This window comes from Kitasatospora sp. NPDC093102 (genome assembly GCF_040683915.1).
In the GTDB taxonomy this organism is placed as follows: domain Bacteria; phylum Actinomycetota; class Actinomycetes; order Streptomycetales; family Streptomycetaceae; genus Kitasatospora.
Genome location: NZ_JBFBFA010000003.1, coordinates 266,773 through 483,688, shown reverse-complemented (window position 1 = coordinate 483,688; position 216,916 = coordinate 266,773). Strand labels below are relative to the sequence as shown.

168 protein-coding genes, 1 tRNA gene, 1 pseudogene and 1 riboswitch are annotated in these 216,916 nt (G+C 72.5%); of the genes and pseudogenes, 58 read left to right on the top strand and 112 right to left on the bottom strand.

Features of this window, described 5'->3' with window-relative positions; translation table 11 throughout:
• Window positions 1-105 (top strand): annotated as a pseudogene (locus AB0O11_RS07735) (ATP-binding protein); the annotation flags it as partial.
• Between the two features lie 67 nt (window positions 106-172).
• Here AB0O11_RS07735 and cimA read toward each other — a convergent pair.
• The 4 genes from cimA to AB0O11_RS07715 all read right to left on the bottom strand — a co-directional run bounded on the left by cimA (window position 173) and on the right by AB0O11_RS07715 (window position 5,192).
• Window positions 173-1,777 carry a citramalate synthase gene (gene cimA / locus AB0O11_RS07730; protein WP_363382947.1) on the bottom strand — a complete coding sequence of 535 codons (1,605 nt, stop codon included), beginning with the start codon at window positions 1,775-1,777 and terminating at the stop codon, window positions 173-175.
• Window positions 1,778-2,169: 392 nt separating this feature from the next.
• Window positions 2,170-3,282 carry a branched-chain amino acid aminotransferase gene (locus tag AB0O11_RS07725; protein ID WP_363382944.1) on the bottom strand — a complete coding sequence of 371 codons (1,113 nt, stop codon included), beginning with the start codon at window positions 3,280-3,282 and terminating at the stop codon, window positions 2,170-2,172.
• A 247-nt stretch (window positions 3,283-3,529) separates the two neighbouring features.
• Window positions 3,530-4,567, bottom strand: a complete 1,038-nt coding sequence (locus AB0O11_RS07720) for a 3-isopropylmalate dehydrogenase (RefSeq protein WP_363382942.1) — start codon at window positions 4,565-4,567, stop codon at window positions 3,530-3,532.
• A 58-nt stretch (window positions 4,568-4,625) separates the two neighbouring features.
• Entirely contained in the window at window positions 4,626-5,192 is a 567-nt protein-coding gene (locus AB0O11_RS07715; RefSeq protein WP_363382939.1) for a Uma2 family endonuclease, read from the bottom strand.
• 156 nt (window positions 5,193-5,348) lie between these two features.
• Here AB0O11_RS07715 and AB0O11_RS07710 point away from each other — a divergent pair, with 156 nt between their 5' ends.
• Window positions 5,349-7,916 (top strand): YfhO family protein, encoded by a 2,568-nt coding sequence (locus AB0O11_RS07710; RefSeq protein ID WP_363382936.1) that lies wholly within the window; start codon window positions 5,349-5,351, stop codon window positions 7,914-7,916.
• 49 nt (window positions 7,917-7,965) lie between these two features.
• Here AB0O11_RS07710 and AB0O11_RS07705 read toward each other — a convergent pair whose 3' ends face one another.
• From AB0O11_RS07705 to AB0O11_RS07600, 22 genes are all read right to left on the bottom strand, one after another.
• Window positions 7,966-11,334 (bottom strand): S8 family serine peptidase, encoded by a 3,369-nt coding sequence (locus AB0O11_RS07705; RefSeq protein ID WP_363382934.1) that lies wholly within the window; start codon window positions 11,332-11,334, stop codon window positions 7,966-7,968.
• A 275-nt stretch (window positions 11,335-11,609) separates the two neighbouring features.
• Window positions 11,610-11,771 (bottom strand): hypothetical protein, encoded by a 162-nt coding sequence (locus AB0O11_RS07700; RefSeq protein WP_363382932.1) that lies wholly within the window; start codon window positions 11,769-11,771, stop codon window positions 11,610-11,612.
• A 334-nt stretch (window positions 11,772-12,105) separates the two neighbouring features.
• Window positions 12,106-13,692: a phosphoglycerate dehydrogenase gene (serA, locus tag AB0O11_RS07695; RefSeq protein WP_363383005.1), complete on the bottom strand. Its 1,587-nt coding sequence runs from the start codon at window positions 13,690-13,692 to the stop codon at window positions 12,106-12,108.
• Window positions 13,693-13,948: 256 nt separating this feature from the next.
• A complete protein-coding gene (gene ilvC, locus AB0O11_RS07690) occupies window positions 13,949-14,947 on the bottom strand; it encodes a ketol-acid reductoisomerase (protein ID WP_363382929.1) in 999 nt (332 codons plus the stop codon).
• 155 nt (window positions 14,948-15,102) lie between these two features.
• Window positions 15,103-15,627, bottom strand: a complete 525-nt coding sequence (gene ilvN / locus AB0O11_RS07685; RefSeq protein ID WP_049657946.1) for an acetolactate synthase small subunit — start codon at window positions 15,625-15,627, stop codon at window positions 15,103-15,105.
• Window positions 15,628-15,706: 79 nt separating this feature from the next.
• Window positions 15,707-17,560 carry an acetolactate synthase large subunit gene (locus AB0O11_RS07680; protein ID WP_363382925.1) on the bottom strand — a complete coding sequence of 618 codons (1,854 nt, stop codon included), beginning with the start codon at window positions 17,558-17,560 and terminating at the stop codon, window positions 15,707-15,709.
• Between the two features lie 331 nt (window positions 17,561-17,891).
• Window positions 17,892-20,804, bottom strand: coding sequence for an EAL domain-containing protein (locus tag AB0O11_RS07675; RefSeq protein WP_363383003.1), 2,913 nt, complete (start codon window positions 20,802-20,804; stop codon window positions 17,892-17,894).
• 523 nt (window positions 20,805-21,327) lie between these two features.
• Window positions 21,328-24,378, bottom strand: a complete 3,051-nt coding sequence (locus AB0O11_RS07670) for an AAA family ATPase (protein WP_363382922.1) — start codon at window positions 24,376-24,378, stop codon at window positions 21,328-21,330.
• A gap of 152 nt (window positions 24,379-24,530) precedes the next feature.
• On the bottom strand, window positions 24,531-24,689 hold the full coding sequence (locus AB0O11_RS07665; RefSeq protein WP_363382920.1) for a hypothetical protein: 159 nt from the start codon (window positions 24,687-24,689) through the stop codon (window positions 24,531-24,533).
• Between the two features lie 312 nt (window positions 24,690-25,001).
• Window positions 25,002-26,513 carry an Asp-tRNA(Asn)/Glu-tRNA(Gln) amidotransferase subunit GatB gene (gene gatB, locus AB0O11_RS07660; protein WP_363382918.1) on the bottom strand — a complete coding sequence of 504 codons (1,512 nt, stop codon included), beginning with the start codon at window positions 26,511-26,513 and terminating at the stop codon, window positions 25,002-25,004.
• Window positions 26,514-26,587: 74 nt separating this feature from the next.
• The gene (locus tag AB0O11_RS07655; RefSeq protein WP_363382916.1) at window positions 26,588-26,848 is read right to left on the bottom strand and encodes a hypothetical protein; all 261 of its coding nucleotides are present in this window, start codon (window positions 26,846-26,848) and stop codon (window positions 26,588-26,590) included.
• Window positions 26,845-28,353 (bottom strand): Asp-tRNA(Asn)/Glu-tRNA(Gln) amidotransferase subunit GatA, encoded by a 1,509-nt coding sequence (gatA, locus tag AB0O11_RS07650; protein WP_363382913.1) that lies wholly within the window; start codon window positions 28,351-28,353, stop codon window positions 26,845-26,847. Before gatA ends, AB0O11_RS07655 begins: the two co-directional genes overlap by 4 nt.
• Window positions 28,354-28,358: 5 nt before the next feature.
• Window positions 28,359-28,655, bottom strand: a complete 297-nt coding sequence (gene gatC, locus AB0O11_RS07645; RefSeq protein ID WP_030057414.1) for an Asp-tRNA(Asn)/Glu-tRNA(Gln) amidotransferase subunit GatC — start codon at window positions 28,653-28,655, stop codon at window positions 28,359-28,361.
• A gap of 195 nt (window positions 28,656-28,850) precedes the next feature.
• A complete protein-coding gene (locus AB0O11_RS07640) occupies window positions 28,851-30,623 on the bottom strand; it encodes a bifunctional diguanylate cyclase/phosphodiesterase (RefSeq protein ID WP_363382910.1) in 1,773 nt (590 codons plus the stop codon).
• A gap of 323 nt (window positions 30,624-30,946) precedes the next feature.
• The gene (gene ligA, locus AB0O11_RS07635) at window positions 30,947-33,235 is read right to left on the bottom strand and encodes an NAD-dependent DNA ligase LigA (protein ID WP_363382907.1); all 2,289 of its coding nucleotides are present in this window, start codon (window positions 33,233-33,235) and stop codon (window positions 30,947-30,949) included.
• Between the two features lie 19 nt (window positions 33,236-33,254).
• On the bottom strand, window positions 33,255-34,265 hold the full coding sequence (locus tag AB0O11_RS07630) for a methionine synthase (RefSeq protein WP_363382905.1): 1,011 nt from the start codon (window positions 34,263-34,265) through the stop codon (window positions 33,255-33,257).
• Window positions 34,266-34,341: 76 nt separating this feature from the next.
• Complete coding sequence (locus tag AB0O11_RS07625; RefSeq protein WP_363382902.1) at window positions 34,342-36,642, bottom strand: right-handed parallel beta-helix repeat-containing protein; 2,301 nt, start codon at window positions 36,640-36,642, stop codon at window positions 34,342-34,344.
• Between the two features lie 263 nt (window positions 36,643-36,905).
• On the bottom strand, window positions 36,906-37,595 hold the full coding sequence (locus AB0O11_RS07620) for an SDR family oxidoreductase (RefSeq protein ID WP_363382900.1): 690 nt from the start codon (window positions 37,593-37,595) through the stop codon (window positions 36,906-36,908).
• 13 nt (window positions 37,596-37,608) lie between these two features.
• Window positions 37,609-38,133, bottom strand: coding sequence for a TIGR00730 family Rossman fold protein (locus AB0O11_RS07615; RefSeq protein ID WP_363382897.1), 525 nt, complete (start codon window positions 38,131-38,133; stop codon window positions 37,609-37,611).
• Between the two features lie 82 nt (window positions 38,134-38,215).
• Window positions 38,216-38,620 carry an NUDIX domain-containing protein gene (locus tag AB0O11_RS07610; RefSeq protein WP_363382894.1) on the bottom strand — a complete coding sequence of 135 codons (405 nt, stop codon included), beginning with the start codon at window positions 38,618-38,620 and terminating at the stop codon, window positions 38,216-38,218.
• Window positions 38,621-38,677: 57 nt separating this feature from the next.
• Window positions 38,678-38,890 (bottom strand): DUF397 domain-containing protein, encoded by a 213-nt coding sequence (locus AB0O11_RS07605; RefSeq protein WP_363382892.1) that lies wholly within the window; start codon window positions 38,888-38,890, stop codon window positions 38,678-38,680.
• Complete coding sequence (locus AB0O11_RS07600) at window positions 38,887-39,720, bottom strand: helix-turn-helix transcriptional regulator (protein WP_363382889.1); 834 nt, start codon at window positions 39,718-39,720, stop codon at window positions 38,887-38,889. The genes AB0O11_RS07605 and AB0O11_RS07600 overlap by 4 nt, the downstream gene beginning before the upstream one ends.
• 222 nt (window positions 39,721-39,942) lie before the next feature.
• On the opposite strand from AB0O11_RS07600, the gene AB0O11_RS07595 reads away from it, so the two are divergent.
• From AB0O11_RS07595 to AB0O11_RS07585, 3 genes are all read left to right on the top strand, one after another.
• Window positions 39,943-40,401: an ATP-binding protein gene (locus tag AB0O11_RS07595; RefSeq protein WP_363382886.1), complete on the top strand. Its 459-nt coding sequence runs from the start codon at window positions 39,943-39,945 to the stop codon at window positions 40,399-40,401.
• A gap of 183 nt (window positions 40,402-40,584) precedes the next feature.
• The gene (locus AB0O11_RS07590) at window positions 40,585-40,722 is read left to right on the top strand and encodes a hypothetical protein (protein WP_363382883.1); all 138 of its coding nucleotides are present in this window, start codon (window positions 40,585-40,587) and stop codon (window positions 40,720-40,722) included.
• Complete coding sequence (locus AB0O11_RS07585) at window positions 40,719-41,873, top strand: methyltransferase domain-containing protein (RefSeq protein WP_363382881.1); 1,155 nt, start codon at window positions 40,719-40,721, stop codon at window positions 41,871-41,873. Before AB0O11_RS07590 ends, AB0O11_RS07585 begins: the two co-directional genes overlap by 4 nt.
• Here the strand turns inward: AB0O11_RS07585 and mnmA are convergent.
• Both mnmA and AB0O11_RS07575 read right to left on the bottom strand, forming a co-directional pair.
• Window positions 41,863-42,999, bottom strand: a complete 1,137-nt coding sequence (gene mnmA, locus AB0O11_RS07580) for a tRNA 2-thiouridine(34) synthase MnmA (RefSeq protein WP_363382878.1) — start codon at window positions 42,997-42,999, stop codon at window positions 41,863-41,865. The genes AB0O11_RS07585 and mnmA overlap by 11 nt on opposite strands.
• Window positions 43,000-43,047: 48 nt before the next feature.
• On the bottom strand, window positions 43,048-44,229 hold the full coding sequence (locus tag AB0O11_RS07575; RefSeq protein ID WP_363382875.1) for a cysteine desulfurase family protein: 1,182 nt from the start codon (window positions 44,227-44,229) through the stop codon (window positions 43,048-43,050).
• 236 nt (window positions 44,230-44,465) lie between these two features.
• Here AB0O11_RS07575 and AB0O11_RS07570 point away from each other — a divergent pair, with 236 nt between their 5' ends.
• Complete coding sequence (locus tag AB0O11_RS07570) at window positions 44,466-45,233, top strand: IclR family transcriptional regulator (protein ID WP_363382873.1); 768 nt, start codon at window positions 44,466-44,468, stop codon at window positions 45,231-45,233.
• Here the strand turns inward: AB0O11_RS07570 and AB0O11_RS07565 are convergent.
• From AB0O11_RS07565 to AB0O11_RS07530, 8 genes are all read right to left on the bottom strand, one after another.
• Window positions 45,139-45,798, bottom strand: a complete 660-nt coding sequence (locus AB0O11_RS07565; protein WP_363382870.1) for a trimeric intracellular cation channel family protein — start codon at window positions 45,796-45,798, stop codon at window positions 45,139-45,141. The genes AB0O11_RS07570 and AB0O11_RS07565 overlap by 95 nt on opposite strands.
• Window positions 45,799-46,088: 290 nt before the next feature.
• The gene (locus AB0O11_RS07560) at window positions 46,089-47,135 is read right to left on the bottom strand and encodes a dipeptide ABC transporter ATP-binding protein (protein WP_363382867.1); all 1,047 of its coding nucleotides are present in this window, start codon (window positions 47,133-47,135) and stop codon (window positions 46,089-46,091) included.
• A 34-nt stretch (window positions 47,136-47,169) separates the two neighbouring features.
• Window positions 47,170-48,240, bottom strand: a complete 1,071-nt coding sequence (locus AB0O11_RS07555; protein WP_363382865.1) for an ABC transporter ATP-binding protein — start codon at window positions 48,238-48,240, stop codon at window positions 47,170-47,172.
• Window positions 48,237-49,247, bottom strand: coding sequence for an ABC transporter permease (locus AB0O11_RS07550; RefSeq protein WP_363382862.1), 1,011 nt, complete (start codon window positions 49,245-49,247; stop codon window positions 48,237-48,239). Before AB0O11_RS07550 ends, AB0O11_RS07555 begins: the two co-directional genes overlap by 4 nt.
• Window positions 49,248-49,345: 98 nt before the next feature.
• Window positions 49,346-51,118, bottom strand: a complete 1,773-nt coding sequence (locus AB0O11_RS07545) for an ABC transporter substrate-binding protein (protein WP_363382860.1) — start codon at window positions 51,116-51,118, stop codon at window positions 49,346-49,348.
• Between the two features lie 87 nt (window positions 51,119-51,205).
• The gene (locus AB0O11_RS07540; RefSeq protein WP_363382858.1) at window positions 51,206-52,195 is read right to left on the bottom strand and encodes an ABC transporter permease; all 990 of its coding nucleotides are present in this window, start codon (window positions 52,193-52,195) and stop codon (window positions 51,206-51,208) included.
• A gap of 444 nt (window positions 52,196-52,639) precedes the next feature.
• Window positions 52,640-53,566, bottom strand: a complete 927-nt coding sequence (locus AB0O11_RS07535) for an enhanced serine sensitivity protein SseB C-terminal domain-containing protein (protein ID WP_363382856.1) — start codon at window positions 53,564-53,566, stop codon at window positions 52,640-52,642.
• A 117-nt stretch (window positions 53,567-53,683) separates the two neighbouring features.
• Window positions 53,684-54,487: an enhanced serine sensitivity protein SseB C-terminal domain-containing protein gene (locus tag AB0O11_RS07530; RefSeq protein WP_363382853.1), complete on the bottom strand. Its 804-nt coding sequence runs from the start codon at window positions 54,485-54,487 to the stop codon at window positions 53,684-53,686.
• A gap of 210 nt (window positions 54,488-54,697) precedes the next feature.
• Window positions 54,698-54,799: riboswitch (glycine riboswitch) on the top strand.
• Between the two features lie 230 nt (window positions 54,800-55,029).
• Here AB0O11_RS07530 and gcvT point away from each other — a divergent pair.
• The 4 genes from gcvT (at window position 55,030) to AB0O11_RS07510 (ending at window position 59,570) form a co-directional block, all read left to right on the top strand.
• Complete coding sequence (gene gcvT / locus AB0O11_RS07525; protein WP_363382850.1) at window positions 55,030-56,151, top strand: glycine cleavage system aminomethyltransferase GcvT; 1,122 nt, start codon at window positions 55,030-55,032, stop codon at window positions 56,149-56,151.
• 99 nt (window positions 56,152-56,250) lie between these two features.
• Entirely contained in the window at window positions 56,251-56,628 is a 378-nt protein-coding gene (gcvH, locus tag AB0O11_RS07520) for a glycine cleavage system protein GcvH (RefSeq protein ID WP_363382848.1), read from the top strand.
• 128 nt (window positions 56,629-56,756) lie between these two features.
• Window positions 56,757-58,037: a serine hydroxymethyltransferase gene (gene glyA / locus AB0O11_RS07515; RefSeq protein WP_224280956.1), complete on the top strand. Its 1,281-nt coding sequence runs from the start codon at window positions 56,757-56,759 to the stop codon at window positions 58,035-58,037.
• Window positions 58,038-58,202: 165 nt separating this feature from the next.
• Window positions 58,203-59,570 carry an L-serine ammonia-lyase gene (locus AB0O11_RS07510; RefSeq protein ID WP_363382844.1) on the top strand — a complete coding sequence of 456 codons (1,368 nt, stop codon included), beginning with the start codon at window positions 58,203-58,205 and terminating at the stop codon, window positions 59,568-59,570.
• Window positions 59,571-59,639: 69 nt separating this feature from the next.
• Here AB0O11_RS07510 and AB0O11_RS07505 read toward each other — a convergent pair whose 3' ends face one another.
• Together AB0O11_RS07505 and AB0O11_RS07500 are read right to left on the bottom strand one after the other, a co-directional pair.
• Complete coding sequence (locus AB0O11_RS07505; RefSeq protein ID WP_363382841.1) at window positions 59,640-61,187, bottom strand: MDR family MFS transporter; 1,548 nt, start codon at window positions 61,185-61,187, stop codon at window positions 59,640-59,642.
• 21 nt (window positions 61,188-61,208) lie between these two features.
• Window positions 61,209-61,862 carry an NAD(P)H-dependent oxidoreductase gene (locus AB0O11_RS07500; protein WP_363382838.1) on the bottom strand — a complete coding sequence of 218 codons (654 nt, stop codon included), beginning with the start codon at window positions 61,860-61,862 and terminating at the stop codon, window positions 61,209-61,211.
• A gap of 147 nt (window positions 61,863-62,009) precedes the next feature.
• Here AB0O11_RS07500 and AB0O11_RS07495 point away from each other — a divergent pair, with 147 nt between their 5' ends.
• Window positions 62,010-62,762 (top strand): TetR/AcrR family transcriptional regulator, encoded by a 753-nt coding sequence (locus tag AB0O11_RS07495; RefSeq protein ID WP_363382835.1) that lies wholly within the window; start codon window positions 62,010-62,012, stop codon window positions 62,760-62,762.
• Between the two features lie 64 nt (window positions 62,763-62,826).
• Here the strand turns inward: AB0O11_RS07495 and AB0O11_RS07490 are convergent, their stop codons facing one another.
• Both AB0O11_RS07490 and AB0O11_RS07485 read right to left on the bottom strand, forming a co-directional pair.
• Window positions 62,827-63,600 (bottom strand): class I SAM-dependent methyltransferase, encoded by a 774-nt coding sequence (locus tag AB0O11_RS07490; protein WP_363382833.1) that lies wholly within the window; start codon window positions 63,598-63,600, stop codon window positions 62,827-62,829.
• Window positions 63,601-63,695: 95 nt separating this feature from the next.
• Window positions 63,696-64,556, bottom strand: a complete 861-nt coding sequence (locus AB0O11_RS07485) for an EamA family transporter (protein WP_363382830.1) — start codon at window positions 64,554-64,556, stop codon at window positions 63,696-63,698.
• Window positions 64,557-65,054: 498 nt separating this feature from the next.
• Between AB0O11_RS07485 and AB0O11_RS07480 the strand changes: the two genes are divergently transcribed.
• Window positions 65,055-66,305, top strand: coding sequence for a hypothetical protein (locus AB0O11_RS07480; protein WP_363382827.1), 1,251 nt, complete (start codon window positions 65,055-65,057; stop codon window positions 66,303-66,305).
• A gap of 227 nt (window positions 66,306-66,532) precedes the next feature.
• Here the strand turns inward: AB0O11_RS07480 and AB0O11_RS07475 are convergent, their stop codons facing one another.
• Window positions 66,533-67,267, bottom strand: coding sequence for a hypothetical protein (locus AB0O11_RS07475; protein WP_363382824.1), 735 nt, complete (start codon window positions 67,265-67,267; stop codon window positions 66,533-66,535).
• A gap of 82 nt (window positions 67,268-67,349) precedes the next feature.
• On the opposite strand from AB0O11_RS07475, the gene AB0O11_RS07470 reads away from it, so the two are divergent.
• From AB0O11_RS07470 to AB0O11_RS07460, 3 genes are all read left to right on the top strand, one after another.
• Complete coding sequence (locus AB0O11_RS07470; protein WP_363382822.1) at window positions 67,350-67,832, top strand: DUF6882 domain-containing protein; 483 nt, start codon at window positions 67,350-67,352, stop codon at window positions 67,830-67,832.
• Window positions 67,833-68,034: 202 nt separating this feature from the next.
• The gene (locus tag AB0O11_RS07465) at window positions 68,035-68,829 is read left to right on the top strand and encodes a hypothetical protein (RefSeq protein ID WP_363382819.1); all 795 of its coding nucleotides are present in this window, start codon (window positions 68,035-68,037) and stop codon (window positions 68,827-68,829) included.
• Window positions 68,830-69,294: 465 nt separating this feature from the next.
• Complete coding sequence (locus AB0O11_RS07460) at window positions 69,295-70,137, top strand: hypothetical protein (protein ID WP_363382816.1); 843 nt, start codon at window positions 69,295-69,297, stop codon at window positions 70,135-70,137.
• Between the two features lie 321 nt (window positions 70,138-70,458).
• On the opposite strand, the gene AB0O11_RS07455 is transcribed toward AB0O11_RS07460, so the two are convergent.
• From AB0O11_RS07455 to AB0O11_RS07440, 4 genes are all read right to left on the bottom strand, one after another.
• Window positions 70,459-70,947 carry an ATP-binding protein gene (locus AB0O11_RS07455; RefSeq protein WP_363382814.1) on the bottom strand — a complete coding sequence of 163 codons (489 nt, stop codon included), beginning with the start codon at window positions 70,945-70,947 and terminating at the stop codon, window positions 70,459-70,461.
• 208 nt (window positions 70,948-71,155) lie between these two features.
• The gene (locus AB0O11_RS07450) at window positions 71,156-72,382 is read right to left on the bottom strand and encodes an Ig-like domain-containing protein (RefSeq protein ID WP_363382811.1); all 1,227 of its coding nucleotides are present in this window, start codon (window positions 72,380-72,382) and stop codon (window positions 71,156-71,158) included.
• Window positions 72,383-72,596: 214 nt separating this feature from the next.
• Window positions 72,597-73,844: an Ig-like domain-containing protein gene (locus AB0O11_RS07445; protein WP_363382810.1), complete on the bottom strand. Its 1,248-nt coding sequence runs from the start codon at window positions 73,842-73,844 to the stop codon at window positions 72,597-72,599.
• A gap of 215 nt (window positions 73,845-74,059) precedes the next feature.
• The gene (locus AB0O11_RS07440; RefSeq protein ID WP_363382807.1) at window positions 74,060-75,328 is read right to left on the bottom strand and encodes an Ig-like domain-containing protein; all 1,269 of its coding nucleotides are present in this window, start codon (window positions 75,326-75,328) and stop codon (window positions 74,060-74,062) included.
• Between the two features lie 236 nt (window positions 75,329-75,564).
• On the opposite strand from AB0O11_RS07440, the gene glgX reads away from it, so the two are divergent.
• From glgX to AB0O11_RS07425, 3 genes are all read left to right on the top strand, one after another.
• The gene (glgX, locus tag AB0O11_RS07435) at window positions 75,565-77,784 is read left to right on the top strand and encodes a glycogen debranching protein GlgX (RefSeq protein ID WP_363382804.1); all 2,220 of its coding nucleotides are present in this window, start codon (window positions 75,565-75,567) and stop codon (window positions 77,782-77,784) included.
• A gap of 185 nt (window positions 77,785-77,969) precedes the next feature.
• A complete protein-coding gene (locus tag AB0O11_RS07430) occupies window positions 77,970-79,823 on the top strand; it encodes an ABC transporter ATP-binding protein (protein ID WP_363382801.1) in 1,854 nt (617 codons plus the stop codon).
• Window positions 79,820-81,691 carry an ABC transporter ATP-binding protein gene (locus AB0O11_RS07425; protein ID WP_363382799.1) on the top strand — a complete coding sequence of 624 codons (1,872 nt, stop codon included), beginning with the start codon at window positions 79,820-79,822 and terminating at the stop codon, window positions 81,689-81,691. The genes AB0O11_RS07430 and AB0O11_RS07425 overlap by 4 nt, the downstream gene beginning before the upstream one ends.
• A gap of 87 nt (window positions 81,692-81,778) precedes the next feature.
• Here AB0O11_RS07425 and glgP read toward each other — a convergent pair whose 3' ends face one another.
• Complete coding sequence (gene glgP / locus AB0O11_RS07420; RefSeq protein WP_363382796.1) at window positions 81,779-84,445, bottom strand: alpha-glucan family phosphorylase; 2,667 nt, start codon at window positions 84,443-84,445, stop codon at window positions 81,779-81,781.
• Between the two features lie 1,092 nt (window positions 84,446-85,537).
• Here glgP and AB0O11_RS07415 point away from each other — a divergent pair.
• The 4 genes from AB0O11_RS07415 to glgB all read left to right on the top strand — a co-directional run bounded on the left by AB0O11_RS07415 (window position 85,538) and on the right by glgB (window position 93,427).
• Window positions 85,538-87,493, top strand: a complete 1,956-nt coding sequence (locus tag AB0O11_RS07415) for an alpha-1,4-glucan--maltose-1-phosphate maltosyltransferase (RefSeq protein WP_363383001.1) — start codon at window positions 85,538-85,540, stop codon at window positions 87,491-87,493.
• A complete protein-coding gene (gene treS, locus AB0O11_RS07410) occupies window positions 87,490-89,214 on the top strand; it encodes a maltose alpha-D-glucosyltransferase (RefSeq protein ID WP_363382793.1) in 1,725 nt (574 codons plus the stop codon). The genes AB0O11_RS07415 and treS overlap by 4 nt, the downstream gene beginning before the upstream one ends.
• A 250-nt stretch (window positions 89,215-89,464) precedes the next feature.
• Window positions 89,465-90,955: a maltokinase gene (locus AB0O11_RS07405; RefSeq protein ID WP_363382790.1), complete on the top strand. Its 1,491-nt coding sequence runs from the start codon at window positions 89,465-89,467 to the stop codon at window positions 90,953-90,955.
• A 60-nt stretch (window positions 90,956-91,015) separates the two neighbouring features.
• Window positions 91,016-93,427 carry a 1,4-alpha-glucan branching protein GlgB gene (glgB, locus tag AB0O11_RS07400; RefSeq protein WP_363382787.1) on the top strand — a complete coding sequence of 804 codons (2,412 nt, stop codon included), beginning with the start codon at window positions 91,016-91,018 and terminating at the stop codon, window positions 93,425-93,427.
• A gap of 41 nt (window positions 93,428-93,468) precedes the next feature.
• Here the strand turns inward: glgB and AB0O11_RS07395 are convergent, their stop codons facing one another.
• Window positions 93,469-93,819, bottom strand: coding sequence for a PIN domain-containing protein (locus tag AB0O11_RS07395; protein ID WP_363382785.1), 351 nt, complete (start codon window positions 93,817-93,819; stop codon window positions 93,469-93,471).
• Between the two features lie 81 nt (window positions 93,820-93,900).
• Between AB0O11_RS07395 and pta the strand changes: the two genes are divergently transcribed.
• From pta to pyk, 3 genes are all read left to right on the top strand, one after another.
• A complete protein-coding gene (gene pta, locus AB0O11_RS07390; protein WP_363382782.1) occupies window positions 93,901-96,030 on the top strand; it encodes a phosphate acetyltransferase in 2,130 nt (709 codons plus the stop codon).
• Window positions 96,027-97,250: an acetate kinase gene (locus tag AB0O11_RS07385; RefSeq protein WP_363382780.1), complete on the top strand. Its 1,224-nt coding sequence runs from the start codon at window positions 96,027-96,029 to the stop codon at window positions 97,248-97,250. The genes pta and AB0O11_RS07385 overlap by 4 nt, the downstream gene beginning before the upstream one ends.
• A 94-nt stretch (window positions 97,251-97,344) precedes the next feature.
• Window positions 97,345-98,772: a pyruvate kinase gene (gene pyk / locus AB0O11_RS07380; protein WP_224281049.1), complete on the top strand. Its 1,428-nt coding sequence runs from the start codon at window positions 97,345-97,347 to the stop codon at window positions 98,770-98,772.
• A 90-nt stretch (window positions 98,773-98,862) separates the two neighbouring features.
• Here pyk and AB0O11_RS07375 read toward each other — a convergent pair whose 3' ends face one another.
• The 4 genes from AB0O11_RS07375 to AB0O11_RS07360 form a co-directional block, all read right to left on the bottom strand.
• Window positions 98,863-100,251 carry a hypothetical protein gene (locus AB0O11_RS07375; RefSeq protein WP_363382777.1) on the bottom strand — a complete coding sequence of 463 codons (1,389 nt, stop codon included), beginning with the start codon at window positions 100,249-100,251 and terminating at the stop codon, window positions 98,863-98,865.
• Complete coding sequence (locus AB0O11_RS07370; RefSeq protein WP_363382775.1) at window positions 100,248-100,871, bottom strand: DUF6114 domain-containing protein; 624 nt, start codon at window positions 100,869-100,871, stop codon at window positions 100,248-100,250. The genes AB0O11_RS07375 and AB0O11_RS07370 overlap by 4 nt, the downstream gene beginning before the upstream one ends.
• A gap of 131 nt (window positions 100,872-101,002) precedes the next feature.
• Window positions 101,003-101,671: a DUF6230 family protein gene (locus tag AB0O11_RS07365; RefSeq protein WP_363382773.1), complete on the bottom strand. Its 669-nt coding sequence runs from the start codon at window positions 101,669-101,671 to the stop codon at window positions 101,003-101,005.
• A 736-nt stretch (window positions 101,672-102,407) separates the two neighbouring features.
• The gene (locus AB0O11_RS07360; RefSeq protein ID WP_363382769.1) at window positions 102,408-103,400 is read right to left on the bottom strand and encodes a tetratricopeptide repeat protein; all 993 of its coding nucleotides are present in this window, start codon (window positions 103,398-103,400) and stop codon (window positions 102,408-102,410) included.
• A gap of 521 nt (window positions 103,401-103,921) precedes the next feature.
• On the opposite strand from AB0O11_RS07360, the gene AB0O11_RS07355 reads away from it, so the two are divergent.
• Window positions 103,922-104,473 (top strand): TetR/AcrR family transcriptional regulator, encoded by a 552-nt coding sequence (locus AB0O11_RS07355; RefSeq protein WP_363382998.1) that lies wholly within the window; start codon window positions 103,922-103,924, stop codon window positions 104,471-104,473.
• A gap of 108 nt (window positions 104,474-104,581) precedes the next feature.
• Here AB0O11_RS07355 and AB0O11_RS07350 read toward each other — a convergent pair whose 3' ends face one another.
• The 3 genes from AB0O11_RS07350 to AB0O11_RS07340 form a co-directional block, all read right to left on the bottom strand.
• Complete coding sequence (locus tag AB0O11_RS07350) at window positions 104,582-106,267, bottom strand: methylmalonyl-CoA mutase family protein (RefSeq protein ID WP_363382766.1); 1,686 nt, start codon at window positions 106,265-106,267, stop codon at window positions 104,582-104,584.
• Window positions 106,268-106,434: 167 nt separating this feature from the next.
• Window positions 106,435-106,776 carry a DUF3817 domain-containing protein gene (locus AB0O11_RS07345; protein ID WP_363382763.1) on the bottom strand — a complete coding sequence of 114 codons (342 nt, stop codon included), beginning with the start codon at window positions 106,774-106,776 and terminating at the stop codon, window positions 106,435-106,437.
• A 76-nt stretch (window positions 106,777-106,852) separates the two neighbouring features.
• Window positions 106,853-107,389, bottom strand: a complete 537-nt coding sequence (locus AB0O11_RS07340; RefSeq protein ID WP_363382761.1) for a MarR family transcriptional regulator — start codon at window positions 107,387-107,389, stop codon at window positions 106,853-106,855.
• 496 nt (window positions 107,390-107,885) lie between these two features.
• Between AB0O11_RS07340 and AB0O11_RS07335 the strand changes: the two genes are divergently transcribed.
• Window positions 107,886-109,514 carry a M4 family metallopeptidase gene (locus AB0O11_RS07335; RefSeq protein WP_363382758.1) on the top strand — a complete coding sequence of 543 codons (1,629 nt, stop codon included), beginning with the start codon at window positions 107,886-107,888 and terminating at the stop codon, window positions 109,512-109,514.
• A 396-nt stretch (window positions 109,515-109,910) separates the two neighbouring features.
• Window positions 109,911-111,536, top strand: coding sequence for a M4 family metallopeptidase (locus AB0O11_RS07330; protein ID WP_363382755.1), 1,626 nt, complete (start codon window positions 109,911-109,913; stop codon window positions 111,534-111,536).
• Window positions 111,537-111,680: 144 nt separating this feature from the next.
• Here AB0O11_RS07330 and AB0O11_RS07325 read toward each other — a convergent pair whose 3' ends face one another.
• Complete coding sequence (locus AB0O11_RS07325) at window positions 111,681-111,995, bottom strand: DUF3817 domain-containing protein (RefSeq protein WP_363382995.1); 315 nt, start codon at window positions 111,993-111,995, stop codon at window positions 111,681-111,683.
• 266 nt (window positions 111,996-112,261) lie between these two features.
• Here AB0O11_RS07325 and AB0O11_RS07320 point away from each other — a divergent pair, with 266 nt between their 5' ends.
• From AB0O11_RS07320 to AB0O11_RS07300, 5 genes are all read left to right on the top strand, one after another.
• Window positions 112,262-113,059, top strand: a complete 798-nt coding sequence (locus tag AB0O11_RS07320; RefSeq protein WP_363382752.1) for a DUF2127 domain-containing protein — start codon at window positions 112,262-112,264, stop codon at window positions 113,057-113,059.
• Between the two features lie 80 nt (window positions 113,060-113,139).
• A complete protein-coding gene (locus AB0O11_RS07315; protein ID WP_224281208.1) occupies window positions 113,140-113,778 on the top strand; it encodes an AIM24 family protein in 639 nt (212 codons plus the stop codon).
• Window positions 113,778-114,428 carry an AIM24 family protein gene (locus tag AB0O11_RS07310; protein ID WP_363382749.1) on the top strand — a complete coding sequence of 217 codons (651 nt, stop codon included), beginning with the start codon at window positions 113,778-113,780 and terminating at the stop codon, window positions 114,426-114,428. The genes AB0O11_RS07315 and AB0O11_RS07310 overlap by 1 nt, the downstream gene beginning before the upstream one ends.
• Window positions 114,429-114,649: 221 nt before the next feature.
• Window positions 114,650-115,462, top strand: a complete 813-nt coding sequence (locus AB0O11_RS07305) for an AIM24 family protein (protein ID WP_363382992.1) — start codon at window positions 114,650-114,652, stop codon at window positions 115,460-115,462.
• A gap of 40 nt (window positions 115,463-115,502) precedes the next feature.
• Complete coding sequence (locus tag AB0O11_RS07300; protein WP_363382747.1) at window positions 115,503-116,018, top strand: MarR family transcriptional regulator; 516 nt, start codon at window positions 115,503-115,505, stop codon at window positions 116,016-116,018.
• A gap of 264 nt (window positions 116,019-116,282) precedes the next feature.
• Here AB0O11_RS07300 and meaB read toward each other — a convergent pair whose 3' ends face one another.
• Both meaB and AB0O11_RS07290 read right to left on the bottom strand, forming a co-directional pair.
• Entirely contained in the window at window positions 116,283-117,239 is a 957-nt protein-coding gene (meaB, locus tag AB0O11_RS07295) for a methylmalonyl Co-A mutase-associated GTPase MeaB (RefSeq protein WP_363382744.1), read from the bottom strand.
• Window positions 117,240-117,321: 82 nt separating this feature from the next.
• Complete coding sequence (locus AB0O11_RS07290; protein WP_363382741.1) at window positions 117,322-118,515, bottom strand: acetyl-CoA C-acetyltransferase; 1,194 nt, start codon at window positions 118,513-118,515, stop codon at window positions 117,322-117,324.
• A 243-nt stretch (window positions 118,516-118,758) separates the two neighbouring features.
• Here AB0O11_RS07290 and mce point away from each other — a divergent pair, with 243 nt between their 5' ends.
• The 3 genes from mce (at window position 118,759) to AB0O11_RS07275 (ending at window position 125,714) form a co-directional block, all read left to right on the top strand.
• The gene (gene mce / locus AB0O11_RS07285; protein WP_363382989.1) at window positions 118,759-119,199 is read left to right on the top strand and encodes a methylmalonyl-CoA epimerase; all 441 of its coding nucleotides are present in this window, start codon (window positions 118,759-118,761) and stop codon (window positions 119,197-119,199) included.
• A 509-nt stretch (window positions 119,200-119,708) separates the two neighbouring features.
• The gene (locus AB0O11_RS07280) at window positions 119,709-124,667 is read left to right on the top strand and encodes a hypothetical protein (RefSeq protein ID WP_363382738.1); all 4,959 of its coding nucleotides are present in this window, start codon (window positions 119,709-119,711) and stop codon (window positions 124,665-124,667) included.
• Window positions 124,668-124,784: 117 nt separating this feature from the next.
• Entirely contained in the window at window positions 124,785-125,714 is a 930-nt protein-coding gene (locus tag AB0O11_RS07275; protein ID WP_224283202.1) for a cellulose-binding protein, read from the top strand.
• A gap of 112 nt (window positions 125,715-125,826) precedes the next feature.
• On the opposite strand, the gene AB0O11_RS07270 is transcribed toward AB0O11_RS07275, so the two are convergent.
• Entirely contained in the window at window positions 125,827-126,147 is a 321-nt protein-coding gene (locus AB0O11_RS07270; RefSeq protein ID WP_224283203.1) for a hypothetical protein, read from the bottom strand.
• Complete coding sequence (locus AB0O11_RS07265) at window positions 126,144-126,941, bottom strand: alpha/beta hydrolase (RefSeq protein WP_363382734.1); 798 nt, start codon at window positions 126,939-126,941, stop codon at window positions 126,144-126,146. The genes AB0O11_RS07270 and AB0O11_RS07265 overlap by 4 nt, the downstream gene beginning before the upstream one ends.
• A 170-nt stretch (window positions 126,942-127,111) precedes the next feature.
• Between AB0O11_RS07265 and AB0O11_RS07260 the strand changes: the two genes are divergently transcribed.
• Both AB0O11_RS07260 and AB0O11_RS07255 read left to right on the top strand, forming a co-directional pair.
• A complete protein-coding gene (locus AB0O11_RS07260) occupies window positions 127,112-128,119 on the top strand; it encodes an ABC transporter ATP-binding protein (protein ID WP_363382731.1) in 1,008 nt (335 codons plus the stop codon).
• A 1-nt stretch (window position 128,120) separates the two neighbouring features.
• Window positions 128,121-128,888 carry an ABC transporter permease subunit gene (locus AB0O11_RS07255; protein WP_363382728.1) on the top strand — a complete coding sequence of 256 codons (768 nt, stop codon included), beginning with the start codon at window positions 128,121-128,123 and terminating at the stop codon, window positions 128,886-128,888.
• 20 nt (window positions 128,889-128,908) lie between these two features.
• Here the strand turns inward: AB0O11_RS07255 and AB0O11_RS07250 are convergent, their stop codons facing one another.
• On the bottom strand, window positions 128,909-129,232 hold the full coding sequence (locus AB0O11_RS07250; protein ID WP_363382725.1) for an ATP/GTP-binding protein: 324 nt from the start codon (window positions 129,230-129,232) through the stop codon (window positions 128,909-128,911).
• Between the two features lie 389 nt (window positions 129,233-129,621).
• Between AB0O11_RS07250 and AB0O11_RS07245 the strand changes: the two genes are divergently transcribed.
• Window positions 129,622-130,770: an LLM class flavin-dependent oxidoreductase gene (locus tag AB0O11_RS07245; RefSeq protein WP_363382987.1), complete on the top strand. Its 1,149-nt coding sequence runs from the start codon at window positions 129,622-129,624 to the stop codon at window positions 130,768-130,770.
• 87 nt (window positions 130,771-130,857) lie between these two features.
• Here AB0O11_RS07245 and AB0O11_RS07240 read toward each other — a convergent pair whose 3' ends face one another.
• Window positions 130,858-131,250 carry an SCO5389 family protein gene (locus tag AB0O11_RS07240; protein ID WP_045694845.1) on the bottom strand — a complete coding sequence of 131 codons (393 nt, stop codon included), beginning with the start codon at window positions 131,248-131,250 and terminating at the stop codon, window positions 130,858-130,860.
• A gap of 482 nt (window positions 131,251-131,732) precedes the next feature.
• Here AB0O11_RS07240 and nucS point away from each other — a divergent pair, with 482 nt between their 5' ends.
• Window positions 131,733-132,392: an endonuclease NucS gene (nucS, locus tag AB0O11_RS07235; protein WP_224285208.1), complete on the top strand. Its 660-nt coding sequence runs from the start codon at window positions 131,733-131,735 to the stop codon at window positions 132,390-132,392.
• A gap of 31 nt (window positions 132,393-132,423) precedes the next feature.
• Here the strand turns inward: nucS and AB0O11_RS07230 are convergent, their stop codons facing one another.
• From AB0O11_RS07230 to AB0O11_RS07210, 5 genes are all read right to left on the bottom strand, one after another.
• Window positions 132,424-134,694: an ATP-binding protein gene (locus tag AB0O11_RS07230; protein WP_363382720.1), complete on the bottom strand. Its 2,271-nt coding sequence runs from the start codon at window positions 134,692-134,694 to the stop codon at window positions 132,424-132,426.
• Window positions 134,695-134,942: 248 nt separating this feature from the next.
• Window positions 134,943-135,263, bottom strand: a complete 321-nt coding sequence (locus AB0O11_RS07225) for an STAS domain-containing protein (protein ID WP_224277544.1) — start codon at window positions 135,261-135,263, stop codon at window positions 134,943-134,945.
• Between the two features lie 352 nt (window positions 135,264-135,615).
• Window positions 135,616-136,485, bottom strand: coding sequence for a 3-hydroxyacyl-CoA dehydrogenase family protein (locus AB0O11_RS07220; RefSeq protein WP_363382717.1), 870 nt, complete (start codon window positions 136,483-136,485; stop codon window positions 135,616-135,618).
• Between the two features lie 243 nt (window positions 136,486-136,728).
• Window positions 136,729-137,379 carry a response regulator transcription factor gene (locus AB0O11_RS07215; protein WP_363382715.1) on the bottom strand — a complete coding sequence of 217 codons (651 nt, stop codon included), beginning with the start codon at window positions 137,377-137,379 and terminating at the stop codon, window positions 136,729-136,731.
• Window positions 137,376-138,584, bottom strand: a complete 1,209-nt coding sequence (locus AB0O11_RS07210; protein ID WP_363382712.1) for a histidine kinase — start codon at window positions 138,582-138,584, stop codon at window positions 137,376-137,378. Before AB0O11_RS07210 ends, AB0O11_RS07215 begins: the two co-directional genes overlap by 4 nt.
• 158 nt (window positions 138,585-138,742) lie before the next feature.
• Here AB0O11_RS07210 and AB0O11_RS07205 point away from each other — a divergent pair, with 158 nt between their 5' ends.
• Window positions 138,743-139,363 carry a hypothetical protein gene (locus tag AB0O11_RS07205; protein WP_363382709.1) on the top strand — a complete coding sequence of 207 codons (621 nt, stop codon included), beginning with the start codon at window positions 138,743-138,745 and terminating at the stop codon, window positions 139,361-139,363.
• A gap of 89 nt (window positions 139,364-139,452) precedes the next feature.
• On the opposite strand, the gene AB0O11_RS07200 is transcribed toward AB0O11_RS07205, so the two are convergent.
• From AB0O11_RS07200 to AB0O11_RS07075, 26 genes are all read right to left on the bottom strand, one after another.
• Window positions 139,453-140,025: a cob(I)yrinic acid a,c-diamide adenosyltransferase gene (locus AB0O11_RS07200; protein ID WP_363382706.1), complete on the bottom strand. Its 573-nt coding sequence runs from the start codon at window positions 140,023-140,025 to the stop codon at window positions 139,453-139,455.
• A gap of 236 nt (window positions 140,026-140,261) precedes the next feature.
• Window positions 140,262-140,762: a DUF2550 domain-containing protein gene (locus tag AB0O11_RS07195; RefSeq protein ID WP_030057523.1), complete on the bottom strand. Its 501-nt coding sequence runs from the start codon at window positions 140,760-140,762 to the stop codon at window positions 140,262-140,264.
• A 148-nt stretch (window positions 140,763-140,910) separates the two neighbouring features.
• A complete protein-coding gene (locus AB0O11_RS07190) occupies window positions 140,911-141,294 on the bottom strand; it encodes a F0F1 ATP synthase subunit epsilon (RefSeq protein WP_224277556.1) in 384 nt (127 codons plus the stop codon).
• A gap of 186 nt (window positions 141,295-141,480) precedes the next feature.
• A complete protein-coding gene (gene atpD / locus AB0O11_RS07185; RefSeq protein ID WP_363382702.1) occupies window positions 141,481-142,926 on the bottom strand; it encodes a F0F1 ATP synthase subunit beta in 1,446 nt (481 codons plus the stop codon).
• A gap of 2 nt (window positions 142,927-142,928) precedes the next feature.
• Window positions 142,929-143,843 (bottom strand): F0F1 ATP synthase subunit gamma, encoded by a 915-nt coding sequence (locus tag AB0O11_RS07180; RefSeq protein ID WP_363382700.1) that lies wholly within the window; start codon window positions 143,841-143,843, stop codon window positions 142,929-142,931.
• Window positions 143,844-143,875: 32 nt separating this feature from the next.
• Window positions 143,876-145,450 carry a F0F1 ATP synthase subunit alpha gene (atpA, locus tag AB0O11_RS07175; protein ID WP_363382697.1) on the bottom strand — a complete coding sequence of 525 codons (1,575 nt, stop codon included), beginning with the start codon at window positions 145,448-145,450 and terminating at the stop codon, window positions 143,876-143,878.
• 156 nt (window positions 145,451-145,606) lie between these two features.
• Window positions 145,607-146,422, bottom strand: a complete 816-nt coding sequence (locus AB0O11_RS07170) for a F0F1 ATP synthase subunit delta (protein WP_363382695.1) — start codon at window positions 146,420-146,422, stop codon at window positions 145,607-145,609.
• On the bottom strand, window positions 146,419-146,979 hold the full coding sequence (locus tag AB0O11_RS07165; RefSeq protein ID WP_363382692.1) for a F0F1 ATP synthase subunit B: 561 nt from the start codon (window positions 146,977-146,979) through the stop codon (window positions 146,419-146,421). Before AB0O11_RS07165 ends, AB0O11_RS07170 begins: the two co-directional genes overlap by 4 nt.
• Before the next feature lie 34 nt (window positions 146,980-147,013).
• Window positions 147,014-147,256, bottom strand: coding sequence for an ATP synthase F0 subunit C (atpE, locus tag AB0O11_RS07160; RefSeq protein ID WP_030302757.1), 243 nt, complete (start codon window positions 147,254-147,256; stop codon window positions 147,014-147,016).
• 88 nt (window positions 147,257-147,344) lie between these two features.
• Window positions 147,345-148,157 carry a F0F1 ATP synthase subunit A gene (atpB, locus tag AB0O11_RS07155; protein WP_224277566.1) on the bottom strand — a complete coding sequence of 271 codons (813 nt, stop codon included), beginning with the start codon at window positions 148,155-148,157 and terminating at the stop codon, window positions 147,345-147,347.
• A gap of 285 nt (window positions 148,158-148,442) precedes the next feature.
• The gene (locus AB0O11_RS07150; protein ID WP_363382688.1) at window positions 148,443-148,886 is read right to left on the bottom strand and encodes a hypothetical protein; all 444 of its coding nucleotides are present in this window, start codon (window positions 148,884-148,886) and stop codon (window positions 148,443-148,445) included.
• 285 nt (window positions 148,887-149,171) lie between these two features.
• Window positions 149,172-150,473 (bottom strand): MraY family glycosyltransferase, encoded by a 1,302-nt coding sequence (locus tag AB0O11_RS07145; protein ID WP_363382685.1) that lies wholly within the window; start codon window positions 150,471-150,473, stop codon window positions 149,172-149,174.
• A 172-nt stretch (window positions 150,474-150,645) separates the two neighbouring features.
• A complete protein-coding gene (locus AB0O11_RS07140) occupies window positions 150,646-151,926 on the bottom strand; it encodes a serine hydroxymethyltransferase (protein WP_363382682.1) in 1,281 nt (426 codons plus the stop codon).
• 117 nt (window positions 151,927-152,043) lie between these two features.
• Window positions 152,044-152,685: a protein-tyrosine-phosphatase gene (locus AB0O11_RS07135; protein WP_224277582.1), complete on the bottom strand. Its 642-nt coding sequence runs from the start codon at window positions 152,683-152,685 to the stop codon at window positions 152,044-152,046.
• Between the two features lie 32 nt (window positions 152,686-152,717).
• Window positions 152,718-153,365 (bottom strand): L-threonylcarbamoyladenylate synthase, encoded by a 648-nt coding sequence (locus tag AB0O11_RS07130; protein ID WP_363382680.1) that lies wholly within the window; start codon window positions 153,363-153,365, stop codon window positions 152,718-152,720.
• Between the two features lie 200 nt (window positions 153,366-153,565).
• A complete protein-coding gene (gene prmC / locus AB0O11_RS07125) occupies window positions 153,566-154,432 on the bottom strand; it encodes a peptide chain release factor N(5)-glutamine methyltransferase (protein ID WP_363382678.1) in 867 nt (288 codons plus the stop codon).
• 63 nt (window positions 154,433-154,495) lie between these two features.
• Window positions 154,496-155,587, bottom strand: a complete 1,092-nt coding sequence (prfA, locus tag AB0O11_RS07120) for a peptide chain release factor 1 (RefSeq protein WP_363382675.1) — start codon at window positions 155,585-155,587, stop codon at window positions 154,496-154,498.
• Window positions 155,588-155,721: 134 nt separating this feature from the next.
• Window positions 155,722-155,943 (bottom strand): 50S ribosomal protein L31, encoded by a 222-nt coding sequence (gene rpmE, locus AB0O11_RS07115; protein ID WP_153462614.1) that lies wholly within the window; start codon window positions 155,941-155,943, stop codon window positions 155,722-155,724.
• A gap of 150 nt (window positions 155,944-156,093) precedes the next feature.
• Window positions 156,094-157,218, bottom strand: a complete 1,125-nt coding sequence (locus AB0O11_RS07110) for an LCP family protein (protein WP_363382673.1) — start codon at window positions 157,216-157,218, stop codon at window positions 156,094-156,096.
• 140 nt (window positions 157,219-157,358) lie between these two features.
• Window positions 157,359-159,467, bottom strand: a complete 2,109-nt coding sequence (rho, locus tag AB0O11_RS07105; RefSeq protein ID WP_363382671.1) for a transcription termination factor Rho — start codon at window positions 159,465-159,467, stop codon at window positions 157,359-157,361.
• 602 nt (window positions 159,468-160,069) lie between these two features.
• A complete protein-coding gene (thrB, locus tag AB0O11_RS07100; protein WP_363382669.1) occupies window positions 160,070-161,008 on the bottom strand; it encodes a homoserine kinase in 939 nt (312 codons plus the stop codon).
• 363 nt (window positions 161,009-161,371) lie between these two features.
• Window positions 161,372-162,472 (bottom strand): threonine synthase, encoded by a 1,101-nt coding sequence (gene thrC, locus AB0O11_RS07095; RefSeq protein ID WP_363382667.1) that lies wholly within the window; start codon window positions 162,470-162,472, stop codon window positions 161,372-161,374.
• 10 nt (window positions 162,473-162,482) lie between these two features.
• Entirely contained in the window at window positions 162,483-163,775 is a 1,293-nt protein-coding gene (locus AB0O11_RS07090; RefSeq protein WP_363382664.1) for a homoserine dehydrogenase, read from the bottom strand.
• 138 nt (window positions 163,776-163,913) lie between these two features.
• Window positions 163,914-165,359 carry a diaminopimelate decarboxylase gene (gene lysA / locus AB0O11_RS07085; protein WP_363382662.1) on the bottom strand — a complete coding sequence of 482 codons (1,446 nt, stop codon included), beginning with the start codon at window positions 165,357-165,359 and terminating at the stop codon, window positions 163,914-163,916.
• An 88-nt stretch (window positions 165,360-165,447) separates the two neighbouring features.
• Entirely contained in the window at window positions 165,448-167,109 is a 1,662-nt protein-coding gene (argS, locus tag AB0O11_RS07080) for an arginine--tRNA ligase (RefSeq protein WP_363382659.1), read from the bottom strand.
• Between the two features lie 83 nt (window positions 167,110-167,192).
• Window positions 167,193-167,681 (bottom strand): response regulator, encoded by a 489-nt coding sequence (locus AB0O11_RS07075; RefSeq protein WP_363382656.1) that lies wholly within the window; start codon window positions 167,679-167,681, stop codon window positions 167,193-167,195.
• A 172-nt stretch (window positions 167,682-167,853) separates the two neighbouring features.
• On the opposite strand from AB0O11_RS07075, the gene AB0O11_RS07070 reads away from it, so the two are divergent.
• Window positions 167,854-167,925 (top strand) — tRNA-Arg (locus AB0O11_RS07070).
• 210 nt (window positions 167,926-168,135) lie between these two features.
• Here the strand turns inward: AB0O11_RS07070 and AB0O11_RS07065 are convergent.
• The 4 genes from AB0O11_RS07065 to AB0O11_RS07050 form a co-directional block, all read right to left on the bottom strand.
• On the bottom strand, window positions 168,136-168,390 hold the full coding sequence (locus AB0O11_RS07065) for a hypothetical protein (RefSeq protein ID WP_363382653.1): 255 nt from the start codon (window positions 168,388-168,390) through the stop codon (window positions 168,136-168,138).
• Window positions 168,391-168,531: 141 nt separating this feature from the next.
• Window positions 168,532-169,494 (bottom strand): serine protease, encoded by a 963-nt coding sequence (locus AB0O11_RS07060; protein WP_363382651.1) that lies wholly within the window; start codon window positions 169,492-169,494, stop codon window positions 168,532-168,534.
• A 159-nt stretch (window positions 169,495-169,653) separates the two neighbouring features.
• Entirely contained in the window at window positions 169,654-171,282 is a 1,629-nt protein-coding gene (locus AB0O11_RS07055; RefSeq protein WP_363382983.1) for an MFS transporter, read from the bottom strand.
• A 201-nt stretch (window positions 171,283-171,483) separates the two neighbouring features.
• Window positions 171,484-173,208, bottom strand: a complete 1,725-nt coding sequence (locus AB0O11_RS07050; protein ID WP_363382649.1) for a DUF885 domain-containing protein — start codon at window positions 173,206-173,208, stop codon at window positions 171,484-171,486.
• Window positions 173,209-173,326: 118 nt separating this feature from the next.
• Between AB0O11_RS07050 and AB0O11_RS07045 the strand changes: the two genes are divergently transcribed.
• Entirely contained in the window at window positions 173,327-174,085 is a 759-nt protein-coding gene (locus AB0O11_RS07045) for a TetR/AcrR family transcriptional regulator (protein WP_363382646.1), read from the top strand.
• Window positions 174,086-174,200: 115 nt separating this feature from the next.
• Here the strand turns inward: AB0O11_RS07045 and AB0O11_RS07040 are convergent, their stop codons facing one another.
• The gene (locus tag AB0O11_RS07040; protein WP_363382644.1) at window positions 174,201-175,052 is read right to left on the bottom strand and encodes a fumarylacetoacetate hydrolase family protein; all 852 of its coding nucleotides are present in this window, start codon (window positions 175,050-175,052) and stop codon (window positions 174,201-174,203) included.
• A 280-nt stretch (window positions 175,053-175,332) separates the two neighbouring features.
• Between AB0O11_RS07040 and AB0O11_RS07035 the strand changes: the two genes are divergently transcribed.
• On the top strand, window positions 175,333-176,031 hold the full coding sequence (locus AB0O11_RS07035) for an MBL fold metallo-hydrolase (RefSeq protein ID WP_363382642.1): 699 nt from the start codon (window positions 175,333-175,335) through the stop codon (window positions 176,029-176,031).
• Here AB0O11_RS07035 and AB0O11_RS07030 read toward each other — a convergent pair.
• The 4 genes from AB0O11_RS07030 to AB0O11_RS07015 all read right to left on the bottom strand — a co-directional run bounded on the left by AB0O11_RS07030 (window position 175,987) and on the right by AB0O11_RS07015 (window position 179,626).
• Entirely contained in the window at window positions 175,987-177,216 is a 1,230-nt protein-coding gene (locus tag AB0O11_RS07030; RefSeq protein ID WP_363382639.1) for a protein kinase, read from the bottom strand. The two genes, AB0O11_RS07035 and AB0O11_RS07030, sit on opposite strands and share 45 nt — an antisense overlap.
• A 233-nt stretch (window positions 177,217-177,449) precedes the next feature.
• Window positions 177,450-178,202, bottom strand: coding sequence for an amino acid ABC transporter ATP-binding protein (locus tag AB0O11_RS07025; protein ID WP_363382981.1), 753 nt, complete (start codon window positions 178,200-178,202; stop codon window positions 177,450-177,452).
• Window positions 178,203-178,365: 163 nt separating this feature from the next.
• Window positions 178,366-179,310: an ABC transporter substrate-binding protein gene (locus AB0O11_RS07020; RefSeq protein ID WP_363382637.1), complete on the bottom strand. Its 945-nt coding sequence runs from the start codon at window positions 179,308-179,310 to the stop codon at window positions 178,366-178,368.
• A gap of 10 nt (window positions 179,311-179,320) precedes the next feature.
• Entirely contained in the window at window positions 179,321-179,626 is a 306-nt protein-coding gene (locus tag AB0O11_RS07015) for a hypothetical protein (protein WP_363382635.1), read from the bottom strand.
• Window positions 179,627-180,089: 463 nt separating this feature from the next.
• On the opposite strand from AB0O11_RS07015, the gene AB0O11_RS07010 reads away from it, so the two are divergent.
• Together AB0O11_RS07010 and AB0O11_RS07005 are read left to right on the top strand one after the other, a co-directional pair.
• On the top strand, window positions 180,090-181,043 hold the full coding sequence (locus AB0O11_RS07010; protein ID WP_363382632.1) for an amino acid ABC transporter permease: 954 nt from the start codon (window positions 180,090-180,092) through the stop codon (window positions 181,041-181,043).
• A complete protein-coding gene (locus tag AB0O11_RS07005; RefSeq protein WP_363382628.1) occupies window positions 181,040-183,019 on the top strand; it encodes an FAD/NAD(P)-binding protein in 1,980 nt (659 codons plus the stop codon). The genes AB0O11_RS07010 and AB0O11_RS07005 overlap by 4 nt, the downstream gene beginning before the upstream one ends.
• Here AB0O11_RS07005 and AB0O11_RS07000 read toward each other — a convergent pair.
• Both AB0O11_RS07000 and AB0O11_RS06995 read right to left on the bottom strand, forming a co-directional pair.
• Window positions 182,968-184,842 (bottom strand): serine/threonine-protein kinase, encoded by a 1,875-nt coding sequence (locus AB0O11_RS07000; RefSeq protein WP_363382626.1) that lies wholly within the window; start codon window positions 184,840-184,842, stop codon window positions 182,968-182,970. The two genes, AB0O11_RS07005 and AB0O11_RS07000, sit on opposite strands and share 52 nt — an antisense overlap.
• A 67-nt stretch (window positions 184,843-184,909) precedes the next feature.
• Window positions 184,910-186,712, bottom strand: coding sequence for a serine/threonine-protein kinase (locus AB0O11_RS06995; RefSeq protein WP_363382623.1), 1,803 nt, complete (start codon window positions 186,710-186,712; stop codon window positions 184,910-184,912).
• A 187-nt stretch (window positions 186,713-186,899) separates the two neighbouring features.
• Here AB0O11_RS06995 and AB0O11_RS06990 point away from each other — a divergent pair, with 187 nt between their 5' ends.
• Window positions 186,900-189,179, top strand: coding sequence for an FdhF/YdeP family oxidoreductase (locus tag AB0O11_RS06990; RefSeq protein WP_363382621.1), 2,280 nt, complete (start codon window positions 186,900-186,902; stop codon window positions 189,177-189,179).
• Between the two features lie 93 nt (window positions 189,180-189,272).
• Here the strand turns inward: AB0O11_RS06990 and AB0O11_RS06985 are convergent, their stop codons facing one another.
• Window positions 189,273-190,784 (bottom strand): NlpC/P60 family protein, encoded by a 1,512-nt coding sequence (locus AB0O11_RS06985; protein WP_363382618.1) that lies wholly within the window; start codon window positions 190,782-190,784, stop codon window positions 189,273-189,275.
• A gap of 337 nt (window positions 190,785-191,121) precedes the next feature.
• Between AB0O11_RS06985 and AB0O11_RS06980 the strand changes: the two genes are divergently transcribed.
• A complete protein-coding gene (locus tag AB0O11_RS06980) occupies window positions 191,122-192,294 on the top strand; it encodes an inorganic phosphate transporter (RefSeq protein ID WP_363382616.1) in 1,173 nt (390 codons plus the stop codon).
• A 26-nt stretch (window positions 192,295-192,320) separates the two neighbouring features.
• Window positions 192,321-192,572: a hypothetical protein gene (locus AB0O11_RS06975; RefSeq protein WP_363382613.1), complete on the top strand. Its 252-nt coding sequence runs from the start codon at window positions 192,321-192,323 to the stop codon at window positions 192,570-192,572.
• A 103-nt stretch (window positions 192,573-192,675) separates the two neighbouring features.
• Here AB0O11_RS06975 and AB0O11_RS06970 read toward each other — a convergent pair whose 3' ends face one another.
• Together AB0O11_RS06970 and AB0O11_RS06965 are read right to left on the bottom strand one after the other, a co-directional pair.
• Window positions 192,676-194,229, bottom strand: coding sequence for an MDR family MFS transporter (locus AB0O11_RS06970; RefSeq protein WP_363382610.1), 1,554 nt, complete (start codon window positions 194,227-194,229; stop codon window positions 192,676-192,678).
• Between the two features lie 154 nt (window positions 194,230-194,383).
• Window positions 194,384-194,833 carry a MarR family transcriptional regulator gene (locus AB0O11_RS06965; RefSeq protein WP_363382608.1) on the bottom strand — a complete coding sequence of 150 codons (450 nt, stop codon included), beginning with the start codon at window positions 194,831-194,833 and terminating at the stop codon, window positions 194,384-194,386.
• Between the two features lie 126 nt (window positions 194,834-194,959).
• Here AB0O11_RS06965 and AB0O11_RS06960 point away from each other — a divergent pair, with 126 nt between their 5' ends.
• On the top strand, window positions 194,960-196,003 hold the full coding sequence (locus AB0O11_RS06960; protein ID WP_363382607.1) for an ABC transporter permease: 1,044 nt from the start codon (window positions 194,960-194,962) through the stop codon (window positions 196,001-196,003).
• A 104-nt stretch (window positions 196,004-196,107) separates the two neighbouring features.
• Here the strand turns inward: AB0O11_RS06960 and AB0O11_RS06955 are convergent, their stop codons facing one another.
• The 4 genes from AB0O11_RS06955 to AB0O11_RS06940 all read right to left on the bottom strand — a co-directional run bounded on the left by AB0O11_RS06955 (window position 196,108) and on the right by AB0O11_RS06940 (window position 201,466).
• Entirely contained in the window at window positions 196,108-197,316 is a 1,209-nt protein-coding gene (locus AB0O11_RS06955; RefSeq protein ID WP_363382604.1) for an ROK family transcriptional regulator, read from the bottom strand.
• A gap of 18 nt (window positions 197,317-197,334) precedes the next feature.
• Window positions 197,335-197,934, bottom strand: a complete 600-nt coding sequence (locus AB0O11_RS06950; RefSeq protein ID WP_363382601.1) for a GtrA family protein — start codon at window positions 197,932-197,934, stop codon at window positions 197,335-197,337.
• An 87-nt stretch (window positions 197,935-198,021) separates the two neighbouring features.
• A complete protein-coding gene (gene lon, locus AB0O11_RS06945) occupies window positions 198,022-200,484 on the bottom strand; it encodes an endopeptidase La (protein WP_363382598.1) in 2,463 nt (820 codons plus the stop codon).
• Window positions 200,485-200,698: 214 nt separating this feature from the next.
• Window positions 200,699-201,466 (bottom strand): rhomboid-like protein, encoded by a 768-nt coding sequence (locus AB0O11_RS06940; protein WP_363382595.1) that lies wholly within the window; start codon window positions 201,464-201,466, stop codon window positions 200,699-200,701.
• Window positions 201,467-202,027: 561 nt separating this feature from the next.
• On the opposite strand from AB0O11_RS06940, the gene AB0O11_RS06935 reads away from it, so the two are divergent.
• The 7 genes from AB0O11_RS06935 to AB0O11_RS06905 all read left to right on the top strand — a co-directional run bounded on the left by AB0O11_RS06935 (window position 202,028) and on the right by AB0O11_RS06905 (window position 212,727).
• Complete coding sequence (locus tag AB0O11_RS06935) at window positions 202,028-202,765, top strand: response regulator transcription factor (protein ID WP_030057574.1); 738 nt, start codon at window positions 202,028-202,030, stop codon at window positions 202,763-202,765.
• 159 nt (window positions 202,766-202,924) lie between these two features.
• On the top strand, window positions 202,925-204,061 hold the full coding sequence (locus AB0O11_RS06930; RefSeq protein ID WP_363382592.1) for a HAMP domain-containing sensor histidine kinase: 1,137 nt from the start codon (window positions 202,925-202,927) through the stop codon (window positions 204,059-204,061).
• Between the two features lie 285 nt (window positions 204,062-204,346).
• Window positions 204,347-208,090 carry a multifunctional oxoglutarate decarboxylase/oxoglutarate dehydrogenase thiamine pyrophosphate-binding subunit/dihydrolipoyllysine-residue succinyltransferase subunit gene (locus AB0O11_RS06925; RefSeq protein ID WP_363382589.1) on the top strand — a complete coding sequence of 1,248 codons (3,744 nt, stop codon included), beginning with the start codon at window positions 204,347-204,349 and terminating at the stop codon, window positions 208,088-208,090.
• A 262-nt stretch (window positions 208,091-208,352) separates the two neighbouring features.
• Window positions 208,353-210,344: a serine/threonine-protein kinase gene (locus AB0O11_RS06920; RefSeq protein ID WP_363382587.1), complete on the top strand. Its 1,992-nt coding sequence runs from the start codon at window positions 208,353-208,355 to the stop codon at window positions 210,342-210,344.
• A gap of 46 nt (window positions 210,345-210,390) precedes the next feature.
• Window positions 210,391-210,570 (top strand): DUF6104 family protein, encoded by a 180-nt coding sequence (locus AB0O11_RS06915; RefSeq protein ID WP_049649445.1) that lies wholly within the window; start codon window positions 210,391-210,393, stop codon window positions 210,568-210,570.
• A 212-nt stretch (window positions 210,571-210,782) separates the two neighbouring features.
• On the top strand, window positions 210,783-211,691 hold the full coding sequence (locus tag AB0O11_RS06910) for a DUF4097 family beta strand repeat-containing protein (RefSeq protein ID WP_363382585.1): 909 nt from the start codon (window positions 210,783-210,785) through the stop codon (window positions 211,689-211,691).
• 1 nt (window position 211,692) lies between these two features.
• Window positions 211,693-212,727, top strand: coding sequence for a PadR family transcriptional regulator (locus AB0O11_RS06905; RefSeq protein ID WP_363382583.1), 1,035 nt, complete (start codon window positions 211,693-211,695; stop codon window positions 212,725-212,727).
• Window positions 212,728-212,832: 105 nt separating this feature from the next.
• Here the strand turns inward: AB0O11_RS06905 and AB0O11_RS06900 are convergent, their stop codons facing one another.
• Complete coding sequence (locus tag AB0O11_RS06900) at window positions 212,833-213,795, bottom strand: zinc-binding dehydrogenase (protein ID WP_363382580.1); 963 nt, start codon at window positions 213,793-213,795, stop codon at window positions 212,833-212,835.
• A gap of 98 nt (window positions 213,796-213,893) precedes the next feature.
• Complete coding sequence (locus tag AB0O11_RS06895) at window positions 213,894-215,090, bottom strand: NADP-dependent malic enzyme (protein WP_224283191.1); 1,197 nt, start codon at window positions 215,088-215,090, stop codon at window positions 213,894-213,896.
• 585 nt (window positions 215,091-215,675) lie between these two features.
• Here AB0O11_RS06895 and AB0O11_RS06890 point away from each other — a divergent pair.
• Window positions 215,676-216,602 (top strand): ABC transporter substrate-binding protein, encoded by a 927-nt coding sequence (locus AB0O11_RS06890; RefSeq protein WP_363382577.1) that lies wholly within the window; start codon window positions 215,676-215,678, stop codon window positions 216,600-216,602.
• The last annotated feature ends 314 nt before the right edge of the window (window positions 216,603-216,916 follow it).

The window sequence follows — 216,916 nt, the reverse complement described above, 5'->3', positions numbered from 1 at the left end:
GGCACCGACACCCCCGTCATCACCCTCGACGCCCGCCGCCGCGACAGCGCCAAGAGCGCCCTCATCACCCTCGTCGAACACGCCCTGCTGGCTCGACTGCGGTGACCCGGACGCAGGTGGCCCGTCGGACTTCACACGAAGTCCGACGGGCCACGGGCGTTCCGGGGACCGGTTACTCGGCGGGCTCCAGGCCGGCCCGGATCAGGCCGTAGGTGTACGCGTCCTCCAGCGCCAGCCAGGAGGCGGCGACCACGTTGTCGGCCACGCCCACCGTCGACCAGCTGGCGGCGCCGTCGGTGGACTCGATCAGCACCCGGGTCTTGGAGCCGGTGCCGTGCTGGCCCTCCAGGATGCGGACCTTGTAGTCCACCAGCTCGAAGGTCGCCAGCGGCGGGTAGATGCCCTCCAGGGCCGCGCGCAGCGCCTGGTCCAGCGCGTTGACCGGGCCGTTGCCCTCACCGGTGGCGATCCGGCGCTCGCCCTTGGCCCACAGCTTGACGGTGGCCTCGTTGCCCGTGAAGCCCTTCGGGCCCTGTTCGCTGATGGTCCGCCAGGACTCCAGGGTGTAGAAGCGGTCCCGGCTGCCGCGCACCTCGTCGCGCAGCAGCAGCTCGAAGGAGGCGTCGGCGGACTCGTAGGTGTAGCCGAGGTTCTCCTGCTGCTTCACCTTGGCCACCACCCGGCCGGCCAGGTCCCGGTCGCTGGAGAGGTCGTAGCCGAGCTCCCTGCCCTTGAGCTCGACGGAGGCCCGGCCGGCCATGTCGGAGACCAGCATCCGCATGGTGTTGCCGACCCGCTCCGGGTCGATGTGCTGGTACAGGTCCGGGTCGACCTTGATCGCGGAGGCGTGCAGGCCCGCCTTGTGGGCGAAGGCCGAGAAGCCGACGTACGGCTGGTGGGTGGAGGGCGTCAGGTTGACCAGCTCGGCGATCGCGTGCGAGATCCGGGTCATCTCGGCCAGCCGGCCCGCGGGCAGCACCCGGCGGTCGTACTTGATCTCCAGCGCGCCGACCACCGGGAACAGGTTGGCGTTGCCGACCCGCTCGCCGTAGCCGTTGGCGGTGCACTGCACGTGGGTCGCGCCGGCGTCCACCGCGGCCAGGGTGTTGGCCACCGCGCAGCCGGTGTCGTCCTGGGCGTGGATGCCGAGCCGGGCACCCGTCCTGGCCAGCACGTCGGCGACGGCCTCCCGGACGCCGGCCGGCAGCATCCCGCCGTTGGTGTCGCAGAGCACCACCACGTCCGCACCGGCCTCGTACGCGGTGCGGACCACCGACACGGCGTACTCGGGGTTCGCCTTGTAGCCGTCGAAGAAGTGCTCGCAGTCGATGAACACCCGCCGGCCCTGGGAGCGCAGGAACTCGACGCTGTCCCGGACCATCTCCAGGTTCTCGTCCAGGGTGGTGCGCAGCGCGAGCTCCACGTGCCGGTCGTGCGCCTTGGCCACCAGGGTGATCACCGGGGCACCGGAGGCGACCAGCGCGGCCAGCTGCGGGTCCTCCGCCGCCTTGCCGCCGGCCCGGCGGGTGGCACCGAAGGCGACCAGCTGGGCGTGCTCCAGCTCCAGCTCCGTGGCGGCGCGGGCGAAGAACTCGGTGTCGCGCGGGTTGGCCCCGGGCCAGCCGCCTTCGATGAAGCCGACCCCGAACTCGTCCAGGTACCGGGCGATGGCGAGCTTGTCCGCCACCGTCAGGTTGATGCCCTCCCGCTGTGCTCCGTCGCGCAGCGTGGTGTCGAACACGTGGAAACTGTCGTCGGTACGGGTGACCTCGGTCATGACCCCTGGTTCTCCGTTTCGGGGAGGTAGGTACTGCTCTGCCGGACTTGTCCCGGCTCCACTGTCCATGATCCCGCGCGCGGTCCCGGTGTCCCCGGGCCCCTTGTGAGGGCCCTCGGCCGGTCCGGGGAAACAAAAAGACCCCTCGCGGGTGCGAGAGGTCTGCGCGCGGGTCTGGACGCTCGTGGTCGCTCCGCATCGGGTCGTGCGGGAAGCGGTCACTGCGGACCGGCGCGCCTGCTGCCAATAATCAGCGAAAGCGAGGACACGCTTGCAGTCTGGCACAGCCGCCCGGCATCCGGCCCGCCCGTCTCGCGATGCGGGACGGGCGGGCCGGGACGCGGCAAAGGGAGTCGGACGGGGCCGGACGGGGCCGGACCGGGGTGCGACGATCAGACGATCTTGTGCAGCCAGTGGTGGGTGTCCGGGGTCTGGCCGCCCTGGATCGACAGCAGGGCCTTGCGCAGCTCCATGGTGACCGGGCCGGGCTCGCCGGTGCCGACCGTCCAGTCGGCGGCGGCGGACTTCACCGAGCCGACCGGGGTGATGACGGCGGCGGTGCCGCAGGCGAAGACCTCGGTGAGGGTGCCGTCGGCGTTGCCCTGCTGCCACTCGTCGGTGGAGATCCGGCGCTCCTCGACCGCGTAGCCCAGGTCGGCGGCCAGCTGGAGCAGCGAGTCACGGGTGATGCCGGGCAGCAGCGCGCCGGACAGCTCCGGGGTGACGATCTTGGCGTCCTTGCCCTCGCCGAAGACGAAGTACAGGTTCATGCCGCCCATCTCCTCGACCCACCGGTGCTCGGCGGCGTCGAGCCAGACCACCTGGTCACAGCCCTTCTCGGCGGCCTGGGCCTGGGCGACCAGCGAGGCCGCGTAGTTGCCCGCGCACTTCGCGGCGCCGGTGCCGCCGGGGGCGGCCCGGACGTACTCCTTGGACAGCCAGACCGAGACCGGCTTGATGCCGCCCTGGAAGTAGGCGCCGGCCGGCGAGGCGATGATCATGAAGAGGTAGGAGTTGGCCGGGCGGACGCCCAGGCCGACCTCGGTGGCGAACATGAACGGGCGCAGGTAGAGGCTCTGCTCCGGCTCGTTCGGCACCCAGTCCTGCTCCTGGCGGACCAGCAGCTCGACGGCCTCGACGAAGGTCTCCACCGGCAGCTCGGGCATGGCCAGGCGACGGGCCGAGGCCTGGAAGCGGGCGGCGTTGGCCTCCGGGCGGAAGGTGGCGATGGAGCCGTCGGCCTGGCGGTAGGCCTTCAGGCCCTCGAAGATCGCCTGGCCGTAGTGCAGGGTCATGTTCGCCGGGTCGATCTCCAGCGGCGCGTACGGCGCCAGCTGGGCGTCGTGCCAGCCCACGCCCTCGGTCCAGCGGATGGTGACCATGTGGTCGGTGAAGACCCGGCCGAAGCCGGGGTTGGCCAGCCGGGCCTCGCGCTCCGCTGCGGGCAGGGGCTGGGCGGAGGGCTTGAGGTCGAACGTGATGGGCGCCTGGGTGGCCGTGCTCATGGCTGTTTCCTTCACCGTGGGGTTGGTCGGGCCGCCACCGCTGCAGATACGTTTCGGCGGAAGTCGCCGAAACGGACGCACAGCGGCACGACCCACTGTCGATACTCGCATCCAGGGGGCCGTGCCGAACAGCTGTCCGCCCATTTTTCGAGGGCTGCAAGCTGCGGTTATGCGGTCCGGCCCGCCGGGCCGGAAACCTTGTCGGATCCGGCCCGTCAGCCGGAACTCCGCTCTCGGATCCGGCCCGTCAGCCGGATACTCGGGCGGCGAGCGCGTCGCCGACCTGGGAGGTACTGCGGGCGCCGGCGCGCTCGGAGAGGTCCGCCGCGACGGCGGCCTCGACCTTGGCGGCCTCGGCGGCGAAGCCGAGGTGCTCCAGCAGCATCGCGACCGACAACACGGTGGCGGTCGGGTCGGCCTTGCCCTGGCCGGCGATGTCCGGCGCCGAGCCGTGCACCGGCTCGAACATGGACGGGAACTCGCCGCTCGGGTTGATGTTGCCGCTCGCGGCCAGGCCGATCCCGCCGGTGACGGCGGCGGCCAGGTCGGTCAGGATGTCGCCGAACAGGTTGTCGGTGACGATGACGTCGAACCGCTCGGGCTGGGTGACGAAGAAGATGGTCGCCGCGTCGACGTGCAGGTAGTCGGTGGTGACCTCGGGGAACTCCTTGCCGACCTCGGCGAAGATCCGCGTCCACAGGTGCCCGGCGTGCACCAGCACGTTGTTCTTGTGCACCAGGGTGAGCTTCTTGCGCGGCCGCGCCTGCGCCCGGCGGTAGGCGTCGCGCACCACCCGCTCGATGCCGTACGCGGTGTTCAGGCTGACCTCGGTGGCCACCTCCTGCGGCGTCCCGGTGCGCAGCGTTCCGCCGTTGCCGACGTACGGGCCCTCGGTGCCCTCGCGGACGACCACGAAGTCGATCTCCGGCTGACCGCCCAGCGGGGACTGCACCCCGGGGAAGAGCCGGCCCGGACGCAGGTTGATGTGGTGGTCGAAGGCGAACCGCAGCTTGAGCAGCAGCCCCCGCTCCAGCACGCCCGAGGGAACGCTCGGGTCGCCGATGGCGCCCAGCAGGATCGCGTCGTGCGACTTCAGCTCCGCCAGCACGTCGTCCGGCAGCGTCTCGCCGGTCCGGTGGTAGCGCCGGGCCCCGAGGTCGTACTCGGTGGTCTCCAGCTTCACGTCGGCGGGAAGCGCGGCACCCAGGACCTTGAGGCCTTCGGCCACCACTTCCTGGCCGATGCCGTCACCGGGGACAACTGCGAGACGAATGGTGCGAGACATGCTCGGACCCTACTCCGCCGTCCCAGGTGCTGACATCTTGCGTCCACCATGCGGACGGTCAGGCCAGGTCGATCTCGATCTCGAACGGCTGGTCGACCTTCAGCTGCTTGTGATAGATCCCCGCAACCACATAGCCGCGCGTGGAGGGATCGAGTTCATAGACATAGACGACCGGTTTTCCGTCGTCGTCGCTCTCCACCCGCCAGAAATGCCTGATCCCCGCAGCCGCGTACTTTCGAGGCTTGGTGTCCCGGTCACGCTCCACGGACTCCTCGGAGACGACCTCGACCGCCAGCAGCACGTACTCCGCATCGCAGAAGGTCTGCTTCGGGCCGGTGACTCCTCGCTCGTCGACCACGAGGAGGTCCGGTTCCGGACGGTTCCGACGATCCAACCGCACCGTCATCTCCCGCCAGACGTCCCACCCCTCCGGCACGGCACCTTCCAGGGCGCGTTCCAGCCTACGGAGGGTGCGCATGTGAAACGCGGTCTGCGGACTCACGAAGATCAGGCTCCCGTCGAGCAGCTCGGTGTGCGGCGGGAGATCAGGCAGCCGGTCAAGATCCTCTGCGGTGTAGCCACCAGCAGGAGGCCGAATCCAGTCGGGGTACGGCGCGATGCTCATGGTTCCTCCCATACGGGCATCCTGACGGCCCTCTCAGGCTACTCGGCAAAGCTTCCTGGGGCGCCACTCCTTCGACGGAGCGCGGGTGGCGCGGGGTGCACCGGGGCGTGCTTAGGGTGGCGAGGTTCGGCAGTGGTCTGATGGAACGGGGTGCGGATGGGCGAGCGGCGGCGGGAGGTGCTGGTCTGCGGAGGTGCGGCGGGGCTGGCGATGGGCGGGTACGGCCTGGCGACGGCGGCGCGCGGGCAGTGGCCGGCCGGCGCGGAGGCGGTCGCCGTCCCGTACCACGCGCACCTGTGGGACCTGCTGCACGGGCAGGCCACCGGGGACCTGCTGGTCAACTGGAACAGCGGCTACGGCGCCCCGTTCCTGGCGGACTTCTTCGCCTACCTGATGAATCCGTTCTCCTGGCCCACCGCGCTCCTCCCCCGCGACCAGGGCCGGCTCGCCGTCCTGCTGGTCACCCTGGCCACCATCGGCCTCGGCACCGCCCTGATGACCCGGCTGCTCGGCCGTCTGCACCCCGGCCCGCGCCGGCTGCGGGCGCTCGCCGCCGTCGGGTACGGGCTGTGCGCCTGGGTGCTGGACGTCGGCGGGGCCGCCCCGATGTGGCTCTGGGGCCTGGTCTCGCTGCCCCTGCTCGGCCTGGCCGCCGACTGGTGCCTGCGCGAGCGGCACTGGGTGGCCGGCGCGCTGTGCGTCGCGCTCGCCTGGGCGGGCAACCTGTACACCGCCGCGTCGGCCACCCTGGCGGCCGGACTCCTGTTCGCCGTCCGGCTGTTCGCCTCCCCGTGCCCGTTCCGCCACCGGGTCCGGGCCATCGGCCGGGCCGTCACCGTGGCCACCGCCGGGGTGCTGCTCGCCTCCCCCGTGCTGTTCGTCGCGGTCCTGGCCGCCCGCCGGGCCCAGCCGGAGTCCCCGGTCGAGCCGCTCGGCCCGTCCGGGGTCGGCGCCCACCTCGCCCGGCTGCTGCCCGTCACCCACGGCGGGCAGCAGCTGCCGGACGTGGCGATCGGCGTCTTCGGGCTGCTGGTGGTGTGCGGGCTGCCGTTCAACCGGCGGGTGCGGCTGCGCGAGCGCGCCCTCTGGTGCGCGGCGCTGGCGGTGGTGGCGGCCGGCTTCGTGTGGACCCCGACCGTGCTGGTCTGGCACGGCCTGGCGATCCCGGTCGGCGGACCGTACCGGGTGGCCTTCGTGCTCAGCGGGCTGCTGGTGCTGGCCGGCTGGGTCTCGCTGGCGCACCGCCCGGACCGGCTCACCGTGCTGGGCGGCGCCGCCGTGGTAGCGGTGATCGCCGGCCTGGCCGCGGGCCGGCACGCGGTGCGCCCCGCCACCTGGGTGCTGCTGGGCGTCGGCGTGGCCGTCCTGGCGGCCGCGCTGTGGCTGCTGTGCCGCCGGCACCCCGACCGCCGGGCGAACACCCTCGCCACCTGGGTGATCGGCGGCGCGGTGCTGGGCAACGCGGTCTGGTCCGGGTACGCGGTGCTCGGCGCGGCCCCCTCCGACCGCGTCTCCCCGGCGGCCGTCCGGGCCGGGCACGCGGTGCTGCGCGCGGCCGCGGACTGGCCGAACGGCCGCAGCGACCCCGGCCAGCACGTCTTCACCCCCAACGACCCGCTGCTGCTGAACGGCCAGGGCGGCGGCTACTACAGCAGCTACCTGCCGACCGTCACCGCGCTGCTGCTGCACGACCTCGGTGCGGGCTGGACGGCCGGCGGACGGCAGACCGCGAGCGTCACCGACCCGGTCGGACAGGCGCTGTTCGGCGTCCGCACCCACCTCGACGACACCCATCTCGACGACACCCATCTCGACGACACTCGCCCCGACGACGCTCACCCCGACGGCGCCGAGCCCGGTGCGTCGCCGCGCGCCTCCACCCCCGTCCGGGCGGCCGCACCGCCGCTGGTCACCGTGCTGCTCCCGGGCGCCCGGCCGGAGACCTCCTCGGTCTGGTCCCGGCAGGAGTCGTTGCTCGGCAGCCAGGTGTACGACGCCCCGCTGCCCGTCCCGGCGGGCGGGCCGACGCCCACCCTGCACGGCACCAGCGGCTGGTCGGTGCCGGGCGGCGAGGAGGGCACGGTGTTCACCGCCGCCTGCACCCCGGGCGGGACGGCCTACTTCCACGGGGTCTGGTACCGGGGCACGGTCAGCGGCCTCGGCACCCGGTACCGCAGCGACGGCGAGCAGCCCACCACCGCCGTACCGATCCACCGGCTGGGAACCGTCCCGGCGGACGGGGTGGTGCGGGTGACGCTGCGGTCGGACGTGGTGAGCCAGGTCCCCGCCCGCCCGATCGGCTGTCTGCGGGCCGGCGCCCTGGAGGCCGCCGTCGCCCGTCTCACCGCGACCGGCGCCACCCGGGTGGAGGCCGGCGGGCACACCCTCACCGCGGCCCTCCCGGCGGGTTCCACCGGCACCGCGCTGATCTCCGTCCCCGCCACCGAGGGCTGGACCTGCGCGGTGGACGGCGGCCGCCGCACCGCCCCCGCCTCCGTGCTCGGCATGATCGGCGTCCCCCTGGGCGACGGCGCTTCCCGCATCGCCTGCGCTTTCCACCCGCCCGGCCTCACCGAGGGCCTCCGCGTCGCCTCCGCCACCGCCGCCGTCCTCGTCCTGGTGGCCGTCTTCGCCCGGCTCTCCCGCCGCCCCACCCGCGCCCTGCGCCCCACCCGCGTCCCGCGCCGCGACCGACCCCGGGCGGCGCAGACCGCCGGAACGTGACGGGGGCGGCCCACCGGTGTCCCCGGTGGGCCGCCCCGCTGCCCGGTGGTCACGGCAGGTCGAGCACCTGGGCCCGCCGGTCGGCCCGGTTGCGGTGGTACAGCAGCAGGAGCCGTGAGGTGTCGCCCTGCGCCCGGTGCACGTCCAGGACGGTGCCCGGGCCGGCCGGGGCCGGCACCGCGGCGGGCCCGGTGAGGCCGACCCGTACGGTGAGCGCCGGGTGCAGGACGTCCAGCGGGACGGACGGGCTGGTGCCGCTCAGCCCGATGGCGGAGAGGGCCTCGGCCACGTCCGGCGTACCGCCCCCGGTGTAGCCGGTCCAGACGCCGTAGCGGACGGTGCTGTGCCCGGGCGCGACGCCGCGCAGGGCGCTCAGCCGGACGGGCAGCACCAGGACGTCGCTGTCCAGCAGCCCGGTGTCGGTGTCGCCCCAGTGGGCGTTGAGCGGCTGGACGTCCAGTTCGGCGCCGGTGCGGGCGTCCAGGGCGCGGGAGACCAGGACATCGCTGCCGCGCAGCCGGTCGGCCTTGAGGATGACGTCCGTGCTGCCGTCGCCGTCGGTGTCCAGCGCCACCCGCACCCCGTACAGCCCCACCGGGGTGGCCGCGGGAGCCCACAACTGCGCTCCCACGTACAGCAGTTCGGAGTCGACGGCGGCACCGGCCGCGCGCAGGTCGGCGGACCGCTCGCCGGGGTGCTCGACGCAGACCTCCTGCGCCGGGTCCGTCTCCTCCCGCGCGCCCCCGGGCCGGATGCCCGCACCCGGCACGACCGCCGCACCGCTGCCGCCGGGCGGGCAGTCGGGCCAGCGGACCCCCACGCCGCCGAGTGCGAAGCCACTGACCAGCCCGGGTTGTCCGCCGGGCGCGGCCCGGCCGCCGAGGGCGACCAGGGTGCCGTCCCGGGCGGTGCGGACGGTGGCCGTCGCCGTGAGGTCGCCGGTCGGCTGCGGGGCGGCCAGCACCGGGACCCGCAGCTGCGGCAGCCGGGCGTCCCCGACCGGTGTGAGCAGCACCCGGCCGGAGAGCTCGCCCCGGTAGCTGCGGGCCCGGTCGCCCTGCACGGTGGCGATGGTCGGGTCGGGCGCGCGCCCCAGCTCCCCGGGCACGGACAGCGTCACCCTCACCCGCGCGGTACCGCCCGCCGGGACGTCCACCCGGGCCGGCGTCACCTGGTACGAGGCGCCCGGGACTTCGGTCGCCGCCGCGTACGAGGTGCGGTAGGTCAGCGGTGCGCCCGAGGTGTTGCGCACCTCGATCTCCCGGGCCACCGCCGTCGGCCCGGCCATCTCGACCGGCCCGAAGGAGACCCCGACGGCGCCCTCCGCGGCGCCCTCCCCCGCCGCGTAGGCGACGGCGGGGGTGCGGACCGCCCGGTCCACCCGGACCCGCCCGGCCCCGGTGCGCTCGGGCCCGTAGACCGGCCCGCTGCGGCCGTCGCCGAGGAAGGTGTCCACGGTGGTGTTCATCAACGCGGCCTTGACCTGTTCGACCGGCCAGTCCGGGTGTGCGGCGCGGACCAGCGCGGCGAGCCCGGCCACGTGCGGGCTGGCCATCGAGGTGCCGCTCTCGCGCTGACCGCCGGTGCCGCTGCCGACCAGCGAGGACCAGATGCTCTCGCCGGGGGCCGCCAGGTCGGGCTTGACCACGCCCGGCACGCCGATGCCGCGCGAGGTGAAGTCGGTCAGGGTGTCGACCCGGGCCGGCTGGTCCTGCGCGACGGAGCCGTGCAGCGTGTTGCCGGGCGCGGCGAGCCGGACCTGCACCGGCCCGGCCGCCGCGGCCTGACGCAGCCGCTCGCCGTCGGCGTGGGCCAGCAGCGCGGCCGGGATGCGGTCGTTGCCGGAGATCTCGGCGAGGTGGTCGGAGTCGGCGGCGTACAGCGCCCCGATCGCGCCCGCGTCGGCGGCGTGGCCGGCGCGCGGCCCGGAGTTGCAGGCCCGGTCGGCGTCCCGGGTGCGCCAGGCGAGCAGCGCGATCCGCCCCTTCAGCCGCTGCCGGTCGGCCTCGCTGAAGCCGGTGCAGCCGTCCGACTGGTCGGCGGGCAGGGCGAGTTCGCCGCTGACGTCGGCGGTCGACCAGCCCTGGTAGCGCTCGCTCCAGTGCGCCGGGACGACCCCGGCCTGCGCGGCGGGGGCGAGCACGGTGATGCCGTCCACGTCTGCGTGCCCGTGCACCGAGGCGGCGACGGTGATCGCCCGGGCGGCGGTGCCGGGGCTGCCGCCGATGCCGTACACGTCGCCGTCGTTGCCCGCCGCCGCGACGACGACGGTGCCCAGCTCGGCGAGCCGGTCGACGGCCAGGGCGTCGGTGTCGTCGGTGCTGCCGAAGTGGCTGCCGAGCGAGAGGTTGACGACGTCCAGCCGGTCGCTCAGGTCGCCGTCCCCGTTCGGGTCGGCGGCCAGGTCGAGCGCCTCGGTGACCCGGTCGGTGGAGCCGTCGCAGCCGAACACCCGGATCGCGTACAGCTGCGCGTCCGGGGCGGTTCCGGGGCCGATCCGGAAGCCGGCCGGGTCGAGCCCGGGCCCGTACGGACCGCTGTACGGGCGGCCGTCGGCGGTGACGCCGTACCCGGCCGCGGTGCCGGCCACGTGGGTGCCGTGCCCGTTGCGCACGCAGTCGATCGGGTTGTCGCTGGGGTGCGGCACCGGCTGGTGGTGCGGGGAGGCCGCGTCGGGGTCGTAGTCGTCGCCGACCAGGTCCTTGCCGCCGACCACCTTGGCGTTCGGGAACAGCGCGGCCGGCGCCGGCTTGCCGCGCTCGACCGAGCGGAACGCCTCCTCGGTGCCGGGGCCGCCGAAGTCGGCGTGGGTGTAGTCGATGCCACTGTCGATGATCCCGATCCGCATGCCCCGGCCGGTGCCGGCCGCCGGGTCGCCGGCCCAGACCTGCGGGGCGCCGGTCAGCGGGACGGAGTGGGCGTTGTCGCGTCGCTTGGCGACGATCGGGTGGACGGCCCGGACGCCCGGCAGCGCCCGCAGCGCGGGCAGCCGGTCGACGGGCGCGCTGACCGCGAGGCCGGCGAGCACGGTGCGGGTGCGGTAGAGCTCGCGGGCCGCGGGTGCCGCCCGGCGGACGGCCCCGGCGAGCAGGTCGAGCGCGTCCCCGGCCCGGGCCCGCTGGGCCGCGCCGGCCTGCGCGGCCTCCCGGCGGACGGCCTCCGGGGAGCGCTGGGCCCGCCGGGCCCCGTCGGCGGCGCGCCACCAGGCGGGGCCGGCCGCCTCGGTGGTGAGTTCGAGCAGGACGGAGGCCGTTCGGCCCGGCCCCGGCGAGCCGGCGGCGGGTGGCCCCGCCGATGGAGGTCCCGCGGCGGGCGGGCCGCCCGCCGCCGGGGTGGCGGCGAGGACGGCGCTTCCGGCCAGCAGGACCAGGGTGAGGCCGATCCGGGCGGCGGGTCGGCGGACGGGTGGCAGACGCACTGGGCCCTCTCCCCCGGCAGGGGGACTGATCCGCACTCCGTGTCGCTGACGTCCGCCCACGCGAACGTCGATCACCCCTCCGAGGGCCCCAAATTAGGATGATCGCGCCGACGGGGACGAGCAACTTCCCTCGGATGGAACGAGGTTGCACTCTACTGGGTGACGTCCCGCCAACCCGTACGGCCCATTCGGCGGATGAACGCCACCGGCAGCCCGGTCCGAAGGCCCGCTGTTCGGTGAGGCCCGCTCAGCGCCGCCCGATCAGCGCCGCCCGCTCAGTGATGGCCGGTCACGCCGCCGTTGTCCCGGCGGTCCAGCGAGCGCTGCAGGGCGGCGGCGGCGAAGGGGTTCCGCTCGGCGGCCCGGCGGCGGCGCGGGGCGCGGACGGGGGTGGCGGCGGGGGCGGAAGTGGCGTGACGGTCGGCGGTCGGCGACATACCGGGCTCCTTGGAAGCGGCGCTGCGCGAACAGCGCGGGAGGGAGGAGGTGCCGCGCGCGGCGCGCCCCGGGAAGGGCGGCGGCACGACGGGCGGGAGGGTATGCGCGGAGCAGGGATCGCCTGCTCGTGAAGGCGCACGCGTACACGGGCCGCGCGCCCTGGCTACAGGGGCGGCACACCGTACGGCCCTTCCACGGTACGGCCACGCCCCGGCCGTGTCTGCACGAATACTTGGATTTCCTAGTATCTGAGACGGGCGTCACCCGGGAGAACGCGGCAGGGCCCGGACCGCCGTTCGAACGGCGGTCCGGGCCCTGTACGAGCCGGGAGGATCAGCCCAGGTCGACCGAGCGCGCGAAGCGGGCGCCGATCTCGGTGGCGATGGCCGACAGCACCTCCTGCGGGATCTCGGTGTCCACCGTGATGGAGGCCAGCGCACTGCCGCCGTCGCGGGCGACCTGCATGCCGGCGATGTTGATGCCCGCGTCGCCGAGGTGGCGGCCGAGCACGCCGACCACGCCGGGGCGGTCCTCGTACTTGAAGAAGGCCATGTGGTCGGTGAGCGCCACGTCCACGTCGAAGGCGTCCACGCCGACGATCTTCTGGGTCTGCTTGGGGCCGGCCAGCGTGCCGGAGATGGCGATCTCCTCGCCGTTCGCGAGCGTTCCGCGGACGGTGATCACGTTGCGGTGCTCGGGGCTCTCGCTGGAGGTGGTCAGGCGGACCTCGACGCCGCGCTCCTGGGCGAACAGCGGGGCGTTGACGTAGGACACCGTCTCCGCCACCACGTCCTCGAACACGCCCTTCAGCGCGGACAGTTCGAGCACCTTCACGTCGTGCTGGGTGATCTCGCCGCGGACCTCGACGTCGAGGCGGACGGCCACCTCGCCGGCCAGCGCGGTGAAGATCCGGCCGAGCTTCTCGGCCAGCGGCAGGCCCGGGCGGACGTCCTCGGCGATCACGCCGCCCTGGACGTTCACCGCGTCCGGCACCAGCTCGCCGGCCAGCGCGAGGCGCACCGACCTGGCAACCGCGATGCCGGCCTTCTCCTGCGCCTCGTCGGTGGAGGCGCCCAGGTGCGGGGTGGCGACCACGTTGTCGAAGGCGAACAGCGGGGAGTCGGTGCACGGCTCCTTGGCGTAGACGTCCAGGCCGGCGCCGGCCACCCGGCCCTCGCGCAGGGCGCCGGCGAGCGCCTCCTCGTCCACGATGCCGCCGCGGGCGGCGTTCACGATGCGCACGGTCGGCTTGACCTTGTGCAGCGCCTCGTCGCCGATCAGGCCGATGGTCTCCGGAGTCTTGGGGAGGTGGACGGTGATGAAGTCCGAGACCTCCAGCAACTCCTCCAGGGTGACCAGCTTGACGCCCATCTGCGCGGCGCGGGCGGCCTGGATGTAGGGGTCGTACGCGACGATCTTCATCCCGAACGCGGACATCCGCTGGGCGACCAGGACGCCGATCCGGCCGAGGCCGACCACGCCGAGGACCTTCTCGCTCAGCTCGACGCCGGTGTACTTGTTGCGCTTCCACTCGCCCTGCTTGAGCGCGGCGTTGGCCGGGGCGATGTTGCGGGCGACGGAGATCAGCAGGCCGCAGGCGAGCTCGGCGGCGGTGACGATGTTGGAGGTCGGCGCGTTGACGACCATCACGCCGGCCTTGGTGGCGGCGGCGACGTCCACGTTGTCCAGGCCGACACCGGCCCGGGCGACCACCTTGAGCCGGCGGGCGACGGCCAGCGCCTCGGCGTCGACCCTGGTGGCGGAGCGGATCAGGATCGCGTCGACGTCGGCGATCGCGGTGAGCAGCTCGGTGCGGTCGGCGCCGTTGCAGTGGCGGATCTCGAAGTCGGGGCCGAGGGCGTCGACGGTGGCGGGCGAAAGCTCTTCGGCAATCAGAACTACGGCGGTTTTGGATGTCACAGTGCTCACGACAGTGGGTCCCTAACTGTCCGGTTCCCCGGGCACGTAAGTGGCGTGGAGGGCGGGGAAGGTGGCATGCCGCGTAGGTAGACGCACGACGCTGTGGGCCTGACGCGCACTCGGAGTGTATCGACGGGCCAGGTGGCGGGCTGCTCCCGTCCGGCGAAATCACCCGGACGGGAGCAGCCTACTTGTACAAGCGCCGTACAGAATCGGACGCTGGCGGGTTCGGAGCCGGAAACGGCCCGGAGGAGGGTCAGGCCTTCTCGTTGACCCAGCTCATCAGCGAGCGCAGCTTCTTGCCGGTGGTCTCCAGCAGGTGGTTCTCGTCGGCCTTCTTGTACTCGTTGTACTTGGGCAGACCCGCCTTGTACTCGGCGATCCAGGTGTTGGCGAAGGTGCCGTCCTGGATCTCGGCGAGGACCTTCTTCATCTCGGCCTTGGTGGCGTCGGTGATGATCCGCGGGCCGGTGACGTAGTCGCCCCACTCGGCGGTCTCGGAGACCGACCAGCGCATCTTCTCCAGGCCGCCCTCGTACATCAGGTCGACGATGAGCTTCAGCTCGTGCAGGCACTCGAAGTAGGCGATCTCCGGCTGGTAGCCGGCCTCGACCAGGGTCTCGAACCCGGCCTTCACCAGCGCGGCGGTGCCACCGCAGAGGACGGCCTGCTCGCCGAACAGGTCGGTCTCGGTCTCCTCGGTGAAGGTGGTCTTGATGACGCCGGCCTTGGTGGCGCCCAGGCCCTTGGCGTACGACAGCGCCAGGTCGAAGGCCTTGCCCGAGGCGTCCTGCTCGACCGCGACGATCGCGGGGACGCCGCGGCCCTCCTCGTACTGGCGGCGGACCAGGTGGCCCGGGCCCTTCGGGGCGACCATGCAGACGTCGACGTCCGCCGGGGGCTTGATGAAGCCGTAGCGGATGTTCAGGCCGTGGCCGAAGAACAGGGCGTCGCCGGCCTTCAGGTGCGGGGCGATGTCGGCCGCGTAGACGTCGGCCTGGATCGGGTCCGGGACCAGGATCATGATGACGTCGGCCTCGGCCGCCGCCTCGGCCGGGGTGACGACGCGCAGGCCGGCCTCCTCCGCCTTGGCGCGGGACGTGGACTCCGGCTTCAGGCCGACCCGGACGTCCGCGCCGGAGTCGCGCAGCGACAGCGCGTGGGCGTGGCCCTGGCTGCCGTAGCCGATGACCGCGACCTTGCGGCCCTGGATGATGGACAGGTCGGCGTCGTCTTCGTAGAACAGCTCGGCCACGGGGGCACATCTCCTTGCGTGATGGTTGCCGGGTACGCGGTACTCACCGTATTCGCACCGGCAGGGGTGTGGGTCTTTGCTCGAAAGGTGCCGCGCGCCGGCGCGCCGTTGGAAGGGCGGTGGCGGGCGACGGGGGGGAGAGAGAGACGCGCCGGTCAGGCGCTGCGGTCCAGGGCGCGCAGCGAGCGGTCCGTGATGGAGCGCGCGCCGCGGCCGATGGCGACCAGGCCGGACTGGACCAACTCCTTGATGCCGTAAGGCTCCAGCATCCGGAGCATGGCCTCCAGCTTGTCCGAACTGCCAGTGGCCTCGATGGTCACCGCTTCGGGCGACACGTCGACGGTCTTGGCACGGAACAGCTGGACGATCTCGACGATCTGCGACCGGGTCTCGTTGTCGGCGCGGACCTTCACCAGGACCAGTTCCCGCTGGATCGCAGCGGACTGGTCGAGTTCGACGATCTTTATCACGTTCACGAGCTTGTTGAGCTGCTTGGTGACCTGTTCCAGCGGGAGGTCCTCGACGTTGACCACGATCGTCATCCGGGACACGTCCGGGTGCTCGGTCGAGCCGACGGCGAGGGAGTCGATGTTGAAACCCCGACGGGAGAACAGCGCGGCGATGCGGGCGAGCACGCCGGGCTTGTTCTCGACCAGGACGGAGAGGGTGTGCTTGGACATGGGATTCCTCAGTCGCACAAGAGGGGTCCGGCGGAGCCGGTCCCAGGAAGGGTGGCGGTGGGCGACGGGTGGGCGGGGCTCAGTCGAGATCGTCGCCGAAGTCGGGGCGCACGCCCTTGGCGAACTGGATCTCGTCGTTGCTGGTGCCGGCCGCGACCATCGGCCAGACCATGGCGTCCTGGTGGACGATGAAGTCGATGACCACCGGGCGGTCGTTGATCTCCATCGCCTGCTTGATGACCGCGTCGAGGTCCTCGGGGCGCTCGCAGCGCAGGCCCACGCAGCCCATCGCCTCGGCCAGCAGGACGAAGTCGGGGATCCGGGTGCCCTGGGCCGGCGGCTCGACGCCGTCGTGGCCGGGGCCGGAGTGCAGCACCGTGTTGGAGTAGCGCTGGTTGTAGAACAGCGTCTGCCACTGCCGGACCATGCCCAGCGAGCCGTTGTTGATGACCGCGACCTTGATCGGGATGTCGTTCAGGGCGCAGGTGACCAGCTCCTGGTTGGTCATCTGGAAGCAGCCGTCGCCGTCGATGGCCCAGACCGCGCTCTCCGGGCGGCCGGCCTTGGCGCCCATCGCCGCGGGGACGGCGTAGCCCATCGTCCCGGCGCCGCCCGAGTTGAGCCAGGTGCCCGGCTTCTCGAACCGGATGAACTGCGAGCTCCACATCTGGTGCTGGCCCACGCCCGCGGCGTAGATCGCCTCGGGGCCGACCAGCCGGCCGATCCGCTCGATGACCTGCTGCGGCGAGAGCTGCCCGTTCGGGGCCGGCTCGTAGCCGAGCGGGTAGGTCTTCTTCCACTCGTCGAGCCGCTCCCACCACTCGGCGTAGTCGCCCTTGTGGCCGGCGTCGAACTCGGCCTGGACGGCGACGATCAGGTCGGCGAGCACCTCGCGGGCGTCGCCGACGATCGGCACGTCCGCCGGGCGGTTCTTGCCGATCTCGGCCGGGTCGATGTCGGCGTGGACGACCTTGGCGTTGGGGGCGAAGCCGTCCAGCTTGCCGGTGACGCGGTCGTCGAAGCGGGCGCCGAGGGTGAACAGCAGGTCGGACTTCTGGAGCGCGGTGACGGCCGGGACGGAGCCGTGCATGCCGGGCATGCCCAGGTGCTGCGGGTGGCTGTCCGGGAAGGCACCGAGCGCCATCAGGGTGGTGACGACCGGGGCGCCGGTCAGCTCGGCGAGGATCCGCAGCTCGGCGGTGGCCTGCGCCTTGAGCACGCCGCCGCCGACGTACAGCACCGGGCGCTTGGCGGCGACCAGCATCTTCGCGGCCTCGCGGATCTGCTTGGCGTGCGGCTTGGTCACCGGCCGGTAGCCGGGCAGCGCGGTCTCGACCGGCCAGCGGAAGGTGGTGGTCGCCTGGAGCGCGTCCTTGGCGATGTCGACCAGGACCGGGCCGGGGCGGCCGGTGGCGGCGATGTGGAAGGCCTCGGCGATCACCCGCGGGATCTCGGCCGGGTCGGTGACCAGGTAGTTGTGCTTGGTGATCGGCATCGTGATGCCGCAGATGTCCGCCTCCTGGAAGGCGTCGGTGCCGATCGCCTTCGAGGAGACCTGACCGGTGATCGCGACGACCGGCACCGAGTCCATGTAGGCGTCGGCGATCGGGGTGACCAGGTTGGTCGCGCCCGGACCGGAGGTCGCCATGCAGACCCCGACCCGGCCGGTGGCCTGGGCGTAGCCGGTGGCGGCGTGACCGGCGCCCTGCTCGTGCCGGACCAGGATGTGGCGCACCTTGACGGAGTCCATCAGGGGGTCGTACGCGGGAAGGATGGCCCCGCCCGGAATGCCGAAGACGGTGTCCGCGCCCACGGCCTCCAGGGAGCGGATGAGCGACTGGGCGCCGGTCATGGTCTCGACGACGTGCTGGGGAGCGGGAGCGTTGGCGGCCGGGTTGTCCCCGCGGCGGGGGGATGCGGCGTGCTCAGTCATCTGCCTGTCTCTTCTCGGGTTTTGCCGGCCCGGTGCTGCGGGCCCCGGTGCTGCGAGGGTGGGGTCCCGGTCCGGGCCGAGCGCCGGCTCTGCCTCAATCGTCCTGCTTGATCCGACAAGTCGGACGTGCTCGGGCGGTCGGGGCCAGGGGTCTTGCAGAGGTGGAACAGCGTCAGTGCAACAAAAAACCCCTCGTGCCCAAGGGCATGCGAGGGGTGGCGCGTCGGTCTGTCACGAGCAGGGCGTACGAGCCCACTCAGCCGACGCGCCCGCCAAGTACGAGAATTCGGGTGCGCATGGCAACGACCTTCCTCCCGTGCGGGGCGGCATGTCAAGCAGGTGGGACGACCGTCTCGCCATGCGGACCACCCGACGGACCAGTAACGGCACGGTGTCCGGGCAGGTCAGAGCCGCCTTCGTGATGTGCGCCACGTCCCGGCGTGGCGCCCGTCCGGCCACTCGTCCGGGTGTCGCCAGTGTCGGGAGGGTACGGGCGGCGGGCCGGGAGCGGGCCCGCCTGCACGGGCAGCGGGTAGCCCCGGCAGGCCAGCGCCCGGCGCAGCCGGGGCTCGTCCAGCGCCGGGGCGAAGGCCGAGCCCTGGGCCTGCCCGCAGCCCAGCTCCCGCAGCGCGGAGACCTGCCGGGGCAGGTCCACCCCCTCGGCGGCGGTGGCCATCCCGAGGTCGCGGCCGAGCCGCAGCGCGTGCCCGGCGAGGGTGCGGCTGAGCGGGGACTCGCCGAGGTCCTGGACGAGCGTGCGGTCCAGCTTGAGCCCGTCCAGCGGCAGCCGGGCGAGGGCGCCGAGCGAGCCGCCGCCGGCGCCGTACCCGGCCAGCCAGGTGGAGACGCCGAGCCCGCGCAGCGCGGAGAGCCTGCGGCCGAGTTCGTCGGCGAGCGAGTCCGGGCCCATCCGGGCCACCTCGATCACCAGTTCGTCGGCCGGCAGTCCGCTGTCGCGCAGCGCCGCGGCCACCGTCTCGTACAGGCCGGGCGAGCAGAGCCGCTCCACGGAGAGCCGGACGGCCACCGGGACGGGCTCCGGCACGCCGCGGCCCCTGCCCGGCAGGCCGCGCCGCTCGACGGCCGCGCTGACCGCCTCCAGGACCAGCCAGCGGGAGAACCGGGTGGCCGCGTCGCCGTGCTCGGTCGAGCGCAGGAACTCGGCCGGGGTGAGCAGCAGGCCGCCCACCGAGCGCCAGCGGGCCTGCGCCTCGACGCCGGTCACCGCACCGCTGCCGAGGTCCACCACGGGCTGGTGGAGCAGCGTGAAGCCGCCTTCCCGGACGGCCAGCCGCAGCCGTTCCTCCAGCTCGGTGCGGCGCTCCAGGTCGGCCCGCATCGCGGGGGTGTAGAGCACCACCCGGCCCTTGCCCTCGGACTTGGCCCGGTACATCGCGAGGTCGGCGTTGCGCATCAGCTCGTCGGCGGCGACCCTGGGGTCGGCCGCCGGGCCGCGCTCGGGGGCGCCGAAGGCGATGCCGATGCTGGCGGCGACGCCGAGTTCGGCACCGCCGATCCAGTACGGCTCGGAGAGCGCGAGGCGCAGCCGCTCGGCCAGCTCCTGGACCTGGAGGCGGCCGAGCGGGCCGCAGACCAGCGCGGCGAACTCGTCGCCGCCGAACCGGGCGACGGTGTCCCCGCAGCGGACGGCGCCCTGGAGCCGGCGGGCGGCCTGCACCAGCAGTTCGTCGCCGACCTGGTGCCCGGCGGTGTCGTTGACCGCCTTGAAGCCGTCCAGGTCGAGGAAGAGCACCGCGATCCCGGCGCCCGGCTCGCCCTGTTGGCCGCGGGAGCCGAGGGTGGCCCGCAGCCGCTGGGTGAACAACGCCCGGTTGGGCAGGTCGGTGAGCGGGTCGTGGAAGGCGTTGTGCTGCAACTGGGCCTGGAGCATGACGCGTTCGGTGACGTCCCGGCTATTGAGCAGCAGGCCGTCGCGGTGTCTGCTGACGGTGGACTCGACGTGCAGCCACTCGCCGGCGCCGGAGCTGATCCGGCACTCGACCCGGGCGGAGGGCTCGGCGGTGCCTGGGCTGCGGTGGGTGGCGAGCCGGGCCCTGGCGAGGTAGCGGCGGACCTCGGAGAGCACCCGGTCGACGTCCTCGGGGTGGACCAGGTCCAGCAGGTTGCCGCCGACCAGTTCCTCCGGGTCCCGCCCGTAGACGCCGAGCGCGGCCGGGGAGACGTAGGAGAGCACTCCGTTGGCGCCGGCGATCATGATGACGTCGCTGGAGCCCTGCACCAGGGAGCGGAAGTGCGCCTCCTTGTGGGCGAGTTCCTGGGCCAGCGACAGGTTGTCGAGGAGCATCACGCCCTGCCTGAGGATCAGCGCCAGCCCGACGGTGCAGGCCGCCGCGGCCACCACGCGGTCCAACTCCCGACCGCCGAGGGCGTTGTAGAGGATTCCGGCGGTGCAGACCGCGGCGGCCGCGTACGGGGTCAGCGCGCTGAAGGTGGTGGCCACCCGGCGGTGCGGCAGGCCGCCGGCCGAGGGGTGCTCGCGCAGCGGACGGCGCCAGCGCGGCGACCACGGCGCCCAGGCCAGCAGCAGACTGCCGGAGAACCAGCCGGCGTCCAGCAGTTCGCCCGAGTGGTAGGTGTTGTGCAGCTCCGGGGAGGTGAACAGGGCGTCGCAGGTGACGGTGACGGCGAGCGCCAGCATCGCGGTGTGCACCGCCGCCCGGTTGCCGTCACGACCGCCGAAGCGCAGCCCGACCACCAGGCTGACCAGCAGGATGTCCAGCACCGGGTAGGCCAGGTTGAGGGCCAGGCGCAGGGGTGAGCAGTCCTCGCCGGCCGCGATCCGGCCGAGCGCCAGGCTCCAGCTGAGGGTGAACAGCGAGCCGGCGATCAGCCAGCCGTCGAGCATCAGGCAGAGCCAGCCGGCCGCCGTGCGCGGGTGCTGGGCCAGCACCAGGACGCCCGTGATGGCGAGCGGGGCGAACAGCAGGAAGGCGTACTCGGCGAGCGAGCCCCGGGGCAGTGGGGTGCGCACGACCAGCTCGTACCAGCCCCAGGTGCCGTTGCCGAAGGCGACCATGAGCGAGGAGAGGCCGAACAGCAGCCAGGCCGGGCGGGCGTGACCGCCGACCGCACGGCCGTACACCAGGCAGGACAGCGCGGCCGCCAGGGCCGCCGCGGCCAGCCCGAAGTCGCCCATGAAGGCTGACAGTTGGCGCGATCCCCAGCCGGCGGCGGCGCCCGCGGCGTAGGCCAGGCAGAGCCCGCCCAGGACGAACCCGGGCAGCGCGCGGCTGTCCCGGAGCCGGCACCGCGGGCTGCGGCGGGCGGGTGCGGGCACGTCGGCGGCGGACGTGCCGGTGTGCGGCGCGCCCGGCCGCCCGGTTCCGGGCAGCACCGTTTCGGTGGAGCTCACTCGGCCTCTCCCCCTCCGGCCCGGGGCCTCGCGCCCCGGCCACGGACCACCGGCCGCGCACCTCTCGGACGTGCGCGGTGGCCTGGCGCCCCGTCAGGACGGCGGCCCAGGGGGCGGACGGCCTGCCGGTCGCCGCACCGTACCGATGCTCCCAAAATGGACCCTACACCAATTCCGTCACTCAATGACACGCACACTCAACTTAGAGTAATGGCGAAAGAGTGGGGAAATGCCCCTGATTCCTACGGATCGGCCCGGTTCGCGGCGGCGCGCGGGCGGGGGCTCACGCGGCGCGCACGGGAGCACGTGGCGGCGCCCGAACACCGGTGCCAGGACGGACGAACAGCGGCCCCGGACCGGCCGAAGCCGGCCCGGGGCCGTGGTGGAGCCCTGTTCAGCGGCCCGAGGCGGCCAGGTCGTCCGGGAACAGCCGCAGCCGGTGCGCCAGCGCGGCCGCCTCGCCCCGGCCGCCGACCGCGAGCTTGCCGAGGATGTTGGAGACGTGCACGCTCGCGGTCTTCGGAGAGATGTACAGCTCCTCGGCGATCTGCCGGTTGGTCCAGCCGCGCGCGAGCAGTCGGAGCACGTCCCGCTCACGGGGGGTGAGGTTGAAGGAGTCCCCCGCGGCCGGGGCCGGCACCGCCGCGGCGGCGGCCGTCCGCTCGGCCCGGGCGAGGCTCAGCCCGGCCCGCTCGGCCAGCGCGGCGATCTGCCCGCCGAGCACCCTGTCGTTCCGGACGGCCGCCAGTTCGGCCGCCTCGCGCAGCAGTTCGGCGCCGGCCTCGCGCCGCCCGGCCTGCACCTCGGCCTCGCCGGCCCGCAGCAGGGCGAGCGCCAGCGGGTACGGCAGCCCGGTCGGCCGCAGCGCCTCGACCGCGGCGGCCCACCGCTCCGGGGTGTCGGCGCCCTCGGCGCGGGCCAGTTCGGCCTCCAGCAGCCGGGCCCAGCCGTGGTGCAGCGGCGCCCGGGGCCGCAACTCGGCGGCGGCCGCGGCGATCGCGGCCAGCGCCCCGGGCCGGCCCGCCTCGGCCTGCGGCAGGCCCCGGCTGTCCGCTTCCACCGCGGCGCCCTCGGCCAGCAGCGGGTAGACGTCGGACTCGTGGCCGGGCCGGCCGTCGTCCGCCAGCGCGGCAAGCAGTTCGGCCCGGGCCTCCAGCGGCCGGCCCCCGAGTGCCGCGAGCCGCACCGCCAGGCGGCTGATCGGCACGCTGTGCTGGACCTGGCCGACCCGGTTGGCCGAGCGGGCCTGCGCCAGCATGGTCGCCGCGGTCGGCAGGTCCCCCTTGAGCAGGGCGAGTTCGCCGCGCATCCGGTCCAGGAACTCGGCGTGGGTGCCGCTCAGACTGGTCAGCTCGCAGGCGGCGAGCACCTCGGCGGCCTCCCGGACCCGCCCGAGGTCGGTCAGCGCCTCGACCAGGTTGCCGGTCAGGATGGTGCCGATGTTGCGCAGCAGGCCGTTGCCGTCCGCGAACTCCAGGCCCTCCCGGGCCAGCCGGACCGCGTCCTCGGGCCGCCCCAGCCCGCGCTGCATGCTGGCCAGGTTGTTGATGCCGCGCAGCAGCAGGTCGGGCACGCCCAGCCGGCGGGCACGCTCGACCGCACCGGCAAGCTCGGCCAGCCCGCCCTCGGCGTCGCCCTGCACGTCGTAGCGCAGGCCGCCGAGGGTCATCCGGGCGTGCACCTCGACCGAGTGCGCGCCCACCTCCTGGGCGATCCGGATCGCCCGCTCGGCCAGGTCGATCGCCTCGGCGGTGGGCTTCTTGAGCATCGCCGTCCCGGCACCGAGCGCCAGCACCTCGGCCTGGACGGCGGACGGCGGCAGGTGCTCCACCAGCCGCAGCGCGTGGGCGATCTCCTCCTCGTCGCCGGAGCGGCGCAGGCTGCCGAGCATCCGGGCCCGGTTGATCCGGAACCAGGCCGCGCGCACCGGGTGTTCCGTCTCGTCGACCAGCCGCAGCCCGCGCTTGGCCAGGCTCAGGCCACGCTCGCGGTCGCCGCAGCGCCGGGCCGCGACCACCGCCTCGGCCAGCACGTCGACCAGCTGGATCCGGTCGCAGTCCTCGTCCGCGGCACTGTGGTCGCAGGAGCCGGGCGGGTAGGTCTCGGCCCAGTCGTACGGGCGCAGGGTGTGGGCCAGCACCTCCTCGGAGACCAGGTCCCACAGTTCCAGGGCCCGTTCCAGCATGCCGAGTTGCTCGGCGAAGGCGTTGCGGCGGCGGGCCGCGCGGGCGGCGTCCAGGGCGGTCGGCAGGGCGCGGGCCGGATCGTGCGCGTGGTACCAGTAGTTGGCCAGCCTGGCGGGCAGTGCGTCGCCGGGGACCAGCTGCGGCTGGGCCTCCACGGCGAGCGCGAACCTGCGGTTGATCCGGTGCCGCTCGCCTGGCAGCAGGTCGTCCGAGACCGCCTCGCGGACCAGCGCGTGGCGGAACCGGTAGCCCTCGCCCTCGCTGTCCGGGCGCAGGATGTTGGCGCCGACGGCCGCCCGCAGCGCCTCGATCAGCGCCTCCTCGTCGTCGTCCAGGACGGCGGCCAGCAGGGCGTGTTCGACGTGCGAGCCTCCCTCGGCGGCGATCCGCACCACCCGCTGGGCCTCCTCGTCCAGGCCCTCGACCCGCACCAGCAGGATGTCCCGCAGCGAGTCGGTCAGCCCGGCGCCGAAGCCGTCCTCGAAGGCGGTGGCCAGCTCCTCGACGAAGAACGGGTTCCCCTCCGAGCGGCGGTGGATGCGGTCCACCAGCTGGCGGTCGGGGGCGGTGGTGCCGAGGATGCCGGCCAGCTGGGCGGCCACTTCGCGGCGGTCGAACCGCGCCAGCTCCAGCCGCTGCACGGTGCGCAGCCGTTCGAGTTCGGCCAGGAAGGGGCGCAGCGGGTGCCGGCGGTGCAGGTCGTCGGTGCGGTAGGTGGCGACCAGCAGCACCCGGGAGCGGTGCAGGGTGCGCACCAGGAAGGCGAGCAGCTCGCGGGTGGAGCGGTCGGACCAGTGCAGGTCCTCGACGGCGAGGACGAGGGTACGCTCCGCGCCGAGCCGCTCGAACAGCCTCGCGGTGTGCTCGAACAGCCGGGCCCGGCTGTACTCGTCGTTGGGTTCGCCGTCCACCTCGCCGAACTCGGAGAGCAACCGCGCGAGATGGCCTTCGCTGCCGGCCGCGGCGGCCTCCAGTTCGGCGCCCAGCGAGCGGTGCAGTCGTCGCAGCGCGGCGGCCAGCGGCGCGTACGGCAGGCCCTCGGCGCCGACCTCCAGACAGCTGCCGAGCGAGGTGACCGCCCCCTGCGCGGCGGCGCGCTCCAGGAACTCCTCCAGCAGCCGGGTCTTGCCGACCCCCGCCTCGCCGCCGATCAGGACGGCCTGCGGGCTGCCGGTGCCCGCGCGGCGCAGTGCGTCGGTCAGCTCGGTGATCTCGCTGCCGCGGCCGACGAAGACGGGGCTGACCGATGTCTGCTGCATGGAGGCGAGCATGCCATAGCCGGTGGGGACCGGCCGAGGGGTTATCTCCCAGCGCGAACGGGGTGCGGGGCCCGAACGCCCGGAGGGGGAGACGCTCACTCGCAGCGTCTCCCCCTCCGGAGCTCCTTCGGCACCGTCCTGGTGCCGAACCGTCAGCATTCGGGCCGACGCACGGGGCGCCGCTGGAAGCGGGCGGCCACCGGGCGCTGCCGCAGGCGGCGCGCCTCCTTGGCCTCGCGCACCAGGCGCTCGTGCTCGGCGCGGGCCACGAGCTCGTGGGCCTCTTGCTGGAAGGTCTGGTACTCGATCATTTCGGTTCCCCCTGCGGGTCTCACTGCGTTTCGCCGTTTCGCTGACGAGTAAGAGCTTCCTCTGCCAGTGGGGGGTGCCGCATCGGGAGCCTGCCGCATCTTCCGGGGCCCGGATGCCTTAGATCGGGCGCAGATCGGGCGCCGGAAAAGGTTTAAGGCCCGGCCGCACCTCATTACAGAGGTGAGACCGGGCCTTAGGCCTTACTTAGAGGGCCTTAGATGCCTTAGGCGCCTTAGGAAGACAGGGTTGACAGCCTAGGTGACGCCTCAGCGGTGCCTCAGGCGGACACGCCCGGCTTCTCCGGGCTGTGCTCACTGTCCTTCCGCGGCAAGCCGCTCCAGGATCAGGTCCTTGACGCGGGCCGCGTCGGCCTGGCCGCGGGTGGCCTTCATGACCGCACCGACCAGCGCGCCCACGGCCTGGACCTTGCCGTCGCGGATCTTGGCGGCGATCGCCTCGTTCTCGGCGATGGCCTGGTCGACGGCGGCGCCCAGCGCGGAGTCGTCCGAGACCACGGCCAGGCCGCGCTTCTCGACGATCTCGTCCGGCTCGCCCTCGCCGGCCAGCACGCCCTCGATGACCTGGCGGGCCAGCTTGTCGTTCAGCTTGCCCTCGGCGACCAGCGCGGCGACCCGGGCGACCTGCGCCGGGGTGATCGGCTGCTCGCTCAGCTCGGTGCCGGTCTCGTTGGCGCGGCGGGCCAGCTCGCCCAGCCACCACTTGCGGGCCTGGTCGGCCGGGGCGCCGGCCGCGATGGTCTCCTGGATCAGCTCCACCGCACCGGCGTTGAGGACGGACTGCATGTCCTTGTCGGACAGGCCCCACTCGGCCTGGAGCCGGGCGCGGCGCACCCGCGGCAGCTCGGGCAGGGCGGCGCGCAGCTCCTCGACCCACTCGCGGGAGGGGGCCACCGGCACCAGGTCCGGCTCGGGGAAGTAGCGGTAGTCCTCGGCGTTGTCCTTGATCCGGCCCGAGGTGGTGGTGCCGTTGTCCTCGTGGAAGTGGCGGGTCTCCTGGACGATGGTGCCGCCGTCGGTCAGCACGGTGGCGTGCCGCTGGATCTCGAACCGGGCGGCCCGCTCCACGCTGCGCAGCGAGTTGACGTTCTTGGTCTCCGAGCGGGTGCCGAAGGTCTCGGTGCCGTTCGGGCGCAGCGACAGGTTGACGTCGCAGCGCATCTGGCCCTTGTCCATCCGGGCCTCGGAGACGCCGAGCGAGCGGATCACCTCGCGCAGCTCGGCGACGTACGCCTTGGCGACCTCGGGGGCGCGCTCACCGGCGCCGACGATCGGCTTGGTGACGATCTCGATCAGCGGGATGCCGGCCCGGTTGTAGTCGAGCAGCGAGTGGGTGGCGCCGTGGATGCGGCCGGTGGCCCCGCCGACGTGGCTGGACTTGCCGGTGTCCTCCTCCATGTGGGCGCGCTCGATCTCCACGCGGAAGGTCGAGCCGTCCTCCAGCTGCACGTCGAGGTAGCCGTTGAAGGCGATCGGCTCGTCGTACTGCGAGGTCTGGAAGTTCTTGGGCATGTCCGGGTAGAAGTAGTTCTTCCGCGCGAACCGGCACCACTCGGCGATCTCGCAGTTCAGCGCCAGGCCGATCTTGACGGCCGACTCGACGCCGATCGCGTTGACCACCGGCAGCGAACCCGGCAGGCCCAGACAGGTCGGGCAGGTCTGGCTGTTCGGCTCGGCACCGAGCTCGGTCGAGCAACCGCAGAACATCTTGGTCTTGGTACCCAGCTCGACGTGGACCTCAAGGCCCATCACCGGGTCGTACGACGCGAGAGCGTCCTCGTAGGAGACCAGGTTCATGACGCTCACAGCGTCCCTTCGTTCAAAAAGACTTGGGGGGTACGGGCCCGGCCCCCGCTCGCGCGGGGCCGGGCCGGGGCCGCTCAGCCCAGCAGCACGTCGTCGGAGCCCAGCTGACGCAGCTCGCGCACCAGCAGGGCGGTGCCGGTGACCAGCGCGGCCGCGCCGACCAGCGCGTTGACCAGCTTGAGGGTGTCGCTCTCCTCGCGGGCCTTGCGGATGTCCTTGGTGATGGAGATCGCGCCGAACGCGCTGCCGCCGATGGACAGCCACAGGCCGGGCTTGCTGTGCTTCCACCCCTTGAGCGAAGCGGACTGGGCCTTGGCCTTCTCGATCTTGCTCACAGTGCCGGTGCCTCCTCCAGCAGGGTGTGCCCCCACTTGTCGTTGAGTGCGGCCTCGACGGCGCCGCCCACGCGGTACAGGCGGTCGTCCGCCATCGCGGGTGCGATGATCTGCAGGCCGACCGGGAGATTGTCCTCCGGCGCCAGACCGACCGGCAGCGACATGGCCGCGTTGCCCGCCAGGTTCGACGGAATCGTGCACAGGTCCGCCAGGTACATCGCCATCGGGTCGTCGGCACGCTCGCCGATCGGGAAGGCGGTGGTCGGCGTGGTCGGCGAGACCAGGACGTCCACGCCCGCGAAGGCCGCGTCGAAGTCGCGCGAGATGAGCGTGCGGACCTTCTGGGCCGAGCCGTAGTAGGCGTCGTAGTAGCCCGAGGACAGCGCGTAGGTGCCCAGGATGATGCGGCGCTTGACCTCGGGGCCGAAGCCGGCCTCGCGGGTCAGGGCGGTGACGTCCTCGGCCGAGCGGCTGCCGTCGTCGCCGACCCGCAGGCCGTAGCGCATCGCGTCGAAGCGGGCCAGGTTGGAGGAGCACTCGCTGGGCGCGATCAGGTAGTACGCCGGCAGCGCCAGGGTGAAGGACGGGCAGGAGACCTCGACGACCTCGGCGCCCAGCTCGCGCAGCAGCTCCACCGACTCGTTGAAGCGCTGCATCACGCCGGCCTGGTAGCCCTCGCCGGCGAACTCCTTGACGACGCCGATCCGCATGCCGCGGATGTCACGCATCCTGGCGGCCTCGACCACGGCCGGGACCGGCGCGTCGATCGAGGTGGAGTCCAGCGGGTCGTACCCGGCGATGGCCTCGTGCAGCAGCGCCGCGTCCAGCACGGTACGGGCGCACGGGCCGCCCTGGTCCAGGCTGCTGGAGAACGCCACCAGGCCGTAGCGGGACACCGAGCCGTAGGTCGGCTTGACGCCGACGGTGCCGGTGACGGCGCCGGGCTGGCGGATCGAGCCGCCGGTGTCGGTGCCGATCGCCAGCGGGGCCTCGAAGGCGGCCAGCGCGGCGGCCGAACCGCCGCCGGAGCCGCCGGGGATGCGGGAGAGGTCCCACGGGTTGCCGGTCACGCCGTACGCGGAGTTCTCGGTGGAGGAGCCCATCGCGAACTCGTCCATGTTGGTCTTGCCGAGGATGACCACGTCAGCGTCCTTGAGACGGCTGGTCAGCGTGGCGTCGTACGGCGGGATCCAGCCTTCGAGCATCTTCGAGCCGCAGGTGGTCGGGATGCCCTTGGTGGTGAAGACGTCCTTGAGCGCGAGCGGGACGCCGGCCAGCGGGCCCAGCTCCTCGCCCTTGGCGCGCTTCGCGTCGACGGCCTTGGCCGCGGCCAGCGCGCCCTCGGTGTCGACGTGCAGGAAGGCGTTGACCTTCTTGTCGACCGCGTCGATGCGGTCCAGGTGGGCCTGCGCGACCTCGACGGCGGACACCTCGCCCTTGGCGATGGCGCCCGCGGTCTCGGCGGCGGTCCACCTGACGATCGGAGTGTGGATCGGCTCGGTCATCTCGGTCAGTCCTCCCCGAGGATCTGCGGTACACGGAAACGCTGCTCCTCGGCGGCGGGGGCGCCGGACAGCGCCTGCTCCGGGGTGAGCGACGGCCGCACCTCGTCCGCACGCATGACGTTGGTCAGCGGCAGCGGGTGGGAGGTCGGCGGGACGTCCTGTCCGGCGACCTCGGAAACGCGGGCGACCGCGCCGATGATCACGTCGAGCTGCTCGGCGAAGTGGTCCAGCTCTTCGGGCTTCAGCTCAAGACGCGACAGCCGGGCGAGGTGGGCGACCTCCTCGCGCGTGATGCCAGGCATGCAGCGATCCTCAGGGTGAGTTCTGGTGAGACCCGGCGGTGCCTTGCGGGCGGTGCCGGGCCCGGGCAGGAGCAGCCGGGTTCGGCGCTCCGTCCTCATGGTCTTTGGACCCATCCTATGGGGCCCGTCCCCCACCCCGGCCAACGAGTGAGCCGCGGCGCCCGCCACCGGCTCGGCCGCGACGTCCGGCGGGCGCTACTGCGGCCTGCTGCGGGCCCAGCCCTGCGGCTTGATCTCCCTGTGCGCGGCCTGCGCCACCCGGGCCACCGGCGGCAGTGTGGGCGGGAGGGTCGGCGGCAGCACCGGCGGCCTGGCCGGCTGGACGATCGGCTTGGCGTTCTGGACCGGCTGGAAGCCGGCGTGCAGCTGGGGCGGCACGCCGAGCCGCTCCACCGGCGGGGCGCCGTTGCGGTGCACCCGCAGCCAGGCGGTGGCCTGCTCGGCCGGCAGCGCGGCCGACACCAGCCAGCCCTGGACGGCGTCCACGCCCATGCAGTGCAGCCGCTCCCAGGTCTCGTCGTCCTCGACGCCCTCGGCGACCACGGTCAGGCCCAGCGAGTGGGCGAGCTCCACCGAGCAGCGGACCACCGCCGCGTCGTGGTCGTCGGCGACCATCCGGGAGACGAAGGAGCGGTCGATCTTCAGCTCGCCGACCGGCAGGCTCCGCAGCCGCACCAGCGAGGAGTGCCCGGTGCCGAAGTCGTCCAGGGACATCCCGACGCCGTAGCCGCGCAGCTCGGCCAGGGTGTCGGCGGCCCGCCGGGAGTCGTCCAGCAGCAGCCGCTCGGTGATCTCCAGCTGGAGCGCGTGGGCGGGCACCTGGTGGCGCACGAGGTGGCCGGCCACCCGCTGGGCGAAGCCGGGGTTGAGCACGTCGCGCGGCGAGACGTTGACCGCGACCTGCACCTGGAGACCCTGGTCGCGCCAGTACGCGAGCTGGCCGACGGCCGCCTCCAGCACGTAGTCGGTGAGCCGGGGCATCAGTCCGCTGGATTCGGCGAGCCCGACGAACTCGTCCGGCGAGACCTTCCCCTGGCCGGGCCGCTCCCAGCGCAGCAGCGCCTCCAGTCCGACCACCCGGCCGTCGAAGGCCACCTTCGGCTGGTAGTGCAGCTGCACCTCGCCGGTCTCCAGCGCCCGGCGCAGGTCCCCCAGCAGCCCGATCCGGTACGGGGTGTCGGCGTCCTGGGTCTCGTCGTACTGGGCGACGCCGCAGCATCCGCGCTGGGCGTGGCCCATCGCGACGTCGGCCCGGCGCAGCAGCGACTCGGCGTCCTGGGCGTGCTGCGGGTAGACGCAGACGCCGCCGCTGGCCTCCAGGACGAGCAGCAGCCCGTCCAGCCGGATCGGGGCGGCCAGTTCGGCGATCAGCGCCTTGGCGACCCGCTCCAGGCTGTCCGGGCAGTTGATGCCGGGCAGCAGGACGGCGAACTCGTCGCCGCCCATCCGGGCCACCATCGGGCGGCCGCGGCGGTAGTGCCGGGGCAGGCCGGCGAAGACGTCCTCGATGGACTCCCGGGTGGCGCTGCCGGCCGGGCCGCCGGAGCGCAGCGCCCGGTGCAGCCGGCGGGCGATGTGAACCAGCAACCGGTCACCTGCCGTATGACCGAGTGTGTCGTTGAGTGATCGGAAGCGATCGAGATCGAGCAGGATGAGACCGACGCTGTAGCCCTGCTCACACCCCGCGATCGCCTCCTGGGCGGCCAGCAGCAGGGCCTGGCGGTTGGGCAGGTCCGTCAGCGGGTCGGTCAGTTGGTCGCGGGCGCGGTCCCGGGCGATCCGCCAGGCCGCCACCAGCACCGCCAGGGGCACGGCGAACAGCGGCAGCAACTCGGGTTCGTACCGGTAGACCAGGACGGCCAGGGGGATGAGCGGCGCGGCTCCGGCCAGCAGCACGCCGAGCAGCAGGACCGCACCCGCCACCCCCTGCGGCGGGCGTGTGGGCGCACCGCCGGTCGTACGATCCATAAGCCCTGTCCTCCGTCGGGCCCGCCCCGTCAGGCCGCCTTACGGTGAGGCACCGTGCCGGTACCGACAGCTGCCGGGCATGGAGCGACCCCCGAGGAGCACCGGCCCAGCCGGTGCCCCCACCCCTGCTGACACTCTGTTGCGCTCCAGGGTAAGCCGGGGTCCACCCGGTGGGCAGACTTTCGGACAACCGGAAACGCGCCACCGCGCACGGGTGTCGCACAGTGACACAATGCCCGCTTTCACTGCACGGCACCCGGTGACGCTGCATCAGGACGATAACAACACCGATCCGGACACCGGCCGCTCGGGTCGACCCCGGATCAGTCCTCGGCGGGCCCCTCCTTCGCCGCCCCGGCCTCCTCGGGCTCCGGAAGTCCCAGGTGGGCGCGGGCGGCGGACGGTCCGTCGGCGAGCAGGACGGCGAACCCGGCGTCGTCCAGGACCGGCAGGCCGAGCTGAACAGCCTTGTCGTACTTGGACCCTGGATTGTCACCGGCGACCACGAAATCGGTCTTCTTCGAAACCGAACCGGTCACCTTCGCTCCGCGCGAGGTCAGCGCCTCCTTGGCGCCGTCCCGGGTGTGGCCGGCCAGGGTGCCCGTCACCACGACGGTCAGACCCTCCAGCGGGCGCTCCCCCTCCTCCTCGTCCGCGAACTCCTCGGTGAAGCGGACGCCGTCCGCCTCCCAGTTCCCGAGGATCTCCTGGTGCCACCCCTCCGCGTACCACTCCTGGATCGAGCGGGCGATGGTCGGGCCGACCCCCTCGACCGCCGCCAGCTGCTCCTCGCTCGCCTCGAAGATCTTCCTCAGGTCGCGGAACTCCCGGGCCAGCGCCTGCGCGGCGACCGGACCGACGTGCCGGATCGACAGGCCGTTGACGAACCGCCAGAGCGGCCGGTCCTTCGCCGCCGCGAGGTTGTCGATCAGGGCCTGGAGCGACTTCTTCGGCTCACCCTTGGTGGTGGCGAAGAAGAAGACCTCCTTCTCCTTGCCCGTCCGGTCGTCCAGCTTCGGCATGCCGGTCTTCGGGTCCCGGACCAGCACCTTGATCGGCAGCAGCTTCTCCTGCGTCAGCCGGAAGATGTCGGCCTCGTTCCTCACCGGCGCCTCGGCCGGCTCCAGCGGCTGGGTCAGCGCGGTGGCCGCGACGTAGCCGAGGCCCTCCACGTCCAGGCACTGCCGCCCGCCGAGGAAGGCGATCCGCTCCCGGATCTGTGCCGGGCAGCGCTCCGCGTTCGGGCAGCGCAGGTCGATGTCCCCCTCGGCCATCGGGCGCAGCTCACTGCCGCACTCCGGACAGTGCGAGGGCATCACGAAGGCCTGCTCGGTGCCGTCCCGCAGGTCGTAGACCGGACCGAGGATCTCCGGGATGACGTCGCCCGCCTTGCGCAGCACCACGGTGTCGCCCAGCAGCACGTCCTTGGCCTTGACGACCTCCTGGTTGTGCAGTGTCGCGTACTGCACCATCGAGCCGGCCACCTTCACCGGCTCGGCCAGCACCGCGTACGGGGTGGCCCGGCCGGTGCGGCCGATGCCGACCTTGATCTCGGCCAGCTTGCCGGTGACCTCCTCCGGCGGGTACTTCCAGGCGATCGCCCAGCGCGGGGACTTCGAGGTGGCGCCGAGCCGGCCCTGAAGGGCGATCTCGTCCACCTTCACCACGACACCGTCGATCTCGTGCTCGACCGAGTGCCGCTGCTCGCCGAAGTGCTTGATGAAGGCCCGCACCTCGGCGAGCGTCCCCACCACCTTGTTGTGCCGGGCCGTCGGCAGGCCCCAGTCGTGCAGCAACTGGTAGGCGTGCGACTGGTTGTCGATGTCGAAGCCGATCCGGGCGCCGATGCCGTGCACCACCATGTGCAGCGGGCGGGAGGCGGTGACGTGCGGATCCTTCTGGCGCAGCGAACCGGCGGCGGCGTTGCGGGGGTTCATGAACAGCCGGATCATCGCCCGGGGCCGCTTGCCCTCCTTGGCGCGCTCCTCGTTCTCCTGCCGGCGGCGCTCGTTCTCCTCCGCGAAGGAGGCGTTGAGCGCGTCGAAGGCCTCGGTCGGGAAGTAGACCTCGCCGCGGATCTCCACCAGCTCCGGGATGTCGTCGCCCTTGAGCTGGTGCGGGATCTCCTTGATGGTGCGGACGTTGGCGGTGATGTCCTCGCCGACCCGGCCGTCGCCGCGCGTCGCCGCCTGCACCAACTGGCCGTTCTCGTAGGTGAGGTTGACCGCCAGGCCGTCCACCTTGAGCTCGCACAGGTAGTGGTAGTCGATGCCGTGCAGCTCGGTGGCGACCCGCTCGGCCCAGGCCGCCAGCTCGTCGTCGTCCATCGCGTTGTCCAGGCTGAGCAGCCGCTCGCGGTGCTCGACCTCGGCGAACAGCTCGGTGGGGGCGCCGCCGACCCGCTGGGTCGGCGAGTCCGGGGTGATCAGGGCCGGGTGCTCGGCCTCGATCCCCTCCAGCTCGCGCATCAGCGCGTCGAACTCGGCGTCGCTGACGACCGGCGCGTCCTGCTCGTAGTACCGGGCCCGGTGGTCGGTGATCTCCTGCGCCAGCTCGGCGTGCCGCCTGCGCACCTCCGCCGGGACGTCCTCCCAGCCCTCGACAGCCGTCACCGCAAGCCCTCCTACGTTCTCATTCCGGGTTGTCCACCAGGCTCTGTGCCGCCCGCGCCGCGGACGACAGCGCCCTGCGCGCGTACGCCGGGGAGGCCCCGGCCAGCCCGCAGGTCGGTGTCACCAGCACGCGGCGGCCCAGCAGCTCCGGGGCGAACCCGAGCCTGCGCCACAAGGTCCTGACACCCTGGACACTACCGGCAGGGTCGGACACCGCCTGGTCAGTGGCGGGGACGACACCAGCGAGGATCATCGTGCCGCCCTCCACGGCCTCGCCGAGGTCGTCGTCCTGGCGCTCGGTGAGGAGGGAGAAGTCCAGGGAGATCCCGGCGACCCCGGCCCGGCGCAGCAGCGGGACCGGGACGTCCGGCGCGCAGGAGTGCACCACCACGGGCGCGTCGAGGCTCCTGACCACCTCGCGCAGCACCTCCTCGGCAACCTGCCGGTCGACGGCGCGCAGCCGCTGGAAGCCGCTCGCGGTCTTCACCGACCCGGCCAGGACGGCGGGCAACGAGGGCTCGTCGAGCTGGAGGATCAGCTGCGCGCCGGGCACCCGCTTGCGGACGTCCGCGAGGTGGCGGCGCAGGCCCTCGGTGAGCGAGCCGGCGATGTCACGGCAGGCGCCGGGGTCGGAGAGCGCCTTCTCGCCGTGCTTGAGCTCGATGCTCGCCGCCAGCGTCCAGGGGCCGACGGCCTGGACCTTGAGCGCGCCCTGGTAGCCCTGGGTGAACTCCTCCAGCGCGTCCAGGTCCTCGCCGAGCCAGGAGTGGGCCCGCCGGGTGTCCCGGCCGGGGCGGTCGGTGAAGCGCCAGCCGCTCGGCTCGGTCTGCGCGAACAGTTCGACCAGCAGGCCGGCGCCGCGCCCGATCATGTCGGCGCCCGGCCCGCGGGCGGGCAGCTCGGGCAGGAACGGCAGGTGCTCCAGTGCGCCGGTGGAGGTCTTGGCGGCCTCCCGGGCGTCGGTGCCGGGCAGCGAGCCGACGCCGGTGGCGGCGCCGCGCAGGTCGGGGAAGGGGTGTGGGGTGCTCACCCGTCCGAGCCTACTCAGCCGGACGGCCCTGCCGCCGAGCGCGGGGCTCGCTGCAGGGCCGTCGGGGTGGGCGGGATCAGTACGCCTGGTAGCCGAACTCGTCGACGACCAGGTGCAGCGGGGCGCCGCTCGCGTTGTAGAACGAGACCTTGCCGTCCCTCACCGGGACGACCACCTGGTTGGGGATGGTTTCGCCGGGCAGGAAGTTCAGGTTCGATGCGTTGGGCACCGCGTCACCGTGCGGGTACGCGGTGAGGTGGCCCTGGGCGCCCGGCTCGGTGACCGTCACGTTCAGGGTCAACGCGCTGGCGTTCGGATAGTCGCCGACCGGGATGTCCACCGTGCCCCAGGCCGGGACGGTGCCCGCGGGGCGGATGCCCGACTCCCAGTAGGTGTCCTGACGGGTGTCGAGGACCCGGATCGGCCCGGCCGGGCGGTAGGTGACCCTGCCTTCGGTGGCGTAGTAGCCCGCCAGATCGGCGATCAGGTGCACGGTGCCGCCGGAGGCGTTGTGGAACGACACCTTGCCGTCCTTCACCGGCACCGTCACCAGGTTCGGAATCGTCCGCCCGGCAGGCCAGTTCAGGTTGGAGGCGTTCGGCACGTCGTCGCCGTGCGGGTAGACCGTCAGATGACCGTCGGCCTGCGGCTCGGTCACCGTCACGTTCATCGTCACGGCAGTGACACCGGACGCCGGAACGCCCGCGACACCGGCCACCGAAAGGTCGACGGTGCCCCCGGCCGGAACCGGCTGCGCGACCGGCACACCGATCGGCTCACGGGTGTCCAGCAGCCGGGTCGGACCCTGGGCGTGGAACAGCGAGCCCTTGGGGCTGTAGTAGCCCGCCAGATCGGCGATCAGGTGCACGGTGCCGCCGGAGGCGTTGTGGAACGACACCTTGCCGTCCTTCACCGGCACCGTCACCAGGTTCGGAATCGTCCGCCCGGCAGGCCAGTTCAGGTTGGAGGCGTTCGGCACGTCGTCGCCGTGCGGGTAGACCGTCAGATGACCGTCGGCCTGCGGCTCGGTCACCGTCACGTTCATCGTCACGGCAGTGACACCGGACGCCGGAACGCCCGCGACACCGGCCACCGAAAGGTCGACGGTGCCCCCGGCCGGAACCGGCTGCGCGACCGGCACACCGATCGGCTCACGGGTGTCCAGCAGCCGGGTCGGACCGGCCGGGGTGAACGCACTGCCGATGTCGAGCATCTCGATCGCACCGCGGTCACGGAAGCCGCCGCCCGTACCGGTGTTGGGCACGGTCGGGTCGTCCACCGGGGCCCAGCCCCCGCGGTCGGTCGCCAGCATGCCGGGGGCGTTCTCGTCGGCCGAGTCGATCCGGTGGTCGACCGGGGCGTCCGGGCCCTTCGGCACGTAGGTCAGGGCGACGAAGTCGTGCATGCCCTGACCGGTGTTCGCGGCGAGCTGGTCCGGGGTGCCGAAGGCGGCACCGGCCCAGCTGTAGGGCGAGCCGCCGCCGCGCGGGTCGATCAGGTTGTAGTCGACCCTGGTGTCCCTGGTGGCGTCCGCTCCGACGGCGATCCCGGTGGCGCCGGCCGGGTCGGCGCAGGCCGCGTTCTGGTTCTTCGCGGTGTTCACCACGTTGTTCTCGACCACCGCGCCGGTCGAGGTGCCGTCCAGCACGATCCCGGCGAAGCAGGCCGAGTTGACGGTGTTGGCCACCACGACGGTGTTCGGCGCGTCCTTGACCAGGATGCCGGTCATGTTGTCGATGCTGTTGGGCTGGACCACGTTGGTGGTCAGGACGGTCCCGGTGGAACCGCCGTCGACCTGGAGCAGCGGGCCGGGCGCGTAGCTGAACTCGCCGCGGGCCCAGGTGACCTTGTCGGAGGCGTTGGTGATCCGGACGCCGCCACCCGAGGCCGCGATGTTCGTGAACGAGACGTCGTGCCCGCCGTCGACCACGACGGCGGGCCGCCGGTTGCCGCTGAGGTTCAGGTTCTCGAACCTGAGGTGGTCGGCGCCCTTGACCACGATGGCGCTGTCCGGGTAGTTCGGCGCCCCGCCGGTGAGCGAGGCGACGCCGCCCGCCGAGTACTGCTGGGCCTGGCTGCGGAAGGTGATCGGAGCGTCCGCGGTGCCGGAGCGGGTGACGGTCACCGCGGTGTCGATGTAGGCCCCCGCCGCGATCTCGACGGTCTGCCCCGGCTGGACGACCGCTGCGGCGGCCGCGACGTGGCAGAACGGCGCCGACCGGGCACCACTGCCCGTGTCGGTGCAGTTCGCGCCTGCGGCGTTGTTGACGTAGAGCGTGGTGGTGTCGGCGGCCGCGCTGCCCGCACCGACGGCCGGCAGACCGACCGTCCCGAGCAGCGTCGCACCGACGGCGAGAGCCGTACGGAATCTGGACATGGGATCCCCCTGGGCAACTTGAAGCGCTTGTGACGCTTTTCGACCCCCCTGCACCCTGAATTGACCGGCCGGAGGGCGGGGCGGATCCTTCCACAGCCACAGGGGCCTCGCCAACGGCAAATCCGCGGGCCCTCGGACCGCACGCGAACGGCCCCGGTACCGAGCGCGGGGGCTCGGTACCGGGGCCGTCGGGCACGCGGAGGTTGTGTCGAACTGCGGTGCGTGCACGGGAAGTCGGCCCGGCCGACTTCCCGTGCGGCGGCCTACCGCCCCGGGCGGACGGTGATGTCGGTGATCTCCGCGTCGCGGGAGGCGTCGAGGGCGGCGAGGATCGCCCTGGCGACGGACTCGGGCTCGATCCAGCGGCCCGCGTCGTACTCCTTGCCCTCCTGCTGGTGCACCTTGACCTGCATCGCGGTGGCGGTGCGGCCCGGGTAGACGGAGGTGACCCGGACGCCGTTGGCGTGCTCCTCCTGGCGCAGCGAGTCGGCGAGCGCCTTGAGGCCGTGCTTGCTGGCCGCGTACGCGGACCAGTCGGCGTGGGCGTTGAGGCCGGCACCGGAGTTGACGAAGAGCACGTGGCCCTTGACGAGCCGGATCGACGGCAGCAGGAGTCGGGTCAGCTCGGCGGGGGCGACGAGGTTGACGTTGAGCGTCTCCTGCCAGGCCTTGACGGGCAGGTCGCCGACCGGGCCGAGCTCGACCGTGCCCGCGACGTGCAGCAGCGAGTCCAGCTCGACGGGCAGCTGCTGGTGCCCGAAGGCCCAGGAGAGCTTGCCCGGGTCGCCGAGGTCCCCGACGAGGGTGCGGGCACCGGGGAAGCGCTCGCGCAGTTCCGCGGCCCGCCGGGCGTCGCGGGCCAGCAGCCAGAGCTCGTTCCCGCGCTCGGCGAGCTTCTCGGCCAGGACGGCGCCGATGCCGGAGCCGGCGCCGGTGATCAGATGTGCAGCCATGGTGCTGATCTAATCAGGCCTTGAGCTGGGCGAAGACGTCGGCGGGCGTGTCCGCGAAGGTGATCAGCTCGGCAAGGGGGCGGGGCAGGAAGCCCTCGGCGTCCATCCGCTCCATCTGGGTGCGCAGGCCCGAGTAGAAGCCCTCGGTGTCCAGGACGACCACCGGCTTGTCGAACATGCCGTGCTTCTTGAGCTCCAGCACCTCGGTGACCTCGTCCAGGGTGCCCAGCCCGCCGACCAGGACGACGATCGCGTCGGCCCGCGAGGCCAGCTCCGCCTTGCGCTCCGGGAGGTCGGCGGTCCACACCAGCTCGTCGGCGCCGACGTACGCCTTGTGCTTCAGCATCTCGACCATCACGCCGACCAGCTTGCCGCCCGCCGCCTTCACCTCGTCGGCGAGCAGCCCCATCAGCCCGGCGTTAGAGCCACCCCACACCAGGGTGTGCCCGCCCTCCCCCAGGAGCCGGGCAAACTCCGCGGCGGGGACGGAGTAGCGGTCGTCGAGCGAGTACGCGGAGCAGAAGACGCAGATATTCATAGTGTCGTCTGGTCTATCACGCCCCGCAGCCGCACTTCACCGGCATTACCCCGGCGGCCTGCTCACCGAGCAGGCCGCCAGGTCAGAGCAGGATCCGCCCGTCATGGGTGCGGACGGTCGGTGCCGCGTCGTCCCGGAGTGCGTCCAGGACGCGTACGGCGTAGACCTCGGCCATCCGGTCGGAGACCTCGGCCGGAGTGAGCCAGTCGACTTCGGCCGACTCGTCCGAGAGCCGCTCGGTCCCGCCCTCCGGTCGACAGCGGAAGACCAGGGCGACGATTCCGCGGCTCACGTTCTTGTAGACGCCGGTCAGCCGCTCCACGCCGACCTTGATCCCGGTCTCCTCGAAGACCTCCCGACGAACACCGTCCTCGACGGCCTCCGTCAGCTCCAGCACCCCACCCGGCGGCTCCCAAGTCCCGTTGTCGGCCCGGCGGATCGCCAGCACCTGACCGTCCTCACGGACCACCACCCCGGCGACGGACACCGAGTGGAGCGGAGCGGAGCGAAGACATGGGTCCACTTCGCGGTTCCCCCCGGAAGCTCAGATCTCGCCGAACTCGCCGGCCCGGACGGCAGAGACGAACGACGTCCAGGCCTCGGCCGGGAAGACGAGCGCGGGGCCCTGGGGGTCCTTGGAGTCGCGGACCGGCGCCAGGCCGGGGTAGTTCGGAGCCAGCTCGACGCAAGTGCCCCCGTTGTTGCTGTAACTGGACTTGAACCAGGCGGCATCGGACAGGTCCACAGGAAGGATCATGACGTTCCTCTCACACCTTGCGAGCTACGGATCATCTCCAGTGACGCGGCCTTCGGCAGCGCTTCCACCTGGAGCTGATGATAATCCCTCTCCCAGGCCCGGGCAGTCGCGTTGTCGCGCGCGAGGAAGCCGCGCAACTGGCACTCCGAGTACGCCAGGACGGTCCGGCCCGGCATGGTCAGCAGCGTGACGACCATGGTGAACGGCAGCTCCTCCGCGAGGGCGAACGGAGCCACCTGGATCGTGACGTTCGGACGGTTGGCGAGGGCTTCCAGGTGCTCCAACTGCCGGTCCATGACTCCAGGCTCCCCGACGACCCGCCGCAGCGCCCCTTCGTCCAGGACGAAGTGGAGGTGAGGAGCCGTGTGCCGATCGATCAGTCGCTGTCGGGTGTCGAGGAAGTCCAGCCGCTCCAGCGCCTGCTTCTCGGTGATGCTGCCACGCCGAACCGCAGCGGAAGCGAACGCCGCGGCGTAGTCCGGGGTTTGGAGAAGTCCGGGCACGATGCCCAGTTCGAAGTGGCGGATCTCGATGGCCCGGGTCTCGTGGAGCGCGTACTCGGGGAACCCCTCCAGCAGGGAAGCGCGGGAGTACAACCGCCACAACTCCTGGAAGGTGCCGCCGGTTTCGAACACCTCGTCGGCCCTCACCGCGAACTTAAGAGTGACAGGCTTCTTCGCTCGTTCGATGTACGAGACCAGGCCGTGCGAGTAGCCCATCAGCCGGCCCAGGTGCGCCTGGGACCAGCCTCTCGCCCGCCGCAACCTGCGAAGTTCATTTCCGAAGCGAATCGCCGGAGATGACGACACGTCGCACTCAGTCGACTCCATGGCCGCCCCCTCTTGTAACGCGGCAGAACAGTGAAGGTTGAGACGTAGAGATCGTAGGCGAAGACGGGCCACCATGGCTACACCAGGTGATGCGCCGACTGCGCCGTGCAACATTCAAGGGTCCGTCATGCCTTCCTGCTCGGGCCCAGCCGCTCGGCGCCGAGATGCAGTTACCACCCATCAGCCGTCCGACGCCGGGTCGGTCGCTAAGGAGAAGCACTGATGACCCTCCTCTCGAACGTTGTGAGAGGCGACGCCTCTCCCCTCCAGGACCTGGGCCACAGTGCCCTCCCGCGCTCCGGGCCTGCGACCATCTGCCTGCCCTACCAACCGGAATCGGTGGGGGCTGCGCGACGGTTCGTGGTGGCCAAGCTGCGGGAGTGGGGGCTGGACGACCTCGTGGACGACGCCTCGCTGATCGTCAGTGAACTGGCCACCAACGCGGTCAGGACCGGGTGCCAGACGCGCATGGTCGTGGCCGCGCGACGCCCGAGTGACCGCCTCGTCCGCATCCTCGTCGGGGACGGCTCGCGGGCGATGCCGGTCGTGATCCAGGCTGGGCCCGATGCGACGTCGGGGCGCGGCTTGGCAATGGTTCACCGCCTCACCCGTGGCCGTTGGGGTGTCACGCCCCTCCCCTTCGGCAAGGTCGTTCACGCCGACCTCGCCGTTCCCCACTGACCCCCCGCCCGCGCCGCCGGGCCGGCAGCGCGGGCGGGACCATCAACCCACTCCCCCCCACTCAAACAAAGGAGCACCGCCATGCCCTGGCCCGAGCCGAAGCCTCCCCCGCCGCCCAAACCTCCGCGCACGCCCAGGCCGCCGGACCGGTAGCCGCAAGCCGACAACCACCGAGGAGCACCCATGGGTTGGGGAACCGACAAGCCCAGCGACGGCAAGCACGGCGGCAAGAAGGACCCGGGCACCAGCAAGCCCTCCCCCGACAGCGCCCGCCCGGCACCCGAGCCGAAGCACCAGAAGAAGGACGAGACCAGCAAGTGACGGACCCCGTGCATCGACCGGAGCAGGCCGCCGTTCGCGGCCTGCTCCGGGCCGTCGACGAATCCCTCGACGGCCCGGCCCCCCGCGAGTGGCAGGCGGCCATCACCGCCGTCCCCCGCCACCGTTTCCTCCCCCACGGCATCTGGCTGCAGAACGTCCAGGGCGATTACGAGCTCTGCGACCTCTCCGCCGACCACGACCGCTGGTTCGAGGCGGCCTACGCCGACGTCCCGATCGTCACCCAGGTCAACGACGGCCACCCGCCGCCCGACCCCACCGATGCCTGGCCGTCCTCCTCCGCCTCGGCGCCGTCCATCGTCGTCCGCATGCTCCGCGACCTCGACGTCCGCCCCGGCATGAACGTCCTGGAGATCGGCACCGGCACCGGCTGGAACGCGGCGCTCCTGGCCCACCGCCTCGGCGCCGGCCACGTGACCTCCGTCGAGATCGATCCCGCCGTCGCCCGCAAGGCGTGGGCCTCCCTGAACACGGCGGGCCTCAACGTCGAAGTGATCTGCGGGGACGGCGTCGACGGCTGGGCCCTCCGACAGCCGTACGACCGGATCGTCTCCACCTGCTCGGTCCGCCGCGTGCCGTGGGCATGGGTCGAACAGACCCGACCAGGAGGCGTCATCCTCACGCCCTGGGACAACCCCATGCTCTGCTGGGGCCTGCTCAAGCTCACCGTCGAACCCGGCCGGGCCCACGGCCGGTTCAGCCCGCACTCCGCCTTCATGCTCATGCGCGGCCAGCGGCAGGACCTGCGGATCTTCCGCGACGTGGTCCGTGACGAGCACGTTCCGGACGAGTCCGAGACAGTCCTGTCACCGCACGACGTCACCGGCGACCAGTGGGAGGCCAGGTTCGCCCTCGGCCTGCACCTCGGCGACGTCTGGACCGCGTGGGACGACGAACGACTCTGGGTCGCGACCACCGACACCCGCTCCTGGGCGGCCGTCGACGCGGACGGCGATCACCCCACCGTGTGGCAGTACGGCCCCCGCCGCCTCTGGGACGAGGTCGAGGCGGCCCACCGCTGGTGGGAGGAGCACGGCTGCCCCGGCCCCGAGCGGTTCGGGCTCACGGTCACCGAGGAAGCGCAGTGGGCCTGGCTGGACCGGCCCTCCCAGCCCCTCCCGCTCAGGCGGTGACGGCCGGGCGTTCCGTCGTCGCGATGGTCGCCGATCCGACGACGCGGGTGCCGTCGTACAGCACCACGGCCTGGCCGGGGGCGATTCCCCGCACCGGGGTGTCCAGCTGCACCCGCAGCTCGCCGTCGGCCACCGAGGCGCTCACCGGCACCTCCTCGCCGTGGGCCCGCAGCTGGGCGGTGTAGCGGCCGTCGGCCAGCGGCTCGGTGCCGCACCAGCGGGGGCGGATGGCGGTCAGCCCCGTGACGTCGAGGCCCTCGACCGGGCCGACCGTCACGGTGTTGTTCACCGGGGAGATGTCCAGCACGTAGCGGGGCTTGCCGTCGGCCGCCGGGCGGCCGATCCGCAGGCCCTTGCGCTGGCCGATGGTGAAGCCGTACGCGCCGTCGTGCTCGCCGAGCTTGGTGCCGTCGACGTCGAGGATGTCGCCGGTCGCGGTGCCGAGGTGCTTGGCCAGGAAGCCCTGGGTGTCGCCGTCGGCGATGAAGCAGATGTCGTGGCTGTCGGGCTTCTTGGCGACGGCCAGGCCACGGCGCTCGGCCTCCGCCCGGATCTCCTCCTTGGTGGTGTCACCGAGCGGGAAGAGCGAGTGGGCGAGCTGGTCGGCGTCGAGCACGCCCAGCACGTACGACTGGTCCTTGGCGGCGTCGACGGCACGGTGCAGCTCGCGCGAGCCGTCGGGCAGGTCGACGATGCGGGCGTAGTGGCCGGTGCAGACGGCGTCGAAGCCCAGCGCGACCGCCTTGTCCAGCAGCGCCGCGAACTTGATCTTCTCGTTGCAGCGCAGGCACGGGTTGGGCGTGCGCCCGGCCGCGTACTCGGCGACGAAGTCGTCGATCACGTCCTCGCGGAAGCGCTCGGCGAGGTCCCAGACGTAGAAGGGGATGCCGATCACGTCGGCCGCCCGCCAGGCGTCCCGGGAGTCCTCGATGGTGCAGCAGCCGCGCGCGCCCGTCCGGAAGGACTGCGGGTTGGCGGAGAGCGCCAGGTGGACGCCCGTCACCTCGTGCCCCGCTTCGACGGCGCGGGCGGCGGCGACGGCGGAGTCGACTCCGCCGGACATCGCCGCGAGCACGCGCAGACGGCCGGTGGACGGAGTGGTCGGGGCACCCGGGAAGTCAGTCATGATGGCAACAAGGGTACGGGGTGGCCCGCCTGTTCCCGGAAGCCGAGATCAGCGCCGTACCGACGCCAGCCCGGCGTTGCGCGCCCGCTGCACCGCCGGCCCGATGGCCTCCGCCAGCGCCGTGACGTCCTCGCGCACCGAGGTGTGCCCGAGCGAGAACCGCAGCGAGGCCCGGGCCAGCAGCGGGTCGACGCCCATCGCGAGCAGCACGTGGCTGGGCTGCGGCACCCCGGCCGAGCAGGCGGAGCCCGTCGAGCACTCGATGCCCTGGGCGTCCAGCAGCATCAACAGCGCGTCGCCCTCGCAGCCGGGGAAGGAGAAGTGCGCGTTGGCGGGCAGCCGGCCCTCCGGCGAGGGGTCGCCGTTGTACACCGCGTCCGGCACGGCGGCCAGAACGGCGGCCACCAGCTCGTCCCGCAGCGCGCCCAGCGTGACGGCGTGCTCGGCCCGGTGTTCCACCGCCCAGGCCGCGGCGGCAGCGAAGCCGGCCGCGCCGGGGGCGTCCAGGGTGCCGGAGCGCACGTCGCGCTCCTGGCCGCCGCCGTGCAGCAGCGGTACGGGCGAGGCGCCCCGGGAGAGCAGCAGCGCGCCGATGCCGAACGGGCCGCCGATCTTGTGCCCGGTGACGGTGAGCGCGGTGAGCCCCGACTCGGCGAAGGAGACCGGGACCTGACCGAGCGCCTGCACCGCGTCGGCGTGCACCGGGATGCCGTACTCGGCCGCCACCGCGGTCAGTTCGCGCACCGGCTGGACGGTGCCGACCTCGTTGTTGGCCCACATCACGGTGACCAGCGCCACGGTGGCCGGATCGCGTTCGATCGCCTCGCGCAGCGCCTCCGGGTGCACCCGGCCCAGCGGGTCCACCGGCAGGTACTCGACGTCGGCGCCCTCGTGTTCGGAGAGCCAGTGCACCGCGTCCAGCACCGCGTGGTGCTCGACCGGGCTGCACAGCACCCGGGTCCGGGCCGGGTCGGCGTCCCGGCGGGCCCAGTACAGGCCCTTGACCGCCAGGTTGTCGGACTCGGTGCCGCCGCCGGTGAGCACGATCTCGCTGGGGCGGGCGCCCAGGGACTCGGCCAGCGACTCCCGGGACTCCTCGACCACCCGGCGGGCCCGGCGGCCGGCCGCGTGCAGGGCCGAGGCGTTGCCGACCACCCCCAGGTGCGCCGTCATCGCGGCGATCGCCTCGGGCAGCATCGGCGTGGTCGCCGCATGGTCCAGGTATGGCATAACCCTCCGATTGTAGAGTGCGGCACCGTACGGGGTTCCGGGCCGGGGCACCGATCCAGCCACGCACCGCCCGCACCGGCTCGGACGCACAGCGGACGCGCACGGCGGACGCGCACGGCGGACGCGCACGGCGAGCGCACCGCAGCCGGACGGCTCCGTCCGGCACTGGTTTGCACCACTCAGCCTCCCAGCGGTTAGCCTGACGCCACCAGTCAGCCGGATCCACGGGAAACGCCATGTCGCAGTCGGTCGACCGCGCGCTGACCCTGCTCGACGCACTCGGCGACGCGCCGCTCTCGCTGGAGCAGGCCGCCAGCAGCCTCGGGGTGCACAAGTCCACCGCCCTGCGACTGCTGCGCACCCTGGAGGAGCACGGCTTCGCCCGCCGCCAGCCGGACCTGCGCTACCGGATCGGCGGCCGGGTGCTCTCGCTGGCCCACCGCGCGCTGGAGGACTTCGACGTCCGGCAGGTCGCCGCGCCGTACCTGGCCTCGCTCAACGCCCGTTGCGGCTACACCGTCCGGCTCGCCGTGCTGGACGACGGCGAGGTGCTCTACCTGGACGAGGTGGCCGGGCTGCCGGGGGCCGAGCCGTCCCGGATCGGGCGCCGGGCCCCGGTCGACGGGACGGCGGTCGGCCGGGTGCTGCTCGCCGGACTGTCCGCGGCCGGCGCCCGCGAGGAGCCCGAGCTGGCTGCCGTGCGCCGCCGGGGCTGGGCCGCCGAGTCCTACGAGCACCGGGCGGCGGTGACCTGCGTGGCGGCGCCGGTCGCGGGCGGCGGCGGGCGGACGGTCGCGGCCTGCGCACTGAGCGCCCCGGCGAGCGAGGTGCCGCCGACCGAACTGGCCCGGATGGTGCCGGAACTGCTCTGCACCGCCGAGGCGATCTCGCTCGCGTACGGCGGCTCGCCTACTCCTCGCTGGTGCGAGAACCGTTGCGGTGCCAGGCCCGCGGGGCACGCCAGCCGTACTTCAGCGCGAGCATCCGCAGCCCGAAGGCGGTGAGTGCGGCGGCGGTGCCGGTCACGCCGGTGAGCCGGTCGGCGACGATCAGCAGCGCGACCACGGTGGCGCCGACCAGGGCCGGGACGGCGTAGATCTCCCGGTCCCAGCGCAGCAGCGAGGGGATCTCGCCGGCCAGCACGTCGCGGATCACGCCGCCGCCGGCCGCGGTCACCATGCCGAGCGCGATCGCCGCCACCGAGCCGAGCCCGTAGTCGTGCGCCTTGGCGGTGCCGGTGACGCAGAACAGCCCGAGCCCGAGCGCGTCCAGGGTCTGCACCGCCCGGTTGATCCGCTCGACCTCCGGGTGCAGGAAGAACACCACCAGCGCGGCGGCCAGCGGGGTCATGAAGTAGCCGAGGTTGGTGAACGCGGCGACCGGGGTCGCGCCGATCACCAGGTCGCGCATCACCCCGCCGCCCAGGGCGGTGACCTCCGCCAGCACACAGATTCCGAAGATGTCCATGTTCTTGCGGACGGCGAGCAGACCCCCGGAGAGGGCGAAGACGAATATGCCGACGAGGTCCAGCGACTGCTGCACGTCGGACGGGAAGAGCTGGGATGTCACCGTCCATGTGTACCCGATGTGCCCGGGTACTCCGGCGGACGATCACGGTTCGGATACGAACGCCCACTGGGAGCACCGGCGGATCCGCTCCCCGCAGCCGCCCGGGCCCGCACGAGGCGGAGCCGGGCGCACGGACGACGAAGAGGCCGCCCGCCCCGGGAACCCGGGTGGGTGGCCTCTTTCGTACGGGTCCGGTCGTTCCCCTCGCGGAGCTCGGGACCGTGCTAGTCGTTCCCCTCGCGGAGCTCGGGACCGTGCTAGTCGTTCCCCTCGCGGAGCTCAGGACCGTGCTAGTCGTTCCCCTCGCGAAGCTCGGGGAAGTGACAAGCCACCTGGTGCCCGGTCTTGAGCGCCATCAGCGGCGGCTCCTGGCTCGCGCACACGTCCTGCGCCTTCCAGCACCGGGTGCGGAAGCGGCAGCCGCTGGGCGGGTTGATCGGCGAGGGGACGTCGCCCTTGAGCAGGATGCGCTCGCGGCCCGCGCTCTGGCGGCGGCGCGGGTCGGGGACGGGCACCGCGGACATCAGCGCGTTGGTGTACGGGTGCATCGGGCTGCTGTAGAGCGAGTCCCGGTCGGCGATCTCCACGATCTTGCCGAGGTACATCACCGCGACCCGGTCCGAGACGTGCCGGACCACCGAGAGGTCGTGCGCGATGATCAGGTAGGTCAGTCCGAGTTCCTGCTGGAGGTCGTCCAGCAGGTTGACCACCTGTGCCTGGATCGAGACGTCCAGCGCGGAGACCGGCTCGTCCGCGACGATCATCTTCGGCTTCAGCGCGAGCGCCCGGGCGATGCCGATGCGCTGGCGCTGCCCGCCGGAGAACTCGTGCGGGTAGCGGTTGTAGTGCTCGGGGCTGAGCCCGCACAGTTCCAGCAGTTCCTGGACGGCCTTCTTGAGCCCGCCCTCCGGCACCGCGTTCTGGAGCCTGAACGGCGCACCGACGATGGTGCCGACGGTGTGCCGGGGGTTCAGCGAGGAGTACGGGTCCTGGAAGATCATCTGGATGTCGCGGCGCAGCGGCCGCATCGCCCCGACGCCCAGGTGGGTGATGTCGGTGCCCTCGAACTCGATGGTCCCACCGGTCGGTTCGTCGAGCCGGGTGACCAGTCGGCCCATGGTCGACTTGCCGCAGCCGGACTCGCCCACGACGCCCAGCGTCTCGCCGGCGTTGACCGTGAAGTCGATGCCGTCCACGGCCCGCACCGCGCCGGTCTGGCGCCGCAGCAGCCCGCTGCGGATCGGGAAGTGCCGGGTCAGGCCGGCCACCTTCAGCAGCGGCTCGCGGTCGGAGGCGGGTGCCGGCGACGGGATCCGGGCCGCCTGAGTGTCCGTCATCGGTTCTCTCCAGAAAGGTGGTACGAGGCCGGGCTCACAGCCGGGGCGCGATCTCTTCGGCGAAGATGCGGTGCCGCTCGCCGGCCGCCAGGTGGCAGGCCGCGAAGTGCCCGGGCGCGGCCTCGGCCAGCGCCGGGAGCTCGCTCGTGGAGCGCCCGCCGGTCAGGGCGGCGTACGGGCAGCGCGGGTGGAAGGCGCAGCCCGTCGGCACGTTGATCAGGCTGGGCGGGGTGCCCTTGACCGGGACGAGCCGGTCCTGGAGCTCCCGGTCCAGTCGCGGCATCGAGCCCAACAGACCCCAGGTGTAGGGGTGTTCGGGCGCGTCGAAGAGGGTCTCGGCCGGGCCGCGCTCGACGCACTTGCCGCCGTACATGACCAGGATGTCGTCGGCCAGCTCGGCGACCACCCCGAGGTCGTGGGTGATGATGATGACGGCGGAGCCGAACTCCTCCTGGAGGTCGCGGATGAGGTCCAGGATCTGCGCCTGGACGGTGACGTCCAGGGCAGTGGTGGGCTCGTCGGCGATCAGCAGCGAGGGGTCGTTGACCAGCGCCATGGCGATCATCGCGCGCTGGCGCATGCCGCCGGAGAACTGGTGCGGGTAGTCGTCCACCCGGCGGTCGGGCTGCGGGATGCCGACCCGGTCGAGCATCTCGACGGCGCGGGCCCGGGCCTGCTTCTTGGAGGCCTGGGGGTGGTGCACCCGGTAGGCCTCGACGATCTGCTGCCCCACCGTGTAGTAGGGGTGCATCGCGGTCAGCGGGTCCTGGAAGATCATCGCCATGTCCCGGCCGCGCAGTTGGCGCACCCGGTCCGGGCCGGCCGCGATCAGGTCCTCGCCGTTCAGCCGGATCTCGCCGCTGATCCGGGCCCGCTTGGAGCGGTGCAGGCCCATGATGCCCAGCGAGGTGACGGACTTGCCGGAGCCGGACTCGCCGACGATGCCGAGGGTGCGTCCCTTGTGCAGGTCGAAGCTGACCCCGTCCACCGAGCGGACCAGGCCGTCGTCGGTGTCGAAGTGGATCCGCAGGTCGCGGACCGAGAGGAAGGGGTCACCGGACGGGGTCTGCGCGGCGTCCGCCGGGGTCTTCTGGAGGTCGGTCACGAGAGCCTCACCCGGGGATCGACGAGGGCGTACAGGAGGTCGACCACGAGGTTGCAGGCGACGATGAAGAAGGCAGCGAGCAGGGTGACGCCGAGGATCTTGGGCAGGTCGTTGTCGGAGATCGCCTGGACGGCGAACTGGCCGACGCCCTGGAGCGAGAAGACCTGCTCGGTGATCAGCGCACCGCCGAGCAGCAGCCCGAGGTCCATGCCGAAGATCGTGACGATCGGGGTGAGCGCGGCGCGCAGCCCGTGCCGGGTGACGACCTTGCTCTCGGCCAGGCCCTTGGCCCGGGCGGTGCGGATGTAGTCCTCGCTCATGGTCTCCAGCATTCCGGCGCGGGTGAGCCGGGCGTAGAGCGCGGAGTAGAGGAAGGCCAGCGAGATCCAGGGCAGGATCAGGTTGCGGGCCCACATCAGCGGGTCGTCGGTGAAGTCGACGTAGTGCAGGTTGTCCAGGATCGGCCACTCGTAGCTGAACAGCGTGAGCAGCAGCGCGCCGGTGAAGAAGACCGGCAGCGAGACGCCGGCGAGGGCGACGCCCATGGAGAGCCGGTCGAAGATCGACCGCGGCTTGAGGGCGGAGACGACGCCGGTGGCGACGCCGGAGACCAGCCAGAGCACGGCCGCGCCGGCGGCCAGCGAGATGGTGACCGGGATCCGCTTGGACAGCTCGGGCCAGACCTCCAGGTGGTTCTTGAAGGAGTAGCCGAAGCAGGGGACGTGGCAGGTGGCCGGTTCCGGCCCGAACTTGTACTCGGCGCCGCTGACCAGCCCCTTGAGGAAGTTCCAGTACTGGGAGTACAGCGGCTGGTCGAGGCCGAGGTTCTGCTTGACCGCGGCGATCGCCTCGGGTGAGGGGTTCTTCCCGATGTACTGGGCGGCCAGTTGGTCGGCCGTCTCGCCGGCGAGTCGCGGGAGCAGGAAGAAGATCGCGAAGGTGACCGCGCTGACGACCAGCAGCAGAATCACCGCCGCGAAGATCCTGCGGATGATGTAGGCAAACACAGTTGGGCGGCTCCGGCGGCCCGCCGCCGTCCGGGGTCTTCCGGACGGCGGCGGGCGCCGCTGCCTTCACCTGCCTTCAGGGATGCGGAGCCAGGCTCTTACTTGGTGGCGCCGATGTTCAGGTAGTCGTACTCACCGGAGAACGCCGGGGTGGAGACCATGTTGGTGGCGTTGTCCGGGCGGTACAGGAAGACCTTGAAGTAGGTCAGCGGGACGATGACCGCCTGCTCCATGACCTTCTTGTCGATGTCGGCGTAGGTCTTCTCGCGGGCCGACTTGTCCGGGTTGACGGCGGCGTCGTCGAGCAGCTTGTTGACCGCCGGGTCGTTCAGCTGGGAGAGGTTGCTGTTGCCGGAGGCCTTGATCGCGCGGCCGTCGACGATCTGCTGCAGGAAGCCGTAGCCGGTCGGCCAGTCCGCGCCCCACTGCATCATCATCAGACCGATGTTGTGGTCCTGGGTGAACTGCGGGGCACCGGCGCTGTCGGTCAGGTACTTGCCCTGCGGGTACTGCTGGATCTCGGCGTTGATGCCGACCTTCTTCAGCGCGGCCTGGATCGAGGTGGCGGCGGCGACCTCGGTGGCGCGCTCGGTGCGGGCGGAGAGCACGGTGTTGATGCTGTCCTTGCCGCAGGCCTTCAGGGCGTCCTTGGCCTTGGCCTCGTCACCCTTGTTGTCCTTGGTCTCGAACAGGTTGAAGTCCTGGTGGCCCGGGATGTCCGGCGGGAGCACCGTGTTGGCGATCTGGCCGCGGATCGGGCCGCCCTCGGCGGTCTGCACCGAGACCTTGTCGATCGCGAACTGGACGGCCTTGCGGCACTCGATGTTGTCGAACGGCGCGACCTTGCTGTTGATCGCCAGGTAGACCAGGCGGCCGCCGTAGGCGTTGTCGGTGCTGGCCTTGAGCTTCGGGTTCTGCAGGATCTGCGCCTGGGTCTGCGGGTCGACGCCGCCGCCCACCAGGTCGACCTGGGCGTTGCCGGCCAGCAGGTCCTTGTCGATCGTGGCCTGGTCGATGTTCATCTTCAGCACGATCTTCTCCGGCAGCTGCTTCCGGATCGGGTCGGTGCTGGCGTCCCAGTTGGTGTTCGGCACCAGGACGGCCTGCTTGCCGTCCTCGTAGGACTCGAACTTGAAGGAGCCCGAGGACACGATGTGCTTCACGTAGTCGGCACCCGTGTCCTTGGCCTGCGGGACCGGCGCGGTCTGCGGGGCGCTGACCAGGTAGTCGAAGTCCGCGAACGGGTGCTTCAGGTGGAAGACGATCGTGGTGTCGTCCGGCGTCTCGATCGAGTTCAGGCCGCCGGCCTTGTCCTTGTACGGACCCGCGTACGGCGTGTCGTTGTCGACCAGCAGGTCGTGGAAGTAGGTCGGGCCGTTGGAGTTCACGTCCGGCGCGAAGTTGGAGCGCTCGACGGCGTACTTGACGTCCTTCGAGGTGATCGGGGTGCCGTCGTCGTACTTCAGGCCCTTGCGCAGCTTGTACGTCCAGGCGAGGCCGTCCGCGCTGGGCTGGCCCATCGACTCGGCGAGGTCCGGGACGAGCTTGTTGCCCTCCTCGCCGGCGGCCGGGTTGAAGGTGGTCAGCGGACGGCCGTACAGGCGCGAGAAGTTGTAGATGTACGCGTAGTACGTGTTGCCCGGGTCGAGCGAGTCCGGGGTGCCCTTCATCTCGAAGGTCACCGTCCCGCCCTTCTTGTCCGAGGCGTTGACGATGCCCTTGGTGGCCGCGTTGGCGCCGGAGCTGCCACCGGCGGAGCCGGAGGCCGAGGAGGAGGAGTCACCGCTCTTCGACGAGCTGGTGCAGCCGGTCACGACCAGGACCACGGCGGCGGCCGCCGCGGTCAGGGCGACGGTACGGGACCTACGCATGGGAGAGATCAACCCCTTGGGGATGTGGAGGCGGTGAGAGGGTCCTGACGTGGTGTCAGTCGAGCACGAACAGGCGAGGACACCTGGTCAGTTGCTCTTGGGATCGAGGGCGTCGCGCAGCCCGTCACCGAGCAGGTTGAAGGCGAGCACGGTGATGAAGATCGCCAGACCGGGGACCACCATGTACTGGGGGTCCACCTGGTAGTACCGGATCGCGTCCTGGAGCATCCCGCCCCAGGAGGCCTGCGGGGGCTGGATGCCGACGCCGAGGAAGCTCAGCCCGGCCTCGAAGAGGATGTTGGTCGGGATCAGCAGGGTCGAGTAGACCAGGATCGGACCGACCAGGTTGGGCAGCAGTTCCTTGAACAGGATGAACGGGCCGCGCGCCCCCAGGCTGCGGGCCGCGTGGACGAACTCCCGCTCGCGCAGCGAGAGCGTCTGGCCGCGCACGATCCGGCCCATGTAGGGCCAGTTGAAGAAGCCGATCACGAAGATCAGCACCAGCATGTGCAGCGGCAGGCCGTGCAGGCCGAACGCCCCGCCCTGGAGCGAGGTGGAGATCGCGATGGCGAAGAGCAGCAGCGGGAACGCGAGGAAGACGTCCATCACCCGGCTGATCAGGGTGTCCACCCAGCCGCCGTAGTAGCCGGCCATGATGCCGAGCACGGTGCCGATGGTGTTGGACAGCAGGGTCGCGCCGAAGGCGACCAGCAGGGAGACCCAGGAACCCTCGATGACGCGGGTGAGCAGGTCACGACCCTGGAGCGGGTCGATGCCGAGCGGGTGTTCCCAGCTCATGCCACCCCAGTCGCCGAACGGCAGCCCACCGAGGTCGGCGTCCAGCAGGTCCTGGTGGAGGGCGTCCGGGTCGAGCCCGAACAGCGACTCGATCGGCTTGGCCAGCACGGCGAGCACGATCAGCAGGATCACCACGACGCCGCCGGCGACGGCGGCCTTGTCCCGCTTGAAGCGGGTCCAGGCGATCTGGCCGAGGGAGCGGCCCTCGATCTTCTTGGCCGGGCTCGCGGCGGCGGGTGCCTCCGGTTCGTTCCCGGCGGTGGTCACGGATGCGGTCATGGTCAGTTGGTCCCCTCGCCGACGGTGGCCGGCCCACGGGTGCCGGTCGCCGGCTTCGGCGGTGCGGCTGCGGACGTGCGGAGGTGCTTAGGAGGAGCGGGTGTCGAGGCAGTGCGTCGTGCACAGGCACTGTCTCCACGCGGGATGGGCGTCGCGTGGGCGGGCTGTCGGCGTGCGCGCTCACCTTTGTGGGGCTCCAGTACGCGCAGTGCGTTGCGCAGAACTCTCTGCCATCCGAACTGGCTTACGCCAGCCCTGACAACCGACAGATGCCCAACTGTGATCTGTGTGCATGCACCTCCCGGATCTTCGGCATATACCTCTTCACATGGCTGTAGCCGCCATGTCAAGATGACCGGGTCGCACGTCCGGAAATTCGTCCGGAAAGCATCGAAGCCGACTTGACGGACAATCAAGTCGGCTTCGGAGGATGGGTTCTGGGAATCAGCGCCCAGGGTAGCCGGGCCATGGCCGCTGCGGCTGCTGCTGCTGCCAGCCCTGCACCGGCGGCTGGGTGCCGTACGCGTAGCCCGGCATCGACTGCCCGGGGTACGGCGGCGGGGGCACCGGCGGGTACGGGCCGGTCGGCGGGCGGCCCGCCTCCCGGTCGAAGAACGGCCGCGCGTTGGCGCGCATCCACAGCGCCACCGGGTCGTACTCGTCCGACATCGCCACCGTGGACACCGCGAGCCCCTCCGGGGCCACCGCGATCGCGCGCTGCATCAGAGCCCGCACCGCCTCCACCACCGGCGGAGAACTCTCGTACAAGTCAAGGCCGATGGCCAGGTACGGCTCCCCCACCGCGGGCTGCACCCAGGCCCGGCGCAACGCCCGCACCGCCCGCACCTCGCCGGCCTGCCGCTCCAGCAGCGCGAAGAACGGCTGGGCGTTCAGCTGCGGCTCGCTCAGCTTCAACGGCCCGGCCGGCAGCCGCTCCAGGCCCGCGGCGATCCGCCGCAGGTCCGCCCAGGGCACTCCGACGCCGCCGCCGGGCGCGTGCGGGTTGAGCCACAGGCCCCAGCGGGTGCGGTACAGCGAAGCCGCGATCTCCCGGCCGGAGATGACCTCGTGGGCCCGCGCCCAGCCGGAGGCGGTCAGCTGCTCGGACGAGGTGACGGCCGGCGCGTAGCCGTGGCCGCTGATCTCCATGTTCCCGTACTGTGCGTCCGGGCTGCCCGGCGTGCCGTGCCACAGCAGCATCCAGACCTGGCCGTCCGCCAGCGCGTGCAGCAGCCGCTCGTACGCGTCGTAGCGCTCCGGCGCAACGTCGCGCAGGGCGCGCTCCAACGCGCCGGGATCAGCCCCCGGGCGCCCGGCCGGTGCCTGGCCCCAGGGCCCCGGCCCACCGCCCGCTCCCGTTCCCGCACTCATGCGCCCACCTCGCCGCGCCTCTTTCCCTCAACCCGCCGGCCCGTCGGCCGTCTGCACGCACCCTATGGCGCGGCACCGGCCACCGCCACGGCGACGTGCCTTTGATACGAACCCCGCTCAAACCCTCGTGTAGAAGGGCATCACCCGGGTGAGCAGCCACTCGACCACCGGGTCGTCGGCGAGGTCGAGCAGTACGAGGTGGACGCCTCCGGGCAGCGGCGCGGTTCCCAGCGCTCGCCCGAGTGCCTCGTTCACCGCAGCCGGATCGGCCGGTGCCGCGGGGTCCAACTGGACGCCCACGAACATCACGGTCGGCTCGCCCTCGACGCTGGCCAGCGCCCTGCGGGCGGTCAGCACCCCGGGCAGCACCGACAGTTCGATCCGGCAGGCGGCCAGGAAGTGCTCCGGGTCCTCGCCCGGCACCGGCTCGCGCAGCGCCACCCGCCCGCCGGTCGGCTCCGAAGCGTCGGCAGCGGCCTCCCAGCGGTCCTCGCGCGGACCGCGGCGCAGCTCGGCGACCCCCTGCGGCGGCACCGGGATGCCCACCGCCGCCTCCGGGTTCACCGCGATGCCCAGGCCCAGCGGCAGCCCGCGGGCGAACTCCCGGACCGGCGCGATCACGAAGGCCATCCCCGGCGCCTGCTGGAGGAACACCTCCTGCGAGGAGAACACCGGCACGTACAGGTCGCCGCCCAGCTCGATGGTCGGCAAGTCCAGCGACTGCCCCTGCGGGTCGGCCCCGGCCGGCAGCGGCACCCACACCTGACTGCGGGCCAGCACCTCGATCACCCGCGGCGTCGCGCCCGGGTCGCCCAGGGCCGCGGTCAGCACCTGCTCAAGCTCGTTGGCCGGCCAGGAGCCGCCCGCCGGCGCCTCCTCCGGTCCGCCCCACCCCTGCTGCTGCTCCACCGGGTACCCCATGCGCCGCCGATTCCGCCCTCTGCCGTTCGGCCGCCCTCTGCTGTGCCGACGCGCAGCAGTCTAGAGGCGTGCGGGAGGTGAGGTTAGGGCTCGTGTTCGGGTGCCGGGCGGTGTGACCGGGTCCCCCCTCCCCTCGCCGTCCCGGACGTGCCATGATGTGCCCGTCCGACGGCATGCGCCGCGGGCCCCCACAACTCCATACCGGCCGCTCGAACCCGCGCGGGAGAGCCCGGAGTGCCGCTCAGGCACAGCCGGCGCCGAAGGAGCAAGTCCTCCCCGGAATCTCTCAGGCACCCCTACCGCACGGGTTAGGCACATCTGGAAAGCGGCGCCCGGCCCTGTCGTGCGCCCACCCACGGTGCAAGCCGCCATGCTGTCCCCCAAGCTGGAAACAGCTGTGGGCAGGTGGGCGGTGAAGCTCTCAGGTTCGACGACAGATGGGGAGACCCACGCCGCCGCATGCCCGCGCGCAGGGTCGGCCCCGAGCGGGTCCGGTCCCGGCGCGTGCACCCCTGAGTGCCCCGACCGAGGAGTTCCTGGCCATGTCGTCCCTCCGCCTGACCGCGCTCGACGCGCTGCACCGCGCCCTCGGCGCGACCATGACCGACTTCGCCGGCTGGGACATGCCGCTGCGCTACGGCAGCGAGCGCGAGGAGCACCTCGCCGTCCGCACCAAGGCCGGTCTGTTCGACCTCTCACACATGGGCGAGATCACCGTCACCGGCCCGCAGGCCGGCGAGATGCTGGACCACGCGCTGGTCGGCTTCGTCTCCGCGCTGGGCGTGCTGCGCGCCCGCTACACCATGATCTGCGCCGAGGACGGCGGCATCCTGGACGACCTGATCGTCTACCGCCTGCGCGAGGACGCCTTCCTGGTCGTCGCCAACGCCTCCAACGCCCAGCTGGTCCTCGACGAGCTGATCGCCCGCGCCAAGGGCTTCGACGCCGTCGTCACCGACGACCGCGACACCTACGCGCTGATCGCCGTCCAGGGCCCGGAGGCCACCGGCATCCTGGCGAAGACCACCGACGCCGACCTGCCCGGCCTGAAGTACTACGCGATCCTCCCGGCCCAGGTGGCCGGCCGCAACGTGCTGCTCGCCCGCACCGGCTACACCGGCGAGGACGGCTTCGAGATCTTCTGCCACCCGGCCGACGCCGAGCCGGTCTGGCAGGCGCTGACCGCCGCCGGCGAGGGCCACGGCCTGGTCCCGTGCGGCCTGTCCTGCCGCGACACGCTGCGCCTGGAGGCCGGCATGCCGCTGTACGGGCACGAGCTGTCCACCGACCTCACCCCGTTCGACGCCGGCCTGGGCCGGGTCGTCCGCTTCGACAAGACCACCAACGAGGGCGCCTTCGTCGGCCGCAAGGCGCTGGAGCAGGCCGCCGCCGCGGCCGAGACCAACCCGCCGAAGGTGCTGGTCGGCCTGGTCTCCGAGGGCAAGCGGGTGCCGCGCGCCGAGTACACCGTGGTCTCCACCGAGGGCGAGCCGATCGGCCGGATCACCTCCGGCGCGCCGTCCCCGACCCTGGGCAAGCCGATCGCGATCGCCTACGTCGACGCCGCCAACGCCGCCCCCGGCACCACCGTGGCGGTGGACGTGCGCGGCAAGCACGAGCCCGTCCAGGTCGTCGCGCTGCCGTTCTACAAGCGCGCCCGCTGAGGCCTCCCGGGCCCGCCTTTCCCCCGTACCCGCACGTCGCAGCCGTCCGAGTGACGGCCCGCTTCGCCGTGCCCGCTTCCCATCCTGGAGAATGACGCCATGAGCAACCCCCAGCACCTGCAGTACACCAAGGAGCACGAGTGGCTGACCGCCGCCGAGGACGGTGTCTCCACGGTCGGCATCACCAAGCACGCCGCCGACGCCCTCGGTGACATCGTCTACGTGCAGCTGCCCGAGGTCGGCGACACCGTGACCGCCGGCGAGACCTGCGGCGAGCTGGAGTCCACCAAGTCGGTCAGCGACCTGTACTCCCCGGTGACCGGCGAGATCACCGAGGTCAACCAGGACGTCCTGGACGACAACGCCCTGGTCAACAGCGCCCCGTTCGAGGGCGGCTGGCTGTTCAAGGTGCGCGTCGAGGCCACCGACGAGCTGCTCAGCGCCGACGAGTACGACAAGCTCACCCACTCGGCCTGAGCCCCGCGGGGGCGGCCGCAGCACCACGGCCGCCCCGCTCCTCCACGGCCCACCCGTCACCACCACCACCCTTCCAAGGGCGCGCTTCGCGCGGCACCCCCGCCTCTCCTCCCCGGGAAGACCACACCATGACGGTTCTGAACCAGTCCCTGCACGCCCTCGACCCGGAGATCGCCGCCGCGGTCGACGCCGAGCTGCACCGCCAGCAGACCACCCTGGAGATGATCGCCTCCGAGAACTTCGCCCCGGTGGCGGTCATGGAGGCCCAGGGCTCGGTGCTCACCAACAAGTACGCGGAGGGCTACCCCGGCCGCCGCTACTACGGTGGCTGCGAGCACGTCGACGTGGTCGAGCAGATCGCGATCGACCGCATCAAGGCCCTGTTCGGCGCCGAGCACGCCAACGTCCAGCCGCACTCCGGCGCGCAGGCCAACGCCGCCGCGATGTTCGCGCTGATCCAGCCGGGCGACACCATCCTGGGCCTGAGCCTGGCCCACGGCGGTCACCTGACCCACGGCATGAAGATCAACTTCTCCGGCAAGCTCTACAACGTGGCCGCGTACCACGTGGACGACAAGACCGGCCAGGTCGACATGGCCGAGGTCGAGCGCCTCGCCAAGGAGCACCAGCCGAAGCTGATCATCGCCGGCTGGTCGGCCTACCCGCGCCAGCTGGACTTCGCCGAGTTCCGCCGGATCGCCGACGAGGTCGGCGCCCTGCTCATGGTGGACATGGCGCACTTCGCCGGCCTGGTGGCCGCCGGGCTGCACCCGAACCCGGTGCCCTACGCGGACGTGGTCACCACCACCACCCACAAGACCCTGGGCGGCCCGCGCGGCGGCGTCATCCTGTCCAAGGCCGAGTACGCCAAGAAGATCAACTCCGCGGTCTTCCCCGGCCAGCAGGGCGGCCCGCTGGAGCACGTGATCGCCGGCAAGGCGGTCGCCTTCAAGATCGCGGCCTCGGAGGAGTTCAAGGAGCGCCAGCAGCGCACCCTGGAGGGTGCCCGCATCCTCGCCGAGCGCCTGCTCCAGGCGGACGTGGCCGAGGCCGGCGCCACCGTGCTCTCCGGCGGCACCGACGTCCACCTGGTCCTGGTCGACCTGCGCAACAGCCAGCTCGACGGCCAGCAGGCCGAGGACCGGCTGCACGAGGTCGGCATCACGGTCAACCGCAACGCCGTCCCGAACGACCCGCGCCCGCCGATGGTCACCTCCGGCCTGCGCATCGGCACCCCGGCCCTGGCCACCCGCGGCTTCCGGGCCGAGGACTTCCGCGAGGTCGCCGACGTCATCGCCGAGGCGCTCAAGCCCGCCTTCGACGAGACCGTCGCCGCCGCACTGAAGGCCCGGGTCACCGCCCTGGCCGAGAAGTACCCGCTGTACCCGAACCTGGCCAACCAGGAGTAGTCCGGCTCGGTCGGGCTCATCGGATCAGGTGACCGGCCTCACCCCGCCGACGCACCTGGGATCCCGGGGCACCGCGCACACTGGACAGTGCGTGCGGTGCCCCGTCCCGTGTCAGCCCTCCCTGCCAGCAAGTCCTTCCACGAGACCAGACAAGGACGTCCACCCGTGGCCATCAGCGTCTTCGACCTCTTCTCCATCGGCATCGGCCCGTCGAGCTCCCACACCGTGGGCCCGATGCGCGCCGCCCGGATGTTCGCCCGCCGACTGCGCTCCGAAGGCCTGCTGGACGGGGTGACGGGCGTGCGCGCCGAGCTGTACGGCTCGCTCGGCGCCACCGGCCACGGCCACGGCACCCCGAAGGCCGTCCTGCTGGGCCTGGAGAACCACTCGCCCCGCACCGTCGACGTCGACCAGGCCGACAAGGACGTCGAGCGGATCACCGCCGAGAAGCGGATCAGCCTGCTCGGCGAGCACACCATCGACTTCGACCCGGACACCCAGCTGGTCCTGCACCGCCGCCGGTCGCTGCCGTACCACGCCAACGGCATGACCCTGTGGGCGTACGCGGCGGACGGCTCGACCCTGCTGGAGAAGACCTACTACTCGGTCGGCGGCGGCTTCGTGGTGGACGAGGACGCGATCGGCGCGGACCGGGTCAAGCCCGACGACACCGCGCTGCGCTACCCCTTCCGCACCGGCGAGGAGCTGCTGCGGCTCACCCGGGAGACCGGGCTGTCCATCTCCGGCCTGATGCTGGAGAACGAGAAGGCCTGGCGCAGCGAGGAGGAGATCCGGACCGGCCTGCTGGAGATCTGGTCCGTGATGCAGGAGTGCGTGCGGGCCGGCATGACCCGCGAGGGCATCCTGCCGGGCGGCCTGAAGGTCCGCCGCCGGGCCGCCGCGGCGGCCCGGACGCTGCGCGCCGAGGGGATCGGCCCGGCCAACGCGATGGAGTGGGTGACCCTCTACGCGATGGCGGTCAACGAGGAGAACGCCTCCGGCCGCCGGGTGGTCACCGCGCCGACCAACGGCGCCGCCGGGATCATCCCGGCCGTCCTCCACTACTACCTGAACTTCATCCCGGGCGCCGACGAGGACGGCATCGTCCGCTTCCTGCTCGCGGCCGGCGCCATCGGCATGCTCTTCAAGGAGAACGCCTCCATCTCCGGCGCCGAGGTCGGCTGCCAGGGAGAGGTCGGCTCCGCCTGCTCGATGGCCGCGGGCGGCCTCGCCGAGGTCCTCGGCGGCACCCCCGAGCAGGTCGAGAACGCCGCCGAGATCGGCATCGAGCACAACCTCGGCCTCACCTGCGACCCGGTCGGCGGCCTGGTCCAGATCCCCTGCATCGAGCGCAACGGCATGGCCTCGGTCAAGGCCGTCACCGCGGCCCGGATGGCGCTGCGCGGCGACGGACGGCACCACGTCTCGCTGGACAAGGCGATCAAGACGATGAAGGAGACCGGGGCCGACATGAAGATCAAGTACAAGGAGACCTCGCGCGGCGGCCTCGCCGTGAACGTCATCGAGTGCTGATCACGACGCGCTGAAGGCCCCCGGGCGGTCTCCCGCTCCGCCCGGGGGCCTTCGCACGTCCGGTACGCCTCAGGCCCCCGCCTCCACCCGGGGCCCGACCGGAGCTCCCGTCCCGACCGGGTCCGGGGCCCGGCTCGGGCGGGCCAGGCAGGCGACCGCCGTGGCCATTGCCGCCAGCAGCACGCCGCCCGCGACCGTGCCGTGCAGGCCGCCCGTGACCGCGACCCCGACGGCATCGCGGACCTCGGCCGGGAGCCCGGCGAACGCGGACGGGGTCAGACCGCCGCCACCGGTGAGGCGGCCGGCCTCGGCGGACCCCAGACGCTCCCCGAGCGAGCTCGCGAGCCGCGCCGTGTAGACCGCACCGAGGACGGCCATCCCGAGCGAGCCGCCGATGCTGCGGAGCAGGGTGACCACGCCCATCGCGGCGCCCATGTCCTGGCGAGGGACGGCGCCCATCGAGGTCAGCATGGTGCTCTGCATCACCAGGCCGAGGCCGATCCCGGCGACGGCGGTGAGGGCGGAGGCCAGGGCGATCGGGGTGTCGGTGCGCAGGAACAGCAGCAGCGCGGAGCCGGCCAGGGTCAGCGCCCCGCCCAGCAACGGGTAGCGCCGCTCGCCGCCCGGTCGGCCCATCAGCCGCGCCGTCACCAGCTGGGTGCCCATCATGCCGAGCATCAGCGGCAGCAGGAGCAGCCCGCCGACCGTGGGCGAGGCACCCCGGACCAGCTGCAGGTACTGCGGCAGGTAGCCGACCAGGGCGATCATCACCGCGCCGGCCAGGAAGCCCAGCACCTGGGCGACCGTGAAGTTGCGGCTTCGGAACAGCGCGGGCGGGATCAGCGGCCCGGGGGCGCGCAGCTCGGTCCGGGCGAACCAGCCGAGCGCGATCACCGCGACGGCCGCCGCGCCGAGGAGCTGCGGGGATGTCCAGGAGTAGGTGACGCCGCCCCAGCTGCCCACCAGGGTGAGCGCGAGGATGCCGGTGGTCAGCAGGGCGACCCCGGCCCAGTCGAAGGGCGCCCGGACCCGTTCCGTCCGCAGCCGCACCCCCGTCCCCACCGCGAGCAGTGCCAGCAGGCCTACCGGCACGTTGACGTAGAAGGCCCAACGCCAGCTGAGGCGTTCGGTGAGGAAGCCGCCGAGCAGCGGTCCGCCGACGAAGGCGATCGGCATCAGCACGCCGATCACCGACTGCACCCGGGCCCGGTCGTCGGCCGGGACGAGCACCCCGATCACCGAGAGCGCGCCGACCATCAGCCCGCCCGCGCCGATCCCCTGGAGGCCCCGGAAGGCGATCAGCTGCCCCATGTCCTGGGCGAGTCCGGAGAGCACCGAGCCGACCAGGAACAGCACCACCGCCCACTGGTAGGCACCCTTGCGGCCGTACAGGTCGCCGAGCCGGCCCCAGAGCAGAGTGGCGGCGGCGGACGTCAGCAGGTAGGCGGTGACGGCCCAGGAGAGGTGCTCCAGTCCGCCGAGGTCGCCGACGACGGTCGGCAGCGCGGTGCCGATGATCTGGCCGTCGAGGGCCGAGAGGAAGATGCCGAGCATCAGCCCGATCACGCCGAGCAGCGGCGGCCTGGGCCGTTCCTCCTCGGCCGGTTCCGTGGTCATGGTGTCCGCCCCTCCCCCGGCTCAGGCCGCGAACGGGCGCGCCTGCCGGGCGTCCCGCAACGCCTGTGCCCACCAGGCGAGCTGGTCGAGCATGGTCTTGGCGGCGGCGTCGGCGGCCGGGTCGATCGCCTTGCCGTCGGTGTCGAAGCACTGTGCGGCGCCGTGGAAGCTGACCGTGTTGCGGATCGTCGCGGCGTTCAGCTCCGCCATCACCACCCGGAGCTGCTCGACGGCCCGCAGGCCCCCGGACAGGCCGCCGTACGAGACGAAGCCGACCGGCTTGCCGTGCCACTGCCGGTTGTGCCAGTCGATGGCGTTCTTCAGCGGGGCCGGGAAGCTGTGGTTGTACTCGGGCGTGACGAACACGAAGGCGTCGGCCGCCTCCAGCCGGGGCGACACCGCGGCCAGCAACTCGGCGTCACCCGGGGGCAGTTCGCCACCGAAGGACGGGAAGGTGGTGGGCAGCGGGGTCTCCACCAGGTCGATCCGGTCGGCGGTCAGATCGCCGCGGGCCTCCAGGTGGCCGAGCAGCCAGTCGGTGACCACCGGACCGAAGCGGCCTTCGCGGGTGCTGCCGACGAGGACGGCGACCTTCAGGTTCTGCGCCGCGGGCTTCTGCTCCGTGGACTTCCGCTCCGTGGCCTTCTGCTCCGTGGCCTTCTGTTCCGTGGACATGGGAATCCCCCTCCGGGACGGCTGCTGTGTACGGCGTATCCGTTGCGAATACAACGTACACATCGACGCGTACGCCGTCCACTACCGATACGCCGTACACGGCAGCTGCTAGGCTGCGAAGCACCCCAGCCGGAAGGAGCCCGCCCCGTGCCCGCTCAGCAGGCCCCCACCGGGGACACCCCCGCAGGCGACGACAAGCCCCAGATCTCGCTCTGGGAGCGCCTGGACCGCCCGGCCCCCACGCCGCGCACCACCCTGACCCCGCACCGGATCGCCGAGGCCGCGGTCGCCATCGCGGACGCCGAGGGCCTGGACGCCGTCACGATGCGCCGCCTGGCCGTCGAGCTCGGCGTCGCCCCGATGGCCGCCTACCGGTACGTCTCCGGCAAGGACGAACTCATCGAGCTGATGGTCGACCACGTGTACGGCCAACTCCCGCTGGACGCAACCTCCGAGGGCTGGCGGGACACCATGCGCGCCCTGGCCGTCCACCTGCGCGCGATGAACCTGGCCCACCCGTGGACCGTCCGGACGGCCACCCCGTTCTCCCTCAGCCCCAACCAACTGGCCGTCCCCGAGCGCGCGTTCGCCGCCCTGGCCGAACACGGCCTGGACGCCGACACCACCATGGCGGTGTTCCGCACCGTCACCGGCTACGTCCACGGCTCGGTCGCCGCCGAGGTCACCCTGGAGACCCTCCGCCGCGAGCGCGGCTGGTCCGACGGCGACCAGACCCGGGCCGGCCTCGCCCCCCGGATGAGCTGGCTGATGAGCACCGGCCGCTACCCCAGCTACCAGCGTTACCTCCACGAGGCCACCCGCAAGGACGACCCCGACTGGCAGTTCGCAACCGGCCTCGACTGCGTCCTCGACGGCATCGCCGCCCACTTCGCCCTCTGACCGGCACGCCTGCGCGGGAAGTCGGCCGGCCCGACTTCCCGCGCAGCGGCAGCCAGCGGGATCGTCACCCGGCCGCCCGCTCGCCCGCGACGACCAGGCGGTACCCGTAGTCGATGCTCTCCAGGTCGAGCAGGTCGGCGTACCGCCGGTGCCACTTCCCCGCGGCGAGATCGGCCCGCAGTCGCTCGATCGCCGGCTCCACCACCTCCGGCGGCAGCGTCGCGAAGGTCGAACTGGCCTGCCGGACAGTCCCGTCGAGGTAGCACTCCGGCCGCCGCCAGTAGGCGGCCTGGTAGCCGTCGGTGAAGTCGTGCGGGATGGGGAACGGCAGCACGGTGTGTGCGTCCAGGGCCTCCACCACCTCGGCGAGCGGGGTGAAGCGGCTGTCCTCCAGCTCCCGGATCTCCGGCAGGTAGTCCTCCAGCAGCCACAGTTGCGGCCGGTGCGCCGGATCCCAGGTGAACACCACCTGCCGCCGCGCGACGCGCCGCAGCTCGGCGAGCCCCTGCCGCAGGTCCGGCCAGTGGTGGACGGTCAGCACGGCCATCGCCGCGTCGAAGGCGCCGTCCTCGAAGGGGAGTTGCGAGGCCGAGGCCTTGACCTTCCGCCGCCCCGGGTGCTGGTCGAGCATGACCTCCGACGGATCGACGGCCGTCACCTCGGCCTCCTCCGGCTCGTACGACCCGGCCCCCGCCCCCACGTTGACCACCGTGCGCACACCCCGCAGCGCGGACCCGATCAGCGCGTGCAGCCGCGGGTCCGGCCGCCGGACCCGCCGGTATCCGACGCCGATCCGGTCGTACGCCACCGGCCCACTCTCTTTCCCCAGGTGTCCCATCCGCCCAGCCCAGCAAAGGGGGCCGCCGACGGCAACCGGTTCGCCCGATCGCACAGGAAGTCGGCCGGGCCGACTTCCTGTGCAGCGGTGCGCAGTTACCGCCGACCGGGCAGCGCCAGGAAGGCCAGCCCTCCGGCGAGGACGGCGAGGCCGCACCAGGAGACGGCGGGCAGGCGCTCGCCCAGGGCCGCGACGCCGAGCACCGCCGCGACAGCCGGCTCGGCGAGGGTCAGCGTGGTGGCCGCCTGGGCGGTGGTGTGCCGCAGGCCGCGGCCGAACAGCCAATACGCGAGGAAGGTCGTGACCACCGCGAGGTGCAGCACCACGCCCGCCCCGCGCACCGTGGCGAGCCAGTGCAGGTCACCGGCGAGCAGCACCGGCAGGACGATCAGCGCCCCGCCGCCGAACATCGCCCCCATCACCCCGCCCGAGGGGTGCCCGTGCGAGATCAGCCGCCCGCCGATCAGCGAGTAGACGGCGTACGAGAGCCCGGAGAGTGCCGCCAGCAGCACCCCCAGCGGGTCCACTGCCCCACCGCCACCGGCGAGTTCGGGGCCCAGCACCAGGACAGCGCAGCCGAGCACGGCCAGTGCCGTCGCCCCGGCCCACCGCCCGCCGGGCCGCCCCTGCCGGGCGAGCCAGCCGAGCAGCCCGGTGAACACCGGGGCGCTGCCGAGCGCGATCACGGTGGCCACCGCCACCCCGGTCCGGTTCACCGCCGGGTAGAAGGTCAGGGGGTAGCCCGTCACCGCGACCGCGCCGGCCGCGAGCAGCCACCGCTCGCGCGACGCGCAGTGCCGGGGCAGGGTACGGGCGGTGTGGTCGGACAGGAACAGCAGCAGCCCGCCGAGCACCAGCCCGGCGGCTCCGATCCCGGCCGCGGGGGCGCCGCCGGGGGCCAGCGAACTGGCCGTCCCGGTGGTGCCCCAGAGCGCGGCGGCGATCAGGATCGGCACCGCACCACCGCGCGAACGGGGGCGGCGAGGAGCCGTGGGCAGAGAACGGGCAGGCGAGGACAAACGATGAGGCACAGTCGTGAACTTCCGTCGTCGAAGACCGTCAGAGGGGTTTCGAGAACGGGCGCACGCCGTCAACCCTCGGCGGCCGTCATCGGGCCGAGCCGGGGGCGCAGGGGATCAAGCCACCGAAGCGCGCGCCCGATCAGGCGCTGAGCGGTGGCAGAACGACGTGCCAGTACAGGTTCACGCGTCGATGGTACCGACCGGCCTGCACGAGAAGTCGGCCGGTCCGACTTCTCATGCGACCGCCTCGGGGTGACGGTCCGGGCGCAGGCGCCCCACCTGCCTCCGGGAGGCCGTCCCGCCCCTGCCGGGGGCGCGTTGCCTCTCGCGTGCACCCACTGACGGCCTGGTCCACGGCTTCCGGCCGTAGCGGACCGTTGATCGACCCCTACGCTGAGTGTCGGCCCATTGGCTCACCGGAAGGACCCGCTCATGCGACGCTCCCGCCTCGTGCTGTCCCTGGCCTTGGCCGTCGTGGTCGCCTCCGGCCTGGTCGCCGTCGATGTCGTGCAGGAGGAGCCGTACCTGTCCGTGAGCCTGCCGGTGCTCCGCGATCCGGAGGCCCAGCAGCTGCTCCACCGCATGACGGATCCGGTGCAGGACTGGGTGGAGTCCGGGGAGCCGGCGGCGGCCGGCTACGCCGGGACCGTGATCGACGCGTCGAACCAGCGCGCCGACATCTACTGGAAGGGCGAGGCCCCGGCCACGGTCCGCTCCCTGCTCGACGCGAACGCCCGGCCCGGCTACACCGTCGACGTCCACCGGAGCCCGTACTCCCGAGCGGAGATGCGCGCCGCGATCGACCGGTTCACCGCCGCCGTGGCGCGCGACGCCTGGACGTCGATCGGCCCGCAGGAGGACGGTGCCGCCATCGCGATCACGTACGCGCCGGCGAAGGCGAAGCAACTGACCGGCGGTGACGCGGACGCGCAGGCGTACTCCTCGCAGGCCGCCGAGATCGCCGGGATGCCGGTGACGGCCGGCGTCGAGGGAACACCGGTGGCACTGTCCGGCAGCCGGCACTCCGACAGCTCGCCGTACTACGCGGGCGCCGAGGTGAGCACCGGAAAGGCGTCGTTCTGCTCGACGGCGTTCAGCGGCTGGAAGGGCGGGACGAAGGTGGTGCTGACCGCTGCGCACTGCGGCGGCGGCCGGTACTACAACGGCACCGGCAGCTACATCGGCGACCTGTCCTCGGTCGGCGACGGCCTGGACGTCGGCATGATCGCGATCAACGGGAACGGCGGCGGCCGGTTCTACGACCGCGCCTGGTCGGACAAGGGCGGCTCGTCCCGGCACACGTACGGGGCCGGGCGGAACAACGTCGGGGACCTCGTCTGCCTCAGCGGCGCCCAGTCGGGCTGGAAGTGCGACGTACAGATCAAGCGGGTGGACGTGGAGACGACGAACGACGAGGGCACGAAGATCAAGCCGGTGGACGTCGCGGAGTCGAAGGGCGGCGACCGCCGGGCGATCGCCGCGAAGGGGGACAGCGGCGGCCCGGCACTGGCGAACCCGTCCGGCCCGAACGGCGACATGGAGGCCCGCGGCGTGATCGTGGCCGCCAGGTCGGAGGTCGGCTGCCCGGCCGGGTCGACGGCGCACCCGACGACCTGCTACTCGCAGGTGATGTACGTGCCGATGACGCCAGTGGTGAACCAGATGGGCTTCTCGATCTCCTGACCCGGGCCGTCATCGACGCGCCCCGAGGCGCGAGAAGTCGGCCCACCCGACTTCTCGCGTGGTCGGCGGGTCGGCCTCAGTCACCGGGCCGCGCGGTCACCTTGTCATCGAGCAGGGAGCGGGCGAACACCACGTCCGCCGCGAACTCCTCATCCGGCCCGATCACTACCCCGCGCAGCAGGAGCGGGCGCAGGAAGTCGGCGGGGTCGACTTCCTGCGCAAGCCCCTCAGCCTCTGACCTGGTCGACCGGCGCGAGGCAGGCCTGCAGCGCGGTCCTGCCTTCCGCGGACAGCCGCTCGCCCAACGGAGTCTTCCGCGGGCTGTGCTCGCCGTCGCAGATCCAGCTCTGCTCGTCGGCGTCGAACGACCACGCCTCGGCGCCCCACATCGGGTGGCCTTCAAGCAGGCGCCTGGCCAGCGGCTCGCACCCGTCGGGGGCGCCCTGGGCCCTCAGCGCCGCCACCACCAGGTCCACCGCTTCCGGAGGGGCCCCGGCATCGCCCAGTACGGGCAGGAGAAGCAGGATCCGGGCATGGGGATCGGTGACTCCGTCGGCCCCGTCGGGCGCGTGGAGCACTGCCGCGAGTTCGGGCCAGCACAGGCCCGGACCGATCCGGTCCTGGTCGTCGCTGGCCAGCACCAGGGAGTCGAACCACGCCGAGTGCGTCAGGAAGTAGTCGGTGCTCGTGAACTCCTCGCCGCTGTTGTAGTGCACGACGATCGCGAAGTCGCCGGTGAGACGCACGGTGAAGACGGGCCACGCCGCCTTGTCGTGAAGCCGCTCCAGCATGGCGCCGGCGTCGGCCGGGTCCGCGCCGAGGTCCTCCGGCGAGAGGCCCTCGTACAGGTCGGCGAGGTGCGCGGCCCAGAACCCCGGCTCGCCGATCAGGGGAAGACCGTCCACCACGGGAGCCGACGAGTACCAGTGCCGCGCCATCACCATGCCGCGATTCTCGCTCACGGTGGTCCGCGGTGTTCGACCGCTCCGGCCTGTTCCCGGAGGGTGGGATGATCTTGCCGACAGTTCCGTGCGAGGAGGCGAAGTGGACGACCGCTCGAAGCATGACCACTCCGGATGGGAGGAGGTCGTACTCGCGGCCCGCGAGCGTGCCCGCACTCGGCAGGCCCTCATGGTCGAACGCTTCGGACTGTCGGGTGACGTGCAGTACCACTGGTCGATGGACGACGCGCAGATCGCGTGGTCGCGCGACGGGAAGGTGTTCCTCACCGGCCGGCTCACGATGATCGGCAGCGTCAGCCGCCCCCAGCGGTCCTGGCTGTGGTCCTGGGCGAACGAGTCACTGCCGCACCCGGTCCTGGGTGACATCGAGCGGGTCCGGCGGTTCGGCGAGGAGAACGACCACCCCGTCCTGCCCTGGCCTGGCTTCGACTACCACCCGGAGCTCGTCGCCGAGGCTCGACTGGTCGCGGCATCCGTGCTCGACGCCGAGTTGCTGTGGGCGGAGTCCACGGGTGACGTGGAACTCCACTTCCTGGTCCACGACTTGACACTCACCGCCGGATGACGACGGCGGACGTCTGGCAGACGCCGAGGGTCAGCCGCGCGGGTTCTCGGACGTGGGCGGCGTACTGGGCGTCGGGCACGGCCACGACTCCGCAGGACCGGCGCCCTTCCGGCTTCGGGCAGAGCCGGTGTTGCACGGCGGGGTAGCGTTGTTGACGAACTGTCATATCAGCGCGAGGGAGGCGAGGTCCACAGTGGCCAAGGTGCGAGTTCTGGTGACGGCGGGGATCGTGCTCACCCTTGCCGGCGCGGCGGGGTGCTCCGGGGGCGGTTCATCGAGCGGTGGCGGTTCGTCGAACCCGGTCGTGCCGACCGCGACGATATCCGTAGGTCCGGAGCACAAGACGGCCTCGACAGATCTCCGGCTGCCGACGCTCATACCGACGCCCACCCCGGCCATCCCGAGCGTGGATCCGTCCATCGTCCTCGGAAGCGCCCTCAAGGCGTATCTGCCCACCGCGGAAACCGTCCCGTCGGGCTGGGCCCTCAACACCAAGTTCGGCTCCACCCACGAGTCGGACAGCGGAGCGCAGGTCCTCTCCGGCACCACGGCGCTGGGGCCCACGGCGCCGTGCGACGTCATGCGCAACATGACCGTCCTGGACGGCGAGGCCGCATACGCCAGCCAGCAGTTGGAGTCCACCGACGGCAATGAGTACGCCGCCCTGGTGACCGTGGCCTCCTTCCGCACCGGGCAGGCAGCGAAGCAGCTGGCCACCATCAGGGATTTCGCGGCGCGCTGCCCGTCGTTCGTCAACAAGCGCGTGGGCACCGGCGGCAGTGATGTGGAAACACGCCTCGTCGCCAAGCCGCTGAACGGCCTGGGCGACGAGGCGCTGGACTTCAAGATGCTCCCGCAGGGGGGCTACCTGGGCAACGAGACGGTCCTCGTCCGCATCGGCGATCGAGTTCTGAACCTCCGGTGCGGCGCCGACAAATACGGCGACTTCCCTGACACGGCAGCGCTGGCGCGGGAACTGGCCAAGCTCGTCAAGTAATCAGCCGTGCGGGTTGGCCGGTGAGGGGAGGGCGAGTTCGCACCAGACGGTCTTGCCGATGTAGCCCTCGCCGCACGGGTGGGCACCCCAGGAGGCGGCAAGGGCGGCGACGAGTTCGAGGCCTCGGCCGGACTCGTCGTCGGGGGTGACGTTGCGGAGATTGGGGAGGTCGGAGTTCGCGTCGGAGACCTCGATGCGGAGCAGGAAGGGGGTGGGGACCTTCGCCCCCGAAGCTCAAGCGGCACCGGTCGAGTGACCCCTTAATGGAACGGGTGGTAACCACCTTCCAACCACCCCTACACGCAGCAGATATGACTTATCGTTACGACTACGCCACAGCTGGTTGTCCCGTGTAGCGTGCGAACCAACGAAACAACCCCCGCCGGTGCTACCAACACCGAACGGGGGTCTGACCGGCACGATCGAAGAGGGTTCGATCCTGTGGCTACCCACGACAATACCGCCATGGCCGCCCCCGGGTACGGCAAGCAGTCCGCTCCGGACCAACGCCCCCGCGCCGCCGCCGACTTCACCCACCTCCCGGCGCGCGAGGCCTACCTCGCCTCGCTCATCGACCACCTCCCCGACGGTGCCGCCATGGACGCGAAGACCCTCGCCGTCCTCCAGCCCCACTACGGGCAGATGGCCTGCCGCACGGCCCTCAACAAGCTCTCCGCCGCAGGCCACCTGCGTCGCGTCCGCGAACGCGTCGGCGACAAGCAGTGCCGCTGGGTGTTCCGCACCTACTTCTCCCGCACGCCCCGCTCCGACGCCTGGTGGGCTCGCTTCCTCGCCACCGGGGAGGCGTCAACGCCCGCAGCGCCCGATCCCCCCAAGGAGCGAACGCTCAACCACACCTCCCCCACCTCGGCCGCCTACGCGGCCCTCGCCGGACTCGGCCTCACCGACCCCCGTCTCGCGCTCTCCGCCGCCGACTGCGCAGCGCTCGAACCGCTGGCCGCCGAGTGGCTGGCCCGGGGCACCTCCCCGGCCCTCTTCACCGCCGCCCTCACCGCCGGCCTACCGCCGGACGGCGTCCACAGCCCGGCAGCCTTCACCCGCCGCCGCCTGCTCGACAAGATGCCCCCGGAGCGCCCGCTCCCCCAGCCCCAACCCCGACCCCAGCCGGCCCGCATCATCGAGTGCACCGACTGCCGCACCCCCTGCCGTCCGCCCGCGCTCCTCGGCGGCCTCTGCCGCGCCTGCCGCGACACTCCCGCGACCCCGCCGCCCCGCCGACGCCTCTCCCCCACCGCCGTCCGCGCACACGCCGCCCGAGCCCGCCAAGCCATGGCCACATCGCCGTGATCATGAATATTCACAGGCGAGGTCGTTAACCTATGCAAAATCCAAAGGTGAACTAGGTTACAAACCTTGAAATCAAAGCCGCCCGGTTTGCCCACATGCTGAGATCCGTGCGATAGTCGAGGAAGTCCAGAGGCGGGCGACACAGCGCGCCGACCTGGGCGAAAACTTCGGCGGGCCCGACCTGGCACTGCCGACGCCCATCGCGCGGCACGCACCCCCTTGGCCGGCGCGATGACTTGCAGGGGCCCCCATCCGCCGGACCACGGCGAATCCGGGGGCCCCGCGTGTTTTCCGCAGGAAGCACGCAGGGCACAAGAAACCTCAGGGCCGCTCGCGCACCTTCAGCTCGAACCAGACACCCTTGCCCCGCGGCAGCAGGTCCGCGCCCCAGCGGTCGGCGAGGTCGTCGACGATCTTCAGCCCCCGCCCGCGCTCGTTCACCGGCCGGGCCTCGGCGAGGATCATGCAGGGCAGCGCCCGGGAGGAGTCGCGGACCTCGATCCGCAGCCAGCCGGGCTTGCGGCTGACGTGCAGGCCGATGGTGCGACCGCCCGCGTGCCGCACCGCGTTGGCCACCAGCTCGCCGGTGAGCAGTTCCCCGGCCTCCAGGTGCTGGTGGAGATCCCAGGACTCCAGGACGGAGAGCACCAGTCTGCGGGCCACCGGGCCCGACTCCGGCCGGGACGGCAGCCGCACCTCGCTGGGCGCCGACTGGTCGCACAGTCTGCCGGAGTACAGCTCCTCCAACTCCTCGGAGGTGAGCCGCTCCAGCGCCGAGAGCCCGCCGCCCTGGACGTCGATCCAGGACACCTCGGCCACCGCGCCGGCCCCGGGAACCGATGACTGATCTGTTTCGCCCCAACCCGCCATGCGGACCATCATTGCGGAACGCAAGCAGCCGCGTACGGACAATGAGCAAACGATCTCCGCGATTCGGCATATGCCGGAAGCAAGACGGGGTCGACCCGGGCCGACTTCCGTCAAGCCCGGGTTGACCCCGCTCCCCCTCAGCAGCCGGTTACCAGTTGCTCCACGGCACGTTCCAGCCGCTCAGCCCGTTCGCCGGGTCGAGCGTCTCCTTCTTGGTCGAGTTCTTCACGATCATCACGTCGCCGATCAGCGAGCCGTCGTAGAACTTGCCCATCGAGGTGCCGGCGCCGCCGCCCTCGACGTCCTTGAGGCCCACGCAGCCGTGGCTGACGTTGTCCTCGCCGAAGGTGCTGCTCTTGCTCCAGTAGTTGCCGTGCACGTACGTGCCGGAGTCGGTGAGCCGCATCGAGTGCGGGACCTGGAGGTCGTACGGCGCGCCGGTCATGCCGGGCATGGTGCTGGACTGCATCCGCACCACGCCCTCCTTGGACATGACCACCATCGTCCCGTTCCAGGTGGGGTGTTCGGGCGAGCCGGCGCTGATGTCGATGTCGCTGGACGTGCCGTCCTGTACGACCGTCATCTTGTGTGCGGCAACGTCAACCGTCGAAATCTGGGACCGCCCGATCGTGAAGGGCTCGTCCCGGTCCCCGCCGTACACCCCGGGGGCGATCTCCACGCTCTTGAGCCGGTAGTGCACGACCACCTTGGTGCCGGGCTTCCAGTACTGCTCCGGACGGAAGTCGAGCCGACGGCTGTCGAACCAGTGGCCCTTGACCACGGTGCCGTTGTCGGTCTCGAAGCTGATGCCCTTGGCGACCTCGTCCTTGTTCTTGACGTCCTTGCTGAAGTTCACCGAGACGATCATGCCGACGCCGTAGGTGGCGTTGTTGTCCACGTTGTCGGCGGCCTTGGCGAGCGCCGTCGGGGTCAGCGTGCTGAAGTTGCTGTCCACCGTGGCGACCGCGCCGTCGGCGTCCGCGGCCATCGCGCTGACCTGGTAGGCGGTACCCACCTCAAGGCCGGCCGTGGGCGTCCAGGAGGAGCCGTCGGCGGAGATCGTGCCGGGGACCTCCTTGCCGGCCTTGTCGTTCACCTTGACGGTGGTGAGCTTGCCCCCGGTCGCGCCGATCTTGAGCGCGTTCGGCGCCACGTCCACCGAGCCGGCCTTGGGCTCGATGCTGACGGCGGCCTTGGAGACCTTCGGCACCGTGTTGATGGGAGCCGCCGCCGTGGGCTTGGCACCGGCCGCGCCGGCCCCCAGGTCGGCCTTGGCGGCACTGCCGCCGCCCCCACCGCTCCCGCCGCAGGCGGCCGTCAGCGTCATCGCCCCGCCGACCAGGCCGGCGGCCACCACCCTGCGTATCGACCTCAACGTCGATTCCCTCCCTCAGAAAATCCGAGAAACTCCCCGTGGACCCGACGGACCCGACCGGTATACGCACCCGGCCACCGGAAAGGTTGCGCCATTCGTGGGGCCTGTTGCCCCGGAAACCGCGGCGGCCCGCCCCCAACGGGTGAGGATCGGGCCGCACGACGGAGGACTCACCGCAGGGCCCGGAGTACCCGGGCCGACCGCGGGGTAGGGCCTACCAGTTGGCCCAGTCCACGTTCCAGCCGCCCAGCCCGTTGGAGGGCGCGACGGTCTTCTCCTTGGTGTTCACGATCTTGATCGGGTCACCGATCATCGAGTCGTTGAAGAACTTGCCGGCCACCGAGGAGTCGCTGCCGCCCTTCACGTCCTGCATCGACACGCAGCCGTGGCTGGCGTTGGTCTTGCCGAACGGGCTGGCCCAGTAGTTGCCGTGCACGAAGGTGCCGGAGGTGGTCAGCCGCATCGCGTGCGGGACGTCCTGGATGTCGTACTCGCCGCCGAGACCGACGGTCTGCGAGTTCATCCGGGTGACCTTCTCCTTGGACATGACCACCATCGTCCCGCCCCAGGACGGCGTGGCGTCCGCGCCGAGGGTGACCGGCAGCGTGGTGCTCTTGCCGTCCCGCTCGACGGTCATCTGGTGCGACTTGGCGTCCGCGGTGGAGATCATCGACCGGCCGATGGTGAACGGCTCGTCCTTGTCCACGTCGCCGTAGATGCCCGGGGCGACCTCGACGTTCTTCAGCCGGTACTTGATGGTCACCTTGGTGCCCGGCGCCCAGTACTGCTCCGGACGGAAGTCCACCCGGCGGTCGCCGAACCAGTGGCCCTTGACCACGGTGCCGTTGCTGGACTCGATGGTGATGCCCTTGACGACGGCTTCCTTGTTCTTGACGTCCTTGTTGAAGTTCACCGAGACGATCATGCCGACGCCGTAGGTGGCACCGTCGCTGATGTTGTCGTTGGTGGAGATCTTCTTCTCCGGCGTCAGCGTGGTGAACGAGGTGGTGGACGCGGCCACCAGGCCCTCGCCGTCCTTGGCCTGCGCGTTCACCTTGTACGCCATGCCGACCGCGAGCGCCCCCGCGGGCTTCCAGCCGGTGCCGTCCGGGGTGATCGCACCCTCGACCGGCTTGCCGTCCTTGTCGGTCACCTCGACCGTGCTCAGCTTGCCGTTGGAGACGGACACCTGGAGCCCGTTCGGCGCGACGTCCTGGGCGCCGTCCTTCGGCTCGACGGCGAGCACCGCCGCCGAGGTCTTCGGCGTCGCCGAGCCGCCCGCGTCCGCCGCCGGCGCGGAAGCCGCGTTGCCGCCCCCCGAACCGCCGGAACCGCCGCCCTTGTCGTCGTTGCAGGCCGCGGTGAGCAGCAGCACCCCACCCATGACCAGCGCCATCGCACTCCTGCGCCCGTAGCGGTTGGCGGTGCGTATCGCTGCGCCGGCCGTCGTACCCGTCTTCACGGTTTCTCCCCTCCCGGTATCCACTCACTTGACGCGTTGAGTGCCCCCATGAGTTGCACCGTCCGGCCGATCTTTCCGGCCGGACCCCGGACGCGCCGGAGCAGGATAACTAAGCCTCCCGAGTGAAACCTGAGAGGAGTCAGGTTGACGGCAGGTGAAGAAGCCGTAAAGCCGGACGGAACGGGCGGAAGAGCCCTTACGGCACAGAAGGGCCCTTACGGTGCGGCCGACCCGACGGCCCCGGAGGACGGCGCCCGGCGCAGCGCGCTCCCGGCCACCCACTGCTCCCACGGCACGTTCCAGCCGTTGAGCCCGTTCTGCGGCGGCACGACGTCCCCGGACGAGGCCTTCACCTCCAGCACGTCCCCCGGGATGGTGTGCTCGAACAGCCAGCCCGCCGGGGAGTCCTTGCTCGCCCCGCCCTTGGCGTCGACCAGCCCGATGCAGCCGTGGCTGGTGTTGGCGGCGCCGAACACCCTCGGGTCCGCCCAGTAGTTGCCGTGCACGAAGGTGCCGGAGGTGGTGAGCCGCATCGCGTGCGGGACGTCCTGGATGTCGTACTCGTCGCCCATGCCGACGGTCTGCGAGTTCATCCGGGTCACCCTGTACTTCTCCGACACCACCATCACCCCCCGGTAGGTGGAGTGCTCGGGGCTGCCACCGGAGACCTTGAGCACCCGGACCACCTTGCCGCCCTGGCCGGACCGGACGGTCAGGGTGTGGGCGTCCAGGTCGACGGTGGAGACCTGCGCCCGGCCGACGGTGAAGTGCAGGTCCCGGCTCTGGCTGCCGAACTCCCCCGGCGCACCCTGCACGTCCTTGAGCCGCAGCGCCACCGTGACCCTGGTGCCGGCCGCCCAGTACCGCTGCGGGCGGAAGTCCAGCCGCTGGCCGCCGAACCAGTGCGCGGCCACCGGCACCGGCGGGTCGGCGGTGACCTGGACGGCCTTCTCCACCGCCACCCGGTCGGTGATCGGACGGCTGAAGCGCAGCGAGACCGGCATGCCGACACCGACCGTGGAGCCGTCCTCCGGGGTGAAGAAGGCCACGAAGGTGTGCGCCCGGGCGACGGTCGTGAACGCCGTGTGCTGGGCCGCCTTCTGACCCCGGTCGTCCTCGGCGACGGAGTCCAGGGTGAACGCGGTGCCGAGCGCCAGCGGGCCGTCCGGCGTCCAGCCGCTGCCGTCCGGGCCGATCGTGCCGGGCACCTCGGTGCCCCTGGCGTCGGCCAGCCGGACGGAGACCAGCCGCCCCTGCGCGACGTGCACCCGGACCGCGCCCTCCGACTGCACGTCCTGCGCACCGTCGGCCGGCTGCACGGTGAGCACCGCCCGGGACGACGACGGCGCGGCGTGCGCACCGCCCGTGGCCGCGTCCCCGTCCGGCACCATCGCGGGCCCTCCGCTGCCGCAGCCCGTCAGGACGGCCAGGCAGCAGGCCACCGCCGCCACGCCCCGCGCCCACACCCGTCCTCGGCGCCGCATCCCGGGGCCCTCCCACTGTTCACGTCCGACGCCCGGAACAACGAGAAGCGTCCCGGCGAAGACACGCCGCCCCCGGAGCGGCCGCCCCCGCCCTCCCGGGAGCCCGGACCCCCGAACCCCCGGCCCCCTGGCCGCCATCCGCCGGTAAGCCCCCGTTCAACGGCTTCCGATCTGCACAATCCGGGAAAGAGAAGGTGAACGGAGTCCGGAACACCCCGCCCAGGGAGGGTACGGCCATGGCGTCAGGGCAGGAGCTGGAAGCCGGGGTACGGCCGCACGGCCACCCGCACCCCACCGAGCCACCGTGGCCCGGCAGCTGGCAGCCGCTCGGCGCCCGCTACCGCACCGACCGGCTCGGCCACCGGGGCACCAACTTCGCGCTCTGGGCGGCCGGCGCCGAGGCCGTCGAGCTGTGCCTGTTCGACGAGGACGGCCGGGAGAGCCGGCACCGCCTCACCGAGCAGGACTTCCAGGTCTGGCACGGCTTCCTCCCCGGCGTGCGCCCCGGCACCCGCTACGGCTTCCGCGTGCACGGCCGCTGGGACCCGTGGACCGGCGCCCGCTGGAACCCGGCCAAGCTACTGCTCGACCCGTACGCCCGTGCCGTCGACGGCTGTTACACCTCGCACGACGCCGCCTGCTCCGCCGTCCGCAACTGGCCCGAGGCGGATGTCGCCGACACCGTCCGGGACAACCGCGACTCCGCGCCGTACGTGCCCAGATCCGTGGTCGTCCACGATGACGACGACTGGTACGACGACCACCGCCCGAAGACCCCGTGGGCCGAGACGGTGCTCTACGAGCTGCACGTGCGCGGATTCACCATGCGCCACCCCGACGTCCCGCCGGAGTTGCGCGGCACCTACGCCGGTCTGGCCCACCCGGCCGCCGTCGCCCACCTCACCCGCCTCGGGGTGACCGCCGTCGAGCTGCTGCCGGTGCACCAGCACGCCAGCGAGGACCACCTACAGGCCCGCGGACTGGTCAACTACTGGGGCTACAACACGATCGGCTACTTCGCCCCGCACGCCGGCTACTCCGCCTCCGGCTCCCGCGGCGGCCAGGTCGGCGAGTTCAAGCGGATGGTCCGGGCCCTGCACGCCGCCGGGATCGAGGTGATCCTGGACGTGGTGTTCAACCACACCGCCGAGGGCGGCGCACTCGGCCCGGCGCTCTCGTTGCGCGGCATCGACAACGCCACCTACTACCGCCTCCCGCCGAACCGTCCGCGCGGCTACGCCGACTACACCGGCTGCGGCAACACCCTGGACACACGCCGCCCGCAGGTGATCCGGCTGATCACCGACTCGCTGCGCTACTGGGTCGCCGAGATGGGCGTGGACGGCTTCCGCTTCGACCTGGCGGCCGCCCTCGCCCGCGGCGGCCCGAACGGAGGCGACGCCGTCGACATGGACCACCCCTTCCTCGCCGCCGTCGCCCAGGACCCCCTGCTCAGCCGGGCGAAGCTGATCGCCGAGCCCTGGGACGTCGGCCAGGGCGGCTACCAGGTCGGCGGTTTCCCCCCGCTGTGGGCCGAGTGGAACGACAAGTACCGCGACACCGTACGGGACTTCTGGCGCGGCGCCCTCCCGGACGTGCGCGACCTCGGCTACCGCCTCTCCGGCTCCTCCGACCTCTACCAGCGGGCCGGCCGCCGCCCGTACGCCTCGGTCAACTACGTGACGGCGCACGACGGTTTCACCCTTCGCGACCTGGTCTCCTACGACCGCAAGCACAACGAGGCCAACGGCGAGGACAACCGGGACGGCACCGACGACAACCGCTCCTGGAACCACGGCGCCGAGGGCGAGACCACCGACCCGGCGGTCAACTCGCTGCGGCTGCGCCAGCTTCGCAACCTGACGGCCACCCTGCTGCTCTCCGCCGGCGTCCCGATGCTCACCGCCGGGGACGAGCTGGGCCGCACCCAGGGCGGCAACAACAACGCCTACTGCCAGGACAACGAGGTCGGCTGGCTGGACTGGTCGCTGCTGGAGCAGCCGGCCTGGCAGGAGCTGTGCGAGCTCACCGCCCGGCTGGTCCGGCTGCGCAGGGCCCACCCGGTGCTGCGCCGGCGGGCGTTCTTCTCCGGCCGGGCCCTCACCCCCGGCGGCCAGCCGGACCTCACCTGGTTCACCCCGCGGGGCGGAGAGATGACCGAGGCCGACTGGTTCACACCGACCGCCTGTCTCGGCATGCTGCTCTCCGGCACCGCGATGTCCGAACGGGACGAGTCCGGGCTGCCGCTCAGCGACGACAGCTTCCTGCTGCTGCTCAACGCGGGCCACGAACCAGTGGTGTTCACCCTGCCCGGCGAGCCCTGGGCGGCGCCTGCGGCCGGGTGGGAGACGGTGGTCGACACCGCCGCGGACCCGGACGGACCGTGTCCGCGGGGCGCCGTCGTCCTGGGCGGGCGCACGCTGCAGCTGCTGCGCGTGCCCGCCCGCTCCGCCTAGACACGCCCCGGGTCAGCTGCGGGCGCGCACCGGCACCTCGGCCGGCGAGGGGGCGATCACGGTCACCGCCGAGCCGGCTTCACGCCGGGCTCCGCCCGTTCGGGTGGCCGGTTCTCGCCGGACGCCGGCGTCAGGGGTGAAAAACCGGATGAGAAATGACGGGATCTCCGCCTACCCTCACCGCGATGGCCGAGAACAGACAAGACCCCGAGAGCCCGACCCCGGAAAGCCCCCGACCCGACGGAGCCGGCCCGGCCGGGCCGCGGCACTCCGCGGTCAGATCCCTGCTGCGCCTGTGGCCGTACGCCCGCGCCGTCCGCGGCCGGCTGGCCGTCTCGGTGACGGCCGCCACGCTCGCCATGCTGAGCACCCTCGCCGTCCCGGTGGTCCTCGGCCTGATCGTGGACGGCCCGCTCGCCGAGCACGACCTGGCCGGCCTCTGGCCGCTGGTCGGCCTGCTGCTGCTCCTCGGCCTGGTCGAGTCCGCGCTGTTCTACACCCGCCGGGTGGTGCTGGCCCGCCCGCTGGCAGGGCTGGAGACGGCGATGCGCGGGGACCTCTTCGCCAAGCTCCAGCGGCTGCCGGTCTCCTTCCACGACCGCTGGGGCTCCGGCCAGTTGCTCTCCCGGGCCACCGCCGACATGTACACCATGCGGCTGTTCCTGGCCTTCCCGCTGGTCTTCCTGATCGTCAACTCGGTGATGTTCCTGGCCGGCACCGTGGTGATGTTCACCCAGGACTGGCGGCTCGCGCTGATCGCCCTGGCACCGGTCGTCCCGCTGTTCGTGCTCACCCGGCGCTTCGAGTCCGGCTACTCCGGCGCCGCCCGGCTCGCCCAGGACCAGAACGGGGACATCGCCACCATGGTCGAGGAGTCCGTCCTCGGCATCCGCATCCTCAAGGCCTTCGGCCGCCACCGCTCGATGGCCGAGCGCTTCCACGCCCAGTCCCAGGAGCTGCGCCGCACCGAGCTGCGCAAGGCGCACCTGCTCGCCAACCTCTGGGCGGTCATCGTCGGCCTGCCGGAGATCGCGCTCGGCTGCGCCCTCGCCGTCGGCGCCTACCTGGTGGCCCACGACGAACTGAGCGCCGGCACCCTGGTCGCCTTCCTCTCCACGGCGCTCGCGCTGCGCTGGCCGGTCGAGTCGCTCGGCTGGCTGCTCGCCTACGCCAACGAGGCGGCCACCGCCACCGACCGCTTCTTCGAGGTGCTGGACGAGCCGGACACCCCCGACCCGGGCACCGCCGCCGAGCTCGGCGCCCCGGACGGCATCCGCTTCACCGGCGTCCGCTTCCGCTACCCCGACACCCCCGAGGACAGCCCCGACCTGCTGACCGGCATCGACCTGCACATCCGCAGCGGCGAGACGATGGCCCTGGTCGGCGCCACCGGCAGCGGCAAGACCACGCTCACCGCGCTGCTCCCCCGGCTGTACGAGGCCACCGCCGGCACCATCACGCTGGACGGGCGGGACATCCGCGAACTGCCACGGCAGCGGCTGCGCGAACTCGTCGCGGTCGCCTTCGAGGAGCCCACCCTGTTCTCCGCCACCGTCCGGGAGAACGTCCTGATGGGCGCCCCGGGCGCCGGCGAGGAGCAGCTGCGCACCGCCCTCGCCACCGCCCAGGCCGGCTTCGTCGAGAAGCTCCCGCAGGGCCCGGACACCGAGGTCGGCGAACAGGGCCTGAGCCTGTCCGGCGGCCAGCGCCAGCGCCTCGCGCTGGCCCGCGCCGTGGTCGGCGACCCGGCCTTCCTGGTGCTGGACGACCCGCTCTCCGCCCTGGACGTGCACACCGAGGCCCTGGTCGAGCGGGCGCTGCGCGAGGTCCTCGGCACCACCACCGCCCTGGTGGTCGCCCACCGCCCCAGCACCGTGCTGCTCGCCGACCGGGTCGCGGTGCTGGCGGACGGCCGGATCGAGGCCGTCGGCACCCACCAGGAGCTGCTGCGCGACTGCGCGCACTACCGAGAACTCATGTCGGGCGAGGCCGCCCTGGTGCCCGAGGGCCCCTTCATGTCGCAAGGAGGGCGTGCATGACCACCACCGCCGAACCCACGAAGGCCGAGCCCGCCGCGCCGGCCGAGGAGGAGCTGCCCGCGCCGCCCGCCGACGAGGAGGACATCCCCGTCCCGCCGGGCGCGCCCCGGGCGCTGCTGCGCTCGCTGCTCGGCCCGCACCGGGCCCGGATCACCGTCGCGATGGTGGTGATCCTGGTCCAGCAGGCCGCGCTCCAGTCCGGGCCGCTGCTGGTCGCGGTGGCGATGGACCGCGGCATCCCGGCGCTGCGCGAGCACGACTCCGGCCCGCTGATCGCGGTGGTCGCGGCCTACCTGTTCTGCGCGCTGCTCAGCCCGGTGCTGCAGTGGGTGTTCATCAAGATCAGTGCCCGGATCAACCAGGACATCGTGCTGGAGCTGCGCGGCCGGATCTTCCGGCACGCCCAGCGGCTCAGCCTGGACTTCCACGAGCGCTACACCTCGGGCCGGATCATCTCCCGCGCCACCAGCGACATCGACGCGCTGCGCGAGCTGCTCTCCGAGGGCCTGCAGGAGCTGCTGACGGTCTTCCTGTCGGTCTGCTACATCGCGGTGCTGCTGCTGGCGCTGGACTGGCAGCTCGGCCTGGTCTCGCTGGCGGCCTTCCTGCCGCTGGCCCTGATCGCCCGCTCCTTCCGCCGCCGCTCCCGCCGGGTCTACCGGCGCTCGCGCACGTCGGCCGCCTCGCTGATCGTCCGCTTCACCGAGACCATGAACGGCATCCGCCCGGTGCAGGCCTTCCGCCGGGAGAAGGCCAACGACGCCGCCTTCGCCGTGGTCAACGGGCAGTCCGCCACCGCGACCGCGGACGGCCTGCTGGAGATCGCCCGCTACGTCGGCCTCTCCCGCGCCACCGCCAACCTGTGGACCGCCGGCGTGGTGCTGCTCGGCGCCTACCTGGTCGTGGACGACGCGCTGGAGCTGGGCGTGCTCACCGCCTTCGCGCTCTACCTGCGCCGGCTCTTCGACCCGATCGACCAGCTGGCGATGTTCCTGAACAGCTACCAGTCGGCCGCCGCCGCCCTGGAGAAGATCGCCGGCCTGCTCGCCCACGAGCCGACCGTCGCCGAGCCGGCCGAGCCCGTCGAGCTGCCGCAGGCCGGACCGGCGGAGACCGGCGGAGAGGCCCCCAAGGGCCGTGAGGTCTCCTTCGAGGGGACCCGCTTCGCCTACCGGACGGGCAAGGAGGTGCTGCCGCCCTTCGACCTGCTGATCCCGGCCGGCCAGACGGTCGCGGTGGTCGGCGCGACCGGCGCGGGCAAGTCGACGGTCGCCAAGCTGCTGGCCCGCTTCTACGACCCGACCGACGGGCGCATCCGGCTGGACGGCGTGGACCTGCGCGACCTGGCCACCCCCGAGCTGCGGCGCGGGGTGGTGATGGTGACCCAGGAGTCCTTCCTGTTCTCCGGCACCGTCGCCGAGAACATCGCGATCGGCCGCCCCGGCGCCACCCGCGAGGAGGTCGAGCAGGCCGCCCGCGACATCGGCGCGTACGAGTTCATCGCCGCCCTCCCGGACGGTTTCGACACCGACGTGCGCAAGCGCGGCGGCCGGATCTCGGCCGGCCAGCGCCAGCTGGTGGCCTTCGCCCGCGCCCTGCTGGCCGACCCGGCGGTGCTGATCCTGGACGAGGCGACCAGCTCACTGGACGTCCCCGGGGAGCAGGCCGTGCAGCGTGCGATGCGCACCGTGCTGGCCGGCCGGACGGCCGTGATCATCGCCCACCGGCTGTCCACCGTGGAGATCGCCGACCGCGTCCTGGTGATGGACCAGGGCCGGATCGTGGAGGACGGCTCACCGCAGGAGCTGATCGACGGCTCCGGCCGTTTCGCCGCCCTCCACCGGGCCTGGCGGGACAGTCTGGTCTAGCCGGGCCCCGTGCCTGTGCCCGGCCGGGCCGTGACGTCCTCGGGCGGCTGCCGTCCTTCCGGAGCTGACGGCAGCCGCCCGACGAGGTCAGCGCAGCAGCCCGGCGTCCATCCCGGCCGACTCGGCCGGCAGCGCGACCAGCCCCAGCTCGGCCGACGAGGCCAGCCGCGGGTGCGCGGGCAGCACCCGGACGGTGTAGCCGAACGGGCCGGTCCGGCACAGCTCCAGCGAACCCTCGTAGCGGATGCGGCCGTCCAGGTCGGGCCCGCCCACCGGCTTGAGGGAGAGCAGGCAGGCGTCCGAGATCCGGTCCCGCTCGTCCACCCGGCCGGAGACCGCCTGCACCTCGACGTCGCCCGGTGCCAGCGTCCCGAGCGCGACCTGCACCCGCAGCGCCAGCGAGCTGCCCAGCTCCTGCGCCTCGGCCGGGCAGTCCGCCTCGACGTGCTCGACCCGGACGGCCGGCCACGCATCCCGGACCTTCGCCTTCCAGAGCGCCAGCTCGCGCGCGCCGCGGCCCTGCTGCCCCGCCAGCTCCCGCTGGGCCTGCGCCGCCGGGGCGTACAGCCGTTCGACGTACTCCCGGACCATCCGCCCGGCCAGCACCTTGGGCCCGAGGGTGACCAGGGTGTGCCGGACCATGGCGATCCACTGCTGCGGCAGCCCGTCCGCGTCCCGGTCGTAGAACCGGGCGGCGACCTGGCCCTCGATCAGGTCGTAGAGCGCGGCCGCCTCGATGTCGTCGCGCCGCTCGGCCTCGCTGCTGTCCGGGTCGAGCGCCCCGCCGCTCTCGTCGGCGGTGGGGATCGCCCAGCCGTTGCGGCCGTCGTACCACTCGTCCCACCAGCCGTCCAGGACGGACAGGTTGAGGCAGCCGTTGAGCGCGGCCTTCATCCCGGAGGTGCCGCAGGCCTCCAGCGGGCGCAGCGGGTTGTTCAGCCAGACGTCGCAGCCCGGGTAGAGGCGCTGGGCCATCGCCATGTCGTAGTCCGGCAGGAAGACGATCCGGTGCCGCACCGCCGGGTCGTCGGCGAAGGCGACCATCTGCTGGATCAGCCGCTTGCCGCCGTCGTCGGCCGGATGGGCCTTGCCGGCGACCACGATCTGCACCGGCCGGGTGGGGTGGAGCAGCAGGGCGCGCAGCCGCTCCGGGTCGCGCAGCATCAGGGTGAGCCGCTTGTACGAGGGCACCCGGCGGGCGAAGCCGATGGTGAGCACGTCGGGGTCGAGCACCGAGGAGACCCAGCCGAGCTCGGCCTCGCCGGCCCCGCGCCGGCGCCAGGAGGCGTGCAGCCGGCGGCGGGCCTCCTCCACCAGCTGGGCCCGCAGGGTGCGCCGCAGCTCCCAGACCTCGGTGTTGCCGATCCTCTCCAGACCTGTCCAGCGCCGGGTCTCGCCGGTGGTCATGGCCTCCTCGGCGCGCTCGGCGCCGAGCTCGGCCGCGCCGAGCCGGACCACCGCCGGGTCGATCCAGGTGGCGGCGTGCACGCCGTTGGTGACCGAGGTGATCGGCACCTCGGCGGGGTCGAAGCCGGGCCACAGCCCGTTGAACATCGAGCGGCTCACCTCGCCGTGCAGGGTGGAGACCCCGTTGGCGCGCTGGGCCAGCCGCAGGCCCATGGCGGCCATGTTGAACAGCTTCGGGTCCCCGTCGCGCCAGCTCTCGGCGCCGAGCGCGAGCACCTGGTCGACCGGCACGCCCGGCAGCGCGGCGTCGCCGCCGAAGTGGCGGGCGACCAGCTCGCGGTCGAAGCGGTCGATGCCGGCCGGGACGGGCGTGTGGGTGGTGAAGAGGGTGCCGGCCCGGACGGCCTCCAGGGCGGCGGCGAAGTCGAGGCCGGTCCGGTCCTCGGCGACCAGTTCGCGGATGCGTTCCACGCCGAGGAAGCCGGCGTGGCCCTCGTTGGTGTGGAAGACGTCGGGGGCGGGGTGCCCGGTGAGACGGCAGTAGGCGCGCACCGCCCGGACGCCGCCGATGCCGAGCAGCATCTCCTGGAGCAGCCGGTGTTCGCTGCCGCCGCCGTACAGCCGGTCGGTGACGTCCCGCTCGGCGGGCGAGTTGGCCTCGATGTCGGAGTCGAGCAGCAGCAGTGGGACCCGCCCGACCTGGGCCTTCCAGATGTGGGCGGCCAGGGTGCGGCCGCCGGGCAGGACGAGGTCGACCCGGCTGGGGGTGCCGTCGACCTCTCGCAGCATGCTGACCGCGAGTTCGTCCGGATCGAGCAGTGGGTAGCGCTCCTGCTGCCAGCCGTCCCGGCTGAGGGACTGGCGGAAGTAGCCGTGCCGGTAGAACAGGCCGACGCCGATGATCGGCACGCCGAGGTCGCTGGCGGCCTTGAGGTGGTCGCCGGCCAGGATGCCGAGCCCGCCGGAGTACTGGGGCAGCGCGGCGGCGATGCCGTACTCGGGCGAGAAGTAGGCGATCGCGGCGGGCAGTGGGGCGGCGTCGGACGGCGGCCTGGTCTGGTACCAGCGCGGGCCGGTGAGGTACTCGCGCAAGTCGTCGGCGAGGTCGCCGAGTCTGCGCAGGAAGCGCCGGTCGGAGGCGAGCGCGGCCAGCCGGGCGGCCGGGACGTCCCCGAGCAGCCGGACCGGGTCCTCGCCGGTCGCGGCCCAGACCTCCGGGTCCACGGACCTGAAGAGGTCCCTGGTCTCGGGGTGCCAGGACCAGCGCAGGTTGAGGGCCAGCTCGTGCAACGGCTGGAGTTGTTCGGGCAGGACGGTGCGGACGGTGAATCTGCGGATTGCCTTCACGGCGTGAAGCGTAGCCTCGGCGGTCGGCCGGACAGTGCGTCAAGCGGGCTATTGGGCATCCGTTCGGCCTATTGATGAGATCGCATTCGGCGCATTGGTCTGCACGGGGGGCGCGCGAGGCGCACATTTCGAGGGCCCGCGCTACCAATACGTGAACTCTTCGGTACGGGTCCATTTCCGATGGCTCATCCACTCGGGAGACGGCCCGAAACTACTGTCGTACCGCTGCAAAAACCTCGTCACCGGTGCGAGGATGACCGAAGGTCGTTGATGCTGTGGGGAGTCCGGCGACGGGTGGCGTCCCCCGCGAAGCAGCACGTCCGAATCCTTTTCGTGTTGGCCGTTCCCGTCCTTCTTAGCCCATTCGGCGCTCGCCGCGCACGGACGCGTGTCCTCGCGCCCGGCCCGCTCGTTCACGGGTGGACCGGGTCGCCCGGGGACGTGCCCCGCGGAGGCGTGCGCCGGGACGCACACGGGCTCAGGGGCGCCCCACCAACGGCTCGGCGGGCGCCGGGCAGGTTGCCGGGAACAGCGGCGCGGGCAGGCTCCGGTCGCACGTCCTCCCCACCCAGCAGTCCTCCGGTACTCCCCCGGCCCGACTCCGGCCCGCGGGGAGCTGCCGCCGATCTCGGGCAGGAGTTTGGCATGCACGGCGACACGCGGGACCAGTCCACACCGGTGGCCGAAAGCCTCGACGCAGCGGTCGCGGAATCCGCCGGACGGATGGATTCTGACACTCGGACAGATCCGGCGATGCCGGCGCCGAGGGCTTCCGGTGCGGTCCGTGGCGGATCCTCCGAAGCCCAGCCCTCCGCGGCACCGCCCTCCGCACCGGCCCGGCACCCCGGGACCGAGGAGGACCGGACCGCGGCGCCCCGCAGGCGCACCACCACGCGCCGCACCACCGCCACCGCGTCGGCCACCACCCCGAAGGCCGGCGCCGGGGCCGATCCGGCGCCGCGCCGGACGTCCGCCGCCAAGGCGCCCGCCGAACCGGCAGCCGCCCGCAGGACCGCGGCCGAGCCCGCCGGGAAGACCGCCCGCAAGGCCGCCGCCAAGCCCGCCGCCCGCAAGACGACAGAGAGCGACACCGTGATCGGCCGCATCCCCGTCCTGGACGTCAGTCCCCTCGTCGACGCCGGCCGCCGCCCGGCCAAGGCCGTCGTCGGCGAGACCTTCCCGGTCACCGCGACCGTCTTCCGCGAGGGCCATGACGCCGTCAACGCCAACGTGGTGCTGCGCGACCCGCGCGGCCGCAGCGGCCCGTGGACGCCGATGCGTGAGCTGGCCGAGGGCACCGACCGCTGGGGCGCGTACGTCACCCCGACCGCGCCCGGCCGCTGGTCGTACCTGGTGGAGGCGTGGAGCGACCCGATCGCCACCTGGCGCAAGACCGCCTCGGTGAAGCTGCCGGCCGGGGTCGACACCGCGCTGGTCCTGGAGGAGGGCGCCCGGCTGCTGGAACAGGCCGCGGCCGGGGTGCCCAAGAAGGAGGGCCGCGCCGACGTGCTGGCGGCCGCCGACGCGCTGCGCGACCAGGTCCTGCCGCCGCTGTCCCGGCTGGCCGCCGCGCTCGCCCCCGAGGTGCTCGACGTGCTGGCCCGCCACCCGCTGCGCGAACTGCTCAGCGCCTCCCGGCCGCTGCCGCTCCAGGTGGACCGCGAGCGCGCGCTGTTCGGCTCCTGGTACGAGTTCTTCCCCCGCTCGGAGGGCGCCGTGGTGGACCCGGCCGGCGTCGAGCCGCCGTGCCCGGGCACCCTGCGCACCGCCGCCGAGCGGCTGCCGACCGTCGCCGCGATGGGCTTCGACGTGGTCTACCTGCCGCCGGTCCACCCGATCGGCCGAGCCTTCCGCAAGGGCCCGGACAACACCCTGACGGCCGGTCCGCACGACGTCGGCTCGCCCTGGGCGATCGGCTCCCCCGAGGGCGGCCACGACGCGCTCCACCCGGACCTCGGCACCATCGAGGACTTCGACCACTTCGTCGCCGAGGCGCAGGAGCTGCACCTGGAGGTGGCACTGGACTTCGCCCTCCAGTGCTCCCCCGACCACCCCTGGGTGAACAAGCATCCGGAATGGTTCAGCCACCGCGCGGACGGCACCATCGCGTACGCCGAGAATCCGCCGAAGAAGTACCAGGACATCTATCCGATCAACTTCGACCAGGACATGGATGGAATCGTCAAGGAAAGCATCCGGATCCTCCGGTTCTGGATGTCCCACGGCGTCCGGATCTTCCGGGTCGACAACCCGCACACCAAGCCGGTGGTGTTCTGGGAGAAGGTGCTCGCCGACATCGCCCGGACCGACCCCGACGTCGTGTTCCTGGCGGAGGCCTTCACCCGCCCGACGATGATGCACACCCTGGCGAAGATCGGTTTCCACCAGTCGTACACGTACTTCACCTGGCGCACCACCAAACCGGAACTCACCGAGTACCTCACCGAACTCAGCGGTGACGCCGCGGCCTACATGCGGCCCAACTTCTTCGCCAACACCCCGGACATCCTGCACGCCTACCTCCAGAACGGCGGCCCGGCCGCCTTCGCGGTCCGTGCGGTGCTCGCCGCCACCCTCTCCCCCAGCTACGGCATCTACGCCGGCTACGAGCTGTACGAGAACGAGCCGGCCCACCCGGGCTCCGAGGAGTACCTGCACTCGGAGAAGTACGAACTGCGCCCGCGCGACTGGAGCCGCACCGACACCCTGGCCCCGCTGCTGACCGTGCTGAACCGGCTGCGCCGCCGCCACCCCGCCCTCCAGCAGCTGCGCGACCTGCGCTTCCACCCCACCGACAACGACCAGGTGCTCGCCTACTCCAAGACCGCGACCACCCCCGAGGGGCTCACCGACCAGGTCATCACCGTGGTGAACCTCGACCCGCACCACGTCCAGGAGGCCACCGTCACGCTGGACGGCGACGGCCCGTACGCGGTGCACGACGAGCTCACCGGCGCCGTCTACACCTGGGGCCGGCACAACTACGTCCGGCTCGATCCCTCAGCCGAGCCGGCTCACCTCCTCACGGTTCGGAGGAACCCAGCGTGACAGTGAACGAGCCCGTCCCCGACACCTTCCCCGAGACCTCGAAGAAGAAGCTCGACCCCGAGTGGTTCAAGCGTGCGGTCTTCTACGAGGTGCTGGTGCGGTCCTTCCAGGACAGCAACGGCGACGGGGTCGGGGACCTCAAGGGGCTCACGGCCAAGCTCGACTACCTCCAGTGGCTCGGGATCGACTGCCTCTGGCTCCCCCCGTTCTTCGCCTCGCCGCTGCGCGACGGCGGGTACGACGTGTCCGACTACACCTCGGTGCTGCCGGAGTTCGGCGACCTCGCCGACTTCATGGAGTTCGTCGACGCCGCGCACGCCCGCGGCATGCGCATCGTCATCGACTTCGTCATGAACCACACCAGCGACCAGCACCCGTGGTTCCAGGCCTCCCGGACGGACCCGGACGGGCCGTACGGCGACTTCTACATGTGGGCCGACGACGACAAGCAGTACCCGGACGCCCGGATCATCTTCATCGACACCGAGACCTCCAACTGGACCTACGACCCGGTCCGCAAGCAGTACTACTGGCACCGCTTCTTCTCCCACCAGCCGGACCTCAACTACGACAACCCCCGGGTCCAGGACGAGATGATCGCCGGGCTGCGGTTCTGGCTCGACCTCGGCATCGACGGCTTCCGGCTGGACGCGGTGCCGTACCTGTTCGCCCGGGAGGGCACCAACTGCGAGAACCTGCCGGAGACCCACGAGTTCCTCCAGCGGGTCCGCAAGGAGATCGACGCCAACTACCCGGACACCGTGCTGCTCGCCGAGGCCAACCAGTGGCCGGAGGACGTCGTCGACTACTTCGGCGACTTCGCCTCGGGCGGCGACGAGTGCCACATGGCGTTCCACTTCCCGGTGATGCCGCGGATCTTCATGGCGGTGCGCCGGGAGTCCCGCTACCCGGTGTCGGAGGTCCTCGCCAAGACCCCGCAGATCCCCGGCGGCTGCCAGTGGGGCATCTTCCTGCGCAACCACGACGAGTTGACCCTGGAGATGGTCACCGACGAGGAGCGCGACTACATGTACGCGGAGTACGCCAAGGACCCGCGGATGCGCGCCAACGTGGGCATCCGCCGCCGGCTCGCCCCGCTGCTGGAGAACGACCGCAACCAGATCGAGCTGTTCACCGCCCTGCTGCTCTCCCTGCCGGGCTCGCCGGTGCTCTACTACGGGGACGAGATCGGCATGGGCGACAACATCTGGCTCGGCGACCGGGACGGCGTGCGCACCCCGATGCAGTGGACCCCGGACCGCAACGCGGGTTTCTCCTCCGCCGACCCGGGCAGGCTCAGTCTGCCGCCCATCATGGACCCGGTGTACGGCTACCAGGTGACCAACGTCGAGGCACAGCAGAGCAGTTCGAGCTCCCTGCTGCACTGGACGCGTCGCATGATCGAGATCCGCAAGCTCAATCCCGCGTTCGGCCTCGGCAGCTACGCCGAACTGCCCTCCAGCAACCCCGCCGTGCTGGCCTTCGTGCGCGAGTACGAGGGGGACCTGGTCATGTGCGTGAACAACTTCTCGCGGTTCGCGCAGCCGACCGAGCTGGACCTGCGGCAGTACGGCGGGCGGTACCCGGTCGAGCTGATCGGCGGAGTGCGCTTCCCGTCGATCGGTGAGTGGCCCTACCTGCTCACCCTGGCCGGGCACGGCTTCTACTGGTTCCAGCTCCGGCAGCCCCCGCGCCTGAGCGGGACCAGGCGGTCGAAGTAACGATCCGCCGCACGCCGCACACCAGCGTGAACAGCACCACCAGACCCTCCGGGGGCGCGAGTTGACCCCCGCGCCCCCGGAGTTCTCTGCACCACCGCGTACGGAGAACAGCCCAACGGCCACCCACACGAAGGCGTGACACCCGAGCCGTGCTCGCGTGCCGCGACCGCCGCGCCGCCGCAATCCGGAAGACTGACGGACCCGGCCACGACCCGTCGGGCAGTCCGCGTGCTTCCGGGGAAAGGGAGCCATGTCCGAAACCTCCCGTTCTCAAGCCCACCTCCAGGACGACGCCCCCGCCGGTCCCGCCGCTGCGCCGGGCACCCGGGGCGCCGGGGTCCGGAGAACCGCCCTGGGTGTCAGCGAACTCGTCCAGGCGGCCCTGCCACTGATCGCCGCATGGCTGCCCACCCAGCGCTGGTACGCCGGCAAGGGGCGGCCCATCACCGGCCTCACCCCGGTGGTCGGCACCCCGTTGCAGGTCGGCGACCCGGCCCTGCTGCACCTGCTGCTGCGGGTCGAGCACGCCACCACGGCCGGCGCCCCGCACGGCGACATCTACCAGCTGCTGCTCGGCATCCGCTCCGGCGGGCTCGGGGACATCGGGCCCGGCGCCGTGCTCGGCCGGCTCACCCAGGGCCCGTACGACGGCGCGATGCTCTACGACGCGGTGCACGACCCGGAGCTCACCGGGCGGCTGCTGGAACACCTGGCCACCGGCGACCGCTTCGGCGCGCTGTCCTTCCGCCGCACCCCCGGCTCCGGGCTGCCCACCAACCTCCGCGGCCGCGCCTCCACCGCCGAGCAGTCCAACAGCTCGGTCATCTACGGCACCTCGTACATCCTCAAGCTGTTCCGCCGCATCCACCCCGGCACCAACCCCGACCTCGAACTCTCGCTCGCGCTCTCCCGGGCCGGCTCCACCCGCATCCCCCGGGTCGCCGCCTGGTTCGAGAGCCGGATGGAACGCGCCGAGCCCGCCACCCTCGGACTGCTGCAGCGCTACCTGCCGGACGCCGAGGACGGCTGGGAGCTCGCTCTCGACCAGGTCGGCCGGCTCAAGGGCGACCGTTCCCCCGGCAACTTCGCCATCGAGGCGCACCGGCTCGGCCGGGCCACCGCCGAGGTGCACCGGGTACTGGCCCGCTCGATGCCGGTCGCCCGGCTCGACCGCACCCAGACCGGACGGCTGGCCGGCGCGATGGCCGACCGGCTGGACAGCGCCGTCGCCGCCGTCCCCGGGCTGCTGCGCTTCCGGGCCGCGCTGCGCGCCGCCTTCCAGCAGCTCGCCGACGCCCACCCGGACGGCCTGCCGGTCCAGCGCATCCACGGCGACCTGCACCTCGGACAGGCGATGCGCACCCCGCACGGCTGGGTGCTGCTGGACTTCGAGGGCGAGCCGGCCAAGTCGGTCAACGAGCGCCGCGAGCCGCAGCCGGCCCTGCGCGACGTCGCCGCGATGCTGCGCTCCTTCGACTACGCGGCCGCCCACCTGCTGGCCGGCGGCCCGGTCGACCCGGAACTGGCCCACCTGGCCGCCGCCTGGGCCCAGCGCAACCGCACCGCCTACTGCGCCGGCTACACCGCCGGCGGCGGCGCCGACCCGGCCGCCTCGCCGGAGCTGATGCGGGCTCTGGAGATCGACAAGGCGGTGTACGAGGTGGTGTACGAGGCCCGGCACCGGCCGAGCTGGCTTCCGATCCCGCTGGCCGCGATCAACCGGCTGGCCCTGTCCGTCTGACCCCCGCTTCCTGTCCCGCCCGCAGGAGTTCGCCCACCCCCGTCGCAGGAGGACCCCGCCGTGACGCCGATCGACCCGGCCGGCCGCCCCACCCGCCCCGTACCGGCCACCTTCCTGGCCGGACCGCTCCCAGCCGAAGGACGCGCCGGCCACGAGCCCGAGGCGCGCCGGGCGACCGAGGAGGAGGGGGGCGCCGGCACCGGCCCGGAGCCCCCGGCAGCCACCCCGCCCACAGCCGGGGACCCCCGGGGAGCCGAGCGTCCGGCCCCCACCGGGGCGCTGCGGCTGCCCGAGGCGCCGCTGCCGCCCTCCGAGGTCGACCGGCTGGTCGGCGGGCAGCACCACGACCCGCACGCACTGCTCGGCGCGCACCCGGTGCACGGCGGCACCGCGATCCGGGTGCTGCGCCCGTTCGCCGAGCGCGTGGTCGTCGAGACCGCCCAGGGCCCGGCCGAACTCACCCACCAGCAGGGCGGGTTGTTCACCGGCCTGGTGGCCGGCGGCGAACCGCCGGAGTACACCCTGCTGGTGACCTACCCCGGCGGCGAACCGCTGCGCCAGCAGGACGGCTACCGCACCCCGCCCACCCTCGGTGAGCTCGACCTGCACCTGATCTCCGAGGGCCGGCACGAGCAGCTGTGGCGGGCGCTCGGCTCGCACGTGCGCACCGTCGGCGGCATTGCCGGCACCGCCTTCGCGGTCTGGGCTCCGAACGCCGTCGGGGTGCGGCTGATCGGCGACTTCAACCACTGGAACGGCACCGGGCACCCGATGCGCTCGCTCGGCTCCTCCGGGATCTGGGAGCTGTTCGTCCCCGGCCTGGCCGAGGGCGCCACCTACAAGTACGAGGTGCACACCCGGCAGGGCTGGGTGCTGGACAAGGCCGACCCACTGGCCCGGGCCGCCCAGTGCCCGCCCGGCACCGCCTCGGTGGTCACCTCCTCCGACTACGCGTGGCAGGACGGCGAGTGGATGGCCCGCCGGGCCCGCGCCGCGCACCACCGGGCGCCGATGTCGGTGTACGAGCTGCACCTGCCGTCCTGGCGCCCCGAGCTCACCACCTACCGCGCCATCGCCGAGGAACTGCCTCGCTACATCAAGGAGTTGAACTTCACCCACGTGGAGTTCATGCCGGTGATGGAGCACCCCTTCGGCGGCTCCTGGGGCTACCAGGTGTCCGGCTACTACGCTCCCACCGCCCGGCTCGGCGGCCCCGACGACTTCCGGTACCTGGTGGACGCCCTGCACCGGCACGGCATCGGCGTGATCGTCGACTGGGTGCCCGCGCACTTCCCCAAGGACGACTTCGCGCTCGCCCGCTTCGACGGCGAGCCGCTGTACGAGCCGGCCGACCCGCTGCGCGCCGAGCACCCGGACTGGGGGACGCTGGAGTTCGACTACGGCCGCAAGGAAGTGCGCAACTTCCTGGTCGCCAACGCGGTGTACTGGTGCGAGGAGTTCCACGTCGACGGCCTGCGGGTGGACGCCGTCGCCTCGATGCTCTACCTCGACTACTCCCGCGAGGACGGCGACTGGACGCCCAACCGGTTCGGCGGCCGGGAGAACCTGGACGCGGCCTCCTTCCTCCAGGAGATGAACGCCACCGTCTACCGGCGCTGCCCGGGCGTGGTGACCGTCGCCGAGGAGTCCACCGCCTGGGACGGGGTCACCCGCCCCACCCACGCAGGCGGTCTCGGCTTCGGACTCAAGTGGAACATGGGCTGGATGCACGACTCGCTGGTCTACATGTCCAAGGAGCCGGTGCACCGCAAGTACCACCACAACGAGATCACCTTCTCGATGGTGTACGCCTACTCCGAGAACTACGTCCTGCCGATCTCGCACGACGAGGTGGTGCACGGCAAGCAGTCGCTGGTCTCCAAGATGCCCGGCGACTGGTGGCAGCAGCGCGCCAACCACCGCGCCTACCTCGGCTTCATGTGGTCCCACCCGGGCAAGCAGCTGCTGTTCATGGGGCAGGAGTTCGCCCAGGGCGCGGAGTGGCACCACGAGCAGGGGCCGCAGTGGTGGGTGCTCGACGAGCAGTGGCCGGCCCACCGGGAACACCTCGGAGTGCGCCGGCTGGTCCGCGACCTCAACCGGCGCTACCTCGACACCCCGGCCCTGTGGGAGCTGGACACCGTCCCGGAGGGCTTCCGCTGGCTCGACGGCGGCGCCGCCGAGGACAACCTGCTCTCCTTCGTCCGGTACGCGGCCGACGGCTCGCCGCTGGTCGCGGTCTGCAACTTCTCGCCGGTCGTCCGGCACGGCCACCGGGTCGGCCTGCCGCGGCTGGCCGGTCGCGAGCAGCTGTGGGAGGAGGTGCTGAACACCGACGCCGCGGAGTACGGCGGCAGCGGCATCGGCAACTCCCGCCCGGTCAAGGCCGAGCCGGTGGAGTGGGACGGCCAGCCCCGCTCCGCCGAACTGGTCCTCCCCCCTCTCGCCACCGTCTGGCTCCGCCCGGCCTGACGCCCGCCCCCGTCCGCCCGCCCGCCACCACGGGCGGGCGGTCACTCGGGAGCCGTGACCGGGAATCCGAGCTCCTCGGCCGCCCTGGCGAGCTCGCGGTCGTAGGTGACGAAGTCGGTGAGCTCAGCGCGGAACGGCTCCGCACCGGCCAGGCGGAGCGCATCCAGCGATCCCAGCCGCGGTGTGCGGCAGGAGAGCGCCCGGGCGAGCACCGCGCTGCTGAGGTCGACCTGGTAGACGCCCCGAAGCGCCTGGTCGGCGTGGTAGGGGACGAGCTGGTGCGACAGCCCCGCGCGGAGCAGCGTGCGGGTGATCTCCAGCCGGGCCGGCTCGCCGGCGATCAGTTCAAATCCCGAGTCCAGGACCTTGTCCCCTGGCCTCAGGACGGCCACTCTGCTCGCCGACGACCGTTCGGGGTGCGAAGGTATGGTCGATATGACCACCTTCCGAGACGACGGGACGGAGACATCCGCGTGGCGCGCAGCGTGTACGTGACCGGGATCGACCGGGGAGACGGCCGGCAGGCGGTCGAACTCGGGGTCATGGAACTGCTCACCCGCCAGGTGGACCGGGTGGGGGTGTTCCGCCCGCTGGTGCACGCCTCCGCGCCCGGGCAGCCGGGCTCGGACCACGTGGTCGAGCTGCTGCGCGGCCGCTACCGGATCGACCTGCCGGGCACCGAGCTGTACGGCCTCACCTACGAGGAGGCCGCCGCGCTCCAGGCCGCCCAGGGGCAGGACGAGCTGGTCTCCGCCCTGGTCGACCGCTTCCACGCGCTGGAGCGGCGCTGCCAGGCGGTGCTGGTGCTCGGCACCGACTTCGCCGACACCAGCATCCCGGACGAGCTGGCCTTCAACGCCCGCCTGGCCAACGAGTTCGGCGCCGCCGTGCTGCCGGTGGTCGGCGGGCACGGCGCGGACGCCGACACGGTGATCGCCGAGGTGCTGGGCGCCCACCGGGCGTACACCGACCTCGGCTGCGAGACCCTGGCGATGGTCGCCAACCGGGTCACCCCGGGCGCCGAGCAGCGGATCCGGCGCGCCCTCACCGAGAAGCTGCCGATCCCCGCCTACGTCATCCCGGAGGAGCCGGCGCTGGCCGCACCCACCGTCGCGCAGCTGGTCGAGGCGACCGGCGCCGAGGTGCTGATCGGGGACGCCGCCGGCCTCGCCCGGGACGTGCGCGGCTACGTCTTCGGTGGCGCCATGCTGCCCACCTTCCTGGACGCGCTGACCGAGGGCGCCCTGGTGGTCACCCCCGGGGACCGGGCCGACCTGGTGATCGGCTCGCTGGCCGCGCACGCCGCCGGCGCCCCGCCGATCGCCGGCGTGCTGCTGACGCTCGGCCAGCACCCCGGCCCCAACGTGATGGCGCTGGCCGCCCGCCTCGCCCCCGGCACCCCGGTCGCGGTCGTCCCCGAGGGCAGCTGGCCGACCGCCGCCCATCTGACCCACCTGGAGGGCAAGCTCACCGCGGCCAGCCCCCGGAAGGCCGAGATCGCCCTCGGCCTGTTCGAACTGCACGTCGACACCGCCGAGTTGACCAACCGGATCGAGGTCGGCCGGTCCGAGCGGGTCACCCCGATGATGTTCGAGCACGAGCTGCTGGAGCGCGCCCGGGGCGCCCGCCGGCACGTCGTGCTGCCGGAGGGCGCCGAGGAGCGGGTGCTGCGCGCCGCCGAGATCCTGCTGCGCCGCAACATCTGCGACCTCACCCTGCTCGGCGACGTGGACGCCGTCCGCCGCAAGGCCGCGAGCCTGAGCATCGCCCTCCCCGACGCGGACCCGGCCGCCGACCGCGCCCAGGTGCGGATCGTCGACCCGGCCACCAGCCCGCTGCGCCGCCAGTTCGCCGAGCTGTACGCCAAGCTGCGCGCCCACAAGGGGATGACCGTCGAGCTGGCCCTGGACGTGGTCACCGACGTCTCGTACTTCGGCACCCTGATGGTCCAGGAGGGCATCGCCGACGGCATGGTCTCCGGCGCGGTGCACTCCACCGCCGCCACCATCCGGCCCGCCTTCGAGGTGATCAAGACCTCGCCGGGCGCCTCGATCGTCTCCTCGGTCTTCTTCATGTGCCTGGCCGACAAGGTGCTGGTGTACGGCGACTGCGCGGTCAACCCCGACCCGGACGCCCAGCAGCTGGCCGACATCGCCATCCAGTCGGCCGCCACCGCCGCCCAGTTCGGGGTGGAGCCGCGGGTCGCGATGCTCTCGTACTCGACCGGCACCTCCGGCTCCGGCGCGGACGTCGACAAGGTCCGCAAGGCCACCGAGCTGGTCCGCGAGCTGCGGCCGGACATCCTGGTCGAGGGCCCGATCCAGTACGACGCGGCGGTGGACGCCCACGTCGCGGCCACCAAGCTGCCGGGCTCCCCGGTCGCCGGGCGGGCCACCGTGCTGATCTTCCCGGACCTCAACACCGGCAACAACACCTACAAGGCGGTCCAGCGCTCGGCCGGTGCGGTCGCGGTCGGCCCGGTGCTCCAGGGGCTGCGCAAGCCCGTCAACGACCTCTCCCGGGGGGCGCTGGTGCAGGACATCGTCAACACCGTGGCGATCACCGCCATCCAGTCCCAGGACCACAAGGAGCCGCAGGCATGAGTGAAGGCACGCGCGTTCTCGTCCTGAACGCCGGCTCCTCGTCGGTGAAGTACCGGCTGGTCGACATGCTGGACGGGGCCAGGCTGGCCTCCGGGCTGGCCGAGCGGATCGGCGAGGCCGGCGGGCGGCTGGTGCACACCCCGCGCACCGGCGAGCCGCGCGAGACCGTCCAGGTCTTCCCGGACCACGCCGCCGCGCTCAAGGCCGTCGCCGAGGAGCTGTCCGCCGACGGCCTCGGGCTGGACTCCCCCGAGCTGGCCGCGATCGGCCACCGGGTGGTGCACGGCGGCCTGCGCTTCACCGAGCCCACGGTGATCACCGACGACGTGCTCAAGGAGATCCGCCGGCTGATCCCGGTCGCCCCGCTGCACAACCCGGCGAACATCACCGGCATCGAGGTGGCCCGCGCGCTGCGCCCCGACCTCCCCCAGGTGGCCGTCTTCGACACCGCCTTCCACGCCTCGATGCCCGAGTACTCGGCCCGGTACGCCATCGACAGGGCCGTCGCCGACGAGCACCGGGTGCGCCGCTACGGCTTCCACGGCACCTCGCACCAGTACGTCTCGCGGGCCACCGCCCGGCTGCTCGGCAAGGACCCGGCCGAGGTCAACGTGATCGTGCTGCACCTGGGCAACGGCGCCTCCGCCTCGGCGGTCGCCGGCGGCCGCTGCATGGACACCTCGATGGGCCTGACCCCGCTGGAGGGCCTGGTCATGGGCACCCGTTCGGGCGACATCGACGCCGGCGTGGTGTTCCACCTGCACCGGGTCGGCGGGCTGTCCGTGGACGAGATCGACGACCTGCTCAACCGCCGCAGCGGCCTGCGCGGGCTGTGCGGCGAGAACGACATGCGCGAGATCATGCGCCGGGCCGACGAGGGGGACGCGGACGCGAAGCTGGCGTTCGACTCGTACGTCCACCGGCTGCGCAAGTACATCGGCGGCTACTACGCGGTACTGGGCCGGGTGGACGCGATCGCGTTCACCGCGGGCGTCGGGGAGAACGCGGCGCCGGTGCGCGCGGCGGCCCTCGCGGGACTGGAGGAACTGGGCATCGCCGTCGACCCGGAGCTGAACTCGGTGCGGTCCGGCAAGGCCCGGATCATCTCCCCCGGGTACGCCCGGGTGGCGGTCGCCGTGGTGCCCACCGACGAGGAGCTGGAGATCGCCCGACAGGCCTTCGCACTGGTGCACCGGGAACGCCGGGAGTCCGAGGACTGACACAGAACCGTCTCACTCCTCGGAAGCATTCGTCGGCGATTCCTCCCGGTGCATACCGAATGCACCTATAACACGAACGGATAGACTGATCCATATGCGCCGAGCGAAAATTGTCTGCACCCTGGGTCCGGCGACGGACTCCTACGAACAGCTGAAGGCCATCGTCGAGGCGGGCATGAACGTCGCCCGACTGAACATGAGCCACGGCAACCACGCGGACCACGAGGAGCGGTACCGCAAGGTCCGCCAGGTCTCGGAGGACACCGGCAAGGCCATCGGCGTCCTGGCCGACCTCCAGGGTCCCAAGATCCGTCTGGCGACCTTCGCCAACGGCCCGGTGACCGTCGACAACGGCGACGAGTTCACCATCACCACCGAGGACGTCCCCGGTGACCAGCACATCTGCGGCACCACCTACAAGGGCCTGCCCGGCGACGTGAAGCCCGGCGACCCGATCCTGATCAACGACGGCGTCATCGCCCTGGAGGTCGTCAGCGTCGACGGCCCGCGGGTGAGGACCGTGGTGGTCGAGGGCGGCGTGCTCTCGAACAACAAGGGCATCAACCTGCCCGGCGCGGCCGTGAACGTGCCCGCCCTGTCCGAGAAGGACAAGGACGACCTGCGCTTCGCGCTGCGCCTGGGCGTCGACATGATCGCCCTGTCCTTCGTCCGCAACGCGGACGACATCAAGGACGTCCACGAGGTCATGGACGAGGTCGGCATCCGGGTGCCGGTCATCGCCAAGATCGAGAAGCCGCAGGCCGTCGAGGCCATGGAGGAGATCGTCCTCGCCTTCGACGCCATCATGGTCGCCCGCGGCGACCTCGCCGTGGAGTACCCCCTGGAGCGGGTGCCGCTGGTCCAGAAGCAGCTGATCACGCTGGCCCGCCGCAACGCCAAGCCGGTCATCGTCGCCACCCAGATGATGGAGTCGATGATCCACGCCTCGCGCCCGACCCGCGCCGAGGTCTCCGACGTCGCCAACGCCATCCTGGACGGCGCCGACGCGGTCATGCTGTCCGCCGAGTCCAGCGTCGGCAAGTATCCGGTCGAGACCGTCCGCACCATGAGCCGGATCTGCGAGAAGGCCGAGGAGGAGCTGGTCTCCCAGGGCCTGCAGCCGCTCAACCCGGGCCGCAAGCCGCGCACCCAGGGCGGCTCGGTCGCCCGCGCCGCGTGCGAGCTGGGCGACTTCCTGGACGGCAAGGCACTGGTCGCCTTCACCAAGTCGGGTGACACCGCCCGCCGGCTGTCCCGCTACCGCTCGCCGATCCCGGTGATCGCCTTCACCCCGGACACCGCCACCCGCAACCAGCTCTCGCTGAGCTGGGGCGTCGAGGCGTACGTGACCGAGCAGGTGGCCACCACGGACGCGATGGTCGCGCAGGTCGACCGGGAGCTGCTGAAGCTGGGCCGGCTCGGCGAGGGCGACACCGTCATCGTCACCGCCGGTGTCCCGGTCGGCGTCCCCGGCACCACCAACATGGTGCAGGTGCACCACCTGGGCACCCCTGGCGAGTGAGCACCCGTCACGTCCGAACGCCCGTGGGGCGGTCCTCCTCCGGGAGGGCCGCCCCACGGGCGTGACGGCGCGGGCTGCTCGTCGCCGCTCCTATGTGTCGCTGTAGGGGGCGTTGTCGTTGAACATGTGCATCCCGGGGATGCGCAGGGTGCCGCCGAACTGACCGGCCTGCTTGGCGGTGACGCCGGTCAGCTCCAGGTCCAGCGGGATCGGGATGGCGCCGATCAGGTCGTACAGCCAGCGCGGCAGGGTGTCCGGGGTGAGGGTGATCTCGCCCAGGTCGATCAGGATCGGCAGGCCGAGCACCTTGGAGAGGTGGCCCGACAGCCGCTCCACGTACATGGTGACCGGGCCCTGGCGCATGGTCGAGGTGGAACCCGGGGCGCCCTGGACGTGGAAGGTCACGCCGTTGCCCTCCAGGGTGGACATGTCGAGGTTGTCGATGTCCACGCTGTCGACCACGAACTTCAGGACGCGCTTGCTGCCGGTCGGGGTCTTCACGTCGTAGACGCCGTGGAAGGCCGCGCCGTGCAGGGCGAGCCGGCTGGTCTTCAGGGTCCAGTTCTGCTCCGGGACGACGTGCCCGGGGGCGGGCGCGCCGGCGGTCAGGCCCCGGGCGTCCACATCGCAGTTGGGGTTCTCGGTGGGCGTCGCGGACGGGGTGCCGGAGGCGCCCGCGGTGGGCGTCGCCGAGGCGTCCGCGGAGGACTTCGCCGAGGGGGTCGGCTTCGCGCTCGCCTTGCCGTCCGGTGTGGTGGTGGGCGAGGGTTCGCCGGTGGCGGGCTGGGTCGCGGGCGGCGCGGCCTCCCGGGCGGCGGCGGCCGGGGCCTGCGGCTGGGCGGGCTGCGCCGGAGCGTCCGTGTGCGGGGCGGGGGCGGCCGGGCTGCCGGGTGCCGAGGGGGTGGTCGTCGGGGCGCCGGTCGGGCTCGGGCTCGGCGAGCCGTCCGGGTTGAACAGCCGGCTGATGCCGCCGACGAGGTCGTCGACCAGCCCGCCCGGGGCTGCCGTACCGGCACCGCTGCCGGCGGGCTGCTGGGCGGCGGGCTGGGAGGTCGTCCCGGCGGCCGACGGCTTGACCGGCGAGGTGGGCTGCTGGGCGGGCGCGGTGGGCACCTGGGTCGGCACCGAACCCGGGTCGGTCGACGGGCCGGCCGAGGGCGCCGTGGTCGGGGCCGAGCTCGGTGCGCCGGACGGGCCCGACGGCGGCTCGGGCAGCTCGCTCTTGGGCACCGGCGTCTCGATCGGCGCGACGTCCGGCACGACGGCCGGCGCGTTGCCGCAGGGCTTGCCCGCCGCGGACTCGGCGACCGCCGGGTTGGGCGTGTAGGCGGCGGCCATCAGCAGCGCGGTCGGCACCGCCGCCATCGCCAGCGCCCGGCCTCTCAGCCGGACCCGTACGGGCGTGCGCGGGGCCGCGTGCCGGCCGGAGCGCTGCGCGGGAACGGTCGTACCGTCGGCTTGCTCGGCCGGCCCGGTCACCGCGCCTCCTCCTGGTCCATGGCGCCGGCCTGCTTCGGGACGGCGGCTTCGGCGACGGGTCCGGCGGCCTGCGGCGCGCCCTGGGCGGGCAGTTCGGCGGTGACCTCGGTGGCACTCTCGGCGGCGACACTCTGCGCCACGGCGTCCCCGGCGTCCTTGCCGGCGTCGGCCCGGCGTCGGCGCCCGCCCTTGGCCGCCGGCGCGGCCTGCGGCTCCGGCAGCGGCGCCCAGGAGACCAGCAGCCCTCCGCCGATCAGGCCGGGCAGCAGGGCCAGGCCGAAACCGGCCAGGTTGGACATCGGGATCGAGACCAGCGTCAGCAGGATGGTCGCGATGCCGGCGAAGACCCTGACGGCCTGCTGGAACCACCCGGCTATGCCGAGGGCGATCAGCAGGACGCCGATGAGCAGCGAGCCGGCACCCGCCGTGGTCGACATCGCGATGGTCACGCTGCCGAGCGCCAGGTGCGCGTACGGGAAGTAGAGGATCGGGACGCCGGCGATCATGGCCAGCAGGCCGCCCCAGAAGGGCCTGGTGCGACGGAACGTGCGGAAGCCCCGCCAGAACGACCCGATCGGGTTCTGGCGGCCGGTCCGGGTTTCGACCGTTGCGCTGGACATGGTGCAGCTCCTCGGCATCGCTACGAGGGGAAAACGACTGGCGTGAGGCCGGGAACGGCGGAACCCGCCGCCCCCGGCCCGCGAAAGACCCGTCTGCCGGGCGTGCCTGTCGGCACGCCGTCAGGCAGGGATCAGTAGCACTCCTTGCCCGGGCCGTCGCCGCTCTTGAGCGACAGGTTCAGACCGTTGAGCACGAACTTTCCGGCCGAGGTGGCACGGGCCGTCTGCTCGACGTTGTCCAGCGAGGCCTTCTTGGCGGCCTGGGCGAAGCCGGTGGGACCGGTCGGCAGGCCCTTGCCACCGCCCGCGGCGGAGACACCCGGGTGGGGCGCCCAGCCCTGGGTCGCCGTGCCGGGAAGGGTGGAGGCGTCCTGGCCGATGTTGATCTGCTCGAAGGTCGCGTCGGCCTTCAGTGCCTCCATGTCGATCAGCAGGTTCTCGGCGTGCACCGGCGTGCCGTTGCCACCGGCGTTCAGCTGGAGGGTGATCTTGCCCAGGCCGAACCCGGTCAGGTCGGTCACCACGGACTGGCACATGTTGGTGATGTCGGCCGAGTCGAACGCCGAGACGGCGACCGGGTGCGGCGCGCCGCTGGCCTCGATGTCGACGGTGCCGAACTGCGAGAAGTTCTTGCCCTCCAGGTGGGAGGCCTTCACCTTGAACTGCTGGCCGGAAATGCTGAACGAAGCGGCGAGCGCGCTGTTGGCGATCGAGACGCCGACCATCGCGGTGGCGGCGACACTCGGCACCATCACCAGTGCGAAGCGCTTCCAGCGGGTCTTGCCGTAGGTCTTGGACATGCGAGTCCTCCTTCTAGGACGTACATCTCCGGCTCCCCGGCGGTGCGTCCCGCACCGGTGGGGGCCTGGGATGGGAGAGAGCTACGTCCTCGGTAGCGGAGAGCGCCTTGGGCGTCGTCGGACGCGGGAACGGCCTGCGTGCAGCGGGCCTCCCGTCCAAGCACCGGCCGTCCTTGCGGGGCGGCGGGCAGGACCGACGACATCGGCGATCACCCCCGAGCGACAACCAGCGACCGCGCAGGGCCGCGCGGCCGGTAGAAGGACAGGAACCGCCGTGGGACCGCGGATACCCCCCTGCCCTCCCTCCCGCCGGCCGGAGCCGGCGGATCGCCCGGTGGGGATCCCGCGCTCCGCGTGGCCGACCGGGGTCGGCGGGTGTGGAGCCCGGGACCGGGCGTGGCCGATCGTGCTTGAATCCCGGGCGAAGCACAAGAGGTGCCTTACTGACGGGTAATGCAACATCCGGTGACGTTGATCATGGAATCGACCCGAGCTGCACCGTGCGTGACGCCTTGAAGGAAACGTGACGGCGAAATCCGCCGGAAACACCAGCGAAACACCCGTGGGTGGTCACACGATGTGACCACCCACGGGTGAAATCAAGATTTGGTAAACCTCTGTCCGGTTGACCGGATTGTCGCCAAATCACCCGGCGACACCGCAGGTCATCCGCCGTGCCAGGCGTCGAGCCCGAGAACCGGCGCGGAGCCGGGCCGGAACCCGGCCGGGCCCGGGCTCAGAACAGCACGCGCGCCAGCGCCGTACGGGCCGCGACGACCCGCGGGTCCTCCGGGCCGATCACCTCGAACAGCTCCAGCAGGCGCAGCCGGGCGGTGTCCCGGTCCTCGCCGGCCGTCCGCCCGACGGTGGTCACCAGGCGCCCGAAGGCGTCCTCGACGTGACCGCCGACCAGGTCCAGGTCGGCCGCCCTGAGCTGGGCCTCGACGTCCTTCGGGTCGGCCGCGGCCGCCGCCCGGACGGCCTGGAGGTCCAGGCCCTCGACCCGCTTCAGCAGCTCGGCCTGCGCCAGGCCCAGCTTGGCCTCGGTGTTGCCCGGCTGCTCGGCCAGCACGTTCCTGTACGCCTGGATGGCGCCACCCAGGTCGCCGGCGTCCAGCGCGTCGTGCGCGGCGGACAGCGCCGGGTCCTCGGGGCGCTGCGGGGCGGCGGCCGCGGCCTCGCCCGGGGCGACCGCCCCGCCGACCACGCCGAAGCGCTGCTCGGCGACCAGGATCAGCTGGTCCAGGATCTTGCGGATGTTGGCGGCGCTCTCCGCCCCCTGGAACAGCGGCACCAGCTGGCCGGCCACCACGGCCATCACGGCCGGGATGCCCTGGATGCCGAACTGCTGGGAGAGCAGCGGGTTGGCGTCCACGTCGATCTTGGCGAGCACGAAGCGGCCGGCGTACTCCTCGACCAGGCCTTCCAGGACCGGGCTCAGCTGCTTGCAGGGCCCGCACCACTCGGCCCAGAAGTCGATGACGACCGGCACCTCGGTGGAGCGCTGGACGACCTCGGTCTCGAAGGTGTCCTCGGTGACGTCGACGACGAGCTGGTGGTCGGACTGGGCGGGGGCGGCTCCGGCCGACTCGGCGGCGGCCGCCTGACGGGCCCGCTCGGCCCGGGCCTGCTCGGCCTTCTGGGCGGCTTCGCCGGCCGCCTTCACTGCGGCGAGGTCGACCGCGCCGCGCAGGGCGGAGCTGTTGAGACGCGAATTCCGTGGCTGCATGGCACCATCCTCCCCCGTCCGCACTGCTCCCGGGCACCAACCTCCGGAAAGTCGCCCCGCGCGGGCCGCGCGGCGCGGGTTCCCGGGCGCCGTGCCCCTCCCCCGGTAGCCTGGACCGTTCGGCGCGGATCCCCACCCGCGCCCGCGCTGCTCCCGTCCCACGGGATGCGGCGCCTGGTTGTCACTGCTTTCGCTACGAGCCGTAGCGTAACTGGAGCCGGTGCCCCGCCCGCAAGCCCAACCGGCGGTTCGGCGACGTGACCTGCCCCACTTTCCCGGACCGCCCCGCTCCCCGAACGGGCGAACAGTCGCTACCGTTACCAGCCCCACCCAAGTTACTTACCAGTACAGCGCAAGGAGGCCCGGTGCCGGCCGCCCAGCCCCCAGCGAGCCCGGAACGCACGGACCAGGCGTGCCCCGACCCGGCCGGCACGGCCCCGGAGCTCACGGGCACGGCCCCGGAACCGGCGGGCGCCGCCCGGGCCAAGGGCCGCCCGCGCAGCGCCGCCGCCGACCTCGCGATCCTCGACGCCACCCGCGAGGCGCTGGCCGAACTCGGCTGGGGCGGACTGACCATGGGCCACGTGGCGAGCCGCGCCGGGGTCGCCAAGACCACCCTCTACCGCCGCTGGCCGTCCAAGAACGAGCTCGTGGTGGACGCCGTCGCCAGCCTCTTCGACGAGCTGGTGATGCCCGACCTCGGCAGCCTGCGGGCCGACATCGAGGCCGTGGTGACCCAGCTCGCCGACCTGCTGGCCCGCCCGGAGACCCAGGCCGCGCTGCTCGCGCTGTTCGCCGAGGGCACCCGCGACCGGCAGCTGCGGCGCCGGATCCGCGAGTCCATCGTGGACCCGCAGAAACGGCTGGTCCGCCAGGGCCGGGCGGCCGCCCAGGCGCGCGGCGAGCTGGAGGCGGACACCGACAGCGCGTCGGCCCGCGAGGAGGTCGACATCATCTTCGACACCATCGCGGGCACCGTCGAGCACCGCGTCCTGGTGAGCGGCGAGCCGATCACCCCCGAGTGGACCCGCCGCTTCACCGACCTGCTGCTCGGACCGCTCTTCGCCGGCTGACCGCCATCGGCCGGGGCCCGGTCCCCGGCCGAGGACGCGGCGAAGCCGCCCGTACGGAAATCCCGTACGGGCGGCCTGCTCGGGTCAGCGGGTCAGCGGGTCAGCGGGTCAGAACGCCGCGTTCTCCTGGTACGTCCCCCACTCCTGGCGCAGCGCGTTGCAGATCTCGCCCAGCGTCGCCTCCGCACGCACCGCGTCCAGCATCGGCGGGATCATCGACTCGCCCGAGCGCGCCGCCGCCAGCATGGCGTCCAGCCCGGCCCGGACGGCCGCCTCGTCCCGGGCCGCCTTGCGCTCCCGCAGCACCCGGACCTGCTCGCGCTCGACCTCGTGGCTGACCCGCAGGATCTCCAGCTCCGGGGTGACGCTGCGCGGGTGGCAGTTGACGCCGACCACGCGCTTGTCGCCCTTCTCCACCGACTGCTGGTACTGGAAGGCCGCCTCGGCGATCTCCCCGGTGAACCAGCCCTCCTCGATGCCGCGCAGGATGCCGGAGGTGATCGGGCCGATCTCGTGGTCCTCGCGGCCCTTGTCCAGGATCCGCTGGAAGATCGCCTCGGCCTGCTGCTCGATCCGGTCGGTCAGCGCCTCGACGTACCAGGAACCGCCCAGCGGGTCGGCCACGTTGGCGACACCGGTCTCCTCCATCAGCACCTGCTGGGTGCGCAGGGCGATCTCGGCGGCCTGCTCGGAGGGCAGCGCCAGGGTCTCGTCCAGGGCGTTGGTGTGCAGCGAGTTGGTGCCGCCGAGCACCGCGGCCAGCGCCTCGACGGCGGTCCGGACCACGTTGTTGTACGGCTGCTGCGCGGTCAGCGAGACGCCGGCGGTCTGGGTGTGGAAGCGCAGCCACTGCGCCTTGTCGGTCTTGGCGCCGAAGCGCTCGCGCATCCAGCGGGCCCAGATCCGGCGTGCGGCGCGGAACTTGGCGATCTCCTCGAAGAAGTCCACGTGCGCGTCGAAGAAGAAGGACAGGCCGGGCGCGAAGACGTCCACGTCCAGGCCGCGGGACAGGCCCAGCTCGACGTAGCCGAAGCCGTCCGCGAGGGTGTACGCCAGCTCCTGCGCGGCCGTCGCCCCGGCCTCGCGGATGTGGTAGCCGGAGACCGACAGCGGCTTGTACGCGGGGATGCCCTCGGCGCAGTAGGCCATCAGGTCGCCGATCAGGCGCAGGTGCGGCTCCGGGGCGAAGAGCCACTCCTTCTGCGCGATGTACTCCTTGAAGATGTCCGTCTGCAGGGTGCCGTTGAGCACCGCCGGGTCCACGCCCTGGCGCTCGGCGGCGACCAGGTACATGCAGAAGATCGGCACGGCCGGGCCGCTGATCGTCATCGAGGTGGTGACCTCGCCGAGCGGGATGCCCTTGAACAGCACCTCCATGTCGGCGGCCGAGTCGATGGCCACGCCGCAGTGGCCGACCTCGCCGAGCGACTTCGGGTCGTCCGAGTCGTAGCCCATCAGGGTGGGCATGTCGAAGGCGACCGAGAGGCCGCCGCCGCCCGCGTCCAGGATCATCCGGTAGCGCTCGTTGGTCTGCTGGGCGTTGCCGAAGCCGGCGAACTGGCGGATGGTCCAGGTGCGGCCCCGGTAGCCGGTCGGGTGCAGACCGCGGGTGTACGGGTACTCGCCCGGCCAGCCGATCCGCTCGAAGCCCTCCACGGCCTGCCCGGCGGGCGGGCCGTAGACCGGCTCGACCTCGTCACCGGAGAGGGTGCTGAAGTCCGCATCGCGCTTGCGGGCCTTGTCGTACCGCTGCTGCCAGCGCTGCCGTCCGCGCTCGATCTCCTCGGCGTCCATGGCCCCGAACTCCGCTCCGTACGGCCGCCACGACGACGGGCGGCACAGCTAGTAGGACGTCCTAACAATTTACTCGGACGTCCTAGTACTTGTCGACGGATGACTCGCGCGAATGCCGAGAGCGCCCCTCCCCAACCGGGGAGGGGCGCTCTCGCGAGGCTTCGGACTCAGACTCCGGCCGGCTGGCGGTCGCCGGCGCCCGCCGGGAGCTTCTCGGCGGCCTCGCGGGCCACCTTGCGCTCGAAGACGAAGGAGAGGAAGGGGATGCAGCCCGCCGCCAGGGTGAGCACCAGCCGGCCCATCGGCCACTTCAGCTTCTGCCCGAGCATGAAGGTCACCACGAAGTACCCGATGTAGAGGTAGCCGTGCAGCATCGCGACGTACGTGGTCACGTCCTCGGCGGCGCCGAAGCCGTACTTCGCGACCATGAAGCCGCAGAACACCAGCAGTGCCACACCGGTCGCAATGGCCAGGCCCCGGTACCAACCCAGCAGGGGGGTCGCCTTCATACTCTTCCTCGCCTCGCTCGGCAGTATCGGCCGGTACGCCCGGATCCGCGCACCGCTCACACGAGGGTAGCCGCCTTCACGCCCTCTCCTTCGCAGCCCCCTCGGCCCCCTCGGTGAAGTCGCCGGCCGCGATCCGCAGCGGCCTGAGCAGATCGAACACCTGGCGGCACTGCTCGGCGTCGTACTCCTCCAGCCCGAACTCCATCGCCATCAGCTCCCGGGTCGCCTCCTCGACCACCTCGCGGCCGCGCCAGGTGATCGCCGCCAGCACGCCGCGGCCGTCCAGCGGGTTGGGCCTGCGGGCGACCAGACCGGCCCGCTCCAGGCGGTCGACGGTGTTGGTGACGCTGGTCGGGTGGACCATGAGCCGCTCGCCGATCTTGGAGAGCGAGAGCTCGCCGGTCCGACTGAAGGTCAGCAGCACCAGCGCCTCGTAACGGGCGAAGGTCAGCCCGTACGGCTTGAGCACCGCGTCCACCCGGGAGAGCAGGATCTGGTGGGCGCGCATGATCGAGGTGATCGCCGCCATCGAGGGGACTCCGCCCCAACGGCGGGTCCACAGCTCGTCGGCACGGGCGATCGGGTCGAAGTCGAGAGCGAGGGGCTTGGCCACCTCCTTACCGTACCGGCGGACGGGACGTGTGCTACCAGGCGTCCTGATGGTGGACAAGCGCAACACGTGGCGGGATCCCGCCAATCGGACGGCCAGGTCCATAGCAGGACATTGCGCCGGTGTGAACGTGCGGCAACGGACGTCCGGCGCACCGGGGTTGGCCCCGAATCGGCCCGGCGCCGCGCCACCAGGCCTCGGTTCGGACCGGAACCCCCTGCAAGCGTGGGCGATTCATCCCTTTTATCCGCTCGTTCACAATCCTTCGCCCTGGCGGGACTTGGCCAATTCATGAGCAAGACCTGTCATTTGATTTGCTCGATTGTCATGCTTTCGGCCAACCCCGTTCGGCAGCCACCACCCCCACCCACCGGTGGCGAAGCCGCTTCGACCGCACGGGGCCTGCACGTCAGCGCCCGTTCCGCCCCTCAGGTGCCGGCCCCGGCCCCCGGGACGCGGCGCGACCGCGCCCACCGCGGTTTCCCGGAAGGACTCGTTCGTGAAGCGAAAGCTCGCCGCAGTCGCCGTACTCTCCGCCACCGCCCTGCTCACCGGTGTCGTCCAGGTGAGCACCGTGGCCATGGCGGACCCCGCCCCGCACTCCCGGGCCGCGCAGCGCGCCGACCTGCTGGCCCTGGCCAACGGCCAGGCCGGCAAGATGGCGCACGCCCTGGCCCTGGGCGGCCAGGAGCAGCTGGTGGCCAAGGACGCCGCGGTGGACGCCGACGGCACCCGCCACCTGCGCTACGAGCGCACCTTCGCCGGCCTCCCGGTCCTGGGCGGCGACCTGGTGGTGCACCAGAAGGCCGACGGCTCGACCACCTCCGTGGACAAGGCCACCGGCGCGGCCATCGCCCTGCCGAGCCTCACCCCGCAGATCCCCGCCGACAAGGCCGCCGCCCAGGCGACCGGCGCCGTGCAGTCCACCGTGGGCGTCGCCGCCGACGAGGACGAGTCCCCGCTGACCGCCGTGCACCAGACCGGCAAGGCCGAACTGGTCGTGTGGGCCACCGACGGCAACCCGCGCCTGGCGTACCGCACCACGGTCGAGGGCGTGCGCGCCGACGGCACCCCGAGCAGCCAGCTGCTGGTCACCGACGCGGCGAGCGGCCAGGTGCTCTCCAGCCACGAGCAGGTGCAGACCGCCTCCGGCAGCGGCAAGGGCGTCTTCGTCGGCACCGTCCCGCTGACCACCACCCAGAGCGGCAGCTCCTACCAGCTGAAGGACGCGACCCGCGGCGGGCAGTCGACCTACACCCTGAAGAACAAGACCTCCGGCTCCGGCACGCTGGTCGCCAACACCACCAACAGTTTCGGCAACGGCCTCGCCTCCAACGCCGAGTCCGCCGCGGTGGACGCCCAGTACGGCGCGGCGGCCACCTGGGACTTCTACAAGAACACCTTCGGCCGCAACGGCATCAAGAACGACGGCGTCGGCGCCACCAGCCGGGTCCACTACGGCTCCAACTACGTCAACGCCTTCTGGAGCGACAGCTGCTTCTGCATGACGTACGGCGACGGGGCCAGCAACACCCACCCGCTGACCGCGCTGGACGTGGCCGGCCACGAGATGACCCACGGCGTCACCTCCGCCACCGCCGGCCTCAACTACTCCGGCGAGTCCGGCGGCCTGAACGAGGCCACCTCGGACATCTTCGGCACCATGGTCGAGTGGTACGCCAACCTGCCCGCCGACAAGCCGGACTACCTGATCGGCGAGCAGATCAACATCAACGGCAACGGCACCCCGCTGCGCTACATGGACCAGCCGTCCAAGGACGGGCGCTCGGCCGACTACTGGTCCTCCTCGGTCGGCAACCTGGACGTCCACTACTCCTCCGGCGTGGCCAACCACTTCTTCTACCTGCTGGCCGAGGGCAGCGGCGCCAAGACCGTCAACGGCGTCAGCTACAACAGCCCGACCTACGACAACTCGACCCTGGCCGGCATCGGCCGGGACAAGGCGGCCGCGGTCTGGTACCGCGCGCTGACCACCTACTTCACCTCCACCACCAACTACGCCGCGGCCCGCACCGGCACCCTGAAGGCCGCCGCCGACCTGTACGGCGCGAGCAGCGCCGAGTACAGCGCCGTCGCCGCGACCTGGGCCGCCGTCAACGTCAACTGACGCACCGCACCGGCGCACGGGGCGCCCGGGACCTCCGGTGGGAGGTCCCGGGCGTCCGCCGTTCCGGACGGCTGTCAAGCCCGTCCGGCTGGCGGAGTCCCGCCAGGGGGACGAACCACCAAAACCGGGCAGCGGGCGGCACCCGAACCATCCGTACCGGGACTGGCGGTTCCCGGCCAATCCCCGGAGGCACCCTGTCCATCCCTGCCAACGGTTGTCATGCTTCTGACCACGTCCCGTCCGACCTCCGCCGCCCCACCCACTTCCGGCGGAACGTCAGGAACCGCACGGGACCGGCACGTCCGCGCCCTACCGCCCCAACGGCGCCAACCCCGGCGCCCCGGTACGCGGCGCACCCGCACGCACCCGCGGGTCTCGTGGAAGGAACCCCCGTACGTGAAGCGAAAGCTGACTGTCGGAGCCGTACTCTCCGCCACCGCCCTGCTGGCCGGCGTCATCCAGATCGCCGCCGCCCCCGCCCAGGCCGCCGCCCCCTCGCCGGCGCAGCAGCAGTCCGCGCTGCTCGCGCTGGCCTCCGGGCAGAGCGCCCCGGTCGCCCAGGCCCTCGCCCTCGGCGGCCAGGAGAAGCTGGTGCCCAAGGACGTGGTGGTGGACAAGGACGGCACCCGCCACCTTCGGTACGACCGGACCTACGCGGGCCTTCCGGTGATCGGCGGCGACCTGGTCGTCCACCAGAAGGCCGACGGCTCGGTGAAGTCCGTCGACCAGGCCTTCACCGGCCGGCTGTCGGTTCCCAGCCTGACGCCCGGCCTCGCCGCGCCCCAGGCCGCCGAGGCGGCCACCGCCGCGGTCCGGGCGACCGTGGGCATCGCCGCCGACGAGGACGAGGCGGCGCTCAGCCGGGTCGACGGCGCCGGCGCGCCCGAGCTGGTCGTCTGGGCTGCCGACGGCACCCCGCGGCTGGCCCACCGCACGGTGGTCGAGGGCCAGCGCACGGACGGCACCCCGAGCCGCCAGGAGGTGATCACCGACGCCGCCACCGGCCGGGTGCTCGCCACCGACGAGAAGGTGCAGACCGCGACCGGCACCGGCAAGGGCGTCAACGTCGGCACCGTCACGCTGACCACCACCCAGAGCGGCAGCTCCTACCAGCTGAAGGACGCCTCCCGGGGCAACCAGTCCACCACCGACCTCAAGGGCGGCACCTCGGGCAGCGGCACGCTGTTCAGCAACACCACCAACTCCTGGGGCAACGGCTCGCCCTCCAACCGCGAGTCCGCCGCCGTGGACGCCCAGTTCGGCGCGGCGGCCACCTGGGACTACTACAAGAACACCTTCGGCCGCAACGGCATCAAGAACAACGGCGTCGGTGCCGCGAGCCGGGTGCACTACAGCACCAACTACGTCAACGCGTTCTGGGACGACTCCTGCTTCTGCATGACGTACGGCGACGGCTCCGGCAACACCCACCCGCTGACCGCCATCGACGTCTCCGGCCACGAGATGAGCCACGGCGTCACCTCCGCCACCGCCGGCCTGATCTACTCCGGCGAGTCCGGCGGCCTGAACGAGGCCACCTCGGACATCTTCGGCACCATGGTCGAGTGGTCCGCCAACCTGCCGGCCGACCCGCCGGACTACCTGATCGGCGAGAAGCTCAACATCAACGGCAACGGCACCCCGCTGCGCTACATGGACAAGCCCTCCAAGGACGGCGCCTCGGCCGACTACTGGTCCTCCACCGTCGGCAACAAGGACGTCCACTACTCCTCGGGCGTCGCCAACCACTTCTTCTTCCTGCTCGCCGAGGGCAGCGGGTCGAAGGTCATCAACGGGGTCAGCTACAACAGCCCGACCTCCAACGGCTCGACGGTGACCGGCATCGGCCGGACCAAGGCGGCCGCGATCTGGTACCGCGCGCTGACCGTCTACATGACCTCCACCACCAACTACAAGGCCGCCCGCACCGCGACCCTGAAGGCGGCCACCGACCTGTACGGCGCGTCCAGCACCGAGTACAACACGGTCGCGGCGGCCTGGAGCGCGGTGAACGTCAACTAGCGCAGCGCCCACCGGCCGTCCCCGGCGCGAGCCGCCCCCGGGACCGGCCCGAGCCACCCCCGGTAAGAAACGGCGACAGGCTGCCGCGGCCCTTGGGAGAGGAGGCCGTGGCAGCCTGTCGACCGTCCACGATGAAGCCGGGGGTCAGGCGGTGGCGGGCTTCAGCTCGCCCCGCTCCTCGCGGGCGAGCAGCCGCTCGGCGAAGAAGCCGCCGGTGGGCACCACCGCGAGCACGAACAGCAGGATGCCGCGCTTGGCGTCCCACTTCTGCGTCTGCCAGGCCTGGATCCAGAAGACCACGTACAGGATGAACAGGATGCCGTGGACCATGCCCATCACCGGGACGGCGTCGAACGAGGTGGTCCGCTTCAGCACCGAGCAGATCAGCAGCAGGATGAAGGAGACCCCTTCGGGGCCGGAGACCAGGCGCAGGCGGTGGACGGCGCTGCTGTTCACGATGGATACCTCAATACGGGGGTCGGCGGCGCGGACGCACTTGTGAAGCGACTCACAAGCCTTCCGGCCCATTATCACCGAGCGCACGTCCGGGCCCCCGGCCGGGGGTGGCCGCCGTGCCCGCTCTCACAGCGCCCGCCCCGCCCTGTCACAGCTGTGTGCCGGAACGCCACCGAACGCGACCGACCGTCACCGGGAACCCCTATCCTGCTGCCCGCGCGCCCACCGAGCCGGGCGCCGACGCATCGCACACGGGGGGTACTCACCACATGTTCAAGCGCGACTGGGACCGCAGGACCTGCGCCAAGCGCGGGCACATCACCTACGCGCCGACGGAGCCCGAACTGTCCTCCCGGCTGCACGCCTCGACCGCCCTCGGCGACGCCTGGCGCTGCCTGCGCTGCGGCGACTTCGCCCTGGGCGCCCCGCACGGCTCCGGCCCGGCCGACGAGGCGCCGCTGGTGCCGCGCGGCAAGGCGCTGCGGGACCTGTTCATCCTGCGCTTCCTGGCCGTCGAGCGGGTGCTGCGCGGACTGCTGATCATCGTGTTCGCCTGGGCCGTGTGGAAGTTCTCCAACAGCCAGGACGCGGTGCACCGGATGTTCGACGAGAACCTCACGGTCTTCAGGCCGGTCACCGACCACTTCCACTGGGACCTCGAACACGCCCCGATCGTCGAGACGATCCGCAAGACCTTCGACTTCAAGAAGAGCACCCTGCTGATCGTCGCGGGCGCGCTGGTCGCCTACGCGGTGATCGAGATCGTCGAAGCGGTCGGGCTGTGGCTGAACAAGCGCTGGGCCGAGTACCTGACCGTGGTCGCCACCGCGGCCTTCCTGCCGCTGGAGGGCTACGAGCTGAGCCACCACGTCAGCGCGGTGAAGATCTGCACCCTGGTGCTGAACATCGCGGCGGTGCTCTGGATCATGCTCTCCAAGCGCCTGTTCGGGCTGCGCGGCGGTGTGGTGGCCTTCGAGGCGGAGCGCCACTCGGCCTCGCTGCTGGAGGTCGAACAGGCGGCCGGCACCGTTCCGCACCCCGGGCAGGGGGCGCACGCCCGGGCCTGACCGGCGCGTTTGTCCCAGGCCGGTACCAGTTGGCCCACGCACCCTCGCCGCGCCGCGGCCGCAGCCGCTAGATTGCGGCCGTGGCACAGTTCAGACTCCAGGGATCGCGCGTGCTCGCCGTCGAGTTGGGCGGGGACGCCGTCAAGGCGCGACACGGTTCGATGGTCGCCTACACCGGGCAGATGGCCTTCAAGAAGTTGACCGGCGGCGGGGACGGCCTGCGCGGCATGGTCACCCGCCGGCTGACCGGCGAGAAGATGACGGTCATGGAGGTGAAGGGGCAGGGCACCTGCTACTTCGCCGACAAGGCCACCGAGATCAGTCTGGTCCGGCTGAACGGCGAGACGCTGTACGTCGAGTCGGACAACCTGCTCTGCACCGAGTCCACCCTGCACACCGGCACCAGCTTCACCGGGCTGAACGGCATGTCCTCCGGCAACGGCCTGTTCACCACCAAGGTGGAGGGCCACGGCTGGGCGGCCGTCACCTCCAACGGTCCGGCCGTCATCCTGCGGGTCGACAAGAGCATGCCGCTGCGGGTGGACCCGGGCGCGTACGTGGCCCACACCGGCACCCTCCAGCGCAGCCTGAAGTCGGGCGCGGGCTGGACCACGGTGATCGGCGAGGGCGGCGGCGAGGCCGTCCAGATCGAGTTCACCGGCGATGGCCTGGTGTACGTCCAGCCCTCCGAGAAGGTCACCATCGGGGGTGACGTCTGATGGGCTTCACGAAGATCAACGGCAAGATGGTCGAGGCCCAGGTGGTGCCCGGGCAGCGGCTGTTCAGCCAGCGCGGCGCGATGCTCGCGTACAGCGGCGACGTGCGCTTCACGCCGAACATCACCGGCGGGCAGGGCGGCGTGATGTCGATGATCGGCCGCCGGGTGGCCAACGAGGACACCCCGCTGATGACCGTCGAGGGCCAGGGCCGGGTGATGTTCGGCCACGGCGGCCACCACGTCCACGTGATCGACCTGTTCGGCGACACCCTGTACGTCGAGGCGGACCGGCTGCTCGCCTTCGAGGGCACGCTGCGGCAGTCCACCATGTTCATGGGCTCGCAGGGCGGGGTGATGGGCATGGTCCGCGGCCAGGTCACCGGGCAGGGCCTGTTCACCACCAAGCTGGAGGGCCAGGGCTCGGTCGCGGTGATGGCCCACGGCGGCGTCTTCGAGCTGCCGATCGTCCCCGGCCAGCCGGTGCACGTCGACCCGCAGGCGTACGTGGCGCACCGCGGCGACGTCCGCAACAAGCTGTCCACGGCGCTGGGTTGGCGCGACATGATCGGCCGTGGCTCGGGCGAGGCGTTCCAGCTGGAACTGTCCGGGCAGGGCGCGGTGTACGTCCAGGCGAGCGAGGAGAAGCTCTGATGTCCTACCCGCCGCAGCCCCCGTACGGCTCGCCGCACAACCAGCCGACCCAGCCCGGCTTCGCGGTCCCGCCGCCCCCGCCGAACTACGGCCCGCAACATGGCTACCCGCAGCAGGGCGGCTACCCTCCGCCCCCGCCGGCCCACCAGCCCCCGCCGCCGCCCCCGCAGCAGCCGTACGGCCAGCAACAGCCTTACGCCCAGGAGCAGTTCGGCGGCCCGGTGGCCCCGCTTCCGACCGGTCACGGCGACACCGAGCCCGCGGTGTGGGACGTCCACAGCCTGCCGGCCGGCGACAACGTCAACCCGTACGCCTTCTCGGTCGACCTGAACGGCTCGTACTTCCTCCAGAAGGGCAAGATGGTCGCCTACTACGGCGACATCACCTTCAAGGGCGTCGGCGCCGGGGCGATCGACCGGATGCTCGGGCAGCACTTCAACTCGCCGATGCACGCGGCGGACTGGGTGGTCGCCGAGGGCCGCGGCAAGCTGCTGCTGGCCGACCGGGCGTTCGACCTCAACTCGTACGACCTGGACGAGGGCAACCTGACCGTCCGCTCCGGCAACCTGCTGGCCTTCGACCCGACGCTGCGGCTCAAGCAGTCGATCATCCCGGGCTTCCTGACCCTGATCGGCACCGGCCGCTTCGTCGCCGCCTCCAACGGGCCGGTGCACTTCGTCGAGCCGCCGATCCGGGTGGACCCGCAGGCGCTGGTCGGCTGGGCTGACTGCCCGGCGCCGTGCCACCACTACGACCACGACTACATGCACGGGCTGATCGGCGGCCTGCGCCGGCTGACCGGCTTCGGCGGCGCCTCCGGCGAGGAGCACCAGTTCGAGTTCATCGGCGCCGGCCAGGTGCTGCTGCAGTCGAGTGAAAAGCTGATGGCGGAGCGGTCGGTCGGCCAGGTCGGGGCGGAGGCGGGAGTGCCGGTCGGCGGGGTGCCGACCCAGCCGGGCGGGCACGGCGGCGGGAACCCGAACCTGCCGGGCCTCGGTAATCTGGGCGATCTCGGACGACGTTTCGGTCTGTAAACTGGTACAAGATTGAACTAAATCCGCTATGCTGGATGCCATGGATACGCACACGATCGACGCCGCGGACACCCCTCCGTCGCAGTCCGAGGAGGAGACTCCCTGGCTGACCGCCAGGGAGCAGCGGATGTGGCGCGCCCATCTGGAGGTCGCCAAGCTGCTGGAGTACCAGCTCAGCCGCGAACTCCAGCCGCACAACCTGGCGATCAACGACTACGAGATCCTGGTCGTGCTCTCCGAGGCCCCGGACCGCCGGATGCGGATGACCGACCTCGCGACCGCCACCCTCCAGTCGAAGAGCCGCCTCTCCCACCAGATCACCCGGATGGAGAACGCCGGCCTGGTCCTCCGCCAGGAGTGCCCGGGCGACCGCCGCGGCCTCTACGCCCACCTCACCGAGCACGGCTGGGAGACCATGCAGCGGGTCGCCCCGGACCACGTGCGCAGCGTCCGGGCCCACTTCATCGACCGCTTCACCCCGGAGCAGCTCGACGACATGTACCAGGCGCTCTCCCCCGTCGCCGAACACCTCCGAGGCCTCCGCGGCAAGCCGTAGGCCCCGGGTTCCGTCCCACGCCGCCCCGCCCCGATCCCGATCGCGGCGGGGCGGACCGCATTCCGGGGAGGACGGACGGGCCGCAGGAAGTCGGCCTGGCCGACTTCCTGCGCAGAGGTGCCGGTAAGGCCACCGCCACGTTGCGCTTCCCGGAAGGAGCGGGCGGGTGGGGCACCTGGTGTTCGGGCGGGCCCGTGTGCTTGCACGGGCCCGCCCACTGCCGTTGAACGTGCCGTCCTGGCTGCTGACCGGCCGAGGGGTGTCTCAGCTCGCGGTGAGGCCCGCGACGAGTTCGTCGGCCGCGCCGTAGGGGTCGAGGTCGCCGGCGGCGACGCGTTCGGCCAGTACGGCCAGGCGCCGGTCCCCGTGCAGGTCGCCGATCCGGGCGCGCAGCTCGGCCAGCGCGATCGCCTCGATCTCCTCGGCGGCCCGGCGGCGGCGCCGCGCGGCGAGCTCGCCGTGCTCCTCCAGCCAGGCGCGGTGCTTCTCCAGCGCCTCGACCACCTCGTCCACGCCCTCGCCGCGGGCCGCGACGGTCTTGACGATCGGCGGACGCCAGTCCCCCGCCTCCCGGGCCTCGCCGAGGCCCAGCATGTGGTTGAGCTCCCGCGCGGTGGCGTCGGCGCCGTCCCGGTCGGCCTTGTTGACCACGAAGACGTCGCCGATCTCCAGGATCCCGGCCTTGGCGGCCTGGATGCCGTCGCCCATCCCGGGGGCCAGCAGCACCACGGTGGTGTCGGCCTGGGCGGCGACCTCGACCTCGGACTGGCCCACCCCGACGGTCTCGACCAGGATCACCTCGCAGCCGGCCGCGTCCAGCACCCGCAGCGCCTGCGGCGCCGCCCAGGAGAGCCCGCCGAGGTGGCCGCGGGTGGCCATCGAGCGGATGAACACCTCCGGGTCGGTGGCGTGGTCCTGCATCCGGACCCGGTCGCCCAGCAGCGCGCCGCCGGAGAACGGCGAGGACGGGTCGACGGCCAGCACCCCGACCCGCTTGCCGAGCCGCCGGTAGGCGGAGACCAGCGCCGAGGTGGAGGTGGATTTGCCGACCCCGGGCGAGCCGGTCAGGCCCACCGTGTACGCCCGCCCGGTGTACGGCGCGAGCGTGGCCATCGCCTCCCGCAGCTGCGGCGCGGCGTTCTCGACCAGCGTGATCAGCCGGGCGACCGCCCGCGGCCGGCCCTCCCGGGCCTGCTCGACCAGCGTGGCGACATCGATCATCAGGAGCTCCTAGCGCAGGCGCAGATGCCAGGGCTGCGGACCGCCGGTGGCGGTCCGCAGCCCTGGAGATCAGATCAGCGGGTCAGGCCTTCGGGACACGCACGATCAGCGCGTCGCCCTGGCCGCCGCCGCCGCACAGCGCGGCCGCGCCGACCCCGCCGCCACGGCGCTGCAGCTCCAGCGCCAGGGTCAGCACCACGCGGGCGCCGGACATCCCGATCGGGTGGCCGAGCGCGATGGCGCCGCCGTTGACGTTGACGATGTCGGAGGAGACGCCCAGGTCCTTCATGGACTGGTGGGCGACGGCCGCGAACGCCTCGTTGATCTCGATCAGGTCGAGGTCGGCGACCTCCAGGCCCTCCTTGGCCAGCGCGTGCTTGATCGCGTTGGACGGCTGCGACTGGAGCGAGTTGTCCGGGCCGGCCACGTTGCCGTGCGCGCCGATCTCGGCGATCCAGCTCAGGCCCAGCTCCTCGGCCTTGGCCTTGCTCATCACGACCACGGCGGCGGCGCCGTCGGAGATCTGCGAGGAGGTGCCGGCGGTGATCGTGCCGTCCTTGGCGAAGGCGGGGCGCAGCTTGGCCAGGCCCTCGACGGTGGTGTCCGCGCGGATGCCCTCGTCCTGGCTGAACAGCACCGGCTCGCCCTTGCGCTGCGGGATGGCGACCGGGACGATCTCGGCGTCGAAGACCCCGTCGGCCTGCGCCTTGGCAGCCCGCTGGTGGGAGGCGGCGGCGATCTCGTCCTGCACCTCGCGCGGGATGCCCAGGCGGGTGTTGTGCTTCTCGGTGGACTCGCCCATCGGGATGTTCTCGTAGGCGTCGGTGAGGCCGTCGTACGCCATCGCGTCGAGCATCGCGATCGCGCCGTACTTGAAGCCCTCGCGGGACTTCGGCAGCAGGTGCGGGGCGTTGGTCATCGACTCCTGGCCGCCGGCCACCACGATGTCGAACTCGCCGGCCCGGATCAGCTGGTCGGCCAGCGCGATGGCGTCGAGGCCGGAGAGGCAGACCTTGTTGACGGTCAGCGCGGGGACGTTCATCGGGATGCCGGCCTTGACGGCGGCCTGGCGGGCGGGGATCTGGCCGGCGCCGGCCTGGAGCACCTGACCCATGATCACGTACTGGACCTGCTCGCCGGTGATCCCGGCCCGCTCCAGGGCTGCCTTGATCGCGACGCCGCCGAGGTCGGCACCGGAGAAGCCCTTGAGGGAGCCCAGCAGGCGGCCCATCGGGGTCCGCGCACCGGCAACGATCACAGAGGTGGTGTTGGTCATGGGACGGGCCCCTTCGCACGTCGTGGCCAGGTGAGGATGCGCTCAATGTACTGACCTGTTACCCGCCCGTCACCGGAGCGACGGTGTGATCGAGCGCACTGGCACCATCCAGTCAACACCGTGCCGACCCGCTCCGGGTGAACCGCCCACCGTGTGAGCAGGCTCGCACCCCCGGTACTGGCGCCCGTCGCCGGCCATGCGCTGCACTTGGTGCACTTTCTCCCCGACTACCCGGAGGTCGCCGTGCTGACCCGAATCGACCACATCGGCATCGCCTGCCGAGACCTGGACAAGACGGTCGAGTTCTACCGTGCCACCTACGGCTTCGAGGTCTTCCACTCCGAGGTCAACGAGGAGCAGGGCGTCCGCGAGGCCATGCTGCGGATCAACGGCACCGACGACGGCGGCGCCTCCTACCTCCAACTGCTGGAGCCCACCCGGCCCGACTCCACCGTGGCCAAGTGGCTGGAGAAGAACGGCGAGGGCGTGCACCACATCGCCTTCGGCACCGCGGACGTGGACGGCGACGCCGAGGCCATCCGCGGCAAGGGCGTCCGGGTCCTCTACGACGAGCCGCGGATCGGCTCGATGGGGTCGCGGATCACCTTCCTGCACCCCAAGGACTGCGGTGGCGTGCTGACCGAACTGGTCACCTCCGCGCAGCAGGGCCACGACGAGCACTGATCCCCTCCCGGCCCGCCCCGGGGCGGTCGGTGCCCCGGCGGCGGCCGACGGTCCGTCGGTCATGACCCGTCAGTAACCTGGCGGGAAGAGCCGGAAAACCCCCCTGCGGCCATTCCCCCGCAGTGTGCTCCCACTACAATGCCCAGGTGCGCGAAGGCTCCGGGGGACGGAGGCGACGGGCACGGCCGAAGACAGGCCCGTCCGCCCTCCGGCGGTCGGCCCGTCGCAAGGGGAGTCCATTACGCGGGCACGGCTGAACAGTCGCAAGACGGATCTGTCACCATTCTCCACAAGGCAAGAGTTCGCCCAGGAGTCCACTCGGACGGGGGAACGCGGTATCCCCGCGCTCCCGCGCCCCGGACTCCGACGACCGCGGCGGGCGGCCCCGGCACATCGGGGAGCCGTCCACCGGCTGCGGATGCAAGGACCAGTCGGACCGGCCCCCGGGAATCGGGAGCCCGGGACCGGCCGGGTCGAGGACGCGACCAGGAGATGGATGGGACCGCGGAGTGCGGGGCAACGACCGCTACGAGGCTGACGATCACCTCTCCCAGTTCGAGGCCGAGATGGGCCGGACTCGGAAGGAGCGGGACAAGGCAGTCGAGCATGCCGAGGACCTCGCCTACCAGGTGGAGGTGCTCCGGGCGAAGCTGCACGAGTCCCGCCGCATGCTCGCCCAGCCGCGCGCCTTCGACGCCGTCTCCGGCCAGGCCGAGCAGATGCTCCGCACCGCCGAGATGCAGGCCCAGCAGCTGCGCGCCGACGCCGAGCGCCAGCTGCGCGACTCCCAGGCCGCCACCCAGCGGATCATGGCCGAGGCCGCCGAGCGCACCGCCCGGCTGGAGGCCGAGCTCGCCGCCCGCCGCCGCCAGCTGGAGGACGAGCTCGCCGAACTGCGCCGCTCCGCCGAACAGCACGTCAACGGCTGGGCCGAGCAGACCCGGGCCGGCTCCGAGCAGGAAGCCCAGCGGCTGCTCCAGGACGCCCGCGCCGAGGCCGAGCGGATGGTCGCCGCCGCCCGCGCGGAGGCCGTCGCCCTCTCCGACCAGGCCCGCGCCCAGACCGCCGCCGACGTGGACGCCGCCCGCGGTGAGGCCCAGGCCGCCGCCGAGGCCGCCCTGCAGCGGGCCCAGAACGATGCCGAGCGCCTGCTGCGCGCCGCCTCCGAGCAGGCCCAGCAGGCCGGCGCCCAGGCCGCCGCCGACGTGGACGCGGCCCGCGGCGAAGCCCAGCAGCAGCTGGCCGCTGCGCACGCCGCCGCCGAGGGCCAGCTGGCCGCCGCCCAGGCCGAGATCGGCCGGCTCAAGGCCCAGGCCGCCGCCGAACAGGCCCGGGCCGAGCAGCAGCTCGCCGCGGCCAAGGCCGAGATAGACCGGCTGCGCGCCGAGGCGATCGCCGAGGCGGAGCGCACCCGTCACGAGGCCGCCGCACTGCGCGCCCAGGCCGAACGGGCCGCCGAGCAGCTCCAGGCCGACGCCGAGGCCGCCGCCGAGCGCAAGGTCGCCGACGGCGAGGCCGCCAACGAGCAGCGCTCGCAGACCGCCCGGGCCGAGGTGGCCCGGATGGTCGCCCAGGCCACCAAGGAGGCCTCGGCGATCCGCGCCGAGGCCGAGGCCGTCCGCGCCGAAGCCGTCACCAAGCAGGCCGAGGCCGACGCCGCCAAGGCCGCCGCGGCCGAGGAGAGCGAGCGGCTGCGGGCCACCGCCGAATCGGTGGCCGCCGAGCTGAAGGCCGAGGCCGAGGCGGCGATCGCGGAACTGCGCGCCCTGGCCGAGCGGGACGTCGCCGAGCTGCGCGCGCAGGCCGCGGCCGACGCCCAGCGGCTGCGCGGCGAGGCCCAGGAGGAGGGCCGGGCGGCCGGCGCCAAGGACGCCACCGTCCACCTCGCGAAGGCTGCCAAGACCGCCGAGGAGGTGCTCGGCCGGGCCAACAAGGACGCCGAGACCGCCCGCGGTGAGGCCGCCGCCGAGGCCGAGCGGATCCGTACCGAGGCCGCCGCCGAGGCACAGCGGCTGCGCGAGCAGGCCCAGGCCGCCGTCGAGCAGGCCCAGAACGCCGCCCTGGACGACGCCGCCGCGATCCGCGAGCAGATCGAGCGGATGCAGGACGAGGCGGCCCGGCTGCGGGCCGAGGCCGAGGAGCTGCGCGCCCAGGCCGCCGCCGAGGCCGACCGGGTGCGCGGCGAGGCCCGCCGCCAGGCCGTGGTCCAGATCGAGGAGTCGGCGAAGAACGCCGAGGAACTGCTCACCAGGGCCAAGGCCGACGCGGACGAGCTGCGTGCGGGTGCCGCCGGGGAGATCGAGCGGCTGCGCGGGCAGGCCCAGGAGCAGGCCGCCGAGACCCAGGGCCGGGCCGAGCAGACCCTGACGCGGGCCCGCGCCGAGGCCGGGAAGATCACCGAGGCCGCCGAGCAGCAGAGCCAGGACGCGCTCGCCGCCGCCAAGGCCGCGGCCGCCGAGAACCGGTCCGCGGCCGAGCGTGAGACCGCCGAACTCCGGCGCGAGGCAACCGAGTTCGACCAGCGGGTGCGCGCCGAGGCGATCGCCGAGGCGGAGGCCCTGACCACCGAGGCTCAGGCTGAGGCGAACGCCGTCCGGGACGCCGCGGTGACGGACGCCGAGCGGGTGCGCACCGAGGCCGACACCGAGGCCGCCCGCACCCGGGCCGAGTCCGAGGCGGCCGCGAACGCGCTGCGCGAGGAGAGCCGGCGCGAACGCGAGGAGGCCGCCGACGGGCTGCGGCGCGAGCGCGAGGAGACCGCCGAGCAGCTGGACGCCGCCGAGGCCGCCCGCGAGCAGGCCGAGCAGGCCGCCGCGCAGACCCGGGCGGAGGCCGAGCAGGAGGCCACCGAGCTGCGTGCCCTGGCCCAGCGCGAGACCACCCAGCAGCGCGAGACCGCCGAGGCCTACGCCGACCGCGTCCGCACCGAGGCCGAACAGCACAGCGCCGAGGTCCGCGAGGCGGCCGAACAGCACAGCGCCCAGGTCCACGAGGCCGCCGACACCTACGCCGGCGACGTCCGCGAGCAGGCCGACACCTACGCCGCCGAGCAGCGCACCGCCGCCGACGTCTACGCGACGGAGACCCGGGCGGAGGCCGAGCAGGAGGCCACCGAGCTGCGTGCCCTGGCCCAGCGCGAGACCACCCAGCAGCGCGAGACCGCCGAGGCCTACGCCGACCGCGTCCGCACCGAGGCCGAACAGCACGCCACCGAACTCACCAAGCGCACCGCAGCCGAGACCGCCGAGGTCCGCGAGGCGGCCGAACAGCACAGCGCCGAGGTCCGCGAGGCGGCCGAACAGCACAGCGCCGAGGTCCGCGAGGCCGCCGACAAGCACAGCGCCGAGGTCCGCGAGGCGGCCGAACAGCACAGCGCCCAGGTCCACGAGGCCGCCGACACCTACGCCGGCGACGTCCGCGAGCAGGCCGACACCTACGCCGCCGAGCAGCGCACCGCCGCCGACGAGGTGCTGGAGCGCGCCGAGGCCACCGCCGAGCAGCGCCGGGCCGAGGCCGCCAAGGACGCCAAGGCCACCCGCGAGAAGGCCGCCGCCGAACTGGCCCTGGCCAACGACCAGGCCGGGACCGTCCGGGCCGAGGCCGGCCGCGAGCTGTCCGAGGCCCGCGCCACCGCCGACGGCATCCGCGCCGGGGCCACCGCCGAGCTGGAGCAGGCCAAGGCCGACCGCGCCGAGCTGATCGCCACCGCCAAGGCCGAGGGCGCCGAGCTGGTGTCCGCCGCCGAGGAGGAGGCCGCCGAGGTCCGCCAGTCGGTGGCCGGCATGCACGAGGCCGCCGCCGAGCAGATCGCCGCGCTCAAGGCCGCCGCCGAGCAGGACGCCACCGAGGTCCGCGAGGCCGCCGAGCAGGACGCCACCGAGCTGCGCGCCCTCGCCGAGCGGGAGACCACCGAGCAGCGCGAGTCCGCCGACGCGTACGCCGCCGAGCTGCGTGCCCTGGTCGAGCGGGAGACCACCGAGCAGCGCGAGTTCGTCGACCGCGAGACCGCCGACCTGCGCGCTCGCACCGAGGCCGAGACCACCGCCCTGCGCGAGCAGACCGAGCTGGAGCTGGCCGCCGAGCGGGAGGCCGCCGGGAACGAGCTCGGCCGGCTGCGCGCCGAGGCCCTGGCGTACGACGAGCAGCTGCGTGCGGACGCCGAGAACGAGTTGCACGCCGCCCAGGAGGCCGCCGAGCAGCTGCGCGCCGACGCCGAGGCGCAGGCCGCCCGTACGGTGGCCGAGGCCGAGGCCCAGGGCGCCCGCACCGTCGCCGACGCCGAGGAACTGTCCGCCGGCCTGCACGCCGAGGCCGAGGAGTACGCCCTCGCCACCCGCACCCTGGCCGACGAGTACGACTCCGACACCCACTTCCGCGCCGACGCCTACGACGCGCAGACCCGGGAGGCCGCCGAGCAGTTCGACAAGGCCACCCGCGAGCAGGCCAAGTCCGTCCTGGAGAAGGCCTTTGCGGACGCCGAGGCGCTCGGAGAGGACGCCCAGACCACCGCGCTGGCCACCACCGCCGCCGCCGAGGAGCAGGCGGACGCGATGGTCGCTGCCGCCCGCAAGGAGGCCGACCGGCTGGTCGCCGCCGGCGAGGCGGCCGGTCAGGCCGAGGTCGAGAAGGGCCGCTCCGACGCGGACGCCCTGCTCGCCGAGGCCCGCCGGGACGCGACCGCGATCCGCGAGCGCGCCGAGGAGCTGCGCGAGCGCACCGACGCCGAGGTCGAGGCCCTGCACGAGCGCGCCCGCAAGGAGAACGCGGCGGCCATGAAGTCGGCCGGCGAGCGGGTGGACGCGCTGGTGACGGCCGCCCAGGAGCAGCTGACCGAGGCCGAGGAGCAGGCGGTGTCCGCCGTCGCCGAGGCCGAGGACCGTGCAGCGGCCCTGGTCGCCGCGGCCGAGGACCGGGCGGCCGAGCTGACCTCGGAGGCCTCCGCGGAGGCCAGCAAGGTCCGGATCTCCGCCGTCCGCAAGGCCGAGGGCCTGCTGAAGGAGGCGGAGACCAAGCTCGCCGACTCCACCAGCCGCGCCGAGGCGCTCATCGTCAAGGCCGAGGCCAAGCTGCACTCGGCCGAGACCGAGGCCGAGGAGCGGCTGGACCAGGCCTCCGCCGAGGCGGAGAAGCGACTGCGGGACGCCGACGAGGCCGCGGACGAGCAGATCGAGCTGGCCAAGGCGGAGGCCGAGCGGCTGCTCGCCGAGGCGAAGGCCGAGGCGAAGCGGGCCACCGACGAGGGCCGGCGCGAGCTGGACGAACTGGTGCGCCGCCGCAAGGACATCAACACCGAGATCTCCAGGGTCCAGGACGTGCTGTCCGCTCTGGAGGCATTCGAGGCACCGTCACCGGTCGCCCAGGCCAACGGGGGAAGCAGCAGCAAGAAGGACGGGGGTGCCAAGGCCGGTGCCGGAGTTGGCTCCCCCCGGTCGGGTGGCAATCGCTCCAAGAGCTCACCACCCGATTGAGCGGACATTGGCGGTCATTGTCCGTGAGAGAACGGCGTATAGCCGTCGACACTCCGGTACCGTGTCAGGATTCCCTCAACCACCTCAGCGGTTTGACGACAGGAAGCCCAGAACCCCATGAGCGACAGTCACTCCCCTCACGGCTTCGACCTGGTGCGCCGTGGGTACGAGCGCGCCCAGGTCGACGAGCGGATCACCAAGCTGGTGGCCGACCGTGACAGTGCCTTGACCCGGATCAGCGCGCTGGAGAAGCGCATCGAGGAGCTCCACCTGGAGACCCAGTCCGCCCAGGCTGCGGTCGTCGAGCAGGAGCCCTCCTACGCCGGTCTCGGCGCCCGGGTCGAGAAGATCCTGCGACTCGCCGAGGAGGAGGCCAAGGACCTGCGCGACGAGGCGCACCGCGCCGCCGAGCAGCACCGCGAGCTCGCCGAGGCCGCCGCCCAGCAGGTCCGCACCGAGGCCGAGAACTACGCCAAGGACCGCAAGGCCAAGGCGGAGGACGAGGGGCTGCGGATCGTCGACAAGTCCAAGAGCGACGCCGCCCAGCTGCGCGCCGAGGCCAACAAGGACGCCCAGAACAAGCGCGAGGAGGCGGACGCCCTCTTCGAGGACACCCGCACCAAGGCCGCCCAGGCCGCGCTGGAGTTCGAGACCAACCTGGCCAAGCGCCGCGAGCAGTCCGAGCGCGACCTGGCAGCCCGTCAGGCCAAGGCCGAGAAGCGCCTGGCCGAGATCGAGCACCGGGCCGAGCAGCTGCGCCTGGAGGCCGAGAAGCTGCGCACCGACGCCGAGCGCCGCGCCCGCCAGACCGTCGAGACGGCCCAGCGCCAGTCCGAGGACATCGTGGCCGACGCCAACGCCAAGGCGGACCGCATCCGCAGCGAATCCGAGCGCGAGCTGGCGGCGCTCACCAACCGCCGCGACAGCATCAACGCCCAGCTGACCAACGTCCGCGAGATGCTGGCGACGCTGACCGGCGCGGCCGTGGCCGCCGCCTCGCTGCCGAACGACGACACCATGGGCGTGCCCGCCCAACAGTCGCGCTGACGCACGCCGGACCGAGCAGCACCGCAGGCCCTCACCCGCCCCGGGTGAGGGCCTGTCGGCTTTCGCGCCGTCATCGCCTCGGCCGCCTCCAGGGCCTGCCGGGGACAGGCCCTCACCGGGGGTAGGCGCCGTCCGGCCGCTGGTACCCGCTGCTGAGCTGGTTGCCCTCGTCGTCCGAGACGGTGCCGAACCAGGAGGTGCACCAGACCGACACCGAGTCCGGCCAGTACTGCACCTCGAAGGGGTGCCCGGGCCCGTAGTCGCCGTACGAGGTGACGATGAAGGTCTCCCCCGGGCGCATCCAGTAGTCCTCGCCGAGCGGTTCCAGGGTCAGCTCGACCAGCCCCTCGCCCCGGTTGGTCACGGGCATCCGGCCGGTCACCTCCAGCGCCGAGAAGTCCCAGGCCGCCGCGTCCTGACTCTCCTGGCTCATCCGGCGGCCACCCGGGCGAGCAGGGTGCGCACGGCGGCGTCGAAGGCCTCGGGCGCCTCCAGGGCGCTCAGGTGGCCCACCCCGGGGAGGACGGTCAGCTCGGCGCCGGGCCGGGCCCGCACCATCAGCTCGGCCTCCTCCGGCGCCACCAGGGCGTCCTGGGCGCCCGCCACGATCGCGACCGGCACCCGCAGGGCGGCCAGCACGTCCAGGGCGTCCGGTCGGGCCGCCATGGCCCGCTGGGCCCAGGCGACGGCGGCCGGCGGCGCGGCGGCGACCATCGCCTGCACCCGCTCCACCAGGTGCTGCGAGTCCGGCCCGAGCTGCCCGGCCGCGACCTGCTCGTCCAGCAGCAGCTGCACGCTGTCCCGGGCGGTGACGGCGGCGGCGATCCGCTCCCGGTTGGCCCGTGCCGCGTCGGTGTCGGCGGTGGCCCGGGTGTTGGCCAGCAGCAGTCCGGACAGCCGGCCGGGGTGGCGGCGGGCGAAGGCCAGCGCCACGTAGCCGCCCATGGAGAGCCCGCCGACCACCGCGCGCTCGATCCCGGCCGCGTCCAGCAGCAGTGCGAGGTCGTCCGCGACCAGGTCCAGCGAGGGCTCGTCGGCGCCCAGCCCGGTGCCGCCGAACCCCCGCTGGTCGGGGGCGAGCACGCGCGCTTCGTCCCCGGTCAGGCCGGGCAGCGCGTCCAGTTGGGACGACCACATCGAGGCGTTCAACGGAAAGGCGTGCAACAGCACGAGGGGTGTTCCGGTACCGCTCTCGCGGACCGACACTGCGGAGGGGAGCTCGCTCATGCGCCCACCTCGCTTCGCTCGGCGGGGGCCTTCGCCCATGCGCACCTCTCGATGACTCGCTCGCTTCGCTCGCTCATGTCTCCAACCTATTCCGGTGCGTCTGGCAGGCCCACTCAGCGGGCCGCGATGCCCCCTTTGTCCTAGCCTGACAAGGAACTCAGGGAGCGCGAATGATCGAGCTGCACGAACTGACGAAACGTTACGGCAAGACGCTTGCGGTGGACCGTCTCAGCTTCCGGGTCCCCCAGGGGGTGGTGACCGGCTTCCTCGGCCCCAACGGCGCCGGCAAGTCCACCACCATGCGCATGATCCTCGACCTCGACCGCCCGACCGCCGGCCGGGTCACCATCGACGGCAGGCACTACGGGCAGCTCAGCGAGCCGCTCAAGTACATCGGCGCGCTGCTGGAGGCCAAGGCCGTCCACCCCGGCCGCACCGCCCGCGACCACCTGCTCTGGCTCGCCCAGAGCAACCGCATCCCCGAGCGCCGGGTGGACGAGGTGCTCGCCCTGGTCGGCCTCACCCCGGTGGCCCGCAAGCGGGCCCGCGGCTTCTCACTCGGCATGGGCCAGCGCCTGGGCATCGCCTCCGCCCTGCTCGGCGATCCGGAGATCGTCATGTTCGACGAGCCGGTCAACGGCCTGGACCCGGAGGGCATCCTCTGGATCCGCAACCTGATGAAGCGCCTCGCCGCCGAGGGCCGGACGATCCTCGTCTCCTCCCACCTGATGAGCGAGATGGCCGTCACCGCCGACCACCTGGTGGTCATCGGCCGGGGGCGGCTGCTCGCCGACCTGCCGATGCCGGAGTTCATCCGGCGCAACTCCCGCTCCGCCGTACGGCTGCGCAGCCCGGAACCCGAGCGGCTGCTCGACGTGCTGGCCGAGGCCGGCCTGCGCCACGAGCCGGGCCCGGACGGCTCCTACGAGGTGGTCGACGGGGACATCGCCCGGCTCGGCGAGCTGTTCGCGGGAAACGGCGTGGTGCTGCACGAGCTCAGCCCGCAGCAGGCCTCGCTGGAGGAGGCCTTCCTGCAGATGACGGCCGACTCGGTGGAGTACCACGCGGGCGACGGACCGGGCCTGGACGCGGCCGGCGCGCCCACCGCGTGGGGCGCCGACTGGAAGGCGGACGGCTCCCGGAGGACCACCACCACGGCACTGCAGGAGGAGAACTGAGATGGCGTCCTTCCCGGCGGTCCTGCGCTCCGAGTGGACGAAGATCCGCAGCGTCCGCTCGACGGTCTGGACGCTCGCGCTGACCTTCGTCGTCACGGTCGGCATCGGCGCGCTGCTGTCCCTGCTCACCAACAACAACTTCAGCGAGTTCCGGCGGAACGGGCAGGTCCCGTTCGACGCCACCGGGACGTCCTTCTCCGGCATCATGCTCGGCGAGCTGGCCATCATCGTCTTCGGCGTGCTGGCGATCGGCAACGAGTACAGCAGCGGCATGATCCGGGCCTCCCTCGCCGCCGTCCCGCAGCGCGCCACCCTGCTCACCGGCAAGACGGCGGTGCTCGGCGCGCTGGCCCTCGCGGTCTCGCTGATGACGGCCTTCGCCACCTTCTTCGTCGGCCAGGCGCTGCTCGGCCCGCACTCCACCACGATCGGCGAGCCGAACGTGCTGCGGGCCGTGTTCGGAGCCGCGCTGTACCTGACGATGCTCTGCCTGTTCTCGGCGGGCGTCACCACGATGCTGCACAACCAGACGCTCGCGCTCGGCGTGCTGGTGCCGTTCTTCTTCCTGCTCTCGCCGATCCTCTCGGCGGTGCCGAAGGTCAGGACGCTGGCCCACTACTTCCCCGACTACGCGGGCTCGCGGATGCTGCTGGTGTACGAGCAGCCCGGCCAGCCGTACGGGCCGTGGACCGGTTTCTTCATCTGCCTCGCCTGGACGGCGGCGGCGCTGGTCGGCGGTGCGCTGGTGCTCAGGAAGCGCGACGCGTAGCCGACCCCGCGGCGGGACCGTCAGTACCGCGGAGCGCCGCGGCCTCGCAGGACGTTGGAGGCCCGGCGCTCCCGCGCACCCCAGCAGGCGCGGTGCCAGTGCCGCCGGTCGTCCACCCCCGCGCCGTGCATCGGCCAGGCCACCACGTGGCCCACCCCCGGCGGGATCTCCTGGTCGCAGCCCGGGCAGCGGTAGAACCGCCCCGCGGTCCCGGCGACCGTCTGGACCACCCAGTCCTCGCCCCGGTAGCTCTCGGTGCGGCGCAGCGAACCGCCGAGCGGGGCGGCCGCCTCGGCGCTCTCTCGGGGGGCGGCGATCTTGATCCGGTTGCGGCGCGGAGACACGCGGACTCCCTCTCCTCCTGGGCTCTGGGTCGTTCCAGCCTACGGCCGGCCGGACTCCCGCACGGCCACTATCACGGCGCCGTCCGGCACTTCGGGGTTTTTGCCCAGATCCACCCGATCATCGGGGAAATTCAGGGTTCCGCGTGCCATTGGCACATGACATCGGATACCCACAAGGGGAAGAGGCGGGGCCCGCAGACCCTGCGCGCACCCGAGGAGGACCAACGATGAGCAAGACCAGCGCCCGACCCGAGACCGGTCGGCCCGTCGGGATCCGGCCGCCCGTCCCCGGCCCGACGCTGACCTCCGTCCCCCCGGTGACGGCCCTCGCCGGCGAGCCGCTGCCGGCGCCCCAGCGGGCGGGCGCGCTGCCGCCGTCCACCGGTCCGGTGCGGGTCGGCCTGTTCCTGCTGTCCGCGCAGTTCCCCGGGCAGGGCCACGGGGAAGCGCTGGAGCGCACCGTCCGCTCCGCCGTCGAGGCCGAACGTGCGGGCCTGGACAGCGTCTGGCTGGCCGAGCACCACTTCGTGCCGTACGGGGTGTGCCCGGACGCCGCCACGCTGGCCGCGATGCTGCTCGGCCGCACCCGCCGGATCGGCGTCGGCACGGCGGTCAGCGTGCTCTCCACCCACCACCCGGTGGGGCTCGGCGAGCAGGCCGCGCTGCTGCACCTCACCTCCGGCGGACGGTTCACGCTCGGGGTGGGCCGCGGCGGGCCGTGGATCGACCTGGACGTGTTCGGCGGCGGCGTGGACGCCTTCGAGAACGGCTTCCCGGAGCGGCTGGACCTGCTGCTGCGCTGGCTGCGCGGCTCCCGGGTCGGCGCGGACGGCCCGCAGTTCACCTTCCCCGAGGTCGCGGTGGTGCCGCGGGCCACCGAACCCCTGCGGCGGCCGGGCCTGAGCAGCTGGCTCGGCCTCGGCGGACGCTCCGGACCGGTGCGCTTCCCGCGCCAGCGCCGGGACGACGAGGGCCTCGGCGAGGAGCTCGCCGTCGACGGGCGGCCGGTGGCCGGCCCGCCCGTGGTGGTCGCCTGCACCTCGCCGGGCGGGGTGCGGCTGGCCGCCGAGCGCGGCCTGCCGATGCTGCTCGGCATGCACTCCGGGGACGACGACAAGCTGCGGATGCTGGAGCTGTACCGGACCGCCTGGCTCGCCGCCGGGCGCAGCGAGGAGCAGCTGCGCCGGATCGGCCGCCAGCACGTCGCGGCCGGGGTCGCCCAGGTCGACGACCGCGCCGCGGCGGCCCGGTCCACGCTGCTGAACGCGATGCCCGGCTGGTTCGAGTACGGGCTCGGCGCCCACCGCACCGTGGACGGCCGCGAGCGCAAGATGCGCGACCCGCGCCAGTACACCGAGATGCTCTGCGACCTGCACGCGGTGGGCACCCCGCGGCAGTGCGCCGACCGGCTGCTGGCCACCGCCGAGCGCACCGGCATCCGGCGCTTCGCCCTGCTCGCCGAGGGCAGCGGCGACCAGGAGGCGACCCTGCAGAACATCTCCCGGCTCGGCTCCGAGGTGCTGCCGCAGCTGGGCTGAACCCCGTGGGGGACGGGCCCGGGCCGCCGCCCCTCCCCCCGCACCGGGGGACGGGGGCGGCCGGCGCCGCAGCGGGGTACGACGAGGTCAGCAGTCCCGCAGCTCCTCGGACTGGTTGAGCAGCTGCTCCCGGACCGAGGTGAAGCGGTCGTACCGCGCCTCGTTGGCCTCCGACGGCAGGAACACCGCCACCCGGTGACAGTTCTGGAAGGCCAGCCGGACCCCGAAGTGGCGCTGGAGGGCGCCCCGGATGGCGTCGCTGGCAAGGGCGCGCAGCAGCTGGCCACGGGCCTGCTCGCTGGGCGGCGGTACCTGGTTGTCGGCGAAGTCGGTGCCGTCGACCTTCGCCTGGGCGACCAGCGAGCTGATCAGGTCCCAGGCGTACGGCAGCGAGACGCGGACGCAGTCGACGAATTCCCGCTCGTCGACCTCGCCCCGCTCGGCCTTCTCCAGCAGGGCCGGTGAGACGTCGAGCGACATGGATTCTCCTCTCGCGGTCCACCCGCGCGGCGCCCGGGTGGTCGTGCGTAGGTCAAGCTCACAGTGAGGGTGGCGGATTCGCGTGGGGTGCCCGGAACACCGAGGGACAGGGGTGTTTCCGGCACCTCCGCGACAGCGGCGGCACCACGGGACGTGACGTCCTGGACACCGAACGCGCTCAGAACAGCGTGGCAGTCAACGGCGCGACAGGCCGGTCGTTCCTGTGTATTGCTACGGAAATACGTTGCGGTGCACCAGATTGGCCGGATCCCGTCGGATCGTTCATCTGCAGTCTCCATCCCCGTTGACACCGGCCCCGCAAGCGTGCCGTCACACACCGTAGCGACCTGAGGGTGGGGGCGCCAGACCTCGACGGGCGGCAGCGGGACCGCAGGACCTCAATGTTGGCCGGGTTCGCGCTTTCTTCACCCCGTCGTCGTGGAATCGCATCAACTGGCCCTGGTGGGCTAGCGTGGTCGACCGTGCGTCTCGTAATTGCCCGCTGCTCAGTCGACTATGCCGGTCGGCTCTCCGCCCATCTGCCCTCCGCCACCAGGCTGATCCTGGTCAAGGCCGACGGCAGCGTCAGCATCCACGCCGACGACCGCGCCTACAAGCCGCTCAACTGGATGTCCCCGCCGTGCGTCCTCAAGGAGGCCGACGGGGTCTGGACGGTGGAGAACAAGGCCGGCGAGAAGCTCATCATCACGCTGGAGGAAGTGCTGCACGACACGTCCCACGAGCTCGGGGTCGACCCGGGCCTGATCAAGGACGGCGTCGAGGCGCACCTCCAGGAGCTGCTCGCGGACCGGATGGAGGTGCTCGGTACCGGCTGGTCGCTGATCCGCCGCGAATACCCCACCGCGATCGGCCCGGTCGACATCCTCTGCCGCGACGCCGACGGCGCCACGGTGGCCGTCGAGATCAAGCGCCGCGGCGAGATCGACGGTGTCGAGCAGCTCACCCGCTACCTCGAACTCCTCAACCGGGACCCGCTGCTGGCCCCGGTCAAGGGCGTCTTCGCCGCGCAGGAGATCAAGCCGCAGGCCCGCGTCCTGGCCACCGACCGCGGAATCGGCTGCGTGGTGCTGGACTACGACGAGCTGCGCGGCATCGACGACGACAAGCTCAAGCTGTTCTGACCGTCCGCTTTCCGACCGCTCAGGACGGCCCCTAGGCGGTCGGACTGGCCGTCCCGCCCGGGGCGGTCGGCGACCCGGACGCGGCCGGCGGCGAGCTCGGGGTGGACGCCGGCGACGACGGCGACGACGGGCTGTGGCTCGGCTCCGTCGCCTTCGAGGGCTGCCCGGTCGACTGAGGCGGCTGCGGCTGCCCCGGCTGCGGGGCCGGCGGCTGGCCCGGTGCGGGCGGCTGCTGCGGGGCCTGCGACTCTCCCGCCCCCGGCGAGGAACTCGGCTTCCTCGTCGGCGAGGCGCTCGGCGAGTGCGAGGCGCTGCCGCTCACGGACGGCTCCGGGCCGGCCCCCTGCCCCGCCGGACCGCCCGGCTCGGCACCGGCCGTCCCCGGGCCGGCGCTGCCGGAGGGCTGCGGGAACGGCGGGTCCTGGGTGCCGCTGCCGCCGTCCAGCCGGCCGTTGTGCGGATCCCTCCCCTTGATCTCGTCCGGTCCGCTGAAGCTCATCGCCACCGCCGTGCCGAGCACCCCCAGGGTCAGCACCGCCGTGGAGACCACGGCCGCCCGGCGCCGCCTGCTGGACTTCAGGCCGGCCGGCACCCGGGCCGCGATCTTGCGGATCACCGGCGCGCGGCCGGGCGCCGCCACGGCGGGCGCGGCGGCCGGCAGCTGCCGGCCCTCGGCGCGCAGCAGGTCGAGCATCCGGCGGGCGGCGGCCACCCCGCGCTGCTCGCCCGCCGCGGACCGCAGGGTGAGCGCGGTCTCCAGTTCGGCGATGGCCCGGGAGGGCTGCTGGACGCAGATCGCGTGCACGCCCGCCTCGTGGTGGAACCAGGCCTGGTCGACCGCGGAACCGGTCCGGCGGGCCGCCTCCAGACCGAACTGGAGCACCCGCTCCCAGGCACCCCAGCGCAGCGACAGCGCCAGCGCGGGCGCCGCCGCCCGGGCGAGCCGGACCACCGCGTCGTGCCGCCCGGCGGTGCGGTCGGCGAGCAGGACCCCGATCACCACCTCGGCCTCGGCGGCGATCTGTTCCAGCGACACCGAGCTGTGCCCGACCCACCAGGCGAAGTGCTGGGCGGCACCGTCGACGCAGCCGCGGGCCGGCCAGTGCGGGGCGAGCAGTTCGAGCGCGCCGGCGGTCAGCCGGTGGTGCCCGCCGATGGACACCGCCAGTCCGGCGTCGCCGAGTTCGGCGAGGGCGGCCTCGCCCTGCCCGACGTCGATCAGCGCCGGCAGGTGCGGCGCGGTGGGGCACTCGCCGCCGAGCGCGACGGCGAGCCGCAGCACGGCCTGCGCGGGCTCGCTCAGGCCCTCGGCGAGCCGGACCGCGGGCGAGGCGGTCTCCGCCACCGAGGGCAGCGGGACGGTGCAGCGCAGCTCGTTCTCCCGGATCGCCGGGTCCGGGTCGTGGACGAGCTCGTCGACGGCTCCGAAGACGTCCATCCGGTCGTCCTCGGCGGCGACCAGCGCGTCCACCGAGACGTCCCGCTGGCGCAGCAGTGCGGCGGCCTGGACGAAGCGCAGCGGCAGGCCCTCGGACTCGAACCAGAGGTCCACCGCCCAGGCCTTCTCGGCGACGTCCAGCGGCCGCCCGGCCAGCCGGGCGGTGAGGGCGAGGCAGGCGGAGCGGGAGAGCCCGGCCACCAGGTGGTCCTGGAGCCGGGAGCCGGCGGGCAGCGGCGGGCCGTCCGGGGCGGCGGAGATCAGGAAGGCGCAGCCGGGGGCGGCGGCGAGCAACTGCTCCAGCTCGGCGCCGGAGGGCTCGGTGGCGTCGATCACCACGATCGCGCCGACCTCGGCGAGGTGGGCGGCCAGCTGCCCGGGGTCGGGGCGGTACCCGGGGGCGTAGTGGGTGGCCGCGAAGAGGTCCTGGAGCAGGTCGGGGACGGTCCGGCGGTGGCCGCAGAGCTGCACCACACCGCCGGGGGCGAGGTCGGCGGCGGCCTCGGCGACGGCCGACAGCAGCGCGCTGCGACCCGAGCCGGCCTGGCCGACCAGGCGTATCGAGCGGCCCTCGGCGAGCAGGCCGAGCAGTTCGGCGATGTCGGTCTCGCGGTCCAGCATCGGCAGGTCGGCGGGCCCGGCGCCGAGTGCGAGCGGGCCGACCGCGCGGCCTACGCCGCCGACCGGGCCGCGGGCGGGCTCGCTGCGTTCGATCCGGCGCGGGCGCGGCCGCCACTCCTCGGGACAGGGCCTGGCCTCGGAGCCGTCCGGGGCGCCGACGCCCACCAGCAGGCCACCGAAGACCAGTTCGCCGCCACGGGTGCGGACGGCCTCCTGCCGGAACTCCCCGGATGGCTGTGCCACGTTCTGCTCCGCATCGTGCTCGGCCGACGGCGTCCCGCGCCACCCGGCGGACGTCCCCGGTCGCGGCCGCGGCCGGGCTGGAGGCAGCCCCGGCGGCCGTCTTCTGACGGGCAGACTCTTGCACATCCGGCTCCGGCCGTGCAGAGCGGTCCACGGCTGACGACCGGTCGGCCCCGCTGACCAGGGACGTTGCGCGGTGGGGGTCCGGGGGTGCGCAGGCGCGCGGTGCGGCGCGCGGTGCGTCAGGGTTACAGAGCGACTCCGTGCGCCTCGGTGACGCCGTCGACGGTCAGGATGCGGTGCAGCTTGGTGGCCACCAGCAGCCGTTGGAGCTGGGCCGGGACGGAGCGCAGCACCAGCCGGCGGCCGATCCGGCCGGCCCGCCGGTGGGTGCCCATGATGACGCCGAGCCCGGTGGCGTCCCAGAACTCCAGCCGGGCGAGGTCGAGCACGAGGTCGCCGAGGCCGCCGTCCACCGCCTGGTGCAGCCGGGCCCGCGCGTCGGCGGCGGTGCGCACGTCGAGGCGGCCTTCGATGGCCAGCGCCGTGTGGTCGCCGGTGATGCGCATGCTCTCCTCCTTCGCCTGGACGGTCTGGTGCGGGGCGGGTCCGCCCCGGCCGTGCCGGGTGCGGGAGCGGGGGGTGCATCCGGGTGGGCCACAGCCCCACGTCCGGGCCCGGGCGGAATACCGGGTTCCCTCATCTGACGGCGAACCGGCTCCACAGGTTGCTGGTTCCGGCCACATCTGAAGCAACTTCACCCGTCCGAGGGAATATACGCAGGTCGGCCCCACACCTATGCTCGATTACCGCCCAAATCACCCGTCTGCGGCACCCGGCGTGAGGAAACTCACCCGAGCCGGCGGAGCGGGCCGTGCGATGCCCGATCGAACGGCCCGCCGGTCGTTCAGCCCTGCCGGCTCACTTGCCTTCGTACGGGTAGAAGCCGCGGCCGCTCTTGCGGCCCAGGTCACCGGCGGTGACCATGCGGGCCATGATCTCCGGCGCGGCGAACTTCTCGTCCTGGGTCTCGGTGTAGATGTTGCGGGCGGCGTGCAGCAGGATGTCCACGCCGGTCAGGTCGGCGGTCTGGAGCGGGCCCATCGCGTGGCCGAAACCGAGCCGGCAGGCGGTGTCGATGTCCTCGGCGGTGGCCACGCCCGACTCGTACAGCCTGGCGGCCTCGACGACCAGCGCGGTGATCAGGCGGGTGGTGACGAAGCCGGCCACGTCGCGGTTGACCACCACGACCTCCTTGCCGACGCCCTCGGCGTAGGCACGGGCGGCGGCGAGCGTCGCGTCGCTGGTCTTGTAGCCGCGGACCAGCTCGACCAGCTTCATCATCGGGACCGGCGAGAAGAAGTGGACGCCGACGACCGACTCCGGGCGCTGGGTGGCGGCGGCGATCCGGGTGATCGGGATGGCGGAGGTGTTGGAGGCCAGCACGGCGCCGTCCTTGGCGAGCTTGTCGAGCTCGCGGAAGACGCCCTCCTTGACCTCCAGCTTCTCGAACACGGCCTCGACCACGATGTCGGCCTCGGCGACGGCGCCCAGGTCGGTCGTGGTGGTGATCCGGCCCAGCGCGGCCTCGGCGTCCTCGGCGCTCAGCCGGCCCTTGGCGACGAACTTCTCGTAGGAGGCGCGGATGCCCGCCAGACCCCGCTGGAGCGCCTCCTCGGTGACGTCCCGCAGCACCACCGGGTGGCCGGCCTGCGCGGACACCTGGGCGATGCCGGCGCCCATCAGGCCGGCTCCGATCACGGCGATCTGCTTGCTGGACGCATTGCTCATGGCTGGGTCTCCCGATGCCGTCGCCGCCCGCGGGCGGGCCCTGAAGGCGGCTCAGGGCAGGGGTCACCGCCATCGAGCCGCGCCGCTCGATCTCCTGCCTCGCTCGCGCTCGGCAGTCGCGATCGCGAAGCTCGCCCCTTCTTCGGTTCGCTCGCTCCGCTCGCTTACGGCGGGACTCTAATGCCCAAATCCCCCGTGCAATAGCAATCGGGAGTGTGATCTGCAACCGACCTGGTCGGGCGATCAGACGGTCAGCCCGAGGTCCTGGGCCAGGATCGCCGCCTGTACCCGGCTGCGCAGCCTCAACTTCGCCAGGATGCGGCTGACGTGGGTCTTGGTGGTCGCCTCCGCCATCTCCAGCCGGGCCGCGATCTCCCCGTTGGACATCCCGGCCCCGATGCAGGCCAGCACCTCCCGCTCACGGCCGGTCAGTGCCCCCACCGCTGCCCGGGCCTCCGGTCCGACCGGCCGCTCGGGGCGGGCGAACGCCCCGATCAGCCGCTTGGTCACCGAGGGCGCCAGCATCCCGTCCCCGCGCGCCACCGTGCGGATGCCCTCGATCAGGGTGTCCGCCTCCAGGTCCTTGAGCAGGAACCCGGACGCACCGGCCCGCAGCGCGCCGTAGACGTACTCGTCCAGGTCGAAGGTGGTCAGCACGAGCACCTGGCCGGCCCCGGCGGCGACCACCTCGCGGGTCGCCGAGACGCCGTCCAGCCGGGGCATCTGCACGTCCATCAGCACCACGTCCGGCCGCAGCTCCAGCGCCAGCCGGACGGCCTCCTCGCCGTCGGCGGCCTGCCCGACCACCTCGAACCCCTGCTCGGCGCGCAGGATCATCACCAGCGCCGCCCGTACCGCCGCCTGGTCCTCGGCCACCAGCACCCGGATCGTCATGCCCGCCCCTCGTTCGCCTGGGCGCGCGGCAGCGCCGCGCGCACGCTCCAGTACCCGTCCTTCGGCCCGGCCTCGAAACTGCCGCCGAGCAGCCCGGCCCGCTCCGCCATGCCCACCAGTCCGGCCCGGGCGCCGGGCAGTTCGCGGCCGGGCCCGCCCCGGTACGGACTGTCGACGGCGATCCGGAGTTCCTCGGGCGCGAACTCCAGCCGCAGGCTCACCAGTCCGGGCCCGGCGTGCTTGAGCGCGTTGGTCAGCGACTCCTGGACGATCCGGTACGCGGCCAGCCCTACTGGCACCGGCACCTCGCCGCGCTCGCCGCGCTCCTCCAGTTCGAAGTCCAGGCCGACGTCCCGGCCGGCCGCCCGGGCCTTGGCCAGCAGGGCGTCCACCGCGGCCAGGTCGGGCGCCGCGTACGACTCGTCCACCTCTCCCCCGCCGCTGTCCCGGAGCAGTCCGATCATGCGACGCATTTCGGCCAATCCCTGGACGCTGTTCTCCCGGATCACCACCAGCACCTCCACCAGAGGATCGTCCTCGGGCAGGTTCCGGCGCCTGGCCACCGACTGCGCGCCGGTGGCGTGGATCGCGATCGCCGACAGGTGGTTGGCCACCACGTCGTGCAACTCCCGTGCCATCCGCGCCCGTTCGGCGACGACCGCCTCGCGCCGGTCCATCTCCGAGAGCAGCGCGGTCTGTTCCGCCCGCAGCCGCTCGGCCTCCGCCTCCTGCCGGTGCTTGCGCACCACGTCACCGGTCCACACCGGGCCCAGGAAGACCAGCGAACTGACCACCACCACCAGCAACGCGGCGGAGGTGCCGCTGTAGATCGCCGACAGGGTGGAGAGCGTCAGCACCGTGGCACCGCCGGTCAGGTGCAGCACCCGGGACATCCGCGGGCTGCCGTAGATCACCGCCGCGTACAGCAGGTCGGTGTACATGATCAGCGTCGCCACCAGGCTGCCGGCGACCAGGCTCCCCGCGAAGGCCAGCCCGCCGACCGACACCGCCAGCACCGGCCGCGTGCGCCGGACCAGTTCCAGCCCCGCCATCACCAGCATCGGCGCCAGCACCGCCCACGGCGGCACCCGGTCGGCCTGGTCGTACACCTTGAAGACGATCAGCACCGTGCCGCCGAGCAGCCCGAAGAGGGCGATCAGCTGGTCCTGCCGGCGCGGGGGGAGGACGGGGAACGGGAGGGGCACGTGCCCCATCCCACCATCCCGGACGGCCCGCCCGGCTCCGGTCCGCGGAGGAGCCCGCTACATCGAAAGATGCAGTCCCTGACGGCACTGCGCGACGACGACAGCGGCGCGCCCGCGCACCAGCCTGGAAGCACCACCGAACCGTCCGGGAGCAGAACGTGATCGTCACCCTCATCGTCGCGGCCGAGGTCTCCTTCTGGATCCTGCTCGGCCTCGGGCTCACCGCCCGCTACCTGCTCCGGTGGCGCCGCACCAGCACCGCGCTGCTGGTCGGCCTGCCGGTGGTGGACCTCACCCTGTACGCGCTCACCGTCCTCGACCTGCGCGGCGGCGCCACCGCGAGCTGGACGCACGCCCTGGCCGCGAGCTACGCGGGCTTCTCGATCGGCTACGGCCCCTCGCTGGTCCGCTGGGCCGACCGGCACTTCCAGTACCGCTTCGCCGGCGGCCCCAAGCCGCTGCCCTCGCCGAAGTACGGGCCGGAGCGGACCAGGTACGAGTGGCAGGTCGCCGGCCGGACCGTCGTGTCGGCGTCGATCACCCTGGGCCTGATCACCCTGCTCGTCCCGCTCTCCGCGGGGTCCGCCCACTTCGGCACCTTCGCCCAGTGGTACCTCAAGCTGGGCATCGCGGCCGTGGTCAACGTGATCGTGGCCGGCTGCTACTCGCTCTGGCCCAAGGAGGCGCCGGCCGGGGTGGCGGTCGAGAACGGCCGGGTGGTCACCGAGCAGACCCCCGCCGGCACCGCCTCCACCCGCACCCCGGCCGACCGGCCCTGAGACGGCGCGGGCCCGTCCCCGGACCTCCACGGGGGAGAAGTCCGGGGACGGGCCCGCGGCCTGCCCGACGGCAGGCTCCAGGACACGCCCTAGCGGTTCTCGCCCGGGACCCAGAGCACGTCGCCGCGCTCCTTGTTGGCCACCCGGGCCAGGATGAACAGCAGGTCGGACAGCCGGTTGAGGTACTTCGCGGTCAGCGGGTTGACGCTGTCGCCGTGCTCCGCGATCGCCGACCAGGTCGAGCGCTCGGCCCGCCGCACCACCGTGCAGGCCAGGTGCAGGTGGGCCGCACCGGGCGTGCCGCCGGGCAGGATGAAGCTGCGCAGCTTCTCCACCCGCGCCAGGTACTCGTCGCAGTCCGCCTCCAGCCGGTCGATGTAGGACTGCAGCACCCGCAGCGGCGGGTACTTCGGGTCCTCCACCACCGGGGTGGACAGGTCGGCGCCGACGTCGAACAGGTCGTTCTGGACCCGGACGAGCACCGCCGTCATGTCCTGCGGCAGCTCCCCGACAGCCAGGGCCACGCCGATCGCGGCGTTGGCCTCGTTGGCGTCCGCGTACGCGACCAGTCTCGGATCGGTCTTGCTGGTCCGGCTCATGTCGCCGAGCGCGGTGGTGCCGTCATCGCCGGTACGGGTGTAGATGCGCGTCAGATTGACCATGCGGCCAGAGTAGCCGCCGGGTTAGGCCCCGTTAACCCCGCCTCGGAACGTCCCGGGGCATCTCGGACGTCTCCGAACGACTCGGAGCGTCTCGGACCGTCGCCACGCGACGTACCCCCATCCCGGGAGTCCCGTCGCCACGCGACGTACCCCCATCCCGGGAGTCCCGTCGCTACGCGACGTTGACCCTCCCCCAGCCTCCGGCCGGGGGTGCCCCCATCCCGAGAGTCTCGTCGCTACGCGACATTGACTCTCTGCCCGGGCGGGGCCGCCTCCAGCCAGGCCAGGAAGCCGGTCAGCGCGTCCTCGCTCATCGCCAGCTCCAGCGGGGCCCCGTTGTGCAGGCAGCGCAGCACCACCGAGCCGGACAGCAGCGCCAGCTCCTCCTGGCCCTCCGGGTAGCGCCGGCCGAGCACCTCGATCTCCCGGCGCGGCAGCACCTTGCGCGGTCGCGGGGCGTACGAGAAGACCCGGAACCACTCGATCGAGTCACCGCTGTAGCGGCCGATACCAAAAACCCACCCCTTGCCGTCGGTCGGGGGAACCGGGGCGGAGGTGGGTTTGCCGTTCTCGTCGAGGTCGGGCTGCGTCGAGGCGTCGGCCGGCATTTTGAGCCGGTAACTGCAGTCGAAGGTGCCGCCGACCCGCTGGATCAGGCGGCGCCGGACGGCGAAGGCCATCAGCCCGATCACACCCAGGGCCACGACCGCCGCACACACCACAAGCGCGAGGACCATGCTCACCTACCTCCTCGCTACCCGCGTTCCCCGTAACGGTCGTATCAAGCGACCGCGCTGACCTACCAACTACGACGACAGTCCCGGGGTCACGCTCGCGCGTCCCCGGGACCGTCGGTCGACCCCGCTAAGCCGGGGTCCGGCGCACTCAGGCGTGGGCCTTGAGGCCGCGCGCCGCGAACAGACGGACCTCGGCACGCCGCTCGGCGTGCGCGTCCAGGTCCGCCTTGGCCTTGTCCAGTGCGCGCTCGGCACGCGCGACATCGATCTCGTCCGCCAGCTCGGCGATCTCCGCGAGCAGAGACAGCTTGTTGTCGGCGAAGGAGATGAAGCCGCCGTGCACCGCGGCGATCACGGTGCCGCCGTCCGCCGTGCGGATGGTGACGGGACCGGTCTCCAGCACGCTCAGCACCGGGGTGTGGCCCGGCATGATGCCGGTGTCACCGGAGGCCGTACGGGCGACGACGATGGTGGCCGCACCGGACCACACCTTGCGGTCGGCTGCGACCAGCTCGACGTGCAGCTCAGCCAACGTGGGCTCCTAGGCTCATGCAACGCCCGATTACTCGGGAGTTTCGGTAAGAATAACGGCCCCGCGCCTCCGGCATGAAACCGGCGGCACGGATTTGACCGGAATCACAGCCGATGCGCCGTGAGGGGTGGTCCCCAGGCTCGGGGGCCACCCCTCACGGTCACGCACAGCTGCTACCGGCCGCGATTACTTCTTCGCCAGCTCGGCGGCGTTCTTCTCGAGGTCCTCGATGCCACCGCACATGAAGAAGGCCTGCTCCGGGACGGAGTCGTACTTGCCGTCCGCGATCGCGTTGAAGGCCTCGATGGTCTCCGACAGCGGCACGGTCGAACCCTCGACACCGGTGAACTGCTTCGCCACGTAGGTGTTCTGCGAGAGGAAGCGCTCGATGCGACGGGCACGGTGCACCGTGATCTTGTCCTCTTCGGACAGCTCGTCGATACCGAGGATCGCGATGATGTCCTGGAGGTCCTTGTACTTCTGCAGGATCCCCTTGATACGGATGGCCGTGTCGTAGTGGGTCTGCGCGATGTACCGCGGGTCGAGGATGCGGGACGTGGAGTCCAGCGGGTCGACGGCCGGGTAGATGCCCTTCTCCGAGATCGGACGCGACAGAACGGTGGTCGCGTCCAGGTGGGCGAAGGTGGTGGCCGGCGCCGGGTCGGTCAGGTCGTCCGCGGGGACGTAGATCGCCTGCATCGAGGTGATCGAGTGACCGCGGGTCGAGGTGATGCGCTCCTGGAGGAGGCCCATCTCGTCGGCCAGGTTCGGCTGGTAACCCACCGCGGAGGGCATGCGGCCGAGCAGGGTCGACACCTCGGAACCGGCCTGGGTGAACCGGAAGATGTTGTCGATGAAGAGGAGCACGTCCTGCTTCTCGACGTCACGGAAGTACTCCGCCATGGTCAGCGCGGACAGCGCGACGCGCAGACGGGTGCCCGGCGGCTCGTCCATCTGGCCGAAGACCAGCGCGGTCTTGTCCAGAACGCCCGAGTCGACCATCTCGTCGATGAGGTCGTTGCCCTCACGGGTGCGCTCGCCGACACCGGCGAACACCGACACACCACCGAAGTTCTCGGCGACGCGGTAGATCATCTCCTGGATCAGAACGGTCTTGCCGACACCGGCACCACCGAACAGACCGATCTTGCCACCCGTGACGTACGGGGTGAGCAGGTCGATGACCTTGATGCCGGTCTCGAACATCTCGGTCTTGGACTCGAGGTCCTTGAACTCGGGGGCCTTGCGGTGGATCGGCCAGCGGACCTCGACCTGCTTGTCGAACTCCGCCTTGTCGACGTTCAGCACGTCACCGAGGGCGTTGAAGACCTTGCCCTTGGTGATCTGGCCGACCGGGACGGAGATCGCGGCACCGGTGTCGGTGACCTGCGAACCACGGACCAGGCCGTCGGTCGGCTGCATCGAGATGCCGCGGACCATGCCGTCGCCGAGGTGCTGGGCGACCTCGAGGGTCAGGGTCTTCTTGCCCGTGCCGTCGGGGTTGTCCACCTCGACGTGCAGGGCGTTGTACATGTCCGGGATCGCGTCGACGGGGAACTCCACGTCGACGACCGGGCCGATGACCCGCGCGACGCGGCCCGTCGCCGTGGTCGGCTCAACAGTGGTGGTCATACTCATTCGCTCCCGCGGCTCGCGTCAGCGAGCGCGTTGGCGCCACCGACGATCTCGCTGATTTCCTGGGTGATCTCGGCCTGGCGGGCCGAGTTGGCAAGCCGCGTGAGCGACTTGATGAGCTCGCCGGCGTTGTCCGTCGCGCTCTTCATCGCGCGGCGGCGGGCGGCGTGCTCGGAAGCGGCCGACTGTAGCAGCGCGTTGTAGATCCGGCTCTCGACGTACCGCGGCAGGAGCGCGTCCAGGACGCCCTCCGCCGACGGCTCGAAGTCGTACAGCGGGAAGATCTCCGACTTGGCCGGCGTCTGGTCGCTGAGCTGAACCTCGTCCAGCTTCAGCGGCAGCAGCCGCGCCTCCACCGCGTTCTGCGTCAGCATGGACACGAACTCGGTCGAGATCAGGTGGAGCTCGTCCACGCCGCCGGTCTCGGCCGTGAAGGCCTCGATCAGGTCGGCCGCCACGGTCTTCGCGTCACCGTAGGTCGGCTTGTCCGAGAATCCCGTCCACGAGTCCGCGATCGCCAGACCGCGGAACGTGTAGTACGAGACGCCCTTGCGGCCGATGATGTACGTCACCACGTCCTTGCCCTCGGACCGCAGGCGCTCGGTGAGCGTCTGGGCGGCCTTGATGGCGTTGGTCGAGTAGCCGCCCGCCAGGCCGCGGTCCGCCGTGATCAGCAGGACGGCGGCGCGCTTGGCGTCCGGGTTCTCGGTGGTGAGCGGGTGCTTGGCGTTGGACCGGGTGGCCACCGCCGTCACCGCCCGGGTGAGCTCATCGGCGTACGGAGTGGAGGCGGCCACCGCGCGCTGCGCCTTGACGATGCGCGACGCGGAGATCATCTCCATCGCCTTGGTGATCTTCTTCGTCGCGGTGACAGAGCGGATCCGGCGCTTGTAGACCCGAAGCTGTGCTCCCATGGGTCGTTACGTCCTTTCCCTCGCTACCGGACTCAGGCCTGCTCGGAGAGCAGCTTGCCGTCAGCGGTCTGGTAACCCTGCTTGAAGGCCTCGATCGCGCTGGTCAGCGCGTCGACGGTGCCGTCGGCCAGCAGACCGGTCTCGACGATGCCGGCCAGCAGGTCCTTGTGCTGCAGGCGGACGTGGTCCAGGAACTCGCGCTCGAAGCGGCGGACCTCGGCGACCGGGACGTCGTCCATCTTGCCGGTGGTGCCGGCCCAGATGGAGACGACCTGCTCCTCGACCGGGAACGGCTGGTACTGGCCCTGCTTCAGCAGCTCGACCATGCGCGCACCGCGCTCCAGCTGGGCCTTGGAGGCCGCGTCCAGGTCGGAACCGAAGGCGGCGAAGGCCTCCAGCTCACGGTACTGGGCGAGGTCCAGGCGCAGACGGCCGGCGACCGAGCGCATGGCCTTGATCTGGGCGGAGCCACCGACGCGGGAGACCGAGATACCGACGTTCACGGCCGGGCGGATGCCGGCGTTGAACAGGTCGGACTCCAGGAAGCACTGGCCGTCGGTGATGGAGATGACGTTGGTCGGGATGTACGCCGAGACGTCGTTGGCCTTGGTCTCGATGATCGGCAGACCGGTCATCGAGCCGCCGCCCAGGGCGTCGTTCAGCTTGGCGCAGCGCTCCAGCAGGCGGGAGTGCAGGTAGAAGACGTCACCCGGGTAGGCCTCGCGGCCCGGCGGGCGGCGCAGCAGCAGGGAGACGGAGCGGTAGGCCTCGGCCTGCTTCGACAGGTCGTCGAAGATGATCAGGACGTGCTTGCCGTCGTACATCCACTCCTGGCCGATGGCCGAACCGGTGTACGGGGCGAGGTACTTGAAGCCGGCCGGGTCGGAGGCGGGAGCGGCCACGATGGTGGTGTACTCCAGCGCGCCGGCCTCCTCCAGGGCGCCGCGGACGGACGCGATGGTGGAGCCCTTCTGGCCCACGGCGACGTAGATGCAGCGGACCTGCTTCTCCGGGTCGCCCGAGCGCCAGTTGTCACGCTGGTTGATGATCGTGTCGACGGCCACCGCGGTCTTGCCGGTCTGGCGGTCACCGATGATCAGCTGGCGCTGGCCGCGGCCGATCGGGGTCATCGCGTCGATGGCCTTGATGCCGGTCTGCAGCGGCTGCTTGACCGACTTGCGGGCCATGACGCCGGGGGCCTGCAGCTCCAGGGCGCGGCGACCGGTGGCGGCGATGTCGCCCAGGCCGTCGATCGGGTTGCCCAGCGGGTCCACGACACGGCCGAGGTAGCCGTCGCCGACCGGAACCGAGAGGACCTCGCCGGTGCGGCGCACGGTCTGGCCCTCTTCGATGCCGCCGAACTCACCGAGGACGACGACACCGATCTCGCGGGTGTCGAGGTTCAGCGCGAGGCCGAGCGTGCCGTCCTCGAACCGCAGCAGCTCGTTCGCCATGACCGAGGGCAGGCCCTCGACATGCGCGATGCCGTCCGCCGCGTCAGTGACCGTGCCGACCTCTTCCACAGAAGCGGCGTCCGGCTGGTACGACTGGACAAAGTCGGCCAGCGCGTCCCGGATCTCCTCCGGACGGATCGTAAGCTCCGCCATCAGGCTTCCCTGCTCTCCTAGTTTGCGATCCTCGGCCCGCCATTGAGGGCCGCAAGTATTCGACTCTCGGCCGGGTCTTCCGAACCGGCCGTACGATGTGCCGGCTCCTTGGGGAGCCGGTTTCCCGACCGAGGGTCGGATGTGCTGCTTCGGTGCTCAGCCTTCGAGCGACTGGCGAGCGCCCTCAAGGCGGCTCGACACCGTGCCGTTGATGATCTCGTCGCCGATCTGCACCCGGACGCCGCCGACGACCTCGGGGTCGACGTCGATGTTCAGGTGGACCTGGCGGCCGTACATCCGGCCCAGAGCACCGGACAGGCGCTCCTTCTGGGTGTCCGACAGCGGCACCGCGCTGGTGACCAGGGCCACCACGCGGCCGCGGCGCGCGGCGGCGAGCTTCGAGTAGGACTCGAGGCCCTGCTCCAGGCTACGGCCACGCGGCACGTTGACGAGGGCGGTGACCAGCCGGACGGTGCCGGCGTTGGCGCGGCCGCCGAGCAGCTTCTTGATCAGCTCGGCCTTCGCGACGGCACCGGCCTTCGGCTCGGTCAGCGCGGCCCGCAGCTCGTGCGCACCGCTCACCACCCGACCGAAGCGGAAGAGCTCGTCCTCGACGTCGTCCAGGGAGCCGGCCTTGTCCGCGGCGATGATCTCGGCGTACGCGGCGAGCTCCTCGGTCGCGTCCACCAGGTCGCGCGAGCCCGACCAGCGGGACCGGACCAGACCGGAGACCAGGTCGACGGCCTCGCCGGAGACCTGACCGGTCAGCAGCGAGGTGACCAGCTGGGCCTTGTCCTGGCCCGACCGGGACGGGTCGGTCAGGACGCGGCGCAGCGACACCTCACGGTCCAGGACGGCCGTGACGGCGGTGAGCTCCTCGGCGAGCTTGGCCGCGTCCACCGAGGTGGAGTCGGTCAGGCTCTCCAGGTTCTGCCGACCGGCGGCGAGGGCCTCGCGGCTGGCGCCGATCACTTGGCCGCACCCTGAGCAACGGCGGCCTTGGCCTCCAGCTCATCCAGGAAACGGTCGATCACACCGCTCTGCCGGGCGTGGTCCTCAAGGGACTCACCCACGATGCGGGACGCCAGCTGGGTGGCCAGCGAGCCCACGTCCTGGCGCAGGGCGGCAGTCGCCTGCTTCTTGTCAGCCTCGATCTGGGCGTGACCGGCGGCGACGATGGCCTCGCGCTGGCGCTGGCCCTCCTCGCGCATCTCGGCGAGCTGGGCGGCACCCTGCTCGCGAGCCTGCTCGACGATGCGGGCAGCCTCGTGGCGCGCCTCGGCGAGCTCGGCGCGGTACTGCTCAAGCAGGGCCTGGGCCTCCGCCTGGGCGGCCTCGGCGCGCTCCATCCCGCCCTCGATCGCGTCCCGGCGCTCCGACAGCACCTTCTCGATGCTGGGGAGGAGCTTCTTGCCGAGGATCCCGAAGACGATGAAGAAGCAGAGCAGGCCGATGATGATCTCGGGCCATGCGGGCAGAAGGGGGTTCATGATCTCCCCCTCCTCCGCGAGGTGAGCCGCGATGCTCATATCTGGACCTTCCTCGAAGGGTCTACGGCGGGAATTACTTGGGGCCCTGGCCGAAGACGAACGGCATGACGATGCCGATGAGGGCGAGCGCCTCGGTCAGCGCGAAGCCGATGAACATGTTGGAACGGATCAGGCCGGCGGCCTCGGGCTGACGGGCCATGGCCTGGACACCGTTACCGAAGATGAGACCGACACCGATGCCGGGGCCGATCGCGGCGAGGCCGTAGCCGATGGAAGCGACGGAACCGTAGACGCCGACCTCAGCGAGCATGCTCATTGCAATGTGTCCTTTGCGGGGATGGTGATCCGGTGGTGATTGGCCACCGGGCGTTCCGGGGTGGTTCAGGAGGGCCGCGGCCCCTGGCTCAGTGCGCCTCTTCCAGGGCACCGGCGATGTAGCTGCTGGCCAGCATCACGAAGATGTAGGCCTGCAGGAACTGGACCAGCAGCTCGAAGGCGGTCAGGCCGACGGCGACGATGAACGAGGCCGAGCCGTACAGCGCACCCAGGGTCGGGCTGAGCAGGTACCAGGAGGCGATGGAGAACATCACGATCAGCAGGTGGCCGGCGAACATGTTCGCGAAGGCTCGGACCGCGAGCGTGAACGGGCGCACGAAGATGTTCGAGAAGAACTCGATCGGCACCAGGATGAACATGACCCAGCCGGGGATGCCCGACGGCCAGCAGAGGTTCTTGAGACCGCCGACGAAACCGTGCTTCTTGAAGGTCAGCGTCATGTAGGTGATCCACACGACCGCGGCCAGACCGGCCGGGAACGCGATCGCCGCCGTCACCGGGAACTGGGCGAACGGGATGACCGACATGATGTTCAGCAGCCACACGAAGAAGAACATCGAGACCAGCATCGGGACGTACTTCTCGCCCTTTTTGCCGATCGTCTCCAGCACGATGGAGCGCTTGACGAAGTCGTAGCCGATCTCACCGACCAGCTGCAGCTTGCCCGGGACCAGCTTCGGCTTGGCGAACGCGGCCCAGAAGAACACGACGACCAGCGCGGCCACGATGATCGAGAGCAGCATCGGCTTGTTGAACTCGAAGCTGCCGATCGAGAAAATCGGCTCGAACTGGAACTCGTTCAGGCCCGGGGCCGGGAAGCCGCAGCCAGCGTCCCCGAAGTGGCAACTGCCTGAGGCGAGGGACGTGAGTTCAGCACTCACCACGGACTCCTTCGTCGTGACGCATGGTTACGGCAACCTCGCTGTGTCGGCGTGGCCTGCGACCACGGAGCGGCACTGGAACTTGATGGGTTTCTCGCCGACCCCGCACGTCAGTGCGCTGCACCGAAGCGGGATCATCGAAGACTGCGCGGATCCGGGGGGCGATCGGTCCGCCGTGCGGACAGACCAGGCCTCTTCCCGTACTCCGTTGTTGCGACGGACGATAGCAGCCCGTCAGTGCGGCATAAACACCGCCCCCCTCGTTGGGGGGACAGCTGGGCCTCGTCACTGTTGACGCCCCTTGTCGGAGGGCTTGTCGCCCTTCTTTTCGGAGGCGTCGGGGTCGACGTAGAAGGTCTTGGCCTTGAGCGCGCCGCGCACCTGGAAGCCCGTCCAGATCAGGGCACAGCCGAGCAGGGTGAACGCGAAGGCCTGCCGGTTGAAGAGCTCGGTGTTCTTGAAGACCGCCAGCACGATGCCGACCAGCAGGATCTGCGTGGTGTACACCAGGAGCGCCGCGGCCATCATGATCTGCGGGTTCGACCTGGTCAGCCGGTCGAGTGCGACCTGGCCGGAGCTGAAGAAGGCGATCACCAGCAGCACGCCGAACAGGGCGCCGAGCAGTCCCTTCCCACCGGCGACGGCGAAAGAGATCGCCATGGCGATGATCCCGGCGGCCGCAGTGGGAATCGCGGCGCCTCGGAGGATCCGGGCGTCGGTGGACGGCATGTCGGCAGCTCCGGCGGCATGTCGATGTGGCGGGGGACGGGCACAGCGGTGGCGGGGTGACACCGACCGAGGCATCGCCGCGGGCCGCCCGCTGGAGCGGCGGGCCCGGGGAGGGAGACCGACAGGGACGGAAGTCATCCACCTGTCAGGTCTTTCGGCGTGTTCTCGGTACTCGTGAACGGTATCACAAACTATTTGATGCGAGCTTTACCATGAATGTGTGGCACCTGTCACACCAATGGCGCAACGGATCCGCCGTTCGGGTAAGCCCCACTTGATGGGACATCAACTCCCTTGCCAGTGGCGGCCAGTGGCCTTGTGGTGATGGCCGGCCGCGGTGGAGCCCACCCCGGAGTCCCGGCCGGCTTCACCGAGGAGTTGCTTGTCCTTCGCCGACAGTTCGGCCATCGGACCGGTCTGCCGCCGGCGGTAGCGCGGGGGGACGAAGGACTGCACCGCCCGCGGGGCGCGCGGCCGGAACCGGGGGGTGAGCAGCACCACCAGGCCGACCAGGCAGAGCCCGGCGAGCGTCAGGACGACGGTGCGGCCGGTGTTGGTCACCGAGAAGGCCACCGAACCGAAGGCGATCAGCGCGGCCCAGAAGTACATGATCAGTACGGCGCGGCTGTGCGAGTGGCCGACCTGGAGCAGCCGGTGGTGCAGGTGGCGCTTGTCCGCGGCGAACGGGGACTGGCCGGCCCAGGTCCGGCGCACCACCGCGAGCAGCAGGTCGGCCAGCGGCAGTGCGATGACCGTCAGCGGCAGCAGCAGCGGGATGTAGATCGGCACCAGGGCGTGCACGGTGGCGGTCTGCGAACCGGTCTCGCTGTTGATGAGGTCCGGGTCGACCCGGCCGGTGATCGAGATCGCGGCGACGGCCAGCATCAGGCCCAGCATCATCGAGCCGGAGTCGCCCATGAAGATCCGCGCGGGGTGCATGTTGTGCACCAGGAAGCCCAGGCACATGCCGATCAGCAGCACGCTGAACAGCACGGCGGGGGCCGCGTCGGAGATCGTGTAGCCGTACCAGAGCCGGTAGCTGTACAGGAAGAAGGCCATCGCGGCGATGCAGACCATGCCGCCGGCCAGGCCGTCCAGACCGTCGATGAAGTTCACCGCGTTGACCATGACGACGACCAGGGTGACCGAGATGACCATGCCCTGGGTCGGGCTCACCGCGACCGGGCCGACGCCGGGCACCGGGAGGGTGATCACCGTCACGCCCTGCCAGACCATCACGCCGGCGGCGATCATCTGGCCGCCGAGCTTCACCAGCGCGTCCACGCCCCACTTGTCGTCGAGCACCCCGAGCAGGAACATGATCCCGGCGCCGGACAGCAGCGCGCGGATGTCGGTGCCCTGCGAGAACACCTTGCTCAGGTTGTCGAGCTGCGAGGCGACCAGGATGCCCGCGCACAGCCCGCCGAACATCGCGATGCCGCCGAGCCGCGGCGTGGGCTCGCGGTGCACGTCGCGGGCACGCACCGGCGGCATGGCGCCGGCCGCGATGGCGAACTTCCGGACCGGGCCGGTCAGCAGGTAGGTGACCGCGGCCGTGCAGAACAGCACCAGCAGATACTCACGCACCACTGGCCTCCTGCATCACTGTCGAACGGGGAGGTACCGAAGGTACTCCCCTGCCTTCCCGGGGTTCGAGGTGCGTCGCCACGGCACACACCTTATTGAGTCGGACGCCGGGACCGTGCATCGCGGTTCGCCCTCCCGGGTAGGAGATTCCGATACCCGCGAAGGATCTCCGTCAGGCCCGGTCGGCGAAGGACAGCGCCAGCTCCCGCACCCGTGCCGCGGCCGGGGCGACCGCGCCTCCGGCGAGCACCCGCACGATCAGCCCGGCGATCTCGGCCAGCTCCGGCTCCCCCATCCCCTGGCTGGTCACCGTGCCCGTGCCCAGCCGGATGCCGGAGGCCTCGGCGGCCGGCGCCGGGTCGTACGGCAGCGCGCACTTGCCGAGCAGCAGCCCGGCCGCCGCGCAGCGCCGCTCGGCCTCCGCACCGGTCACGCCGAGCGGGCTCACGTCGGCGGTCACCAGGTGGGTGTCGGTGCCGCCCGTCAGCGGGTGCATACCGGCCTCTGCGAGCCCCTCGGCGAGCACCCGGGCCCCGGACACCGTCCGCTGCGCGTACGCCCGGTACTCGGGCCTGGAGGCCTCCGCGAGGGCCACCGCCTTGCCGGCCACCTCGTTCATCGCCGCGCCGCCCTGACTGAACGGGAACACCGCCCGGTCGATCCGCTCGGCCAGCTCCGCGGTGCACAGCAGCAGCCCGCCGCGCGGACCGCGCAGCAGCTTGTGGGTGGCCGCCACGGTGACGTCCGCGTACGGCACCGGGGAGGGCGCCACCCCGGCCGCGATCAGCCCGGTGGTCTGCGCGGCGGAGGCAATCAGGTAGGCGTCCACCTCGTCGGCGATCTCCCGGAACGCCGCCCAGTCCGGGTGCCGGGGGTGCGAGATCGAGCCCGCCACGATGGCCTTGGGGCGGTGCTGCCGGGCCAGGTCACGGACCTGGTCGAGGTCGATCAGCCCGTCGTCCTCGCGCACGCCGTAGCCGGTGAAGGCGAACCAGCGCCCGGAGAAGTTGGCGCGCGAGCCGCAGCTGAGGTGGCCGCCGTGCTCCAGCGACATCGCCAGCACCCCGTCGCCGGGCCGCAGCAGCGCCGCGTACGCCGCCAGCATCGCCGAAGTCGCCGACCGGGGCTGGACGTTGGCGTGCGGGGCGGTGAACAGCTCGCGGGCCCGGTCGATCGCCAGCAGCTCGGCGGCGTCCGCCAGCGCGCAGCCGGTGTGGTGCCGGCGGCCCGGGTAGCCCTCGGCGTACTTGTCGATCAGCGGGCCGGTGAGCGCCGCCAGGACCGCGGGGGTGGTCAGGTTCTCCCCCGCCAGCAGCTGGATCGTTTCGGCGCGCCGCTCGGCCTCCGCGGCCAGCAGGTCGGCCAGCTGCGGATCCGCCCGGTGCAGCGCCTCGGACGCCCACGGGCGCCCGGTCGTCGTGGTCGGGCCGGTCTTGGCATCGGTGACGGTCATGGCGGGGCTCCCGGGCGCTGCGGGGACTGTGTCACCCAGCGTAGGGCCGCTGCCGCCGCCCGGCCCGCCGAGCCGCGGCCGGACGGCCCCATTCGGCGCCAGGACGCGTCCGGTCCGTCAGCGCGGCGCGGGAACCCCGGTGAGCGCGGTGACCACCGGGTCGACCGCGTGGAATATCTCCTCGCCGCAGTTGCGGAACATGCCGATCGGCGCCCCGTACGGGTCCTCCAGCTCGTCCGACTCCGGAGTGGCGGCCAGCAGCCAGCCGCGCAGCGCGGCGGCCGCCCGGACCAGCGCACGGGCCCGCTCGGTGACGTCGGCACCGCGCCGCGGGTCCGGCAGGGTGCCCGGGTCTATCGTCCGCACCAGGCGGGTGAACTCCTTCAGCGTGAAGGTGCGCAGCCCCGCCTCGTGGCCCATCGAGATCACCTGGGCGCGGTGGTCCAGCGTCGCGGTGAGCACCAGGTCGGCCTCGACCACGTGCTCGTCCAGCAGCTCGCGGCCGGTGAAGCCACCGCTGTCGGCGCCGTACTCGTCGAGCACGGTCGCGGCGTGGTCCTCCATCGGCGCGCCCTCGTGGCCCCAGGTGCCGGCGCTCTCGACCAGGATCCGCCCGGCCACCCGGGGGCTCAGCCGGGTGTCCAGCTCACGCCGGGTCAGCCGCTCGGCGATCGGCGATCGGCAGATGTTCCCGGTACAGACGAACAGGATCCGGAAGTGGTCCAGCGGCCTGGGGCCCACGCTCAGGTACGGCGCTATGCCCGGCCCGGCGTGGAGCGAGGCGGTGGGCGTCAACTGCCGGCCTCCAGGTCGGGGACGACCTCCCTCAGCTGCTCGACGCTGATCGCACCGGCCCTCAGCAGGACCGGGATCTTGCCGGTGACGTCGACGATCGACGAGGTGGCGCAGTCCTCGGCCGCCCCGCCGTCCAGGTAGACCGAGATCGCGTCGCCGAGCTGGGACTGCGCCTCGTCGCAGGTCAGCGGGGCGGCCCCGCCGATCCGGTTGGCGCTGGAGACGGCCAGCGGGCCGGTGGCGTTCAGCAGTTCGATGGCGACCGGGTGCAGCGGCATCCGGACCGCGACGGTGCCGCGGGTGTCACCGAGGTCCCAGCGCAGCGAGGGCTGGTGCCGGGCGACCAGGGTGAGCCCGCCGGGCCAGAAGGCGTCGACCAGCTCCCAGGCCTGCTCGGAGAAGTCGGTGACCAGGCCGTGCAGGGTGGTCGGCGAGCCGACCAGCACCGGCGAGGGCGTGTTGCGGCCGCGGCCACGGGCGGCCATCAGCTCGGCGACGGCCTCCGGGGAGAAGGCGTCCGCACCGACCCCGTACAGGGTGTCGGTGGGCAGCACGACGAGTTCGCCGCGTCGGATGGCCGAGGCGGCCTCGCGCAGACCGGTGGCGCGGTCCCCGGCATCGGCACAGTCGTAGCGGCGGCTCATCGGTGCGGTCCCCTTCCGGAGTGGCTCATGGCGTTACAGCGCAGCCTTACGCGCCGTCGTACGGTGCTCGATGTTCACGACCCGACCCTCCGGGCCGTCGTACTGTGCTCGACGGTTCACGACCCGACCCTCCGGGCGGTCGTACTGTGCTCGACGGTTCACGACCCGACCCTCCGGGCGGTCGTACTGTGCTCGACGGTTCACGACCCGACCCTCCGGGCGGTCGTGAAGCGGGGGCGGTTGTTCAGGTCGCGGTGGTCGGCGGTGTCCGTCCAGCCGTGTTCCTCGTTGAAGATCCACGGCACCTGGCCGCCCTGCTGGTCGGCGTGCTCGATCACCACCGCGCCGCCCGGGCGCAGCAGTCGGGCCGCGACCCGCTCGATGCCGCGGATGGTGTCCAGGCCGTCCTCGCCGGAGAACAGCGACATCTGCGGGTCGTGGTCGCGGGCCTCCGGCGCGACGTACTCCCACTCGGTGAGCGGGATGTACGGCGGGTTGGAGATGACCAGGTCGAAGCGGCCGTTCCAGGAGCGGTCGTCCTCGAAGGCCTTGGTGGCGTCACCGGCGTGCAGGGTGACCCGGGCGCGGTCGGGGCTGGCCTCGATGTTGCGCCGGGTGTACTCCAGCGCGCCCTCGTCCAGTTCGAAGGCGTGCACGGTCGAGCGCGGCAGCTCCTGGGCGAGGGCAAGGGCGATCGCGCCGGAGCCGGAGCACAGGTCCACCACCAGCGGCTCGGCCACGTCCATGTCGCGCACCGCGTCTATCGCCCACTCGACGACCGTCTCGGTCTCCGGCCGGGGCACGAACACCCCCGGGCCGACCTCCAGTTCGAGGTAGCGGAAGAACGCCCGCCCGGTGATGTGCTGGAGCGGTTCGCGCGCCTCCCGGCGGGAGACCGCCTCCCAGTAGCGGGCGTCGAAGTCGGCGTCCTTCACCGTGTGCAGCTGGCTACGCTTGACGTTGTGGACGTAGGCGGCGAGCTCCTCCGCGTCGAAGCGCGGCGACGGCACGCCGGCCGCGGCCAACCGCTGGGTGGCCTGGGCCACCTCGGCGAGCAGCAGGTTCATCCGTACGACCTCTTGTTTCTGCGCTCCGGCTTCGGGCGAAACGCGGGCTGGGGCGCGCCGGTCTCAGTTCTCTTGGGCTGCGGCGAGCTTGGCCGCCGCGTCCTTGTCGACGCAGGACTGGATCACCGCGTTCAGGTCGCCGTCCAGGACCTGGTCCAGGTTGTACGCCTTGAATCCGGTGCGGTGGTCCGAGATGCGGTTCTCGGGGTAGTTGTACGTCCGGATCCGCTCGGAGCGGTCCACCGTACGGACCTGGCTGCGGCGCGCGTCCGAGGCCTCCCGCTCGGCCTCCTCCTGCGCGGCGGCCAGCAGCCGCGAACGCAGGATGCGCATCGCCTGCTCCTTGTTCTGGAGCTGGCTCTTCTCGTTCTGGCAGGACGCCACGATACCGGTCGGCAGGTGGGTGATCCGGACCGCGGAGTCGGTGGTGTTGACCGACTGGCCGCCGGGGCCGGAGGAGCGGTAGACGTCGATCCGCAGGTCGTTGGCGAGGATCTCGACCTCGACCTCCTCCGCCTCGGGGGTGACCAGCACGCCCGCCGCGGAGGTGTGGATGCGGCCCTGCGACTCGGTGGCGGGGACGCGCTGCACGCGGTGCACGCCGCCCTCGTACTTCAGCCGGGCCCAGACGCCCTGGCCGGGCGAGCCATCGGGGTTCGTCCGGGCGCCCTTGGTCTTCACGGCCACCGAGACGTCCTTGTAGCCGCCGAGGTCGGACTCGTTGGAGTCGATGACCTCGGTCTTCCAGCCGATCCGCTCCGCGTAGCGCAGGTACATCCGGAGCAGGTCGCCGGCGAACAGCGCGGACTCCTCGCCGCCCTCGCCCGCCTTGATCTCCAGGATGACGTCCTTGTCGTCGCTCGGGTCGCGCGGCACCAGCAGCACCCGCAGTTCCTCGGTGAGCTCGTCCCGGCGCGCCTCGGAGTCCTTCACCTCGGCGATGAACTCCGGTTCTTCGGCGGCGAGTTCGCGCGCGGCCTCGATGTCATCGCCGGCCTGTCGCCACTGCCGGTAGACCCGGGTGATCGGGGTCAGCTCGGCATACCGCTTGGCCAGCTTGCGGGCGTTGGCCTGGTCGGCGTGGACGGACGGGTCGGCCAGCCTCTTCTCGAGGTCGGCGTGCTCGACGAGGAGCTCTTCGACTGCCTCGAACATGGGGGGTGGCCTTCTTCCCGGGGACTCGGAAACGTGTTTGGGGTGGGGAACGCGCGGGAGGACGCGAACGGCGCCGGTTCCCAGCGCCCCCGACAACGAGTACGGGGGCACCGGGAACCGGCGCCGAGGGAGCGCTAGGCCTTCGCGCTGTGCTGCTTGCCGAAGCGGGCCTCGAAGCGGGCCACGCGGCCACCGGTGTCGAGGATCTTCTGCTTGCCGGTGTAGAACGGGTGGCACTGCGAGCAGACCTCGGCGCGGATCTCGCCACTGGTCTCGGTCGAGCGGGTCACGAACTCGGCGCCACAGGTGCAGGTCACGCGGGTGACCACGTACTCGGGGTGAACGTTGGGCTTCAAGGGGATCTCCTAGGTTTCGGGAGGGCACCGGGTCGGCGGCTGGAGTGCCGCACGTGAACCGGGACCGACGGACCAGTCTGCCAGGACCGGCCGCATCTTCCCAAACCGGGGGCCACCCAGGGATATTCCGGGGGACGTTCCGGACGGCGCTCAGCGCACCGCGCCGGCCTTCGGGGCGGCCTTCCCGGTGCTCCGCGCGGCCGCCGGGGGAGCTGCTCCGGGGGCGGCCTGGGCGGGGTTCTCCGGCTGCGCGGAGACGACCGCCGACGGGAACGGCCGGTCGGCCTTGAGCGCCGCCCAGACCTGGCCGCCCTGCGGCTGCTGCTGGACCACCCGGTTCGGGTCGCCGGGGGCGGTCTCCACCGGCAGGGTGACCATGCTCAGCTGGTCCGGGCCTATCCCCTTGAGCTCCTGGGCGAGCCCCACCAGCGAGTTCACCGAGCCGAGCGCGGAGTCGGTGGTGATGCTCCTGGTCACGGTGTCGCCGATCGACCACAGCTTGACCGGGTTGGTGAACAGCCCGGTCCCCCCGACCTGCTGGAGCAGCGACCTCACCATCTGCTTCTGGAGCTCGATCCGGCCGAGGTCGCTGCCGTCGCCGACGCCGTGCCGGGTGCGCACGAAGGCCAACGCCTGCTGCCCGTCCAGGTGGTGCTCGCCGGGCGGCAGGTCGAGCCCGCTGTCCTTGTCGTGGATGGCCACCGTGGTGGTCACGGTGGCCCCGCCTATCGCGTCCACGACCCGGGCGAAGCCGGCGAAGTCGACCTGTAGGTAGTGGTCCATCCGCAGCCCGGTGAGCTGCTCGGTGGTCTTGACCGCGCAGGCCGCGCCGCCGCTCTCGAAGGCGCTGTTGTACATCGCGCGCTTGGCGCCGGCCACCGGCTTGCCGCTCGCGTCGGTGCAGTCGGGGCGGGTGACCAGGGTGTCGCGCGGGACCGAGACGACCTGGGCGCGGGAGTGGTCCTGGTTGATGTGCACCACCATCGCGGTGTCCGAGCGGGCGGTGTCGCCGGTGTCCCCGCCGGCCATCGAAGCGTTGTCGCCGGCCCGCGAGTCGGAGCCGAGCACCAGGATGTTGAAGGAGCCGTCGGTGGCGGCCGGCGGCCGGGCGTCGCCGAGCCGGCCGTCGATGTCGACACTCCTGATGTTGCCGTTGAACCTGAAGTACCCGAAGAGGGCCGCACCGGCGCCGAGGACGACGAGCGCGGCGAACGCGCAGGCAGCCGTCCGCAGGACTTTGCGGCGGCGGCTCGGGATCCTCTTGTGCTCGGCCATACGGTCCAGAGTAAATCGGACAAGATGATCCAAACGCCCCCAAGTTGTCCCGACTCTGGAACAAAACGGTCCGGACGCACGGAACCCCGGACCGCTCGCGCGATCCGGGGTTCCGTGCTTCGACAGCCGTCCGGCTACGGTCAGTCGCCGGAGCCGGGGGTGGTCTTGGCGATCTGCATCAGGAACTCGGCGTTGCTCTTGGTCTGCTTCATCTTGTCCAGGAGCAGCTCGATCGCCTGCTGCGAGTCGAGCGCGTGCAGCACCCGGCGCAGCTTCCAGACGATGGCCAACTCCTCGTTGCCGAGCAGGATCTCCTCCTTGCGGGTGCTGGAGGCGTCCACGTCGACGGCCGGGAAGATGCGCTTGTCCGAGAGCTTCCGGTCGAGCTTGAGCTCCATGTTGCCGGTGCCCTTGAACTCCTCGAAGATCACCTCGTCCATGCGCGAGCCGGTCTCGACCAGCGCGGTGGCCAGGATGGTCAGCGAGCCGCCGTTCTCGATGTTGCGCGCGGCACCGAAGAACTTCTTCGGCGGGTACAGCGCGGTCGAGTCGACACCACCGGACAGGATGCGGCCGGAGGCCGGCGCCGCCAGGTTGTAGGCGCGGCCGAGGCGGGTGATCGAGTCCAGCAGGATGACCACGTCGTGGCCCAGCTCCACCAGGCGCTTGGCACGCTCGATGGCCAGCTCGGCGACGGTGGTGTGGTCCTCGGCCGGGCGGTCGAAGGTCGAGGAGATGACCTCGCCCTTCACCGACCGCTGCATGTCGGTGACCTCTTCCGGACGCTCGTCGACCAGGACGACCATCAGGTGGCACTCGGGGTTGTTGTGGGTGATCGCGTTGGCGACCGCCTGGAGCACCATGGTCTTGCCGGTCTTCGGCGGCGCGACGATCAGACCGCGCTGGCCCTTGCCGATCGGCGACACCAGGTCGATGATCCGGGTGGTCAGCACGCCCGGGTCGGTCTCCAGGCGCAGCCGCTCCTGCGGGTACAGCGGGGTGAGCTTGTTGAACTCCGGACGGCCGCGGCCGCTCTCCGGGTCCATGCCGTTGACGGAGTCCAGCCGCACCATGGCGTTGAACTTCTCGCGGCGCTCGCCCTCGCGCGGCTGGCGCACCGCACCGGTGATGGCGTCACCCTTGCGCAGGCCGTTCTTGCGGACCTGGGCGAGCGAGACGTAGACGTCGTTCTGGCCCGGCAGGTAGCCGGAGGTGCGCACGAACGCGTAGTTGTCGAGGATGTCGAGGATGCCCGCGACCGGGATCAGGACGTCGTCCTCGCCGATCTGCGGCTCGACGGTGCCGGCCTCGAAGCCGTCGCGGCCACGGCGGCCACGGCGGTCGCGGTAGCGCCCGCGCCGGCCCCGGCGGCCCTCGCCGAACTCGTCGTCCTCGTAGCCGCCCTGCTGGGCCTGCGGCTGCTGGGTCTGCTGGCCCTGGCGGCCCTGCGGCTCGGCCTGGCCGCCCTGCTGCTGGCCGCCGCCCTGCTGGGACTGGCGGTCGGCGCGCTCGCGGCGGTTGCGGCGGTCGCGGCGCGACTCACGGCCCTCGCCGTCCTGGGCCTCGCCGCCCTCCTGACGCTCGGTGCGCTCGGTGCGCTCGGTGCGCTCGCCGCCCTCACGGCGCTCGCGCCGCTCACGGCGGTCGCGACGGCTCTCGCGGCTGTCCTCACGGCCCTCGAAGCCGCGGGTCTCGGCCGGGCGGGCCTCGGCCTGCTTCGGCTCGGCGACCGCGACGGTGGCGGCCTCGGCCGCGGCCTCGCCGGCCGGGGCGGTGGGGGCGCCGGCGGCCGCGGTGGCGCGGCGGCGGGTGCGCTCGGTACGGGCGGGCGCGGCGGTCTCCGCAGCGGCCTGGACCGGGATCTCGATCTGGGCCTGCGACTCGGCGGCGGCCTCGGCCTCGGCGGCCTTGGCGGCGGCCTTGGTGCGACGGGCCGGCTTCTCGGCCGGGGCGGCCTCGGCGTCCGCCTTGGCGGTGGTGCGCTTGGCGGCCGGGGCGGCGCCACCGGCGGCGAGCAGCGGGTCCCCGCCGCTCTTCTCCTTGATGGTCTCGATCAGCTGGCTCTTGCGCATGCGTCCGGTACCGGTGATGCCAAGGTCCGCGGCGAGCTTCTGGAGCTCGGCCAGGACCATGCCGTCCAGGCCCGCGGCGGCACTGCGGCGGCGCCGCGCCGGGGCAGCGGGGGCGGCGGCTGCGTCCGACGCGTCGGCGTCCGGGCGCGCGCCCATCAGATCGGTGGAGTCGCTCACTAAGGGTCCTTCCCTGGAGCGGACGTCGGCCTGTCTGGCTCGGCGACCGGTTGTGCTGTCCTGACCAACGCTCGACTGCGTCGGTCCGAGGCGGTGATCCCTCGAATGGCGGGAGCCCGTCGAGGGAGAGCTACGTACGAGGTGCGGTGCATGAAGCACGGTGGTGCTGAGTGGCGCGTGGGCCGGTCGTGTGTCGACCTCCCCTGAGGGCGTAACCCCCACGCTCCCTGCGAATCCCGGGCCCCCGTCGCGTGACGGTGGCCCGCGCTCCGCCCGTCCTGGCCTCTAGGTGGGAGGCCGCGGGTGGGAGTCAGGTGCCGTCACGGCTTCGGGATGCGGCCGCATGTCGCGCAGGCAGGCTGCGTACGCGCTGCGGTGGGCTCCCGGAGAATCGTCGCCCCGTGCATCGCCGGGACTCCACTGCCGTGGAGTGCTGGGATCGGGACGCGCGCACCTAGCCCCGGAGGGCACCTGGTGCAGCAATGAGGTTAACACTACCGACCCCCTCAGACATTCCCCAGCCTTGCGCTTGCCAATCGTGTCCGTCGGACCCGGCTCGGCAGGGTGCCGTCGCCGGGCCCCGAGCGGCCCGTTCGGGCTGCTCAGACGTCCAGCGGGAGCACGACGGCCCCGGTGCGGTCGACGTCCAGCCGGTGCGCGGCGAACGCCGGGTCGCCGCCGTGGCCGTGGTGCCCGGCGAAGGAGAGCACCTTGTCGGCGCCCGCCTCGTCGGTGAGCGCCAGGACGGTCGGGCCGGCCCCGGAGACGACCGCGGGGACGCCCTCGGCGCGCAGCGCGCCGACCAGGGCGGCGCTGTCCGGCATGGCGGAGGCCCGGTAGTCCTGGTGCAGCCGGTCCTCGGTGGCGGCGAGGAGCAGCTCGGGACGCCGGGTCAGCGCCTCCACCAGCAGCGCGGAGCGGCCGGCGTTGACGGCCGCGTCGGCCAGCGGGACGGTCTTCGGCAGCAGTCCGCGCGCGGTCTCGGTGAGCACCTCGCCGGCCGGCACGAACACCACCGGGACGACCTGCTCGGACGGCTCCAGCGTGATCGCCCTGGCCGACTCCTCGTCGGTCCAGGCGATGGTGAAGTTGCCGCGCAGGCAGGCCGCGACGTTGTCCGGGTGGCCCTCCAGCTCGGAGGCGAGGGCCAGCAGCGCGTCGTCGTCCAGCGCGGACGGGCCGCCGATGGTCACCGCACGGGCGGCCACGATGCCGGCGCAGATGGCGGCCGAGGAGGAGCCGAGGCCGCGGCCGTGCGGTATCCGGTTGGCGCAGACCACTTCGAGGCCCCGCGGCTGGCCGCCGAGCCGGTCGAAGGCGGCACGCATCGAGCGCACCAGCAGGTGGCGCTCGTCGCGCGGCAGTGTGTCGGCCCCCTCACCGGCGATGTCGACGGAGAGGCCTGAGTCGGCGACCCGGACGACCACGTCGTCGTACAGACCCAGCGCGAGCCCGAAGGCGTCGAAGCCCGGGCCGAGGTTGGCGCTGGTCGCGGGAACCCTGACCCGGACGGCGGCGGCACGGAACGCAGGACCGGCCATGCGGTGGACTCTCCTGGGGAAATCGGGCGGCGCGGAGCGCGTCGTCGGTGCGAGGGTGGGGAACGGACCGCGGCCCCTCGGGGGCGGGCGGTCCCGGCGGTCGGCGCGGCCCGGACCCGCCGGGCCCGGGGCATGTGCCACACGGCCGAAGCCAGAGTATCGAAGAGAGGTTCCCAAGCGGTACACCCCGTGGGCCTTCGATCTGGTGTGTTGCCGGTTCTGGCCGGAATGCACACCCCCCTCTGTCAAGGAGAGGCATGGAAACGGATCGCAATGCGAAGCTCAATTGACACAAAAGTGTCAGTGGAGAACTCCGACGGGCCGACCCCCGAAAGGGTCGGCCCGTCGACGCGTCAGACCCCGTTACCGGTCGAGCAGTCCGAGACTGCGGGCGGCCGCCTCCGGGTCGACCGGGACGATCTGCGGCTGCGGCGCGCCGGCCACCGCCCAGTCCGGGTCCTTCAGGCCGTTGCCGGTGACGGTGCAGACGATCCGCTGGCCCGGGTCGACCAGGCCTGCCTCCGCCTTGGCCAGCAGACCGGCCACCGAGGCGGCCGAGGCGGGCTCCACGAAGACGCCCTCCTGCGAGGCCAACAGCCGGTAGGCGGAAAGGATCTGACGGTCCGTCACCTTGTCGATGAGGCCGCCGGACTCGTCCCGCGCGGCAAGCGCGAAGTCCCAGGAGGCCGGGTTGCCGATCCGGATCGCGGTGGCGATGGTCTGCGGCTTGAGCACCGGCGCGCCGTCCACGATCGGGGCCGAGCCGGCGGCCTGGAAGCCCCACATCCGCGGGGTGCGGGTGGCGAGGCCGTCCGCAGAGTACTCCCGGTAGCCCTTCCAGTACGCGGTGATGTTGCCCGCGTTGCCGACCGGCAGGACGTGGACGTCCGGGGCGTCGCCGAGCATGTCGACGATCTCGAAGGCCGCGGTCTTCTGGCCCTCGATCCGCGCCGGGTTCACCGAGTTGACCAGCGCCACCGGGTACTTCTCGGACAGTTCACGCGCAAGGGTGAGGCAGTCGTCGAAGTTCCCGTCGACCTGGAGGATCCTGGCGCCGTGCACCAGCGCCTGGCCCATCTTGCCGAGGGCGATCTTGCCCTGCGGGACGAGCACCGCGGAGACCATCCCGGCCCGCACCGCGTACGCGGCGGCGGAGGCCGAGGTGTTGCCGGTGGACGCGCAGATGACCGCCTGCGCGCCCTCCTCCTTGGCCTTGGAGATGGCCATCGTCATCCCGCGGTCCTTGAAGGAGCCGGTCGGGTTGGCGCCCTCGACCTTGAGGTAGACCTCGCAGCCCGTGCGCTCGGAGAGCACCTGGGCGGGGACCAGGGGCGTGCCGCCCTCCAACAGGGTGACCACCGGGGTGGCCGCGGTGACCGGCAGGCGGTCCCGGTACTCCTCGATCAGGCCGCGCCACTGGTGGGTGTGCGCGCCTCGGACGACGTTCTCGGCAACGGCGTTCATGGCTGGTTCCTTATTCCCCTTCGACCCGCATGATGCTGGCCACGTCCCGCACGCTGTCCAGCGCGCGGAGCTTGTCGACCGTCGCCGACAGTGCGGCGTCGGTGGCACGGTGGGTGACCACGACGAGCGAGGCGTCGCCGTCGCGGCCCTGCTGGCGCACGGTGTCGATGGACACGCCGTGCTCGGCGAAGACGGACGCCACCTGGGCGAGCACGCCCGCGCGGTCGTCCACGTCCAGGCTGACGTGGTAGCGGGTGACCACCTCGTCCATCGGCTTGGCCGGCAGCCGGGTGTACACCGAGTCACCGGGACCGGTCGCGCCGGCCAGCTTGTTGCGGCAGACCGCGACCAGGTCGCCGAGCACCGCGGAGGCGGTCGGCGAGCCGCCCGCGCCCGGGCCGTAGAACATCAGCCGGCCGGCCGCCTCGGCCTCGACGAACACCGCGTTGTACGCCTCGCGGACGGAGGCCAGCGGGTGCGACAGCGGGATCATCGCCGGGTGGACGCGCGCGGTGACGGACTCGCCGTCCGCGGCCCGCTCGCAGATCGCGAGCAGCTTGACCACGCAGCCCATCTCCTTGGCGGAGGCGATGTCGGCCGCCGTCACCTCGGTGATGCCCTCGCGGTAGACGTCCGCCGCGGTGACCTTGGTGTGGAAGGCGATGCCGGCCAGGATCGCGGCCTTGGCGGCGGCGTCGAAGCCCTCGACGTCGGCCGTCGGGTCGGCCTCGGCGTAGCCCAGCGCGGTGGCCTCCTCCAGCGCCTCCGAGTAGCCGGCGCCGGTGGTGTCCATCTTGTCGAGGATGAAGTTGGTGGTGCCGTTGACGATGCCCAGCACCCGGTTGACCTTGTCGCCCGCGAGGGACTCGCGCAGCGGGCGCAGCAGCGGGATCGCGCCCGCCACCGCGGCCTCGTAGTACAGGTCCACCCCGGCCTCGGCGGCCGCGGCGTGCAGCTCGGTGCCGTCCCTGGCGAGCAGCGCCTTGTTGGCGCTGACCACCGAGGCGCCCCGCTCGAAGGCGGACAGGATCAGCGATTTGGACGGCTCGATGCCGCCCACCACCTCGACCACCACGTCGATGTCGCCCCGGTTGACCAGGGCCTCGGCATCGGTGGTGATCAGGTGCTCGGGGACGCCCGGGCGGGTCCGCCCGGCGCGGCGGACCGCGATCCCGGCCAGCTCGACCGGAGCACCGATGCGAGCGGCGAGGTCGTCGGCCGTCGTCGTCATGATGCGCGCCACCTCGGAGCCCACCACACCACAACCCAGCAACGCCACCTTCAGCGGGCGCGTACGCATCATCCGACTCCGCTCTGCATTCATCGTGCTTCGGTATTTCCGGCGGGTTTTCCGGGACCGCCGGGAACTTCGGTCTCTACCAGTCTCCGGGACTTTCCGTACGGATCTACGGTCGTTCCATGATCTGAGACGAGGATTTCGTCATCCGATATCCAGACGCAGGAGATCCTCCTCCGTCTCGCGCCGGACGATCACCCGTGCCGCACCGTCCCTGACGGCGAGCACGGGGGGCTTGAGGGCGTGGTTGTAATTGCTCGCCATGGAGCGGCAGTAGGCCCCGGTGGCGGGCACCGCGATCAGGTCGCCCGGGGCCAGGTCGGCCGGCAGGAAGGCGTCCCGGACGACGATGTCGCCGGACTCGCAGTGCTTGCCGACCACCCGCACCAGCATCGGTTCCGCGTCACTGGTGCGCGACACCAGGGCCACCGAGTACTCGGCGTCGTACAGCGCGGTGCGGATGTTGTCCGACATCCCGCCGTCCACGCTGACGTAGGTGCGCAGGCCCTCCAGCGGCTTGACGGTGCCGACCTCGTACAGCGTGAACGCCGTCGGGCCGACGATCGCCCGGCCCGGCTCCACGCTCAGCCGGGGGGCGTTCAGGTTCGCGGCGGCGCACTCGCGCCGGACGATGTCGGCCAGCGCGGCCGCGATCTCGGCCGGCTCGCGCGGGTCGTCCTCGCTGGTGTACGCGATGCCGAGGCCGCCGCCGAGGTCGATCTCGGGCAGCTCGACGCCGTGCTCGTCGCGGATCTGACCCAGCAGGCCGACCACCCGGCGGGCGGCCACCTCGAACCCGGCCATGTCGAAGATCTGCGATCCGATGTGCGAGTGGATGCCGCGCAGCTCCAGGCTGTCGTGGCCGAGGACCCGGCGCACCGCCTCGGCGGCCGCTCCCCCGCCCTCCCGTCGCCCGCCATCACCCTCAACCGAGCCGCTTCGCGGCGCAGCCAGGCTCAGTGACAGCCCGAACTTCTGGTCCTCGTGCGCGGTGGCGATGAACTCGTGGGTGTGCGCCTCGACGCCGACGGTGATCCGGATCAGCACCTGCTGGCGCACGCCCTGGCGGGCGGCGATCGCGGCCAGGCGCTCGATCTCCGCGTAGGAGTCGACCACGATGTGCCCGACGCCGGTCTTCACCGCGTGTTCGAGTTCGTCCACCGACTTGTTGTTGCCGTGCAGCGCGATCCGCTGCGGCGGCATTCCGGCGGCCAGCGCGACCGCCAGCTCGCCCGCGCTGCACACGTCGAGGTTGAGGCCCTCCTCGTGCAGCCAGCGCACGACGGCCTTGGAGAGGAACGCCTTGCCGGCGTAGTAGACGTCCGCGTCGGTGCCGAAGGCGTCCCGCCAGGCGCGCGCCCGGGCCCGGAAGTCCTCCTCGTCCAGCACGTAGGCGGGGGTGCCGAACTCGGCGGCCAGCCGCTTGACGTCGACGCCGCCGACGGTGGCCACGCCCTCGGTGTTCCGGGCGACGGTGCGCGACCAGACCTTGGGGTCGAGCGCGTTCAGGTCGGCGGGCGGGGCCTGGTAGTGGCCCTCGGGCAGGACGTCGCCGTGACGGGGGCCTGCCGGGTGTGCGCTTCGACTCATGCTCGTGATCCTTCGAGACCTATGGCGAGGGGCGGCGACGGTCCCCGTTGACCGTCAGCCGCCCCCGCTGTGCGCTTGGGGGTGGTGCCTACATCCGCTCGGGCGCCGTCACGCCCAGGAGCGTGAGCCCGTTGGCGAGCACGGTGCGCGTCGCCTCGACCAGCCAGAGCCGGGCGCGGTGCGTGTCGTTGAGCTCCTCGTCGCCCTTGGGCAGGAACATGCAGTTCTCGTACAGGCGGTGGTACTTGCCCGCGAGCTCCTCCAGGTAGCGCGCGACCCGGTGCGGCTCGCGCAGCTCACCGGCGGTGGCCAGCACGCGCGGGAACTCGCCGAGGTGGCCGAGCACGTCGGACTCCCACTCGGTGGCGAGCAGCTCGGGTTTGAACTGCTCGGCCGTGCCCTTGTCCACGCCCAGCTCGGCGGCCTTGCGGGCCACACCGCACATCCGGGTGTGCGCGTACTGGACGTAGAAGACCGGGTTCTCGTTGCTCTGGCTGGTCAGCAGGTTGATGTCCAGCGTGATCGTCGAGTCCGTGGAGGAGCGCGCCAGGGTGTAGCGCGCGGCGTCCACGCCGATCCACTCGACCACGTCGTCGATCGTGATGATGTTGCCGGCCCGCTTGGACATGCGGACCTCTTCGCCGTCGCGAAGCATCTTCACGAACTGGCCGATCTTCACCTCGATGTTGTGGTTCATGTCGTCGCCCGCGCAGGCCGAGATGGCCTTGAGGCGGTTGACGTAGCCGTGGTGGTCGGCGCCCAGCATGTAGAGCGCGACCTCGGCGCCGCGGTCCCGCTTGGACAGGTAGTACGCGGCGTCGGCGGCGAAGTAGGTCTTGTCGCCGTCGGCCTTGATCAGGACGCGGTCCTTGTCGTCGCCGAACTCCGTGGTGCGCAGGAAGACCGCGCCGTCCTGCTCGAAGACGTGGCCCTGCTCGCGCAGCCGGTCGATGGCGTTCTCGACCGCGCCGGAGTCGTGCAGCGTCTTCTCCGAGAACCACACGTCGAAGTGGGTGCCGAACTCGTCCATCGAGCGCTTGATCTCGGCGACCATGAGCTTGAGGCCCTCGGTGCGGAAGACCTGCAGCTGCTCGTCCTCGGGCAGGTCGAGCACACCGGGGACGGCGCCGGTGATCGCCTTGGCGATGTCGACGATGTACTCGCCGACGTACCCGCCCTCGGGCACCTCGCGGCCGTTCGCGGCGGCCTGGAGCGAGGCGGCGAACTTGGTGATCTGCACGCCGGCGTCGTTGAGGTAGTACTCGGTGGTGACGTCGGCACCGGAGGCCCGCAGCACGCGCGCCAGCGAGTCGCCGACGGCGGCCCAGCGGACGCCGCCGATGTGGATCGGGCCCGTCGGGTTGGCGGAGACGAACTCCAGGTTGATCTTCAGGCCCTTGAGGGCGTCGTTGCGGCCGTAGGCCTCGCCCGCCTCGACGACGGTGCGCGCCAACGCACCGGCGGTGGCGGTGTCCAGGGTGATGTTCAGGAAGCCCGGACCGGCGATGTCGACCTTGGCGACGCCGGTGATCCCTCGCAGGCGGTCGGCCAGCACCTCGGCAACGGCTCGCGGCGGCTTGCCGGCCGCCTTGGCGAGCTGGAGGGCCACGTTGGTCGCGTAGTCGCCGTGGTCCCTGTTCTTGGGCCGGTCGACCGTCACGTGCTCGGGCACGGCGACGGCCAGCTCGCCCGCCTCGACGGCGGAGCTCACTGCGGCCTGGATTGCCTGGGAAAGGTCTGCGGGGGTCACGACGCCAAGCGTAGGCGAGACGGGGTGCCCGCCCGCCACCCGGTTTACCGGTTGAGACGCCGGTTCGCCGTCGTTACGGGGTCTCAGCCGCGATCGGTGCGCTCTGTTCGCTCAGAGCGAACTGCATCGGACGGCGGGGCGGGCAGTTCGCCGGGCCGTCCGACGGCCTGTTCGCCGGACGGCCCGGCGGGGTGCCCCTTGAGCCGCATCAGGCGGCGGACCAGGGCCACCAGGTCCGCCGGGTCGAACGGCTTGCCGAGGTAGCCGTCCACCCCCACCGTCTCCCCCAGGTCGAGGTCCGCCGGGGTGCAGGCGCTCACGATCGCGATCGGCAGTCCACTGGTGTCCGGGGTCGCGCGCAGCCGGGCCGCCGTCCGCAGGCCGTCCAGCCGCGGCATCACCACGTCCAGCGTCACCACGTCGGGCCGCACCCGGCGGATGACCTCCAGGCACTCGGCGCCGTCGGCGGCGGTCACCACCTCGAAGCCTTCGAGCTCCAGGTTGACCCTGATCAGCTGGCGGATCGCCTCGTTGTCGTCCACCACGAGGACCCGCCCGGACACTCCCGACACCTCACCGAGGGTATCGGCGGCCCCGCCGCCCCGTCCGGCCTTTGGGCACTTCCGCTCCCCCTCCCGTCGGCGCCGTCGGCGAGAGGATCTTCGGGGAAACCCGTGCACGGACCACGGCCGAAGCCTGATAGTGTTCTCACGTCGGAAGCGCGAGTGACCGACAGGCCAGCAGGCCCCCGTAGCTCAGGGGATAGAGCACCGCCCTCCGGAGGCGGGTGCGTAGGTTCGAATCCTACCGGGGGCACTTCGCAACAAGTGCTGAAAGGCTCAGGTCAGCGGATAGTTACCGCCAGCCTGGGCCTTCGTCATGTTCCGGGCCGGTTCAGTCCCGTGCCCCAGCCGCGCTCTTGGGGTCCTCCGGAGCTCCGGTGCCGGCAGCCAGGTTGTTGCCGGTGTGCCGGAGGCCGCGGAGCCGGATGCCGGCAGGACACCGGCCAGAACCGCTCGACCGCCCTCAGCGCTTCGGTGCGCGCTTCCGGACGAGTGCGAGCGCCGCGTAGCCGGACAGCACGAACAGCAGGCCCCAGAACACGCGCAGTACGACGAGGGACACCCCGAGCATCGCCACTGCCGCAGCAGCCGACTGCTGGCGGATCTCCAGTGGTGAGCGTCGGCTGGCGGACGGCCGAACCAGCTGACGGCCGGTGAATACCTGAACGAGGTTGATCAACCCCACAAGACCCGTGACTACTGCAATGGCTGTCCACACCCGCAGAAGCGTAGTCTCCACAGCCGTCCACCCCCGCCCGGGGGGACCAGTGGAGTCGATCCACGGATCCGGGCCTTCGTCAGGTTCGGGGCCGACTGGGGCCGGGTGGGGCCCGGTTCGGAACCGGGCCCCCGCAGAGGCTCAGGCGGCGGCCGTCTCGGCCTGGGCGTACAGGTCGGTGATGGTGTGGTCGAAGTAGGCGCCGTAGGAGACGTCGTCGGTGTCGCCGCCCTGCTGGTAGCCGCCGATCGCGCCGACCACGTCGCCGGTGGCGGTGTTGATCCAGGGGCCGCCGCTGGTGCCGGACGGGTAGGACGGGCACTGGACGACCCGCTCGTAGGCGCTCTGCTGCCCGGTGGTGTTGGTGCACAGGATGGGCGTCTCGGAGTCGGCGGGGTAGCCGTAGAGGCGGACGGTCGCGCCGAACGGCTCGTCGGCGCCCAGCCGGTTGCCGCCGACCACGTCCTCGACGTTGCGGCCGTTGCTGGGGGCGGTCTCCAGGATCGCGAAGTCCTCGTCCACGTCGCCCTTCTGGGACCAGCCGGCGGTGGTGTGGATCGCGGTCACCTGCCAGGTGCCGTACGGGGCGGAGCCGTCGCGGTAGCCGGGGGCGAAGGTGACCCCGTCGGTGCTGCTGAGGCAGTGCGCGGCGGTCAGCAACAGGTTGCCGGTGGCGCTGTGCAGCACGCTGGCGGTGCAGAAGTGCTTGCCGGCCGCCGGCGCGCCGCTGAACAGCGCGCCGACGGTCTCGCTTTCGCGGTCGTCCGCCGGAGCCGGGCCGGTGGTGCCGAGGGTGACGGGACGGGTGGCGGGGGTGGTCGCCGACGGGGCCGGATCGGGCGTCGCCGGCGCGCTGGCCGGGCTCGCGGCCGCGGAGGGCGTGGGGGCCGTGACCGGGGCCGGTGCCGTCGGATCGGTGACCGGGGCGGGCGCGGCGGCGGCGCGGGTGCTGCGGGCCGCCTTCCCGGCGGCCGTCACGTCGGACAGGTCCAGTCCGTGCGTCCCGGTCAGCACCGCGGCGACCGCGACCGCGGACAGCGCGGTGAACAGGGACGGGACCAGGAGTCCACGGCGGCGCAACCTCTGGCGGCGGTGCTTGCCCATGCCTGTTTCTCCTGCCGGGGCGCGATCGGGGGTGGCGTTCGGTCAACGACTATGACGCCTCAGCCTGGAAAGGGTGTGACCGACTCCTTGGAGCTCGATGAGAAACCCGTCGCCCGCCCGCGCCCCCGGCGTCACCGGCCGGCGAGCTTGCTGCACATTTCAGTCCGGTCGCTCCACCCCCGCCTCCGCCCGCACCTCGCTCGCGGGCCGGACCTCGGCCCTGACGTCGGCCGCGTCCGCCGCCCGCAGATCCGTCGGCCGACCGCCCACGGCCCGTACGGCCGCCGCTTCGGTTTCCGCCCCCGCCCCCGCCTCCACGGCACCGGCCTCGACCGCGGTGGCCTCGCCGGGCGCCGGCCGGTGGTCGATCATCAGCACCGCGACCAGCGCGGCCAGCAGCAGCACGCCCATCGCCACCCGGGTCGCGACGACGTAGCCGTGCACCGCCCCCTGGGCCTGCACCGCCGGGTCGGAGGCGACCCGGGTGGCCAGGAAGCTCGCGGTGGCGCTCGCGGCGACCGTGTTCAGCAGCGCGGTGCCGACCGAACCGCCCACCTGCTGGGCCGAGTTGATGGTGGCCGAGGCCGCGCCGGCCTCGTTCGGGGCGACCTTGAGGGTGGCCAGGCTCATCGCCGGCATGAACACCAGGCCCATGCCCGAGCCGATCAGCAGCTCGGCGGGCAGCACCAGGGCGGCCCACGGGCTGTCCACCCGCATCCGGGTCAGCCAGGCCATGCCGGCCGCGGCGAGCAGCAGTCCGGGGCCGATCAGGTTCCGGGACGGCACCCTGGTCATCATCCGGGCCGCGAAGCCCGTCGAGCTCAGCACGATGGCGGCCGTCATGGGCAGGAAGGACAGGCCGGACACGACCGGCGAGAAGTGCTTGATGGCCTGCAGGTAGTAGGTCAGGAACAGGAACAGGCCGAACATGCCGGTCATCGCCAGGCCGACGGAGAGCGCGCCGCCGCCGCGGTTGCGGTCGGCGACGATGTGCACCGGCAGCAGCGGGTGCGCGGTGCGCCGCTCGACCAGGACGAACACCGCGAGCAGCGCCACGCCCAGGACCAGCGAGCCGAGCACCAGGCCGTCGCCCCAGCCCCGGGTCACGGCCTCGGAGGTGCCGTGGACGATCGCCAGCAGGCCGCCGCAGCCGAGCAGCGCCCCGGGCAGGTCCAGCCGCATCCGGCGGCCCTTCTCGACGCGGTCGCGCTTCAGCACGCTGAACGCCGCGACGGCGGCGACGGCGGCGATCGGCACGTTGACGAACAGGCACCAGCGCCAGTCCAGGTACTCGGTCAGCAGGCCGCCGGCGATGAGGCCGATCGCGGAGCCGCCGGCGGCGATCGCTCCGAAGACGCCGAAGGCCGTACTGCGTTCCCGCGGATCGGAGAAGGTGGTGGAGAGCAGCCCCAGCGCGGAGGGGGCGAGCAGGGCGCCGAACGAGCCCTGGAGGGCACGGGCGCCGAAGAGCATGGCCGGGCCGACCGCGGCGCCGCCGAGGGCGGAGGCGAGGGCGAAGCCCAGCAGGCCGACGGTGAAGACGCGCTCGCGGCCGAAGAGGTCGCCCAGCCGGCCGCCGAGCAGCAGCAGACCGCCGAAGGCGAGCGTGTAGGCGGTGATCACCCACTGCCGGTCGGCGTCCGAGATGCCCAGGTCCCGCTGGGCGGACGGCAGCGCGATGTTCACGATGGTGGTGTCGAGCACGATCATGAGCTGGGCGGTGGCGATGACGGCCAGCACCCACCAGCGGCGACGGCCCGCGTCCTCATGACCGGTGGCGGTTTGCACAGTCACTGGCCGAACCTCCCGGAGTGGGGCGGAGAGGTCACGCAATCGCCTTCCAGCCAAACCCCGGCCCGGACGGATGGCAAGGAAAAATCTCCCCAAACCGGACCTTCGGGACGAACGGATCAGGCCCCCGGGACTCCGGACCGAGTCCCGGGGGCCTGGTTCCACGGCCCGCGGCCGCGGCCTGCGCCGCGCCGTGGATCAGAGCGCCGAGAGCTCCTCGACCAGGTCGTCCAGCCCCAGCGAGCCCTGCGAGAGCGCCGCCATGTGCCAGGCCTTGGGGTCGAACTCCTCGCCGCGCGCCTCGTGCGCCGCCTTCGCCGCCGCCCGTCCGCGCAGCCAGGCGCGCTCACCGAGCTTGTAGCCGATCGCCTGACCGGGCAGGCCCAGGTAGCGGACCAGCTCGCTGTCCAGGAAGTCGGCGGACAGGCCGCAGTACAGGCCGAAGAACTCCCGGGCGTACTCGGGGCTGACCGGCTCGCCCGGCCGGTACGGGGAGTCCGCCGGGAAGTCCAGGCCCACGTGCATGCCGATGTCGACGATGACCCGCAGCGCCCGCATCATCTGCGCGTTGAGGTAGCCCAGCCGGTGGCCCGGGTCGGTGAGGTAGCCGAGCTCGTCCATCAGGCGCTCGGCGTACAGCGCCCAGCCCTCCAGGTTGGCGCTCACCCCGCCGAGGCTCACCTGGTAGGTGGAGAGCCGGTCGGCGACGTAGTTCCACTGCGCGAGCTGGAGGTGGTGGCCCGGGACGCCCTCGTGGTACCAGGTGGAGACCAGGTCCCAGACCGGGAAGCGCTCCCGGCCGAGCAGCGGCAGCCAGGTCCGCCCGGGGCGGCTGAAGTCCAGCGAGGGCGCGGTGTAGTACGGCGCGGCGGCACTGCCGGCCGGGGCGATCTTCGACTCGACCCGGGTGACCGGCTCGGCCAGGTCGAAGTGGGTGCCCTGGAGGTCCCGGACGGCCTGGTCCATCAGGCCCTGGAGGTACTCCCGGGCGGCCTCGGCGCCCTCGATGGCAGGGCCGTCGGACTCCAGCCACTGCATCGCCGCCAGCGGACCCGCACCCGGCAGGACCTTCTCGGCCTCGGCCTCCATCTGCGCCAGCAGGTCGTGGAACTCGCTCCAGGCCCAGGCGTAGGCCTCCTCCAGGTCCAGGTCCGCGCCGGTCCAGTAGCGCACCCAGCGGGCGTAGCGCTCCCGGCCCGCGATGTCCGGGGCACCGGCCGCGGCCGGGCCGTACACGTCGCGCAGCCAGTCGCGCAGCTCGGCCAGCGCCTCGGCGGCGGCCACCGCGTGCTCCGACAGCTCGGGGCGCAGGCCCTCCGGCGCACCCTGGACGAACTGCCCGAACCATGCACCGGGCACCCGCTCGTCGGCGGGCGCGTCCTCGCCCAGCCACTCGGCGAACTGCCCGAGCACCGTGGTCACCTGGCGTGGGCCGGACAGCAGGCCGCGCTCGATGCCCTCGGCCAGCGTCCGCCGGTACTGCTCGAACGCCACCGGCACCTTCGCCAGGCGGCGGCCGATCACCTGCCACTCGGCCTCGGTGTCGGTGCCCATCAGGGTGAAGGACTCCCGCAGGTCGTGCACCGGGGAGCCGAGGTTGCGCAGCGAACGGAAGTTCTCCCCCGCCTCGTGGACGGCGAGCTCGGCGGTCAGCCGCTCGCGCAGCAGCCGGGCGCAGCGGCGCTCCGCCTCGTCCTCGGCGGCGCCGGCCCGCTCGGCCTCGTCGAGCTTCGCCAGGGTGCGGCGGGCGAGGTCGGCGATGGCCTCGGGACCGGCCGGAGAGAGGTCGGGCAGCCGGTCGTCATCGAGGTTGACGCCGAGGTACACCGCGGTCAGCGGGTCGAGCTCGGCCAGTTCGCGGACATGGTCGTCGGCGATGCGGCGTGGGGTGGTGCCGTCGGCGGTGATCAGTTCTTCACGCATTCGGACATCATTGCGTGGCACGGCAGCTTTGCAACCCCTTTGCGACCAGGGTTCGCCTGCGAAAATCCGTTCGGCGCGACAGGATCCGATCCGTCCGACGCCCATTACGCTGGCCGCCATGGAAGCCCGCCCCATCCCGGCAGCCGGTCAGGCACCCGTTCCGGCCGCCCCCCAGTCGCGTCCGCGCCGCACCGGCTACCGGCGGCTGCCGGTCCAGCAGCGGCGCGAGCAGCTGATCGCGGTCGCCCTGGAGCTGTTCGCCTCCCGGCCCCCCGAGGAGGTGGGCCTGGACGACGTCGCCGAGGCCGCCGGGGCCTCCCGCCCGCTGGTGTACCGCTACTTCGCGGGCGGGAAGCAGCAGTTGTACGAGGCCGCGCTGCGCACCGCGGCGGACGAGCTGACCAGCCGCTTCGCGGTCCCGGTGAGCGGGACGCCGTCCGAGCAGCTGTCGGCGGTGCTGGACGGCTACTTCGCCTTCGTGGCCGAGCACGACGCGGGCTACTCGGCGCTGCTGCGCGGCGGTTCGGTGGTGGAGACCGCCCGCACCTCGGCGATCGTGGACGACGTCCGGCGGGCGGCGCTGCGGCGGACGCTGCGCCACCTGGGCGTGCGGGAGGCCGGGCCACGGCTGACGCTGCTGGTGCGCTCCTGGATCGCGGTGGTCGAGGGCGCGTCGCTGAGCTGGCTGGACGAGGGGCGCACGCTGCCGGTGGCGGAGCTGCGCGACTGGCTGGTGGACCAGTTCACCGCGATGGCGGCCGCGACGGCGCTGCACGACCCGCAGACGGCCGAGGTGCTGGCGGGGGTGCTCGCGCTGGAGGGGCCTCGGCCGGAACGGGCGGAGCGGCTGCGGGCGGTACTGGGCGGCGCTCCGTGACCGGCGACTCGTGACGGCCTGCTCCGTGACCGGCGCCTCGTGACGGCTTGCTCCGTGACGGCGCTCCGTGGCGGCCTCCCGACCCCCGTGCCAAGGGTCGGGGCGGCCTGCGTCGTTACGCCTTGCCGAGCACCTGGCGCTGGCGGCCGAGCCCGTCGATCTCGATCTCGACCACGTCGCCCGGGGCGAGGAACGGCGTGCCGGGGCGGCCCAGGGTGACCCCGGCGGGGGTGCCGGTGATGATCACGTCGCCGGGCTCCAGCACCATGAACCAGCTCGCGTAGCGGACCAGTTCGAGCACCGGGAAGATCATCTCGGCGGTGCTGCCGTGCTGCCGCTGCTCGCCGTTGACCCAGAGCCGCAGGGTCAGCGCCTGCGGGTCGGCCACCTCGTCGGCGGTGACCAGCCAGGGCCCGAGCGGGGTGAAGGTCTCCGCCGACTTGCCCTTGTCCCACTGGCCGCCGCGCTCGAACTGGAAGGCCCGCTCGGTGACGTCGTTGGCGATCGTGTACCCGGCGATCACCCCGGCCGCCTCGGCGTGCGAGTCCAGGTAGCGGGCGGTGCGGCCGATCACGATCGCCAGCTCGGCCTCGTAGTCGGTCTTCTCGCCGCCGCGCGGCACCAGCACCTCGTCGTACGGGCCGACCACGGTGGAGCTCGGCTTGAGGAAGATCACCGGCTCGGCCGGGATCGCGGCCCCGGCCTCGGCCGCGTGGTCGCGGTAGTTGAGCCCGATGCCGACCACCTTGCCCGGCCGGGCCACCGGTGCGCCCACCCGCAGGCCGTCGAGGTCCACCACCGGCAGGACGCCGGCGGCCGTGTCCCGGGCCAGCGCCGCCGGGTCCAGCCCGGCCAGGAAGGCCCCGTCGAGGTCGCGGGCCCGTCCCGAGAGGTCGTACGCGGTGCCGTTCTCGCCCAGGACGACCGGGCGCTCGGCACCCGGGGGTCCGACGCGCAGGAGCTTCATCGATCCGTCACCAGCCTTTCGTCGCAGCTCACCGGGGCGGCGCGAACACCGCACCCGAGTCCGGCAACGAGGTATACCAACGCGCCGGGCGGCGGACCAGAGCGTCCCGATGGGCGAAATCCTCCCGGTTCCCGCTCCGGCCGCGGCACCGGCTCGGCGGCACGCACGGTTGACACCCGGTGGGCGTCCGGCGTCGCGGGCGGCGGTGCCCGGGCCCGTCCCGCTCCGCCGGCGGCGAACGCGGGAGTGACCCGGCGGCCCGGCGCGCAGGATGCGGGACATGGAGATCACCCGGGTACGCGACGAATTGCACATGATCAGCCTGGAGTTCGGCACCGCCTACCTCTGGCGGGACGCGCACGGCCTCACCCTGGTCGACACCGGCATCGCCGGCTCGGCGGACGCGATCGAGCAGGGCATCCGTGCCATCGGGCAGGAGCCGGCCGCGCTGCGCCGGATCGTGCTCACCCACCACCACGAGGACCACACCGGCTCGGCCGCCGTACTCGCCCGGCGGCACTGCGCCCAGGTGGTGGCGCACCGGCTGGAGGCGCCGGTGATCCGGCGCGAGCAGCCGCCGGTGCCGCCGGTGCTGAGCCCGTTCGAGCAGCAGCTGTGGGACGGCCTGCCGCCGATCCCGCCCGCCGAGCCCTGCCCGGTGCACCGGGAGGTCGAGGACGGCGACGTGCTGGACATCGGCGGCGGCGCGGTGGTGGTGCACGTGCCCGGGCACACCGACGGCAGCATCGCGCTGCACCTGCCCGGGCCGGGCGTGCTGTTCACCGGGGACCTGGCGGCCAACGTCCGGGGCCGGACCGCCCCGGGGGTGTTCCACACCGACCCGGCCCTGGCACTCGCCTCCTTCCACCGGCTGGCCGCGCTGCCGGTGGAGACGGCGGTGTTCGGGCACGGCGACCCGATCGCGCAGGACGCCTCAGTCGCCCTGCGCACCGCCGCCGAGCAGCACCCCCAGGCTTAGCGCCCGCGGCCGGCCCGGGCCGAGCCGGGCGACCTCCTGCCGGCAGTGCGCGAGGTCGCGCCGCGCGTCCGCCCGGGCCTCCGGGGTGGTGCCGGGCACCTGGGCCAGCTCGTCCAACAGGGCGACGGCCGCGCCGGGGCTGCCGTCCCGGGCCAGCCAGAGGGCCAGGTCGTGGCAGGTGCGCAGGGTGCGGGGGTCGTCCGGGCCGCAGATCCGGGCGAAGTCGGGGACGAGTGCGGTGAGGATCTCCACCGCCTCCGCCACCTCGCCGGCCTCGCCGTGCCGCCAGGCCTGGTCGGCCCTGCGGCGCAGCTGCTCCGGGCTGGGGTCTTCCGGGCGCAGCATCCCGGGCCGGACGGCGCGCAGCCGTTCCAGCACCTCGGCGGCGCCGGCCGGCCGCTGTTCGGGCCGCTTGGCGAGCAGCTCGGCGACCAGCCCGGCCAGCGCCGGGTCCTTGCTGCGCACCCGGGACGGGACCTCCTCCAGGTGCTTGTACATGTACTCGGCGGCCGAGGCGGCGCGGAACGGGCGCGCACCGGTGCAGATCTCGAACAGCATGACGCCGAGCGCGTAGAGGTCGGCCCGGCCGTCCACCGCGCCGCCGGACCAGCACTCGGGCGCCAGGTACGGGACGGTGCCGACCACGTTGCCGGTGGAGGTGAGCCGGACGGTCTGGGTGACCAGTCGGGCGATGCCGAAGTCCAGGACCTTGGCCCGCTCCCCCTCGTCCTCCTTCGTGATCATCACGTTCTCGGGCTTGATGTCCCGGTGCACGATCCCCGAGCGGTGCGCGGCGTCCAGCGCCTTGCACACGTGCCGCATCCAGCGCAGCGCCTGCTTGTGGTCCGGCTTGTGGTCCGGCCGGCTGTCCTTGAGCACCTCGGACAGCGCCCGGCCGCGGACCAGCTCCATCACCAGGTACGGGATCTTCCCGGAGCCGGCCTCGGTCCACCCGTAGTCGTACACGGTCACGATGTGCGGGTTGTTGAGGCCGCCGGCCGTCCGGGCCTCGCGGACGAACCGGCCGACCGCCTCCCGGTCGGTGGCGTGCTCGGCGAGCAGCACCTTGACCGCGACCTCCCGGTTCATGGTCGTGTCGGTCGCCCGCCAGACCACGCCGAAGCCGCCCCGGCCCAGCTTCTGTTCCAGCCGGAAGCGACCGCCGAGCACTTCGCCCTTCTCCATGCCCATCCCCCAACTCGACCGCGCCCGCTCGGCGTTCGCCGTCGGAGGGGTCACCATAGCGGCGGCCGGGGACGAACGGGTGAACGACTCCGGCCGGCCCTTCCCGCGGCTTGGACTCGGGCAGTCCGGGCGGGTTGGTCCCGGAGCTCGGCACGGCCTCGTCGCCCAGGCGCCAGCGCGGCGGAACTCCTGCTCGGCGAAGGGGACTTGGCGGAAGTGGCGGGAAGGGTGGGTCAGAGGACCTTGGCCAGGAAGGCCCGGGTGCGCTCGCGCCGCGGCCGGTCCAGGACCTCGGCGGGCGGGCCCTGCTCGACCACCACGCCGCCGTCCATGAAGACCACGGTGTCGGCGACCTCGCGGGCGAAACCGATCTCGTGGGTGACGACGATCATCGTGGTGCCGCCGCGGGCCAGGTCCTTGATGACGTCCAGCACCTCGCCGACCAGCTCCGGGTCGAGCGCCGAGGTGGGCTCGTCGAACAGCAGCACCTTCGGCTCCAGTGCCAGCGCCCGGGCGATCGCCACCCGCTGCTGCTGCCCGCCGGACAGCTGCCGGGGGTGGGCGGCGGCCTTGTCGGCCAGTCCGACCCGCTCCAACAGCGCCAGCGCCGCCGCCCTGGCCTCGGCCTTGGGGCGGCGCAGCGCGGCGACCGGCGCCTCGACCAGGTTCTCCAGCACGGTGAGGTGCGGGAACAGGTTGAAGTTCTGGAACACGAAGCCGATGCCGGTGCGCTGGCGCAGCACCTCGCGCTCCTTGAGCTCGTACAGCCGGTCGCCGCAGCGGCGGTAGCCGATCAGCTCGCCGTCGATGGCGACGTGGCCGCGGTCCAGCTTCTCCAGGTGGTTGATCGCGCGCAGCAGGGTGGACTTGCCGGAGCCGGACGGACCGAGCACCACGGTCACCGAGCCGGCCGGGACGTCCAGGTCGACCCCGCGCAGCACCTCCAGCCGGCCGAAGCTCTTGTGCAGGCCTCGGACCTGCACCATCGGGGCGGCCGGGGCCGGATCCGCCGGGTTCGGGGCGGGCTTCGTCAGGGTGGTCACGACTGTCCTCCGGAGGTACGGGCGGCCGGGGCCGGCCGGCGGGCGGGGGCCGCGGGGGGTCTCGGTGGTGACGGTCATCGGGGGTCTCCTCGGAGGGGGCCGGCGCTCAGCCGTGCTCGGGCGGGCTGATCTGCGACTCCTTGATCGCCGAATCGGCGACCCCCCACTTGCGCAGGATCCGCTGGTACGTCCCGTCCTTGATCAGCTGGTTGACCGCCGCCTGGAGGGCCGGGGCGAGCTTCGAGCCCTTCTTCAGGGCGAAGCCGACGTCGAGGCGGTGGAACTCTCCGAGGAAGCGGGTCCCGGAGGCCTCCTGCGCGGACTGGTAGCGCAGGCCGTTGATGGTGGACATCTCGACGTCCACCCGGCCCTGCTGGAGGCTGGTCAGCAGCGCGCCGCTCTCGCTGAACGCCTTGACCTCGTACGGCTTCTTCCCGGCGTCGGCGCAGACGTTCTTCCGGCTGTTGAGGGTGGTCTCGAAGGTGGTGCCGGCGCCGGTGCCGACGGTCAGCCCGCACAGCTGGAGCAGGTCGGTGACCGGCTGGGTCGCGGTGTCGTCCCTCTTCACCGCGAAGCCCTGGCCGTCGTCGATGTAGGTGACGAAGTCGATGGTCTTCAGCCGGGCCGTGGTGACCCCGAAGTTGCCGGTGCCGACGTCGTACTTCCCGCTGTCCAGCGAGGGCAGGATGGTCTCGAAGGCGGCCTCCTCGCGCTGCACGGTCAGGCCGAGCAGCTTGGCGACCGCGTCCGCGAAGTCCACGTCGATCCCGGCGGGCTTCCTGCCGGCCTGGTCGGCGTGGAACGCGCTGGGCGGCGCGCCGAAGGCCGAGCCGAACTTCAGCGTGCCGGCCCTGCGGACCTCCTCCGGCAGCAGCGCGGCCGCGGCCTCGGACTTCGCGAGGCCGGAGACGAGGTCCTCGGTGGCGGTGGCGGCCGGACCGCCCGCCCCCGCCGCGCTCGCGATCTTCGGGTCCGAGCCGCAGGCGGCCAGGGCCAGGACCGGCAGCAGGGCGGTGGTCGCGAGCAGGCGGCGGGCGGTGCTGGTTCTCACGGGGGGCCTTTCAGGAGGTCGGAGCCGGAACGGGCAACTGCCGCTCTCGGGCGGGACGTTGCTTCTCGAAGGGGAGCTGGCCGGTGGTCGCGGGGTCGGCCGGGACGCCGAACAGCGGGGTGCGGCCGGCCGCCGGGTGGAGGCGCTTGGCCTCGGGCCGGCGCGGCCCGGTGGTGAGGTGGAGCCGGGTGTAGCCGGGTGTAGCCGGCCGCGGCGGGGCGGCCGTCGGACGGGTGACGGTGCCAGGGGTGACGGAGGGAGTGCCGAGCGGAGGAGGGGCCGCAGTGAAGGAGGCCGGAGCGCAGTGCGGAGTCATCGGCGGCAGCGAAGGCCTGGCGCGTCACCGGTGGTCGGCGACGGGTCCGGGCCGCGACGGGGCGGACCGAGGGAGGGCTCCCCGACGGGAGATCAGGCCGGACGGACGGCCCGCTGCCGGATCAGCCGCGACACGCCGCGGACCACACCCGACCGAAGTCGATGTGGTCGCGGCTGACCAGGGGCTGCTCGGCGTACATGGCCTCAAGTTGAACAGTCGGCCGATCGGTCCGTCAACCATCGATCATTGCCGCACTGTTGCGATCTCCTGTCGCTTTTCCGACGTGCGCCGGCCGAGCCCTCCCGCGCCCTGATCGCCCTTGACAGCCGTCGATCGCGCATGCGTACGATCGAAGCGGAGTGCAGTGCAATGCGCCGGCCGTGTTGAGGGACACGGGCCGCGCCCGCGTACGTGACCACCGCCGTACCCCTCCCCGCCCGCACTCCGCCCAGGAGCCTCCGCCATGGCCACCCCGCAGGACGTCCTGCCCACCCCCTCCGCACTCGACCTCCCCGCCGCGCCACCCGCCCCCGAGGCCCGGATCGTCGCCCGCCGCAAGCCCGGCCAGTGGGCCGCCGCCGCCGTCGCCCTGCTGCTGGCCGCGATGGCGGTCAACTCGGTGATCCGCAACAAGGCCTTCCAGTGGAGCGTGGTCGCCGACTGGTTCACCGCCCGGTCCGTGCTCGACGGGCTCACCCTGACCCTCTGGCTGACCGCCGTCACCCTCGCCCTCGGCTTCGCGCTCGGCACCCTCCTCGCCACCATGCGACTGTCCACCAACCCGGTGCTGCGCACGCTGAGCTGGGGCTACATCTGGGTGTTCCGCTCCACCCCGCCGCTGGTGCAGCTGCTGTTCTTCTTCAACATCGGCGCGCTCTACCCGACCCTCGGCCTCGGAATCCCGTTCGGCCCCGAGTTCGTCACCGTCAAGACCGTCAACCTGATGGGCCCCACCCTGACCGCCGTCATCGGCCTCACCCTGCTGGAGACCGCGTACGCCGCCGAGGTGATCCGCGGCGGCATCCTCTCCGTGGACCGCGGCCAGCTGGAGGCGGCGGCCGCGCTCGGGCTCGGCCGGTGGCGGGTGCTGCGCCGGATCGTGGTGCCGCAGGCGATGCGGGCGATCGTGCCGACCGCCGGGAACATGCTGATCGGCGCGCTCAAGGGCACCAGCATCGTCAGCGTGCTGGCCGTCTCCGACCTGCTCTACTCGGTGCAGCTGGTCTACCTCCAGTCGTACCAGGTCATCCCGATGCTGATGGTCGCCACCATCTGGTACCTGGTGGTCACCACCCTGCTGTCCGTCGGCCAGTACTACGTGGAGCGGCACTTCGCCAAGGGCGCCACCCGTGACGGCCTGCCGCCCACCCCGCTGCAGCGGGCCCGCGCGGCCGTCGCCAGGGCGGTGCGGGCATGACGGCCCTCGTCATCGTCGGCGCCGGCCCGCGCGCCACCGGCCTGCTGGAGCGGATCGCCGCCAACGCCGCCGAACTGCTGTCCGCCGGACGGCCGTTGGCGATCCACCTGGTCGACCCGTACCCGCCGGGTGCGGGCCGGATCTGGCGCCACGACCAGTCCCCGCTGCTGCGGATGAACTCGATGGCCGAGGACGTCACCATGTTCACCGACGAGCGCTCCACCCTCGAAGGGCCGGTCCGCCCCGGCCCTTCGCTCGCCGAATGGGCCCTGCGGCAGGAGGAGTTCGCGCCCTACCGGGAGATCGCCGACCCGGCCGTCCGGACCGAGCTGCGCACCCTCGCACCCACCGACTTCCCCACCCGGCGGGCCCAGAGCGCCTACCTGGACTGGGTGTTCCGCCGCACCGTCGCCGAGCTGCCGGCGAACATCGAGGTCACCGTCCACCGGGACACCGTCCGGCGGATCGAGGGGCCGGCCGACGGCCCGCAGACCGTCCACCTCGCCGACCGGACGCTCACCGCCGACCACGTCGTGCTCACCCTCGGCCACCTCGACTCCGCGCCGCACCCGCGCTTCGCCGCCGACGCCGAGTTCGCCGCCCGGCACGGCCGCTTCCACCTCCCGCCCGCCTACTCCGCCGACGCGGCCGCCGGGCTGGCCCGTCTCGCCCCCGGCGAACAGGTGGTGCTGCGCGGCCTCGGCCTCGCCTCGGTGGACCTGGTCGCCCTGCTCACCGAGGGCCGCGGCGGCCGCTTCGAGCCCACCGGCGAAGGGCCCGCGCTGCGCTACCTCCCCTCCGGCCGCGAGCCGGTGCTCCACCTCGGCTCCCGGCGCGGCGTCCCGTACCACTCCAAGACCGGCTACCGCCTCCAGGGGCCGCCCGCCCCGCTCCCCCGGTACTTCGACGAGGCCGCCGTGGACGCCGTGCTCGCCACCGGCGGACAGCTCGAACTCCGCCGCGACTTCTGGCCGTTGATGGCCAAGGAGATCGGCTTCGGGCACTACCACGAGCTGTTCCACGCCCACCCCGGACGCACCGCCCTGCCCTGGCCGGAGTTCCTCGCCCGCTACGACCGGCACGGCTGGTACACCCCCGAACTCGCCGCCCTGATCGCCGAGGCCGTCCCCGATCCGGCCGACCGGATCGACTTCGAACGGCTCGACCACCCGCTGGCCGGGCTCGAACTCGGCACCGACGAGGAGCTCCAGGCGCACCTGCGCGCGTACGTGACCGCCGACGCCGACCGCCGCGCCGACCCCGCGCACAGCGCCGACCTCGGCGCCTTCCTCGCCCTGCTCTCGCTGTTCGGCCAACTCCCCCGGCTGGCGGCGAGCGGCCGGCTCACCGCCCGCTCGATCGCCGAGGAGGTGGACGAGTGGTTCTTCGGCTACTTCAGCTTCCTCGCCTCCGGCCCGCCCGGCTTCCGGCTGCGCCAGCTGCTCGCCCTCTCCGAGGCCGGGGTGGTGCGCTTCCTCGGCGCGGACGTGCGGATCGAGCGGGACGAGGCGAGCGGCACCTGGCGGGCCTCCGGCGGCACCCTGCCCGGCCACCACGTCACCGCGACGGCGCTGGTCGAGGCGTACCTGCCCAAGCACGCGCTGGCCCGCACGCTGGACCCGGTGCTGCGCGAGCTGCACCGCGCCGGACGGATCGTCGAGGAGGTGGTCACCGACCCGGACTACACCCACTGCTCGGGCCTGGTCACCATCACCCCCGCCGACAGCCGGCTGCTCGACCCGGCCCTCGGCGGCGCCCCGCACCCGCGCCGTACCGCCCTCGGCCCGCACACCAGCCTGCGCGCGGCCGCCGCCTTCGCCCGCCCCCGCACCGACGCCCCGGGCTTCCGGCAGAACGACGCCGCCGCCCGCGCCCTGCTCCGGGCCGTCGGCGCGAGCGGCCCGGGCGGCGGGGCGCGCGCCACTCAGGCCGAAGGACCGAAGATCTCCTCCACCAGGTCCGCGTCCGTGACGTAGCCCGGTGCGGCGGCCACCCGCTGCCCGACGCCCTTGACGCCGGTCCGGCGCTCCAGCGCCCGGGCCGGTTCCGCGACGGACCCGCCGACGTGCGTGGCGGCCCGGATCCGCCGGATCAGCTCCTGCGCCTCCTCCCGGCCGATCCGCCGTCGCAACACCCGGACGGCCCGGTTCACCCGGTGGTGCCGGGCCCCCTCCCGGTACTCCGCCAGGTCGGCGGCGGCCCGCAGGCCGCGCTCGTCCTGCGGGCCGAGCACCTCGACCAGCACGGGCAGCAGGCCGTCCAGCTCCAGCACGGCGCCCTGGAAGTCGCCCCGCCGGGCCCGGCAGACCGCGAGGTCGTGCCGGGCCCGGAGGACGGGCACCCCGCGCGGGCCCCAGGCCTCCTTCAGCGCGGGCAGCAGCTCCGTCAGCAGGCGGATCGCGGTGACCGTCTCGCCGCTGTCCCGGATCTGCCGGGCCAGTTCGCAGCGCACCTTCAGCAGCTCGGGGTCGGTCGCTCCGAGGAGCGTCCGCAGGTCCTCGGCCAGGTCCAGCAGCACCCGGACGGCCTGCGCCGGTTCACCGGCCCGGCCGAGGCACCCGGCGAGGTCCTGCCGGGCGGCGACGACCTCCGGGTCGCCCGCCCCGAGCGCCCACGCGGCGGCGTCGACCGCCGCCCGGAGCGGCTGCACCTCCGCGGCGGGGTTCTCCTGCTGCGCGGCCCGCAGGCCCTCCCGCAGCCGGCCCCGGACGGCGGCCTCGTCCTCGACGGGCCCCACCCGTGCGGCCGGTGCGACGAGCGGCACGCGCCGGACGGACGGCGGGGGTTCGGGATACACCAACGCGGCCCGCCCCACCGGCCGCAGCCTCGGCTGCCCCGGCTGCCGGGACTGGCCGCGCCGCCGGACCGGCCGGACCGGCCGCAGCGGCGGGGTGCCCGCGGGCCGGACCGACGCGGTCCGGCCCGGTTCGGTCCGGGCAGCGGTGGGCTGCGCCGGGGGCCGGTCCCGTCCCTCCGCCAGGTCCGAGAGCCACTGCGCGACCGTCCGGGCGTCGGCCGGCCGGTCCTGTGGGTCCTTCGCCAGCAGCTGGGCGACCACGGCCGGCAGGTGCGGCGGCAGCCCGTACTTCGCCGGGTCGAGCTCGGGGGGTGGCTCGTTGAGGTGCTGGTACATCAGCACCGGCGTCGAGTCCCCGTTGAACGGCCGCTTCCTGGTGAGGAGTTCGACCAGCACGCAGCCGAACGCGTAGAGGTCGGCCCGGCCGTCCACCCGGTCGCCGGTCCAGCGCTCGGGCGCCATGTACGGCGGACTGCCGATGACCGTGCCGACGGTGGTCAGCCCGCTCGCGCCGGTGTCCAGCTGGGCAATGCCGAAGTCCAGCACCTTCAGCTGCCCGGCGTCGGTGATCATCACGTTGTCCGGCTTGATGTCCCGGTGCACCACGCCCGCGTCGTGCGCCGCCGCCAGCGCCTCACAGATCTGCTGCCCCCAGCGCAGGCTCACCTGCGGTTCCGGCCGCCCGTCCCGCAGCACCTCGGTCAGGGTGCGGCCGGTGAGCAGCTCCATCACCAGGAAGGTGACCTGCTGGTCGTCGAACTCGCTGTGGCCGAGGTCGTGCACCGTGACGATGTGCGGGTGCGACAGGCTGCCCGCCGCGGACGCCTCCCGGGCGAACCGCAGCGCCGCCTTCGCCCGGTCGCCGTCGTCGTGCCGGATGACCTTGACCGCCACCGGCCGGTGCATCCGGGTGTCCAGGGCCCGCCACACCACCCCGAAGCCGCCCTGCCCCAGCTTCTCCTCGAACTCGTACCGGCCGTCCAGGACGTCCCCGACTCGCACGCGCCCCTCTCCCCCCGTCCACCGTGGCCCCCTCGGACCCTATCGGCGCCGCCCGGGCTCCACCGGCTCAGGCTCCGAAGATCTCCTCCACCAGGTCCTCGTCCGACACGTGGTCCGGCGCGTCGAACACCACGTCCGCGACACCCTTCAGGCCGATCCCCCGGTCCAGCGCGTCCATGCAGGCCCGGGCCTCCCCGTCGGTGGCGAAGTCCCACACCCGCAGCCGCCGCACCAGCACCAGCGCCTCCATCGGGCTCATCCGCGGCGTCCGGCGGCGCTGCCCCGCTCCCCTGCGGCCCGCCTGGGCCAGCTGCTGCTGGTAGCCGGCCAGGTCCTGCCAGGCCTGCACGGTGCTCGGGTGGTGCTCGCCCAGCACCCGGGCGAGGTCCGGCAACAGCCCGTGCAACTGGATCACCGCGCCCTGGAGGTCGCCCCGGTTGGCGTGGTGCAGCGCGAGGTCGTGCCGGGCCTTCAGGACCCGGGGGTCGTACGGGCCCCAGGCGGCGTGCAGGTCGGGCAGCAGTTCGTTCATCAGCCGGATCGTGGTGACCGGCGCACCGCTCTCGCCGATGCACCAGACCAGGTGGTAGCGGGCACCGAGGGTGTCCGGGTCGATCGGGCCGAGCATCGAACGCATGTCACCCACGAGGGCGGTCAACAGCCGGATCGCGCCGTCCAGGTCCCCGGTCCGGCTGAGGTACCAGGCGAAGTCCCGCCAGGTGCACAGGGTGTCCCGGTCGCTCGCGCCGAGCACGGTGACGCACTCCTGGGCGAGGGCCTGCAGGAGAATCGCCGACTCACCGGCCGTCGTCGCCCGGTACGCGGCCGACCGTCGCTCGCGCAGCCCGGCCCGTACGGCCTCGGCCGGCGGCGCGGCCGTCACCGGGGGCGTGGTCAGCGGCGGCAGCACCGACGCGGCGGGGGGCGGCACGGCGGGCGCGGGGACGACCGGCGGAGCGCTCGGCGGCGGCGGCGCCACCGGCGCCGGGCGCTCCACCACCGTCGGCACCGGCGCCGCTGCGGCCGCCTGGCCGCCCTGCCACCCGGCCGGCTCGGCGAGCCGCCGTTCGACCGCACGGGCGTCGGCCGGCCGGTCCGCCGGATCCTTGGCCAGCAGCTCCGCGACCAGCCCGGCCACCTGCGGCGGCAGCCCGAACTGCGCCGGGTCCAGCGGCGCGGGCGCCTCGTTGAGGTGCTGGTACATCAGCACCGGCGTCGAGTCACCGCTGAACGGCCGTGCCCCGGTGAAGAGTTCGACCAGCACGCAGCCCAGCGCGTAGAGGTCGGCCCGGCCGTCCACCCGGCCGCCGGTCCACCGCTCCGGCGCCATGTACGCCGGGCTGCCGACGATCGTCCCGGTGGTGGTCAGCCCGCCCGCGCCGGTGTCCAGCTGCGCGATGCCGAAGTCCAGCACCTTCAGCTGCCCGGCGTCGGTGATCATCACGTTGTCCGGCTTGATGTCCCGGTGCACCATGCCCGCGTCGTGCGCCGCCGCCAGCGCGCCGCTGATCTGCCGCCCCCAGCGCAGGCTCTGCTCCGGCTCCGGCAGCCCGTCCCGCAGCACCTCGGTCAGGGTGCGGCCGGTGAGCAGCTCCATCACCAGGTAGGTGACCTCCTGGCCGCCGAGCTCGCACTGCCCGAGGTCGTGCACCGTGACGATGTGCGGGTGCGACAGGTTGCCGGCCGCTCCGGCCTCCCGGACGAACCGCAGCGCGGCCTTCGCCCGGTCGCCGCCGTGGTGACCGATGACCTTGACCGCCACCGGCCGCCCCATCCGGGTGTCCTGGGCCCGCCACACCACCCCGAACCCGCCCTGCCCGAGCTTCTCCACCAGCTCGTACCGGCCGTCCAGGACGTCCCCGACTCGCACGCGCCCCTCCCCTCCCGCCATGACGCCCAGACTCTACCGACGGCCCTCCCCCGGCACGGCCAGGGCCTGCCTCCCGGACGTTCGCGGACCCGCGGGGCTCCACGGGACAGGCCCCGGGTGGAAGGATGGGCCGTCAGCCCCGCGACGGTGCGGCGGCTCGGACCAGCAGAGCCCGAGGAGAGCGGCCATGGCCAAGCAGGCCCCGCAGAGCGACCCGGCGCAGGACGCCCCCGAGGTGTCCGCGCCCCAGCACGCGGCCGCCGGGCTGCCCGCCGTCGGCCACAGCCTGCGGATGGCCGCCGAGCAGATGGGCGCCCGCCGCGCCCTGTCCACCCTGCTCAAGCTCAACCAGCCGAACGGTTTCGACTGCCCCGGCTGCGCCTGGCCGGAGCCGGACAGGACCCACACCGCCGAGTTCTGCGAGAACGGCGCCAAGGCCGTCGCGGAGGAGGCCACCGAGCGCCGCATCCGCGCCGAGTTCTTCGCCGCCCACCCGGTCGCCGACCTGGCCGAGCGCTCCGGCTACTGGCTGGGCCAGCAGGGCCGGCTCACCCAGCCGATGCTGCTCGACGAGGGTGCCACCCACTACACGCCGGTCTCCTGGGACGATGCCTTCGCGCTGATCGCCGAGGAGCTGAAGGCCCTGGACACCCCGGACGGCGCCGCCTTCTACACCTCCGGCCGGACCAGCAACGAGGCCGCCTTCGCGTACCAGCTGTTCGCCCGCCGGCTCGGCACCAACAACCTGCCGGACTGCTCCAACCTGTGCCACGAGTCCTCCGGCTCGGCGCTCACCGAGACGCTCGGCGTCGGCAAGGGCAGCGTCGGCCTGAAGGACCTCTACCAGGCCGACCTGATCATCGTGGCCGGCCAGAACCCGGGCACCAACCACCCCCGGATGCTCTCCGCACTGGAGCGCGCCAAGCGGGCCGGCGCCACCATCGTCAGCGTCAACCCGCTGCCGGAGGCGGGCCTGGAGCGGTTCAAGAACCCGCAGCACGCGCGCGGCCTGGTCGGCAACGGCACCAAGCTGACCGACCTCTTCCTGCAGATCCGCCTCGGCGGCGACCTCGCGCTGTTCCGCGCGCTGAACCGGATCGTCCTGGAGCAGGACGGCGTCGACCGCGCCTTCGTCGCCGAACACTGCCACGGCTTCGAGGAGTTCGAGGCCCAGGCGCGGAAGACCGACCGCGACGAGGTGCTCGCCGCGACCGGCCTGCCCTGGGAGCAGATCGAGGAGCTCGGCCGGCTGGTGCTGGAATCGAAGAAGATCATCGTCTGCTGGGCGATGGGCCTCACCCAGCACAAGCACGCCGTGCCGACCATCCGCGAGGTGGTCAACTTCCTGCTGCTGCGCGGCAACGTCGGCCGCCCCGGCGCCGGGGTCTGCCCGGTGCGCGGACACAGCAACGTCCAGGGCGACCGGACGATGGGCATCTTCGAGCGCCCCACCACCGCCTTCCTGGACGCACTGGGCACGGAGTTCGGCTTCGAACCACCGCGCGAGCACGGCCTCGACGCGGTGGACACCATCCGCGCGATGCGCGACGGCAAGGTCGGGGTCTTCTTCGCGATGGGCGGCAACTTCGTCGCGGCCACCCCGGACACCGAGGTCACCGAGGCCGCGATGCGCCGCTGCCGGCTGACCGTCCACGTCTCCACCAAGCTCAACCGCTCGCACGTGGTCACCGGCGCCCGCGCCCTGATCCTGCCGACCCTGGGCCGCACCGACCGGGACGTCACCACGCACGGCGCCCAGTTCGTCAGCGTCGAGGACTCGATGGGCCAGGTGCACGCCTCGCGCGGCGGCCTGCGCCCGCCCGCCCCCGGCCTGCTCTCCGAGACCGCGATCGTCTGCCGGCTCGCCCGCGCCGCGCTCGGACCGCAGGACACCGTGCCGTGGGAGGACTTCGCCGTCGACTACGACACCCTGCGGGACCGGATCGCCCGCGTCGTCCCGGGCTTCGAGGACTACAACGAGAAGGTCCGCCGCCCCGGCGGCTTCACCCTGCCGCACGGCCCCCGGGACTCCCGCACCTTCCCGACCGCGACCGGCAAGGCCAACTTCTCCGTCAACCCGCTGACCGCCCCCGAGGTCCCGCCGGGCCGGCTGCTGCTCCAGACCCTGCGCTCGCACGACCAGTACAACACCACCGTCTACGGCCTCGACGACCGCTACCGCGGCATCAAGGGCGGCCGCCGGGTGGTCCTGGTCAACCCCGCCGACGCCGACGAACTCGGGCTCGTCGACGGCCGGTACGTCGACCTGGTCAGCGAGTGGAGCGACGGCGTGGAGCGCCGCGCCCCGCACTTCCGGGTCGTCCACTACCCCGTCGCCCGCGGCGGCGCGGCGGCCTACTACCCCGAGACCAACGTCCTGGTGCCGCTCGACTCCACCGCCGACATCAGCAACACCCCCACTTCCAAGGCCGTCGTGATCCGCTTCGCCCCCGACAGCGGCGAGTAGCCGCCCGGACCGCGCCCTGCCGGCCGCCCGGACCCCGACAGCACGGAGGCCGCCCCACGTCACCGGACGTGGGGCGGCCTCCTCATGGCCTCATCAGTGCGTCGGCGTGCCGAGCGGCAGCGTGGCCGTGGCGCTGCCCGGGGCCGAGGCGGTCGCCGAGCCGGTGCCGCTCGGGCTCCCCGCCGGGGTGCCCGTCCCGGTCGGGGTGGGCGTGCCGGTCCCGCTCGGGGTGCCCGGCTCGGTCGGCGTCCCGGTCGGCGTCGGGGCCGGCGTGCCCGGCTCGGTCGGCGTCCCGGTCGGCGTCGGGGCCGGCGTGCCCGGCTCGGTCGGCGTGCCCGGCACGGTCGGCGGCGTCACCGCGCCCCCCGGGGCCGGCGTGGCCGGCACCTGCTTGACCGGGCTCGGCGCGATCGGCGTGACGGAGTCCCAGCCCGTCGGGAGGTCGGGCACCTTCCACGCGCCGCCGGCGTCGTCGGCCGCGCCGGACGGGTCCGGCCGGACGGCCCCGAGGATCGGCATCGAGCCGACCGGCGAGATCTTGATGAACGCCCCGGGCCGCGGCGCCTGCACGACCAGCCCGCCGCCGATGTACATCCCGACGTGCGAGGCGTCCTGGAAGTACACCACCAGGTCGCCGGGCCGCAGCTGGTTGAGCGCCACGTGCGGCAGCTGCGCCCACTGCTCCTGGCTGGTGCGCGGGATCGGCCTGCCCGCGTGCAGCCAGGCCTGCGAGGTGAGGCCCGAGCAGTCGTAGGAGTCCGGGCCGGTGCCGCCCCACAGGTACGGCTTGCCCAGCTGCGCCAGCGCGAAGGCGATGGCCCCGCGGCCCTGGAGGGAGGGCGTGCGCTCCCCCTTGCCGAGCGCCCCGGAGGCGAGGAACGCGAGCTGCGCCTCGTCCGCCTTGGTCTTCTCCAGCTGCTCCAGCTCGGCCCGCTGGGCGCCGGTCAGCGAGGAGACCATCTGCTCGACCGCGGCGAGGTCGGCGGCCGCCTTGGCCTTGGCCGCGTCCTGCTCGGCGACCAGCGTCCGGGAGGTGTTCAGCGCCTCCTCGGTCTGCTTCTTCAACCCGTCCAACGCGTCCCGGTCGCTCTTCAGCCTGTCCAGGAACTCCGACTGCGAGCGGCTGGCCGACGCGAGGAGCTCGGCGATGACGACCGCCTCGTACGGGTCCTTGGAGAGCAGCAGCTCGGCGTACGCGGAGGCGGCCCCGTTGCGGTACTGCGCGGCGGCGAGCTGCGAGGCGATGTCGGTGCCCGCGTCGACCTGCTTCTGCTGGCGGTCCAGCCGGCCCTGGAGGTCGGTGAGCGAGGCCTGCTGCTCCGTCACCTTGGCGACGGCGCCGTTGTACTGCTCGGTGGCGGCCTCGGCGCCCTGGTAGAGCGCGTGCAGCCGGTCGAGCATCGGGCCGAGGGTGGCCTTGGCGGCAGCGAGCGGGTCCGCGCCGGCGACGGTCTGGCCGGCCCCCGGGTCGGGTACGGCCCAGGCGGCCTGGGCGCCCGCGGGCAGTGCGAGTGCCGCGGCCGCGAGGACGGCTCCGCAGCGCAGCGCCGCCCGCACCCAGGGCCGTACGCGTGCCGTCTCCGCTCTCTGTACCGCCCCGCCCATGGCCTGGTCCTCCCCGCCGCGCACTGCCCCTGTCCCGGCTTCCCGGATCCCGCGAATCCTCCCACGGGTTACTCGCCGGAAACAGGGCGCGTGCGGACTGGGAGGTTAATTCTCGATTGATCTGTGAGACAGCTCTCAGCAAATCAGGCCGAACCGGCACGTTCTTCGCTAACGTCCAGTTCAGCGCGCCCGAGGTCACCCCGATGAAACCCAGCGGTCACCGTGAGTCAATCATCGGAACCACGATTCCCGACCCAGTTCACCTTCCGTTTACCAAACAGACCTACGGTCGCGACGTCATCAACGTCCGTGCGACAACTACGACGATTGTTTGGGTATGGAACACATCTCGTTCCTGGTGGCCGTTGTGATCATCACGGCGCTCGCCTTCGACTTCACCAACGGGTTCCACGACACCGCCAACGCGGCCGCCACCGCGATCGCGACCGGGGCCCTTCGTCCGAAGGTCGCGGTCACCATCGCGGCCCTGCTCAACTTCGCGGGCGCGTTCCTGTCCGTGAAGGTCGCCACCACCATCTCCGGCGGCATCGTCAACGAGAAGGCCGGCGTCCATCCCGAGATCATCTTCGCCGCCCTGGCCGGCGCGATCCTCTGGAACCTGCTGACCTGGCTGCGCGGCCTGCCGTCCAGCTCCTCGCACGCCCTGTACGGCGGCCTGATCGGCGCCACGATCGTCGGCGTCGGCATGAACGGCGTCAACTTCGACACCGTGATCACCAAGATCCTCATCCCGGCCGTCGCCTCGCCCTTCGTCGCCGGCCTGGCCTCCTGGGGCGCCACCAAGCTGGCCTACGCGATCACCCGCAAGGGCGATGCCGCGGCCACCGAGAAGAGCTTCAAGACCGGCCAGGTGTTCTCCTCCTCGCTGATCTCGCTCGCGCACGGCACCAACGACGCCCAGAAGACGATGGGCATCATCACCCTGACCCTGGTCTCGGTCGGCGCCCTGCCGCACGGCGCGCTGCCCCCCACCTGGGTGATCGTCTCCGCGGGCGCCGCGATCGCGCTCGGCACCTACATGGGCGGCTGGCGGATCATCCGCTCGATGGGCAAGGGCCTGGCGGACATCCGCCCGCCGCAGGGCTTCGCCTCCGAGTCGGCCGCCGCGACCGTCATCCTGACCTCCTCGCACATGGGCTTCGGCCTCTCCACCACCCAGGTCTGCTCCGGCGGCATCATGGGCGCCGGCCTCGGCGGCCCGAAGGGCGAGCTGCGCTGGAGCATGGTCCGCCGCATGGTCTACACCTGGGGCCTGACCCTGCCGGCCGCCGCCGTGGTCTCCGGCGGCGCCGCCCTGCTGGCCGAGCAGGGCAGCTGGGGCGTCGCGCTGGTCGGCGCCGTGCTGGTGGCCGGCGCGGGTGCGATGTGGCTGATCTCCCGCCGCCAGCCGGTCGGCGCGGACAACGTCAACGACGTCACTCCGGTCGAGGTCGCACCGGCCGGTACCGCGAACGCCCCCACCCCCGCCTCGACCACGGTCGCGGCCTGAGCGCCGACGGCTGAGGAGCACTCACCATGCACATCAAGTGGAACGCCCTGGCCCAGACCGCCGGGGTCAGCTTCGGCGTCACCGTCGCCGTGGTCGCCGTCTTCGCGCTCGGCACCCTGGCACTGTCCCGCCGCGAGGCCGCGGTGAGCGCCGCCCGTGAGGGCGAGGGCGCCGGGGCCCCGGGCGGCGGCAGGCTCGCCCTGGCCGGCGCGTGCGTCTGCTTCGCGCTGTGCGGCGGGGCCGTCCTCTACGGGCTGTCGCTGATCGCCGGCAAGTAGCCGCCGCGCGCCGCGCACAAGGACAACGGGCCGGGGAGTGCCTTCCGCACTCCCCGGCCCGTTCGCGCATCCCGACTGCCGGCCGGTCAGTTCTCCTGGGTGGTCAGTTCTCCTGGGTGGTCTTCAGCGCCGTCTCCCGGATGAACAGCACGGTGACGAAGGCCAGCGCCGCGAACGGGGCGGCCCACAGGAAGACGGTGCCGACGCCGTGGCCGAAGGCGTCCGTCACCAGCGGCACGATCGGGGCCGGCAGCTTGGCCAGGTCCGGGATGCCGCCGCCGGACGCCGCGGGCGACGCCGGGATGTGCGCCGCGGCCAGGTTCTCGGCCAGGTAGTGGCCGACCTTGTTGGTCATCAGCGCGCCGAGCGCGGAGACGCCCATCGCGCCGCCCATGGTCCGGAAGAAGGTGACCACCGAGCTGGCCGCGCCGAGTTCGTGCCGGGGCACCGTGTTCTGCACCGCGAGCACCAGGTTCTGGCTGGTCAGGCCGAGGCCGACGCCGGTGATCGCCATGTAGACGGAGAGCAGCACGTAGTCGGTGTCGGCCCGGGCGGTGCCGAGCAGGCCGAAGCCGACGGCGAGCAGCGCGGTGCCGGAGACCAGGTAGGCCTTCCACTTGCCGTACTTGGTGATCAGCCGGCCGGCCACCGCGGAGGAGACCGCCAGGCCGAGGATCATCGGCAGGGTCATCAGGCCGGCCACGGTCGGGGACTTGGCGCGGGCCAGCTGGAAGTACTGGCTGAGGAAGGTGGTCGCGCCGTACATCCCGACGCCGACCAGCACGCTGGCGATCGCGGCCAGGGTGACGGTGCGGTACTTGAAGAGGTCCGGCGGGATGATCGGCTCGGCGGCGCGGCGCTCGATCACGATGGCCAGGGCGCCCAGCAGCAGGCCGCCGCCGACCATGGCCACGGTCTGCCAGGACAGCCAGGCGTAGTTCTTGCCGGCCAGCGTGATCCAGATCATCAGCAGGCTGACCGAGGCGGTGATGACCAGCGCGCCCAGGTAGTCGATCTTCGCCTGGCGCTTGACCACCGGCAGCTTGAGGGTGCGCTGCACCACGAGGATCGCGGCCAGCGCGAACGGGATGCCGACGTAGAAGCACCAGCGCCAGCCCAGCCAGGAGGTGTCCACGATGACGCCGCCGATCAGCGGTCCGCCGATGGTGGCGAGCGCGAAGACCGCGCCGAAGTAGCCGCTGTACCGGCCGCGCTCGCGCGGCGGGACCATCGCGGCCAGGCAGATCTGGCCGAGCGCCACGACACCGCCGGCGCCGATGCCCTGGAGCGCGCGGCAGGCGATCAGCTCACCGGTGTTCTGCGAGAGGCCGGCCAGCGCCGAGGTGCCGACGTAGATCAGCAGGGCGATCTGGAGCAGCAGCTTCTTGCTGGCGAGGTCGGAGAGCTTGCCCCAGATCGGGGTGGAGGCGGTGAGGGTGAGCAGGGCCGCGGTGATCACCCAGGTGTACGCGGACTGGCCGCCGTGCAGGTCGGCCAGGATGTGCGGCAGGGCGTTGGAGACGATGGTCGAGGAGAGCACGGCCACGAAGAGGCCGAGCAGCAGGCCGGAGAGCGCCTCCATCACCTGCCGGTGCGTCATCTGTGAGCTGTCGGCCGCGGCGGCGGTTCCGCTCGCGGCCTCGGTGGTCACGGTCATCTGGGTCCTTCGGCGAAGCGTGCGGGATGCGCGGATCATGAAAGTTCGTTGCCTTAAGCAACCATACGGCGAGATGGTTGAATTAGGCAACTTTCTTCAAGGGCAAGTAAAGCCCGCGGTTGCGGGCCCGGTCACGCCACCGACGGCCGCCCGGTCAGTCGACCGGCGGCTCCCCCAGCACGTCGTTGAAGCGGTGCAGCAGCTCCGCGAAACGGGTCACGTCCTCCGGCGACCAGTCACCCATCACCTCGCGCACCCGCCGCATCCGGACGTCCCGCGCGGCCAGGAAGCGCCGTCGCCCGTCCTCGGTGAGCGAGACCAGCGCGGCCCGGCGGTCCAGCGGGTCCGCCTCCCGGGCCACCAGGCCCAGTTCCTCCAGCGCCCGGATCTGCCGGCTCACCGTCGCCTTGCCCACCGCGAAGTGCACGCCGACGTCGGTCACCCGCACCCGCCCGGCCTGCTCGATGTAGCCGAGCATGCTGTACGCCATGCCCTCCAGCCCGGGGTGCACCCGCCGTGAGAGTTCCGCCACTCTGGCCCGGCCCCGCCGGAACATCAGCGCGACCTCGCGCTCCACCGTCACCAGGGCTTCTTCGTCACTCACCGCGCCAGTATCGCGCAGCGACACCCACCGGGAGCCCGTACGGAAGGTGCGACAAGCCAACTACTTCATGGTATGAAGTATCGGTTCTGGAAGTACCGTTTTCCCCCGTTACACAAGGAGATGTGGATGGCAGCCCCGGGGCAGGGTTTCGTCGCCGAACTGAAGAGTGCGGTCACCCCGCGCGCGGCACTGCTCGTGCTCGGAGTGCTGCTGCTCCAGCTCGGCTTCATCACCTCGTACATCGGGGCACTGCACAAGCCGGCCCCGCAGAACCTCTCCATCGCGGTGGTCGCCCCGCCGCAGGTCGCCCCCAAGCTGGTCGGCGCGCTGGAGGCGGTGCCGAACGACGCCGTCAAGGCCCTCACCGCACCGGACGCCGAGACGGCGACCCAGCAGATCAAGGACCAGAAGATCTACGCGGCGCTGGTCGTGGACCCGACCGGCACCCAGGACACCCTGCTGGTCGGCGGCGCCCGCGGCCCGTCCGCGGCCAAGGCCGCCGAGACCGTCACCACCGCGATCGACCAGAGCCAGGGCCGCACCGTCAAGGTCCACGACGTGGTGCCGCTCGCCGCGGGCGACACCAACGGCCTCTCCGCCTTCTACCTGGTGATCGGCTGGTGCGTCGGCGGCTACCTGGTCGCCTCGATCCTGGGCATCAGCGCGGGCTCCAAGCCCGCCAACGTCCACCGCCTGCTGATCCGCCTCGGCGTGCTCGCGCTCTACTCGATCGGCGCCGCGGTGCTCGGCACGCTGATCGCCGGACCGGTGCTGGACGCGCTGCCGGGCTCGATCCTCGGCCTGAGCGCCGTCGGCGCGCTCGTGGTGTTCTCGGTCGGCGCCTTCACCATGGCGCTCCAGTGCCTGTTCGACATCATCGGCATCGGCATCGCGGTGCTGGTCTTCGTCGTGCTCGGCAACCCGAGCGCGGGCGGGGTCTACCCGGCGCCGATGATGCCGCCGTTCTGGCGGGCGATCAGCTCGTGGATCCCGAACGGCGCCGGCACCAGCGCGGCCAAGTCGGTCGCCTACTTCGGCTCCACCAACCTGGGGCTGCCGATCCTGGTCCTGGTGGTCTGGGCGCTGATCGGCATCGGTGTCGCCCTGCTCGCCGTGCTGCGGCACCCGCGCGCCCGGAGCCGCGAGCTGGTCTCCGCCGACGAGGCCTGAGCCGCCCGGTCCCGACCGTCACCGAGCCCCCGGCCGCCCCGGCCGGGGGCTCGGTCGCGTTCCCGGTCCCGGCACGCGTGCCACCCGCGGGGCCCGGGGTTCTCCTAGCCGAGCGGCCCCGGGTCCGCCACGATGGCCCGCACGACCCGCACCGCCGCGCCCAGCAACGGGCCCCGGCGGCCCAGCCGGGAGACCGTCAGCCGTTCCTCGGACCAGGGCCGCACCGTCACCCGGGCGGCCAGTTCGGCCCGCATCGCGGGCAGCAGCCAGGGTGCCAGCCGGGCGTAGCCGCCGCCCAGCACCACCTCGGCCGGATCCAGCAGGTTGACCGCTCCGGCGGCTGCGGTGCCGAGCGCCGTGCCGGCCCCGGCGAGCGCCGCACGGGCGGCTTCGTCCCCGGCGTCGGCACGGTCGGCGAGCAGCGTCACCCAGTCGCCCCGGGCCCCGGTCAGGCCGGCCGCCCGCAGGGCCGCCGCCTCGCCCGCGTACTGCTCCAGGCAGCCGTGCGCCCCGCAGGCGCAGCGGCGCCCCCCGGGGTGGACCGGTACGTGGCCGAACTCGCCGGCGTAGCCGCTGGCCCCGCGCAGCAGCCGGCCGCCGACCACGATCGCCGCGCCGACCCCGGCCTCGGCGGAGACGTACAGGAAGTCCTCCGGGCCCTCGCCCAGCCAGCGCTCGGCCAGTCCGCCGAGGTTGGCCTCGTTGTCCGCCTCGATCGGCAGCTCGGCCAGGCCGCCCCCGGCCGTCCGCAGCGCCGGGCGCAGTGCGGCGGCCAGCGGGACGTCCTGCCACCCCAGGTTGGCGGCCCGCCGGAGCACCCCGCCGGAGTCGCCGACCAGCCCGGGCACGGCCAGGGTGAGTCCGGCCGGGCGCAGCCCCGACTCGGTGACGGCCTCGCGCAGCAGGTGGGCGAGGTCGGCCATCACGGCGGCGGGCGCGCGGCCGTGGTTGGAGACCTCCCGGCGCCGCCAGGCGCGGACCTCCCCTCGCAGGTCGACCACGCAGGCGCCCAGGTGCCGCACCCCGATCTCGGCGCCGAGGCCGCCGGGCCCGGCCGGGTTGAGGCCGAGCGCGGTGCCGGGGCGGCCGACCTTGCCGCTGGGCGCGGCGGGGCCCTCCTCGACCACCAGGCCGGCGGCGATCAGCTGTTCGGCGAGCGAGGAGACGGCCGCCCTGGTCAGCCCGGTCCCGGCGGCCACCTCGGCGCGCGAGCGCGGTCCGCTCGCAATCGTCCCGAGCACCAGGGCCAGGTTGGCCCGGCGCATGCCCTGCTGGCTGGCGGGCCCGGTCGGGACGGGGTCCGGCTCGTGCATAAGGCTCACCTCGCCCCTTTACGGCACATCCCGTGGCATCTCGGGTGCAGCGTAACCGGGTTCCGCGAGCACCGTCGCCGGTTCCGGGAGCACCGTCGCCGGCACGCGAACGGGCTCGGCCCGGGCGGGCCCGGCGGGCGGGGCGGGCGGGGCGAAGACCCACCGCCGCATCGCCCAGTAGCGGAACAGCATCGCGACGAAGGTGCCGACGACCATCCCGCTGAGGAAGTCCGCCAGCTCCTGCCGGCAGGGGCCGACGTACGGCTCGCGCAGGTTCAGGACGTACCGGGAGACCGCCAGCGGCACGTCGTTGACGGCGATCGCCACCACGCTGACCAGGGCGAACATCAGAGCCTCGCGCTGCCGGCCGTCGGCCCGGAAGGCCCAGCGGCGGTTCAGCACGTACGAGACGACGGTGCCGATCACGGTCGCGACCGTCAACGCGACCACCGGTTTGTGCTCCAGCACGGTGAGCTTGAGTTCGAAGTCGATCACCGTGGTGAGCACGAAGCAGCCGCTCCCGACCAGCAGGAACTTCACCAGCCGGCGGTGCCGTACCAGGAAGGGGCGCAGCCGGTCGGGCACCCGGGCCAGAGCGCGCTGCGTGGGGGACGGCATCTCCGCAGTCTCGCACGCGGGGATGCCGTCGGCCCTTCAGGGCGCCGGTGGGGCCCGGGCCGCCGCTCGGGCGGCCCGGGCCTCCGGTCAGGCGGCCACCAGCACCGTGGCCGCGGCCGGCTCCAGCGCCAGCTCCAGCACCTCCCGCACGTCCGCCACCGGGTGGACGGTGAGCCGCTCCAGCACCTCGGCCGGGAGGTCGTCCAGGTCGGCCTCGTTGCGCTTGGGGATGATCACCGTGGTGACCCCGGCCCGGTCGGCGGCGAGCAGCTTCTGCTTCACCCCGCCGATCGGCAGCACCCGCCCGGTCAGTGACACCTCGCCGGTCATCGCCACGTCGGTGCGCACCTTGCGGCCGGAGAGCAGCGAGGCCAGCGCCGTGGTCATGGTGATGCCGGCGCTCGGCCCGTCCTTGGGGACGGCCCCGGCCGGGATGTGCAGGTGCACACCGCGGTCGCGCAGCGAGGTGACCGGCAGCTCCAGCTCGGCGCCGCGCGAGCGCAGGTAGGAGAGCGCGATGTGCGCGGACTCCTTCATCACGTCGCCCAGCTGCCCGGTGAGGGTCAGCCCGGTGCCGCCCGTCTCGGCGTCGGCGAGCGAGGCCTCGATGTAGAGGACGTCGCCGCCGGCGCCGGTCACCGCGAGACCGGTGGCCACGCCGGGGACGGCGGTGCGGCGCTCGGCCGGCTCCTGGGCGGACTCCGGCACGTGGTGCGGCCGGCCGATCAGGGCACGCAGGTCCTGCGCACCGACCGCGACGGGCAGCTCGCGCTCGCCCAGCTCGGCCTGTACGGCGATCTTGCGCAGCACCCGGGCGATCGAGCGCTCCAGATTGCGGACGCCGGCCTCCCGGGTGTACTCCCCGGCGAGGCTGCGCAGCGCCGGCTCGTCCACGGTGACCTGCTCGCCGCCGAGGCCGGCCCTCTCCAACTGGCGCGGGAGCAGGTGGTCGCGGGCGATGACGACCTTCTCGTCCTCGGTGTAGCCGTCCAGCCGGACCAGCTCCATCCGGTCGAGCAGCGGCTCGGGGATGGCTTCCAGGACGTTGGCGGTGGCGAGGAAGACGACGTCGGAGAGGTCGAGCTCGACCTCCAGGTAGTGGTCCCGGAAGGTGTGGTTCTGCGCCGGGTCCAGCACCTCCAGCAGGGCGGCGGCCGGGTCGCCCCGGTAGTCGGAGCCGACCTTGTCGATCTCGTCCAGCAGGACGACCGGGTTCATCGAGCCGGCCTCCTTGATCGCCCGCACCAGCCGGCCGGGCAGGGCGCCGACGTAGGTGCGCCGGTGGCCGCGGATCTCCGCCTCGTCCCGGACGCCGCCGAGCGCGACCCGGACGAACGTGCGGCCCATGGCGCGGGCCACCGACTCGCCGAGCGAGGTCTTGCCGACGCCGGGCGGGCCGACCAGGGCCAGCACCGCTCCCTCCCGCCGTCCACCGCTCTTGCCGGGAAGCGCTTCGCCCTGCCCCTCCGGTCGACGCCCGCCGACCGGCCCGAGCCCCTGGTCGGCCCGGCGCTTGCGGACGGCCAGGTACTCGATGATCCGCTCCTTCACGTCGGCCAGGCCGGCGTGGTCGGCGTCGAGCACCGCGCGGGCGCCGGCGATGTCGTACGCGTCCTCGGTGCGCTCGTTCCAGGGCAGTTCCAGGACGGTGTCCAGCCAGGTGCGGATCCAGGAGCCCTCGGGCGACTGGTCGGACGAGCGTTCCAGCTTGTCGACCTCCTTGAGCGCGGCCTCGCGGACCTTCTCCGGGAGGTCCGCGGCCTCGACCCGGGCGCGGTAGTCGCCCTCCTCGTCGGCCGCCTCACCGTTCAGCTCGGCCAGCTCCTTGCGGACGGCCTCCAGCTGGCGGCGGAGCAGGAACTCCTTCTGCTGCTTGGCCACGCCCTCCTCGACGTCCTTGCGGATGGTGTCGTTGACCTCCTCCTCGGCGAGGTGGTCGCGCAGCAGGGTGAGCGCGTACTCCAGACGGGCGACCTGGTCGGCCTCCAGCAGCACCTTGAGCTTCTGCTCGGCGGTGGCGAAGGGCGCGTAGCCGATGTTGTCGGCGAGCTCGCCGACGCCCTCGATCCGGTCCACCCGGTCGACGATCTGCCAGGCGCCGCGCTTGCGCAGCCACTGGGTGGACAGCGCCTTGTACTCCCTGACCAGCTCGGCGGCACGGCCGGCCACCGGGGTGCCCACCGAGGACTCCCGGAACGGCGTGGTCTCCACCCAGAGGGCGGCGCCGGGGCCGGTGGTGCCGACGCCGATCCGGACCCGGCGCACGGCGCGCACCAGCGCGGCGGGCTGCCCGACCGCGTTGGGGCCGTCGGCCAGCCGGCCGACCTGCTCCACGGTGGCCAGCGTGCCGGCCGCCGCGTACGAGCCGTCCACCCGCGGGACCAGCAGGACCTGCGGCTTGGCGGCGCCGGTGGCAGCAGCCCGGGCGGCCTCGACCGCGGCGCGCACCTCGGTGTCCTTCAGGTCCAGCGGAACGACCATGCCCGGCAGGACGACCTCGTCGTCGAGCGGCAGCACGGGCAGGGTGAGCGGTGTGGACGTCGATGCCATGATCTCTCCCCAGTCAGCGAACTTGAGTCGACCTGACTAAGGCCTGGCGGCCGCCGGATGTTCCCGACCCTCAGTTCGCCGTGAGCGAACACGGATCGGGGCGGGAGGTGCCGCGCCGGGCTCCGTCAAAAGAGCACCGGGAGCGCACCGGACACGTCCAGAGAAGTCCCGGGGTGAAGACCCCCGGTCCCGGATCGATCGCGACCGGGCGGCGTCAGCGCACCGTCCACACCCGCGCGGGCGCACCGCCGGCGGCCGTCGCCGGGGCCGGACGCGGCCGGAGCGGGCGCCGCTCGGCCCGGCGGACCCAGCGCCACAGCGCGACCCCGGTCAGCACCGCGGCCGGATGCCCCACGCCGGTGACCACGTCCTTGTCGCCGGCGATCTGCTCGGCGATCATCAGCCCGGCGCCGCCCAACGCGAGCAGCCGCCCGCGCCAGGAGAGCAGCCCGGCCACCGCCCCCAAGCAGGCGAGCACGCCGTAGCTGACCCCGATGTCCAGGCGGTCCATCACCTCGGGCGCCATCCGCCCGGTCTCCACCGCGGTGATCACCACCCCCTGGGAGAGCAGCGTCGCCACGACGTGCCCCGCCGCGAACACGGCCGCCGCCCGGGCCGGGCCGACCTTTCGCTCCAGCGGCGCGAGAGTGAACGCGAATCCCCACAGGTACGGCATCCACACCTCGCCGGCCACCCAGAATCCGCTCAGTGCGAGAGCGCGCAGAGGATGCTGGAGCAGGTTGTGCCCGTCCGAACTGGAGGCCTCCTGCAACCGCTGGACGAATTCCGGATCGGCGAGTCCGGCGAAGGTCGTGGTGGCTCCCACGACGGCGAGGTATCCGAGCGTGAAGGGCGTTCGCCGGGGCGTCGGCACCCGTTCCAGCAGCCACTCCACGACACCGGCGCGCAGCCCGAGGCGGAGCATTCCGTACGGCGCTCCCGCGGCCCGGCCTGCGCCGGCACCCCGCTCCAGTCCCGCCATGCCGCCTCCGCTCCACGCCGCAGCCACCGGCTCCTCGCCTGGTGCCCAACGTACCGGCGCGCGCCGCGGATTCCGCCCGGTCGGGTGCTGTCGCGGCCACGGTACGTCGAGGTTCTGAGAGACGCCTGGGAAAAGCCCGTGAAGACCCCTGCCGTAGCGGACCGCCGGATTCCCGGCATTGGTCCAGACCTTCTCTCCGCCAACGCGGCAGCACGGCCTCTGACCGGCGACTTGGCGTCAACTGGACTGCATACGTACCGTTACACAGAGAAAATTCGCCGGGTAAGGTATCGGCCCGTGCCCACTCGTGCAGTGGGTCCGAGGGCGGCCCGACGGCCGGCCCACGGGCCGGAAACGTCCGGTCCACCTGCCGGGAAGCATCCGCTGTCCGTACGCTGCGAAGTGCGCGGGAGAAGTGGGCGGCCGACCATCCGCCCTCGGCTCCCTGTCGCGCGACGGGACGGCGGACCCGGCACAGTCCACGACGGAACAAGACTACGAGCGGAGCCCCGCCATCCCCACAGGTGGCCGGCCCGCAGCCCTGGGGGCGGTGGCGTGACCGTGACAGAAATTCAGCAGGACAACCACAACACCGGTGGCACTGTGAGCAGCCAGCGCAGAGTGCTGGTGGTGGAGGACGAGCCCACGATCGCCGAGTCGATCGCCGCCCGGCTGGGCGCCGAGGGCTTCAAGGTCGCCGTGGCCCACGACGGCCCCGGCGCGGTCGACGGCTTCCACACCTGGCAGCCGGACCTGGTGGTCCTCGACATCATGCTGCCCGGCTTCGACGGCCTGGAGGTGTGCCGCCGGATCCAGGCCCAGCGCCCGGTGCCGGTGCTGATGCTGACCGCCCGCGACGACGAGACGGACCTGCTGGTCGGCCTCGGCGTGGGCGCGGACGACTACATGACCAAGCCGTTCTCGATGCGCGAGCTGGCCGCCCGCGTCAACGTCCTGCTGCGCCGCGTCGAGCGCGCCCAGCAGGCCGCCCGCACGCCCGCGCTGGGCAGCCTGCGGTTCGGCGAGCTGGAGATCGACCACGTGCAGCGCCGGGTCCGGCTGGCCTCGGGCGACGTCCACCTGACGCCGACCGAGTTCGACCTGCTCGCCTGCCTGGCCGCCCAGCCGCGCGCCGTGCTCACCCGCGAGCAGCTGCTGGCCGAGGTCTGGGACTGGACCGACGCCTCCGGCACCCGCACCGTGGACAGCCACGTCAAGGCGCTGCGCCGGAAGATCGGCGCCAGCTGGATCCGCACCGTCCACGGCGTCGGCTACGCGCTGGAGGCCCCGCTCTCCTAGGGGTTCGTCCCATGGGTCCTTGCCGGGCCCGCAGCCTGATCCGACAAGACCCAAGAGACGAATCCCTGCGGCTTCGCGGGCGACGGGCCGCCGGGGGGCCCGTGTCCGGACGACGCCGCGCCACCACGCGGGGGGACGACGCGGGGACCACACGGGACAATGACCTTTCCACAGCAACGCAACGGGGAATCCGACGACGCGCGGCCGCAGAACCTGGCCACCCGCGCCGCCCGCCGGGTCTGGGCCGACATCCGGCCGCTCGACCCGGTCCGCTCGATCAAGGGCAAACTCGCCCTGCTCGTGATCGTTTCCGTGTTCCTGGCCACCGGGATGGTGGTCGTGGCGATCCGGTCCGAGACCCAGATCCGGATCATCATGGTCTTCTCCATGATCGCCTCACTGCTCTTCATGCAGTTCCTCGCACACGGGCTGACCGCCCCCCTGCGCGAGATGACGGCCGCCGCCCGCGCGATGGCCTCCGGGGACTACAGCCGCCGGGTCGAGGTGAACTCGCGCGACGAGATCGGCGAACTGGCGGCCGCCTTCAACGCCATGGCCGCCGACCTCCAGGCCGCCGACCGCCATCGCCGCGAGCTGGTCGCCAACGTCTCGCACGAACTGCGCACGCCGATCGCCGCACTGCGCGCGGTCCTGGAGAACGTGGTGGACGGCGTCGTCCAGCCCAATCCGGCCACCCTGGAGGCGGCACTGGAGCAGACCGAGCGGCTCGGCCGCCTGGTCACCCACCTGCTGGACCTCTCCAAGATCGACGACGGCGTGGTCGACCTGGACGCCCGCCCCTTCGAGGTGCGCGGGTTCCTGGACGGCGTGCTGCGCGGGGTCACCGTGGACGGCGCGACGGCCGGCGGCGCCTTCTCCCGGCGCGGGGACGTCCGACTGGCCCTGGAGGTCAGCCCGGCCGGCCTGACCGGCGTGGCGGACCCGGAACGGCTCCACCAGGTGGTCGCCAACCTGGTCGACAACGCCTGCAAGCACTCCCCGCCCGGCGGCACCGTGACGGTGCGGGCGCGACCGGAGGGCGAGGAGGGCGGCCTGCTGCTGGAGGTCGAGGACGAGGGCCCCGGCATCCCGCCCGCCGACCGCTCCCGGGTCTTCGAGCGGTTCAGCCGCAGCGGCACCGCGACCGCCGCCGGGCCGGGCGCGGACGGCGGCACCGGGCTGGGCCTGGCCATCGCCCGCTGGGCGGTGGACCTGCACGGCGGACGGATCGCGGTGGCCGAGTCCCCGCGCGGCTGCCGGATCGAGGTCCGGCTGCCCGGGCAGCGCCAGGGGTGACGGTCAGGACATTTGTCACAGATCCGACACAGAGGCACGCGAAGATCGTTAGCGGATTCGGCCGAGTTTTTGTCCGGTTTCGCCCGAGTATGGCCCCTGTTCGGCGTCGATCGGTTCCCCTCGGATACGGCTTTCTAACGCACTTTTTCAGCCAAAGTGCAGGTCAACACTGTGATCTGGGCGACGCCTGGGCCTCGGGGACTGCGCGATCACTGGTCAGGGGCGTAGCCTTAATCCCCGCTGTCCAAACATCCCAAAAGGAAGCGGAAGAGGGCGGTTGCCGCCGTGTCGCCACAGTCCCCTGAAACCCCCAACAGCTCGGCAAGCTCCACTGGCTTCGGCCCCAATGAGTGGCTCGTCGACGAGATCTACCAGCAGTACCTCCAGGACCCGAACTCGGTCGACCGAGCCTGGTGGGACTTTTTCGCCGACTACAAGCCCGGTACCGAGGTGACCCCAGTGACCCAGGCCGCGACCCAGGCCGGCCCCGCGCCGACCCCTGCCGCTGCCCCCGCGCCCGCCGCTGCTGCTCCGGCCGCGCCCGCCGCCGCCCCGGCCGCCCCGGCCCCGGCCCCGGCCGCCGCTCCGGCCCCGCTCGCCGCCGCGCCCGCCGCGCCCCCGGCCCCCAAGGCCGCCGCCCCGGCGCCGGCCGCGCCCGCCGCTGCCGGCCCCGAGCTGGTCCAGCTCCGCGGTCCGGCGAAGGCCGTCGCCACCAACATGGACGCCTCGCTGGAGGTGCCGACCGCGACCTCGGTCCGCGCCGTCCCGGCGAAGCTGTTGATCGACAACCGCATCGTCATCAACAACCACCTGCAGCGCGCCCGCGGTGGCAAGGTCTCCTTCACCCACCTGATCGGCTACGCCCTGGTCCAGGCCATCAAGGCCGCCCCGGGCATGAACCACAGCTACAAGGTGGAGGACGGCAAGGCCTTCCTGGTCAAGCCGGAGCACGTCAACCTCGGCCTGGCCATCGACCTGGTCAAGCCCAACGGCGACCGCCAGCTGGTCGTCGCGGCCATCAAGAAGGCCGAGACGCTCGACTTCTTCGGCTTCTGGCAGGCCTACGAGGACATCGTCCGCCGGGCCCGCGCCAACAAGCTGACCATGGACGACTTCACCGGCGTCACGGTCTCGCTGACCAACCCCGGCGGCATCGGCACCGTGCACTCCGTGCCGCGTCTGATGCAGAACCAGGGCACCATCGTCGGCGTCGGCGCCATGGAGTACCCGGCCGAGTTCCAGGGCTCCGCCCCGGAGACCCTGTCCCGCCTGGGCGTCTCCAAGATCATGACGCTGACCTCGACCTACGACCACCGCGTCATCCAGGGCGCGGCGTCCGGCGAGTTCCTGCGCGAGATCCACCGCCTGCTGCTCGGCGAGAACGGCTTCTACGACGAGATCTTCGAGTCGCTGCGGATCCCGTACGAGCCGGTCCGCTGGGCCACCGACGTCGCCACCACCCACGACGACGAGGTCAACAAGACCGCGCGCGTCATGGAGCTCATCCACTCCTACCGGGTCCGCGGCCACCTGATGGCCGACACCGACCCGCTGGAGTACAAGCAGCGCAAGCACCCCGACCTGGACGTCGTCCAGCACGGCCTCACCCTGTGGGACCTGGAGCGCGAGTTCGCGGTCGGCGGCTTCGGCGGCCACAAGATGATGAAGCTCCGCGACATCCTCGGCCTGCTGCGCAACACCTACTGCCGCACCGTCGGCATCGAGTACATGCACATCCAGGACCCGAAGCAGCGCAAGTGGCTGCAGGAGCGCCTGGAGAAGCCGTACGCGAAGCCCGAGCGCGAGGAGCAGCTGCGCATCCTGCGCCGCCTGAACTCGGCCGAGGCCTTCGAGACCTTCCTGCAGACCAAGTACGTCGGCCAGAAGCGCTTCTCGCTGGAGGGCGGTGAGTCGCTGATCGCCCTGCTGGACGCGACCATCGACTCCGCCGCCGAGCACCGCCTCGACGAGGCCGTCATCGGCATGGCCCACCGCGGCCGCCTGAACGTGCTGGCCAACATCGTCGGCAAGCCGTACGGCAAGATCTTCGGCGAGTTCGAGGGCAACCTCGACCCGAAGTCGATGCACGGCTCCGGCGACGTCAAGTACCACCTGGGCGCCGAGGGCACCTTCACCGGCCTGGACGGCGAGACCATCAAGGTCTCGCTGGCCGCGAACCCCTCCCACCTGGAGGCCGTGGACCCGGTCGTCGAGGGCATCGCCCGCGCCAAGCAGGACATCCTGGACCAGGGCGGCACCACCTTCCCGGTGCTGCCGATCCAGATCCACGGCGACGCGGCCTTCGCCGGCCAGGGCGTCGTCGCGGAGACCCTGAACATGTCGCAGCTGCGCGGCTACCGCACCGGCGGCACCGTGCACGTCGTGGTGAACAACCAGGTCGGCTTCACCGCCGCCCCGGCGTCCTCGCGCTCCTCGATGTACTGCACCGACGTGGCCCGCATGATCGAGGCCCCGATCTTCCACGTGAACGGCGACGACCCGGAGGCCGTGGTCCGCGTCGCGCGGCTCGCCTTCGAGTTCCGCCAGGAGTTCCACAAGGACGTGGTGATCGACCTCATCTGCTACCGCCGCCGCGGTCACAACGAGGCCGACAACCCGTCGTTCACCCAGCCGCTGATGTACGACCTGATCGACAAGAAGCGCTCGGTGCGCAAGCTGTACACCGAGGGCCTGATCGGTCGCGGCGACATCACCATGGAAGAGGCGGAGCAGGCGCTCCAGGACTTCCAGGGCCAGCTGGAGAAGGTCTTCGCCGAGGTCCGCGACGCGGCCCAGGCGCCGGCCGACGCCACCGCGGGCAAGCCGGTCGCCGACTTCCCGGTCTCCATCCGGACCGGCATCTCCCAGGAGATGGTCAAGCGGATCGCCGCCTCCCAGGTCAACCTGCCGGACTGGCTGACCGTCCACCCGCGTCTGCTGCCGCAGCTGCAGCGCCGCGCCGGCTCGGTCGAGGACAACACCATCGACTGGGCGATGGGCGAGACCCTCGCCATCGGCTCGCTGCTCATGGAGGGCCACCCGGTCCGCCTGGCCGGCCAGGACAGCCGCCGCGGCACCTTCGGCCAGCGGCACGCCGTCCTGATCGACCGCAAGACCGGCGAGGACTACACCCCGCTGCAGTACCTCACCGAGGACCAGGCCCGCTACACCGTCTACGACAGCCTGCTGTCGGAGTACGCGGCCATGGGCTTCGAGTACGGCTACTCGCTGACCCGCCCGAACGCGCTGGTCATGTGGGAGGCGCAGTTCGGCGACTTCGTCAACGGCGCGCAGACCATGGTGGACGAGTACATCGCCTCCGCCGAGCAGAAGTGGGGCCAGCACTCCGGCGTCACCCTGCTGCTGCCGCACGGCTACGAGGGCCAGGGCCCGGACCACTCGTCCGCCCGCCCGGAGCGCTTCCTCCAGCTGTGCGCGCAGAACAACATGACGGTCGCCATGCCGACCCTGCCGTCGAACTACTTCCACCTGCTGCGCTGGCAGGCGCACAACCCGCACCACAAGCCGCTGGTCGTCTTCACCCCGAAGTCGATGCTGCGTCTGAAGGCCGCGGCGAGTGCGACCGAGGAGTTCCTGTCCGGCTCGTTCCGCCCGGTCATCGGCGACACCACCGTCGACCCGGCGCAGGTCCGCAAGGTGGTCATCACCGCCGGCAAGTTCTACTACGACCTGGAGGCGGCCCGCACCGAGCGCGGCGTCACCGACACCGCGATCGTCCGGGTCGAGCGGCTCTACCCGCTGCCGGTGGCCGAGCTCCAGGAGGAGCTGGCCCGCTACGGCGACAACGTCCAGTTCGTCTGGGCGCAGGAGGAGCCGGCCAACCAGGGCGCCTGGCCGTTCATCGCGATGAACCTGGTCGACCACCTGCAGGTCGTCATCGGCCGCAGCGGCGGCGAGGCCCGTCTGCGCCGCGTCGCCCGCACGGCGGCCTCGTCCCCGGCGGTCGGCTCGGCCAAGCGGCACGCCGCCGAGCAGCAGGCGCTGGTCGAGGAGGTCTTCGCGCTCTGACGCGCTGAAGCCCCGCGCCTTCCACGCCCGCGGCCCCGTCCTCCCCACCGGGAGGGCGGGGCCGCGGGCGTTCGCGCTCCCGGCCCCGCGTTCGTGCCCCCGGCCCGTCAGGTCCCAGCTCTGCAACCAAACCTGAACCGCGGTGCGCGAGATCCTGACGGATCGATAGGTTATGCCTCGCCGCTCGGCAGCCCCGGCGCCCGTGGGCGCGCCCGGCCGCCGCGGCCGTACCACCTCACCGCACTCCCAGGGGGATCACCACATGACCGCCGACACGCCTCGGGACGCCGGCAAGCTCCCACCGGTCTTCCAGCCGCTCCTCCCGGACGACCCCCGGGAGGTCGGCGGCTACCGGCTGTTCGCCCGGCTGGGCGCCGGCGGCATGGGCCGGGTCTACCTCTCCTACACCCCGGGCGGGCGCCCGGTCGCGCTCAAGGTGGTGCGCCCGGAGTTCGCCGAGGACGGCGAGTTCCGCCGCCGCTTCGCGCAGGAGGTCAGCAACGCCCAGCGCATCCACGGGCTCTACACCGCGCAGGTGATCGACTCCGGCGGCCTGGACGGCGACGCCCCCTGGCTGGTCACCGCGTACGTCCCGGGCCCGTCCCTGCAGCAGGTGGTGCGCGAGAACGGCGCACTGCCGGTGCGCACCGTGCTGCTGCTGATGGGCGGCATCGCCGAGGCACTCCAGGCGATCCACAGCGTCGAGGTGGTCCACCGCGACCTCAAGCCCGCCAACGTGCTGGTCGCCGGGGACGGCCCGCGGGTGATCGACTTCGGCATCGCCCGGGCCGCCGACGCCACCGCCCTGACCGGCACCGGCTACCGGATCGGCTCCCCCGCCTTCATGTCCCCCGAGCAGGCCCAGGGCCGCCCGGTCACCCCGGCCACCGACGTCTTCGCGCTCGGCGCCCTGGCCGCGTACGTGGCCGCCGGCACCGCGCCGTTCGGCGACGGCCCGGACACCGCGGTGCTCTACCGGGTGGTGCACGAGGAGGCGGACCTCACGGGCGTCCCGGCGGACCTGCGCGAGCTGATCCAGCGCTGTCTGGCGAAGTCCCCGGAGGACCGTCCCACGCCCGCCGAGATCATCCAGGTCGCCCGCAACCACCCGGAGGTCGGCGGCCAGCTGCGGTTCGGCGAGGACTGGCTGCCGCGCGAGGTCAACACCGAGATCACCCGTCGCTCCGACCTCCCGCAGCAACAATTCCTTCTGGCCCCGCCGACCCCGCTGCCGGCCGCGCCCGCCACCCCGCCGACCCCGCTGCCCGCGATGCCGGCCACTCCCCCGCCGCCGGCCGGCGCACCGACCCACCCGACCGGCGCACCGGCCCACTCGACCACCGCGGTGCACCCGCCGCAGCAGCCGGTGACGCCGCCGCCCGGCTTCGCTCCGCCGCCGGTCGGCTCGTACGGCGCCCCGCAGCCGCCCACCGAGGCGCCGACCGCACCGGTGCTGCCGGCCCCGCCGACCGCCCGGCTCCAGCAGCCGGAGCCGCCGTCGTACGACACCCCGCCGCCCGGCCCGGTGGTGACCGCCGCCCCCGCGCCGGAGCCCGAGCCCGAGCGCAAGGGCGGGGTGTCCTGGAAGGTGCTGCTCACCGTCGCCCTGGTGATGGCGGTCGGCGGCACCGCGGGCGGCGTGGTGCTGATGAAGAAGCTGGGTGACGACACCAAGCCGGACAACAAGCCGGCCGCCGCGGTCACCGTGACCCAGAGCCCGGACGCGACCAGGGCGAACTCCTCCCCGAGCGCCCCGGCCTCCGCCGACCCGGTGACGGCCGCGCCCTCGAAGTCCGGCCAGAGCACCGTCTCGGCCCCGGCCCGGCCGGCCGGCTACTCCCCGATGCTGGACAAGAAGTCACTGGCGATCCCCAGCGCCGAGTACTCCTCCGACGCCTACCGGATCGACCTGGACTCGGGCACCGTGGTCCCCCGCTCCACCGACCTCAAGTGGGGCCTCGGGGTGGTCAACGCCGGGGGCACCGGCGGCAGCAAGGCCAACTCCTTCACCAGCTACGGCGACAACAAGTCGGACTTCGCGGTGATCACCGAGCCGTCCGTCACCGCCGAGCAGTGCGCCGCCGCGATCGACTCCCGGCCGGACACCGACCTCTCGTACAACCGGGTCGCGCCCGGCCGCCTGCTGTGCGTGCGCGACCGGGTCACCCGCAACATCGCCGTCGCGGTGATCGAGCAGGCGGACCCGACCACCGGGGCCGCCAAGGTCACCGTCAGCACCTGGCGGGCCAGCTGACCGGACTATCCTGACCAGGTCAATCCCCATCGGACCGGAGCGAACCGTGTACTTCACCGACCGAGGCATCGAGGAGCTGGAGAACCGGCGCGGCGAGGAGGAGGTCACCCTGGGGTGGCTGGCCGAGCAGCTGCGCACGTTCGTCGACCTCAACCCGGACTTCGAGGTCCCGGTCGAGCGGCTGGCCACCTGGCTGGCGCGGCTCGACGACGAGGACGACGAGTGACCCGGTGACGGCCGCCGCGAGGCCCGGGAGGCAACCGCCTCCCGGGCCTCGCGCGTGTCCGGGTACGGAGGCCCCACGGCCCCGTAGGGGAGACCTCGGGGGCGGATCGGGGTCGGGATCGGGGGTCGGCGCGCTTGACTCTGCCAGCACGCGATATATCGTCTTTAAAGAAGAACGCGATACATCGCGATCGGCAACGGGAGGCGGCAAAGATGAGCCAGTGGACGGTCGACGGCCCCGAGAGGATCACCTTCGACGAGCCGGTGCGCGCGCTGCACGTGCGGACCATCGAGGGCACGGTGAACGTGGTGGCGGCCGAGGGCCCGGCCCGACTGGAGGTCACCGAGCTGGTCGGCGAGCCCCTGCACGTGACCCTGGTGGACGGCGTCCTGACGGTCACCTACAAGGACATCAACAGCTGGGGCGAGTTCGGCGACCGGCTCAAGTCGGTCGGCTCGGTGAAGGACTTCTTCGGCTCCTTCAAGCGCAAGCGGATCGCCGGCGTGACCGTGACCGTCCCGACCGAGGTCGAGGTCAAGGTCGGCACCGTGTCGGCCGACGCCACCGTCAGCGGCGTCAACGGGCACGTCTCGGTGCAGAGCGCCAACGGCGACACCACCCTCGCGGGCGTGACCGGCCGCATCGAGGCCGGCACCGTCACCGGCGACGTGGACGCCCAGGCGGTGGGCGGCCGGCTCAAGGTCAACACCGTCTCCGGACAGCTCACCGTGATCGCCGGCACCGCCGACCGGGTCCAGGCCAACACCGTCACCGGGGCCGTCACCCTGGACCTCGACGTGGCCGGCGAGACCGACGTCAAGGTCAACACCGTCAGCGGCGCGGTCGTGGTCCGGATCCCCTCGCTGGCCGACGCCACCGTCGAGGCCGGCTCCACCAGCGGCGATGTCTCCAGCACCTTCGAGCAGCTCCAGATGAGCAGCACCTGGGGCGCCAAGAAGATCTCCGGCCGGCTCGGCGAGGGCCGCGGTAGCCTCAACGTCACCACCGTCTCCGGCGCGGTCACCGTGCTGCGCCGCCCCGACTCGGAGGAGGAGGGCCCGGTGGTGGTCAAGGAGCTCCCGGCCGGCCCCGGCACGCCGAACCTCACCAAGGAGGCCTGAGATGACACCGGTGTTCGGCCACGGCCGGCTCCGCCTCTACCTGCTGAAGCTGCTGGACGAGGCCCCGCGGCACGGCTACGAGGTGATCCGGCTGCTGGAGGAGCGGTTCCAGGGCCTGTACGCCCCCTCGGCCGGGACGGTCTACCCGCGGCTGGCCAAGCTGGAGCAGGAGGGGCTGGTCGCCCACAGCACCGAGGGCGGCCGCAAGGTGTACCGGCTGACGGACGCCGGACGCACCGAACTCGAAGCCCGGCAGAGCGAGTTGGACGAGCTGGAGTTGGAGATCCGGGACTCCGTGGCGCAGCTCGCCGGGGCGATCCGCGAGGACGTCCGGGACAGCGCCAAGGACCTGCGCGAGGAGCTGTGGAACGCCGCCAGGCAGGCACCCCGGCCGGAGCGCACCGAGAGCGGCGACCCGTGGGCCGGGCCCTGGGGCGACAACGAGTCCTGGCAGCGCGCCAAGGAGGAGTTCGCCCAGTTCAAGCAGCAGGCCAAGGAGCAGGCCAAGCGCGCCCGGGAGCAGGAGCGGGCCGCCAAGGCCAAGGCGAAGGCCGCCGAGGAGGAGGCCCGCCGGCTGCGCGAGCAGGCCAAGGCCTCGCGCACCGCCGCGCAGCAGGAGGCGCTGCGGATCAAGCGCCGGGTCGAGCAACAGGTGCGCGAGCACGCCGCGAAGGGCGACTGGCCGACCGGACTGGCCGAGGGCCTGTCCGAGCTGACCAAGGGCCTCGCCGGGCTGGCCGACGCGGCCCGCTGGGGCCACGGCGCGGACGAGCCGCCCGCCGAGCCCGCCGAGCGGATCACCGTGACCCGGATCGACCTGGACAAGGACGAGCCCGGCGCCCCGGCGGATCTGCCGGCGTGGGCCCACACCGACCCGGCCGGGGATCCGGCCCGCGAGCTGGAGCGGCTGCTCGACCGCTTCCGCGACCAGGTCCGCGACGCGGCCCGGGACGGCGGGGTGAACGCGGACAAGCTGGCCGAGGCCCGCGCGGTGCTGGGCGCCGCGGGCGAGCGACTGAAGCGGCTGCTCGGCTGAGCCGGCGCTCTCGGCGCCCTGACGCCGGCTCCGCACCGGCCCGGTGCCCCCGTTCGGGAGGCGCCGGGCTGTCGCGCGTGAGGGCGCGTCAGGGCGCCGATGCCGTCAGGGGGTGAGGACGATCTTCCCGAAGACGTCGCCCTTGGCGAGCCGGGCGAAGCCGTCCCGGGCCTCGGCCAGCGGCAGCACCGAGTCGATCACCGGCCGGACACCGGTGTTGGCGCAGAACGAGAGCAGCCCGGCCAGCTCCTCCTTGGTGCCCATGGTCGAGCCGACCACCCTGAGCTCCAGGAAGAAGATCCGGTTCAGCTCGACGGAGCTCGGGTTGGGGCCGGAGGTGGCCCCGGAGATGACGATGGTGCCGCCCGGGCGCAGCGACTTCACCGAGTGCGACCAGGTCGCGGCGCCGACCGTCTCCAGCACCGCGTCCACCCGCTCGGGCAGCCGGGCGCCGCTCTCGAAGGCCGCGTCGGCGCCGAGCTCCACCGCCCGGGCGCGCTTGGCCTCGTCCCGTCCGGTGACCCAGACCCGCAGGCCGGCCGCCTTGCCGAGGACGATCAGCGCGGTCGCCACCCCGCCGCCCGCCCCCTGCACCAGGACGGTGTCGCCGGGCTTGACCCCGGCGTTGGTGAACAGCATCCGGTACGCCGTCAGCCAGGCGGTGGGCAGGCAGGCGGCCTGCTCGAAGCTCAGTTCGGCGGGCTTGGGCAGCAGGTTCCAGGTGGGCACCGCGACCCGCTGGGCGAAGGTGCCCTGGTAGCGCTCGGTGAGGATGGACCTCGGCTCGTCCGGGCCGACCCCGTGGCCGCTCTGGCCGATCACCGAGTGCAGGACCACCTCGTTGCCGTGCTCGTCGACGCCGGCGGCGTCGCACCCGAGGATCATCGGCAGCTTCTCGGCGGGCAGGCCGACCCCGCGCAGCGACCACAGGTCGTGGTGGTTGAGGCTGGCGGCCCGGACGGTGACCACGCTCCACCCGGGGCGGGCCTGCGGTTCGGGGAGGTCGCCCAGCTCCAGCCCGCTCAACGGGTCGGCGGCGTCGATACGTGCGGCATAGGCAGCGAACATGCCCCGGACGATAGCCGCGACGGCCGGGGCCGGGAACCACGCGGAGGTGTGACGCGTGTCCCGGCCCTGGGCCGTTTGCCGAATGTCCGGCCGGATCGTCAGATCCGCGCCACGCCCTCCGCCCGGGCGGCCTCGGCGACGGCCTTGGTGACCGCCGGCGCGACCCGCTCGTCGAACGGCGAGGGGATGACCTTCTGCGGCGTCAGCTCGTCGGCCACGACGCCGGCCAGCGCCTTGGCGGCGGCCAGCTTCATGCCCTCGGTGATCCGGGAGGCGCGGACCTGGAGGGCGCCCGCGAAGATGCCCGGGAAGGCCAGCACGTTGTTGATCTGGTTCGGGAAGTCGCTGCGGCCGGTGGCGACCACCGCGGCGTACTTGTGCGCGACCTCGGGGTGAATCTCCGGGGTGGGGTTGGCCATCGCGAAGACGAACGCGCCCTCGGCCATGGTCGCGACGACCTCCTCCGGCACGGTGCCGCCGGAGACGCCGATGAACACGTCGGCACCGGCCAGCGCGTCGGCCAGCGAGCCCTTGAGGCCGGTGCGGTTGGTCTGCCCGGCGATCTCCGCCTTGACGTCGGTGAGGTCCCCGCGGCCCTCGTACACCACGCCCTTGCGGTCGCAGACGGCCACGTCGCCGATGCCGGCCGCGACCAGCATCTTGGCGATGGCGATACCGGCCGCGCCGGCGCCGGAGATGACGGCCCGCAGCGAGCCGATCTCACGGCCGGTCACCTTGGCGGCGTTCCACAGGGCGGCGGTGGTGACGATCGCGGTGCCGTGCTGGTCGTCGTGGAAGACCGGGATGTCCAGGGCCTCCTGGAGCCGGCGCTCGATCTCGAAGCAGCGGGGCGCGGAGATGTCCTCCAGGTTGACGCCGCCGAAGGAGGGCGCCAGCCGGATCACGGTCTCGACGATCTCGTCGACCCCGGTGCAGGCGAGCGCGATCGGCACCGCGTCCACGCCGCCGAACTGCTTGAACAGGATGGCCTTGCCCTCCATCACCGGCAGCGAGGCCTGCGGGCCGATGTCACCGAGGCCCAGCACCGCGGTGCCGTCGGTGACCACCGCGACGGTGTTGGACTTCCAGGTGTAGTCGTCGACCAGCTCCGGCTGCTCGGCGATGGCCGTGCAGACCCGGGCGACCCCGGGCGTGTAGGCGAGGGACAGGTCGTCCGCGTCGCGCACCGGGACGGTCGCCCGGATCTCCATCTTGCCGCCGCGGTGCAGCGCGAAGACCGCGTCGACCGGATCGTCGGTGTCCTGGGTGCTGCTGTGAATGATCTCCGCTGCCACGATGACCTCTTCGTCATTGATCTGGCGAGGACGCGCGGCCGACGGGCAGGGCGACCCGTCCGGAAACCGGAAACCGGGTACGCCGAAGCGGACCCGGGGTCAGGGTCGGGGCGCTGCCGTCGGGCGGCGCCCTCGGATGAGGGTGTTATGGGGTCTGTGTTTGTCCGCGTTGTGCTTCCGGGCCGAGCGTAGGTCGGACAAAGGCATCGCACCTATGCCTTTTCGTCCTCGTCGCGTACGGTTCATCGCCGCGCTGTCGCTTCACAGGGGCCCGGCGTCGGAAGCGCCGGGCTCCGGCGGCGGCAACGGCATGAGCGCACGCGCACCCGCAGGAGTGAACGCAGATCCGAAGGGGAGTGGGCGCCCCGGATACGGAGCCGCGTGAGGACTTCCGTTCCCGAGCACCCCGAGCCTGTCGGGGCTCGTCGGTCTGGTTCGAGCGTTCGGGGGTCACCCGGTAACGAATTCTGACACACCCGCCGCCGGGCCCGGCAGGCCGGGATGGCAGGATCGCTTGTCCGCCATTTCGCGTACACCCCCGCGACACCGTGGCGACCGCACGTCCCTCCCTCAGGAGCCGCCCTCATGCCTCACGTCCGCCACGCCCGTCGCCAGATCCCGGCCGGCGCCGCCCTGGTCACCGCCGGAGTCCTGCTGCTGACCGGCTGCGGCGGCGGGCAGGCCGCCCAGGACGACCCGGTGAAGGACCTCCGCGCCAAGCTGCCGAAGACCCAGCGGGCGGCCGGGGTCCTGCGGATCGGCATGGACGTCAACTACGCCCCGGTGGAGTTCCCCGGCCCGGACGGCAAGCCGGCCGGCCTCGACCCGGACATCGCCGCAGCCCTGGGCCGGATCCTCGACGTGCGGGTCGAGTTCGTCGACACCCCCTTCGACAAGCTGGTGCCGAACCTCCAGGCCAAGCAGTACGACCTGGCGATGTCGGCGCTCAGCGACACCCGCCGGCGCCGCGACGCCCTGGACGAGAACGGCAAGCAGACCGGCCCGGGCGTGGACTTCGTGGACTACTTCATCGCCGGCACCTCGATCGTCGTCCCGAAGGGGAACCCCAAGGCGATCAAGACCCTGGACGACCTGTGCGGCAAGACCGTCGCGCTCCAGCAGGGCACCACCCAGGACGAGATCGTCACCCGTCAGGTGGGCGTCTGCGCGCGGGCCGGCCGCCCGCCGCTGACCCCCCACAAGCTGGACACCGACACCAAGGCGCTGGCCGAGGTCGCCTCCGGCGCCGCCGCGGCCGGGCTGAACGACTTCCCGGTGGCCGCCTACGCGGCGAAGACCACCGACGGCGGCAGCCGCTTCGAGGTGACCGGCGGCCAGTCCACCTCCAACCCGTACGGGATCGCGGTGCGCAAGGACGACGGGCCGCTGCGCGACGTGCTGGCCAAGGCGATCGACCAGCTGATCCGCAGCGGCGAGTACGACAAGATCCTGGCCAAGTGGAACCTCAGCGCCGGCGCGGCGCAGAACGCGGTGGTCAACGGGGGCATCTGAGCCGGCGGGCGACGGGCCTCCGGGAGCGGAACAGACGGATCTGCATACTTATGCGCGGAGTGACAGGGACACGGGATAAGTCCGAATAGCGGACAGCATGGCCCCTCGTTATCCGATTTTGATCTGGATGAGGGCCATCTGACTGTCATCAGATGGCAGGATTCCCCCCATCCCGGATCGAGTCGGCCACTGGTCGAGGCCGTTCGGTCAACGTCCACCTCGGCGGAGGGTGGCGGAAGCAGTACCTCGTAGAACCCCGGGCGGCTCCCCCGCACCCGGGCAGCTGCACGACCCGGCCTGCACGTACGACGACG

Bases quoted from the DNA above. Each gene is read 5' to 3' on its own strand.
- cimA (WP_363382947.1), bottom strand. From the start codon at position 1,777: ATGACCGAGGTCACCCGTACCGACGACAGTTTCCACGTGTTCGACACC.
- AB0O11_RS07725 (WP_363382944.1), bottom strand. From the start codon at position 3,282: ATGAGCACGGCCACCCAGGCGCCCATCACGTTCGACCTCAAGCCCTCC.
- AB0O11_RS07720 (WP_363382942.1), bottom strand. From the start codon at position 4,567: ATGTCTCGCACCATTCGTCTCGCAGTTGTCCCCGGTGACGGCATCGGC.
- AB0O11_RS07715 (WP_363382939.1), bottom strand. From the start codon at position 5,192: ATGAGCATCGCGCCGTACCCCGACTGGATTCGGCCTCCTGCTGGTGGC.
- AB0O11_RS07710 (WP_363382936.1), top strand. From the start codon at position 5,349: ATGGGCGAGCGGCGGCGGGAGGTGCTGGTCTGCGGAGGTGCGGCGGGG.
- AB0O11_RS07700 (WP_363382932.1), bottom strand. From the start codon at position 11,771: ATGTCGCCGACCGCCGACCGTCACGCCACTTCCGCCCCCGCCGCCACC.
- ilvN (WP_049657946.1), bottom strand. From the start codon at position 15,627: ATGTCCAAGCACACCCTCTCCGTCCTGGTCGAGAACAAGCCCGGCGTG.
- AB0O11_RS07680 (WP_363382925.1), bottom strand. From the start codon at position 17,560: ATGACTGAGCACGCCGCATCCCCCCGCCGCGGGGACAACCCGGCCGCC.
- AB0O11_RS07670 (WP_363382922.1), bottom strand. From the start codon at position 24,378: ATGCAGCAGACATCGGTCAGCCCCGTCTTCGTCGGCCGCGGCAGCGAG.
- AB0O11_RS07665 (WP_363382920.1), bottom strand. From the start codon at position 24,689: ATGATCGAGTACCAGACCTTCCAGCAAGAGGCCCACGAGCTCGTGGCC.
- gatA (WP_363382913.1), bottom strand. From the start codon at position 28,353: ATGACCGAGCCGATCCACACTCCGATCGTCAGGTGGACCGCCGCCGAG.
- gatC (WP_030057414.1), bottom strand. From the start codon at position 28,655: ATGCCTGGCATCACGCGCGAGGAGGTCGCCCACCTCGCCCGGCTGTCG.
- AB0O11_RS07640 (WP_363382910.1), bottom strand. From the start codon at position 30,623: ATGGATCGTACGACCGGCGGTGCGCCCACACGCCCGCCGCAGGGGGTG.
- AB0O11_RS07625 (WP_363382902.1), bottom strand. From the start codon at position 36,642: ATGTCCAGATTCCGTACGGCTCTCGCCGTCGGTGCGACGCTGCTCGGG.
- AB0O11_RS07620 (WP_363382900.1), bottom strand. From the start codon at position 37,595: ATGGCTGCACATCTGATCACCGGCGCCGGCTCCGGCATCGGCGCCGTC.
- AB0O11_RS07615 (WP_363382897.1), bottom strand. From the start codon at position 38,133: ATGAATATCTGCGTCTTCTGCTCCGCGTACTCGCTCGACGACCGCTAC.
- AB0O11_RS07605 (WP_363382892.1), bottom strand. From the start codon at position 38,890: ATGATCCTTCCTGTGGACCTGTCCGATGCCGCCTGGTTCAAGTCCAGT.
- AB0O11_RS07600 (WP_363382889.1), bottom strand. From the start codon at position 39,720: ATGGAGTCGACTGAGTGCGACGTGTCGTCATCTCCGGCGATTCGCTTC.
- AB0O11_RS07595 (WP_363382886.1), top strand. From the start codon at position 39,943: ATGACCCTCCTCTCGAACGTTGTGAGAGGCGACGCCTCTCCCCTCCAG.
- AB0O11_RS07590 (WP_363382883.1), top strand. From the start codon at position 40,585: ATGGGTTGGGGAACCGACAAGCCCAGCGACGGCAAGCACGGCGGCAAG.
- mnmA (WP_363382878.1), bottom strand. From the start codon at position 42,999: ATGACTGACTTCCCGGGTGCCCCGACCACTCCGTCCACCGGCCGTCTG.
- AB0O11_RS07575 (WP_363382875.1), bottom strand. From the start codon at position 44,229: ATGCCATACCTGGACCATGCGGCGACCACGCCGATGCTGCCCGAGGCG.
- AB0O11_RS07570 (WP_363382873.1), top strand. From the start codon at position 44,466: ATGTCGCAGTCGGTCGACCGCGCGCTGACCCTGCTCGACGCACTCGGC.
- AB0O11_RS07560 (WP_363382867.1), bottom strand. From the start codon at position 47,135: ATGACGGACACTCAGGCGGCCCGGATCCCGTCGCCGGCACCCGCCTCC.
- AB0O11_RS07545 (WP_363382860.1), bottom strand. From the start codon at position 51,118: ATGCGTAGGTCCCGTACCGTCGCCCTGACCGCGGCGGCCGCCGCCGTG.
- AB0O11_RS07540 (WP_363382858.1), bottom strand. From the start codon at position 52,195: ATGACCGCATCCGTGACCACCGCCGGGAACGAACCGGAGGCACCCGCC.
- AB0O11_RS07535 (WP_363382856.1), bottom strand. From the start codon at position 53,566: ATGAGTGCGGGAACGGGAGCGGGCGGTGGGCCGGGGCCCTGGGGCCAG.
- AB0O11_RS07530 (WP_363382853.1), bottom strand. From the start codon at position 54,487: ATGGGGTACCCGGTGGAGCAGCAGCAGGGGTGGGGCGGACCGGAGGAG.
- gcvT (WP_363382850.1), top strand. From the start codon at position 55,030: ATGTCGTCCCTCCGCCTGACCGCGCTCGACGCGCTGCACCGCGCCCTC.
- gcvH (WP_363382848.1), top strand. From the start codon at position 56,251: ATGAGCAACCCCCAGCACCTGCAGTACACCAAGGAGCACGAGTGGCTG.
- glyA (WP_224280956.1), top strand. From the start codon at position 56,757: ATGACGGTTCTGAACCAGTCCCTGCACGCCCTCGACCCGGAGATCGCC.
- AB0O11_RS07505 (WP_363382841.1), bottom strand. From the start codon at position 61,187: ATGACCACGGAACCGGCCGAGGAGGAACGGCCCAGGCCGCCGCTGCTC.
- AB0O11_RS07500 (WP_363382838.1), bottom strand. From the start codon at position 61,862: ATGTCCACGGAACAGAAGGCCACGGAGCAGAAGGCCACGGAGCGGAAG.
- AB0O11_RS07490 (WP_363382833.1), bottom strand. From the start codon at position 63,600: ATGGGACACCTGGGGAAAGAGAGTGGGCCGGTGGCGTACGACCGGATC.
- AB0O11_RS07480 (WP_363382827.1), top strand. From the start codon at position 65,055: ATGCGACGCTCCCGCCTCGTGCTGTCCCTGGCCTTGGCCGTCGTGGTC.
- AB0O11_RS07460 (WP_363382816.1), top strand. From the start codon at position 69,295: ATGGCCGCCCCCGGGTACGGCAAGCAGTCCGCTCCGGACCAACGCCCC.
- AB0O11_RS07440 (WP_363382807.1), bottom strand. From the start codon at position 75,328: ATGCGGCGCCGAGGACGGGTGTGGGCGCGGGGCGTGGCGGCGGTGGCC.
- glgX (WP_363382804.1), top strand. From the start codon at position 75,565: ATGGCGTCAGGGCAGGAGCTGGAAGCCGGGGTACGGCCGCACGGCCAC.
- AB0O11_RS07430 (WP_363382801.1), top strand. From the start codon at position 77,970: ATGGCCGAGAACAGACAAGACCCCGAGAGCCCGACCCCGGAAAGCCCC.
- AB0O11_RS07425 (WP_363382799.1), top strand. From the start codon at position 79,820: ATGACCACCACCGCCGAACCCACGAAGGCCGAGCCCGCCGCGCCGGCC.
- AB0O11_RS07405 (WP_363382790.1), top strand. From the start codon at position 89,465: ATGTCCGAAACCTCCCGTTCTCAAGCCCACCTCCAGGACGACGCCCCC.
- AB0O11_RS07385 (WP_363382780.1), top strand. From the start codon at position 96,027: ATGAGTGAAGGCACGCGCGTTCTCGTCCTGAACGCCGGCTCCTCGTCG.
- pyk (WP_224281049.1), top strand. From the start codon at position 97,345: ATGCGCCGAGCGAAAATTGTCTGCACCCTGGGTCCGGCGACGGACTCC.
- AB0O11_RS07370 (WP_363382775.1), bottom strand. From the start codon at position 100,871: ATGTCCAGCGCAACGGTCGAAACCCGGACCGGCCGCCAGAACCCGATC.
- AB0O11_RS07365 (WP_363382773.1), bottom strand. From the start codon at position 101,671: ATGTCCAAGACCTACGGCAAGACCCGCTGGAAGCGCTTCGCACTGGTG.
- AB0O11_RS07360 (WP_363382769.1), bottom strand. From the start codon at position 103,400: ATGCAGCCACGGAATTCGCGTCTCAACAGCTCCGCCCTGCGCGGCGCG.
- AB0O11_RS07350 (WP_363382766.1), bottom strand. From the start codon at position 106,267: ATGGACGCCGAGGAGATCGAGCGCGGACGGCAGCGCTGGCAGCAGCGG.
- AB0O11_RS07345 (WP_363382763.1), bottom strand. From the start codon at position 106,776: ATGAAGGCGACCCCCCTGCTGGGTTGGTACCGGGGCCTGGCCATTGCG.
- AB0O11_RS07320 (WP_363382752.1), top strand. From the start codon at position 112,262: ATGTTCAAGCGCGACTGGGACCGCAGGACCTGCGCCAAGCGCGGGCAC.
- AB0O11_RS07310 (WP_363382749.1), top strand. From the start codon at position 113,778: ATGGGCTTCACGAAGATCAACGGCAAGATGGTCGAGGCCCAGGTGGTG.
- AB0O11_RS07300 (WP_363382747.1), top strand. From the start codon at position 115,503: ATGGATACGCACACGATCGACGCCGCGGACACCCCTCCGTCGCAGTCC.
- meaB (WP_363382744.1), bottom strand. From the start codon at position 117,239: ATGATCGATGTCGCCACGCTGGTCGAGCAGGCCCGGGAGGGCCGGCCG.
- AB0O11_RS07290 (WP_363382741.1), bottom strand. From the start codon at position 118,515: ATGACCAACACCACCTCTGTGATCGTTGCCGGTGCGCGGACCCCGATG.
- AB0O11_RS07275 (WP_224283202.1), top strand. From the start codon at position 124,785: ATGAGCGACAGTCACTCCCCTCACGGCTTCGACCTGGTGCGCCGTGGG.
- AB0O11_RS07270 (WP_224283203.1), bottom strand. From the start codon at position 126,147: ATGAGCCAGGAGAGTCAGGACGCGGCGGCCTGGGACTTCTCGGCGCTG.
- AB0O11_RS07265 (WP_363382734.1), bottom strand. From the start codon at position 126,941: ATGAGCGAGCTCCCCTCCGCAGTGTCGGTCCGCGAGAGCGGTACCGGA.
- AB0O11_RS07260 (WP_363382731.1), top strand. From the start codon at position 127,112: ATGATCGAGCTGCACGAACTGACGAAACGTTACGGCAAGACGCTTGCG.
- AB0O11_RS07255 (WP_363382728.1), top strand. From the start codon at position 128,121: ATGGCGTCCTTCCCGGCGGTCCTGCGCTCCGAGTGGACGAAGATCCGC.
- AB0O11_RS07240 (WP_045694845.1), bottom strand. From the start codon at position 131,250: ATGTCGCTCGACGTCTCACCGGCCCTGCTGGAGAAGGCCGAGCGGGGC.
- AB0O11_RS07225 (WP_224277544.1), bottom strand. From the start codon at position 135,263: ATGCGCATCACCGGCGACCACACGGCGCTGGCCATCGAAGGCCGCCTC.
- AB0O11_RS07220 (WP_363382717.1), bottom strand. From the start codon at position 136,485: ATGAGCAATGCGTCCAGCAAGCAGATCGCCGTGATCGGAGCCGGCCTG.
- AB0O11_RS07215 (WP_363382715.1), bottom strand. From the start codon at position 137,379: ATGACGATCCGGGTGCTGGTGGCCGAGGACCAGGCGGCGGTACGGGCG.
- AB0O11_RS07200 (WP_363382706.1), bottom strand. From the start codon at position 140,025: ATGGTCAATCTGACGCGCATCTACACCCGTACCGGCGATGACGGCACC.
- AB0O11_RS07195 (WP_030057523.1), bottom strand. From the start codon at position 140,762: ATGGTCCTCGCGCTTGTGGTGTGTGCGGCGGTCGTGGCCCTGGGTGTG.
- atpD (WP_363382702.1), bottom strand. From the start codon at position 142,926: ATGACCACCACTGTTGAGCCGACCACGGCGACGGGCCGCGTCGCGCGG.
- AB0O11_RS07180 (WP_363382700.1), bottom strand. From the start codon at position 143,843: ATGGGAGCACAGCTTCGGGTCTACAAGCGCCGGATCCGCTCTGTCACC.
- atpA (WP_363382697.1), bottom strand. From the start codon at position 145,450: ATGGCGGAGCTTACGATCCGTCCGGAGGAGATCCGGGACGCGCTGGCC.
- AB0O11_RS07165 (WP_363382692.1), bottom strand. From the start codon at position 146,979: ATGAGCATCGCGGCTCACCTCGCGGAGGAGGGGGAGATCATGAACCCC.
- atpE (WP_030302757.1), bottom strand. From the start codon at position 147,256: ATGAGCATGCTCGCTGAGGTCGGCGTCTACGGTTCCGTCGCTTCCATC.
- AB0O11_RS07150 (WP_363382688.1), bottom strand. From the start codon at position 148,886: ATGCCGTCCACCGACGCCCGGATCCTCCGAGGCGCCGCGATTCCCACT.
- AB0O11_RS07140 (WP_363382682.1), bottom strand. From the start codon at position 151,926: ATGACCGTCACCGATGCCAAGACCGGCCCGACCACGACGACCGGGCGC.
- AB0O11_RS07130 (WP_363382680.1), bottom strand. From the start codon at position 153,365: ATGAGCCGCCGCTACGACTGTGCCGATGCCGGGGACCGCGCCACCGGT.
- prmC (WP_363382678.1), bottom strand. From the start codon at position 154,432: ATGAACCTGCTGCTCGCCGAGGTGGCCCAGGCCACCCAGCGGTTGGCC.
- prfA (WP_363382675.1), bottom strand. From the start codon at position 155,587: ATGTTCGAGGCAGTCGAAGAGCTCCTCGTCGAGCACGCCGACCTCGAG.
- AB0O11_RS07110 (WP_363382673.1), bottom strand. From the start codon at position 157,218: ATGGCCGAGCACAAGAGGATCCCGAGCCGCCGCCGCAAAGTCCTGCGG.
- thrB (WP_363382669.1), bottom strand. From the start codon at position 161,008: ATGGCCGGTCCTGCGTTCCGTGCCGCCGCCGTCCGGGTCAGGGTTCCC.
- thrC (WP_363382667.1), bottom strand. From the start codon at position 162,472: ATGAACGCCGTTGCCGAGAACGTCGTCCGAGGCGCGCACACCCACCAG.
- AB0O11_RS07090 (WP_363382664.1), bottom strand. From the start codon at position 163,775: ATGATGCGTACGCGCCCGCTGAAGGTGGCGTTGCTGGGTTGTGGTGTG.
- lysA (WP_363382662.1), bottom strand. From the start codon at position 165,359: ATGAGTCGAAGCGCACACCCGGCAGGCCCCCGTCACGGCGACGTCCTG.
- AB0O11_RS07060 (WP_363382651.1), bottom strand. From the start codon at position 169,494: ATGGGCAAGCACCGCCGCCAGAGGTTGCGCCGCCGTGGACTCCTGGTC.
- AB0O11_RS07050 (WP_363382649.1), bottom strand. From the start codon at position 173,208: ATGCGTGAAGAACTGATCACCGCCGACGGCACCACCCCACGCCGCATC.
- AB0O11_RS07045 (WP_363382646.1), top strand. From the start codon at position 173,327: ATGGAAGCCCGCCCCATCCCGGCAGCCGGTCAGGCACCCGTTCCGGCC.
- AB0O11_RS07040 (WP_363382644.1), bottom strand. From the start codon at position 175,052: ATGAAGCTCCTGCGCGTCGGACCCCCGGGTGCCGAGCGCCCGGTCGTC.
- AB0O11_RS07035 (WP_363382642.1), top strand. From the start codon at position 175,333: ATGGAGATCACCCGGGTACGCGACGAATTGCACATGATCAGCCTGGAG.
- AB0O11_RS07030 (WP_363382639.1), bottom strand. From the start codon at position 177,216: ATGGAGAAGGGCGAAGTGCTCGGCGGTCGCTTCCGGCTGGAACAGAAG.
- AB0O11_RS07025 (WP_363382981.1), bottom strand. From the start codon at position 178,202: ATGGTGCAGGTCCGAGGCCTGCACAAGAGCTTCGGCCGGCTGGAGGTG.
- AB0O11_RS07015 (WP_363382635.1), bottom strand. From the start codon at position 179,626: ATGACTCCGCACTGCGCTCCGGCCTCCTTCACTGCGGCCCCTCCTCCG.
- AB0O11_RS07010 (WP_363382632.1), top strand. From the start codon at position 180,090: ATGGCCACCCCGCAGGACGTCCTGCCCACCCCCTCCGCACTCGACCTC.
- AB0O11_RS07005 (WP_363382628.1), top strand. From the start codon at position 181,040: ATGACGGCCCTCGTCATCGTCGGCGCCGGCCCGCGCGCCACCGGCCTG.
- AB0O11_RS06990 (WP_363382621.1), top strand. From the start codon at position 186,900: ATGGCCAAGCAGGCCCCGCAGAGCGACCCGGCGCAGGACGCCCCCGAG.
- AB0O11_RS06985 (WP_363382618.1), bottom strand. From the start codon at position 190,784: ATGGGCGGGGCGGTACAGAGAGCGGAGACGGCACGCGTACGGCCCTGG.
- AB0O11_RS06980 (WP_363382616.1), top strand. From the start codon at position 191,122: ATGGAACACATCTCGTTCCTGGTGGCCGTTGTGATCATCACGGCGCTC.
- AB0O11_RS06975 (WP_363382613.1), top strand. From the start codon at position 192,321: ATGCACATCAAGTGGAACGCCCTGGCCCAGACCGCCGGGGTCAGCTTC.
- AB0O11_RS06970 (WP_363382610.1), bottom strand. From the start codon at position 194,229: ATGACCGTGACCACCGAGGCCGCGAGCGGAACCGCCGCCGCGGCCGAC.
- AB0O11_RS06960 (WP_363382607.1), top strand. From the start codon at position 194,960: ATGGCAGCCCCGGGGCAGGGTTTCGTCGCCGAACTGAAGAGTGCGGTC.
- AB0O11_RS06955 (WP_363382604.1), bottom strand. From the start codon at position 197,316: ATGCACGAGCCGGACCCCGTCCCGACCGGGCCCGCCAGCCAGCAGGGC.
- AB0O11_RS06950 (WP_363382601.1), bottom strand. From the start codon at position 197,934: ATGCCGTCCCCCACGCAGCGCGCTCTGGCCCGGGTGCCCGACCGGCTG.
- lon (WP_363382598.1), bottom strand. From the start codon at position 200,484: ATGGCATCGACGTCCACACCGCTCACCCTGCCCGTGCTGCCGCTCGAC.
- AB0O11_RS06940 (WP_363382595.1), bottom strand. From the start codon at position 201,466: ATGGCGGGACTGGAGCGGGGTGCCGGCGCAGGCCGGGCCGCGGGAGCG.
- AB0O11_RS06930 (WP_363382592.1), top strand. From the start codon at position 202,925: ATGACCTTTCCACAGCAACGCAACGGGGAATCCGACGACGCGCGGCCG.
- AB0O11_RS06920 (WP_363382587.1), top strand. From the start codon at position 208,353: ATGACCGCCGACACGCCTCGGGACGCCGGCAAGCTCCCACCGGTCTTC.
- AB0O11_RS06910 (WP_363382585.1), top strand. From the start codon at position 210,783: ATGAGCCAGTGGACGGTCGACGGCCCCGAGAGGATCACCTTCGACGAG.
- AB0O11_RS06905 (WP_363382583.1), top strand. From the start codon at position 211,693: ATGACACCGGTGTTCGGCCACGGCCGGCTCCGCCTCTACCTGCTGAAG.
- AB0O11_RS06900 (WP_363382580.1), bottom strand. From the start codon at position 213,795: ATGTTCGCTGCCTATGCCGCACGTATCGACGCCGCCGACCCGTTGAGC.
- AB0O11_RS06890 (WP_363382577.1), top strand. From the start codon at position 215,676: ATGCCTCACGTCCGCCACGCCCGTCGCCAGATCCCGGCCGGCGCCGCC.